The organism is Arthrobacter antioxidans (assembly GCF_023100725.1).
Taxonomy (GTDB): Bacteria; Actinomycetota; Actinomycetes; order Actinomycetales; family Micrococcaceae; genus Arthrobacter_D; species Arthrobacter_D antioxidans.
Window position 1 is genome coordinate 392,840 of record NZ_CP095501.1, and the last position, 229,092, is coordinate 621,931.

Below are 229,092 nucleotides of genomic sequence, written 5' to 3' on the forward strand. Positions count from 1 at the left end.
TCCTTGCGGACCGGCTCGAGGAACAGGGCGCCACCCACGTCTTCGCCGATGTCTTCGAGGAGAAGGTCGTCGTCGACGAGCGACTGGTGACCGGCCAGAACCCGGCGTCGGCCGCGGGCGTCGCCAAGGAGATGGAGAAGCTCTTCGCGGAGGTCATCCACCAGGAGAAGGCCGAGGAGCAGCACGAGACGGAGGCCCTGCGCGCCGAGAGGGACGCGCTCAAGGCCGCCGCAGCGGAGGACGAGAGCTGATCCCGCCACCCCGCCCGGAGTCGACCGGCTCCGGGCGGGGGCAGAACCCCTGCTTCGCCTACCCGGCGGCGTCCTCCCGTGACGTGATACCGAAGGCAGGGGGCCGAGGTTCGGTGACGTTCCCGACGCCGGCGTGTGGCGCGCTCGGACGTGGTCCGCAGGGCGATGATGGTGAGCCCCGAACTGTCGACGGCGGGCGCTCCGCCGCAGCGTCCGAGGTTGAATATCCGACTATGCACGCACCCATCGTCGAAAGCTTGAAGTCCGCCACGGGAGGACCTGCTCCTCGGGAAGGAAGCCTTCACGTTCATGAATGTCATCTGCGTCATCGCGATTCTGGCATGCATCGGTAACGCGATCTTCGTCTTCGCACATGTTCCGGGGAATACGCGGATGCCCTACGGCGGTATATAGGACCGGAGTGGGAACGGAATTCCGATCTCTATTTCGGGCGCCCTGGTGGCGAGCCGGACGTCATGGGACCGAGGAGTACCTCGACACCATCCGGGCCGTTCGGCGGTTCGCGAGGCACGGCGTGCCGCCGTGGTCGTACGTCATCTCCTGACCGGGCGCCCTGGCTGCGTGGACGGCGACGGGTCGCTGTTCGGTCCCGGGAACGAACCGACCCCCGCACGACTGCTCCGAGTGCACCGCGCTCAACGACGACGTGTCAGCATCCGGCGCCTGAAACACAAAACGCCCTCCCGGAGGAGAGCGCATTGTGGTCGATGCCTGACGACATCACGTGGCGGTGACGGTGGGATTTGAACCCACGTTGGCTTTTACACCAAACAACATTTCGAGTGTTGCACCTTCGGCCGCTCGGACACGTCACCAACGCCACTACGTTACCGGGTCCAGCGCCCCAGACCCAAAACGGCCCGGGCAGAACAGCTAGGGGAGCTCGACGACGTCGTTCTTGCCGACGTCGGGCTTGGTGCCCGTCACGAGGCCCTTGACCATCTTCACGGCCGAGACGACGCGCGGTGCGTCCATGGACCAGTACTCGGCGGTGTCGGCGTCGACGTGGATGAGCGCGACGGCGGGATCCTCACGGCCGTTCTCGAACCATGCGGACACAGAGGGCCCCCACAGCTCGTCGATCTTCGCCTGGTCCTTCGTCAGGGTTGCCGTGCCCGCGATCGAGACGTAGCCCTTGCCCGTGCTCGCGGAGACGTTGACCTGCGGGTTGGCGCGGATCTCGTCGGCCTTGGGGGAGGGGTCCTCCGTGAAGAACCAGAGGTCGCCGTCGAAGTCCTTCGCCTGGAGCGCGAGGGGCCTGCTCACGAGCCGGCCATCGAGGCTCACGGTGGTGAGGATCGCGATGTCGGTCTTGCCGAGGATGTCCTGTACTTCTTTCAAGCCGTCCTGCTGATCTGCCACGTCTACTCCTTCGAAGGGGATGCTGCGGATTTCATCAGCCTACGCACTATCGCCCCTGGTCGGAACCGGACCGCTGGGCCGCGAAGAACTCCGTGAGCAGCAGCGCGCACTCCTCCTCGCGGACCCCCGCGACGACCTCGGTCCAGTGGTTCAGCCGGCGCTCCCGCAGCACGTCGAACACCGAGCCCGACGCTCCTGCCTTCTCGTCCCAGGCCCCGAACACCACGCGGGGGATGCGCGCCAGGACCGAGGCGCCGGCGCACATGGCGCACGGTTCGAGCGTGACCACCAGGGTGCAGCCCTCGAGCCGCCACGCGCCGAGACGTGCGGCGGCGGCGCGGATGGCCTGCACCTCGGCGTGCGCCGTCGGGTCCCCGAGCTCCTCGCGCTGGTTCCAGCCCGTACCGAGTACCGCGCCGTCGGGTCCGACGACGACGGCGCCGATCGGCACGTCCGCGCTCGCGCGGGTCAGTGCGGCTGCCTCCAGGGCCAGCCCCATCCACGCCCGGTGCTCAGGGGGGACGGGGAGGAGGGAGGGGGCCATGGCTCCAATGGTACTTTTGAGGTATGCGTGTACTGGTAGTCGACCACCCCCTGGTAGCCCACAAACTCACGGTTCTCCGGGACAAGGACACGTCGTCGCCGGTGTTCCGGCTCCTCACCGAGGAACTCGTCACCCTGCTGGCCTACGAGGCCACGCGCGACGTCCGGGTCGAGACCGTGTCCATCGAGACGCCGGTCACGAAGACCGAGGGCGTCGGACTCGTGAAGCCCACCCCCCTCGTGGTCCCCATCCTCCGCGCCGGCCTCGGGATGCTCGAGGGCATGACGCGCCTCGTGCCGACGGCCGAGGTGGGCTTCCTCGGGATGGCCCGCAACGAGGAGACCCTCGAAGCCATCACGTACGCCGAGCGGCTGCCGGACGATCTCACCGGGCGCCAGGTCTTCGTGCTCGACCCGATGCTCGCCACGGGAGGCACCCTCCGCGAGGCCATCAAGTTCCTCTTCGCCCGGGGAGCCGCGGACATTACCTGCATCTGCCTGCTCGCCGCCCCGGAGGGCCTTGCCACGCTGCAGGAGGAGCTCGAGGGCCGCAACGTCACCATCGTCCTGGCCTCCATCGACGAGCGGCTCGATGAGAAGTCGTACATCGTCCCGGGCCTGGGCGATGCCGGCGACCGCCTCTACGGCGTCGTCGGTTAGGACCCACGCCCGGCCGCTTCGTCTCGTGACGGGGCGGAGTGCTCTGTCGTCGGCCCTCGTGAGGGCTTGCATTCGGACGAATCGTCCTTATGGGGCGTGGGGTGTGGACGACTTGTGTCCTGTCGACGGACCAGGTCGCTTCGACGCGCATTCCGTCTCCCGCGTGAGGCGTCCGCATGCTGGACTATCGACCTTTGTTACTTGCGCGTAGCAGATTGTTACGTGCAATAATTCGTCACGTGAACACCCTTTCACTCGCATATTCAGCCGCAGTCTCCTCCCCGGATACTTTGTCCGGAGCCGGCCGCTGCTGTCTTCGAATGCACGCGTAACGGTTACACCCCAACCCTTTTACGCATTCTCAGGCCCAACGGCGGGCGATCCTCTTCATCCCGACCGGGCACATCCCGCATTCGAGCCGCGATGACGGCACACTTCACGAGGTTGGTTCCATGTCAGTTAATCCGGGTTACGTCCACATCTCCCTCCGCTCGCCCCAGAGCCGCCAGGCACGCCCGTCCTTCGGACACGCCCTTCCCGGTCACGCGCAGCAGCCCCCGGCATCCCAGTCCCGCCTGCAGGCCGTCCCCGGCGGGGACACCGGGCCGGCCATGACGGCTCCCGTGCCCGTCGTGGCGCCCAACGGCGTCCCGGGCCCCCAGGCGGTCACCGGCGATACGACCGCGCGGGGCTTCGTGCTCTACGTCGCCCTCGACGAGGCCACCGCCGCAGCTGCGGGCACCACCTTCACCAAGCTGGCCCAGGACGTGCGGGCCTATGTGCGCTCCCTCGTGCCGACCGCCGAGAGCCACGCGGCCGTCGCCCTCGCCCCGGCGGATGCTCCCGGCTCGGACATCGACGTCGTCCGGACTGCGCTCGGCGACCCGACCGTCGCCCGCCGTGCCCGCACCGAGGCCGTACCCGCACCGTCCCGGGCACAGCAGTCCCGGCCCACGGGAGTGCTCATCGACCTGTCGCGGCGCGAGGTCCACCTCGACGGCGAGACCCTGAACCTCACGTTCAAGGAGTTCGAACTCCTGAACTACCTCGTGGAGAACGCGACCCGCACAGTGGGCCGCGAGGAACTGCTCAGCGGGCTGTGGCGGAACGCCGACGAGGTACCGAACGAGCGCACCATCGACGTGCACATCCGCCGCCTGCGCTCGAAGCTGGGCCGCCTGGCCAACACCGTGCGCACCGTCCGCGGCCAGGGCTACCGCTTCTACGACCACCCAGAGGTCGTGGTCTGGGCGGCCCCCGAGTACTCCATCTAGGCTGCCGGGCACACCGGAGAAGCCCTAGACTGCGAGAATGGCCTCCCACCTGAAACGACTCATGCTGCTGCGCCACGCGAAGGCCGAGTTCCAGGAGGGCATCCCCGACCACGAGCGGTCGCTCAGCTCCCGCGGCCACGCCGACGCTCCGCTCGTGGGGCGCTGGATGCTGGAGCACGGCGCCGTCCCCGACTTCATCCTCGTCTCCACGGCCCTGCGCACCCGCCAGACCTGCACCTGGGTCTGCAAGGAACTGGGGGACAAGGCGCCCACACCCAAGCTGGAGGACGAGCTCTACGCGGCCCGTCCCGCCGAGATGCTCGCCCTCATCAACCACGTGCCGCAGACCGTGACGAGCCTGCTCGTCATCGCGCACAACCCCGGCATCCAGGACCTGGCGATGCGCCTCGCCTCCGTCCACTCCAGCGAGCGCGCGGTCATGGACCTCGCGACGGACTACCCGACGTCGGGCCTCACCGTCATGACGTTCGACGGCCCCTGGGCGGAGCTCGACGGGCGCGACGCCGACGTCACGGACTTCGTGGTGCGCCGGGCGTCGACCCTCCGCTGACCCGACCCGGACCGCCCGGTCACAGGCCGTACTTCTCGAGCAGCCGCAGCCACACCTCGCTCACGGTGGGGTAGGCGGGCACAGCATGCCACAGACGGTCGAGGGGCACCTCCCCGACGATCGCGATCGTGGCGGCGTGCAGCATCTCGGACACCTCGGGCCCCGCGAAGGTGACACCCACGAGCACCTTCCGGTCCTCGTCGACGACCATCTGCGCCCAGCCCTTGTAACCGTCGGAGTGCAGGGCGGACCCGGCGACGGCGATCTCGAGGGACGTCTCGGAGGCGTTGACGCCGTCCTCCCGTGCCTGCTCGAGGGTGCGACCCACCATGGCGATCTCCGGATCGGTGAATACCACCTGGGGGACGGCGCTCCGGTCCGCCGTCGACGCGTAGGCGCTCCAGTCCGCGGCGGTATCACCGAGGGTGCCCCGGGCGCGGGCCGCGATGGCGTCACCGGTGGTGCGCGCCTCGTACTTGCCCTGGTGCGTCAACTGGACCACGCCGCCCGCGTCGCCGACGGCGTACAGCCAGCCGCCGGCGTCGGGCACGCGCCCGGTGGCGTCCCGGCTCAGCGTCGTCGGGTCCAGGCCGATGCCCTCGAGCCCCAGGCCGGCGGTATGCGGGTGCCGGCCGGTCGAGACCAGGAGCTTCTCCGCCGTGACGGTCCGGCCGTCGCCGACATCGAGCACGAAGCCGCCGTCCTCCTGGCGCACGGCGTTCGTCGCCGTGTCCGTGAGGACGGTGAGTCCTTCGCCGCGGAGGGCGTCGAGGACGAGGCCCGAGGCCTCCTTCGGGTAGTTGCCGAGGATCCCGCTGCGGGCGATGACGGTGACCTCCGCCCCGAGCCGCGCATAGGCCTGAGCGAGTTCGACGCCGGCCACGCCGCCGCCGAGGACGGCGAGGCTCGCTGGGATCTCCTTCGCGGAGGTCGCTTCGCGGGTGGTCCAGTAGTCGAGGCCGGCGAGCCCGTCGATGGGCGGGACGGTCGGTGTGGAGCCCGTGGCGAGCACGACGGCGTGGTTCGCGCGGTAGATGGTCTCGGATCCATCGTCGTGGCTGATCACGACCTCACGCTCACCGGTGAGTTTCGCCCAGCCGCGTTCCAGGGCGATGCCCGTCGAGGTCACCCATTCCTCCTGTGAGGAGTCGTCCCAGCCGGAGGTGAAGGACGTGCGGCGCTCGAGCACCTGCTGGGCGTCCAGGGGGCCCGTGACCGCTTCCCGTGCGCCCGCCACGCCGCGTGCGGCGTTGAGGACAGTGCCCGGGCGGAGGAGGGCCTTGGACGGCATGCAGGCCCAGTAGGAGCATTCGCCCCCGATGAGGTCGGATTCGACGAGCACGGCCGAGAGACCCCGCTCGACCACCCGCCCCGCCACGTTCTCGCCGACAGCGCCGGCGCCGATCACGATGACATCAATGCTCTGGGGTTCGCTCATGGGCTGAGCCTTCCACCCGTCCCACTGGGGGGCAACCCGCATGCAAAAGGCCCCGACCGGAGTCGGGGCCCTTCGTGGTCTGCATCGACCGTGGTGCGCGCGAAGGGATTCGAACCCCCAACCTTCTGATCCGTAGTCAGATGCTCTATCCGTTGAGCTACGCACGCATTCGTAGTCCGTCGATTCGCACTGCGAATGACTCCTACAAACCGGCCGTTTGGCCGTAAATAACTCTAGCGTGGATTGGCTGCGGCGCCTAATCGCCCGGTCGGTCACGGGCCAGTAGACCGGTCTAGGTGACCTTCGTCACACCAGTGCGTAACGTAAGCGCTGGACATCGGCTCTCTGGCGCGGAAAGCCGTCCGCCCGGGCCTGGCGTTCCGGCGGACGGACCCTTGCATGAAATATCCCGCCCCTAGCATCGGTAGACACCAGCCACCCAACGAAGGGAAGAGTAATGGGCGATCCCGTACGACAGCTCACGGTCGACACACCCCCCAATGCGCCGACCACCCACCGGGCCCTGCTCGCGTGGGTCGAGGAGGTACGGCAGCTGACGCAGCCCGCCGACGTCGTCTGGGTGGACGGGTCGGAGGCCGAGAACCGGCGTCTCTCGGACGGGCTGGTCGAGAGCGGGACATTCATCCGGCTCAACCCGGAGACGTTCCCCAACTCCTTCGCGGCGTTCTCGGACCCCCGGGACGTGGCGCGGGTGGAGGAGCAGACGTTCATCTGCTCCGCCGACGAGCGGGAAGCGGGCTTCACGAACAACTGGATGGATCCGGCGGAGATGAAGGTGAAGCTCACCGGCCTGTTCACCGGGGCCATGCGCGGCCGCACCATGTACGTCATCCCGTTCGTCATGGGCCACCTCGACGCCGAGGACCCCAAGTTCGGCGTCGAGATCACCGACAGCGCCTACGTCGTGACCTCCATGCGCATCATGGCGACCATCGGCACCCCCGTCCTGGACCGCATGACCGAACTCGATGCCGCGTTCGTGCCCGCGCTCCACTCGCTCGGCGCACCCCTTGCCGAGGGCGAGGCCGACGTCCCGTGGCCCTGCAACGAGGACAAGTGGATCGTCCACTTCCCCGAGGAGCGCTCCATCTGGTCCTACGGCTCCGGCTACGGCGGCAACGCCCTGCTCGGCAAGAAGTGCTACGCGCTGCGGATCGCGTCCGTCATGGCCCGCGACGAGGGGTGGCTGGCCGAGCACATGCTGATCCTCAAGCTCACCTCACCCCAGGACAGGACCTACTACCTCTCCGCGGCGTTCCCCTCGGCGTGCGGCAAGACGAACCTCGCACTGCTCGATCCCACGATCGACGGCTGGAAGGTCGAGACCCTGGGAGACGACATCACCTGGATGCGCTTCGGCAAGGAGGGTGAGCTGCGGGCCGTCAATCCCGAGGCGGGCCTCTTCGGCGTCGCCCCCGGCACCGGCTGGCACACCAACCCGAACGCGATGCGCGCCATCGCCAAGGGCAACTCGGTCTTCACGAACGTCGCCCTCACCGACGACGGCGGTGTCTGGTGGGAGGGCATGACCGAGGAGGTGCCGGCCCACCTCACGGACTGGCAGGGCCGTGACTGGACACCGGACATGGGCCACACCGCAGCGCACCCGAATGCCCGGTTCTGCACGCCGATCGACCAGATCGACATGCTCGCCGAGGAGTTCAACCGGCCGGACGGCGTCGAGCTCTCGGCCATCCTCTTCGGCGGACGCCGCAAGACGACGGTCCCCCTCGTCACGCAGTCCCGCAACTGGGCGAACGGCATCTTCATGGGGTCGACGCTGTCGTCGGAGACCACGGCCGCGGCCGCGGGCGAGGTGGGCCGCGTCCGCCGCGACCCCATGGCCATGCTGCCCTTCATCGGCTACGACGCCGGCGACTACCTCCGGCACTGGCTCACCCTCAGCGCCGGCGCGGACCAGGCGCGCCTGCCGAAGATCTTCCTCGTCAACTGGTTCCGCCGCACCGCGTCCGGCGGCTTCGCCTGGCCCGGCTTCGGCGACAACTCGCGGGTGCTCAAGTGGGTCATCGAACGGCTCGAGGGCACGGCGGACGCCGTCGAGACGCCCATCGGTTTCGTCCCCACGGGGGAGTCGCTGGACCTCACGGGCCTGGACATGACGCCGGCCGAGGTGGAGGCGGCCGTGCACGTCGACGCCACCGAATGGGCCGAGGAACTCCAGGGCATCGAGCAGTGGTACGACCGCTTCGGCGAGTCCCTGCCCGATGAGCTCCGTGGGCAGCTCGACGAGCTGAAGGAACGCTTCAGCGTTTCCTGACGGGCTTCGGCCGGGCTGACGGGGCCGGTCCGTCCGTGAGTGCGCAGCTGTGGCGGGTCCTGAACGATGGGACCCGCCACACGTGTACGTTCAGCGGTGAGGCGCGGGAGGGTCAGTCGCGGATGACCCCGAGGACGCGCTGCACGAGGTCCTGGAGCGTCCGGGGATCCACGGCCTCGGCATTGAGCCGGAGGTACGGCTCGGTGTTCGAGGGGCGCAGGTTGAACCACCAGTCGCCGTGGTCCGGAGTGAAGGTCAGTCCGTCGAGGTCGTCGACGACCACGCCCTCCTGCTCGAACTCGGCGCGCCCCCGGGCGATGGAGGCCGTGAGGTCCTCGACCTTCGAGTTGACCTCGCCCGAGGAGAAGTAGGGCTCGTACTCGCGGCCCAGCTCCGAGAGCGGCCCGTCCTGCTCGCCGAGGGCCGCGAGGACGTGCATCGCAGCGAGCATCCCCGTATCCGCGTTCCAGAAGTCCCGGAAGTAGTAGTGGGCGGAGTGCTCGCCGCCGAAGACGGCGCCCTCCTTCGCCATGACGGCCTTAATGAAGGAGTGGCCCACGCGCGTGCGGACCGGACGGCCGCCGTCGTGCCTGATCAGTTCCGGCACCGCGCGCGAGGTGATGAGGTTGTGGATGATCACGGGTTCGGCCTCGCCGGCGGCCTGCGCGCGGGCTATCTCGCGGCGGGCGACCATCGCGGTGATGGCGCTGGGTGAGACGGGCTGGCCGAGCTCGTCGATGATGAAGCAGCGGTCGGCGTCGCCGTCGAACGCGATCCCGATGTCCGCGCCGTGCTCGACGACGGCGGCCTGCAGGTCGCGGAGGTTCTCCGGCTCGAGCGGGTTGGCGGGGTGGTTGGGGAACGAGCCGTCCAGCTCGAAGTAGAGGGGCACGATCTCGAACGGCAGGGCCGGAAGGATCTTGTCGCCGAGGACGGCGGGGGTGGTCAGGCCCGCCATGCCGTTGCCGGCGTCCACCACGATCTTGAGCGGGCGCGACGACGAGAGGTCCACCTGGGCGCGCAGGAACCGCGAGTACTCCTCGAGGACATCGCGGACGCCGATGGTGCCCTGCACCGTGACGGCGGGGATCGAGCCCTCGGAGAGGTAGCGTTCGGCGCGTTCCTGCACGTCGTTGAGGCCCGTCTCGGAGGACACGGGGACGGCGCCGGGGCGCGTCATCTTCATCCCGTTGTACTGGGCCGGATTGTGGCTGGCGGTGAACGTCACGCCGGCCGCGTTCAGGGTGCCGCTGGCGTAGTAGAGCTCGTCGGTGGAGATGAGGTCGAGGTGGACCACGTCCGCCCCGCGGCGGGTGGCGCCCTCGGCGAACGCCTTCGAGAACTCGGGCGACGACGGCCGCATGTCCCCGCCGACGAGGATGGTCTCGCCGGCCAGCTCCAGCGAGTCGACGAAGGCTGCTCCGACCGCCCGGACGGAGTCGACGGTGATGGTCTCGCCGACGATGCCGCGGACGTCGTAGGCCTTGAAGGATGCAGAGAGATCGAAGGTTGTAGTCACGTCTGGAAGTGTATCGGGTGGTGCCGGAGCGACCGTTGTGCACATAGCGGTCGCACCACGGTGAGTGGGGGAGGCGGCTGGGATACTGGGGAGATGTCGCCGACCACCACGCTGAACGAACAAGCCACCGAAATCCTGACCACCCTCGTCGGGTCGCCGGACGCACGGTTCCACGAGGGACAGTTCGAGGCCATCGAGGCCCTCGTGGAGGGCGGTCGGCGCGCGCTGGTGGTCCAGCGCACCGGGTGGGGCAAATCGGCCGTGTACTTCGTCGCGAGCCTGCTCCTGCGTGCGCGCGGCGCGGGCCCCACCCTGATCGTCTCGCCGCTCCTCGCGCTGATGCGGGACCAGGTCGCGGCCGCGGCCAGGGCAGGTGTCCGGGCGGAAGCCATCAATTCGGCCAACCAGACCGAGTGGCAGGACATCACCGCGAAGCTGCAGGCCAACGAGGTGGATGTCCTCCTCGTCTCGCCCGAGCGCCTCAACAACCCGTCCTTCCGCGAGCAGCACCTGCCGGAACTCATGCGGCGGACGGGCCTGCTCGTGATCGACGAGGCCCACTGCATCTCCGACTGGGGGCACGACTTCCGGCCGGACTACCGGCGCCTGCGCGAGCTGATCATGGGCCTTCCCGCCGGGGTGCCCGTCCTGGCCACGACGGCGACCGCCAACTCCCGCGTGGTGAAGGACGTCGAGGAGCAGTTGGGCGCGGGCGGCACGGACGTCTTCACGCTGCGCGGGGAGCTGGCCAGGAAGTCCCTCCGGCTCGGGGTCCTGCGGCTGCCGAGCCCGCGGTCGCGTCTTGCCTGGCTCCTCACCCACCTCTCGGACCTGCCGGGGAGCGGCATCATCTACGCCCTCACGGTCTCCGCCGCGGAGGACACCGCCCGTCTCCTGCGGGAGAACGGCCACGCGGTCCGCGCCTACACCGGGCGCACCGATCCGGCCGACCGGGAGGCCGCCGAGGCAGCCCTCAAGAACAACGAGGTGAAGGCCCTGGTGGCCACGAGCGCCCTGGGCATGGGCTTCGACAAGCCCGACCTCGGCTTCGTGGTGCATCTCGGGGCGCCCTCGTCCCCGGTCGCCTACTACCAGCAGGTCGGCCGCGCCGGGCGCGGAACGCCCAACGCCGACGTCCTGCTGCTGCCCGGCGCGGAGGACCGCGACATCTGGGAGTACTTCGCCACCGCCTCGATGCCGTCCCAGGACGCCGCCCTCCGGGTGATCGAGGCCCTCCAGCCCGGTGTCGTCCTGTCCACCCCCGCGCTCGAGACCCGGGTGAACCTGAAGCGCTCGCCGCTGGAGTTGCTGCTCAAGGTGCTCGACGTCGACGGCGCGGTCCGCAAGGTCACCGGCGGGTGGGAGGGCACCGGGGCAACCTGGGAGTACGACGCCGAGCGGTACCGCCGCATCAGCGAGGCGCGCGTCGTGGAACAGAAGGCGATGCTCGACTACGAGACCACCACGGCATGCCGCATGGAGTTCCTCTCGCGCTCCCTCGACGACCCCGCCGCCACCCCCTGCGGCCGCTGCGACAACTGCGCCAGCCCCTGGTACTCGGACGAGGTGGCCCACGAGGCGTCCGACTCCGCGAACCAGGCCCTCAGCAGGGTCGGGGTGGAGCTCGAGCCCCGCGGCCAGTGGCCCTCCGGCATGGACAAGCTCGGTGTGCCGCTCAAGGGGAAGCTGAAGCCGGGCGAAGTCAGTCGGCCGGGCCGCGCCCTCGCCCGCCTCACCGACCTCGGCTGGGGCAACAGGCTCCGCGAACTCCTCGCGGACGCGACACCCGACGCCCCGCTCGATCCTGCGGTCGTCGAAGCGGTCGTCCGCGTGCTGGCCCAGTGGGGCTGGGAGGAGCGGCCCGTGGCCGTCGTCAGCGTGCCGTCCCGGCGGCGTCCCCAGCTCATCGGGTCCCTGGCGCAGGCGCTCGCGGGCGTGGGCCGCATCCCCTATCTCGGGCAGCTGACCACGCCGCACGGCTTCCCCCAGGGGCAGCCCGGCGGCAACAGCGCGTTCCGCCTCGCCTCGGTGTGGGACCACTTCGCCGTCCCGGACGAGGGCGCCGCGTGGTTCGCGGCGAACCCCGGACCGGTGCTGCTCGTCGACGACTTCGCGGACAGCCGGTGGACCATCACGGAGGCCGGGCGGGCGCTGCGCGCCGCCGGGGCGTCCGGGGTGCTGCCGTTCGCGCTGGCCCTCAAGGCATAGCGCGCAAGGCGTATCGCCCAGGCGGAGCGCCCGGGCGTCGGCGGTGGGTGTAGGGCGCCGAGACGTCGGTAGTGCTGAGTGTGGAGCGCCGAGGCGTCGGCGGTGCTGAGTGTGAGCGCCGAGGCGTCGGCGGTGCTGCCGTTCACGCTGGTGCCCGAGGCGTAGCGCTCAGGTCGTCGTCCTCGTCGTCCGCGGGGCTGTCTGCGGGTCGGGACGTTGGACCCTGCCCGGCGCAGTGGAGGCCGGTGATGCTGGTGTCTGCCCCGCCGGTTCCCCATCGCGGCCCGGTCGTCGTCGTGCCCTCACCTGCATCCGGAGCGTGATCCGTATGAGCTTCCCTCCCCTCGCCGAGGAATCCTTGCCCCGACGCCTGAGCGCCCTGTGTCGCACGGCGGCCGCCAGGGCAACGGCCTTCGTGCGGCGCGCTCGGTCGCGTCTCGGCAGCTCGGCACACGCACCCGACGACGCCGGCCGTGCCCGCCGCGGTGCCGATGGCCGAGCGCCCGCCCCGGCCGACCCGCCGGGCACTGTCCTGCCTGCTCAGCCCGGACGGGTCCCGCGGCTGCTGACCGCTGCCATCGTCGCCCTGATGGTGGCCTCCAGCCTGCTCGGTCTGACGGTGCGTGGCCTGTACCAGGAGCCGCCGTCGGTGGTGGCCATGGTCCGGGGCCTGGACGCGGTCAACCTCGCCGTGGCCGTGCCGGCGCTGGCGGGCTCGCTGTGGCTGGCCGGCAGGGGATCGCTGCGGGGTCGGGTGCTCTGGACCGGGACGTTGGCCTACACCCTGTACACCTACGCGCTGTTCGTGTTCGGGCTGGGGTTCACCGCTACCTTCCTGCTCCACGTGGCCGTCCTGGCCATGGCCATCTACGCCTTGGTCCTGGCCCTGGGCGGCGCGGACAGGGAGGGGTTCGCCCGGCGGTTCCGGCATCGCGTCCCCGTCCGAGCAGCAGCGGTCGTCCTGGGTCTGCTGGGCCTCGGGCTGGGCGGCATCTGGACGTACTACGCGTCCCGGTTCGCTTTGACCGGAGCAGTCCCGCCGGCAGGCCTGATCGTCCAGCCGGTCTCCGGCCTGCACCTGTCCTATGCCGCAGACCTCGTCCTGATGGTGCCGGCCTACCTCCTCGCAGCGGTGCAGCTGTGGCGGCAGCAACCCTGGGGTTACCTCCTGGGCGGAACCCTCCTGGTGTCCGGCACGCTGCAGCAGGTGGGCTACATGGCGCAGCTCGCCTTCCAGTCCCGGGCCGGCATCCAAGGTGCCACGGCCGCCGACCCCGGCGAGCCGCCCATCCTGGCTGCCTACGTCGTGGCCCTGGTGCTCCTGCTGGCAGGCTCCCGGGCCCCGGCTGCCATCGGGTCCGGGGACAGGACGGCGCCGAGCCGGCGTCGTCCCCGACCCGCGACATAGGGTCCCGGCGTCGCGGATCGTGCGGGAGACGAAAAAAGAGCCCCTATTTCTAGGGGCTCTTCCAGCGGAGACGGGGGGATTTGAACCCCCGGTAGGCTTTAGGCCCACACTTCATTAGCAGTGAAGCCCATTCGGCCGCTCTGGCACGTCTCCATCGGCTATCGCTAGCTTCCCAAGGTTACCCAGAAGGGGACGGCAAGAGCAAAACAGGCGCCCGGCCCCGGACGGGCCGGCGGCGGGGCGACCGGATGAGCTCCGACCACGTGCTGCCGCCGATCAGAGGGATCCCGTCAGGGCCCGCCACAGGAACTCGAAGCTCATCGCATGCATCCTCGCGGCCTGCCGGTTGTCCGCGGCACCCGCATGCCCGCCCTCGAGCGCCTCGTGGAACCAGACGTCCCGGGCGCCCAGGTCCTTCATCCGCGCGGCCATCTTGCGGGCCTGGACGGGTCCCACACGGTCGTCGCTCGTCGCCGTCCAGATCAGGGTCTTCGGGTAGGCCGTGTCCTCGCGCAGCAGGTGGTACGGCGAGAACGTCCGCACGTACTCCCACTCCTCGGGCTTGTCCGGGTCGCCGTACTCGGCGATCCACGAGTACCCCGCGGAGAGCTTCGTGTACCGGCGCATGTCCAGCAGCGGGACGCCGCAGGAGACGGCGCCGAACAGGTGCGGGTAGGTGGTGAGCATGTTGCCCACGAGCAGCCCGCCGTTGCTCCGCCCGGTGCAGCCCAGCAGTGACGGTGCCGTGACGCCCCGCCGCACCAGGTCCTCGGCGATCGCCGCGAAGTCCTCGTACGCGCGGTGCCGGTCGGCGTGCAGCGCTGCACGGTGCCACGCCGGACCGTACTCGCCGCCGCCGCGGATGTTCGCCAGCACGTACACACCGGCACGGCCGTCGTCGGTGACGCGTTCCAGCCAGCCGCGGCCGATCACGCCGCTGTAGGCGGGCGTCATGGAGTGCTCGAACCCGCCGTATCCGGAGAGCAGGGTGGGGTTGCCGCCGTCGAGCACCAGGTCCTTCGATGCGATCTGGAAGTACGGGACGCGCGTGCCGTCGCTGGAGACGGCGAAGTGCTGCTCGACCGCGAAGCGGTCCTCGTCGAAGTACGACGGCGACGACTTGACGGCGGTGTGGTTCCCGCCGATCGTCCCGCGGTACAGCGTCGAGGGGGTGAGGAAACCGGTGGCGATCAGCCAGTAGTCGTTACCGGCGTCCTCGTCCTCGTCCTCGTCGTCGACGGCGTAGGCGTCCACCGAGTGCAGCGGCGGGCAGGCGTCGAGGAGTTCCGCCGTCCAGCCCTGCGCGGGGTCGAGGATGCGGATCTCCGAGGAGACGTCGCGCAGCAGGTTCAGCAGCAGGTGGTCCCGGGTCCAGCTCCAGGACTGCAGGGACGTCGTGGCGTCCGGCGCGAACACTGTGGCGAAGGAGCGGCCACCGGCGAGGAACGCGTCGAAGCCGATGACGAGCAGCGATCCGGCGGTATGCGTGGTGCCGGCGACGGTCCAGTCGGTGCGGGGCCGCACGATCAGCCACTCGCGGTGCAGGGAGATGCTCGCGTCCTCCGGCACCTCGATCGGCAGCCACGAACCGTCGCGCCGGACGTAGGTGCGCCGCGTGTAGAAGTCGATCGTGTCGACGGCGACGTCGCGCACGAAGCCGGGCGTGGCGTCGTGCAGGACCATGGCCATCATGTGGTCCTCGTCCACGCCGAAGTACTCCTGGGCGTCGTCCAGGCCGGCGCCGCGCTGCAGGGTGCGGACGGTCCGCGGGTAGGAACTCGACGTCATCGAGCCCGGGCCGAAGTCGGTCCCGACATACAGGGTGTCCGGCCCCGCCCACGAGATGCGGCTCTTGGCCGCCGGGATGTCGAACCCACCGTCCACGAAGGCCAGGGTTCCGAGGTGGAACTCGCGGTACCGCGCGGCGTCGCCCCCGTCGGGGGAGAGCACCACGAGGACCCGCTCGTGGGGTTCGCCGCTGTCGGGGCGCAGGAAGAGCGCACCGCCCCAGACCCATTCCGTGCCCTCGGCGGCACTCAGGGCGTCGACGTCGAGCAGGAGCTCCCACTCCGGGGCGTCCGAGGGGTAGCTCTCCCAACTCGTGCGGCGCCAGATGCCCTGCCGATGCGCGGCGTCGCGCCAGAAGTTGTAGTAGAAATCGCCGTGCTTGCCCACCATGGGGATGCGGTCGGTGGAGTCGAGCACTTCGAGGATCCCGCGCTCGCGGACCCCGAAGTCAGGCGTCACGAGGGCGTCCTCCGTCAGGGCGTTCTCGCCGCGCACCCAGTCGAGCTGCCGCTCACCATAGATGTCCTCCAGCCAGAGGAAGGGGTCGTCCGTCATGGCCGGGTCATCCGTGTGCAGCGTCATGCGCCCATCCTATGCAGGGACGCGGAAGCCCCACCAAAGCCCGGGAGTCCGGCGGACCGGGACGGCGGCCGCGTTGGATACTCTTGACAGGTGGAGAACCAGGACGCACGGCAGGTGGCCGTCATCGGCGGCGGGCCCCGCGGCACCTCCGTGGTCGAGCGGCTGATCGCCCGGCATCGGGCGCTCGGAGGGTCGGCTCCCGCGCTCGTCATCCGCGTCGTCGAACCGCACGACCCCGGGCCGGGCCACGTCTGGCGGCCGGACCAGTCGCGGCTCTTCCTGATGAACACGCCCTGCCTGTACCCGACGGTGGTGCCGGTCGGCGCCCCGGCCGCGAGCATCGCCCCGGCACCCGTGGGGTTGTCCTTCGACGCCTGGCGCGAACGTGCGGTCGCGGGCCTCGTCCCCGGGCTCGACGACGACGACGCGGCGGAATGCGCGGGACTCGCCTCGCGGGACTTCCCGAGCAGGGCGCTCTACGGCCGGTACCTCGCCTGGGTGTTCACCGAGGTGGTGGAGGCGGCGCCGTCGAGCGTCACCGTGGTCCACCACCGCAACGAGGCGGTGAGCCTCGATTGCAACGGTTCCGCCCCGCAGGGAGACGGTCCAGCCCCACGCGGCGACGCTTCTGTCCGACGCGGCGACGGTTCCGTCCCGCACGGCGGCCGGGAGTGGCGGATCACGCTCGACGACGGCTCCCGGGTCGACGCCGACGACGTGGTCCTGGCCCTCGGCCATCTCGCGGCGACGCTCACCCCGGAGCAGGGCCGGCTCCAGGACGCCGCAGCCCGGCACGGCCTGCAGTACTGGCCGCCCGCCGTCCCGGCCGATGTCTCCTGGCACCGTCTTCCCGCAGGGAAGACCGTGCTGGTCCGGGGGCTCGGGCTCAACTTCTTCGACGCCATGATCCAGCTGACGGAGGGTCGCGGCGGTCGGTTCTCCAGCGGGGACGACGGGCGGCTCGCCTATACGCCGTCCGGGAAGGAGCCCCGCCTCGTGGCCGCCTCCCGGCGCGGCGTTCCCTACCGGGCCAAGGCGGACCTCGACTCCTACTTCCCGCGCAGCGTCGTCCTGCGCTACTGCACTCCCGAGCGAGCCCTCGCGTTCCGGGCGTCCGGCGTCCAGCCCGGCTTCGACCACGACCTCTGGCCCCTGCTGCACCGCGATGTGCTGTGGGCCTACTACTCGACCCTCGGCCGCACCGCCCCCGGGGGGCTCCTCACACCGCCCGCGGCGTTCCTCACCGCACTCGACGCCGCTCTCGCGACGGAGGGACCGGACTGGGAGGCCGCCGCCGGACGGGTCATCGCGCGGTCCGTGCCCGAGGACCTGCGGCTCGATGTCGAAGCCCTGGCCCACCCCTTCGCCGGGCGTCGCTTCGAGGACGGGGACGCCTTCACCGCGGCCGTGCTCGCCTATCTCGACGCGGACGCCGCGGGGTCGGCGAGGGGCGAGGACGACCCGCTCAAGATGGCGATCGGCGCCCTGAACGCCGGGCGGACGGTGATCAAGCAGGCCGTGGCGGACGGGGGGATCTCCGCCTCGTCGTGGAATGCCGAACTGCGCGGATGGTTCGAGCCACTGGTCGAGGGCCTGGCGAGCGGCCCGCCCCCGCTGCGCATCGCACAGCTCGCGGCGCTCGTCCGGGCCGGGATCGTCCGCTTCGTCGGGCCCAATCCCGGATTCGGCTTCGACCCCGAAGCCGGTCTGTTCCGCGCGGCCTCGCCGTGGGTCCCGGGGGACTCGTTCACCGCGCGCTATCTCGTCGAGGCGATGATGCCGGCGAACCGGGTGTCCACGAGCCTCTCCCCGCTGATGCGCCAGCTGCTGCAGCAGGGGACCGTCCGGCCGGCGACGTCCATGGGGGATGACGGTATCCCCGTCACCTCCGACGGGCTGGATGTCACTCCGCCCCCGTACCGGGCCGTCGACCGGTCCGGCCGGGAGCAGGGATCCCTCTTCGTCATCGGTCTCCAGCTCACGTCCGTGCAGTGGGGCACGGCCATCGCCGCGCAGGCCGGCGTGGCACTGGCGGCAGGCAGCAGGACCCTCCTCGACGCCGACACCATCGCGGGCGCCGTCCTGGAGCGGGCGTCGGACGCGGTGCCACCGTCGGGCGAGCGGCACGCGGAGGCCCAGATGACCGAGGCCTCGACCGCGGGCTGACGTGTCGACGGCGGGCTGACAGCCGGGCCTTCCGATAGGGGGCGGTCGGCCGGACGGACCGCCGGGCCCGCGACAGGCCCACTCAATGACAGAGGGACCCCCGCCTGCATCGTGCTGGCGGGAGTCCCTCTGTCATACCCGACCGGTCGGGGAGCGACCGGCGATCGACCTAGCCTTTGAGGCAGCGGTCGTAGTTCGCCAGGTGCGCGCGGTAGCTGACCCAGCTGCCGTTGTTCGCGCCCTCGGCCGGAGGGGTCGGCTTGGAGCAGGCCGGCTTACCGGGCTTGATCGGCTTGACCGGCTTCTCCGGCTTGACGGGCTTGACGGGCTTCTCAGGCGCCGGCGGTTCCGTCGGCGTGACGGCCTCGACCGTGACCGGCAGGGTCACCGTCGTCGCGCTCGGTGCGGCCGTCAGGACGATCCGCCCCTGGCCGTCGGCCGTCGCGGGAACCGTGAGGTTCACCGTGGCGCTGCCGCCCGTGACCGGGACACTGCCGAGGTCGGTGGCCGTGCCGTTCGCCGCTACGAAGCTGGCGGACAGCGTCGTGTTGGTCGGGCTGCCGAGGGAGGTGAGATCCAGCTTCGACACCGTGAAGGAGACGGCGGTGCCGGCCTTCACCGTGGTCGGGGCGCCCTGCACCTGCACGCTGCGGCGGTCGAACGACGGCGACAGCGGGCTGTTGGCGCGCACGTAGTCGATCCACGCGTCGCGGTCCACGAGTCCCGACTCGCGGGTGTCGGTGCCCTCACGGAAGACCGTGAAGTTGTCGCCGCCCTGCGCCAGGAAGCTGAAGGTGCCGATCCGGTAGTCCTTGGCGGGATCGAGCGGTGCTCCGTCGATCGTGACCGAGGTGATCCGCGAACCCCGCGCGAGGGCCGGGTCGTAGGTGACGCTCACGTTGTCCGACAGGCCGAGGGCCAGGAAGGACCGCGAGTTGCCGTCCGGCTGCCACTGCTGCTCGAGCATCGCCTTGAACTGCGCACCGGTCAGGGTGGTGGTCCAGAGGTCGTTGACGAACGGCAGCACCGCATTCGCCTCGGCGAACGTCACGACGCCGTCGGGTGCGTAGTAGAGCTCGTTGCGGAGCCCGCCCGGGTTGACGACGCCGATCTGCGCACCGCCGCGCTCGGCCGGTGCGAGGCTGGCCCGCAGCGAGTCGGCGACGAGGTTGCCCAGGGTGGACTCGCTGGCGCGGTCGTCACGGGTTGCACCCGTGAAGGCCGTGGTGATGTCCCCGGTGACCGCGCCGACCGGCTGGTCGCCGATGACCTTCGCCTGCGCGAGGGCCGCGTCGACGATGGTCTTCACGGCGGCGACGCGCGGGTAGGCGGCCACGAGGGCTGCGTCCGTCTCGGTGGAGCGGGCGACGTTGCGGGCCGTATAGGACTCGACGTCGTTCGTCGCGGTGTCGACGGTCAGCGTGATCTGGCCGACGAACTCGCCGTAGGACCCGGTCTGGAGGATGGGCCGGGTCTCGCCTGCGGCACCGGGGACGGGGGCGTCCCACGCGTACTGCTTGTGCGTGTGACCGGTGAAGATGGCGTCCACGAGGGGCGTCGTCTCCGTGACGATCTCGGCGAACACTCCGCCGGCCGCTACTTCCTGCTCCAGGGTGGCACCCTCGACGGCGCCGTCTCCGGCGCCCTCGTGGTACTCGGCGACGATGACGTCGGCGAGGTCCTGGTCCTCGATCTCCTGTGCCACGCGGTTGACGGCCTCGACGGGATCACCGAAGTCGACGGTGGCGATGCCGCCGGGGCTGACGAGTGACGCGGTCTCCTCGGTCACGACACCGATCACTGCGACGTCGACGCCGTCGACCGTGATGATCGAGTACTCGTCGAGGGCGGGCTCGGTGGTGCCCTTGGTGTAGACGTTCGCGCCCAAATACGGGAAGTCCGCGGCGTCGGAGACACGGCCTGTGAGGTCGTCGAAGCCCGTGTCGAACTCGTGGTTGCCCACGGCGGATGCGCGGAGCTCCAGGGTGTTCAGGACGTCGATGGTCGGCTGGTCGTCCTGCAGCGCCGAGGCGAACAGGGACGCGCCGATGTTGTCGCCGGCCGAGAGGAAGGCCGTCTTGTCCTCGCCGAACTCGGCGCGGAGCTTCTCGACGGTCCCGGCGAAGCGCACCGTGTTGGAGTCGATGCGGCCGTGGAAGTCGTTGATGTTCAGCAGGTTGAGTTCCGCGGTGGTATCGGCAGCCGGTGCGAGGTCCAGGCCCACGATCACGGGGTCGTGGTCGCTGGCGCGGTACGGATCCGCCCGGTAGTAGTCGGTGACGTTGTTGTTGTACCGGCTGTACTCGAGGGCCACCGACTCCACGGAGTTGATGTTCCAGGTGTCCACCCCGGACACCGTGGCGTCCGCCGTCGGCGACGCCAGGATGTGGTCGAGGGAACCGCTCAGGCCCGAGAAGACGTAGGAGAAGGTGTTGTCCTTCTCACCCTGGTTGACGTACCCGGCCTCGTAGAGGACCTGCATGGGGTCCTCCTGCGTGTAGGAGTTGAAGTCGCCGGTCAGGAAGACCTTGTCCGTCTTCGCCGCCGTCTTCATGGAATCGGCGAACGCGACGAGGGCGCGGGCCTGGTTCACGCGTGCGGCGTTCCAGGCACCCTGGCCGTCGCCGGTGTCGGCGTCGGGCCCGGAGCTCGGGCCGGATCCCTTGGACTTGAAGTGGTTGACGATGGCGAGGAAGGTCTCGTCCTCGGCCCCGCCGACGGGCTTGAAGGCCTGTGCCAGCGGCTTGCGCGCGTTGGTGAACACCACGTTGTCATCGAGGATGACGGACTCGCCCACGGGTTCGGCGGTGGCCTTCTTGTAGATCAGGGCCGTGCGGATGACGTCCTCGTTCTCCAGCGCCGGCAGGGCCGCGGGGGAGCGGACGTAGTCCCAGGTGCCGGGAGCCTTCTCGTTGAGCGCGTCCACGAGGGTCTTGAGGGCGAAGTCGCGATCCTTGCCGAACTTCGCCGAGTTCTCGATCTCCATGAGGGTGACGACATCGGCGTCGAGGGCGTTGATCGCCGAGACGATCTTCGCCTCCTGGCGCTCGAAGCTCTCCTGGTTCGCGGCGCCGCGCGCATCGCATCCGCCCCGCACCGTGGTGGGGTTCCCGGCGCGGTCCGTGTTGTAGGTGCAGCCCGTGAGCTGCTCGCCCGTGGTCGCGAAGTAGTTCAGCACGTTGAACGAGGCGATCTTGACGTTCCCGCCGACCTCCTCGGGGGCGGCGGGGCGCTCGCCCGTGAACTGCACGGGCTGGACGCCGTCCGGGCTGGCGCCGTCGAGCTGGGCCAGCGGCTGGAACTTCCACGCGCTGTTGCGGTAGTCGAGGACCACCGGCGAGGTGAACTGCGCGCTGTAGCCCACGCGGACGGGCTGCGACGGTGTGAGGTACGGCAGCACCGTGCCGCGGTTGACCTGGGTGAAGAAGTTCGTCGACGCGCCGTCGTCGAGCCTGATGCTCCGGGCGGCGTTGTCGGCGATGACGGCGGCGTTCTCGGGGGTGCCCGGGCGGGCGACGTCGGTGGGCTGGCGGAGGAGCTCTGCCCCGGCGGCCAGGGTAACCTCGCCGTACTGGTTCAGGGTGTAGTTGTCGGCGACGGTGAAGTCCCCGGCGGGCTGGAAGAGCATGCCCTCGACTGCTTCACGCGCGGCATCCGTGGCGGGCAGCGCGATGGCGGAGGCCTTAGGTTCCTCGGCGGCCTCGGTGACCTTGGTGGTCCCGCCGGCGGGAACGGTGAGCTGGGTCAGGTTGAAGAACTCACCGGCGGTACCGGTGACCTCCACGTAGTCGCCCACGGCGACGGAGGTGACGGTGTCGGGGGAGTAGACGAAGACGGCATCCGAGGCGGTCTGGTCGGCGGCTGCCGAGCTGCCGGCGGTCTGCAGGTAGAAGCCCGCGAAGCCGCCCGTCGGGTAGGCCGCGGTGACCTTGCCGCGCGTGGTGACGGTCTGTCCGGCCAGGGGCGTCGCGGAGCCCGTGCCCTGGATGTCGCGGATGGGGATGACGACGCCGGGCACCGGAGGATCGGTGGGCGTCGGCGTGGGAGTCGGCGTCGGCGTGGGCGTGCCGGTGGTGCCGGTCGCGTTCATCGGCGTGGTGTCCTGCAGCGTGAAGTCGGCGCCGTTGTCGTCCGTGTCCACGAACCCCGTGCGGTTGGCGGACTTCGTGCTGCCCGCGCCCGGTGTCGTGGCGGCGGTGCCCTCGAAGGCGTTCGCGGTCCCGTAGCCCAGGGCGTCGACGACTCCGGGCGTGCCCGTGATGCTGCCGAGCGGCAGGGCCCCGACACTGGTGGCCTGGTTCGCCAGGACGATCACGCCACCCGCAGCGCCGGGGTTGAATCCGCTGGTGAGGTCAGGGGTGGGCAGCACGGCACCGGCTGTGCCGTTGCTGCCGCCCTGCACCAGGAAGTAGCCCTTGGCGGGGATGGTGCCGCGGAGCGCGGTGGCACCCGGTGTAGCGGCGGAGCCCGGTGCGCGGTACTGCAGCGACCAGCCGTCGAGGCTCACCGGCGCATCGGTCGGGTTGTAGAGCTCCACGTACTTGTTGGTGAAGGGCGTTCCCGTGGAACCGCCCGTGAGGTATGCCTCGTTGATGACGACGCCGTCTCCTGTGACGGACGCCGTCCCCGGGGCGGTCTCGACCGCGTTGGCCGGCAGTGCGATCATCGGTGAGGCCATGAGCCCTACCGACAGCGCCGCACAGAGCGCTCCCTTCCATGACGAATTAGCCATTCGTTCTTTCTTCTCCTTGACGATGGCCGCGACTGCGGCCGCGAGTGAAGCCCGCCGACCCTGGTGAGTGGACGTGGTGGCATGTGCACCATATGTGACGCAGGTGACATTCCTATCCCCAGCAGTAGCCAACCAGAACATCGTTAACAGTGGGTTACTGGAAAACCAGTGGCCCCGGAAGATCCGGGGCGACTGGCAGTAATTCATGGACGAAAGCTGCTATCTGCCCGCGTCCCGGAGCGTTCCTGCCACCGGCGTCTCGTCCTGCTCGGCGACGAAGCACAGGATCTGCCGATCGCCCTCGGCGTCCCAGCTCTCCTCGACGGGATAGAAGTAGAGCAGTTCGAGGACGGAGGCGTCGTAGTCGACGCCGATGAAGCTCCTGAACTCCTCCGCGCAGAAGTCGGTGGCGGCGGCGTTCGCCTCACCCTGGCCGGGATACTCGCCGTCGGGCATCCGGGTGGCGGCGAAGGCCTCGAACACGTGCTGGTCGTCGCACGGAAGGACGGGGATGTCCGAGGGATCCTCCATGCCGGGGTCGTCGATGCAATCGCCCACAGTGATCGGGGAGGTCTCCGGCCCGGCGTCGGCCGTCCCGGTGCCGGCGCGCCGCTCCGGCTCGTCCGGTCCGACGATCCCGCATCCCGCGAGGACGGCGATCCCCGCGAGTGCCCCCGCGACCGGCGCCGCTGCAGTCCGGCGCCGCCGCGGCGACCGCCTGCCTTGCCCACTACGCATCGGCTCCCCGTCCCAGGCCACGCCGTCGTGGCACGGCTGCTGCTCCTCGGGACAGTACCGCACCACGGCGTGGGGCACCACGGCGGGAGCGGCGGACCGGGTCGGGACTCAGCCCAGGATGCTGCCCTCGCCGGTGCCGGCGGGCTTGGGGTCGGGGATCCTCATCATGCGGAAGGACGTGGCGAGCCCGGCGAGGCCCGCGAGGATCGGAACGAACAGTGCGATCTGGAGGGCGAGGGGCCGTGCCTCCGTGTTGATGCGGATGATCTCGTCCTGGATCTCCTCGGGCTGGCCCGTGAGGAGTTCCTCGAGCTGCGCGTTGCTCACCACCTGGGCGTCCTCCTCGAGCGCCGTCGCGACCTGCTGCTGCTCGGCGGGCGGCAGCACCGTGCTGGAGGTCGCCATGCCGGTGAAGATGGTCGAGAGCGATGCCAGCATGAGGCCGCCGGCAAAGGCGAGCCCGAAGGACAGGCCGAAGGATCCCGCGGCCGAGTTCACGCTGGCGGCCTCGCTCACGCGCTCGTCCGAGATGGGGGACAGGGTGTAGTTGTTGAGCTGGGACACGAGCAGTCCCAGCCCGGCGCCGGCGATGACCAGAGGGATCAGGAGCCACCAGCCGGAGTCCGCGCGTGGCACGACCGGGACCAGCAGCGCCAGACCCACGAGCAGCAGCAGGAAGCCCGACCGTATGAGGCTTGCCGGGCGCCACGCTCCGGGTTTCTTCCCGATCAGCAGGGCCACGGCGAACATGGTCAGGGAGAGCGGGGCGATCGAGAGCCCCGACTGCATCGCGTTGTAGCCGAGCACCATCTGCAGGTAGATGGGCAGCACGATCATCGTGCCGCCCAGCGCGATCTGCTGGAGCATCTGCCCGGTGGCGCCGAAGCGGAAGGTCCTCGCCTGGAACAGGTCCGGGTCCAGCAGTGTCGGCCTGCCGTGGTGCTTGCGCCGGACGAGCCAATACACCAGCCCGCCCAGTCCCACGGCGCCCACGGCCAGGAGCGCGCCCACCGCTTCGCCGCCTTCCTGCCACACCAGGATGCCGAGCACCACTCCGCCCATGCCCACGATGGACAGGAACGATCCGACGAGGTCCAGCTCCCGGGGCCCGGTGTACGGGACGTCGCGAACCAGTTTGATCCCCAGGAGGACGACCACGATGAGGAGGGCCTCGAGCAGGAAGGCGACGCGCCAGGACAGGAACGTGGTGATGAAGCCACCGAGCAGAGGCCCCACGGCGGCGGCGACCGCTGCCGAGGCACCGACCAGGGCGTAGACCCGCTTCTGGGCGTCCCCTTCGAAGTTGCCGTGGATGAGGGACTGCATGGCGGGAAGGAGGAGCGAGGCACCCAGGCCGCCGATCAGGGCCCAGAAGATGATGATCGGAAGGAGGCTCTGGGCCAGGGTCATCGCCACGGCGCCGATGGCGTAGCAGCAGAGCCCGATCACGTAGGCGCGCTTGCGCCCGATCAGGTCGCCGATCTTTCCGCCGATCAGGATGAAGGCCGCGGAAACCAGCGCCTCGAGGGCGATCGTCGACTGGAGTCCGCTGACGGTTGCGCCGATGTCGTCCACCACCGCGGAGATCGAGACGTTCATGATCGACGTGTCGACGACGAGGACGAACATCGCCGTCGCCAGCAGCATGGCGAGTCGTTGGTTGAACGGCGCCGTCTGGACGTCGCCCCTGTTCGGAAGGCTCATGAGTGACCTGCTCGGCTCGCGGGGTTCGGATTCGTCGATGCCGGACAAGTCCCCCCCGCCCGGCATAGACCCTGACAGGATCACCGGCCTGCGGTCCTGCACGGGCAAATACACCCACAGCCTCCCGCTCCCCGGGCGGTCCGACCAGAGGCCAAAGCCCCACCCGACGGCGATGCCGGAGCGCCGGGATGATCACCCCCTGAGGAGGAGGTGCGGGCGGATCGTGACCGCTACCGTGGCCGGCGGTGCACTCGTCTCCTCGACAGGTTCGCCGTCGGACACCACGACAGGGCGCGTTCACGCGCCGAGCACGGACGGACCCGGACGCCTGGTGCCGGGACCGGTTCCCTGACGCAGGAGGGAGGCCACCGACCATGGCCGAGACCAAGATCAAGCACCGGAGTGCCGAGGAACGTGCCGCGAAGGGCAAGGCGTGCCGGGAGAAGTCGCCGGTCTCCGGCCACAAGGGATGGGTCCCCGCGTCCGGCCGCCCGGATCCGGTTGCGCTGCTCGAGGAACAGAACCGCACCCGTGACCAGGACCTCGTCCCGGTGCGCCACGGGCGGATGATGGTTTCACCGTTCACGTTCTACCGGGGTGCGGCCAAAATCATGGCGGCCGACCTGAAGGACACGCCGCGGGCGGGCCTGGTCTCCCAGCTGTGCGGGGATGCCCACCTGTCCAACTTCGGCATCTTCGCCTCACCGGAGCGGAACCTGCTGTTCGACCTGAACGACTTCGACGAGACGCTTCCGGGACCGTTCGAGTACGACGTCAAGCGCATGGCCGCGAGCTTCACGATTGCTGCGCGGAACAACGCGTTCGCCGCCGACGAGGTGCGCGACGTGACGCTCACGGCGGTGCGGGCCTACCGCGAGGCGATGGCCGAGTTCGCGCAGATGCGCACGCTGGACATCTGGTATGCCCGCTTCTCCGAGGAGCAGCTGATGGAATCCCTGGACCTGGCCGTGGGAACCCAGAGCGGCAAGGCCCTGAAGAAGGCGCAGAGCGGGGCGAAGGCGGCGCGACGCAACGTCGAGAAGGCGCGCACCAGGGACAGCCTGCATGCACTCTCCAAGCTCGCCGAGCTCGTGGACGGGAAGTACCGCATCGTCAGTCAGCCACCGATCGTCATCCCGCTGCGTGAGCTGGGGGACGTGTACGACATGTCGCCCGACGAGGTGGGCCCCGCGGTCCGTGAGCAGCTGCGGTCCTACCGCGCCACCCTGCCCGCCGACCGGCGCCGGCTGCTGGAACGCTTCGAGGTGGTCGACCTCGCCCGCAAGGTCGTGGGGGTCGGCAGCGTCGGCACGCGGGCGTTCATCGTCCTGCTCCAGGGCCGCGACCAGCAGGATCCCCTGTTCCTGCAGGTCAAGGAGGCCAGGAGGTCGGTGCTCGAGGACCATCTGCCGAAGAGCCGGTTCAAGCAGCCGGGCGAGCGGGTGGTGCAGGGGCAGCGGATGATGCAGGCCGCGAGCGACATCTTCCTGGGCTGGACCAAGGGCGTGCAGGACAACCGGTACCTCTACTGGCGCCAGTTGCGCGACATGAAGGGCTCGGCCGTCGTCGAGGAGATGAAACCGCTGGCCATGACCTTCTACGCCACTGCCTGCGGCTGGACCCTGGCCCGGGCGCATGCCCGCTCCGGCGACCCGGTCGCGATCGCCGCCTACCTCGGGAAGAGCGACAAGTTCGACCGTTCCATCACCGACTTCTCGAAGCGGTACGCCGATCAGAACGAACGCGACTACGAGGCCTTCGAGGGGGCGGTCCGCTCAGGCCGCCTGGAGGCATCCGATGCCAGCTAGGGAGACGGTTCCTGGTTCTCGGTACAACGACGGAGGCCGGTCGGGTCGATCCTTCGATCGACCCGACCGGCCTCGTGTCAGCGCAGCTACGGCGCTCCCGCGGAAGGTAAGGGATTCGAACCCTTGAGACGGGGTAACCGCCCACTGGTTTTCAAGACCAGCTCCTTCGGCCGCTCGGACAACCTTCCCGCCGTTAGTGTTTCATGCGGGGCAGGTAGCGCCCAAATACCCAGCAGAGAGTGGAGGCCGGCGTGCGCGCAGTCGTGATCGAGGGAGCGGGTGGGCCGGAGGTCCTCTCGGTGCAGGAGGTCCCCGCACCGGTGCCGGCGGCCGGGGAGGTGCTCATCGACGTCGTCGCGGCGGGCCTCAACCGCGCCGACGTGCAGCAGCGGCGCGGCTTCTACCCGCCGCCCGCCGGGGCGTCCGCGGCCCCGGGGCTGGAGGTCTCCGGACACGTGGCCGATGCCGGCGATTCCGCCTTCGCCGTAGGGGACGCCGTCGTCGCGCTGCTGGCCGGCGGCGGGTACGCCGAGCAGGTCGCGGTACCGGCGGGGCAGGTAATCCTCGCACCGGCGGGGGTAGACCTCGTGGAGGCCGCCGCCCTCCCCGAGACGGCCGCGACCGTCTGGTCCAACCTCGTGCTGCAGGCCGGTCTCGGGGCCGGCGACCACGTCCTGATCCACGGGGCGTCCGGCGGGATCGGCCTGATGGCGATCCAGGTGGGCCTCGCGCTCGGTGCGGTCCCGCACGTGACGGCGGGCTCGGCCGCCAAGCTCGACGTCGCCCGGTCCCTGGGCGTCGGATCCCTGATCAACTATCGGGACCAGGATTTCGTCGCGGAGGTCCGGGCGGCAACGGACGGCCGGGGCGTGGACGTCATCCTCGACGTCGTCGGGGCGGGATACCTGGCGCGCAACATCGAGGCGCTCGCGACGGGCGGGCGGCTCGTGGTGATCGGACTGCAGGGCGGCGCGAGGGCGGAACTCGATCTCGCGGCCCTGATGGGCAAGCGGGCCAGCGTGGCCGGCACCACGCTGCGGTCCCGTCCCGTCGCGGAGAAGGCCGCGATCATGCGTGCCGTGCAGGAGAACGTCTGGCCCCTCGTGGCGTCCGGAGCGGTGCGGCCCTTCGTGGACCGGACCTTCCCGCTCGCGGAGGCCGCGGACGCGCACACCTACTTCGACTCCGGGGAGCACACCGGCAAGGTCCTGCTGACCATCGGCTAGGCGCGGCGGGGCCGGGCCCTCTGCCGGACGTGGAGGGCCAGCACCAGGGCGATGCCCACGCACGCCCCGATGGAGGTCTCGAGGGCCCGGTCGGCGAGGAGTCCCGCCGGGGCCGTGGGGTGGGCGAGTTGCGTCGAGACCAGCGCGAGCGGCGTGACGAACGCCTGGGCAAGGGCGTACTGGCGCAGGATGAACATCTCGGCCGCGAACTGCGCGACGGCGATCACGAGCACCAGCTGCCACGCGGCGAGTCCCGGCAGGAGGACCAGCGCCGTGAGGACCAGCCCCGCGAAGGTGCCGAGGATGCGCTGGAGGCCACGCGTCACGCGCGCTCGCGCCGACTGGCCCACGAGGGGCACCGTCGCGGCGACCATCGCCCAGTAGGTGTGGCCGATCCCGAGGGCCGTGGCCAGGCTGCCGGCGAGCACGGCCGCCGCCACGTACAGTCCGGCCTCCCGTCCGAGGGCCGCCAGGTGCTGCGCCGTCGGGCGGTACGTGGCCGCCCGCTCCCACGGCGTGCGGTGCCGGGGCCAGAGGTTCCCGGCCTGCCCGAGGAGCGTCGCGAAGCCCGCGGTCGCCGCCGCCGTGGACAGCCCTTCCCAGAGTGGTGGCTGGCCGGGAACGGAGGCGATCGTGGCGAACGCGAAGATGTGGAACAGCGAGCCGCCGGGCCTGAGGCGGAACAGCCCGGCCAGGAAGGTGCCGATCCCGGCCACCGCGCCGGTGAGGAGCACGAGGTCCCAGGGGCCGACGTCGGCCCCTCCGGTCAGGGCGGCCGCGAGGATCACGCCGAGCATGAGCCCGCCGCCGCGCAGCTGGGTGGCGAGGCGCTCGCGGTGCGGTTCGTTCCGCCCGTAGATGCCGGCGAAGGCGCCGAACGTGGCGAAGACCGCGAGGTCGAGCCGTCCGAGCAGCAGCACGACGGACAGCGGTACCGCAACGCCGATGGCGCAGCGGAGGGCGGGCTGGTGGTCGCGGGCGGAGGGGGCGACGTGCACGAGATCGCGCAGAAGGGACACGGCGGGCTTTCGGTCGGGACGATCGACGGCGCCGGTGGCATCGCGTGGCGAAATACCACTCGTCAACCCTACGCTCGCAGGGTCCGGCGCCGGGAACAGCGGGAAGTGCCGACCAGCACCTCCCACTCGCCGCAGGCGCGGGTCCGTTCGGCGCAACCCCCGGTCCGGGGGGCTTGCCCTGTGATGTACGCCTCACTAAGTTGCTACCTTCGTGTGCATCACACTCTCGCCTTCGAGGAGCACTATGAGTAAGAAGCAGAACGGGTCCCACCGGCACGCCGACGTGCTGGTGACGGACCCGAACCTGCCGCCGGTCGCCGTCGACCCGCAGCAGGCCGAAGCAGAAGACCGCCGGTGGACGCCGGCGAAGATCGCCCTGTGGGTGGGCATCGCCCTCCTCGGCGGTGTCTCCTGGACCATCCTCGCGATCGTCCGCGGGGAGACCGTCAACGCCATCTGGTTCGTCTTCGCGGCGGTCTGCACGTACCTGATCGCCTACCGGTTCTACTCGAAGTTCATCGAGCGGAATCTGCTGAAGCCCGACGACCGCCGTGCGACCCCCGCCGAGTACAAGGCCGACGGCAAGGACTACGCCGCCACCGACCGCCGCGTTCTCTACGGCCACCACTTCGCTGCCATCGCCGGAGCCGGCCCCCTCGTAGGCCCTGTGCTCGCCGCGCAGATGGGCTACCTCCCCGGGACCCTGTGGATCATCATCGGCGTGATCTTCGCGGGCGCAGTGCAGGACTACCTCGTGATGTTCTTCTCCATGCGCCGCGGCGGCCGCTCGCTCGGGCAGATGGCGCGCGAGGAACTCGGCATCATCGGCGGAACGGCGGCGCTCATCGCGACCCTCGCGATCATGATCATCATCGTCGCGATCCTCGCCCTCGTCGTCGTGAACGCTCTGGGCGAGAGCCCGTGGGGCGTCTTCTCCGTCTCGATGACCATCCCGATCGCCCTGTTCATGGGCGTCTACCTGCGCTACCTCCGGCCCGGCAAGGTCACCGAGGTGTCGGTGATCGGGTTCGTGCTGCTGCTGCTCGCCATCGTCGGCGGCGGCTGGATCTCCGAGACGGCCTGGGGCGTCGAGATCTTCACGCTCGACCGCATCACGATCGCCTGGGGCATCATCATCTACGGCTTCATCGCCGCCGTCCTGCCGGTCTGGCTCCTGCTCGCCCCGCGCGACTACCTCTCCACCTTCATGAAGATCGGCACGATCATCATGCTGGCGGTCGCGATCGTGATCACGCGTCCCGAGATCAGCGTCCCCGCGGTCACCGAGTACGCGAGCACGGGGCAGGGGCCGGTGGTCGCGGGCACGCTGTTCCCGTTCCTCTTCGTCACCATCGCCTGCGGCGCTCTCTCCGGGTTCCACGCCCTCATCGCCTCCGGCACCACGCCGAAAATGATCGAGAAGGAGCGCCAGACGCGCTTCATCGGCTACGGCGGCATGCTCATGGAGTCCTTCGTGGCGATCATGGCACTCGTCGCGGCGCTGTCGATCGACCGCGGCATCTACTTCGCCATGAACTCCTCGGCGGCGGCCACGGGCGGCACCATCGAGGGTGCGGTCGCGTTCGTCAACGGCCTCGGCCTGACCGGCGTCAGCCTGACCCCCGAGGCGCTCAGCACCATGGCCTCCAACGTGGGCGAGGAGTCGATCGTCTCCCGGACCGGTGGCGCCCCGACCCTGGCCGTGGGCATCGCCCAGATCATGCAGGGCGTCTTCGGTGGCGCGGGGATGATGGCCTTCTGGTACCACTTCGCGATCATGTTCGAGGCCCTGTTCATCCTCACGGCGGTCGACGCCGGTACCCGCGTGGCGCGGTTCATGCTGCAGGACAGCATCGGCAACTTCGTGCCCCGCTTCCGCGACACCTCGTGGCGCACCGGGGCCTGGATCTGCACGGCGGTCATGGTGGCCGGCTGGGGAGCGATCCTCATCATGGGTGTCACGGACCCGCTGGGCGGCATCAACACGCTGTTCCCGCTGTTCGGTATCGCGAACCAGCTGCTCGCGGCGATCGCGCTCGCGGTCTGCATGGCGATCTGCGCCAAGCGCGGGTACTTCAAGTTCCTGTGGATCCCCGCCCTGCCGCTGGCGTTCGCCGCCGTGGTGACCATCACGGCGTCGTTCCTGAAGATCTTCTCGCCCGTTCCGGCCATCGGCTACTGGGCGCAGCATACGGCGTTCCGCGATGCGCTCGCTGCAGGGGAGGAGAGCTTCGGCACGGCGACGAGCGTCGCCGCCATGGAGGCGGTGGTCCGCAACACCTTCATCCAGGGCACGCTGTCGATCGTCTTCGTGGTGCTGTCCATCATCGTCATCACCACGGCGATCCTCGCCACCATCAGGGCCTACCGGCACGGTGGTGGAGCGGACACCGAGGATGCTCCCGTGGCCTCGCGTGTCTTCTCCCCGGCCGGCCTGATCGCCACTCCCGCCGAGAAGGAGCTCGAGGCGCAGTGGGCAGCCCTCGAACCCGGCAAGCGCCCGGCGCGGACGGGCCACTGATGACCGTTCCGCAGGTCCTCACCCGGGCGCGCGACACCGCGCGGGAGCTGGCCTGGCTGTTCAAGGGCATCATGGGCGAGAACGCGTACCAGGCGTACCTCGACCACCACGAGCGCACGCACGCCGGTGGACGGCCCATGACCGAACGGGAGTTCTGGCGGGACAAGACGGACCGCCAGGACGCGAACCCCGAGGGCCGCTGCTGCTAGTCGGCACCTCACGCACGAAGCCCGACGCCGGAGGATCGGCGTCGGGCTTCGTCGTATCCGGGGTCAGCGCTTCTCCCAGCGGAAGCGCTTCGCGGCGGCAAGGTAGGGAAGGACGGTCCACGCCAGGAGGGCGACGGCGGCACCCGCCACCGTCAGGTCCAGTTCGGTGGCACCCCAGCCGGCCATCAGCAGGTTCTGCAGCGCGCCGCCCGGGGTCAGCCGGGAGAGGGCCTCGAAGCCGTCGTCGAAGGCGGTCCAGAAGAAGGTGCCGATGACGACGGCGAGGAAGGGGAGGGTGGTGATCTGGGCGGCCGCTGCGGAGGGCGTGTAGATGCTGGTGAGCATGCCGACGGTCGCGCAGAGAACGAGGAACCCGAGAACGGTGCCGAGCACCACGAGCGGCCGCGCCGGAGCGTCCATCCCCGCCATCCCGAACCCGACGGCGATGATCGCGAGCTGCCCGGCGACGAGGGCGACGATCGGTGCGAGCATGCCCAGCCAGATGACGGTGTCGGAGGACTCGCCGCTGCGCAGCCGTTTCAGGAAGAGCTCCTCGCGACGCGTGGCGATCGTCGTCGTCGCCGTCAGGTAGACACCGAGCAGGGCGACGATCATGAGGGTCAATCCCGCCATGACGGCGTTGGCCGAGGGCCCGACCATCTGCTCCGCACCGAAGTAGAAGATGTAGACGGCCATGGCGATCGGCATGAGGACGGCCCCTAGGAGCACCGTCTTGTTGCGGAAGATGATGCGCAGCTCCATGAGGGCGATGGACGTGATGCGGCCGGCGGTGGAGGGGCGGCGGGGTGTCGAGGGGGCCTCTGCGAGGGTGGTCATGATGTTCTCCTGTCGGGGGGTGATGGATCGGCGGGGCTAGGCGGCGTCGCCGAGGCTGACCCGGCGGAAGACCGCGGCGAGGGAGGCCTCCGACGCGGACAGGCGGTCCAGGCGGATCTTGTTTCCCTCCGCCCATGAGAGGACCCTCCAGAGGTCCTGCTGGAGGTCCAGGGACGGCACGGTCACCCGGGTCCTGGCAGGGGTCGGGGTGAAGTCGGGGGACAGCCCGAGGCCGCCGAGCTGCAGGACGTCGACGGAGGCATCCACCTCGAAGGAGATGACCGACGGCTCGCGCCCGAGCACCTCCGGCAGGGTGCCCTCCACCGCGATCCGGCCGTCGTGCATGATCGCGATCCGGTCCGCGTAGCTTTCGGCCTCCTCGAGGTAGTGGGTCGTGAGGACCACCGTGGTCCCGGCGTCGTTCAGGCCCCGGACGAGCTCCCACGTCCGTTCCCGTGATTCCGGGTCGAGGCCGGTCGTCGGTTCGTCGAGGAACAGGAGGTCGGGTTCGTTCGCCGTCGCGAGGAGGAGGTCGAGGCGGCGCCGCTGACCACCCGACAGCATCTTGACCCGGGTGGTCGCCTTCGCCGTGAGGTCGAGGACCTCGAGCCCGGTCGCGATGACCTCGGCCTGGCTCCTGGACCGCGGATGGGCCGCCGAAAGCCGGAGCCACAGGCGGCAGGTCTCCTCGACCGTGAGGTCGTCGGCGAACCCGGCCTCCTGCAGCATGATGCCGAGGCGGGGGCGGATCGAGGCCCTGTCGCGGTACGGGTCGCCGCCCAGGACGGAGACGGTGCCGGACGTCGCCCGGCGGTGCCCCTCGAGCGTCTCCATGGTGGTGGTCTTGCCTGCGCCGTTGGTGCCGAGAAGCGCGAAGAACTCTCCGTTCCTGATGGACAGGTCGATGCCGCGCACGGCCTCGTACGAGCCGTAGGAGCAGCGCAGCCCCTCGGCCGAGACCGCGATGGTGTCGGTGGGCGCATCGGACGCGGCCCGCCGGGCCTGCCTGGACGGGACTGCCTGGGTGCTGGGTGATGTGGTCATGATCCAATCCTCGCCAGCCGCGCCGGCACGTATCAGTGGCCGTCCGTCACGACCTCACCTGATGGTCTGCACGCCGGGACCGTGACAGATGTCATGGTCCTACCATGGTGACCATGGCGCTTTTCACTGCTCGACGCAGCACCCGGGACAGGGAGACCATGGAGCAGCCGGAGCCCGGGCGCGGTGTCAGGGCGACCTGGCGCTACACGGTCGGGACGATCGCGGCCTACGGACTCTTCGTGACTGCGGTCGCGACCCTGGTGATGCTCGGTGGCGGCGAGTTCGGCCTGCAGCTGCAAGACCTCGTGATCCTCGTGCTCGCCCTGGCCTCCACGGCATCGCTGGTCCGCTACTGCTGGTTCTTCAGGAGGGGCCTGGGCGGCGGATTGCCTGCGCGCCCCTACACCCTGTGGCTGCTGCTGCCGGGCGGTGCGCTCTGGTTCATCGGCCTCGGGCAGCCGCACACCCTGTGGATCGGGGCCGTCCCGCTCTGGCTGGCCTGCAACGCGTTGGCCGTCGTCGTCGGGCGGCGCCCCCGGTGGTGGATCCTGGGTGTGGGGCTGCTCGTGCTCCTCGTGCACGGTCCGCTGGGCCTCCTGCTCGGCCATACGGTCGGCGGGCCGTCCTGGGAGGGCGGTGCCGTGGCCTCCCTCGCTGTCTGGGCGCTGATGACTCCCGCGCTGTTCGTGGCGAGTATCTGGTGGTGGGACATCGTGCTGCGCCTCGACGACAGCCGTCGCACCTCCGGAGAGCTCGCGGTGGCCAAGGAGCGGCTGCGCTTCGCCGCGGACCTCCACGACATCCAGGGCCACCACCTCCAGGTGATCGCGCTCAAGGCGGAGCTCGCGGGCCGACTGCTCGACGTCGATCCCGAGGCGGCACGCGTCCAGATCGGGGAGGCGCAGCAGTTGGCCCGGACCGCGCTGGAGGACACCCGCGCCCTCGTGCACGGGTACCGGACGGTGTCCCTCGCGGCCGAGGCGGCCAATGCCGCCGAGGTGCTCCGCGCCGCGGGCATCGAGTGCTCGGTGGACGTCGACGCCGAGGCGCTGCCGGCGGAGGAGCGGACCCTGTTCGGCCTCGTGATCCGTGAGGCCACGACCAACATCCTCCGCCACAGCGAGGCGACCGCCGTCACGCTGCGCCTGGCCCGTGCCGGCGACGGGTCCGCCCTGACCGTGACGAACGACGGCGTGTGCGGCGGCGTCGAAGCCCGGCCGGGCGGTTCGGGCATCGACGGGCTCCGCCGGCGGTTCGAAGCCGTCGGGGGAGGGATCGAGGCCCGGCGGGACGACGGTCGCTTCCTGCTGACCGCCACCACCCCCGGTCTCCTGAGCACCGCGGTGGTCCCCACCGACGCGCCCACCCTCGCCGGCACAGCAGGTTCCCGTGGAGGCCTGCCATGATCCGGGTGGTCCTCGCCGATGACGAGCAGCTGATCCGGGGCGCGCTCGTAGCGCTCCTGGGGCTCGAGCCGGACCTCGAGGTGGTGGCGAGCACGGACAACGGGACGGACGCGGTGCGCCTCGCGAAGGAGCACGCCCCCGACGTGTGCGTCCTGGACCTCGAGATGCCGCCGACCGACGGCATCTACGCCGCGGAGGAGATCCTCCGGTCGGTGGCCACGCGCGTCGTGATCGTCACCCGGCACGCCAGGCCCGGCGTGCTGCGTCGCGCCCTGGCGAGCAGGGTGTCCGGGTTCGTCCCGAAATCCACCCCCGCCGACCAGCTGGCGAACGTCATCAGGGACGTCGCGGCGGGCCGCCGCTACGTGGATCCGGATATCGCAGCGAGCGCCCTCTCCGGTGAATCGTGCCCGCTCACCGGCCGCGAACTCGATGTCCTGCGGCACGGCCGGCAGGGAGCGAGCCTGCAGACGATCGCCCGCGAGCTGCATCTGGCGCCGGGCACGGTCCGGAACTACGTGTCCTCCGCCATGACCAAGCTGGATGCGACGTCGCGCCACGAGGCCGCCGCGTTGGCCTGGGAGCAGGGCTGGATCTGACGTGCCCGGCCTCCGGGGGTTGTGGGAGCATAGCGGAATGACTGAACAGCAGCCGAGCGGTCCGTCCGATCCGGTGCCCGCAGCCGCAGCCGGATCCCCGGATCGGCCGCAGGTCCCGGCCGGCACGCCGGCCGCGGCGGAGCCCGACGGGCACACGACGTCGCTCGCCGACCTCGTCGACGAACCGGCCAAGGTCATGCGGATCGGCACCATGCTCAAGCAGTTGCTGGAGGAGGTCCGCAGCGCACCGCTCGACGACGCCGGACGCACCCGGCTCGCCTCCATCCACGAGCGCTCGGTGCGGGAGCTGGAGGACGGCCTCGCCCCGGAACTGGTCGAGGAGCTGCACCGCATCAACCTGCCCTTCGACGAGGGCACGGTTCCCACCGATGCCGAGCTGCGCGTGGCCCAGGCGCAGCTCGTGGGCTGGCTCGAAGGTCTTTTCCACGGCATCCAGACGGCGCTCGCGGCGCAGCAGATGGCCAACCAGCAGCTGGCGGCCCGCCTCCAGCTCCGCCAGCTCCCTCCCGGCACCGTGATCGGTCCCGGCGTGGTCGTCGGCGAGGACGGCGAGCCGCAACGGACCCCGCCCGGCCGCCAGGCCGGCTCGTTCCAGACCGAGGGCCACGGCCCCGGCCAGTACCTGTAACGGCCTGGTGGCATTCTTCGCAGCGGCGCGACAGGGCCGCAGGGACGACGCCGAGCTCGGCACCGGGGTATGGCGCCGCGCGCACGACCGCTTCCGCCGGGGCCTCGACCGCTATCACCAGATCCTCGAGGGCATCGAGGACGACGAGGTCCACAACGAACTCGTGGCGGTCGCCGACGAGCTCGGCGCCATGCTGCCGCGCGTGCGGGCCATCTGCGTGAGCGCCCAGGCCTCGTCCCCGAGTACGGGCCTCGACATCCCCGGCGCCCTCCTGCAGGTGCACCGGGCGCTGTCCCGGGCCGGGAACACCCTGGCGACCACCGCGGAGGCCGCCGCGATGACGAGGCTCGACGGCGAACGGTGGGGCGTCGCGTCCTCGGGCCTCGAGAATGTGCGCCGCCGTGCCCAGCTGGTGGCGGAGGACGTCGAGGAGGCCGAGCGGGCGATGCCCGGCGGTCAATAGGACAGCAGCGTGGTCCCGGGTTCGACGGCGATGTCCCAGACCTCGAGCTCCTGCCCGCCGCACCCGCCCCGCCCGCCCGTCGGCGCTCCGCTGATGAACGGGGACTGCCGCTGATCGTCCACGTACGGGTAGCCGCGGTCGTTCAGGACCGTCAGTACCTGCCGGCCGCGTCGGGGGTCCCCGTTCGGATAGGACAGGACCTCGACGCGCTCGTAGGCGGAGAAGCCCTCGGGCCAGCGGAGGAGGACCGACCGCCCGCTGTACTCGAAGACCACGCACGCCCGGCCGGCCCCCGCGGGCAGGACACGGAACGTGCCGAGCGGAGCCCGTGACAGGTTCTGCGCGTCGCCGCCCTCGGGCGGACGGGTGCCCAGGACTGCCTCCGCGGGAAGCAACCCGGGGGCCGTCCCGTTCGTGTCGAGCGTGAGTTCCTCCGGCGGCAGGGCCCGGATCGCGTCGCGGAGTTCGTCCGGCAGCGGCGCCGGCTCCCCCGAGATCGTCGTCGTCTCCGGGGAGCGGCGGTCGATCAGCGTCAGGATGGACCCGTCCCCCTCGATCGGCGAGAGGATGCCGTCGCCGTCGCGCACCAGGAACATGAGCTGGTTCGGTACGAAGAGATTGCGGCTGAAGGGGCGCTCCAGGGTGCTCCGCCCCGTGACGTCGATGGTCAGGGTGGTCCGCTCGGCATCGCCCTTCACGATCTGCACCACGGAGGCCGCCTGCAGCATCCGCAGTTCGCCGTCCACCTGGGTGGGTACGAGATCCGCGATGGACACCACGGCGACGACGTCGGCGAGCGCGAACAACCGTTCGGCGTCACCCGCCGGGCCGGGGGTGGCGCGCGGGATGAGGGCCGTGGCGAGGCCCGCGACGACCGCGAGCAGGCACAGGGTCCCGAGAATCATCTGGACCTGGCGGCGGGGCGCACGGGCCGGGAACCGGGGGAGGCGGGCCGTCGCTGCCGGGGTGTTGTGCGCCGCGGTCGGGACGGCGGCCGGCACCGGGGAGGCAGGAGCGGCAGCTGAGACGACGGTGGCGGTTGCGGCAGAGGTACCGGATGCGGCAGCCGTGGCGCGCTCCTCGACGGTCGACGGCGCGGCCGCCGCGGTGACGGCCTGCAGCTCGCCGCTCGAGGGCGTGAGCCCGGCGCCGGGAAGGCCGCTGCGGCTGCGGGCGAGGTCCTCCCTGGTGATCGAGGCGGCGGGATCGGCGGCGGCCAGCGCGGCGAGGAAGCCAGCGCCGGGCAACGCCGAGGCCACGGCCGGCCCGGCCGTCGCACCCCCGGCCGTCGCACCCCCGGCCGTCGCACCCCCGGCCGGTGCGGCATCACGCCGGGCCGAGAGCGCGCACGCGGCCTCGACGGCGGGCAGGCGCCCCGGCTCGCTCCCGCTCAGCCGGGCGGCATCCCCGACCGGGAGGCCGTCCCAGTGGTGCAGGAGGAGGAGCTCGCGGTCGGCGGAGGAGAGGTCGGCGAGTGACGCCCGCAGGGAAGGGTCGCCGACGGCGCGCGGAGGCAGTGTCGTCGGGAGGTAACGCTCCAGGACGGTCCTGGTCGCACGGAGGACTGCGACGAGGTCGGGGGGCGGCAGGGCGTCCTCGCCCGGGTCGCGGGGCCCGACGACGGGGGCCCCGGTCAGCGACCCGACGGCCTCCCGTGCGGCGGAGGACGCGAGCCGCCCGGAGAGCGATCGGCGGAAGGCATACCGGTACGCGGCGTCGTGCAGTGCGGACTGGGCGCTGTCGTCGTCGAGCACGTCCCACCCCCATCCGGCGGGCCGATCGGTGCGGCCGCCAGGCCGGTCCGAAAGCACGCTGGCTGATAGTTGTCAGTGGGAACCGAAATAAACGGGCTGCATCCTTGGTTCCCGCCTGTATGACTACATCACCGAATCTTACGTTCAACGACGGCCACACGATCCCGCAGCTCGGCTACGGAGTGTGGCAGGTCGAGGACGACGTGGCCGAGGACGTCGTCGGCAAGGCCTTCAAGGCCGGCTACCGCCACATCGACACCGCCAAGATCTACGGCAACGAGGCCGGCGTGGGCCGGGCCATCGCGTCGTCGGGCCTGAGCCACGACGAAATGTTCATCACCACCAAGCTGTGGAACTCCGACCAGGGCTACGAGAGCACGCTCAAGGCGTTCGAGGAGTCCATGGAGCGCCTCGGCCTCGAGACCCTCGACCTCTACCTCATCCACTGGCTGCAGCCCAAGCAGGGCAAGTACCTGGACACCTGGAAGGCCCTCATCGAGCTGCAGAAGCAGGGACGCGTGAAGAGCATCGGCGTCTCCAACTTCACCATCGAGGCCCTCGACGAGATCATCGGCGCCACCGGCGTGGTCCCCGTCATCAATCAGGTGGAGACGCACCCCTTCCTGAACCAGTCGGAGCTCCGCGCGTACGAGGCCGAGAAGGGCATCCTCCACCAGTCGTGGTCGCCCCTCGGCTCCGGCAAGGGACTGCTCGACGACGCCGTGCTGCAGGACATCGCGCAGAAGCGCAACGCCACGCCCGCGCAGGTCGTGCTCGCCTGGCACCTCGCGCTCGGCAACGTGGTCATCCCGAAGTCCGTCACGGAGTCGCGCATCATCGAGAACTGGGAGTCCCTCGACGTGAAGCTCGAGGACGAGGACATCGAGGCCATCAACGGGCTCGACAAGGGTGCGGCCGGCCGCATCGGCGCCGACCCCGCGACGGCCGACTTCGCTTAACCTCCGAGCACGGTCCGCTCATCGAGCGCGTGTGGCGGGTGCGTGATGTCGTGACCCGCCACACCTGCGCAACGAGGTGACATGAGAAGAGCCGCCCGGCATCGCCGGGCGGCTCTTCCCGTCTCCGACCGGCGTCAGGCGGCCTGGGCCAGGGACGCCCGGAGCGGGTAGTCGGTGCCCTCGAGGATCAGTTGCGCACAGCGTCCCGTGGAAGGGTCCAGGACGATCGGCGCGGCCAGGTTGACGGTCGTGCCACCGGCACCGGGATTGGCGACGACGAACAGGTGCGCCTCCGGGACGTCCGGTCCGAGGACGTCGCGCTGCGCGTCCGAGAACCGGGGGCTGTACTGCGGCACGTAGGTGGCGGCATCGAGGAGGAACAGGCGCACGGTCGTGTCCTGCGCCGCGGTGAGGGTGAACAGCCCGTCCGCGCCCTGCACCTGCTCGAGGTGGAAGTCCGTGAGCGGCGCGAGCCCCGGGGGAGGGGTGACGAACGCGGCCCTCATCGCAGGAAGTCCATCAGGGAGGGCTGCAGCACGCGGGCCGAGACGGCGAGCGCGCTCTGGTAGGCGGTCTCCTGGAGCTTGAGGTCCAGGATGACCGATGCGAGGTCCACGTCTTCCACGGTGGCGCGTTCTCCTTCGAGGGCAAGCGAGGCGTCGGCGGTGGCGTCCTTGGCTTCGAGCAGGCGTGCGTGGCGGGTGCCGATCTCGCTGTGCTGATTGGTGAGGTCCTGGATGCGCTGCTGGAGCGGTGCGAGGTTCACGGAGACGTCCCGGCCGGCGCGCAGGTCCGCGGCGATGGTGTCCAGCAGAGCGAACGCCGAGGTCGGGCCGCTGCCGAACACTGCCGCGCCGTCCGCGTCGACTCGCACGCTCTGGCCCGGGCCGACCCTGCGCTCCACGGCCCCGCCGCCCGCGAAGGTGAGATCCTCACGCAGGGCAGCGGGCGCATCGGTGTTCCCGGCGAACAGGAACCGGCCCGCGTAGGTGGTGTTCGCCTGGGCGGCGAGCTCGCCGCGCAGGGATTCGACGTCGAGCGCGAGGGCCTCCCGGGCGGCCGGGGGCAGGGACGAGTTGGAGCCCTGCAGGGTGAGGTCGTTGACGCGGTCGAGCGCGCGCTTCGACGTCGTCATCGCGTTGTCGAGCTGCGACAGCCAGCCCTCGCCGTTGGAGATGTTCCGGCCGTACTGCTCGTTCGCGCGGATCTCGGCGCGGACGCGCAGCGCCTCGCCCGCGGCGGCGGGATCGTCCGACGGGCGGCTGATCGCCTTCTGGCTGGACGCCTTCTCCTGCAGTTCGGCGAGCCGCGCGAGGTTGTGCTGTAGCGAGCGCTGGGCTCCCTGCATCATGGTCTGGTTGGTGACGCGCGTGATCATGGTGGCCTTTCCCTAGCGTCCGACGATTCCCATGCGGTTGATGAGGACGTCGAGCATCTCGTCGACGGCCGTCATCACGCGCGCGGCGCCCTGGTAGGCGTGCTGGTACTGCAGCAGGTTGACCTGTTCCTCGTCCATGCTGACCGAGGTGGCGCCCAGCTGCTGCTGCAGGGCGCTGGTGGCGGAGACCTCCGCGAGGGCGTTGCCCTGCAGTTCGGTGCGCGCTGCTGCGCCGAGATCGACGACGAACGCCGACCATGCGGCGTCGGGCGATCCGGGGCGCGTGCCGAGTTCCGAGATCCTGTCGGCCACGGAGCCGTCGAAACCGCCCGCGCCCGGTTCGCCGGTGGCGAGGTCCCCGCGGCGGGTGGGCAGCACGTCGAGGGACGCCGCGGCGCGGTCCGCCTGGTAGGCGAAGAACGGACCCTTGCCCGCGCCGGTGTGGAGGGCGTTCACCTGGTCGGCGAGCGTCGTCGCGAACGCGTTGTACCCGGCAGCGGCCTCGGCGAAGGGACCGCCGTCGCCGGCGGGAGCGAGGAGGGAGAGCGTCGCGGCAAGTTCGCCGCTCTCGACGCCGGCCGGAGCGCCCGGCTGGTCCGTCCACTCGATCCGGACGGTCCCGGGTTCGCCGATCCCCGCGGGCCCGGTGACCTGCAGCGTGCGGGCCGTGGTGCCCGAGACGAGGGGGTTGCCGGCCACCAGGACGTCGGCCGTGCCGTCCGCGTTGTCGCGGACCGTGGCGCCGGTCAGCCCGGCGAGGGTCGCCGTCAGCTGGGTCCTGCGGTCCACGAGCTCGTTGGCGGGGGTCCCGGCGTTGACGGCGGAACGGATCTGCCGGTTCAGGCCGGCCACCTGCGCGGCGGCGTCGTTGACCTCCGTGGCGAGGGAGGTGGCCGAGGAGCGTGAGGTGGCCCACTGGGACTCGACCTCGCGGTAGCCGGCGGCGATGCGGGAGGTCAGCTGCCCTGCGGCGGCGAGCAGCGTCGAGGCCGGGGCGTCCTTCTCGGGTGCGTTGGAGACCTCCTGCCAGCCGGCCCAGAACTCCTGGAGGGACGCCGAGACGCCATGGGCGCCGGGCTCCCTCAGCCCGTCCTCGAGGCCGGCGAAGGCCTGCGCCCGGACGGCGGTGTAGCCTGCGGCGCCGGCCGTGATGCGGACGCGTGCGTCGAGATGCGCGTCTCCGAGCCGGGTGATCCCCGCGGCGAGGACCCCTTCGCCGGGACGGACGCCGGTGGTGAAGAGCGAGGGCCGGGGGGAGGCGGCGGCCGAGGTCTCGAGCCGCTGCCGCGTGTACCCCTGCGTGTTCACGTTGGCGATGTTCTGCCCGGTGACGTCGAGGCCTGCGCGCGCTGCGGCGAGTCCGGAGTACGCCCTGGTGAGTCCGCTGAATGTGCTCATCGTCGCGCTACATGTCCTTGTCGAGGAGGGTGGGGTGTGCGTGGCCCTGGCGGTGACCGCGGCTCGCGGCGCCGTCCGCGGCGTACGTGCCCGCGCCGGTGCCGATCCCCGCAAGGGTCTCCTGCGCCGACCGGCTGGCCGCCTTCAGGAAGTGCTGGTTGGTGTCGCGCAGCGCGCCGATCTGCGCCACGAGGACCGTCATCGCCTGGAGGTGGGCCGTCAGCAGTTCACCCCAGGGTTCGTCGGGGGCTGCCACGGCCAGCTCCCGGAGGGTGGCGGCGCCGTCGATCCCCCAGTCCTGCGCCACGGCGGAGGCATGGACGGCACGGGCGAGCCCCGTGTCGCGGAGCCGTTCGAGCACCTGTTCCACCTCACGGGTGGCGTGGTGGAGCCAGCGGGTCTTGCCGGACGTGAGGAGGAGTTGTTCCTCCTCGAGTTTGAAGACGAGGAGCTCGAGCAGTTCGCGCTCCTGCCAGAGCAGGGCGGACAGATTCTGGGCGCTCACGGTTCTACCTCCTCCCCGGTACCACGGACGGTGGAACCGGGGGAACTATCGGCGTTGCCTGCCGCGATGTAAGGGATCGTCGTCAGGCGCGTCGTCGACAACCTACCAGCAGGGCTCATCGGGGAACGGCGGTGACCTTCACGACCGGTGTGTTCCGGGTGATCCACGGGACCACCTTCGCGGCCGGCAGCGGCTTGGCGAAGTGGAAGCCCTGGGCGAGATCGCACCCCAGCGCGCGCAGTTCCACCAGCGTCTCCGCGTTGTCGACTCCCTCGGCGACCACCCGCAGGTCGAGGCTGTGGGCGAGGTCGATGATCGAGCCCACGAGCCCGCCGGCGCGTGGATCCGTGCGCATGGCGGTGATGAAGGACCGGTCCAGTTTGAGCTCGTCGGCGGGAAGGTCACGCAGGTAGGCCAGGGAGCTGTAGCCGGTCCCGAAGTCGTCGATCGAGATCTCGATGCCCGCGGTGCGAAGGCGCGCAAGGATCTTCGCGGAATGGGCCGGATCGGCCATCAGCATGTCCTCGGTGATCTCCAGCATGAGGCACTTCGCCGGCAGGTTGTGCTGCTCGAGCAGGGTGAGGATCTGCCGGGGCAGATACTGCTGGATACAGGACCCGGACAGGTTCACGGCGACGCTGATCGTCAGCCCGTCGTCATGCCAGCGCGAGGCCTGGTCCACCGCCGCTTCCAGCACGAGCGTGGAGAGCTGGGGCATCAGGCCGGCTTCCTCCGCCAGGGGGAGGAACGACGTCGGGGGCAGCTGCCCCAGAACAGGGTGGTTCCACCGGACCAGCGCCTCGACGCTCGTCACGGTGTCCTCGGACAGGCGCACCTTGGGCTGGTAGTGCAACTCGAACTGGTTCTCGAGCAGCGCGGTACGGAGCTCCTCGAGGGTCCTCAGCTTGCGTGCGCCGCCGTCGTCGTCCATCGAACTGTAGAGATGGTGCCCGCTCCGACTGGACTTGGCCCGGAACATGGCGATGTCCGCCTTCCGCATCAGGAGGCTGATGTCGGTGCCGTTCTCCGGTGTGAGGGCGATGCCGATGCTGACGCTGGTCTTCAGCGAGGCCGTCCCGATCCGGATCGGTTCCGCGAGTTCCGCTTCCAGCCGCCGCGCCACCCTCAGGGCTTCCTCCGTGGACAGGCCGTCGAGGAACACCGCGAACTCGTCGCCACCGAGGCGGGCGAGGATGTCCTCCTGCCTCAGCGCCCGGGCGAAGCGCTCGCTCACCTGGACGAGGAGGGCGTCACCGACGTTGTGCCCCAGGGCGTCATTGACGTCCTTGAAACGGTCGAGGTCCAGGAAGAGCAGGGCGCCCGGGTGACGTTTGTCCAGCCGTCCGCGAAGATCCCTGACGAGCCCCCGGCGGTTCGGGAGCTTCGTCAGCTCGTCCGTGGTCGCGAGGGTGACCAGCATCCGGTTCCGGAAGAGGAGGGGCAGTGCCGCCAGGAGGAGGGTGAGGGCGGCGAGTACCTGGGCGAGGGGCGCGATGGGTACCTGGCACCCGATGAGCAGGACGGCAACGGCCGAGGTCGTGGACCCCATGAGCATGGTGACGGCAGGCAGGCCACGATCCTGGTGGCGCAAAGCCGTCCCTCCCCGGGCGACGCCGTCGACCCAGAGGGCGATGGCGACGATTCCCAGGATCCAGCCGGTGTCGACGGCCGAGCCGACAACGTAGTCCTGCACGCCCAGCGCGAAGGCGATATCGGCGGCGGTGAAAAGGACCAGGCCGGCCACGAGCAGCAGCCAGCGCGGGCCGAGATCGAGCCCGCGTGAGGCCAGCAGGCCGCCGACGGCAGTGATCAGCAGGAGATCGAGGAGCGGGTAGATGACGACGACGATCATCCCGAACGTCGTGCCGCCGCCCGCTCCGGACCGCAGGATCGGCGCGAGGACCATGGCCATGACGGACGCGGCGGCCAGCGCTCCCACCAGGCTGTCCAGCAGCAGGGGCCAGGTCACGCCCTTCAGCTTCCGCACCGTCACCGCGAGGGCGCCGAGCATCAGAGGGTAGAAAACGATGTAGGCGACATCCGCAGCGGAGACGACGTCGTGGGCCTGCTGCCCGTCCAGCGTCGAGAGATAGTAGACGTCGCCTGCCGTGTAGGCGGTCACGGCGGCGGCTCCGAACACCACCTGCCACTGGGACAGTCGGGTCCTCAGGACGGCGCTGACGCAGACGGCCACGGCGGCGAGTTCGGCGATGATGCCGAGCCATACGCCGACGACGTCGAAGCGCACCAGATCGCCGAGCAGGAGACCGACGACATACAGCAGGGATACGGCGACCGTCGTGATCACCGGAATCCGTGAGATCTGCGTCCGCACAGCGCCACCCACGACAACTTCACGCTGCGCAACAGCACGCACCAGTATTTCCTTCCGTTCAGGTTCAGGTTCAGGATCAGGAGCCTGACCGAACAGCGAGCTTACGGCGGACCCAGGGGCCCGATCCTCGATCCGGCCCGTTCCGGCTCAACCCACGGCGAAAACTACGGTTACCTTGCGTCTGGCCGGGCTGTGCGACGCACGTCATGGCATTCCCCGAAAAAAAGTTCAGCGGATTCCTAACGTCCCCAGGGGTCGGTTCCGATAGCTACGGTTGCCGGCCCATGGATGGGCCGGCGATAGCAACCCTTTCACGGAGGAATACATCATGGGTTTCCAGATCAACACCAACACCGCGGCCAACACCGCATACCGCAACCTCTCCAGCACCCAGGGCGACATGTCCAAGTCGCTCGAGAAGCTGTCCAGCGGTCTCCGCATCAACCGCGCAGCCGACGACGCCGCCGGCCTGGCGATTTCCGAGGGCCTGCGCTCGCAGATCGGTGGCCTGGGAGTTGCAGCCCGCAACGCGCAGGACGGCATCAGCGTGGTCCAGACCGCTGAAGGTGCGCTGACCGAGGTCCACAGCATCCTGCAGCGTGTCCGCGACCTGGCAGTCCAGTCGGGTAACGACTCCAACAACGCCGAGGCCCGTACGGCCATCCAGACCGAAGTGACGGCACTGGGCGATGAGCTCTCGCGTATCGCCACGTCGACCAACTTCAACGGCACGGACCTGCTGAGCTCGGCAGCAACGAGCCTTACGTTCCAGGTCGGAGCGGGCTCGGACGCTGCGAACGACCAGATCAGCGTTGCGGCCACCGACATCGAGGCAGTAGCGACCGCAGTCAAGACTCTCACGTTCGTCGACTCGGCAGCAGCCCTGACGTCGATCGCCGAGCTCGACACGCAGATCACGGCCGTGTCCTCGGCGCGCTCCGAGCTCGGTGCCGTGCAGAACCGCTTCGAGTCCGCGATCAACAGCATCAACGTCACGCAGGAGAACCTCTCGGCGGCCAAGTCCCGCATCACGGACACCGACATGGCGAAGGAGATGGCCGACTTCACCCGTGCGAACATCCTCTCGCAGGCCGGTACCGCGATGCTGGCCCAGGCCAACCAGATGAACCAGGGTGTCCTTCAGCTCCTCCGCTAGACGGTGAGTTCGTAGGCAAGAGTGCACGGTGGCGGGACTGATCCTGGACCGAGAGGTCCCGCCACCGTGCATTCGCCGCGAAACATCCCTACTAGGTAAGCAACACCTTCCAGCCCCACCCGAGAGGTAGACCCATGGCGTTCTCCATCGACGGCATCGCGAGCGGGCTGGACACCACGAACATGATCAACCAGCTCATGCAGCTGGAAGCACGCCCGCAGACGCTCCTCAAGGCCAAGGCCACCTCGACGCAGGGCTTCGTCACCGCCCTGCAGCAGCTGAACAAGCAGCTCGGCTCCCTGACCGAGCTCGCCGCCAGGACCGCGAAGCCCGCGGCCCTCGACCTCTACACGGTCGCCAGCAGCTCCGACGCCGCCACCGCCACGGCCACCTCGTCCGCCGGCGCCGGCACCCTCGACTTCACCGTGAGGCAGCTCGCCTCCTCGCAGTCCTCCGTCTCGGGCTCCATGACGGCCTTCTCCCCGGCGGCCTCCACGCTCACCCTGCGGGCGAAGGACGGCACCACGACCGAACTCGCCACCACCGGAAGCCTCGACGACGTCGTCGCCCAGGTGAACAAGGCCGACGTCGGCATCACCGCCACGAAGGTCAGCGCCGGAAAGGACGCCGACGGCGTACAGCAGTACCGGCTCCAGTTCACCGCGCAGGAGCCAGGGGCCGAGCACAGCTTCGCGGTCTACCGTGGCACGGCAGCGGACGTGACGGCCGGCACCGCGACCGATCTCTTCACCGAGACCGGCGCGGCCACCGTGCGCGCCGCGCAGGACGCCGAGGTGGTCCTCTGGGGTGGAACCGCCGCCGAGCAGACCGTGGCGTCGTCGTCGAACACCTTCGCGGACATCCTCCCCGGCGTCTCCGTCACCGTCGCCAAGGCCACCACCGAGCCGGTGTCCGTGACCGTCTCCCGCGACACCGAAGCCACCTCCACGAAGGCGAAGGAGCTCGTGGACGCACTGCGGGGCGTCTTCTCCTTCGTGGACGCCAACACCAAGGTCACGCCGGGTGCGACGGCTGGTGCCGCGCCGACATCGGGCCGCTTCACGGGCGACAGCGCCGTCCGCGGGATCGCCCAGTCGATCCTCACGGCGGCGACGGCGCCCATCAACGGCAGATCGACGTCGGAGCTCGGCATCACGCTGACCCGCTCCGGGACCGTGGAGTTCGACGCCGAGAAGTTTGCCGCCGCGCTCGCGGAGGACCCGGCCGTAGTGAAGGACGCCCTCACCCAGCTCGCAGGGCGCGTCGCTGAAGCGGGCAAGGCCGCCTCGGACAAGTTCGACGGCGAACTCACGCGCCGGATCACGAGCCAGGAATCGACGGTCCGCAGCCTCAACGACCAGGTGTCCGGCTGGGACCAGCGGCTCGAGAAGCGCCGCGCCACCCTGGAGCGCACCTATTCCGCGCTCGAGGTCCAGCTCTCACAACTCCAATCGCAGGGGGACTGGCTGTCATCCCAGCTGGCCGGCCTCCCCACCGGAAGCGGGCTCTAGATGCTGCAGATGAACGGATACCAGGCCAAGCGCTCGCAGTACGTGCAGGATGCCGTCCTGTCGGCGACCCCCGCCGGACTGCTGACCATGCTCTACGACCGGCTGCTGCTCGACCTCGCGCGGGCCGGCGCCGCCCAGGAGGCGGGGGAGTGGTCGGTCGCCTCGGAGAACCTGCTGCACGCGCAGGACATCGTGGGCGAGCTGATGTCCTCCCTGCGCACGGACGTCTGGGACGGTGCGGCCGGCCTCATGTCCCTCTACACCTATGTGCGGCAGACCCTGGTCGAGGCCAATACCCGGCGGGACCGCGCCAAGACAACTGAGTGCGCCGAGATCCTCGAACCGTTACGCCAGGCCTGGCACGAGGCGGCCCGCACCGGGCACGCGCAGCCGGTGGACCAGACCCCCGCGTTCCAGCAGGACCAGGACGCGCCCCGCTCCCTCGGGGTCCTCGGTGTCGGCTGATCCCGACAGCCCGATGGCCACCGCAGCCTTCACGGCCTGGACCGCCGTCCTCGACGCGCTCGAAGCCGCGCTGGATGCCGCGCCCGATTCCGCGGTCGACGACGCGGGAGACTTCGCGGCCGGCGACCTCGTGCGTCAGACCGCCGTCCTCGCCGGCTGGATCCCGCCGCAGGTGGACGGACCCATCCCCGCCGAACTCCTCCCCCGTGCGCACAGCATCAGCGAACGACAGCAGGCCGTGCTCGGCCGCCTGACGGCCGACGCCGACACCCTGCGGCGCCACCGGAGCGCCCTCGGGTCGGTCCGTGCAGCGACCGCCCGGCAGGAGTCGGCCGTCTACCTCGACGTCACGGGCTGAAGTTCCCCCGGAGAGTACCTAACGGCAGGCCCGGGCACGTCCGATAGTTCCCGGTGAGCATGGATCGCTCACTCCCAGGCCATGGATCGGCCGCTCAGCCTTGTCTGCAGAAGGTCCTCCCGCCGTGCTCGATTCAGTGTCCTCGCTCGCCATGCGCAGTGCCCTCGACGGGCTCGCCCTGCGCCAGCGCGTCACAGCGAACAACATCGCCAACGTCAACACCCCCGGCTTCCACGCCCAGCGAGTCAGCTTCGAGGACGCCCTCGCGCGGTCGGTGTCCATGGGGAACGGCAGCGTCCAGGCCACCACCGACACCTCCCTCGAACCCACCCGGCTCAACGGCAGCAACGTCAACATGGACACGGAGACCCTCTCCAACATCGACACCGTGCTGCGCTTCCAGTTCGCGGCCCGCGCCGTCGAAGGGCCCTTCACCAGCATCCGCACCGCGCTGAGGAGCAACTGATGACCTTCGACGCCATCGGCATCTCCGGCACGGGGCTGACCCTGCACCGCAAGTGGCTCGACGCCGTCGCGGACAACATGGCCAACGCCAACACCGTCACCTCGACCGACGGCGCAGCCTTCCAGCAGCGCTACATCACGGCGCGCGCTGACGGGAACGGGCAGGGCGCCTACGTGGCGGGGGCCGAGTTCGGCAGTGCCGAGGGCCGCCTGGTCCACGAACCCACCCACCCCCTCGCGGACGCGGACGGCTACGTCCGCTACCCCGACATCGACATGAGCGCCCAGATGGGGCAGCTCATCATGGCGCAGCGCGGCTACCAGGCCAACGCCGCCGTCGTCGACCGCGCCAAAGCCACCTACGAAGCCGCCCTCCAGATAGGACGCTCCTGATGCCCGTCCCCGCCATCGGCGCCGTCCAGCCGGCCCCCACCTCCTACCTGCCGTCCGTCGGTGCCGTGTCCGACGCCGGCGGCGAGGGATTCGCTACCTCCCTCACCTCCGCCGTGGACAACCTCCAGGGCCTGCAATCGGCGTCGAACGCGCTTTCCGTGCAGGCCGTCACCGGAGACCTCACCGACATCCACAACGCCACCCTCGCCTCCACGCGCGCCCAGGTGACGCTGGAGCTCGTCGCGGCCGTCCGGAACAAGGGCGTTGACGCCTTCAACGAGATCATGAGGATGCAGGCCTGATGCCCACGCCCCTGTCCACCGCCGCCACCCGCCTGGGTGACGCCGTGAAGAGCTTCACCATCGCCCAGCGCACCATCGCCATCATCGGCGTCGCCATGCTCGTCCTCGGCGGGATCGCGCTTACGTCCTGGCTCTCCAAGCCCTCCTACACCCCGCTGTTCTCCGGGCTGAGCGGCGAGGACGCCAGCACCATCGTGGACCAGCTGCAGACCGACGGCGTGCCGTACGAGCTGACCCAGGGCGGCGGCACCATCCTCGTCCCCGAGACCGCGGTGTACGACCAGCGGATCAAGGCGGCCTCCGCCGGCCTGCCGTCGTCATCGACCGGCGGCTACTCGCTGCTCGACGACATGGGGGTCACGTCCTCCGAGTTCCAGCAGTCCACCACCTACAAGCGGGCACTCGAGGGGGAGCTCGCCGCGACGGTGTCCGCGATCGACGGCGTCAAGGCCGCGACCGTCCGCCTCGCCATCCCCGAGGACACCGTGTTCGTCGCCGAGCAGGGCAAGCCGACGGCCTCGGTCTTCGTGGAGACGAACCCGGGCGCCACCCTCTCCACCGATCAGGTGCAGGCGATCACGCATCTCACCTCCGCCTCGATCGACCGCATGGACTCCGCGGACGTCGCCGTGATCGACTCCGAGGGCCGGGTGCTGTCCGCGGTCGGCGTCGGCGCCACCGGTGGCAGCGACCAGCAGGCCTCGGACTACGAGCAGCGCATCCAGGCCTCCGTGCAGGCCATGCTCGACCGCGTGGTGGGGGTCGGCAACGCGACCGTCGCCGTGGCCGCGGACATGCAGCGCGAGAGCGCCGAGCGCGTCGAGGAGACCTTCACGACGCCCGAGAACGCCCCCGCACTCAACGAGTCCACCTCCACCGAGGAGTACGAGGGCGCAGGAGGCGCGCAGGCCGGCGTCCTCGGGCCGGACAACATCGCCGTGCCGGAGGACGGCGCCGACGGGGACGGCACCTTCGCCTCCGAGACGAGCACGCGCAACAACGCCGTGAACAAGACCACCGAGTCCACCACGCTGCCCGCCGGCGGCATCAACCGCCAGACCATCTCCGTCGCGGTGGACCGGGCTGCCATGGCCAACATCGACGTCGCCGCACTCACCGCCGTCGTCTCGAGCGCCGCCGGCGTGGACGCCGCACGCGGCGACGTGGTGACGGTCGAGGAACTGGCGTTCAGCGAGGCCGGCGCCAACGCCGCCGCGGATGCCCTCGCGGAGGCGGAGGCCGCCGCCGCGGCCCAGCAGCGGGCGGACCTCATCCGGACGCTGTCCATCGTGGCGACCATCCTGTTCGTCGCCATCGTGGCGCTCATCATCTACGCACGCCGGTCGCGCCGCCAGCGGCGCGAACCGCTGGACCTCGGGGAGCTGCAGGGCGTCTACCCGGCGATCCCCGCGCCCAGCACCCCTGCGATCGATCCCGCGATGGCCCTCCTCACCCCGCTGGAGCCGGCCCCGAACACCACCACGATCGACGTCGCCGCGGTGCAGGCCGCGCTGCAGGCCGGGGCGGCGGAATCCGACCTCGAGCGCATGCGCGCGGAGGTCGACGCCCTCGCCTCCCAGGACCCGGCGAAGACCGCCGAGTTCCTGCGCAGCATGATGGATGACAGGCAGAGCGTATGAGCACCCTCGCCCGCGCCGCCGTGACCGGGACCCAGAAGGTCGCCATGGTGCTCATGCAGTTGGACCAGCACCGGGCCGCGGAGGTCCTCAAGCAGATGTCCGAGGCCGAGGCCGAGGAGATCGTCGCGGAGATCGTGCGCCTGCGCCGGGTGGAACCCGCCGCTGCCGAGGAGGCACTCGCGGAGTTCCACGAACTCACTACGAGTGGCCGGCGCCGGACGCGCGGCGGCATGGACGTGGCCATCGGGCTCCTCGAGTCCTCGTTCGGTGCGGAGCGCGCTGCGGGCGTGGTGGGACGCCTGGCGTCCACCGCGGCCGGCAAGTCCTTCGAGTTCCTCGACAGCGTGGAAGCCGGCCAGATCCAGACCGTCCTCGAGGGCGAGCTGCCGCAGACCATCGCCCTGGTCCTCGCACACCTCAAGCCCGAACACGCGTCCACCGTCCTCGCCGGGCTGAACCAGGACACCGGCACCGATGTGGCCCAGTGCATCGCGACCATGGGGTCCGCGACGCCCGAGGCCGTCTCCATCGTGGCCGACACCATCAAGATCCGGGCGGGCGCCGTGGCGGCACCACGTCGGGGCACGACGGCGATCGGCGGCATCCAGCCCCTCGTGGACATCATCAACCGGGCCGACATCAGCACCGAACGCGCGCTGCTCGACGGCCTCGAACTCCGTGACCCGGTGCTGGCCGAGGAGGTCCGCGCCCGGATGCTGACCTTCGCGGACATCGTCCACCTCGAGCGCCGCGACGTGCAGCAGGTGCTGCGCGGGATCGATTCGGCCGTGCTCGCCCTGGCGATGAAGGGCGCCGCCGAGGCCGTGGTGACCGTGATCCGCTCCAACGTCTCCGAGCGCAACCGGGAGATCCTCGACGACGAGATCCGCGCCGTCGGGCCCGTCCGCATGTCGCAGGTCGAGGAGGCCCGCGCCGAGGTGGTGCGTGCCATCCGCGACCTCGAGGCACAGGGCACCATCACCATCCAGCGTGGGGACGAGGACGAGTATGTCGACTGACGCCTTCACCCCCGTCGCCTTCCCGCGCCTCGGCCCCGGCCAGGCCTCGCACCATGCCGCCGTCGCCCAGGGCCACGCCGCCGGCTACGCCGACGGGCTGGCCCTCGCCCGCGCCGAACTCGCGGAGCGTCGGGCGCAGCTCGACGCCGAGCACGCCGCAGCCCGTGCGCAGGCCGACGCCGTCCTCGCGCAACGCCTGCGGGTCCTCGATACGGCCGCGCGGGCCTTCGACGCGCGGACCGCCCCGGTCCTCGACGAGGCCCGCACCCGGATCCTCGACGCTGCCGTCCACATCACCGAAGCCCTGCTCGGCCGCGCCCTGGAGGACGGGCCGTCCTCGGCACGGGCCGCCGTCGCGCGTGCCCTCCGGGGAGCGGAGGGTGAGGAGGTGCGCGCCGTGCGCCTGCATCCCGCGGACCTGGCCGTGCTCGCCCCGGACGACACGCCGACCGCCGTGCACCTCGTGCCCGATGCCACCCTCCAGCGCGGCGACGCCGTCGCGGAGTGCCCGGACGGCCATGTGGACGCGCGCCTCGGCTCCGCGCTCGCCCGCGTGCGGTCCGCCCTGGCCGCCGGGGGTGCCGCATGAGCCTCACCCTCGAGGACGCCGTGGGGCACGCGCTCGCCGCCGCCGCGCCCCAGCGGTTCGGCAGGGTCGCCTCCGTGGTGGGGCTCGGTGTCGACGTCGTGGGTTTGGACTGCGCCATCGGGGACGTCGTCACGATCGGTGACCCCTCAGCCGGCTCCGGAACCGTCGACGCCGAGGTGGTCGCCGCGTCGCTCACCGGGCTGCGCTGCATGCCGTTCGCCCACCTCTCCGGGATCCAGGCGGGTGCGCCCGTCCGTGCCCAGGGGGGACCGCTGCTGGTGCCGGTGGGCCCGGGCCTGCTGGGCCGCGTGCTCGACGGCGTGGGCCGGCCCATCGACGGGCGCGGTCCGCTCACCGATGTCGCGTGGGTGTCGCTGGACAACACCCCTCCGCCCGCGCTGGACCGCACCCGCATCACCGAACCCCTCCAGCTCGGCGTCCGCGTGATGGACACGCTCACCACCGTGGGCCGCGGGCAGCGCATGGGCCTGTTCGCCGGGTCCGGGGTCGGCAAGTCCTCGCTGCTGTCGATGATCGCCCGCGGCACCGACGCCGCCGTCTCCGTGATCGCCCTCGTGGGTGAGCGCGGCCGCGAGGTCCGGGACTTCCTGGAGGACGATCTCGGCGCCGAGGGCCTCGCCCGGTCGATCGTGGTGGTCTCGACCTCGGACGAGCCCGCCCTCCTCCGCCTCCGCGCCGCGTTCGTGGCCACGCGGATCGCCGAGGCGTTCCGCGACGGCGGCGCCGACGTCATGCTCATGATGGACTCGCTCACGCGCGTGGCGATGGCGCAGCGCGAGATCGGCCTCAGCGTCGGCGAACCTCCCGCCACCCGCGGCTACCCGCCGTCCACCTTCTCCCTGCTCGCCCAGCTCCTGGAACGTGCGGGGACCGGCGCGTCCGGCTCCGTGACCGGCATGTACACCGTGCTCGTGGACGGCGACGACCACAACGAGCCCGTCGCCGACGCCGCGCGCTCCATCCTCGACGGGCACGTGGTGCTCGACCGCAAGCTCGCCGTCGCGGGACACTTCCCGTCGATCGACCCGCTGGCCTCGATCTCCCGGGTGGCGTCCCGTGTCACCACGCGCGAGCAGGCGGCGGTCGCCGCCGTGCTGCGCAGGACACTCGCCGCCCGGAAGGCCGCTCAGGACCTCATCGACGTCGGTGCGTATGCCCGCGGATCCAACCCGCTGGTGGACGCCGCCCTGCACCACGAGGCCGGGATCAACGCGTTCCTGCAGCAGCGGATGGACGAGCAGACCCCGTTCGACGACGCCTGGAACCGCCTGGCCCACCTCACCACCTCGATGGGAGTCTCCTGATGGCACGACAGTTCCCCCTCGCAGGCCTGCTCCGGCTGCGCCAGCTGCGCGAGGAGGAGGCCGCCGGATCCCTGGCGGCGGCGAACGAACGCCTCCGCGCATCGCGTACCCGCACCGACGTCCTCAGCGACGCCCTCGACGGCACGGACATCAGCCCCGCCGGATCGGCGTCGCTCTACGCGGTGGCCGCGGCCCGGGCGTCGGCGCGCAGCATGCTCGCCGACCTGCGCGCTCTCGAGGAGCAGCTGCAGAGTGAGCAGGGCCGCGCACAGGACCAGTACCGCGCCGCACGAGCGGCGACCATGGGCCTCGAGAAGCTCGAGGACCGCCACCGGGACACGGAGGCGACGGCGCTGATCGGCGCCGAGCAGCGTGTCCTCGACGAACTCGCCTCGGTCAGCAGTGCCCGACGCAGTGCAGAGGAGAGAGCATGACCATCACCGACGCGGTAGGCCGCATCCAGCAGATCCAGTCCACCCTCACCATGCTCTCCACACCGGCGGCGCGCGCGCAGGCCGCTCCGGCGACGACGGGCGCCTCCTCGGCGGGTTCCTCGAAGGCGGCGCCGGGTAGCTCCGCAGACCTGTTCGCCGATGCGCTCGCGGGTGTCTCCGGTGCTTCCGGTGGTGCAGCAGGCGCCGGGTCCGCCGACGCGGCTCCCGCCGTCGCGCCCGTTGCCGGGTCCTCGGCGCCGGCGCCCGTCGCCGGAGCCGGTACCGCCCCGGTCCCCGTTCCCGCCTCGGCGGACGCGGCCCGGCTCATCGAGGCCGCGCGGTCCTACGAGGGCGTCCCGTACGTGTGGGGCGGCACCGACCCGGCGTCCGGCCTCGACTGCTCGGGCTTCGTGCAGCGTGCGTACGCGGACATCGGCATCCAGATCCCCCGCGTCACCTGGGACCAGATGAACGCCGGCACCCAGGTCCCGTCCCTCGCGGAGGCCCAGCCCGGTGACCTGCTGTTCAGCCTCGAGGGCGGCCACGTGTCCATGTACCTCGGGGGCGGCAAGGCGATCGACGCCCCGCAACCCGGCAAGACCGTCGCGGTCCGGGACATGTGGGAGACCGACGCGAACATCACCACCATCCGCCGCATCCTGCCGGCCGATCCCGCCGGAACCGCGTCCGTGGCGGCCCCGGCGGTCGCCGCTGCCGCCGTTCCGGAATCCGCCGAGCCGGCGTACGCGGCCCAGGCGGCCTTCCTCGCGAGCATGGCGCGATGACCCCCGTGCAGGGGCTTCCCGCGGCAGCCGTGGCGCGCGCTGCACCGGATCCGTCACGTCCGACGTCGGGTCTCCGCGACAGGAACGCGGCGGCATCCTTCGGCGATCTGTACCGGACGCACGTGGGGGAGCGTCCGGGCGAGCGCGGTGTCGGCGGAGCTGTCGGTGGTGTCGCAGGCCGTGCGGCGGACCGCGGTGTCGCGGGAGCCGTGGCCGGTCGTACCCCGGGGGCGGATGCCGGTCGTGCCGCCGGTCCGGCGGCCGGACCAGGGGTCGACCCGGCCGTGAACCGCGCGCGCCCGGCCGCTCACGCTGAAGCAGATCGCTCGGACCGCTCGGACCGCTCGGACCGCTCGGACCGCGACGCCGTGCGTGGCGTCGCTCCCACGACCCGCCGCGACGGGTCGGACCCCGCTACCGTCCCGACAACCCACCCGGCGGCCGCGACACCGACGCAAGGCACGACATCGAGCATCGCCACCTCCTCGGCAGCGACTGAACAGGTTTCCCCGGGGTCCCTCGTCCTCTCCGCTGTCGACGCAGCCACCGGCGCCGTCGACCCTGGAGCCGCGTCATCCAGCGGTACCGTCGGCGCTCCCGGGAGCCCGGCATCCTCCGAGCAGGCAGTTCCCGGTGCGGCCACCGGGGCGGCCCTGGCCGAGGCGGACAGCCATGCAACGCCGGTGCAGGATGCGGGAACGGGTGCGCCCGCGGCAGCAACCGTTGCCGGCGCGGCACCGGGCACCGACGCAGCGACGACGTCGAGCACCGGCACGGCGACCCCGTCGGGCGCCGCTGCAGCGATGCCGTCGGATCCCCCGGCCGAGGCGGGCCTCACCGGCACGGGGGCTGCGCCTGCTCCGACCGGTCCCACTGCTCCGGCTGGTCCCACGGGCCCTTCCTCCACGGCGGACGGCGTGGTGCCTGCTGCGGCCACGACGCCCGGGTCCGCCCCCGCACCGGAGGCCGGAACGCCGGACGTCCTCGCAGCGGAGGCCGGAACGCCGGACGCCGCCGATCCCGGCGCGCCGACCCCGACCGACGACGGAACGACCGACGACGGAGCGACCGAGCAGGCCGGGGCCGCCCCGCAACCCGCCTCCGGGCGCGCCGATCTGCCGGCGCCCGTGCATCAGGCGCCCGGGGGCGCCGTCGTCGGCTCTGCCGATGCGGCAGCAGCGGCACCGGCCCGACCGGCGGCACCGCCCCTGCCGCAGCAACTCGGTGGCCACGCCTTCGCGCTCGCCCAGTCCGCGGCCGACGCCCCGGGCGGCACGAGCACCATCACCGTCACCGTCGCACCCGACGACCTCGGGCCCATCACCATCCGCGCCAGTTTCACCGCGGACGGTACCCGGCTCGAGTTCTTCTCCTCCACGGACGGCGGACGCGAGGCCCTGAAGCAGGCGATGCCGGACCTGCGGCGCGAGGCGTCGTCGTCGGGCCTGTCCGCGTCGCTCGATCTCGGGACCGGTACGCCGGAGGACCGCAGCGACGGACGGCGGGACGAGCCGTCCGGCCGTGCCGCCCCAGCGGTCCACCGCCCGGTGCAGGACACCCCCTGGACCCGGAGCCCCGCCGCGGGCTCCTCCACCCTCGACCTCTTCGCCTGACCCGGAAGGACACCATGCCCATCGACCCCGTCGCGTCCGCGACCTTCGCCCCCACCGAGACCCCGGCCGCCGGTACCCGGAAGCAGGCCATGGACTCGGACGTGTTCATGTCCCTGCTCGTCAGCCAGCTCCGCAACCAGGACCCCAGCGCGCCGATGGACACGAACGACATGATCGCGCAGACCACGCAGCTGGCCATGATGGAGAAGATCACACAGATGACCGGCGTCAGCGAGGAGAACTTCCACCTCCAGATGCGCTCCTCGGCGGCCGCCCTGATCGGCAACGAGGTCTCCTACACGGGGACGGACGGCGTCGAGGCCAGCGGCCTGGCGACTGCCGTCTCCTACAGCGGGCCGGTCCCCACGGTCACCATCGGCGGGAAGAGCATCGCCCTCGATCTCGTCTCCGGTGTGGGCACGCTCCCTGCGCCGTCGCCCGCACCCGCTTCCTGATCCCGCACCCCATTCCCTGATCCGCCCGCTCCGCTTTCGAAAGGCACCATCATGCTTCGCTCGCTCTACTCCGGCATCTCGGGTCTCCGCTCCCACCAGACCATGCTCGACGTCACCGGCAACAACATCGCCAACGTCAACACCACGGGCTTCAAGGGGTCCGCCACCCAGTTCCAGGACACGCTGTCCCAGCTGACGCAGGGCGCCGGCGCCCCCCAGGAAGCCCTCGGCGGCACCAACCCCGCCCAGGTGGGCCTCGGCGTGCAGGTGGCGGGCATCGTCACCAACTTCTCGCAGGGTTCCACGCAGGCAACGGGCCGTGCCACGGACATGATGATCAGCGGTGACGGCTTCTTCATCACCCGTACGGGCGGCGAGACCCTCTACACGCGGGCCGGAGCCTTCACGCCCGACGCCGACGGCCGGCTCGTCACGCCCGACGGCTCCATCGTCCAGGGCTGGCCCGCCGTCGGCGGCGTGGTCCAGGAGGGCGCGGTCGGCAACCTGCAGATGCCCAGGACCGGCGAGGTCACCGCGAACGGTACCCTCGAGTCCTTCACCCTCGGCCCCGACGGCACCCTGATGGGCGCCTTCAGTGACGGCACCCGCCAGCCGCTCGGCCGGATCGCGCTGGCGGGCTTCGTCAACCCCGCGGGGCTCGAGAAGGCCGGTGGCTCGTCCTACCGGGCGACGGCGAACTCGGGTGTCGCGGAGATCGGTGCGGCCGGAGCCAACGGCCTCGGGACGCTCGACGCCGGGGTCCTCGAGATGTCCAACGTGGACCTCTCGCAGGAGTTCACCAACCTGATCGTCGCGCAGCGCGGGTTCCAGGCGAACGCGCGCATCATCACGACGTCGGACGAAGTGCTCCAGGAACTCACGAACCTCAAGAGGTAAGCAGCATCGGGCCGGTGACGGCGCCGGTGGGCCGCAGGGTCGGCCGACCGGCGCCCGAACGGTCATGCGGTCCCGCCGGTGCATCCACGAGGTGCCGGGACCTTACGAAGCCGGGCCCCGTGCCGAGAGTGGGAGGAAGAGGCCCCGCCGGGGTGTCCCGAACGCAGGATGTCCGATGATCGTGGTGACCCGGCTCAACGAGAGCCAGTTCGCGGTGAACCCTGACCTCATCGAGCGCATCCATGAGAATCCGGACACCACCCTCGTGATGGTCGACGGCGCGAAATACATCGTCACGGAGTCCCTCGTCGAGGTGATCGAGCTCATCGCCGCCTACCGTGCGCGCATCATCTCGCTGGCACGGTTCATGCCCGGCGATCCGTCCGGTGACACCTTCGACGTCGGGGACCAGCCGACCCAGCGTCCCCTCGGCCTCGTCCGGGACACCCCCGCAGAGAAGGCCGACGCCACCGGGGCCAACCAGAACGGGCATGCCGGCACCGATGGCGCCGGCTCGCCCGTCCAGTTCAGACCAAGGACCACGTAATGGATCCCGCAACAATCATCGGTATTCTCGTCGCCTTCGGCGCGCTGTACGCGATGATCACTCTGGAGCATGCGAGCGTCGAGGCGCTCCTGCTGCCGGCGCCCATGATCCTCGTGTTCGGCGCGACGATCGCCATCGGGATCGCCGGCGGTACCTTCAAGGACTTCCTGGTCGCGGTGAAGGCCGTCCCGCCGGCCATGATGGGCAAGACGACCCCTCCGCAGGACACGATCGACAGCGTGGTGGTCCTCGCCGAGAAGGCCCGCAGTGAGGGGCTGCTCGCCCTCGAGGAGGAAGCCAACACCGTGGAGGACCCCTTCCTGCGCGGGGCCCTCCAGAACATCGCGGACGGGACGGATGGCGAGGAGCTGCGCGAGATCCTCGAGGACGAGATCGACTCCGCCTCCCAGACGCACCGTACGGCCTCGAAGTTCTTCGCGAGCCTCGGCGGGTACGCCCCGACCGTGGGCATCATCGGGACCGTCGTCTCGCTGACCCACGTGCTCGAGAACCTCTCCAGTCCCGACAAGCTGGGACCCATGATCGCCGCCGCCTTCGTCGCGACGCTGTGGGGGCTGCTGTCGGCGAACTTCCTGTGGCTGCCCATCGGCACCCGCATCAAGCGCCTGGGGGAGATGGAGACCGCACGCATGACCCTCCTGATGGAGGGGGTCCTCGCGGTGCAGGCCGGCAGCCAGCCCCGGCTGCTCGGTGAACGGCTGAAGGCGATGGTGCCGCAGCATGCGCAGGGCAAGGGCGGCAAGGATTCCGGCAAGGGCGCCAAGGGCGCCGAAGGGTCGGCCGCGCAGGGCAAGGCCGCAGCGTGAGCAGACGTCCGCACCGCCGGCGGCGCGGCGAGGAGCACGGCGAGGAGCACCCGGACGAGCGCTGGATGGCGTCCTACATGGACATGGTCACCGTGCTGATGTGCATGTTCATCGTCCTGTACGCGATGTCCAGCGTGGACCAGCAGAAGTTCGAACAGCTGCGTGCCTCACTTGCCACGGGCTTCGGCACGGTCGAGACCGCAACGGTGGACACGGCGGAGGGAACCGTGGTCGCCGCGGAGAACGTCAACGCCGAGGGCGAGTCCTTCACCGGGGGAGCCGCGCTCGCGGACGCCGCCCCGGAGACGCAGAAGGACCAACCCGGAGCCGCCGACGTCGCAGCGCCGACGCCGTCGCCCGCGCCGTCCGCAGGAGGAGCGTCCGAGACCACCGCGCCCACGCCGTCGCCCTCGCCGTCGGCCGGTGGGGACGCCGCGGAGCCGACGACGGACCGCGAGCGCGCGACGGCGGAGGTCGAGAACCTCCGGGCCCTGCAGGAGCGGATCGACGCCGGGCTGCGCGAGCGGGACCTCGAGACGGCTGTCCGGTACGTGATCGACGAGCGCGGCCTCACCATCCGGCTCGTCGGTTCCGAGACCTTCTTCCTCCCGGACAGCGCGCAGCTGACCGAGCAGACGCAGCGCGTGCTCGGGAGCGTGGGACCGATCCTGGCGACCATCCCCAACGAGGTGGGTGTCGAGGGGCACACCGCGCGCCTGCCCGATTCCGTGCCGCGGCCGCTCGACTGGGAACTGTCCACCGAGCGGGCCGTCAACGTGGTCCGGAACTTGATCGACACCGGCAAGGTGCCCGCGCCCCGGCTGGTGGCCATCGGCTACGGCGAGTCGCGGCCCCTGGCGCCCGGCACCACCGAGGCGGAGCTCGAACTGAACCGCCGCGTGGACATCGTGGTGCACTCCGACGAGCCCGAGAGCGTGCGCGCTCTCATCCCGGGAATCACCAGCGGCAACTGAACCGCTAACGACCGGCCGACGTCGTCCGATAGTCGTTGGCGTGACGGTCCAGGAACAACTCTCCTTTGGCGTGCCCTCGGCACCCGCAAGGGCGGTGGATGTCTATGACTTCCGCCGTCCCACCACGCTCGCCCGCGAGCACTCCCGCGTGCTCGAACTCGCGTTCGAGACCTTCGCGCGCCAGTGGGGTACGCAGCTCACCGCGAAGGTCCGCGTGATCTCGCAGGTGACCAGCGAGCAGGTCCTCATGCAGACCTACAACGAGTACGCGGCATCGCTGCCTGCCACCACGGCGATGGTCCTGTGCGCCATCCCGGACCACACGAGCAAGGCGGTGATCCAGTTCCCCGCCTCGGCGGGCCTGTTCTGGGTGGATTCCATGCTGGGCGGCCACGGTACGGTCCCTCCGGGCGAGCGGAAGTTCACGCAGATCGAGCAGGCCCTGATCCGGCGGCTCATGGACGACGCCCTCGAGGGGCTCCACTATTCGCTCGGGTCCGTGCTGACGCACCAGCTGGGGATCGACTCCCTCCAGTACAACTCGCAGTTCGCCCAGGCGGCCTCGACCACGGAGCTCATGATCGTGGGCACCTTCGAGATCCGCGTCGGGGAGCGGTCCTGCCCCGCGACGGTCGCCATCCCTGCGCAGCTCCTGCTGGCACAGCTCGGTGACACGAACCCGACCGCGACCGGCGAGGACGCCCGCGAACTGATCGAGCAGCAGGTGGCGCACGTGCCCGTCGACGTCGCGGTGCAGCTCGCCGCGCTGCCCGTGCTGCCCTCACGCATCCTCGACCTCGCCGTCGGGGACGTCCTGAAGCTGCCGCATCCGCAGCACCGGCCTTTCGAGCTCGCCATCAACGGGCAGCGGCTCGGCGAGGCCGCCCTGGGCCAGAACGGATCCCGCCTTGCCTGCGTAGTAGTGACCACCGAGGAGAACCCCGCACCATGAACACCATCACCGCCGAGTTCGACGCCGCCGCAGCACTCGCCGCGCGTCTGCCCCTTCCCGGGCCGCTCACGGCCCAGACCTGCAACGCCTCCGAGGTTCCGTCTGCCAGCGCGTCGACCGCCGTCGTCGCCTCCTTCGTGGGCGCGTCCTCCGCGGACCTCGCGGTCGTCCTGATCGACACCCAGCCCCTCGCCGCCGCCGCGGGCACGTCCTCACCCCTCGTCTCCCCGGCCGACGTGCTCGTGCCGGCGCTGGAGGCCGCCTCCTTGTCCCTCGGCGACGGCGTGCTCGGCGCCCCCGCCGTGCAGGACGCCCTGCCGCTGTTCCGTGACGCCGAGACCTCCGTGTTCCGCCTCGCCGGGCCCTCCGGCACCGTGGGATGGTTCGCCGTGCGCCTGCGCGGTTCCCGGCCCGGCGCCGCTCCCCGCCGCTCCTCCGCGCCCGCCGGTGCGGCCAACCTCGGCCGCATCAGCAACGTGGAGATGGCGATGACGGTGGAGATCGGCCGCACCCGGATGTCCGTCCGGGACGTCCTGGACCTCGAACCCGGTGCCGTCATCGAACTCGACCGCTCCGCCGGCGCTCCCGCCGACGTCCTGCTCAACGGCCGACTCGTCGCGCACGGCGAGGTGGTGGTCGTCGACCAGGACTACGCGGTCCGCATCACGCAGATCCTCGACGTCGCCGACGGCGCCGTCTGATGGACGTCGTGGTCCTCGCGCTGCGGGTGCTGCTGTCCCTGGGCGTGGTCCTCGCGCTGCTCTTCGTGCTGCACCGCAAGGTCTCGAAGCTCAACGGCAACCGGGCCGGCGCGGGGCTGGTGTCCGTCGTCGCCCGTCAGGGCCTCGGCGCGAAGGCCTCCCTCGTGGTGGTCGACGCCGAGGGCACCCGGTTCTACCTGGGCGTCACCGAGCAGGCGGTGTCGGTCCTGCATTCCGCTGTCGCCCCGCGTGCGCTGCAGGCCGTTCCGGCGGCCGACGACGCCGCCGCGCCGCCCCGCGCCGTCCAGTCCGCATCCTCCGGCCCGGCCACCCCCGTGCCGCCCCGCGCCGTCCAGTCCGGAGCCCCGAACCCGGGCATCTCCTCCGCCCCGGACCCCGATGCGGACTTCGCGGCATCGCTGCGCCTCGCCACGGCGGGGAACGCCCCGATGCCCGCCACACGCCGGTCGGCCCGGGCCGCCCAGGCGTCCGGGACCGTGCGTCCCACGGCACCGCTGCAGGGCTCGATCCTCGCGCCCGCCACATGGAAGCAGACCGCAGCCTTCCTGCGCCAGGGACGGGCCGGGTGACGACGGCGCTCCTGCCGTCGGCCCACCCGGCACGCTCCGCCCGCGCACCCCACCCCGCGGCAAACGCGACTGCGGCCGGTCGTTCCGTCCCCGGTCGTTCCGTCCCCGTCCCCGTCCGCTCCGTTCCCGTCCGTTCCGTCCCCGTCCGGCCCGTCCGTGCGGCGTTCCTGACGCTGCTCATGGTGCTCGCGGCGCTCGTGCTCGCCGTCGTCGTCGTCCTCCTCGGCGCCGCCGCCGGCCACGCGGGCGAACTGGACCCGGGCGTCCCCGAACCCGCGGCGCCATCCGCACCCGCCGATCCCACCGCGCCCGAGGCGCCGGGCAGCGACGACGGCCTCTCGGTCGAGATCAACGGCATCAACGGCGCACCGAGCTCCGCGGTCCTGACCCTGATCGGTATCACCCTGCTGTCCGTGGCACCGGCCCTGCTGCTGATGATGACGTCCTTCACGAAGATCTTCGTGGTGCTCGCGATGACCCGGAACGCGCTGTCCCTGCCGTCCATCCCGCCCAACCAGGTGCTCGCCGGGCTCGCCCTGTTCCTGTCGCTGTTCATCATGGCGCCGGTCCTCACCGAGATCAACAGCCTCGCCGTCCAGCCCTACCTCGACGGCACGACGACGTTCACGGAGGCGCTCACGGACGGCTCCGGACCGCTGCAGACCTTCATGCTGGCGCACACCCGCGAGGAGGACCTCGCGCTCATGACCCGCGCCGCCGGGCAGCCGAACCCCGAGGACGCCGCGAGCGTCCCGCTGACCACCCTGATCCCGGCGTTCATGATCTCCGAGCTGCGGGCAGCGTTCATCATCGGCTTCGTGATCTTCGTGCCGTTCCTCGTGATCGACCTCGTGGTGTCCGCGGCGCTGATGTCCATGGGCATGATGATGCTCCCGCCGGTCATGATCTCGCTGCCCTTCAAGATCCTGCTGTTCGTCCTCGTGGACGGGTGGGGCCTCATCATCACGGCCCTCATCAACAGCTACCAGGGCGGTTGACGTGGATACCAACGCCGTCCTCGACATCGGGCTCGCCGGCATCTGGGTCGCCGCGAAGCTGTCCGCGCCGGTCCTCCTGACGGCCCTCGTGGTCGGGTTCGCGATCTCGCTGCTGCAGTCCATCACCCAGATCCAGGAGGTCACGCTCTCCTTCGTGCCGAAGGCCGCCGCCGTGTGCATCGCCCTGCTCGTCTGCGGCCACTGGATGATCTCCGAGATGATCTCCTTCACGCACGAGATGTTCGAGCGCATCCCCGGGCTCCTCGGGGGCGGCTGACGTGGAGATCGTCCTGGACCAGTCCCGCATCGAGGCGATCATGCTCGCCGGTGTGCGGATCGTCGCGTTCCTCGTGATCGCGCCGCCCTTCTCCTACAGGGGCATCCCGGCGCGTGTGAAGGCGATGCTCGCCGTCGGGCTCGCCCTCGCGGTGTCCCCCACGGTCGAGGCCGGGTACGAGACCGGCGGGACGGGCCAGTACATCGGCGCGCTGGTCCTCGAACTCGTGGTCGGCGCCGCACTCGGGTTCCTCGTCCTGGTCGTGTTCTCCGCCATCCAGTCCGCCGGCAGCCTCATCGACCTCTTCGGCGGCTTCTCGCTGGCCCAGGGGTTCGACCCCCAGTCCATGGTCAGCGGCGCCCAGTTCACGCGCCTGTTCCAGCTGACCGCCCTGACGCTGCTCTTCACCTCGGACGGCTACCAGCTGATCATCGGCGGACTCGTGCGCACCTTCGACGCCCTCCCGCTCGGCGGTGGGCTGGACCTCGCGGAGCCCGCGGAAGCACTCACCGGCGCCGTCACCGGGCTGTTCCTCGCCGCGGTGCAGATCGCCGGACCGCTCATCGTCGTCCTCTTCCTGGCCGACGTCGGACTGGGGCTCCTCACGCGCGTGGCCCCCGCGCTGAACGCGTTCGCGCTCGGGTTCCCGCTCAAGATCTTCATCACGCTCAGCCTCGGCGGCGTGGTGTTCATCGCCCTCCCGCGCGTGGTCTCGACCCTCGCGGACAACGCCGCCGAACTCCTGATGGGGGTGGGCTGACCATGGCGGAGGATTCCGGGGAGAAGACCGAGCAGGCCACCGACAAGCGGATGAAGGACGTCCGCTCGAAGGGCCAGCTGTCCAAGTCCGAGGACTTCACGGCGTGGATCGGCGTCGGCGCCGCCGCGCTCATGCTGCCCTCCCTCATCTCCCGTTCGGCCGACGCCGCCACCGAGCAGCTCGTCCGCGTGACCGACACCATCGCGAGCCCCGACCCCGCGATCGCCCTGGACGCCCTGGCCGACGGCGGCGCCTCGCTCGCCGGGATCCTCGGCCCCTTCCTCGGCGTGCTGCTGGTCGCCGTCCTCGGGACCGCGGCCCTGCAGGGCGGGATCCACGTCAAGAAGTTCTCCGGCAAGTTCGAGCAGTTCAACGTGGTCACCGGCCTGAAGCGGATCCTCGGCGGGCAGGCCCTCTGGCAGGGCGCGAAGGCGCTCCTGAAGACCGGCGTCGTGGGCCTCGTGCTCGTCGTCGTCGTGCAGGGCCTGATGCCCGTGCTCATGGCGGCCGGAGGGCTGTCCGTGGCCGCACTCCTGAACACCGCGGGGGAGGGGACGGCGGCGCTCCTGCAGGCCGCCGTCGTCGCCGGTCTCGCCCTCGCGGCGATGGACGTCCTCGTGGTGCAGCGCCGCAACCGCAAGAAGACCCGCATGACCAAGAAGGAGGTCAAGGACGAGAACAAGAACTCCGACGGCGACCCCCTCATCAAGTCCCAGCGGCGCGCACGCCAGCTCGCCATGAGCAGGAACCGCATGATCGCCGCCGTGGGCGGGGCCGACGTCGTCCTCGTCAACCCGACGCACGTCGCCGTCGCCCTGAAGTACGAACCCGGTCGCTCCGCGCCGCGCGTCGTCGCGAAGGGTGCCGGGGTGATCGCCGCGAGGATCCGCGAGGAGGCGGAGAAGAAGAACGTCCCCATGGTCTCCGACATCCCGCTCGCCCGCGCGCTGCACGCCGCGTGCGAACTGGGGCAGGAGATCCCGTTCGAGAACTACGACCAGGTGGCCCGCATCCTCGCGTTCGTCATGTCCCTGAAGACCAGGGGGGCCGCACGCGGCGTCCACACCCTGCCCGTCCGACCCGCAACCGCCGGAGGCCTCTAGACCATGCGCTCATCCGCCCCCAAGTTCCTGGTGCCCGTCGGGGTCGTCGGCATCATCCTGCTCCTCGTGGTGCCGGTGCCCTCGGTACTGCTGGACCTCCTGATCATCGTGAACATCCTGCTCGCGCTGGTGATCCTCCTCAACACCATGTTCATCCGCAAGCCGCTGGACTTCTCGGTGTTCCCGTCCCTGCTGCTCGTGGCCACGCTCTTCCGCCTGGGCCTCAACGTCGCCTCCACCCGCCTCGTCCTCGGGGACGGCTACGCCGGCGAGGTGATCGCCGCGTTCGGGCACGTCGCGGTCGGCGGCTCGATCATCATCGGCGCGGTGGTCTTCCTCATCCTCGTGGTCATCCAGTTCGTGGTGGTCACCAAGGGTGCCGAGCGCGTGGCCGAGGTGGGGGCCCGCTTCACCCTGGATGCGATGCCGGGCAAGCAGATGGCCATCGACGCCGACCTCAACGCCGGGCTGATCACGGACACGCAGGCCCGCGAGCGGCGCGCCGAGGTCTCGGCGGAGGCCGACTTCTACGGGGCCATGGACGGTGCGTCCAAGTTCGTGAAGGGCGATGCGATCGCCGGCATCATCATCATCATCATCAACCTCGTGGGTGGCATCGCGATCGGGATGCTGCAGGACGGCCTGCCGGTCTCCGAGGCACTCACCACCTACGGCCTGCTCACCATCGGTGACGGCCTCGTCACCCAGATCCCGGCGCTGCTCATGGCCGTGTCCACCGGCATGATCGTCACGCGCTCCAACGCCGAGGCGGACATGGGCTCCACCGCGGCCCAGCAGCTCGGCCAGTCGCAGAACGCCCTGCGCATCGCGGGTGCCGCGGCGGTCGTCATGGCACTGATCCCGGGTATGCCGAAACTGCCGTTCATCGTGGTGGGCGCGGGCCTGATCGTCATCGCGCAGAGCATCAGGAAGTCCGAGGCCGATGCCCGCACGGCCGCCACGGCGCTGGAGGCCGAGGCCGCCCGGCCGTCGACCGACAGCACCGACGACCTCCTGGAGCAGATGCGCGTCCACTCCCTGGAGGTGCTGCTGGCGCCCGACCTGGTGGACGTCGTCACCGGGGCGCCGGACGATCTCCTCGGCCGGGTCCGCGCCCTGCGGCGCAAGATCGCCCTGGAGCTCGGCGTCGTGGTGCCTCCGGTGCGCACGCGGGACAGCGTGGAGCTGCCGCCCGCCACGTACGTCATCAAGATCGCCGGCGTCGAGGCGGGGCGGGGCGAGGCTCCGCGCGGCAAGGTCCTGGCCCTCGGCGACCATCTCGCACACCTGCCGGGCACCGCCGTCGTCGAGCCGGTCTTCGGACTCGCCGGGAAGTGGGTGCCCGCCGAGCTCCGGCACAACGCCGAACTGGCCGGGGCCACCGTGATCGACCGCGTGTCCGTCCTCGTGACCCACCTGTCCTCGGTCATCACGGCGAACGCCGCGCGCCTGCTGTCCCGGGAGGACGTCCGGGTGCTGACCGACGGCGTCCGCCAGGTGAACCCGTCGGCCGTCGAGGAGCTCGTCCCCGGGCTGCTGTCCCTCGCCGAGGTCCAGCGCGTCCTGCAGGGACTCCTGTCCGAGCAGGTGCCGATCAACGATCTCTCCCGCATCTACGAGGCGCTGACGCTCAGGGCCAAGGCGTCCTCCGAACCCGAGGGGCTCATCGAGGCGGCGCGGCTCGCGCTCGGGCCGGCGGTCACCCAGCAGTACCTCGACGGCACGCTGCTGCGGGTCATCATGATCGACCCGCTGCTCGAGCAGTCGATGCTCGAGGGGCTCCGGCCCTCCGACCAGGGCACGCAGATCATGCTCGATCCGGCGCGCACCGATGCCGTGCTCTCCTCGGTCCGCTCGACGGTCGCCGACATCGAGGCCGCCGGGAACTCGGCCGTGCTCGTGTGCGCGCCCGCGCTGCGGCCCGCACTTCGGCGTCTCGTGGGACCGCAGGCGGCGAACCTGCCCGTGCTGTCCTACCAGGAGGTCACGAGCGCCAACGTCGCGATCGAGACAGTAGGAGTGGTCCGTGGTACCGCAGTTATTTCATCTTGAAGGCCCCTCCCTCGAGGAGCTGAAGGCGAAGGCCGCGGCGCTGTACGGGCCGCGTGCCCTCATCGTGTCCGCGGAACTCGTGACGGTGGGCGGGATTCGCGGTGTCCTCGCCCGGAAGCACTACGAGATCGTGGTCGAGGTGCCGGAGCCCGACGGCGAGGGTGGCCTTCGTGCCGGCACCGCCGGCAGCGCGCGCTCGCGGGGCGGGTCCCCGGACGGGCCCCGTGGCGGTCCCGTCGGTGGTCCTCGGGCCGGTTCTCGTGGCGGGTCCCCTGACGGGGCCCTCGGTGGAGCGCCCGGCGGCGCTTTCGGAGCGCCCGGCGGCGGTCGGCCGCGCGGGCGCCGGAGTGCGGCCGCCGGGCCATCAGGTCTCGATGCGCTCCTCCAGCAGGCCGAACTCGATGAGGTCCGCATAGCGTCCGGGCCCGATGCCGACCGCGCCGGGGCCCCGGAACCGCGCAGCGCGCCCCCGGCTGCGGTGTCCACGGATTCCGGTCTCTTCGCGGCCCTCATGGACGAACTGACGTTCGCCACCGACCCTGCGGCAGCGCCGGTCCCCTCCTCGATGCCGGGCGCCTCGGGTGACGCCGGGGCCGGGGCCGCCAGGACCCGGCGGTCGATCGCGGTGGACCGGGATGCGGTGGCTTCGTCCGCGTCGGGCCTACCGGATGTCCCCGGGGCCGGGACCGCCGGGACCCGGCGGTCGATCGCGGTGGACCGGGATGCGTGGGCCGAGGACCCGGACCGAGGATCCTCCGATTCCACCCGGGCCGGTGCGGGGTTCGGACGTGAGTCCGGTGCCGCATCCGACGCCGAGTTCCTCCGCGAGCGTGCCGGCGACCCGACGGATCTGCCCGAGGTCCGGGGCCAGGTTCTCAGGGTGCCCGTCGCCGCGCCGGCCGCGCCCTCGGTGCTGCGGGCGCCGGGTGATCTCGTCATCGTCGTCGGAGCGCCCGCCGCGGGCTGGGCGGTCGCCTCCTCGATGGCCACCGTCCTGGGCCGGGGAGCACCAGCAGCCGTCGCGGTCTCGGGGCCACCGGACCGGGTGCACCCCGAGGGCCGCTCGGTCGACGACCGGCTGGAGGCGAACGCCGCCCGTGCCGCAGGAGTCGACGGCGGGCACGCCGTCTTCGTCGCGTTGTCCTCGGAGGACCCCCTGGTGGACGCCCGCGCCCTGCTCGCGCTGCGACCCGACCAGGTGTGGCTCGCCGTCGATGCCGGCCGCAAGGAGGCGGACACCGCGGCGTGGGTCGGGGCACTGCGCCGCAGCATGGAGCGCGCCGGGCTCGCTCCGGCGGGACTCGCCGTCGTCGGGTCGGCAACCACGGCGACGCCGGAGAGCGTGCAGGCGCTCGGCCTCCCCATCGGGTGGCTGGAGGGGCGTCCCGCAGGCGAGGTCGAGACTTCTCCTGCCGCTGCGTCGGCCGATGATCGCCTCTCTGCTCCTGCAGGGCCGCGCAGGCCGGGCAGCGGTCGACGCCGTGCCGAGCCGGCCGGGATAGAGTGACACGATGCTTGTACTCACGCGAAAGGTCGGCGAGCAGATCCTGATCGGCGACGACATCGTCATCACGGTGCTCGATTCCCGTGGCGATGGTGTGCGCATCGGTATCGACGCACCCCGGGGCGTCAAGATCCAGCGCGAGGAAGTCCTCCGCGCGGTCACCGAAGCGAACCTGGCGGCCGCGGCGGCTGGGGCCGACGGCGCCGACGCACTGAAGGCCCTGCTGCAGTCCGGTGCGACGGTCTCCGCCGACGACGCGGGCGCCGACCAGCCGGACGCCTGACAGGCTTCTCCACCGTGCCGGGGACCCGCGGCGGCCGGGTCGCCGGCGCCGGGAAGGTCCCCTCAGGTCCGGCGCGGCACGCCGGGCTCCGGCAGATCCCGGGACTCCGCGTCCCGGCGCTCGGCGCCCCGGGCAGGACGAGTCCCCGTACACATCGGCATCCGGACACGGAAAAGCCCCGGCGGCGAACCGACCGGGGCGACTATGGGGCCTCCTGCCAGAGTCGAACTGGCGACCTTCTCATTACGAGTGAGACGCTCTACCGACTGAGCTAAGGAGGCAATGCTTCCTGGTCCCGTACATCACCCGGGCCGATCCACAAGTCACAACTTTATAGGAGGGGTCGGCCCGCGGTCAAAACGGTGCCCGTGTCCGGGAGTTCGTCGACAGTTCACCCGCCGTCGGCCTTCTGGACGGCGGGGCGTCAGCGCCCTCCGAGAGCATGGTCGGCAGCGTGTCCCGCATCGGAGCGGGCCGGCCACCAGGGGGATGCCGCATGACACAGGATCGTTCGTTCACGCTCGCCGTCATCGACATGGCCGGAACAACTGTGGACGAGGGCCGCCTGCAGGAGGAAGCCCTGACACGCGCCCTCGCCTCGCACGGGGTCCAGGAGGGTACCGGCGCCTTCGACCTGATGACGGCGTACGCCCGCCAGCAGATGGGCACCTCGAAGGAACTCGTCTTCCGCGATCTGTTCCCCGACGTCACCGCTGCAGCGCAGGTCAACCGGACCTTCGAGACGGCCTATGACGACCTGCTGGCGCGGCACGGGGTGCAGCCGATCCCCGGCGCCGAGGAGGCGATCCTGGAGTTGCGTGAGGCCGGACTCAGGATCTGCCTCGCCACCGGGTTCGGCCGGCACACCCAGAACATGATCCTGGAATCGCTCGGCTGGATGGGGCTGGCCGACCTCAGCCTCTGCCCCTCCGACGCGGGGCGCGGCCGCCCCTACCCCGACATCATCCTCACCGCGGTCCTCGCGCTCGACATCGAGGACGTGCGCTCCGTGCTGGTCGCGGGGGACACGACATCGGACGTCACCGCTGGTCGGCGCGCGGGTGCGGGTGCCGTCGTCGGAGTGCTGACCGGCGCCCACCCCGAGGCCGCGCTGCGGCGTGCCGGGGCCGACGTCGTGCTGCCCTCCATGTGTCACCTGCCCCGATGGCTCGCGTCGGCGTCGACGGACACACCGCGCGTTGTTCCCGCGGCCGATGCCCTGCCGCGCCGCGTTCCCGTGGCGGATCCGCGGTCCGTCGGCGTGACGACGTCGGACGCGCTCGACGGCGTCGTCACGGAGCGGAACTGACCCCTCAGCAGCGGGTGCCGTCCTCCGGGACCGTCCCGTCGACGAAGAAGGCGTCGACCAGGTCCAGGATGCAGTCGTTGGAGCGGCCGTACGCGGTGTGGCCCTCGCCCTCCCACGTGACGTGGACGCCGGAGTCGAGCTGGTCGGCCAACGCCGTGGACCACGCGTACGGGGTCGCCGGGTCGCCGGTGGTGCCGATGACGACGATCGGGTCGGCGCCCGCAGCCTCCACGGGAGTGGGGCCGAGGACCGGCGGGTACTTCCACGCGGCACAGGTCACGCCGCCGAACGCGAGGAACCGGCCGAAGGTGGGTGACGCCGCGACGAGTTCCTTCTCGTCGGCGCGCATCTGGACGGGATCGCTCGTCATCGGATAGTCGAGGCAGTTGACGGAGAGGAACGCCGCCGTCGAGTTGCCCGCGTAGGTGCCGTTCTGTCCGCGTTCCGCGGAGAGGTCGGCGAGGTAGAGGATGCCGGACGCGTCGCCGTCGAGCGCGTCCGAGACGGCCTGCGTGAGCGTGGGCCAGTTGCCGTTGTCGTACAGCGGCAGGAGGAAGCCCTGGACGAACGTGGAGATCGGCACCCGCCGGCCGTCCTCCGCCGTCATCGGCTCACGCTCGACGGCGGCGAACAGGTCCTGGATCTGTCGGACGCCGTCGTCCACCGTCCCGGTGTACGGGCATTCCGTGCCCTGCTGGCAGTCGGCGACGTAGGCGCGCAGGGCCTTCTCGAAGCCGCCGGCCTGGCCGAGGGTGATGTTCTCGCCGCTCAACGACGGATCGATCGCGCCATCGAGGACGAGGCGCCCGACCCGCTCCGGGAACAGCTCCGCGTAGGTTGCGCCGAGTTGCGTTCCGTAGGAGAAGCCCAGGAAGTTCAGCTTCTCGTCGCTGACCAGGGCCCGCAGGATGTCCATGTCCCGTGCGGCGGACTCGGTGTCCACGAAGCCCAGCAATTCGCCCGTGCGCTCGGCACATAGGGCCGCGAACTCCTCCGCGTCCGCCGTCATGAGGTCGAGGCGCTCGTCGGGGGAGGCCTCGACGGGGTAGCTCTCCTGCCGCGCCTCATCCTGCTCGGCGTCGGTATAGCACTCCACGGCGCTGGACCTGTTGACGCCCCGGGGATCGAAACCGACGACGTCGTAGTCCTCACGCAGGCGCTCGGTCGTGACGTAGTCGAGGGAGTCCTTCACGATGTTGAAGCCCGAACCGCCGGGTCCGCCCGGGTTGACGAGGATCGTCCCCTGGGCCTCGCCCGAGGCATCGGCGCGGATCGCGGCGATCTCGATGCTGTCCCGGCCGGGATCGGTGTAGTCGAGCGGCACGTCGATCGTCGCGCAGGAGAACGATTCCTCACAGCTCTCCCACCGTACGTCCTGCGTGTAGAAGGTCCGGAGGTCCTCGCCCACCTCGCCGATCGTCGCCGGATCAGCGGTCTCCAGCTCACCCGAGGGCGGATCGGTCCGGTTGTCGGGCGCGAGCAGCATGCACCCGGACAGCCCCAGTACGACGGCGGTGGACGCCGCGAGGAGCGCGGTGGCACGACCGAGAGCGCCACGAGGACCACGGGGATCGCCGTCGTGGGGGTGGAGCGGTCTGCTGGTCATCGGTCGAGGTCCTTCCGGGACAGGAGGCTCACCGTCATTGCTTCGATCGCGAGCAGCGGGGACACGTTGGTGCTGACGAGCCGGGTGCGCACCTCGTTGATGGACTCGAGCCGGAGGAGGGTGTCTTCGGGGCTCTCCCGGCGGGCGAACTCCTCGAGTTCGGGTCGAAGAGGCTCGTTGACGAGCATCTGCCCGCTGGAGACCTGGAGCATCAGCACGTCCCGGTAGAAGGAGATGAGGTCCGTCAGCGCACGGTCGAAGTAGTCGTTCTTCGAACGCTTGGCCCGTCGCGTCTGGTCGTCCTCGAGCCTCTTGATCTGTGCGCGCATCGACGGCGGCAGGACGCCCGTCTCGGGAGCGCCCAGGGTGGCGAGCAGTGCGGTCCTCTCCTCGGCGTCGCGCTGCTCGAAGGAACTCTGCGCCTCCGCTTCGGCGAGCTTCACCAGATCAGCCGCGGCACGCATCGCGCCGGCCACCGAGCGCAGCGTGAGCGGGAGCCGGACGATCTGGTTGCGGCGCTCGCGGGCGCCGTCGTCCGTGGCGAGCCTCTTCGCGATGCCGATGTGGCTCTGGGCGGCGCGGGCGGCGGCCTCCGCCGTCGCGGGATCGATCCCGTCGCGGGCGACGAGCAGGTCGGCGACGTCCTGGACGGGAGGGAGCCGGAGGCCGACGGACCGGCACCGGGAGCGGATGGTGATCAGCACGTCACCGGGGCTCGGAGCGCACAGCAGCCAGATGGTCCGCGGCGGTGGTTCCTCGATGGCCTTGAGCAGCACGTTGGTGCTGCGCTCCTGCATGCGGTCGGCGTCCTCGACGATGATGATGCGCCAGCGCCCGGTGGACGGCTTGTCCTGCGCCTTGCGGACGAGTTCGCGTGCCTCGTCGATGCTGATGGTCACTTTCTCGGTGGTGACGTTGGTGAGATCGGCGTGCGCCCCGGAGAGGACGGTCCGGCAGGCCTTGCACGTGCCGCACCCCCGCTCACCGAGGTTCTCGCGCTCGCAGAGCAGGGCGGCGGCGAAGGCGCGGGCGGCGTTGGACCTGCCCGAACCGGGTGGACCGGTGAAGAGCCAGGCGTGTGTCGGTGTGCCGGACTGTGCGGCACGGCGCAGCTGTTCGACCACCTGTTCCTGCCCGCGGAGATCGGCCCATACCCCGGACGCGGGGAGGCTGTGCGTCATGGCGCTCACGCCGTCACCCCGGGGAGGGCGGCGAGGATGGAGCGGTGGAGCTCCTCAGGCGTGCCGGACGCAGCCAGGACTAGGTACCGTTCGGGTTCCGCGCCGGCGAGTTCGAGGAAGGCCGCGCGGATACTGGCGTGGAAATCGTCGGGCTCCGACTCGAGGCGGTCCTCGGCGGCCGTGCCGGTGGTGCGGCGGCTCCGGCCCTCGGCGGGTTCGACGTCGAGCAGGACGGTCAGGTCGGGGCGGAGCCCGTCGGTGGCCCAGAGGTTCACGTCGAGGACGGCCCGTGCACCCAGTCCGCGCCCCGCACCCTGGTAGGCCACCGAGGAGTCGATGAAGCGGTCGCACACGACGACGTCGCCGCGTTCCAGTGCGGGCACGATCACCTGATGGACGTGGGCCGCCCGGGAGGCCGCGAACATGAGGGCCTCGGTGCGCGCATCGATCTCGCCGTGGCCGTGCTCGAGGACGAGTGAGCGCAGCTTCTCGCCGATCGGCGTGCCGCCGGGCTCACGGGTGCGGATCACGGTGTGGCCGCCGGACTCGAGGGCCGTGCAGAGCAGTGCGGCCTGCGTGGACTTGCCTGCGCCGTCACCGCCTTCGAGCGCGATGAAGAGCCCGGGAAGCCCGTGCGGGAGGGGAAAGGTCACGCGCCCAGCCTACCGAGTACCCGTGACATCGAGGCCACGGGGTCGGCAGCGTGTGCTGTGCGTGCCTTCCCGCGAATGATGGGTGCGAGTTGTCCACATACGACGATTCTCCCGATTCTTCGAATCTCTGTACTAATACGCTTGTCCCATGACGACAGCAGTAGCGGAGGATCAATCGACGACGGCGCCGGCTCTGGACCGGTTGCGGTCCCACCTCGCGCACGTTGCCGAGCAGTTCGAGGTCGAAGCCGGTCTGGCCTCCACGGCCGATCTCGCCGCAACGCTGGGTGTTGTCGAGCACCTTGCCCGTGTGGTCGAGCACCTGCAGGTCGTGGGTGCGGCTGCGGCGGACCAGCAGGACATCGCCCGGGTCGGGGAGACCCGGCACGGCCTGGGCTGGAGTGGACCGCTGGCCGTTCCCGGCGACAGCCACGAGTTCAGGGACACCGCGGAGTATCTCCGAGCCCGTCTGGGCATCACGCGGCTGGAGGCCCAGAGGCGGATCCGTCTGGGGAAGTCGGTGCTTCCACGGCGCACGGCAACCGGTGAGCCATGTCCTCCCGTGCTCGAGGCCGTCGGGGACGCGTTCAGGGCCGCTGTGATCAGTTCGTACGCAGCGACCCGGATCAGCGACGCGATGGAACGTGTCCGGCCCTGTGCATCGACCGCGCAACTGCAGGCCATGGAGGAGGCCCTGACGGCCCAGGCCACGGAATCCGATGCCGATCTGTTGAACCTGGTCATCCGGCGCTGGGAAGCAGCTCTCGATCCCGACGGGGCCGAGCCCACGGAGGAACTGCTGAAGGCGCAGCAGGGCGTATTCCTGCGGGGTAGGCGACGAGGCCTGCACCGGCTCGAGATCGCGGCGGACGACGAACAGTTCGAATACCTCCTCACCGTCATGAACGCCGCCACCAACCCGCGGACTGCGCACGACCGCGGTGGTCGTGGAGGGGATGGTCCGGGACGGGCCGACCGCGGGGGTGAGGCCTCGAGCGTCGGCGCGACCGATTCGACCGGCGCCGGCTGTTCGACGGGCGCGACCTATTCGACCGGCGTCGGAACCGACTGCATCGGAGGCATCGGAGGCATCGGAGGCATCGGAGGCACCGGAGGCACCGGAAGCACCGGAAGCACCGGAAGCACCGGAAGCACCGGAAGCACCGTCGGATGTGTGCGGAGCGACCCGGCGCCGCGTGGCGCGATGCCGGGGGACTCGATGCCGCATGGCGCGATGCCGGGCGACGCGGTGTTCGATGACTCCGTGCCGAGCTGGGAGCGACGGACCCGACCCCAACGCCACCTCGACGGGTTGGTCGGCGCCTGCCAGGTCGCCCTCTCCACGGATACTCTGCCTGCCACCGGCGGGCATCGACCCCAGGTGATGGTCACCATCGACTACCGGGCTCTCGTCGAGGACCTGTGCGACGGCGGAGTGGTACGGAGAAGAGTCCGAGGGGCGTCTGGGCATGCTGCCGACTCGGGCGACCACCAGCAGGACGGGCGTTCTTGGCATGACGCGCACCCTGGGCAAAGCAGGCAGTCCCGGCAGTCCTCGCAGGATGAGCCTTCGGCGCAGGACGACCAGCCGAAGCGCGACCCGGGACCCGAGGGCTTCATCGACCCCTCAGGCACTTCACGACCGCATCCCGGCGGCGGTTACACCGTCTTCGGCGGTCCTGTCACCGCGCGGACCGTGCGCAAGATCGCGTGCGACGCAGACATCATCCCCGTCGTCCTGGGAGGGCGCGGGGAGGTCCTCGACGTCGGTCGTGCCCGAAGGCTCTTCGGTGTGGCGCAGCGGCGAGCGCTGGTAGCCCGGGACCGGGGGTGTGCCTTCCCCGGGTGCACTGTTCCCGCTGTCTGGTCGGAGGCGCATCACATCACACCATGGGTCATCGGCGGAAGAACGGACGTCTCCAACGGATGCCTCCTGTGTTCCTTCCACCACCGGCTCATCGAGCGGGGCAACTGGACCATCCAGATGAAGCACGGCATTCCCTGGTTCACGCCACCGCCCTACATCGACCCCGACCGCACTCCCCGGCGGAACAGACACCGCGAGCTCACTCCTGGCGGGACGCCATGACGACGGCCGTGGTGCCGGTGATGCAGGCGGGGGACGGCGGCACGATGCAGGCCATTGTGACCTCCCTCTTTTTCAGGCACGCGCTGTCCCGACTTACGCTGACCCCATGACGACATCTCGCGAGGACCTGCTCCACGCCGGGCTCGCCCCGGACACCCTCACCGTCGCGGTAGGCCGACCTCCGCGCGAGCACGATGCCCCGGTCAACGCGCCGCTCGTGCTCTCGACGACCTACCACGAGACGCGTGCCCCCGAACCGGGCGACCGCATCTATGCCCGAGGCTCCAACCCCACCTGGGATCCGTTCGAGGAAGCGCTCGGTGCACTCGAGGCAGCAAGCCTCCCTGCCCTTGTGTTCAGTTCCGGCCTCGGTGCGGCAGCAGCCGCGTTGTCCCTCGTCCCGACAGGGGGAGCGGTGGTGATGCCACGGCATGCCTATGCCGGGTCGATCAGTCTCGCCGCCGATCTCGCAGCACAGGGCCGGTTCGAACTGCGCACCGTCGACGTCGCGGACACTGTGGGCGTCCTCGCGGAGCTCGACGCGCTCGCCGCACGATTCGATGCCGGCCAGGTGATGCTGTGGCTCGAGAGTCCCACCAACCCGATGCTGGAGGTCGCCGAGCTGGCCGTTCTGACCGATGCGGCTCATGCGACCGGCGCGGTCGTCGTCGCCGACAACACCTTCAACACGCCCCTCGTGCACCGACCCCTCGAGTCCGGGGTGGACGTCGTGCTGCACTCGGTCACGAAGTGGCTGGCCGGCCACTCCGACGTCGTTCTCGGCGCGCTGGTCACCTCCGATCCGGTGCTTCGTGATCGACTGCTGGCGCACCGCACCCTGCACGGCGCCATCGCCGGACCGTTCGAGGTCTGGCTCGCGCTGCGCGGACTGCGCACCCTCGCCCTGCGCATGGAGCGGAGCCAGGCAACCGCGGCCCTGCTCGCGCACCGCCTCGTCGGCCATCCTGGCGTCAACCGCGTGCGGTACCCCGGGCTTCTCTCCGATCCGGGGCACGAGCGTGCGGCCCGTCAGTTCAACGGCTTCGGCGGGATCGTCAGCATCGAGCTCGACGACGTCGCGACGGCGGACGCCCTCGTCGCGGCCGTGCGCCTCTGGCTCCCGGCGACGTCGCTGGGCGGCGTCGAGTCGCTGATCGAACGCCGTCGACGCCAGCCCGCCGAGCCGAAGACCGTCCCGGTCGCACTCGTCCGTCTGTCCGTGGGTATCGAGAACCCCGAGGATCTGTGGACGGACCTCGACCAGGCCCTCCGGCAGGCGTCCGGCCGGGATCGTTCGGACGCGACGGTGGATCGGGCAACGGGCAGAACGACAGGCATGCCGATCACGGTGAGCACGTCAGGCACGGCCGTCATCGCGGGTGTGGCGACGGACTAGGCGACTGGTTGGACACTGACGCGACGGGCTAGGCGACGGGCACGGCAGCGGGCGCGCCGGCGGAGCCCGGCCGTCGGTCTCGGGGCCGGACGTCCCGACCGTGGCGTCATCCGCACCGTGTCCGAGGCAACCGAGCTAAGCTGATTCCGTGGCCCTCGTGATTGCAATCCAGACCTATCTGTACCTCGCCCTCGGCATCGTGGCCCTCGGTATCGAGGTGTGGGCCCTGTCGGACTGCGTACGGCGTCCAGGCACGGCCTTCGAGGCCGCCTTCAAGCGGACCAAGGGGTTCTGGCTGGCACTGACGGGCGGCGCCGTCGTCGTCGGCCTGTTGTCCGTGCTCGGCGGCGGGAGCGGCTTCAACCTCTTCCAACTGGTCGCCATCATCGCGGCCTGCGTCTACCTCGCCGACGTCAAACCGGCCGTCAGCCAGACCTCCGGTCGCGGTGGCAACCAGGGCCCGTACGGTCCCTGGTAGCAGCCACTAGCCCGGAGCGACCGCACCCCAGGCCACGGTGACCTCACCCAGACGCCAGCGCGAGGGTCCGTCCAGCAAGGGCCAGCCGGCAGCCTTCATCGCCGCACACGTCGCCATCCACCGCTGCTGGTTCCCGAAGGACGCGAGGGACGCGGCATCGAGCCAGGCCCGGTCCAGCGCCTGCAGGTACCCGTGCACCCGCTCGCCCTCCACGTTCCGGTGGATCAGCGCCTTCGGCAGCCGCTCCGCGACATCGGACGGGAGCATGAACGCGCCGAACCGCAGGGAGATGCTCAGCGACTCCGGTCCCGCCGGCCCGACAGCCGCCCAGGTCGAGCGGCGCCCGATCTCGTCGCACGTCCCATCGATGAGCAGGCCGTCAGGTGCCAGGCGCCCGCGCACCTCGTCCCAGTAGGCCTCGTATTCATCCTCACCGTATTGCCGCAGCACGTTGAACGCGCGGACGACGACGGGCCGCCGGCCGGCGAGCGGCAACTCGAACCCACCCTGCCGGAAGCTGAGTCCGGGACGCGCCAGGGGCTCGGCCCCCGCTACGCGTGCAGGATCGATCTCGATGCCGACCACCTCGACGTCGTCACGCACCGACTGCAGGCGGGTGAACAGTTCGACGGCGGTGACGGGAGCTGCCCCGTAACCGAGGTCGACCACGAGAGGATCGGCCGCCCGGCGCAGACGCGAACCGTGGGAGCCGACGAGCCAGCGATCGACGCGGCGGAGGCGGTTGGGGTTGGTGGTGCCACGGGTGATGGCCCCCAGGGGCCTGGGGGGACGAAGACGCGAAGGCACCCATCAACACTAGGGCACCGCGGGAGGACCGCCGTTCCGGGCGACAGGAGTCGAGCGGGGTTCCCCGGGTCTGCTCACAGGCCGCGGGCCCGCGCCGCCGTCCGTCACACGACACCCCGGCATGACCGCCGTAACACGATGCGGCAGACTAGGACGCATGACCTACACACTGATCCTGCTGCGCCATGGCCAGAGCGAATGGAACGAGAAGAACCTCTTCACCGGCTGGGTGGATGTCGCCCTCACCGAGAAGGGACGCGAGGAAGCAACCCGCGGCGGCCACCTCCTGACCGAAGCCGGCATCCTTCCCGACATCGTGTACACGTCCCGGCAGAAGCGCGCCATCATCACCGCCAACCTCGCCCTCGAGGCCGCTGACCGCAGCTGGATCGACGTCAAGAGGAACTGGCGGCTCAACGAGCGCCACTACGGAGCCCTGCAGGGCAAGGACAAGGCCCAGACCCTCGCGGAGTACGGCGAGCAGCAGTTCATGGAGTGGCGCCGGTCCTACGACACTCCGCCGCCGCCGCTCGACGACGCCAGCGAGTACTCGCAGGCCGCCGATCCCCGCTACGCCGATCTCGGCGACGCCGTCCCACGCACCGAATGCCTCAAGGACGTCCTCGAGCGCTTCCTGCCGTACTGGGAATCGGACATCACGGTGGACATCAGGGCCGGCAAGACGGTGCTCATCGCCGCCCACGGCAACTCGCTCCGGGCCCTCGTCAAGCACCTCGACGGCATCAGCGACAAGGACATCGCCTCGTTGAACATCCCCACGGGCATCCCCCTCGTGTACGAGCTGGACGAGGATCTCCAGCCCGTCAAGGCAGGTGGCACCTACCTCGACGCCGACGCCGCAGCCGCCGCGATCGAGGCCGTCGCGAACCAGGGCAAGCACTAGCAGCCCGGCCCCGGCGCCAGTAGAGCACCAGTACCGACACAACGACGGCGGTCCCTGCAGGGACCGCCGTCGTTGTGTTCGAGCCGGGAAGAGTCAGTTCAGGGGAGCGGCGGGGTGCCATTCCCCTGTGACGAGGTAGGTGACCTTCCGGGCCACCGAGACGCCGTGGTCCGCGAAGCGCTCGTAGTAGCGGCTGGCGAGGGTGACGTCCACCGTCGTGGGTGCGCTCTCGGTCCAGTCGTCGGCCGCGACCGCCTTGAAGACGCTGGCGTGCAGTTCGTTGACACGCGCGTTGGCGGCACCGATCTCATTGCTCAGATCGAGGTTGCGTGTCTCGAGGAGCTCCTTGACCTTCGTCGCGATCTGCACGTCGAGTTCGGCGAGTTCGTCGAAGGTCGCGCGGATGCTTTCCGGGATCACGTTCGCGGGGAAACGCAGCCGGGCGAGCTGGGCCACGTGGCGGGCGAGGTCACCCATGCGCTCGAGCGATGCGCTCATGCGCAGCGCGCCCACGATCATCCGGAGATCGGATGCCACAGGACCCTGGAGCGCGAGGATGTCGATGGCCCGCTCGTCGAGGGAGTTCTGGAGGAAGTCGATCCGCGCATCGGCAGCGATCACCTCCTGTGCGAGCTCGGTGTCGGCGCCCTGGAAAGCACTGTTGGCCTTCTGGATGGCCTCGGTCACCAGCTGGGAGATCTCGATGAGCTCCTCGCCGATCTGGTGGAGCTCGGCCTGAAAAACCTTACGCACGTGGGCGTCCTTCCCTGGAAGTTTCGTATCGAACCGTTCCCACAGTTCTGCCGACGACCCTTCCAGCCAGCGGTGAACTGTTTCTCCGCATTGTGTGAACGTTAGTTGAACCCCTTGCCTAATGCCACCGCATGGGCTGGACCTGAAATGCCAGCGCATAAGCTAGGTCCGTGGACCCCCTTCTCCTGACGCTCGTGGCCGGGCTGGTAGGCCTGGCCCTCGGCGTGACCGGCATGGCGGCGTTCCGCGCGAGCGAGGTACAGCGGCTCCGGCTCCTCTACGAGGACGAGCCCTCCCTGCCCGACGGCGCCGCGGAGGTCCTCTCCATCATCGGCAGGGCGTACGTGATCGTGGACGCGATCGACGGCGTCGTCCGGGCCAGTCCTGCGGCCTATGCCTTCGGCCTCGTCCGCGGCCATACCGTGGTCCACTCCGAGCTCCTCGAACTCACGGCCCGCGTCCGGCGCGACGGCGTGATCGAGCAGCAGCAACTCGAGCTCCCGCGCGGCCCCCTCGGCCAGGGGACGATCGTTGTGCAGGTCCGCGTCGCCGCCCTCGGCGCCGAGTACATCCTGATCCTGGCGGACGACCGCACCGAGCTCACCCGCACCGAGGAGATCCGCAACGACTTCGTCGCGAACGTCTCCCACGAGCTGAAGACGCCGGTGGGGGCGATCTCCCTCCTCGCCGAGGCGATCGACGACGCCGCCGAGGACGAGGTCGCCGTCCGTCGGTTCGCCCAGCGCATGCACAAGGAGTCCGGCCGGCTGTCCGCACTCGTGCAGGACATCATCGAACTCTCCCGTCTGCAAGGGACCGACGTGGTCCGCCGCGGCAAGCCTGTGGACATCAACTCCGTCGTCGCCGAAGCGGTGGACCGCAACAAGCTGCCCGCCGAGAGCAAGCAGATCGACATCGTGGTCGGCGGGTCGGTCTCCGCCCCCGTGCACGGCGACCGTGACCTGCTCATGACGGCCTTCCGCAACCTCATCGACAACGCCATCCGCTATTCGCCGGAGGGCACCCGGGTGGGCGTCGGTCTTCGGTCCCGCGACGGCCTCGTGCAGGTGTCGGTCACGGACCAGGGCGTGGGCATCACGCCCGAGGAACAGGAACGTGTCTTCGAGCGCTTCTACCGTATCGACGCCGCGCGGTCCCGCCAGACCGGCGGCACAGGCCTCGGCCTCAGCATCGTCAAGCACGTGGTGTCCAACCACGGCGGCGAGGTCACCGTGTGGTCCCAGCCCGGTCAGGGCAGTACGTTCACTGTCCGGTTGCCCGAGATGGAGGGGACAGCGGACGACGACGCCGCATCAAGCAGTTCCGTTCCGAGCGGCGGTGCCACTTCGCCGGCGGAGCGGAAGCCAGGAAAGAAGGGCAGCAGTGCTGCCCACGAGCAGGGAGTCAAGGCTTGAGCCGAATTCTGATCGTTGAGGACGAGGAGTCGTTCAGCGACCCGCTGTCCTATCTCCTCGGCAAGGAAGGCTACGAGGTGTCCGTCGTGGACAACGGCCTCGATGCCATTACCGAGTTCGACCGCTCGGGCGCCGATCTCGTGCTGCTCGACCTCCAGCTGCCGGGGCTGCCCGGTACCGAGGTCTGTCGGCAGCTCCGCCAGCGCTCCAGTGTCCCGGTCATCATGCTGACCGCGAAGGACGCCGAGATCGACAAGGTGGTGGGACTGGAACTCGGAGCCGACGACTACGTGACCAAGCCGTACTCGTCCCGCGAACTCGTGGCCCGCGTGCGTGCGGTGCTGCGCCGCCAGGGCGAACCCGAGGAACTCATCTCGAACACCATCCAGGCCGGTCCGGTCCGCATGGACATCGAACGGCACGTCGTGAGTGTCGACGGCGACCAGGTGGCACTCCCGCTGAAGGAGTTCGAGCTGCTCGAGATGCTGCTCCGGAATTCGGGGAGGGTCCTGACCCGCGGCCAACTGATCGATCGGGTCTGGGGTTCCGACTATGTGGGGGACACCAAGACCCTGGACGTCCACGTGAAGCGGCTGCGCGGCAAGGTGGAACCCGACCCCTCGAATCCCCGCTACCTCATCACGGTGCGGGGTCTCGGCTACAAGTTCGAGCCCTGAGCCAGGGTCCGGACGGAACCGTCGCTACGCCCCGGCGTAGCGACGGCCCGGAGACCTGCCGCACATGACACTGCCCGCACCCGATCGATCGGGTGCGGGCAGTCAGGACGCTGGAGGCTACTCGCCCTCGGCTGCTTCCTCGGTCGCTTCGGGCTCGCTCGGACGCGGCGTGAAACCACCGGGGACGAAGTCGCGGTATTCCTCGAGGGTCCCGTCCAGGACCGGCACCTCGAAGGTCGCCTGTTCGCCGTCGGTTTCGAAGTCGACCTCGACCAGCGAGCCCGGACGTCCGCTCAACCCCTCGAGGGTGGCGTCGTCCTCCATTTCGTCCTCGAACCTGAACTCGCCGTCGCCGTCGATGGTGATGCTGGTTTCAGCCCCGCCTGCCCGGATGGACAGGTCCGCGGGCTGGTCGGTCGTGTTGAACACGGTGCCCACAAGCCGGCCGGTGCGCCCATCCTCGGTGCCCACGATCAGGACGTTGCGCAGCAGGACCGGTCCGAGGTCCTTCACGATGCCGTCCGAGGCGGCGTACTGCGTCGTCGTGGACTGCTCCGTGGTGAAGGTGCAGCCGGACACGCCCAGCATCACCAGCACGGCGCCGGCAGCAACGGACTGCCGCACTCGGTTCTTCGGTGCAAAATTCACAGCACAAACTCCTGGGGTTGAACAGGTGGGACAGGGACGTAATCCGGAGCGGACCTACAGGACAGACTATCGGCAACACCGGGCGACCGTGGTGTCGGTTTCGGTCGCCCGGCCGGGCCTGATGCACCTAAAGCCCGGTCCGTCAAGAGGCGAATGATAGCCACTTTCGCTTGATTCGAGCCCCTGACCTGCGAAAACGCGCCTGTCGGCGTGTCGTTGCCGTGATAAACTGATTCCCGGGAAAGGGGAAAGTCCACATGGTTTTTGAGGTCGGCGAAACAGTTGTTTACCCGCACCACGGCGCAGCGAAGATCGAAGAGATCAAGATGCGTGTCGTCAAGGGCGAAGAGAAGATGTACCTCAAGCTCAAGGTAGCCCAGGGTGATCTGACGATCGAAGTACCAGCAGAGAACGTCGACCTCGTAGGGGTCCGCGACGTGGTGGGCAAGGAGGGCCTCGAGCATGTGTTCGACGTCCTTCGGGCCGAGTTCACCGAGGAGCCGACCAACTGGTCACGCCGCTACAAGGCGAACCTCGAGAAGCTCGCCTCCGGCGACGTCATCAAGGTTGCCGAGGTGGTCCGCGACCTCTGGCGCCGCGATCACGACCGCGGGCTGTCAGCCGGTGAGAAGAGGATGCTCGCCAAGGCGCGGCAGATCCTGATCTCCGAGCTCGCACTGGCGGAGAAGACCGACGAAGAGAAGGCTGCCAGCGTTCTCGACGAGGTCCTCGCCTCCTAGGAGATGGGCCGATCATGAAAGAGGGACCCCCGGGTCCCTCTTTTTTGTTGCGCTGTCATAGGGTGACGGAGTGTCCGAGATGAATCCCCAGTACCCCACCCCGGTCGAGGTCGGCATCGTCATCGTCGCCGCCGGTTCCGGGCAACGCCTCGGCCAGGGCATCCCCAAGGCCCGGGTCCTGTGCGGTGGGCGCACCCTTCTGGACCATGCCGTCGAGGCCGTGCTCCGGTCGGGTGTCGCGACCGCCGTCGTCGTGGTGCTTCCGGAGGACGACGACGTCCTGGTCGCCGTCGTCACGGAGGCCGCAGCCCGGAGCGCAGCCGGACGTGCAGCCGACGGCAGTGCCGGAGACGCGACGGACGGTCGGGGTGCCACCCCGAGCGTGGACGACACCGCCGGGACGCCCACCCCGGTCCGCATCTCGGCGGTGACGGGAGGCTCCACACGAACGGCGTCGGTGCGTGCCGGGCTCGACGCCCTGCCGACGACGGTCGGCGTCGTGCTGGTCCACGACGCCGCGCGGGCCCTCACGCCGCCTGCGGTCTTCCGGCGCGTCGCCGCTGCCGTCGCCGAGGGCTCGCCGGCGGTCATCCCGGTCCTGCCGGTGGTGGACACGGTCAAGGTCGTCGACGGCGACCTCGTCATGGCCACCCCCGATCGCGCCGCGCTGCGGGCCGTGCAGACACCCCAGGGCTTCGACGCAGGCACTCTTCGCGCGGCCCATGCCGGTGACGCCGCAGCGCACCCCGGCGTCACGGACGACGCCATGCTCATGGAAGCGCTGGGGCACACGGTACGCGTGGTGGACGGGGATCCCCTGGCGTTCAAGGTCACGACACCCCTCGATCTCGTCATCGCCGAAGCAGTCCTCGCACAGAGGGCTGCGGGCAGCGCCGGCCGGTCCCGTCCGGGTTCGGGCGACCAGGACCCCATCCCCCACCACCAGCAGGAGCAGTCGTGTACCTGAGTGAGCACCTCCACCTTCCCCGCACCGGGATCGGCGTCGACGTCCATGCCTTCGAGCCCGAGGCCGGACCGGAAAGCGCCCCGCTCTGGCTCGCCGGTCTGTTGTGGGAGGGGGAGCGCGGACTGTCGGGACACTCCGACGGCGATGTGGTGGCCCATGCGGCAGCCGACGCCCTGTTCTCGGCGGCCGGGGTGGGCGACCTCGGGACGCATTTCGGCACGGACCGCCCCGAATATGCCGGGGCCTCGGGCCATACCCTCCTCTCGGCCGCCGCTGGGATCGTGCGGGAGGCGGGGTTCGACATCGGCAACATCGCCGTCCAGCTCATCGGCAACCGACCGAAGTTCGGACCGCGCCGGGCCGAAGCGGAAGCGGTGCTGTCCGATGCCGCGCAGGCACCCGTCAGCATCTCGGCCACCACCACCGACGGCCTGGGCCTCACCGGCAGGGGCGAGGGCATCGCGGCCATCGCCACCGCCGTCGTCGTCCGGTCGGCTGCCCGGGCGACGCCTCCCGTGCAGGAAGGCTGACGCCCGCAGCCGGGTAATCTGGACCGGTGAGCCTGCGATTCTATGACACCGCCCGCGCCGAAGTGCGCCCCTTCGAACCCCTCGAACCGGGCAGGGCGAGTCTCTACTACTGCGGCGCCACCGTGCAGGGCATGCCCCACGTGGGCCACGTCCGGTCCGCCATCGCCTTCGACCAGCTCACGCGCTGGCTCGAAGCGCGCGGCCTGCGCGTCACCGTCGTCCGGAACGTCACCGACATCGACGACAAGATCCTCGCGCGGTCGCAGGACTCCTTCCGCCCGGGGGCCACGGACGAGGACCCGTCCCTGAGGCCGGAGGAACCGTGGTGGGCCCTGGCCTTCCGCTTCGAGCAGGAGTTCCACCGGGCCTACGCGGCGCTCGGTGTCCGGCCTCCCACCTACGAGCCGCGCGCCACGGGACACATCCCGGAGATGCACGCCCTCATCCAGCTCCTCATCGACCGCGGCCACGCCTACCCGGCGCCGGACGGCTCCGGCGACGTCTACTTCGACGTCCGGTCCTGGTCCGCCTACGGCAGCCTGACGCGGCAGGACATCGACGACATGCAGGCCGCGCCCGACGCCGACCCGCGCGGCAAGAAGGATCCGCGTGACTTCGCGCTGTGGAAGGGCACCAAGGAGTCCGATCCGCCCACGGCGTCGTGGGCGAGCCCGTGGGGTGCAGGCCGCCCCGGCTGGCACCTCGAATGCTCGAGCATGGTGACCAGGTACCTCGGCACGGAATTCGACATCCACGGCGGCGGACTGGACCTGCGCTTCCCCCACCACGAGAACGAGATGGCGCAGTCCCAGGCCGCGGGCCACGCGTTCGCCCGCTTCTGGATGCACAACGGGATGGTCACCTACGGCGGCGAGAAGATGTCGAAATCGATCGGCAACACCGTGAGCCCGCAGGAGATGATCGACGCCGCCGGTCCCCGCGTGGTGCGCTACTACCTCGGCCAGGCGCACTACCGCTCGGTGCTCGACTACCGCGAGACCTCGCTGCAGGAGGCGGCCGCCGCCGTGGCACGCATCGACGGCTTCATCGCGAAGGCAACCGCCCGCGTGGGCGCCCCGGACCGGGGGAGGCCCACGTCGGCCGATCTCCCCACGGCCTTCGTGGACGCGATGGACGACGATCTCAATGTGCCCCAGGCCCTCGCGGTGCTCCACACCGCGGTGCGCTCCGGGAACACGCGCCTCGCGGAGGGCGACGACGACGCCGTGCGCGCCGACCTCGCCGCCGTCGTGGCCATGACCGGTGTGCTCGGGCTCGACGACGCCGGAGCCCCCGTCACGGTCGGGGACACGGCGGCAGCCACGGCCCTCGACGTTCTCGTCGGTGACCGCATCGCCGAACGGAGCGCTGCCCGCAGTGCCCGGGACTGGGCGAGGGCGGACGGCATCCGGGACGCCCTGGCCGCCGCGGGGATCACGCTCGAGGACTCTGCCGACGGCGCCACCTGGTCGCTGTCGGGGGACTGAGCCGGGGCGTCCCGACGCCGTCGGCCCTCGCCCGGACGACGCCCGGACGACGCCCGGACGACGCCGGGACGGGGCGTGCTGAGGCAGTCGGTGCGCTCCGCGTAAACTGGAGTCGATTCTTCTTCTATATAAAGGTGTTCTTCCATGGCCAGTCACGGACGTCCAGGCGCGGTTCGCAAAACGAAAAAGGGCCCCACCATCGGCACCGGCGGACACGGCCGCAAGTCGCTCGAGGGCAAGGGCCCCACTCCCAAGGCGGAGGACCGCCCGTACCACAAGTCGTACAAGAACAAGGAGCTGGCCGAGCGTTCCGCGGCGAAGCGGGCCGGCGGCAAGAGCGCCGGCACCGGTCGCACGAAGGGCAAGGCGGCCGAGGAGGTCGTCACGGGCCGCAACTCGGTGGTCGAGGCGCTCCGCGCGGGCATCCCCGCGAAGGCGCTGCACGTCGCCATCCGCATCGAGATGGACGACCGCGTCCGCGAGTCCCTGAAGATGGCGGCCGAGCGCGGCATCCCCGTCATGGAGACCGGCAAGCCCGAGCTGGACCGCATGACCGACGGCGCCGTTCACCAGGGCCTCATGCTGCAGATCCCGCCCTACGAGTACGCCGACGCGCTCGACCTCGTCGACGAGACCATCGAGCGGTTCCGGCGCGGACACATCGGCAACGCGCCGCTCTTCGTCGCCCTGGACGGCATCACCGACCCCCGCAACCTCGGCGCCATCATCCGTTCGGCGTCGGCCTTCAGCAGCCACGGCGTGATCGTTCCCGAGCGGCGCGCCGTCGGCGTGACGGCGTCGGCCTGGAAGACCAGCGCCGGTGCAGCCGTCCGCGTGCCCGTCGCCCGCGTCGGCAACCTGAACTCCGCGCTGAAGTCCCTCAAGGCCAAGGGCATCTTCGTCCTCGGGCTCGACGGCGACGGCGACGTCTCCCTCCCGGAGCTCTCCCTCGGCCGCGACCCCATCTGCATCGTCGTCGGCTCGGAGGGCAAGGGCCTCTCGCGCCTGGTGCGCGAGAACTGCGACCAGATCGTCTCCATCCCGATCGAGTCCGCCATGGAATCGCTCAATGCGTCGATGGCGGTGGGGATCACGCTGTACGAGGTCTCCCGCCAGCGCTCTGCCTGACCGCCGATGGTGAATCCCGCCCCGCTTCCGCGCCCCTCGCGAGAGTTCCCGCTGGGGCTCCACGCCATCACCGGGGCGCGGGGGCGGGAGGCGCACGCCAACGCCGCGGTATGGGCCCCGGCCATCCCGTCCATCGACATGCATTGGCGCCGCGCCGACGGGTCCTGGACCTCGGAGACGCTGGTAGGGCTCGACGGCGGCGTCCACCACGGCGTCGTGGGCCCCGTGTCCCCAGGGTCCCTGTACGCCTTCTGGCCCACCGGCAAGGAGCTGCCGGGGAGGGTCGGCGAGGCGCAACTGCTGCTCGACCCGTACTCCCGTGCGATCGAGGTCGTCGACACACCGCCCGGTGCGGACGAGCCGACCTCGCGCTCCTACTACTCCGTGTTCCTGGAGCACGCCTTCGACTGGGGGGCGAGCGAGCGGCCCCACACCCCGTGGCGGGACACCGTCATCTACGAGGCCCACGTCAAGGGGCTCACGAAGCTCCACCCGGACATCCCCGAGGAGCTGCGGGGCACGTATGCGGGGCTGGGGCACCCGGCCATGGTCGACTACCTGCGCGACCTCGGGGTGACCGCCGTCGAGCTCCTGCCCATCCACTTCCACCTCGACGAGCCGCACCTCGAACCGCTGGGCCTCGCCAACTACTGGGGCTACAACACCCTCGGGTTCTTCTCGGCGCACACCGGCTACGCGACGGCCGCCGCACGGGCCGCGGGCCCCGCCGCGGTGCTCGACGAGTTCAAGGGCATGGTCCGCGCGCTCCACGAGGCCGGTCTCGAGGTGATCCTCGACGTCGTGTACAACCACACGGCGGAGGGTGAGCAGCACCGGCCGGCCCTCTGCTGGCGTGGGCTGGGCGATCTCGACTACTACCGGCACGACCACGCCGGGCACTATGTGGACACGACCGGCTGCGGCAACAGCCTGGACTTCTCCCAGCCCCGGGTCGTCGAGTTCGCGCTGGACTCGCTGCGCTACTGGGTGGAGGAGTGCCAGATCGACGGGTTCCGGTTCGACCTCGCCGTCACGCTGTCCCGCGACGAGCACAACGACTTCACCCCGAGGCATCCCTTCCTGGTCGCGGCCGGGGCCTCCAAGGCGCTCCGCGGCACGAAGCTCATCTCGGAGCCGTGGGACATCGGCCCGAACGGCTGGCAGACCGGACGGTTCCCCGTGGGCTGGGCCGACTGGAACGACGGCTTCCGCGACACGGTCCGCGACTTCTGGCTCCGCGATATCGCCTCCCTGACCAACGGCGGCACCGGGTCCTCGCCCGCCCGCCTGGCCGGCTGCCTCGCCGGCTCGGCGGACACCTTCGCACACTCCGGTCGCAGCGCCCTGGCCTCCGTCAACCTCGTGACCGCCCACGACGGGTTCACACTCGCGGACCTGACGGCGTACGAGCGCAAGCACAACGAGGCCAACGGCGAGGGCAACCGCGACGGCCACAACGACAACCGCAGTTACAACCACGGGGCGGAGGGCCGCACGGAGGACGAGGCGATCCTCGCGGCCCGCGAGCGCACGGCGCGCAACATCATGGCGTCGCTGCTCATCTCGCTGGGCGTCCCGATGCTCACGGCCGGCGACGAGTTCGGGCGCACCCAGGGCGGGAACAACAACGCCTACTGCCAGGACAACGAGCTCGCCTGGGTGCACTGGCCCGACGACGCCGCGTCCCGGCGCCTGCTCGGATCGACCCGCACCCTGCTGGCCATCCGCCGGGCGTTCCTGGCGCAGCAGCCGCCGTCCTTCCCGTCCCGCAGCGACCAGTCGACCCTGCTGTGGTTCAACGCCGCCGGGCTCCCGATGACCACGCACGAGTGGGAGGATCCGCGGACCAGGACCGTGCAGCTGATCCTCGGCTCGGCCGGCGGGACGGTCAACGGGCTCGTCGTGATCAACGGATCGCTCCAGGACACCCGTATCCACCTGCCCTCGGCGTGGATCCTGCAGGGGCAGGGCATCGAACAGGAGCAGCCCCGCTGGTTCAGCCCGGTCTTCGACTCCGCCTCCCGCGAGCCGGCCCCCGCCAGCATGCGGCTGTGGTCGGGCGACGCCGACACCGTCACCGCTGACTCGGTGCGCATCTACCACTGCTGACGCCGCGCGCGTCGTCGTTCCTCCTTCTCCCGATCGGTGTGGCCGACGGGAGGCGTGTCGAGGGGAGACACGCGCCCCCGGGAACAGGGAACGACGGCGGGTCCCGCCACGCGCGACGGGCCGGAGCAGGGAACGACGGAGCCCGGGACCATCCGGTCCCGGGCTCCGTCGTGCTCTGCCCCGCCCGGAGACGGTCGGCGGTCAGGCGTTGACGACGAGCCCTAGCTCCGCCTTGGTGGCGAGGGTCGTGTGCTTCGGCAGCACGCGCACCGTGTAGCCGAAGGAGCCGGAGTGGTCGATCCTGATGCCGCCCCTGAACAGGTAGCGGCCGCTGCCGAGGTTCTCGGCGACCTCCAGGTCCTGGACCGTGACATCGCTCAGCTCGTCGGTCTCGAGGGCGCGGCCGTAGGCCACCTCGACGGCGACGTCGTCCGGGTCGAGCCCTCCGAGGGACACATAGGCATCGACCGTCAGCGAGTCACCGATCTGCGGGTCCTCCGTGACGCCGCTGGAATCGACGTGTTCCACCTGGACGGCAGGCCAGCTGCCCTGCACGCGGGAACGCCACGCGGCGGTCCTCTTCGCGAGCGAGTAGCCGTCCACCGCTGCGGCGTGGCCGGCGCGCCAGGCCGGGCGGTACAGCTTCTCCACGTAGTCCTGCAGCATGCGCTCGGCCGACACGGCGGGGCCGAGGGTCGCCATGGTGTGCTTGATCATCGCGATCCACTGGTGCGGCACGCCGTCACGCGAGGGCTCCGACGGACCGGCGGCCCCGGCGCCCTCGGCGGGCACCTGCGAGTAGAAGCGCGGAGCGACCTGCGTCTCCAGGAGGTCGTACAGTGCGGACGCCTCGATGTCGTCCCGCTCGTCGGCGGAGGCCCCGTTGTTGGCCGTCGGGATCGCCCAGCCGTTGTCGCCGTCGTACATCTCGTCCCACCAGCCGTCCAGCACGGACAGGTTGAGGCCGCCGTTGATGGCGGCCTTCATGCCCGAGGTGCCGCAGGCCTCCAGCGGCCGCAGCGGGTTGTTCAACCAGACGTCGCAGCCGGGGAACAGGGTGCGGGCCATCGCGATGTCGTAGTTGGGCAGGAACACGATCCGGTGGCGGACCTCGGGGTCGTCGGTGAAACGGACCAGGTCCTGGATCATCCGCTTGCCCTGTTCGTCCGCCGGGTGCGACTTCCCGGCGATCACGAGCTGGATGGGATGCTCCGGGTGCAGGAGCAGGGCCTTCAGGCGGGCCGGGTCACGCAGCATGAGCGTGAGGCGCTTGTAGGTCGGCACGCGGCGCGCGAAGCCGATCGTGAGGACGTCCGGGTCGAGCACCGAATCGGTCCACTTCAGTGCGGCGTCGGCCGCGCCGCGCTTCTTCCACGAGGAGCGCAGGCGCTGGCGCACGTCGTCGACCAGGTTGGAGCGGAGGCTGCGGCGCAGCGCCCAGATGTCGGTATCCGGGACGTCGTATACCCTGTTCCACTGCGGGTCGAGGACGGACTCGGCGCCGAAGGTGGTGCGGGCGAAGTCCGCGATCTGCGGGTCGACCCAGCTCGGTACGTGCACGCCGTTGGTCACCGACGTGATGGGCACCTCCTGGGTGTCGAACCCCGGCCAGAGTCCCGAGAACATGCCACGCGACACCTCGCCGTGCAGCTTCGCCACACCATTGGCACGCTGGGCGAGGCGCAGGCCCATCACGGCCATGTTGAACTTCGAGCGGTCGCCGTCCTCGTAGTTCTCGGCGCCGAGGGCGAGGACGCGGTCCGTGGGCACGGCCGGCGCGAGGCCGGCGTGGAAGAAGTGCTCGATCTGCGCGCGGTCGAACCGGTCGATACCTGCCGGCACCGGGGTGTGGGTGGTGAAGACGGTGGAGGCCCGGCCGGCCGTGAGCGCCTCCTCCCAGCTCATGGGCGTCTCGTTGGACGGGTCCATGAGTTCGCGGATGCGCTCGATGCCGAGGAAGCCGGCGTGGCCCTCGTTGGTGTGGAACACCTCGGGGGCCGGCGTGCCGGTGAGCCGCTCGAAGATGCGCAGCGCCTTCACGCCACCCATACCGAGGAGCAGCTCCTGCTGCAGCCGCTGGTCGCCACCACCGCCGTACAGCCGGTCGGTCACGTTCCGCGCCGCCTCGTCGTTGCCCGGGACGTTGGAGTCGAGGAGCAGCAGGGGGACGCGGCCGACGTCGGCACGCCAGATGTGCGCGGAGAGCTGGCGGCCGTTGGGCAGCGGCAGCACCACCTTCGCGGCCGAGCCGTCCTGCTCGCGGAGCAGGGTCAGGGGCAGGCCGTCCGGGTCGAGGACGGGGTAGGTCTCCTGCTGCCAGGCGTCCTGCGAGAGGGACTGCTTGAAGTAGCCGGACTGGTAGAGCAGGCCGACGCCGATGAGGGGGATGCCGAGGTCGGACGCGGACTTCAGGTGGTCGCCCGCCAGGATGCCGAGGCCGCCGGAGTACTGGGGGAGGACCGCGGCGATGCCGTACTCGGGGGAGAAGTAGGCGATGCTGCGGGGAGCGTCCTCGCCGAGCCCCTGGTACCAGCGCGGTTGCGTCAGGTAGTCGTCGAGGTCGGCGCCCACCTCCTGGATGCGCTGCACCAGCGTCTCGTCATCGGCGAGCTGCTCGAGCTTCTCGCGGGTCACGGAGCCGAGGAAGGACACCGGATCATGGCCGCTCTCCTCCCAGGCCGCGCGGTCGATCTCCTCGAACAGGCGCGAGGTCGGCAGATGCCACGACCAGCGCAGATTGCCCGCGAGTTTGCCGAGCGGTGCGATCTTCTCGGGGAGGACGGTTCTGACGGTAAATCTGCGGATTGCCTTCACCCCGGTTACGCTAGCGCACTTGCCGAGCGGTATGGCGGAAGCGTCGCGTGGACACCTGCTCGATGTGTTATCGGCGCGGATGTTACGCGAAGGTCCCTTAGCAATTCAGGCCATTACTCGCTAACGTCGTACGGGTGACCACCACTACCGACCAGAACCGAAATGCCCCTTATCCCGAAGGACTGCGGTTCGGCCGCATTCCCATCACCGCGGTCAGTCCCGTCGTCGAGGACGGACGCTTCCCTGCCAAGGCGCTTCCCGGCTCGGGTATCGCCGTGGGCGCCACCGTCTTCAGGGAAGGACACGACCAGCTGGGTGTATCGGCGGTCCTGTACGACCCCCGGGGCAAGGAGGTGCAGCGCATCCGCATGACACCGGTCGGCTCGGGGCTGGACCGCTGGGCCGGCACCCTGACCCCGCGCACCAAGGGCCTGCACACCTTCACCATCGAAGGCTGGTCCGACCTCTTCGGCACGTGGGAGCACGACGCGACCATCAAGATCGCGGCCGGCGTCGACGTCGAGCTGATGCTGGCGGAAGGCGCCGCTCTCTTCACCCGCGCGGCAGCGGAGCGCAACGCACGCGACGCTTCTCTCTTCCGCCGCACCGCCGCCACCCTCGCCGATGCTTCCCTGACCGTCGACGAGCGTCTCGCCGCCGGCCTGACGCCACAGATCCACGAGGCGATCGCCCGCCAGCCCCTCCGCTCGCTGGTCACCGCGTCCCGGGCGTACCCCATCGACGTCGAGCGGGAACTCGCCGGGCGGGCTGCCTGGTACGAGTTCTTCCCCCGCTCGGAAGGCGCCACCTACGACCCCGAGACGGCGCAGTGGACCTCCGGCACGTTCCGGGAGGCCGCCAAGCGCCTCGACGCCGTGGCCGCCATGAACTTCGACGTCGTCTACCTCCCGCCGATCCACCCGATCGGACACACGCACCGCAAGGGCCCGAACAACACCCTCACCGCCGCCCCCGGCGACCCGGGCTCGCCGTGGGCGATCGGATCCGCGGACGGCGGCCACGACGCCATCCACCCCGACCTCGGCACCTTCGAGGACTTCGACGCGTTCGTCGCACGGGCCGGGGAACTCGGTCTCGAGGTGGCCCTGGACCTCGCGCTGCAGGCCGCACCCGACCACCCCTGGGTCCAGTCGCACCCCGAGTGGTTCACCACCCGCGTCGACGGCACCATCGCCTACGCGGAGAACCCGCCGAAGAAGTACCAGGACATCTACCCCATCAACTTCGACAACGACCCCCAGGGCCTGGCGAAGGAGATCCTGCGGATCGTCCTCATGTGGGTCCAGCACGGCGTGAAGATCTTCCGGGTGGACAACCCGCACACCAAGCCCGTGCAGTTCTGGGAGTGGCTCATCGCCAAGGTGAACAAGAAGCACCCCGACGTCATCTTCCTCGCCGAGGCCTTCACGCGCCCGCCCGTGATGCACGCCCTGGGCCGCGCCGGGTTCCAGCAGTCCTACTCCTACTTCACGTGGCGCAACACCAAGACGGAGCTCGAGGAGTACTTCACGGAGATCAGCCAGGTCTCCCCGGCGTACTTCCGGCCCAACTTCTTCGTCAACACCCCGGACATCCTGACCGAGTACCTCCAGTACGGCGGCCCGGCCGCCTTCAAGATCAGGGCCGTGCTCGCCTCCATGGCGAGCCCGCTGTGGGGCGTCTACTCCGGCTACGAGCTCTTCGAGCACGTGGCCCGGCCCGGGGCCGAGGAGTACATCGACAACGAGAAGTTCCAGTACCGCCCGCGGGACTACGCCGCCGCCGAGGCCGAGGGCCGCTCGCTGGCCCCGTTCATCACGAGGCTCAATGCCATCCGGCGTGCCCACCCGGCGCTCGGTGACCTCGAGAACCTCTCGATCCACAGCAGCACCGATCCGGCCACGCTGGTCTTCGTCAAGCACAAGCAGACGGCGGAGGGCAAGGACACGATCATCGTCGTCGTCAACGTCGATCCGCACAGCATCCGGGAGAGTACCGTGTCGCTCGACCTGGCGAAGCTGGGGCTCGATGCGGCAGATGTCGACGAGAGCGGTACGTTCCTCGTGGACGACCTCATCACGGGACAGACCTTCGCATGGGGCGAACACAACTACGTCCGGCTGGACGCCCACGTGGAACCGGCTCACATTCTCTCAATCAGGAGGCAGCACTAGTGCCCAACCCCTTCCAGCTCAACGCACCTGGACTGGCCCACGACCCCCTCTGGTACCGCAAGGCGGTCTTCTACGAGGCTCTGGTGCGCGGTTTCGCCGATGCGAACGGGGACGGCTCCGGTGACCTGTCCGGTCTGATCGAGAAACTGGACTACCTCCAGTGGCTCGGTGTCGACTGCCTCTGGCTGCCGCCCTTCTTCAAGTCCCCGCTGCGGGACGGCGGGTACGACATCTCGGACTACTACGACGTCCTCGACGAGTTCGGCTCCCTCAGCGACTTCAAGCGGCTCGTCGCCGAGGCGCACGCCCGCGGCGTCCGGGTCATCATCGACCTGCCCGTGAACCACACCTCGGACCAGCACCACTGGTTCCAGGAGTCGCGGCGCGACCCCGAGGGGCCGTACGGCGACTTCTACGTCTGGAGCGACACCGACGAGAAGTACGAGGACGCGCGCATCATCTTCGTCGACACCGAGGAGTCCAACTGGACGTTCGACCCGGTGCGTCGGCAGTTCTTCTGGCACCGCTTCTTCAGCCACCAGCCGGATCTCAACTTCGAGAACCCCAAGGTGCAGGAAGCCATCTTCGACGTCGTGAGGTTCTGGCTGGACCAGGGCATCGACGGATTCCGCGCGGACGCCATCCCCTACCTGTTCGAGGAGGAGGGCACCAACTGCGAGAACCTGCCGAAGACGCACGAGTTCCTCAAGCGTCTGCGCGCGATGGTCGACGAGACCTACCCGGGCCGCGTCATCATCGCCGAGGCGAACCAGATGCCCGACGAGGTCGTCGAGTACTTCGGCGACGCCGACGGACCGGAGTGCCACATGGCGTTCCACTTCCCGATCATGCCGCGGCTCTTCTACGCGCTGCGGGACCAGAAGGCGGCGCCGATCATCGAGACGATGAAGGAGACGCCCGACATCCCGGCCGGGGCGCAGTGGGGCACCTTCCTCCGCAACCATGACGAGCTGACGCTCGAGATGGTCACCAGCGAGGAGCGCGAGGCCATGCTCGGCTGGTACGCACCGGATCCGCGCATGCGCGCGAACGTCGGTATCCGCCGTCGCCTGTCCCCGCTCCTGGACAATTCACGCGCCGAGGTGGAGCTCATCCACGCCCTCCTGCTGTCCCTGCCGGGCAGCCCGTTCCTCTACTACGGGGACGAGATCGGCATGGGCGACAACATCTGGCTGGAGGACCGCGACGCGTCGCGCACGCCGATGCAGTGGAACCCGGACCGCAACGCGGGCTTCTCCCCGGTGGATCCCGGCAAGCTGTACCTGCCGGTCGTGCAGTCGCTCGTCTACCACTACAACCACGTGAACGTCGAAGCCCAGATGGCCAGCTCGAGCTCCCTGCTCCACTGGGTGCGCCAGATGCTCGCGGTGCGCAAGACGCACCCCGCGTTCGGGCTCGGCTCCTACCGCCATGTGGCCGTCGAGTCCGAGCACGTGCTCGCCTTCCTCCGGGAGATCGACGAGGGCAACGCCGAGGGCGAGCAGGCGGAGTCGGTCCTGTGCGTCTTCAACCTCTCGCAGCACCCCGTCGCGGCGAGGATGCGCCTCCCCGAGTTCGCGGGCCGCGGCCTGCGTGACCTCTTCGGCGGTTCGGTCTTCCCTGCGTTCGGCGAGGACGGCGAGGTCACCCTGACGCTCGGCAGCCACGACTTCTTCTGGCTCCGGGTCCGTTCCGCCAGCTCCAACACGTCCTCCCCGAACACCCAGGCCCTCCCGGTCATCCCCATCCCGGAAGGGATCCGATGATGGCGGGGCATACACCGTTCATCCCCGAGATCCTCACCGCCTGGCTCCCCACCCAGCGATGGTTCCCCGCACGGGGACAGTCGGTGGAGCTGACGGTCGTCGGCGGGACGGTCCTCGAGGACCCCACGGGGGCGGCGAACTTCGAGGTACAGTTCCTCGCGATCGCCTCGGGACGGCGCACCGACGTCGTCAGCGTGCCGATCAGCTACCGCAGCGAACCGCTCGACGACGCATCCGGCCTGATCGGCGAGGTGGAACACCCCGAACTGGGGCGGCGATGGGCCTACGACGCGACGCACGACGCCGCTTTCGTGCGCCTCTGGGTGGACTTCATGCTCAATGCGGGCAGCACGGCGGACGGGCGCCTGAACGGCGTCGCCATCAAGGCGCCGGCCCACCAGGAGCCCGGCACCGTCCAGCCCGTCAAGGTCCTGCAGGGCGAGCAGTCGAACACCTCGGTGATCTACGGTTCCGGGCCCGGCTCCATGATCGTGAAGTTCTTCCGGGTGCTCGCCGCGGGTGACAGCCCCGATGTGGAGCTCAGCGCCCAGCTCACCGCAGGCGGTTCCACCGACACACCGGACACCTTCAGCTGGGTGACCGGCACGTGGCAGCACGCCGACGCCGCACCGGGCCACCAGGTCACGGGGCACGTGAGCGTGCTGCGTGACTTCGTCGAGGGCAGTACCGACGCCTGGCGCACGGCGTCCCTCGCCGCGTCCACTGCCGCCGACTTCACCACGGAGGCCCGCGGACTCGGGCAGGCCGTCGCGAGGATCCACCGGCAGCTCGACGTCGCCCTCGGGCACCGCACGGCGACCGACGCCGAGAAGAAGGGCTTCAAGGAAGCCCTCGCCGCGCGCATCCGCTGGGCCTGGGAGGAAGCCGGCGACGCCGTCGGACCGCTCGGCGCGGAGGTGGAGCGCGTCATCCGCGCCGTGGAGACGCTCGCGGACATCCCGCCCCTGCAGCGGATCCACGCCGACCTGCACCTCGGTCAGGTCCTGCAGGCGCCGGACGGCACCTGGCTCGTCATCGACTTCGAGGGCGAGCCGCTTCGGCCCACCGCCGAGCGGAGCGTCCCTGACGTGCCGCTGCGCGACGTCGTCGGTATGGTCCGCTCGCTCGAATACGCGGCGGCGTCCCGTGGCGCCGCACCAGTGGGTTCGCCCGCGGCGGCCGAGACCGAGCGGTGGTCCGACGCCGCCCGCGAAGCATTCCTCGCCGGCTACGCGCAGGAAGCCGGTACGCCCGTCGACACCGACGGCCCGCTCTTCCGCGCACTCTGGCTCGACAAAGCCCTGTACGAAGTCGTCTACGAGATCCGCAACAGACCGGACTGGGTCGAGATGCCCGTCCGGGATGTCCGACGCGCGCTGGGTGCACAGCCCGGTGCGGACGCCACGAAAGCAGCTGACATGAATCCCCCCAAGAAGGCCGGTCCCGCCAAGGGCGCAGGCAAGGAAACCCTCGCGGGCAAGGCAGCGAAGGCCGTGACCGAGACCGCCAAGGCGGTAGCCGACAAGGCGAAGAGCGCGACGACGGAGATCGCCGACAAGGCGAAGGACGTGGCCACGGAGGCGAAGGGTTCATCTCCCGCCCCGGCTGCCGACCCCACGCCCGTGGCGGTCGAGCAGTCCGTCCTGCAGCAGGTCTCGGAGGGCTCCTACCACCAGCCCCACGCCGTCCTCGGCGCGCACCTGGACAGCGACGACATCGTCACCATCCGCACGCTGCGACGCCTCGCCCGGTCCGTCGCCGTCGTCACCGGAACCGGCCGCACGGAGCTGGCCCACGAGCACAACGGCATCTGGGTCGGCGCACTGCCGGCCGAGAACCCAGGCCACGTCCCCGACTACCGGCTCGAGGTGGTCTACGACGGCGACCCCGTCACGGTCGACGACCCGTACCGGTTCCTGCCGACCCTCGGCGAGATCGACATGCACCTCATCGGTGAAGGTCGGCACGAGACCCTGTGGACCGCGCTGGGCGCGCACGTCCGCCGGTACTCGTCCGTCCTCGGCGACATCCAGGGTGTGTCCTTCGCGGTCTGGGCCCCGAACGCCCGCGCGGTCCGCGTCATGGGCGAGTTCAACGGCTGGGACGGCAGCGTCAACGCGATGCGCGTGCTGGGCAGCACGGGCATCTGGGAGATCTTCATCCCCGGGGCCGGCGCCGGCACGTGCTACAAGTTCGAGATCCTCGGCAACGACGGACAGTGGCGCCAGAAGGCCGACCCGATGGCGCGGGGCACCGAGATCCCGCCGCTCACCGGTTCCAAGGTCGTCGAGTCGACCTACGTCTTCGGCGACGACGAGTGGATGCAGGCACGTGCGGCCACCGATCCGCACAACGGGCCCATGAGTGTGTACGAAGTGCACCTGGGCTCCTGGCGCCAGGGGCTCGGCTACCGGGAACTGGCGGAGCAGCTCGTGGAGTACGTCTCCTGGCAGGGCTTCACCCACGTGGAACTCATGCCCGTCGCCGAGCACCCGTTCGGCGGGTCGTGGGGCTACCAGGTCACCTCCTACTTCGCGCCGACGTCCCGTTTCGGCTCGCCGGACGACTTCAAGTACCTCGTCGACAAGCTCCACCAGGCCGGGATCGGCGTCATCATGGACTGGGTCCCCGCGCACTTCCCCAAGGACGAGTGGGCGCTGGCCAACTTCGACGGCGGAACCCTGTACGAGCACGGCGACCCGTTCCTCGGCGAACACCGGGACTGGGGCACGCTCATCTTCGACTTCGGTCGCCGTGAGGTGCGCAACTTCCTCGTCGCGAATGCCCTGTACTGGCTCGAGGAGTTCCACATCGACGGTCTCCGGGTCGATGCCGTCGCGTCGATGCTGTACCTGAACTACTCGAGGGAGGAAGGCGAGTGGCGTCCGAACAAGTTCGGCGGCCAGGAGAACCTCGAAGCCATCTCCTTCCTGCAGGAGGTCAACGCAACCGCCTACAAGAGGGCCCCGGGCATCGTCATGGTGGCCGAGGAATCGACGGCGTTCGACGGCGTCACCCGGGCGACCAGCGCCGGTGGCCTCGGGTTCGGCATCAAGTGGAACATGGGCTGGATGCACGACACCCTCGAGTACATCGCCGAGGAACCGATCAACCGGATGTACCACCACGGCAAGGCAACGTTCTCCATGGTGTACGCCTACACGGAGAACTTCATGCTGCCCATCAGCCACGACGAGGTCGTGCACGGCAAGGGTTCCCTGCTGCGCAAGATGCCGGGCGACCGCTGGCAGCAGCTCGCGAACGTCCGCGCATACCTCGCGTTCCAGTGGGCGCACCCGGGCAAGCAGCTGATCTTCATGGGGACCGAGTTCGCCCAGGAATCCGAGTGGGCGGAGCAGCACAGCCTCGACTGGTGGCTGACGGATACCCCGTCCCACAAGGGAGTCCAGCAGCTCGTCCGGTCCCTGAACGCCGTGTACCGGGAGACCCCGGCGCTGTATGCGCGTGACAACGAGCCGGCCGGCTTCCAGTGGATCGACGAGAACGACGGCGAGCACAACACGCTGTCCTTCATCCGCTGGGACCACCAGGGCAACCCGCTCGTCTGCATCGCGAACTTCGCCGGCGGCCCGCACGAGGGATTCCGGGTGGGACTCCCCTGGGCGGGGGAGTGGACCGAAGTGCTCAACACCGACTCGGAGGAGTTCGGTGGGTCTGGCGTCGGGAACTCCGGGGTCGTCACGGCCCGCGAGGGTGCGCACAACGGCCAGCCCGCCTACGGGGATGTCCGTGTCCCACCGCTCGGCGTGCTGTACCTGAAGCCCACCACCTCCTGACACCCGAGCAACACGGCAGCGGCGGACCCCTGGGGTCCGCCGCTGTTTTGCATCCGGTCCCCGCCGGTGCTATCGTTTATATCCGCGCCGACGAAGTAATCTGGTCGGCCGACAACCTCAGAACCGGGATTCGCCTCCTGTCCACGCGGACAGGAACGGGTAGCGGGAACGACGGGAATCGGCGGATTTGCGGTTACGGGGTGGGTGCGGGTAAGCTTTGAAAGTTGCTCCGGAGCGAGGACATGATGGTTTGGTCGTGTTTGGTGCCGGTTGTTCCTGTTGTTTGAGAACTCAATAGTGTGCCAAGTTTGTTGATACCGATTGTTTTTTGATTGGTTGAATTGGCTGGTTGTCGCGCATTTTTGTGTGTGGTGGCTGGTTTTTTTGGCTGGTTTCGAATTTTGTGCAGTGGTGTCGCCCGTTTTCCCGGGTGTCATTGTTGTGTCTGTAATGCATTTACGGAGAGTTTGATCCTGGCTCAGGATGAACGCTGGCGGCGTGCTTAACACATGCAAGTCGAACGATGAACCTCACTTGTGGGGGGATTAGTGGCGAACGGGTGAGTAACACGTGAGTAACCTGCCCTTGACTCTGGGATAAGCCTGGGAAACCGGGTCTAATACTGGATACGACCTTCTGGCGCATGCCATGTTGGTGGAAAGCTTTTGTGGTTTTGGATGGACTCGCGGCCTATCAGCTTGTTGGTGGGGTAATGGCCTACCAAGGCGACGACGGGTAGCCGGCCTGAGAGGGTGACCGGCCACACTGGGACTGAGACACGGCCCAGACTCCTACGGGAGGCAGCAGTGGGGAATATTGCACAATGGGCGCAAGCCTGATGCAGCGACGCCGCGTGAGGGATGAAGGCCTTCGGGTTGTAAACCTCTTTCAGTAGGGAAGAAGCCGGCCTTTTGGGTTGGTGACGGTACCTGCAGAAGAAGCGCCGGCTAACTACGTGCCAGCAGCCGCGGTAATACGTAGGGCGCAAGCGTTATCCGGAATTATTGGGCGTAAAGAGCTCGTAGGCGGTTTGTCGCGTCTGCCGTGAAAGTCCGGGGCTTAACTCCGGATCTGCGGTGGGTACGGGCAGACTAGAGTGCAGTAGGGGAGACTGGAATTCCTGGTGTAGCGGTGAAATGCGCAGATATCAGGAGGAACACCGATGGCGAAGGCAGGTCTCTGGGCTGTAACTGACGCTGAGGAGCGAAAGCATGGGGAGCGAACAGGATTAGATACCCTGGTAGTCCATGCCGTAAACGTTGGGCACTAGGTGTGGGGGACATTCCACGTTTTCCGCGCCGTAGCTAACGCATTAAGTGCCCCGCCTGGGGAGTACGGCCGCAAGGCTAAAACTCAAAGGAATTGACGGGGGCCCGCACAAGCGGCGGAGCATGCGGATTAATTCGATGCAACGCGAAGAACCTTACCAAGGCTTGACATGAACCGGAATGATGCAGAGATGTGTCAGCCACTTGTGGCCGGTTTACAGGTGGTGCATGGTTGTCGTCAGCTCGTGTCGTGAGATGTTGGGTTAAGTCCCGCAACGAGCGCAACCCTCGTTCCATGTTGCCAGCGGGTTATGCCGGGGACTCATGGGAGACTGCCGGGGTCAACTCGGAGGAAGGTGGGGACGACGTCAAATCATCATGCCCCTTATGTCTTGGGCTTCACGCATGCTACAATGGCCGGTACAAAGGGTTGCGATACTGTGAGGTGGAGCTAATCCCAAAAAGCCGGTCTCAGTTCGGATTGAGGTCTGCAACTCGACCTCATGAAGTTGGAGTCGCTAGTAATCGCAGATCAGCAACGCTGCGGTGAATACGTTCCCGGGCCTTGTACACACCGCCCGTCAAGTCACGAAAGTTGGTAACACCCGAAGCCGGTGGCCTAACCCCTTGTGGGAGGGAGCCGTCGAAGGTGGGACCGGCGATTGGGACTAAGTCGTAACAAGGTAGCCGTACCGGAAGGTGCGGCTGGATCACCTCCTTTCTAAGGAGCGCCTCGGATTCATGGGCCCATCCTGTGTGGTGGGTGTGTGGTTCGCAGGAGTTAGCCCATAGCGCGGGCGTTTGTTCCGCGGTGGGTGCTCATGGGTGGAATATCAATGGATAGGTGCCTGGTGGTGCCTGCTGGCTGGTGAGTACGTTCCCTTCGGGGTTCTGGAAAGCGTGGGTTGGTGGGGGTTACCGGGTTTTACTGTTTGGCACACTGTTGGGTCCTGAGATAACAGGGCCTCATGTTCTGTGTTGGTTGTGCTGTTGTCCTCGTGTCCGGGGGTGCCTGTTGTGGGTGCTGTTCGGGTGTGGGGGGGTGGTGTGGCCGGTGTGGGGGTGGGGTTCGTTGTTTCTGGTTTTCCTGCGCATGCTCTGCCTGGTCCCGGTTTCGGGGTGGGTGGGGGTGTGTTGGGGTTGTTGGTTGAGAACTGCATAGTGGACGCGAGCATCTTAAAAAGAAGCAATTTCTAAGAATAATCTGGTTCCGATCTTCGGGTCGGGCCTGGTTTTCTCGATATGTTTTTGATCTTAGTGGTCAAGTTTTTAAGGGCACACGGTGGATGCCTTGGCATCAGGAGCCGAAGAAGGACGTGGGAATCTGCGATAAGCCTGGGGGAGTTGATAACCGAACTTTGATCCCAGGATGTCCGAATGGGGAAACCCCGCCCGGCGCGCGAGTGACCGGGTGACCCGTATCTGAACACATAGGGTACGTGGAGGGAACGTGGGGAAGTGAAACATCTCAGTACCCACAGGAAGAGAAAACAATAGTGATTCCGTCAGTAGTGGCGAGCGAACGCGGATCAGGCTAAACCAGTGGTGTGTGATAGCCGGCGGGCGTTGCATCACTGGGGTTGTGGGACTTTCCGTTCCAGTTCTGCCGGACTGGTGAAATGAGTGCGTGCGTATAGGTGAACGGGTTTGAAAGCCCGGCCGGAGAGGGTGTAAGTCCCGTAACCGTAATGCGTGACGCCGTTTGGAGAGGATCCCAAGTAGCACGGGGCCCGAGAAATCCCGTGCGAATCTGCCAGGACCACCTGGTAAGCCTAAATACTCCCTGATGACCGATAGCGGACCAGTACCGTGAGGGAAAGGTGAAAAGTACCCCGGGAGGGGAGTGAAATAGTACCTGAAACCGTGTGCCTACAAACCGTCGGAGCAGACCTAGTTTCTGTGACGGCGTGCCTTTTGAAGAATGAGCCTGCGAGTTAGTGTTACGTCGCGAGGTTAACCCGTGTGGGGAAGCCGTAGCGAAAGCGAGTCTGAATAGGGCGTTGCAGTGGCGTGATCTAGACCCGAAGCGAAGTGATCTACCCATGGCCAGGTTGAAGCGACGGTAAGACGTCGTGGAGGACCGAACCCACTTCAGTTGAAAATGGAGGGGATGAGCTGTGGGTAGGGGTGAAAGGCCAATCAAACTTCGTGATAGCTGGTTCTCCCCGAAATGCATTTAGGTGCAGCGTTGCGTGTTTCTTACCGGAGGTAGAGCTACTGGATGGCTAATGGGCCCTACAAGGTTACTGACGTCAGCCAAACTCCGAATGCCGGTAAGTGAGAGCGCAGCAGTGAGACTGTGGGGGATAAGCTTCATAGTCGAGAGGGAAACAGCCCAGACCACCAACTAAGGCCCCTAAGCGTGTGCTAAGTGGGAAAGGATGTGGAGTTGCCCAGACAACCAGGAGGTTGGCTTAGAAGCAGCCACCCTTGAAAGAGTGCGTAATAGCTCACTGGTCAAGTGATTCCGCGCCGACAATGTAGCGGGGCTCAAGTACACCGCCGAAGTTGTGGCATTCACATAGATCCCAAGCCGGAGACTTGTTCTCCTGAGTTCAGGGGTGTGGATGGGTAGGGGAGCGTCGTGTGGGCAGTGAAGTCGCGGTGTAAACCAGCGGTGGAGCCCACACGAGTGAGAATGCAGGCATGAGTAGCGAAAGACGGGTGAGAAACCCGTCCGCCGAATGATCAAGGGTTCCAGGGTCAAGCTAATCTGCCCTGGGTAAGTCGGGACCTAAGGCGAGGCCGACAGGCGTAGTCGATGGACAACGGGTTGATATTCCCGTACCGGCGAAAAACCGCCAATACTGATCGAGGGATACTAACCGCCAGAAGCATGACCGCCCACCCTTGTGGTGACGTGGTTTTTTGTGGATCGCGGGACCTGATCTCGGGAGGTAAGCGTATTAACAGGTGTGACGCAGGAAGGTAGCCAAGCCGGGCGATGGTTGTCCCGGTCTAAGGATGTAGGGCAGGACGTAGGCAAATCCGCGTCCTTGTGTTCGATCACGAGTCTGAGATCTGATGGGACCCCCGTATGGGGGAATTTGGTGATCCTATGCTGCCGAGAAAAGCATCGGCGCGAGGTTTTAGCCGCCCGTACCCCAAACCGACACAGGTGATCAGGTAGAGAATACTAAGGCGATCGAGAGAATTATGGTTAAGGAACTCGGCAAAATGCCCCCGTAACTTCGGGAGAAGGGGGGCCCCAACCGTGATGGCGACTAGCTTGCCGGAGCGGATCAGGGCCGCAGAGACCAGGGGGAAGCGACTGTTTACTAAAAACACAGGTCCGTGCGAAGTCGCAAGACGATGTATACGGACTGACTCCTGCCCGGTGCTGGAAGGTTAAGAGGACCGGTTAGTTTCACGCTTGCGTGGGACGAAGCTGGGAATTTAAGCCCCAGTAAACGGCGGTGGTAACTATAACCATCCTAAGGTAGCGAAATTCCTTGTCGGGTAAGTTCCGACCTGCACGAATGGAGTAACGACTTCCCCGCTGTCTCAACCATAAACTCGGCGAAATTGCAGTACGAGTAAAGATGCTCGTTACGCGCAGCAGGACGGAAAGACCCCGAGACCTTCACTATAGTTTGGTATTGGTGTTCGGTGTGGCTTGTGTAGGATAGGTGGGAGACTGTGAAGCGTGGACGCCAGTTCACGTGGAGTCATCGTTGAAATACCACTCTGGTCACTCTGGATATCTAACTTCGGCCCGTAATCCGGGTCAGGGACAGTGCCTGATGGGTAGTTTAACTGGGGCGGTTGCCTCCTAAAAAGTAACGGAGGCGCCCAAAGGTTCCCTCAGCCTGGTTGGCAATCAGGTGGCGAGTGTAAGTGCACAAGGGAGCTTGACTGTGAGAGAGACATCTCAAGCAGGGACGAAAGTCGGGACTAGTGATCCGGCGGCACATTGTGGAATGGCCGTCGCTCAACGGATAAAAGGTACCTCGGGGATAACAGGCTGATCTTGCCCAAGAGTCCATATCGACGGCATGGTTTGGCACCTCGATGTCGGCTCGTCGCATCCTGGGGCTGGAGTAGGTCCCAAGGGTTGGGCTGTTCGCCCATTAAAGCGGTACGCGAGCTGGGTTTAGAACGTCGTGAGACAGTTCGGTCCCTATCCGCTGCGCGCGCAGGAAATTTGAGAAGGGCTGTCCTTAGTACGAGAGGACCGGGACGGACGAACCTCTGGTGTGTCAGTTGTACTGCCAAGTGCACCGCTGATTAGCTACGTTCGGATGGGATAACCGCTGAAAGCATCTAAGCGGGAAGCCTGCTTCAAGATGAGATTTCCATACACCTAGAGTGTGAGAGGCCCCCAGCCAGACCACTGGGTTGATAGGCCGGATGTGGAAGCAGGGACGAAAGACCTGCGAAGCTGACCGGTACTAATAAGCCGATAACTTACACCACACACCCACCCCCACCAGAAAACACGGGTGTTCCCGGGCAACCAGGAACCCCCCGACCCCGACGGTGACCCATGGGGAGGGTGAAGATCATATGCTACGCGTCCACTATGCGGTTCCCAACCAACAACAGGAACCACCCATAAACACCAGGAAACCCCCACCAGGGGTCTCTTTCCCGGTCACACCGTTACATCCAGCACGACACGATGTAACCCACAAATTTACCGGCACCCACCACCCCGCCCACCAAAAGGGCACACAGGGGGACACGGCACGGGTGCGCCAGGTAGCAAGGGTTACGGCGGTCATAGCGTGGGGGAAACGCCCGGTCCCATTCCGAACCCGGAAGCTAAGACCCACAGCGCCGATGGTACTGCACCCGAGAGAGTGTGGGAGAGTAGGACACCGCCGGACAACCATTACAGGAAGGCCCCACCACGGTGGGGCCTTCCCACGTTAACCACCCCCACCCACCCCCCGCAGACAGCACCCAACGGCCCCGAGCACCCAACGGGGTGGAGCGTCCACTCGTTACGACTGCATCCTCCACCCAACCGCCCCGACCCTCAGGCCCCCGCCGCCGGCACCCTCACCGACCGCGTCCCTGCCCCGCCCACCAGGCCTCCTGCGCAGCGGCAGCCGGCTTCGGCCAGTGCCTGCCGCGAGGCCCCGACATCTGCCCAGCGCTCGGGAAGTCGCATGCTCGCGAGGCGTCAGGTGGCCGAGCCGCGCGATAAGCATCGTCTTGTCCCGTTACCGCGCTGCCAAAGGCAGGTAGGTGCGCCCAGATCCTTCGATGCAGACAGTCCAGCAACCCCGGGCCCCGATGATCGGCGTCCGCCGGCGGTGCCGTGACGGCGATGCAGCAGGTGTCGCCGTGGATCACGCCCGCACCGGCCGGCCGACTGAGAAGGCAGGGTGGAGCAATCGAAGTGGGCGGGCAGACCCGAGAACAAGCTGGGACGTGGAGGTGCGGCGCCACGTCCTCCCCGGCGAGAAGCTCAGCGCCGCCGTCGTCGTGCTGGACCGGGCGGTCTCACCCGCGGACCTCGCCGCACCCATGCTCGTCCATGCCTTGCTGCGCGTCGGAGCACTCTAAGGGGGACCACGCACGAGGGTCGTCAGATTCTGCGGCCGCCTGCGCTGGGAACCGCGGAGGGTCGGCCACGGTGCAGGGCACGACAGACGCAGAGATGGTTGAAGTCGTTTGCGCTAGGCGTCGTCCTGCTGAAGTCACCTGCCCTGGCTGTCGCGGGTGCCCGTAGAAAATCCTCCCGCGGGCACGGTGGTGCTACTCGCTGAGCCAGGATCCGAGCAACCTGCCCTGGTCCTCGGTCAGCCAGAAGGTGACCTGCTGCTCACCTTCCGGTGTATCGATCACCAGGCTCACCGAGAAGCCGACCTCGCTGCCGATGGTCGGACTCAGACCGAGGTCCTTCACCCGTGGCTCCTGCGGGAGGTCCTGACCCATAAGAATCGTGACGTCCACGGAACCAGTCGTACCGCTCAGAGCTCCCGTGGCCGTGCCGGGGTTGGCCATCCAGGGGGCGCCGTCGTCCAGGCTCGTCTTATGAGCGGCGCAGACAGGCACCTCGCGGCCCGAGTAGGGCGCCAATGTCACCACAGCGGATGCTGACGTGAGACAACGCAATACTGAGCAAGCGGTCATAGCCGCGAGCGTACTGTCTGACTCGGACAAGGTCACCCCTCCCGTACTCGTATCGGGTGACGCAGCAGGGAACGGTCAGCGATCGGCTTACCGGCGTGCGCCCTGGCCGCGGTGCTCGTGTTCTCAGGCGCTGACAACCGGTATCAGGTTGTGGGGTCGTGCGTCCTGGCCCTGATGGCCGTCCTGTCTGTCGCCCGGGCGATCGTCGCGCTGCGCCAGGACGATCACGTCGTCGAGAGCCTCTGACCCGGCCGAAGTACGTACAGCTCCGTCTGCGAAGTGAGTCGCAGACGTGGATCCCTCGCCGGACGTTGTCGCTCGGACCGACCACGGGTGGTTCGATCGGTGTTGCTGCCTAGTTGCTTGACGTCGCCCGGCTGATGACCGCACGGACGGGGCCAGTATTCGGCTCTGTCAGAGAAGACCGCTCGTCGTGCGATCCGCCTGTTGTTGACTAAGGCCATCGGTGGCCACTCGGGGAGAACAGCACGGCTGAGCGTCCGACCAAGTACACGATGGAGCCTGCAGACTTCGGGCTGTCACGGAACCTCGCTTGCCCGCTTCGCACGTGGCCCGACACGCGGCATGCTGAGAATTCGTTCGGGAGTGATGGGAATTTGCCGGAAAGAGAGGTTGCTTGGAAGGAGGAGGGCGCCAATATCGCCGAGGAACGTTGTGCAGAAGTCAGGGCCTTCGCCGACGCGGAGTACGACGAGTAGAACCCACGTCGACCCACGACACCATTAGGGCCCGCAAGCCCATCCCTTCTGCATAACGGTGGCGTTGCGGTTCGGATCCCAGCTGCTGCGCGACGATCGATGGTTGATAGCGTCGGCAGTTGCAGCAACACTTTTCGTGCGGACCGAGGGGGCACGAAGATGCATGTCAAACAGGTGGCCGCGGTCGCGGTACTGGCGTTATCCGCTACCGTGATCAGTGCGTGCAGCGGCGCTGACGACGGCGTCGCCGCTCTGAATCGAGAAGCAACACCGGAGGACCAACTTCCTGACTTCGTTTCTGACTCGAGCCTGGACATCGACTCCGTCCGGAAAGTCGCAGAACAGAATCAGATCTCGTACTTCATCGGTGAAATGAAGGACGATAAGGGCTTCTGCGCCTATTCGACCACGAACGACGACTTCATTGGCGGCTGCGGGGAAGGCAATGGTCAGCTTGTCACCGTCTCGCCCGGTGCTGGTTCAGGCCTTCCCCAATTCACGCTGGTGACGGATTCCTACTCCAGCGAGGACCTCAGGGGAGATGGTTGGACCGAGGTTCACGACAACATCCTGATCCGTTGAACCCAAGTCGGTAAGCACACTCGGTTGGGCGACACTGTCCAGGGATTCCTCCAGCGCATGTGCGACCCGAGGCCAGGGACTCACAGGACTACCGACTCACAGGACTACCGACTCACAGGACTACCGACTCCCAGGATTACCGACTCCCAGGGACGGTCGAACAGGGGCCAACTCTTTTCAACTGGAGATGGATAGCCACGAGTGGTTCGGCGATCTGTGACAGGTCCGCAGCTGCAACTCGATGCGCTCATCACGGTCGGAGTGGAAGAACGCGGTGTCTTCGCCGACGTCACCTCGGGGAGCAGGACCGCGATGGGAACGGCCCGGGATGAGGAAGCTGCTCGTGCTCGCCGCCCTCGCGGAGTACGAACCCGAGCTCATCAGCGAACCAGTCAACGCCGGCGTCGCCGCTGCGAAGCAAAACGGGATTCGTTTTGGTCGCCCGCGCTCAGACCCAGCGGTGATCGCCGAGAAGCTTGGCATGGTGGGCGACGCCCGCGCCCGCAGCCGGACCCCCAGGACGCGGCACGCCTGGTCGGGTGGAACCGGGCGACGCTCTACCGACGCCAGCAGACCCTGGCGCTCAGCGAGAGCACGACGACGTATCGATGAGCTCTCCGTCCTGTGCTGATCGAACGCCCGGGCCAGTGCAGGCGACTTCGAACACCAGTGCAGTCGACTTCGGAATCCGACGAAGGTCGAACCCGACAGAGTCGTGGAGATCGTCGGCCTCGAGGGCGCCCGGTGCACAGATGCTCGACCTCACCGCCCGGTGGGGCCGGTCGTGATGCCCGAGCCTCGTCGTGTTTACCCACAAGTCGACTGCAGTGGTGCCGGCGATCAGGGTGTCTCCTGCGGCATGGATGCGCCGGGTTCGCGCTGCGTCCCGGCCTCCCGTGCCTTCGACAGCGTGAGGATCCCATAGCGCATCGCACCGGTGCGGTAGGCGAGGATCAGGCGAGGGATGCTCAGAACGAAGATGCGATTGCGTGCGCCGAGGGCGAGGCGACGGGTCTCGCGATCGACGAGCAAGGTCCTCACAAGTCGGCGGGCGCAGATGGTCCATGTGCGTGCGACGCGGGCACTGACATCCTCGTAACCGATGATCTGGAAGCCTGCGGCCGTCGCCATCGCCTCGTATTCTTCGCGTGTGCCCATCGAGGGCAGGCGCCCCTCGCGGCAGATCGGCTCGAGCAGATGGCGAACCTTCCAACCGCCGGCGTCAGTCTCGGCAAGCCACGCGCAGACGACCAATCGGCCGCCGGGGGACAGCACACGATGCGCCTCGGCGAAGAACCTGGGTTTGTCGACCATGTGCTCGCTCGACTCGATCGCCCATGCGGCATTGGCCGAGCCATCGGCCAGCCCGTTGGCGAGCCAGTCACGGAGATGGATGTCCACGCCGGGTACGGGATGGGCGGAGGCGTAGTGGGCCTGCTCGGCGGAGAGCGTGAAGCCGGTAACGCTGACCCCGTGTGTCGCCGCGAGTTGCCTTGCAGTAGAGCCATAGCCGCAGCCGATGTCGACGCACGCTTCGCCGGACATGAGGCGCAGCCGATCGCCGACCGTGTCGATCAGCGCCTCGACGGCCTCGGCGGGCGTCTCACGACCCGTCGCCCATAGCCCGTGATGGACGTGATCGCCCCACACTCGCCGATAGATCGGATCGAGCTCGTCGTAGTGATCTGCGACAGCCACGGCGTCCTGGGTAGCATCGGGGACGATCATGCCATCACGCTACAACGCTGATCCGTGCTGTCGGAAGGCCTCGGTTCACGGCTCCCTGACCGTCCAGGGCCCGAGCTGTCTACGCGAATCGGTGTGAGCAGCGAGAGCAGGTGAACGCCCTTCTCCCCACGATCGGGCTCATGATCTCGACGCGAACCCGGACCGTAACTCTGCGATTACCCACACCTGCGCGGCCGCGGGCTGGACACACACCGTGAACAGATCGAAGGCGCCGCACGCGGCTACCGCACCCCAGGCAACTGCCGATCCTGTACCCAGCCGGCCAGTGCCAGCCGGACCGCGGCATGACACTTACCTGAGCAGCGCCATTCCCCCTGCATCGGGAAGAGCCGCTCGTCCCTTTGTCGGGTTGTCGATGCAGGGCGCTCACATGGACCGGACGCAGCATGGAGCCGCACGGTCTCCAGGAGCTGCTGTCCTGGAGGAACGATGTACGCAGCACGGTGAGCCTGCCGGGGGCGGTCCGGTTTGCCCGACCGCCGTGCGACGTGTAGTGTTTCATGAGTTGCCCCGGTGTGGGTGATCATCCCCTACAAATTCCTGTGGTTGGTTCGTGCGCTGTGAGGCGTGGTCGAATTCGACTTCTATTTGTGGTGGGTTTGTTCTTTGTCGTATTTCTTTTGCTGGTGGTTCAGGTCACGGTGAATGGATTTGACAGGGGAAAAGAAAGTGAAATAAGCTGTGAACATAACGGCGAGGGAAAGCGGGGCCGAGCGGCGTGTGAGCGTCGGGTTTCCGTGAGTAATCGGTTGTTCCTGTTGTTTGAGAACTCAATAGTGTGCCAAGTTTGTTGATACCGATTGTTTTTTGATTGGTTGAATTGGCTGGTTGTCGCGCATTTTTGTGTGTGGTGGCTGGTTTTTTTGGCTGGTTTCGAATTTTGTGCAGTGGTGTCGCCCGTTTTCCCGGGTGTCATTGTTGTGTCTGTAATGCATTTACGGAGAGTTTGATCCTGGCTCAGGATGAACGCTGGCGGCGTGCTTAACACATGCAAGTCGAACGATGAACCTCACTTGTGGGGGGATTAGTGGCGAACGGGTGAGTAACACGTGAGTAACCTGCCCTTGACTCTGGGATAAGCCTGGGAAACCGGGTCTAATACTGGATACGACCTTCTGGCGCATGCCATGTTGGTGGAAAGCTTTTGTGGTTTTGGATGGACTCGCGGCCTATCAGCTTGTTGGTGGGGTAATGGCCTACCAAGGCGACGACGGGTAGCCGGCCTGAGAGGGTGACCGGCCACACTGGGACTGAGACACGGCCCAGACTCCTACGGGAGGCAGCAGTGGGGAATATTGCACAATGGGCGCAAGCCTGATGCAGCGACGCCGCGTGAGGGATGAAGGCCTTCGGGTTGTAAACCTCTTTCAGTAGGGAAGAAGCCGGCCTTTTGGGTTGGTGACGGTACCTGCAGAAGAAGCGCCGGCTAACTACGTGCCAGCAGCCGCGGTAATACGTAGGGCGCAAGCGTTATCCGGAATTATTGGGCGTAAAGAGCTCGTAGGCGGTTTGTCGCGTCTGCCGTGAAAGTCCGGGGCTTAACTCCGGATCTGCGGTGGGTACGGGCAGACTAGAGTGCAGTAGGGGAGACTGGAATTCCTGGTGTAGCGGTGAAATGCGCAGATATCAGGAGGAACACCGATGGCGAAGGCAGGTCTCTGGGCTGTAACTGACGCTGAGGAGCGAAAGCATGGGGAGCGAACAGGATTAGATACCCTGGTAGTCCATGCCGTAAACGTTGGGCACTAGGTGTGGGGGACATTCCACGTTTTCCGCGCCGTAGCTAACGCATTAAGTGCCCCGCCTGGGGAGTACGGCCGCAAGGCTAAAACTCAAAGGAATTGACGGGGGCCCGCACAAGCGGCGGAGCATGCGGATTAATTCGATGCAACGCGAAGAACCTTACCAAGGCTTGACATGAACCGGAATGATGCAGAGATGTGTCAGCCACTTGTGGCCGGTTTACAGGTGGTGCATGGTTGTCGTCAGCTCGTGTCGTGAGATGTTGGGTTAAGTCCCGCAACGAGCGCAACCCTCGTTCCATGTTGCCAGCGGGTTATGCCGGGGACTCATGGGAGACTGCCGGGGTCAACTCGGAGGAAGGTGGGGACGACGTCAAATCATCATGCCCCTTATGTCTTGGGCTTCACGCATGCTACAATGGCCGGTACAAAGGGTTGCGATACTGTGAGGTGGAGCTAATCCCAAAAAGCCGGTCTCAGTTCGGATTGAGGTCTGCAACTCGACCTCATGAAGTTGGAGTCGCTAGTAATCGCAGATCAGCAACGCTGCGGTGAATACGTTCCCGGGCCTTGTACACACCGCCCGTCAAGTCACGAAAGTTGGTAACACCCGAAGCCGGTGGCCTAACCCCTTGTGGGAGGGAGCCGTCGAAGGTGGGACCGGCGATTGGGACTAAGTCGTAACAAGGTAGCCGTACCGGAAGGTGCGGCTGGATCACCTCCTTTCTAAGGAGCGCCTCGGATTCATGGGCCCATCCTGTGTGGTGGGTGTGTGGTTCGCAGGAGTTAGCCCATAGCGCGGGCGTTTGTTCCGCGGTGGGTGCTCATGGGTGGAATATCAATGGATAGGTGCCTGGTGGTGCCTGCTGGCTGGTGAGTACGTTCCCTTCGGGGTTCTGGAAAGCGTGGGTTGGTGGGGGTTACCGGGTTTTACTGTTTGGCACACTGTTGGGTCCTGAGATAACAGGGCCTCATGTTCTGTGTTGGTTGTGCTGTTGTCCTCGTGTCCGGGGGTGCCTGTTGTGGGTGCTGTTCGGGTGTGGGGGGGTGGTGTGGCCGGTGTGGGGGTGGGGTTCGTTGTTTCTGGTTTTCCTGCGCATGCTCTGCCTGGTCCCGGTTTCGGGGTGGGTGGGGGTGTGTTGGGGTTGTTGGTTGAGAACTGCATAGTGGACGCGAGCATCTTAAAAAGAAGCAATTTCTAAGAATAATCTGGTTCCGATCTTCGGGTCGGGCCTGGTTTTCTCGATATGTTTTTGATCTTAGTGGTCAAGTTTTTAAGGGCACACGGTGGATGCCTTGGCATCAGGAGCCGAAGAAGGACGTGGGAATCTGCGATAAGCCTGGGGGAGTTGATAACCGAACTTTGATCCCAGGATGTCCGAATGGGGAAACCCCGCCCGGCGCGCGAGTGACCGGGTGACCCGTATCTGAACACATAGGGTACGTGGAGGGAACGTGGGGAAGTGAAACATCTCAGTACCCACAGGAAGAGAAAACAATAGTGATTCCGTCAGTAGTGGCGAGCGAACGCGGATCAGGCTAAACCAGTGGTGTGTGATAGCCGGCGGGCGTTGCATCACTGGGGTTGTGGGACTTTCCGTTCCAGTTCTGCCGGACTGGTGAAATGAGTGCGTGCGTATAGGTGAACGGGTTTGAAAGCCCGGCCGGAGAGGGTGTAAGTCCCGTAACCGTAATGCGTGACGCCGTTTGGAGAGGATCCCAAGTAGCACGGGGCCCGAGAAATCCCGTGCGAATCTGCCAGGACCACCTGGTAAGCCTAAATACTCCCTGATGACCGATAGCGGACCAGTACCGTGAGGGAAAGGTGAAAAGTACCCCGGGAGGGGAGTGAAATAGTACCTGAAACCGTGTGCCTACAAACCGTCGGAGCAGACCTAGTTTCTGTGACGGCGTGCCTTTTGAAGAATGAGCCTGCGAGTTAGTGTTACGTCGCGAGGTTAACCCGTGTGGGGAAGCCGTAGCGAAAGCGAGTCTGAATAGGGCGTTGCAGTGGCGTGATCTAGACCCGAAGCGAAGTGATCTACCCATGGCCAGGTTGAAGCGACGGTAAGACGTCGTGGAGGACCGAACCCACTTCAGTTGAAAATGGAGGGGATGAGCTGTGGGTAGGGGTGAAAGGCCAATCAAACTTCGTGATAGCTGGTTCTCCCCGAAATGCATTTAGGTGCAGCGTTGCGTGTTTCTTACCGGAGGTAGAGCTACTGGATGGCTAATGGGCCCTACAAGGTTACTGACGTCAGCCAAACTCCGAATGCCGGTAAGTGAGAGCGCAGCAGTGAGACTGTGGGGGATAAGCTTCATAGTCGAGAGGGAAACAGCCCAGACCACCAACTAAGGCCCCTAAGCGTGTGCTAAGTGGGAAAGGATGTGGAGTTGCCCAGACAACCAGGAGGTTGGCTTAGAAGCAGCCACCCTTGAAAGAGTGCGTAATAGCTCACTGGTCAAGTGATTCCGCGCCGACAATGTAGCGGGGCTCAAGTACACCGCCGAAGTTGTGGCATTCACATAGATCCCAAGCCGGAGACTTGTTCTCCTGAGTTCAGGGGTGTGGATGGGTAGGGGAGCGTCGTGTGGGCAGTGAAGTCGCGGTGTAAACCAGCGGTGGAGCCCACACGAGTGAGAATGCAGGCATGAGTAGCGAAAGACGGGTGAGAAACCCGTCCGCCGAATGATCAAGGGTTCCAGGGTCAAGCTAATCTGCCCTGGGTAAGTCGGGACCTAAGGCGAGGCCGACAGGCGTAGTCGATGGACAACGGGTTGATATTCCCGTACCGGCGAAAAACCGCCAATACTGATCGAGGGATACTAACCGCCAGAAGCATGACCGCCCACCCTTGTGGTGACGTGGTTTTTTGTGGATCGCGGGACCTGATCTCGGGAGGTAAGCGTATTAACAGGTGTGACGCAGGAAGGTAGCCAAGCCGGGCGATGGTTGTCCCGGTCTAAGGATGTAGGGCAGGACGTAGGCAAATCCGCGTCCTTGTGTTCGATCACGAGTCTGAGATCTGATGGGACCCCCGTATGGGGGAATTTGGTGATCCTATGCTGCCGAGAAAAGCATCGGCGCGAGGTTTTAGCCGCCCGTACCCCAAACCGACACAGGTGATCAGGTAGAGAATACTAAGGCGATCGAGAGAATTATGGTTAAGGAACTCGGCAAAATGCCCCCGTAACTTCGGGAGAAGGGGGGCCCCAACCGTGATGGCGACTAGCTTGCCGGAGCGGATCAGGGCCGCAGAGACCAGGGGGAAGCGACTGTTTACTAAAAACACAGGTCCGTGCGAAGTCGCAAGACGATGTATACGGACTGACTCCTGCCCGGTGCTGGAAGGTTAAGAGGACCGGTTAGTTTCACGCTTGCGTGGGACGAAGCTGGGAATTTAAGCCCCAGTAAACGGCGGTGGTAACTATAACCATCCTAAGGTAGCGAAATTCCTTGTCGGGTAAGTTCCGACCTGCACGAATGGAGTAACGACTTCCCCGCTGTCTCAACCATAAACTCGGCGAAATTGCAGTACGAGTAAAGATGCTCGTTACGCGCAGCAGGACGGAAAGACCCCGAGACCTTCACTATAGTTTGGTATTGGTGTTCGGTGTGGCTTGTGTAGGATAGGTGGGAGACTGTGAAGCGTGGACGCCAGTTCACGTGGAGTCATCGTTGAAATACCACTCTGGTCACTCTGGATATCTAACTTCGGCCCGTAATCCGGGTCAGGGACAGTGCCTGATGGGTAGTTTAACTGGGGCGGTTGCCTCCTAAAAAGTAACGGAGGCGCCCAAAGGTTCCCTCAGCCTGGTTGGCAATCAGGTGGCGAGTGTAAGTGCACAAGGGAGCTTGACTGTGAGAGAGACATCTCAAGCAGGGACGAAAGTCGGGACTAGTGATCCGGCGGCACATTGTGGAATGGCCGTCGCTCAACGGATAAAAGGTACCTCGGGGATAACAGGCTGATCTTGCCCAAGAGTCCATATCGACGGCATGGTTTGGCACCTCGATGTCGGCTCGTCGCATCCTGGGGCTGGAGTAGGTCCCAAGGGTTGGGCTGTTCGCCCATTAAAGCGGTACGCGAGCTGGGTTTAGAACGTCGTGAGACAGTTCGGTCCCTATCCGCTGCGCGCGCAGGAAATTTGAGAAGGGCTGTCCTTAGTACGAGAGGACCGGGACGGACGAACCTCTGGTGTGTCAGTTGTACTGCCAAGTGCACCGCTGATTAGCTACGTTCGGATGGGATAACCGCTGAAAGCATCTAAGCGGGAAGCCTGCTTCAAGATGAGATTTCCATACACCTAGAGTGTGAGAGGCCCCCAGCCAGACCACTGGGTTGATAGGCCGGATGTGGAAGCAGGGACGAAAGACCTGCGAAGCTGACCGGTACTAATAAGCCGATAACTTACACCACACACCCACCCCCACCAGAAAACACGGGTGTTCCCGGGCAACCAGGAACCCCCCGACCCCCACGGTGACCCATGGGGAGGGTGAAGATCATATGCTACGCGTCCACTATGCGGTTCCCAACCAACAACAGGAACCACCCATAAACACCAGGAAACCCCCACCACGGGTCTCTTTCCCGGTCACACCGTTACATCCAGCACGACACGATGTAACCCACAAATTTACCGGCACCCACCACCCCCGCCCACAAGGCACCAGGGGAACACGGCACGGGTGCGCCAGGTAGCAAGGGTTACGGCGGTCATAGCGTGGGGGAAACGCCCGGTCCCATTCCGAACCCGGAAGCTAAGACCCACAGCGCCGATGGTACTGCACCCGAGAGAGTGTGGGAGAGTAGGACACCGCCGGACAACCATTACAGGAAGGCCCCACCACGGTGGGGCCTTCCCACGTTAACCACCCCACCCACCACCAGCGCCACCACCAAGTAGCCCCGAAGAACGCGGTCGAAGAATCAGGGTTGAACGCCGCCTGCACCTTCGACTGCACAGGGTCCCTTTCGGCACCCCCGGCACCCCCGGCACCCCCGGCACCCCCGGCACCCCCGGCACCCCGGGCGGCGCCGAGCCACGGCCCGCCCCGCAGAACGGTAGGGTCGAGACATGAGTGGTATGTTCTCGCACCCGTCCGCCGCGGCCGACTTCCCGGAGGCGCGGCCGGAGCTTCGTGCGTCGGTGACCGTCCCGGCATCCGTGGACCACGCCTGGGCAGGGCTGACGCAGCACCTCCACCTGTGGTGGCCGGCCGATGAGCTGAGCCGATGGGGTGAGGACAGCTTCTTCGACCTCGAGGACAACGCCCTCGTCGAGACGTCTGCTCGCGATGACGAGAACGTCTGGGGCGAGGTGACCGACAGCAGCCCTGGGGAGTGGCTCCAGCTGTCGTGGCGGCATGTCGGTTCCGCGTCGACGACGGTGGTGCGTATCGAGATGGCTGCAGGTGAAGGAGCAGAAGGAGCCGCTGAGTCCCGAGTCACGCTCACTCTCACCCACAGCGGGTGGACGGCGGGGGATCCGAAGGACGTCTACGATTTCTACCGCGCGTTCTGGCCCGATGCGCTGTCGCGTTACCGACGCTTCATGGGTGGGAACCGATGATCCACCCAGCGCTCGATGAGCTCCGGAACGCCCTCCCGGGTCGTGTGTCGACCGCTCCCGAGGACCTGGACGAGTACTCCCGGGATCTCGGTCCCGTTCTCGAACCGGCGCTCCCCGGCGCGGTGATCCGTGCCCGCACCGTGGAGGACGTGCAGGTGGCGCTCCAGTGGGCAACCCGCCATCGTGTGCCGGTGGTGAGCCGCGGCGCAGGGTCAGGGGTGTCCGGTGGCGCCCATGCGACGCAGGGCTGTGTGATCCTGTCGCTCGAGCTCATGGACAGGATCCTTGCGATCAACCCGGACGACGAAACCGCCGTCGTCGAACCCGGAGTAATCAACGCCGATCTTGACACGGCTGCTGCGGAGCACGGCCTGATGTACGCGCCGGACCCCGCCAGCTACCGGTGGTCCACTATCGGGGGGAATGTCGCCACCAATGCGGGAGGTCTCCGCTGCGCGAAGTACGGGGTGACGCGCGACTCCGTTCTCGCGCTGAAGGTGGTCCTGGCGGACGGCACCCTCATCTCGACGGGGCACAGCACGTTCAAGGGAGTTGCCGGGTACGATCTGACGGCGCTGATGACCGGTTCGGAGGGCACCCTGGGCGTGGTGGTGCAGGTGACCGTCCGTCTCCGCTACCTGCCGCAGGAGGTCCACACCCTGGCCGCCTTCTTCGACGACTTCCCCCGGGCAGCAGCCGGCGTCCTCGCCATCGGCCGCGCCCGGGTGCAACCCTCGATCCTGGAACTCCTCGACGGGAGGACCCTCGATGCACTGGACGGTGTGCACGGTTCCGAACTCCGCCGGCGAGGCGGTTCGCTCCTGCTGGTCAGGACGGACGGTTACGGTGCGGCGGCCGAGGCCAAAGCCATCCGGAGGGTCCTGATCGCGCTGGGTGCCGACGTCAGCCAGGAGGGATCGGAGGAGGCCGAGCGGCTCGTCGACCTGAGGCGCCACAGCCGGGGAGATGACGTGGATGACCTGTTCCGCGTGGGCGAAGACGTCGCCGTACCGAAATCCCGGCTCGTCGACTACGTTCAGGCACTCGAAGTGATGGCGGACCGGCACGCCGTCCATCTGAAGGTCGTGGCCCACGCCGGTGACGGCAATCTCCATCCCACGTTCTGGGTGGCGCGCAGCGAGGGTCCTCGATCCCAGGCGCGGCTGAATGAGGCGCTCGACGAGTCGGTGCGCCTCGCGCTGGAGTTCGGCGGCACGATCACGGGTGAGCACGGCGTGGGACAGTACAAACGGAGATGGCTTGCCTGGGAGCAACAGGCGGCGGTCCTCGACCTGCAGGCCCGCATCAAGGAGGTCTTCGACCCCCTGGGCATCCTGAATCCCGGCAAGGCCATCGTCGCCTGATCGTTGCTGTCCTTGCCGGATGGGCAACGGTGCCCGGTGATAGTGTTCAGGAAACTGTCGGAAATCTCCGTCAATTCCACTACTTCTTTTCGGGGGCACCATGTCTGACAACAATCCGGGATCGCAGGGCGGACCGCCCTACGGTGAGCGGGACAAGCCGCAGTACGGGGAGAACGAGCCGAAGTACGGCGAGAATCAGCCGCAGTACGGGCAGCAGGATCAGCCGAAGTACGGCGAGAGCCAGCCGCAGTACGGGCAGGCTCCGTCTCCCTACGGGCAGCAGAGCTCGGCTCCCTACGGGCAGCAGAGTCCCTACGGACAGGGTGCCGGCAACTACCCCGGACAGCAGGGCTACCAGGTCCAGACGGCAGAGAACCCCGGCAAGACGCTCGGCATCGTCGGCTTCATCCTTGCCATCCTGATCGCTCCGGTCGGCCTCGTCATCAGCATCATCGCCTTCGTGAAATCCCGGAAGGCGAAGATGGGCAACGGGTTCGCCCTTGCAGGCATCATCATCGGCGCGTTGTTCACCATCATCGGAGTGATCATCACGATCGCGGTGATCGCGTTCTTCGGCGACCTCACGCAGCAGATCATCGAACAGTGCGAGGGACTGCCCACGGGAACACCGATCACGATCTCGGGCCAGCCTGCGGAATGCCCCTAGCAGGACCCACGGACTGAACGAGGGACCGGCAGCCACGGAGATGGCTGCCGGTCCCTTGTCATCGGCCCCTGAATCGTCGACCTACTCGGAGTCCTCGTCGATGCCGATGGTCTTCGCATCCGCCGTCAGCATGATTTCCGCCTCGTCACGGCGGTGACGGAGTTCGTCGTCGAGGTAGGACTGCACGGCTTCGGCCATCGGCACGTTCCTGTCCTCCCGCTCCGACATGTACCACCGGTGTTCGAGCACCTCGTGGACCACTTCGGCGGGCTCGAGCTTCCCACCCAGTTCGCGGGGGACGGCGCGGACGATGGGCTCGAAGACCTCGTTCACCCAGAGGTGCGCCGTGAACTCCTCGTCCAGCGTGGGGTTGTTGTCCGCCCGGTAGGCGTCCATGTCGTTGAGCAGGCGCCGGGCCTGGTTCTCCTGCGCGTCAAGGCCGGTCAGGCGGAGGAGTCTCCGGCTGTGGTGCCCTGCATCGACGACCTTGGGCTGGAGCTGGATCTGCGTCCCGTTGGCGGCCGTCTTGATCGCGTACTCCTCGACGTCGAAGCCGAGCTCGTTGAGCCGGCGGATGCGGGCTCCCACACGCCACCGGTCCCCGAGTTCGAACGACTCCTGCTCCGTCAGCTCGCTCCAGAGGCGGCGGTAGCTGTCCATGATCAGCTCGCTCGTGGCGAGCGGATCCACCTTCTCCTCGATGAGGCCACCCTCCGCGAGGTCCATCAGCTCGCCGGCGATGTTGACGCGGGCGATCTCGAGGTCGTACTCGCGCTGGCCGGTGGACAGCTCAGGGTAGAGCTCGCCCGTCTCGGCGTCCACGAGATACGCGGCGAAGGACCCGGCATCGCGCCGGAACAGGGTATTGGAGAGGGAGACGTCGCCCCAGTAGAAGCCCACGAGGTGCAGGCGCACGAGGAGCAGCGCCTGCGCATCGATGAGGCGGGTCAGCGTGTCACGGCGGAGGGTCTGGGAGAACAGCGCCCGATAGGGCAGGGAGAACTTGAGGTGGCGGGTGACGAGGACCGGGTCGAGCTCCTCGCCGTCGGGCGTGGCCCGGCCGGAGATGACGGCGACGGGTTCCACGCAGGGCACGTCGAGGCGCTGGAGCTTCCGGAGCATGTGGTACTCGTGGCGCGCGATGTGCTCGCCGGTCTCCTTGACCGCGATCACGGATCCGCCGAGGTGCGCGAAACGCACGATGTGCCGGGAGATGCCGCGGGGGAGGGCGGCGAGGGCACTGGCCGGCCATTCCTCGAGAGCGATATGCCAGGGCAGGTCGAGGAGTTCCGGGTCGGTCGCTGCCGCCGTGATGTTGAGGGATCCCAGGTTGGCGACCTCGGAGGATGCGGGACGTACCCGCGGCAGCTTGCCGGTCTGGCCGTAATCCGTCGGCTCGTCATGCCACTGCGCGTTCGAGGTCTCTGTCATGGGTGCTGCCTTCGTGTCCGGGCGGGTATTGAGCCTGCATCAAGCGTAGTGGCCGTTAAACGACAGCGGTGGTCTCCCCAGGGCACCCAAGGGATGCCCGGCGAAACCACCGCCGTCGTCGTGCGTGATCCGCGAGGAACCTAGACCGCCTCGGCCAGGCGGAGTCCGTTCGTGGTGTCGAACAGGTGCACGTGGCCCTGCTCGGGGCGCACGTAGACGCTGTCGCCCTTCATCGGTGGGCGACGGCCGTCGACGCGGACCACCATGTCGTGGTCCTTGCCGTCCAGTGTGGTGTGGCCGTAGATGTAGGCGTCGGCGCCGAGCTCCTCGACGACGTCGACCTCGACCTGCAGTCCCTCACCCGCGGCCGCGAGGACGAGGTGCTCGGGCCGGACACCGAGCGTGACGGTGTTGCCGGCCGCGCCGGAGAGGACGTTGCCGGCGACCGGGTAGACGATGCCGCCGAAGAGGACTCCACCGTCGGCGACGGGCAGTTCCAGGAGGTTCATCGCGGGCGAGCCGATGAAGCCGGCGACGAAGACGTTCTTGGGGTGCTCGTACAGGTTGCGCGGGGTGTCCACCTGCTGGAGGATGCCGTCCTTGAGCACCGCGACGCGGTCACCCATGGTCATGGCCTCGACCTGGTCGTGCGTGACGTAGACCGTCGTGACGCCGAGGCGGCGGGTCAGCGAGGCGATCTGCGTACGCGTCTGCACACGGAGCTTCGCGTCCAGGTTGGACAGGGGCTCGTCCATGAGGAAGACCTGAGGGTTACGCACGATCGCGCGACCCATGGCGACACGCTGGCGCTGGCCACCGGAGAGGGCCTTCGGCTTGCGGTCGAGGTAGTCCTCGAGGTCGAGGAGCTTCGCCGCTTCACGGACGCGCTCGGCGCGCTCCTCCTTCGAGACGCCGGCGATCTTGAGCGCGAAGCCCATGTTGTCAGCCACCGACATGTGCGGGTAGAGCGCGTAGTTCTGGAAGACCATCGCGATGTCGCGATCCTTCGGGGGGACGTCGGTGACGTCGCGGTCGCCGATGAGGATGCGTCCGGAGTTGACGTCCTCCAACCCCGCGAGCATGCGCAGGGAGGTGGACTTTCCGCAACCGGAGGGTCCCACGAGGACGAGGAATTCGCCGTCGGCGATGTCGATGTTGAGCTTGTCGACGGCGGGCTTCTCGGTGCCCGGGTACAGGCGCGTGGCCTGGTCAAACGTTACCGTTGCCATGGAATTGGTTCCTTTTCACGGGCAGGTACGTGCCCGACGATCCGTAGTGAATGGAATGTATTCAGTTGTTGCGCGTGGTCCGCCAGCAGTACCGGTGACGTTGGTCACGCCTCCTGAGTATGACACGTTCCCTATCCGGGTGCACCTGCCGCGCGCAGCGTCGCGAGTTCCTCGAGCACCTCCGTGAAGGCCTCGGGGGTGGCGACGGAGAAGGATGCCGCAGTATCGCCGGGGCCGATCCTGATGCCGACGTCCTCCGCGCCGAGGGTCTTCTGGGCATGCTCGTCCGTGACGTCGTCGCCTGCGAAGAAGACCGCCGTCGCTGCTGCGGCCTGCCGCAACAGCGTCAGTCCCTGGCCCTTGTCGGCCTCGACCACCGAGATCTCGAGCACGCGCTTGCCGTCCGCGATGCCCACGCCGTCCAGGCGGGCGAGCTCCGTCCGGGCCGCGGCTACGGCGGCGTCGGCGACGGCGTCCGCGGCTGTCCTCGTGTGGAGCACGACGCCGGCGGGCTTGAACTCGATCCGCGTCCCGGCGTGCGCGGCGACGACCCGTTCGACGACGGCGACGGCGCGCGCCAGGAGGTCGGCTTGGTCCGGTGTCAGCGCCAGCGGGGCGCGGTCCGGCCCGGTCCAGGTCTCGGCGCCGTGGCTGCCGATCAGCATCGTGTCCGCCGGCGGGTCCGCGACGGCGCGCAGGCTGTCGAGGGCCCGTCCGGAGATGAGCGCCGTCGTCGTGTGGGGCAGTCCGGCCAGCACCCGGACTGCTGCGGCCGACGCCGGGAGCGCGCGGGCATCCTCCGCCCGCTCGACGAGCGGGGCGAGCGTGCCGTCGAAGTCGAGGGCCACGAGCAGGCGCGGCGTGGTGGCGAGGGCCTGCAGCGCAGCGCGCAGGGCCAGCTCAATCGCCACTGCCGGGGCCTTCCGTCTGGAGAGCGGCGAGGAAGGCCTGCGACCAGCGCTCGACGTCGTTGTGGACCACCTGGCGGCGCATGAGTCGCATGCGCCGCATGGCTTCGGGCTTCGGCATGGTGACCGCGGTGAGGATGGCGCTCTTCAGCCCGTCGATATCGTGCGGGTTGACGAGGATCGCCTGGCGCAGGGTGTCCGCTGCGCCCGCGAACTCGCTGAGGACGAGCATGCCCGTGTTCCCGGTCCGCGCGGCGACGTACTCCTTGGCCACGAGGTTCATGCCGTCCCGCAGGGCCGTGACGAGCATGACGTCCGCAGCCAGATACAGCGCCACCATCTCCTCGACCGGGTAACTGTGGTGCAGGTAGCGGATCGCCGTGTTCTTCATGGTGTCGTGCGTCCCGTTGATGCGGCCCACCGCCCCCTCGATGTCCTCGCGCAGGAGGCGGTACTGCTCCACACGCTCGCGGCTGGGACTGGCGACCTGGATGAGGGCGGCACCCTCCACCGTGATGGCACCGTCCTCGAGCAGCTCCCCGTAGGCCTTGAGGCGGTGGCCGATGCCCTTGGTGTAGTCGAGCCGGTCGACGCCGAGCAGGACGTGCTCGGGGTCGCCGAGCTCGCGCCGGATCTCCTTCGAGCGTTCGATGACGTCCGGCCGCTGCGCGAGTTCCGTGATCGACGCGGTGTCGATGGAGATGGGGAACGCCTCGGCCCGCGACACGTAGCCCGGTGTGCCATCGGCGCCGGCCGGGACCTGCACCTGCTGGGCCTTGATGGTGTAGCCCTTGAAGCGGCGCACGCACCGCAGGAAGTTGCTCGCGTCGCTCGGGCGCTGGAAGCCGATGAGGTCCGCGCCGAGGAGTCCTTCGATGACCTGCCGGCGCCACGGCAGCTGTGCGTAGATCTCCAGCGGGGGGAACGGGATGTGGTTGAAGAAGCCGATCTTCAGGTCCGGGCGGGCCTCGCGCAGCATCTTGGGGACGAGCTGCAGCTGGTAGTCCTGGACCCACACCGTGGCCCCCTCCGCCGCGACGGACGCCGTCGCCCGCGCGAAGCGCTCGTTGACCCGCCGGTAGGAGTCCCACCAGGTGCGGTGGAACTCGGGGGAGGCGATGACGTCGTGGTAGAGCGGCCAGAGGGTGGCGTTCGAGAACCCCTCGTAGTACAGCTCCACCTCCTCGGCGCTGAGCGGCACGGGCACGAGGCGCATGTTCGCCTCGTCGAAGGGCTCGAGCGTCTCGTCGGGGGCGCCGTGCCAGCCGACCCAGGCGCCGTCGGCCTTGGCCATCACGGGCGCCAGCGCGGTCACGAGGCCGCCCGGCGAACGCCGCCACGAACTCTCGCCGTTCTCATCGACGATGCGGTCCACCGCCAGCCGGTTGGAGACGACGATGAAGTCGAACTCACCGTACTGGCCGTCCGCCGAGAACGACGCCTTGACGCCTGGTGTGGTCGAGGGTTGTGCAGCACTCACAGCGGGCTCCATAAAAGTAGTTGGTCTCGGAAATGACTCTATCCGGTCGGGCGCTGCCGGACGCGTGGCTGATTTCACGCGGTGCCGGCGCTGGGCTACCCTTATTGAGCGCTCGGCGTCATGCCGCCCCCGGCAGTCTCCACCCCAGGACCATGACGACGGCGCCGCGCTGGCTCGGTCAGCACGCCTCCTTAGCTCAGTTGGCCAGAGCACCGCTCTTGTAAAGCGGGGGTCGTCGGTTCGAATCCGACAGGAGGCTCCACCCCTTCCGTGACGCCCGCCCGTCACCCCTCCCGGAAACGGTTCCGATAGTCCTTCGCCAGGACTGCGTCCCGGACGGTCCGACGGAATGCCTTCCCCTGACGCCGCTGCTCCGCGACGTTCTGCCGGCGGTGGAGGCTCGCGAGTTCGCGGTCCATCTTCCGGTAGCTCAGCCAGCGTCGTTCCTCCAGATCCCCGGAGGCGATGGCGGACTGCACCGCGCACCCGGGTTCGGTCTCGTGCGCGCAGTCGTGGAACCGGCACGAGGCGAAGAGCTCCTCGATGTCGCCGAACACCTGGGACAGCCCCTCCTCCGCGTCCCAGAGGGCGAAGCCGCGCAGCCCCGGCGTGTCCATCAGGACGGCGCCGTCCCCGAGCGGCACGAGTTCCCGCGCCGTGGTCGTGTGCCGCCCGCGTCCGTCGCTCGCGCGGACCTCGCCGGTGTCCTGCCGGACGCCGCCGGTGAGGGCGTTGATCAGGCTCGACTTGCCGGCACCCGAGGGGCCCAGCATCGCCAGGGTCTGCCCGGTGCCGATCCGCCCGCGCAGCTGCTCGAGGCCGTCACCGGCCTCTGCCGACGTCGTCAGCACCTCCACCCCACGGGCACGTTCGACCGTCTCGGCGACCACGCCGTCGAAGCGCGAGCTGAGATCGGCCTTGGTCAGGATGACGACGGGCACGGCGCCGGAATCCCAGGCCGCGACGAGGGTGCGCTCGAGCCTGTTGGTCGAGAGCGGCCGGTCCAGGGGTACCACGACGCCGAGGAGGTCGATGTTCGCGGCGAGGACCTGGGGCTCGGACAGCGGATCGTGGGCCCGTTTGCGCTGGAGCAGGGACCAGCGCGGAAGGTGCCCGGTGATGACGGGGGCGTCGCCCTCCAGCCCCACCCAGTCCCCGGTGACGAACGAGTCCGGGCTGTCGAGGTGCAGGATGCCGTGCCGTGTAGCAACCATCACCCGCCCGCGGTCCGTGCGGACGACCCTGGCCGGATGCACGCCGGACGGATAGTGGAAGGAGAAGAGGGCACCGATGCGGTCGGTGAAGCCGTACTGCAGGAGAGTGTTCAACGCGGTTCCTCCGGAGGAGGCCTCCCGCGGGGCGCGGCTAGGGCGCCGATGTCGGGGAGGCGGGGTTCATGGGGTTGTTGTCGGCGCACAGCGCAACGGCAAGGACCTTCTTCATGACTCCACCTCCTCGTGCTCTCCGGTGGCTCCTCGAGCCTCTGGGCCTACAGCCTAGCGGGGCCGGCGGGGGAAGGGAACAGGCACCCCGGGCCTAGTGCGACCGCCGTGGGACGAGCGGCCCCAGGACCTTCACGAGCCCTACGAGGCACCCCATGATGATGACCGAGAGTACCGCGAGGAAGGGCATGTTCGGCTGCCTCCGTGCTTCCGTCCGGTCGATCGCCACGGCCTCGTCGGCGCTCGCGGACGCGGAGGCCGTGGGCGTGGAGGGTGTCGTGGACGGGGACGGGGAGGGTGTGGAACTCCGGGTGGGTCTGGCTGACGGCGTCTCCTCCGCCGGCACCTCCTCGACGATCGGAGGCGGCGGCAGCACCTCGGGCGCCGGAGGCAGGGGGGCCACGGGAACCAGCGGCTGCGCCGGTAGCGGGGCGGGGACCGGCGCGGGCGCGATCGGTTCCGGCGTCGGGTCCGGGGTCGTCGGTGGTGGCGTCGTCGGCTCGGCGGGCTCGACCGGGGGATCGGTGACCACCGGTGGGGCTGTCGGTAGGGGGTCCTGCGGCGTCGTCGGCTCGGGCTCGGGCGACGGCGACGTGGTCGCTGGGGCAGGGGAGGTCGTCGCCGGTGTCGTGGGGGTGACCCTGCTCGGGCTCCCGGGTGCCTGGGTCCCGGGGGCCTCGCATCCCGCGGCGCCGACGCCGGGGCATACCTCCGCGGCCGCAGCGGGCAGCGCCCCGAAGGTGAGGCCGCACAGCATGACCGCGGTGGCGGGCACGAGCGGGTACAGGCGCTTGCTCACGGGGCTCCCAGGATCTCGACAGGCTACTGACTTGTGGTGGTCACACTACCAATCGGACGGGATGCCGGAGCGCCCCGGATCAGCGCTGCGGCAGGCGGCGCAGGGCGACGTCCAGGTGCCCCGCGTCGATGGTCGCGGTCATGAAGGTGCAGTGCGGCTGGCGGCGGCGGTCCGTGGGGGAGCCCGGGTTGAGCAGACGGAGCCCAGTCGCGGCCCGCGTGTCCCAGGGGATATGGCTGTGCCCGAACACCAGGACGTCGACGTCGGGGTAGAGCGCTGCCATGCGGGCCTCCCGCCCCTGCTTCTGGCCCGTCTCATGGACGACGGCGAGGCGGACGCCGTCGAGCTCGGCACGGGCGACCAGGGGCAGGCGTGCCCTGAGGTCCCCGCCGTCGTTGTTCCCGTAGCAGGCGATGAGGCGGCGGGCCCGGGACTCGAGCTCGTCCAGGAGCGGCGTCTCGGTCCAGTCGCCGGCGTGGACGACGACGTCGGACGCCTCGATCGCGTCCCACACCTCATCGGGCAGCTGTCGCGCCCGCTTGGGCAGGTGGGTGTCGGCGAGGACCGTCAGGAGGAGGGGCATCCAGCCATTCTCCGGTGTGTTCCGGGACCCGTGACAACGGGGAGGCGTTGTGCCATGATCCCCTAAGTACGCTTACTAATCGGCGTCCGACCCATCAGGAGGCAGCCGTGAAGATCGACAAGGCGCAGATCATCGATCTGCTGAAGAGTCAGGGCAAGAACGACGATGCCGAGCAGGCGCAGTCCCAACTCCCCGACCAGGTGGATCCGGAGCAGCATTCCGACCTCCTCGCCAGGTTCGGCATCAATCCGAGGGACCTGCTGGGCAAGATCCCCGGACTGGGCGGCTTCGGGGGCTAGGAACGTCCGCGGGCCGTCGTCGCCAACGATCGAAGGAGTCAGCAGTGGATACGAGTCAAGTGGTGTGGATCGTCGTCGGGATCATCGTCGTCCTCGCCGTCCTCGCCGTCGTGGCGATCCTCGTCCGCAAGCGCGGAGCGGCCCAGCGCCGGCACCGGGAGGACCAGGATCGGCACCGCGCGGCCGAGATGCGCGAGACGGCGAAAGCCACCGAACTCGAAGCCCGCGAGCGCGAGGCCAGGGCATCGATGGCGGAAGCGGAAGCCCAGCAGGCCGAGGTGGAGGCCGAGAGGCTCCGCCAGCAGGCCCAGGAGCGGCAGACCGACGCGCAGGGGCTGCGTGAGGAAGTGACGCATCATCATCAGGAGGCCGACACGATCGACCCGGACGTCACGCGGGACGACGATCCGCGCGGGGGGCGCTGACCGGTCCTGCCCGACGGCCGGAAGGGAGTCTGCCACCCGGGGCGGGTCTTCTTCCTGCGTCTGCTGCTCCTCAGTAGCGGATGGCGTCGATCACCTTGACGCGGACGGCGACGAGAGCCGGGATGAGTCCAGCGAGCGCACCGACGGCCGTTGCCGCCGCGATGCCGACGAGCGCCGCTCCCACGGGGAAGGGCGGCAGGTCCGTCACCCCCTGGGCGATGAGCGCTTGCACGCGGGGGTGCTTGATGACCGCGACCGACAGCATGACCCCGGCCACACCCGCCACGAACGTGGCGACGACCGATTCCATCATGACGCCGAAGAAGATCCGGCCCGACGTCGCCCCGAAGCTGCGCCGGATGCCGATCTCCCGTACGCGGTGCTTCACGGTCACCATCGAGATGTTGAGCAGCCCCACCGCGCCCAGTAGGAGGACGAGCCCCGCGATCCCGCCGATGCCGAGGGTCACGACGGCGTACGGATCACCCTGGGCCGCATAGTCCTGGCGGTACACCTGTGCCTCCGCGCCGATCTGCGAGGCGAGATCGCCCTGCACCCGGGCCGTCAGCGCGTCCGCGGCCTCCTCCGGCACCCACAGTTCGAGGGTGGGCGGAACGCCCTGCTCCTGGCCCAGGTCCCAGCGCTCGGCCTGGCCGCGCAGGAGGAACGCCTGCGGCTGCGCCTCGGCGTAGTCGTCCGCCAGGACGCCCACGATGGCGGCGCGGACGGGCGTCCCGGCCTCGATCGTGACTCCGGGCGCGGACCTCAGGTCGGGGGAGCCGACGAGGCGGTGGAACGCCTCGTTGACGACGACGGCGGGGGCGAGGCGCTGCTCGTCCACCTCCGTGAACCAGGTGCCCTGGACGATGTCCAGGCGCCGCATCACACCGTAGTCCCGCTCCACGATGGTGGTGGGCGCAGCGATGACGCCCGCCGGTCCCCGGATCGAGAGGCTGGTGTCGAGGCGGGTGGAGCTGTATTCGACGCGGTACCGCTCCACGACGTCGTCGTATGCGGCGAGCGCGCCGTCGGTGTCGACAGGGCCGGTCGCGGCGTACACGTTCGCGCTGAGGGTCGCCGCGCGCCCGCTCGTGCGTTCCGAGGACTGGACGAGGCCGGCCTGCGCCATGGTGCCGAGGGCGACGACGGAGGTCAGCGCGGCGACGGACAGCATGACGCCCAGCAGGGCGAGCAGGACGCGCGTCTTGTGGATCCGCAGTTCGGAGAACGCCTCGACGACCGAGGCGACGAAGGCGGTCATACCGGGACCGCCTGGTGGCGGAGCACACCGGCGTCGAGCCGGTAGTGGTCCTGCGCCCGCGCCGCGACGCTCGCGTCGTGCGTGATCGTGACGAGCGCCGCCCCGGTCTCCTGCGCGACGTCGTCGAGCAGGTCCATGACCGCCGCCCCGGTGTCGATGTCGAGGGCGCCGGTGGGTTCGTCCGCGAGGATGAGCCGGGGTCCGCGCACCAGGGCGCGGGCGATGGCGACGCGCTGCTGCTCGCCGCCGGAGAGCTTGTGCGGCAGTTCGCGGAGCCGGGACCCCAGGCCCACGCGCTCGAGCATCGCGGTGGCGAGCCTCTCCCGGCGCCAGAACTGCCGGCCGCCGGCGTACAGCAGGGGCGTCATGACGTTGTCCAGGGCGGTCCGGCCGGGCAGCAGGTTGAACTGCTGGAAGATGAAGCCCACGGCGGACCCGCGCAGGCGGGCCCGCTGGTCGGATCCGAGGCGGCGGGCGTCGAGCCCTTCGAAGAAGAGCCCGCCCTCGGTGGGTACGTCGAGCAGCCCGAGGAGATTGAGCAGCGTCGACTTCCCCGAGCCGGACCGCCCCACGACCGAGACGCGGTCGCCGCGGTGGATGTCGAGGTCGATGCCCCGCAGGACGTGCAGGTCCTCGGCGTCGAGGATCCTGACCGTCCGCGTGACGTCGCGCAGCGACACCAGCGGTGCGCCGTCGTTCGAACCGGCCGGGCCGGTGCGGTGCCGCACGCCCTAGCCGCCCATCATCGGGTAGGCGCCCTGGTTCAGGGGGACGTCGCTGCCGGGCACGAATTCGAGGATCATGTCGCCCTCCGCCAGCCCTTCGGTGATCTCCACGGAGGAGCCGTCGTTGAGCCCGAGCTTGACCTCCCGCTCGGTGGTCTCGCCGGCCGGGTCCTGCACCCACACGATGCCCGTGGCGATGGAGCCCTTCACCGCCGTCGTGGGCACGGTGACGACGTCCTCTGCGACGCCCGCGCTCAGCACGATGTCCGCGGAGAGGCCGACGAAGACCGGCACGTCGGCCGGGATGGGACAGGTCAGTTCGCCTGCGGGCGTGGATCCGCCGTCGGACCCGGGACCCTGGGCCGGGGCGATGGGGCCGGCCATCGCGGTCCGTTCCGACCCGGCGTCGGGGCCGCCGCCGGCCGCTGCCTGCGGCTCGGTGATGCGGGGATCGGTGCATGTGAACGGTGCCGCGCCCCCCGTGATCGCGATGACCGCCGAGGACGGCCGGTCCAGCAGGCGGAACTGCTGGGCAGCGGTCAGCGTCCCGCTGACGTGATAGGTGCCGGGGCTCACCGTCCCGGTGGTCTGCCCGATCGAGACGGACTCACCGGGAAGAGGCGTGAACGCCGCCAGCGTCCCGTCGGCCGGGGCGAGGATGTCGTAGTACTCGTAGACCGTCGCGACGGGCTCGGGTACCCCGGGCGCGGGGGCGTCGTCGCCCTCCTCCGCCTCCCCGACCTGCACGGGCGTCGGCTGGATCTCCGCCGGCCGCCGCACCTGGAACAGTGCGGCGCCCTCCTCCACGGCGTCGCCCTGCTCGGCGAAGACGGCGACGACCTCGCCCTGCGCCGTCGAGCGCACCGGCACGCCGTCGTCCGCGGCGACCGTCCCCGTGAGCTCGACGGTGTTGGCGACCGTCCCGAGACCCACCGCCACGGCCGGTGTCATGACCTCGGCGGTCGGGAATTCGGCGTCGGCGGCGAGCTCGACCCCGTCGAAGAAGGCGATCTTGACCAGTGCGACGGCGATGACGGCGAACACCACCAGCCACGCGATCGGCAAGAGGACGCGGCGCAGTACTGACATTTCTTTCCCCCATATGTCGTGGGTCCGTGGGACCCGGCCCGGTGGGAATGACACCCGGCAGTCGCCAGCATAGGGGGACCGGCCCGCGCCACTCGCGCAGGACGCGCGAGTGGGCGAGGAAGTGCGTGACAAGACCGGTGCCGCCCCGAAGACTCGGAAGGGAACCACGCCGGCGTGCGGGGTGGACGAGCGGGAGGCAGGCAGATGAGGGCAACGGTGACCGTGGTGATCACGGGGGCTTCGAGCGGGATCGGCCGGGCGACGGCACGCCTCTTCGCCGAGGACGGCGCCCAGCTGGTCCTCGCCGGACGGGACGGCGGCACCCTGGAGGTTGTGGCCGGGGAATGCCGGGACAGGGGAGCAATCGCCCTCGTCGTACCGACCGATGTCTCCTCGGAGGCCGAGGTCCAGCGGCTCGCCGCCGCTGCCGTCGAACGCTTCGGGAGCATCGACGTATGGGTGGGCAACGCCTCGCTGTACAGCTTCGGGACCTTCGAGCAGACGCCGTCCGAGGTGTTCGACAGGATCATCGACGTCAACCTGCGGGGGCAGGTGTACGGGGCGCGGGCGGCCCTCGGCGTGTTCCGCCGCCAGGGCCGGGGCGTCCTCGTGTCCGTCGCGTCGGTCTACTCCCGCATCACCTCGCCGCTCGTCGGCCCCTACACCACCAGCAAGTTCGGGCTTCTCGGCTTCCTCGAGGTGCTCCGGATGGAGCTGCGCGGAGAGCCCGGCATCCATGTCTGTGCTGTCCTGCCGGCGACCATCGACACCCCGATCCACCAGCATGCGGCGAACTACACCGGACGGCCCGTCCGTCCGGTGCCGCCGGTCACGGACCCCGTGCGCGTCGCGCGGGCGATCGTCCGGGTGTCGAGGAAGCCCCGTCGGCTGACGCAGGTGGGACGCGTGCAGTCGACGGCGGTCCTGGCGCGGGCCCTCGTTCCCGCCGCCTACGAAGCATTGATGGCGGTCGTGTACCCGGCGGTGGCACTCAAGAAAGGGTCGGCGCCTTCGTCGCCGGGCAATCTGTTCCAGGCGGACCGGGCGGCGACGGGAGTCACCGGCGGCTGGCGGATCATGCCCTGGCTCCGCCGCACGCCCGGGCGCTGAACCTGCGCCCCGGTGCAGCCCGTGGACCACGGGCCCGCCGGTGTGAGGGACACGATAGCGACGGCTGGCCGTGATTTCCGGCCGCCACCCCATAGTTGAGCTATGAAGCAATGGCAGGGCCTCCTCATGCAATGCGCCCGGAGTATGGGTCTCGATCGTGGGCACAGGCGTGCGGCCTATGCGCTCGCAGGGGTGGGCGTCTTCTGGGCCGTCGGACTGTTCGGCGGTCTGCGGATCCTGCACAGCGCCTCGTCGCCGATGACCACCCTCGTGGTGCTGTACGTGATGCTGGCCGCCGTTGCACTCTCAGTCGTCGTCGCCGCAGCCGCGATCGCCGAGCTGGGTCGGCACGCAGCGGCGAGGCGCCGGCGCTGATCATCGACGCGGGAGGCTCAGCCCTCCCCGATCGACCGACGCGATGGTCGATCGCGCGGGGATGGGAAAACGCTCGGCAGGCGCAGGTGGCGGCAGGTAGCGTGAGGTCATGCTCACCGTTCCAGAGAACTTCCCGCCCGCCTACATCACCTTCCTCGAAGCCCAGGATGAGGGTTTCGCCGAGACCGTGCTGATGGTGATGAAGCAGTCCGTCGCCGAAGGCAAGTACGGCATCCTCGTCAGCGATCAGGCCGTGGACCGGCAGGCCGAACTGTCGCAGGAGGTCCCCTTCGGCGAGGTCGTCGAGGGCGTCCGCTGACATCGGTCCGCTGATACCGGTCCGCTGACATCAGCGAAACCGGACAGAGCCGCAACCGTAGGACTGCACGTCCACGGAGCGCGCCCTCGCGCATATGCGGTACGCGCGTGGAAGCAGTCAGTGGCCGCTCACCGTCCGGATGCGGATCGGATCACGTGCCGTCGCTGCCCTGGTCCTCGGAGTCCGCGCCTTCGGCGGGTTCTTCGGCGTGCACCCGGATATCCGCGGGGTCGGCGGCGGTGTCGCCCTCGGCCGGGGCCTCGCTGTGAATACGGTCGTCGTCGCCTGAGGTCTCTGACATGCGCTCATCCTCTCGATTCGAGGGAACAGAAGCTCCCATGGCGCCAGTCTACGGATCCGGGGCCCAGGGGTCCCGGTGAGGTTCCGCGTGACGCACGGTCATCAGCATGCTTACGATCAGGGCATGAAAGTCCTGGACGCCGCCCCGCCGTCCGTCGACCGCCCCCGGGTGTGCGCGCTCTCCGCCACCGTGGGCCTGCTGGCGGTCGGGCTCGGGGCGGTGGTCCACACCCTGTCCGGCGGCTCGCTCCCGGCCCTGCCGATCCTGGGTGCTCTCGCGATCTTCGCCGTCCTGGCGGCCACCCTCGCCGGACGCGCACGGGTGCCCGGATGGTGTGTGCTGCTGCTGCTCGGCGCCGGGCAGCAGGTGCTCCACTGGCTCCTCGGCGGGCTGGCGGACGGGGCCGTGACACCCGCCCCCGACCAGGCGGTCCACCACGACGGCACCGTACCCGTCGGGTCGGCCGCCGCACCGGGGCACTCCCCGGAGGTCATGCTGATGCTCCACACGCACCTGGCGGTGGCCCTCCTCCTCGGGTGGGCCGCCCTCCGCTGGTCGGGTCTCCGCGCGCGGCTGGAACGCAGCCCGCGGCTTGAGCGCCGCCCGGAAAGGGCGAAGGGCGCCCCCGTCGAGTGACGGGGGCGCCCTTCGGGGGGCGCCGTGCGGAGCCGGTCGGTGCCGGCCCGTGTTCTAGTTGGCGTTCACCGAACCGTCGTAGAACGGGTAGTCCGTGTACCCCTCGGCGCCCGTCGAGTAGAACGTGGCCGGATCCGGCTCGTTCTCCGGCAGGTTCTCCTGCCAGCGGCGGGCGAGGTCGGGGTTCGCGATGGCGGGACGGCCGACGACGACGGCGTCCCCCACTCCGTCCTCGAGGATGGCGATGGCTTCGTCGCGATTGGTGATCACACCGAACCCGCTGTTGATCAGGACGGGTCCGCCGAAGCGCGTGCGCAGATCCTGGACCAGTCCTCCCGTGGGGTCGGCGTGCAGGACGCTGAGGTAGGCGAGCTTCAGCGGGGCGAGGGCGTCGACCAGCGTGCCGTAGGTCGCGTGGACGTCGGCAGCCTCCGTCTCGAGTGCGTCCTGGATGTTGTGCGCGGGGGAGATGCGCAGGCCGACATTCTCCGCGCCGACCTCGGCCACGACGGCCGTGACGAGTTCGATCAGGAACTGTGCACGCTTCTCCGGCGATCCGCCGTAGGCGTCCTCGCGCTGGTTCGACTCGGGGGAGAGGAACTCGTGCAGCAGGTAGCCGTTGGCGCCGTGCAGCTCGACGCCGTCGAATCCTGCGACGTCGATGGCCTTCCGTGACGCGGTGACGAACTCCTCGATGATGCCCGGGAGCTCCTCGGTGCCGAGGGCGTGCGGCACCGGGTAGGGCTGCTTGCCGGTGCTGGTGCGCGTGACGCCGTCGATCGCGATGGCGCTGGGGGCCACGACCTCGTAGCCGCCGTTCGTATCGGGGTGGGTCACCCGGCCGGCGTGCATGACCTGGGCGACGATCCGCCCGCCGTCCGCGTGGACGGCGTCGGTGACGCGCTTCCAGCCCGCGAGCTGCTCGTCCTCGACCAGCCCGGGCTGGCCCGGGAAGCCCTGGCCGGCGTGGCTGGGGTAGGTGCCTTCGCTGACGATCAGGCCGAGGGAGGCGCGCTGCCGGTAGTGCTCGACGACGATGTCGCCCGGGATGCCGGCGTCACCGGAGCGGACCCGGGTGAGCGGCGCCATGACCACGCGGTTGGGGAGTTCGAGCGTGCCGAGCGTGAGGGGGGAGAACAGTTTCACGAGGTCCTACTTTCCGGTCGATGTCTACTGGCGGCAACCGGGGCGCGACAGGGCATATTCCGGATGTGTGCTGCATCACGGGTACGACGAGGCCCCGGGGGCATGCCCCGGGGCCTCGTACTGCATCACGCGGTGGGCGCTACTCGATGTCCTGCTCGTCGATCGCGCTCAGCGGCGACCCGCCGCGGTTGGCGGGATCGTCGCTCGCGTCGACCTCGTCGTCCTCCATCATGCCGAAGTCGACGTCGGCCGCGGCCTCGCCGAGCATCGGCTCCTCCGGCGGGTACTGCTCGTCGCCGTGCTCGTACCGGGCCTCGGCCGTCTCCGTGCGCAGGGTCTGGTCGCTGAGGACGCCTTCCTCGCCGACCACGGCGACACCGTTCTCATCGGCGACGGCCCCGGTCGCCCCGGGCTCGTCCTGCAGCAGCGGATCCTCCTGCCAGCGGTCCGGATTGTCCTCCGCTGCGCCCTCGTAGCTGTCCGGTCGGCCCTCGAGGACCGGGTCGAAGGCCTCCGGGGCCAGCGCGTCGTTCGGCACCTCGGGCTCCTCGCCAACGATGGTCAGTTCCTCATCGGGAAGGTTCTCGGTCATCTTCTCTGCCTTTCGTCGGTGCTGCGCGTCTTCAATCATCAGCCTACTGATGAACTGGTCCGGACGACAGTCCGCACCGCTGCCCGGACCGGCGGACCTGCCCGGGTGTCGCCCTAGACGTGGTCGCGCCAGCTGTGCCGGGGCTCGTACCCCAGTACCCGGCGGGCCCTGTCGATCGACAGCAGCGTCTCGTGTTCGCCCACCTCGCGCGTCAGCTCCACCCCGGGGAACACCTCGGCCGCCAGGTCCGCGCTGGCGCGGCTCATCACGGTGTCGGCGGCCGCGATGATGAAGCGGTCGAAGCCCGGCACCGCGTGCTCGAGGGCCTTCGCCACGGCCTGGGCGCCGTCCCTCCCGTCGATGTACCCCCAGAGGTTCCACTTCCGGGCGGTCGCGTCCGCGTCGAAGGACGGGAACCCGGCGTAGTCCTCCGGGTCCATGACGTTCGAGAAGCGCAGCGCCGTGATGCTCAGCCGGGGATCCCAGCGCGTCAGCTCGATCGCCAGCTGCTCCTCGAGGTGCTTGACGAGCGAGTAGGTGCTCTCGGGCCGGGCCGGGTACTCCTCGTCCACCGGGATGTACGGGGGCGGGGTGTCGAACGGGAGCCCGAGGACGGTCTCGCTGGACGCGTACACGACCCGCTTGATGCCCGCCCGCCGGCAGGCCTGGAAGACGTTGTAGGTGGCGGCCATGTTGTTGTGGAACGTCGCCACATCCGCCTGCAGGCCCGGAGCCGGGATGGCCCCGAGGTGCACGACGGCGTCGACGCCGGAGTGCCGGTCGTCCACGCCGAGGAGGGCGTCGACCACCTGGCCGTAGTCCCGCAGGTCGATGCGCAGGAACGTCGGGGTGCGCTCGCCGTGCTGGTCGAGCTCGAGGACGGTGTGCCCTGCCTCGCGCAGGCCGCGGACCACACTCCGCCCCAGCTTCCCGTTGGACCCCGTGACCGCGACGGTCAGGGGGCTGGTCGCAGCCACCATCAGACGGGCCGCGTCTCGGGTGAGACGGTCTTCGCGACGTCCGTCTCGGCGAGGTCGCCGATGGCGTCGTCGATCGCCTTCAGGACGTCGTCCTCGAGCTTCACGCCGGCGGCGGCGGCGTTCGACTCCACCTGCTCGGGCCGGGAGGCGCCGATGATCGCCGAGGCCACGTTCCTGTTCTGCAGCACCCACGCGATGGCCAGCTGCGCCATCGTGAGGCCCACGCCGTCGGCGATGGGTGCGAGCTTCTGCACGCCGGTGAGCACCTCGTCGCTCATCCAGCGCTTGATCATGTCGGCGCCGCCCTTGTCGTCCGAGGCGCGGGTGCCCTGCCCTGGCTGGGCGCCCGGCGTGTACTTGCCGGTCAGCACGCCCTGCGCGACGGGTGACCAGACGATCTGCGACAGCCCGAGTTCCTCGGACGCGGGGACGACGTCGCCCTCGATGACACGCCACAGCATCGAGTACTGGGGCTGGTTGGAGATGAGCTGGAAGCCGAGGTTCTTCGCGAGGGCGTGGCCGTCGCGGATCTGCTGGGCCGTCCACTCGCTGACCCCGATGTACAGGGCCTTGCCCTGGCGCACGATGTCGGCGAACGCCTGCATCGTCTCCTCGAGGGGCGTCTCGTAGTCGTACCGATGCGCCTGGTAGAGGTCGACGTAGTCGGTCTGCAGGCGCTGCAGCGACCCGTCGATCGACTCCATGATGTGCTTGCGGGACAGCCCGACGTCGTTGTGTCCCTTGGGCCCGGTGGGGCCCCAGACCTTCGTGAAGATCTCGAGCGACTGGCGCCGCTCGCCCTTGAGCGCTTCGCCGAGGACCGTCTCCGCCGCGGTGTTCGCGTAGACGTCCGCAGTGTCGAAGGTGGTGATGCCGACGTCGAGCGCCGCACGCACGCACTGGGTGGCGACGTCGTTCTCCACCTGCGATCCGTGGGTGAGCCAGTTGCCGTAGGTGATTTCCGAGATCTTGAAGCCGCTGTTGCCGAGGTATCTGAAGTCCATATCGCCGATGCTAGCCACCCGGATGGGACGAGTACAGGAAACCCGGTTCCCAAGGCAACAAGTACGGCGCTGCGACGCGGAGGCGTAGTGTGCAGCCGCTAGACTTGTGGGCGTCCTTCTGTTGCCACCACCAGTGAATGAGGAATCTTGGTCGATTTCAGCGCTCGTTTCGCCACCGGGACGGAGCAGCGGGACTGGGATTCCCTCGTGATGGCGAACCCGGGCGGGGGCAACATGCTCTCCTCCGCCGCGTTCGCGGAGGTGAAGTCGCACCACGGGTGGCGGCCGCGCTTCGTGGTCCTCGAAGGCCCCGGGTACACGACCCACACCCTCCTCCTCGAGAAGAAGGTCCCCGTCATCGGGGCCCTGTGGTACCTGATCAAGGGCCCCACGGTCACCGACGCCGCCCACGTCCCCGCCGCGGCGCGTGCCGTCGCCGACCTCGCCCGCAGGGAGGGGCACAAGGTCTTCGCGATCAAGGTGGAACCGGACCTCGTGGACGGTCCGGAGGTCCGCGAGGCGCTGCAGTCGGCGGGGCTCGTCAAGACCTTCAACCTGCAGCCCAACGACAGCACGGCCATCCTGGACACCACGCCGGACGCGAACCAGCTGCTGCGGAACCTGCACTCGCGCGGCCGCAACGCGGTCCGCAGGGCCATCCGCGAGGGCGTGGAGGTCCGGCGCATGGAGCCGACGCAGGAGACCTTCAGGGCCATGTACTCGCTCATGACGCATATCGAGGACCGCTCGGCGGCACGCATGCGCTCGTTCGAGTACTACAGCCGCTTCTGGCAGAACTTCGTGGACGCCGGGCAGGGCCGTTTCTACTTCGTGTACGAGGACGGACAGCCCTCGGTCGGAGCCTTCGTGGTCAACTACGGCACCAAGGGCACCTACAAGGACGGCGGTTCACGCCCTGGGAGGAGCCAGTACGGGGACTCCCACCTGGTGCAGTGGCGGGCCATCACCGACCTCAAGGACGAGTTCGGGATCGTCGAATACGACTTCTGCGGCACCCCGCCCGGCGACCGGCTGAAGGACACGGACCACCCGTTCCACGGCCTGGGACTGTTCAAGACGAGTTTCACCAAGACGGTGACGGATTTCGCCGGCTGCTACGACCTCGTGGTCAGCGGCTGGAAGTATCGTGTCTGGAACACGATCGCGGAGCGTGTGGCGCGCCAGATCTACTGGCGGCGCACGCATCAGCCGTTCTACTGAGGAAGAGCCCGCACAGGGCACGGTGATCGATGCATGAAAGGCCGCTGTGACAGACGGTTCGACCCCGGCCGATGGGCTCCTGCCCCCTGACCCATCACCCATGGCGGAAGCGCTCCCGGTCATCCGGCGGCCCTTCGACCCGTCCGACGACGAGAAGCGTCAGCTGGCGGCGGGCAAGGGGGGTGCCGGCCGGAAGGGTGGCAGGGCAGGGGCTCCGCCCAAGCGCCCGGCGTCGGAACCGAAGATCCCCCGGCCGTCCCGCCAGCGGCAGCCTGTCACGCGGCCCACCGACGCGCTGCCCACCACACCACGGAGCGTGCCGTCGTCGAGCCGGTCCAACGCCGCAGCCCGGAACGTGCTCCGCCGCCTCGTGCAGGGCGAAGCGCCGCCCACCCAGGCCATGAGCATCGTGGAGCGACTGGCCGGCAGCCCCTACGCGAACCCGATGATCCAGGTCGGCGGTCCCGACGCCGGAGCGCGCAAGGCCCTGGACTTCGCCCTCAACCTCGCCGAGACCATGTTCCGGTACGGCGCGGGAGCCCTCGAGGTGGAGACGAGCATCATCGCGGTCACGGCCGCCTTCGGCCTCGACCACATCGAGGTGGACATCACCAACCAGTCCGTGATCATCAACTACTCCGCGAAGGACCAGACGCCGACGACGGTGCTGCGGGTGGTCCGCTCCTGGACGAACAACTACGCGGGCCTCACGGCCATCCACCGGCTCGTCTCCGACATCGCCGACGGCGGGGTCTCGCGGACCGAGGCCGCCCAGCGGCTCGACGAGATCACCCACCGGCCGAAGCCTTTCCCGCGCTGGATGGTGACCGCCGCGTTCGGCATCTTCTCGGCCGCCATCGTGGCCTTCGTCGGCGGGACCCTGCTCGGCTCGCTGGTGGGGTTCATCAGTTGCATCCTCGTGGACCTGGTCAGCCGCAAGCTGGGGGAGTGGCGCGTCCCGGAGTTCTTCTCCGTCGCCACCTCGTCCGCGCTCGTCACCCTGATCGCGATGCTGTTCTGGTGGCTCGAGGTGCCCATCACCCCGGCACTGGTGGTGGTGGGCGGCATCCTGCTGCTCCTGCCGACCGGCCGACTCGTCTCGGCCACGCAGGATGCCATCAACGGGTTCCCGGTCACGGCCGCAGGCCGGTACCTCTCCGCCATCCTCGTCTTCGCGGCGCTCGTGGCGGGTATCGCCGTCGCCCTCGTAGCCGGGTCGGCCATCGGGATCCCTGAACTCGACGTCTTCGAATCCGCCGGCAGCCAGTACCCGTGGCCCCTGGTCGCGGTGCTCGTCTTCATCGCCGTGGCCATGATCTGCATCGCCGAGCAGACCGATGTGAAGCTCGTGATCCCCACCTCGCTCGTCGCCGTCGCCGGGTATCTGCTCATGATCAGCGCCGTCGCAGCGGGCGTCGGGTACCGGCTGGCGCCGGCCCTCGCGGCCATCCTGATCGGCGGACTCTCGCGCGTCGTGTCCCTCCGGCTCGGCGCCCCCCAGCTCGTCGTCGCGGTTCCCGCCGTACTGTTCCTCTACCCCGGGCTGTCCATCTTCCGCTCGATGTACATGCTCACGATCGAGTCGGAGATCGTGTCCGACGGCGCGCTCGGCCTGTTCAACGCCCTGACGGTCGTGCTGGCGATCGCGGCGGGCGTGGTCCTCGGCGACAACCTGGCGCGACCCTTCACGCGGAAGCTCAGCTCCGACGAGCGGCAGCGGAACCGACGGCGGTAGTCGGAGGCGTCGACCCGCCGGCACGGCGCCGCCCTCCCGCAGGACAGGCGGTGGACGTCCTGTAGAGATGGGGTGCGGGCCCGGGGATCGGGCGTCAGTCGGTCCGGCCCGCCGTGCGCGTCCAGTCGACGGGGTCGGCGCCCTGCGCGGCCAGGAGGTCGTTGGCGCGGGAGAAGGGCCGGGAACCGAAGAACCCGCGGGAGGCGGAGAGCGGGCTGGGGTGCACCGACTCGACCGTCGGCGTCGGTCCGAGCAGCGGCTTGAGGCGGAGCGCGTCCTTGCCCCACAGGATGGCCACGAGCGGCCCGCCCCGCGCCACGAGCGCACGGATGGCGGCATCGGTCACGTCTTCCCACCCCCATCCCCGGTGCGATGCCGCCTCGCCTGCACGGACCGTCAGCACGCGGTTCAGCAGGAGGACACCCTGCTCGGCCCAGCCGGACAGGTCGCCCGATGCGGGCGGCTCCGCACCCGTGTCGGACGCCAGCTCGCGGTAGATGTTCGCGAGGCTTCGCGGGATCGGCCGGGTCCGCGGATCGACGGCGAAGCTGAGCCCGACGGCGTGCCCGACCGTCGGGTAGGGGTCCTGCCCCACGATGACCACGCGCACGCGGTCCATCGGCGTGCTGAAGGCCCGGAGGATCCGGGACGGATCGGGCAGGACCCGGCGTCCGCCGTCGAGCTCCTCCGCCAGGGACACGGCGAGCCGGTGAAGGACCGGCTCCACCGGTTCGAGCGCGGCCGCCCAGTCGGCGGGAACCAGGTCCTCGATGCGGGCCGGGGCGGCGAAGGGGAAGGCCGAGGTGTCGGGGGTCGGCTGTCCGGCCGCCCGAGGTCCCGCGGCGCCGGTCGCGCCGCCCCTGGGCGCATCCGGCAGGTCGAACAGTGTGGGGTCGGCGGAAGTCATGACCCCATTCTCGCCCGGTCGGCCAAGCGGTGCCGTCCGAATGACAGTGCTGTCATTCCCCACTATCATGGGATGACAGTTATGCCCGCTGACGGAAGGCGACAGGGGAGATGGCCGAGCCACAGCGGCATTCGGATGACGCGACGTCCGGGACGGACGATCGGCTGGCCCTGGGCGACCGCGAGCAGCGGATGCTTGCCCTCGAACGCGAGTGGTGGAAGTACTCCGGTGCCAAGGAGCAGGCCATCCGTGACCTGTTCAGCATGTCCGCCACCCACTACTACCAGGCGCTCAACGCCCTCATCGACACCGAAGCGGCCCTCGCCCACGACCCGATGCTCGTCAAGAGGCTGAGGCGCCTCAGGTCCACCCGTCAGAAGGCACGCTCGGCCCGCCGGCTCGGCGCGGACATCTAGCACGTCCCGCCAGTCTCGACGAGCGAAGGACCACGCACACCCATGACCGATCACCCGCGGGACGAATTCGACCGCGTCCCGGCAGCGTCAGCGCGCCAGGGCGTCCACCGCGAGCGGCTCATCCCGGCACGGTCGAACGGCCTCGCACCCAAGCTCGCGGTGGGCGTCCTGGCGCTCCTGATCGGTCTGGGCTCGTTCTTCCTTCTTCCCCGCCTCGGCTTCCCGGGCGGGAACGACGGCGGCACGTCGTCGTCGTCGAGCCCCGAGGCCTCCGCGACGGGAGGCGGAGCGGCGACGGCGGAGCCTTCGGGTACCGCGTCCCCCGGCGCGACGAGTGAGCCGGACGGCACGGCGACCGGCGGCGCGTCGGCCTCCGCCTCCGACGAGGCCGACCCCGCGGACCGGGCCCAGACCGTCAACGTGCTCAACGGCACGGGTGCGCCGGGGCTGGCGTCGGTGGCGGCCGGCCGCCTGGCGGGAGCCGGATGGACCTCGGCCCTTCCCGGGAACTGGGCAGGCGTTCCCGTGGACGCGTCCGTCGTCTTCTACAACGGCGAGGATCAGCGGGCCGACGCTGAAGCCGTGGCCGAGGACCTCGGCATCACGGACCTCGTCGAGAGTGCTGACGTCTCGCCGGCCATCTCCGTGGTCCTCGGGCCGGAGTTCCAGTAAGCGGCGGAGCCTGCAGGGCCTCCCCTCCGCGGGGGACGCCGCGGCTGATCCGCGTCCGCCGAAGCGGACCATGGGTGACGCCGCATCCGCCGAAGGCCGGATCATGTCCACCGCCGCGCAGGCGGAAGGCCGGATCATGTCCACCGCCGGGATGCGGCGCGGCGGGAGGGACCGTCGGGAGCCCCACCCGCCGGCGCGTCAATCCTTGAGCGGGATGCCGCGGGCGTCCCGGCGGAACTGCTCCGACCCGACGAGGATCATGATGCCCTCGATGAGCCCCCAGATGCCCGCAGCGATGGCGCTCAGTCCGAACGTGAGCGCGGCGCCCACCGTCGACATGAGGAGCTGGATGATGCCGATCGTGGTGAAGCCGAGGTAGAACCGGTGGATGCCCAGGGAGCCGAGGAGGATGCCCAGGACGCCGGCGATGACCCTGGACTTCTGCGGAGCGTACGGCTGGCCGTACGGGCCCGGGTTGTAAGCGCCCGGGTTGTACGGGCCCGGGTTGTAAGCGCCCTGGTTGTATCCGCTCTGGCCGTACGGAGTCTGTGCATAGGGGGCCTGGCCCCCGGCCTGCGGGTGCGGGGGCTGCTGCTGGTAGGGCGACGGTTGCTGGTAAGGGCCCTGCTGGCGGGGGTACTGCTGGTACGGCGGCTGCTGGTAAGGGCCCTGCTGGTACGGCGGTTGCTGGTAAGGGCCCTGCTGGTATGGGGGCCGCTGGTGGGGCTGGTCCCCGTAGGGGTCTCCGGCGGTGTCGCCGGGGGCGCCATCCCGTGGTGCGTACGGCTCCGGGGACGGGCGGTTCCCGCCGCTCGGTCGCCCGGGGCGGGCTGCGTCGGCAGCTCCGCCCGCCGTACCGTGCTCCCCGGACTCTTCGTGGTCCGGACCGCTTGCTGACATCGACACAGTGCCTCCTTGACTGATGGTCCGCCCAACCTATGCCCTCGCGAGTCTCCGCGCCATGGCACCGGGACGAGGTCGGCGGGAGGGTGTGGCGACCCGCACCGAGGGGCCCGGGCGGGTTGCACTCATAGGGTGGGAGTGCTAATTATTGAGTTAGCACTCGCGCGCGCAGACTGCTAAGACTGTGCGTGGCGCGTGAAGCAGGCAAACCTCTGTGGTGGGGGTGGTGCAGGAGCGTGAAAGAGATCGTTCCGGCACCGCCCGGCCGTCGCGGGCACCACACGCAGGCAAGCATTCACATGCTGAAATGCAACCGTCCCGAAAGGACCTAAGCCGTATGGCCAAGATCATTTCTTTTGATGAAGAGGCCCGCCGCGGCCTCGAGCGGGGCCTCAACATCCTCGCTGACGCCGTCAAGGTGACCCTCGGCCCCCGTGGCCGCAACGTCGTGCTCGAGAAGAAGTGGGGAGCCCCCACCATCACGAACGACGGCGTGTCCATCGCCAAGGAGATCGAGCTCGACGACCCGTTCGAGAAGATCGGTGCCGAGCTCGTCAAGGAGGTCGCCAAGAAGACCGACGACGTCGCAGGCGACGGCACCACCACCGCCACCGTGCTCGCCCAGGCCCTGGTCAAGGAAGGCCTGCGCAACGTCGCGGCCGGCGCCGACCCCCTGAGCCTCAAGCGCGGCATCGAGAAGGCCGTGCAGGCCGTCACCGAGGAACTGCTCGCCTCCGCCAAGGAGATCGAGACCAAGGAGCAGATCGCTGCTACCGCGTCCATCTCCGCCGGTGACAACGAGATCGGCGCCCTGATCGCCGAAGCACTCGACAAGGTGGGCAAGGAAGGCGTCATCACCGTCGAGGAGTCCAACACCTTCGGGCTGGAGCTCGAGCTCACCGAGGGAATGCGCTTCGACAAGGGCTACATCTCGGGCTACTTCGTCACCGACGCAGAGCGCCAGGAGACGGTCCTCGAGGATCCCTACATCCTGATCGTGAACTCGAAGATCAGCAACGTGAAGGATCTCGTCGCCGTCCTCGAGAAGGTCATGCAGTCGGGCAAGCCGCTGCTCATCATCGCCGAGGACATCGAGGGTGAAGCCCTGGCGACCCTCGTGGTCAACAAGATCCGCGGCACCTTCAAGTCCGTCGCCGTCAAGGCCCCGGGCTTCGGAGACCGTCGCAAGGCGCAGCTCGCCGACATCGCCATCCTCACCGGTGGCCAGGTCATCGCCGAGGAAGTCGGCCTCAAGCTCGAGACCGCCACCCTCGACCTGCTCGGCACTGCCCGCAAGGTCGTCGTGACCAAGGACGAGACCACCATCGTCGAAGGTGCCGGCGACGCCGACGCCATCGCCGGACGCGTGGCCCAGATCCGCGCCGAGATCGACAACTCCGACTCCGACTACGACCGCGAGAAGCTGCAGGAGCGCCTGGCCAAGCTGGCCGGCGGCGTTGCAGTCATCAAGGCCGGCGCCGCAACGGAGGTCGAGCTCAAGGAGCGCAAGCACCGCATCGAGGACGCCGTCCGCAACGCGAAGGCCGCCGTCGAGGAAGGCATCGTCGCCGGTGGTGGCGTGGCCCTCATCCAGGCCGGCGCCAAGGCGTTCGCCAACCTCAAGCTCACGGGCGACGAGGCGACGGGCGCGAACATCGTCCGCGTCGCCATCGACGCACCGCTGAAGCAGATCGCCTTCAACGCCGGCCTCGAGCCCGGCGTCGTCGTCGACAAGGTCCGCGGCCTGCCTGCCGGCCACGGCCTGAACGCGGCCACCGGCGTGTACGAGGACCTCCTCGCCGCCGGGGTCAACGACCCCGTGAAGGTCACCCGCTCGGCCCTGCAGAACGCAGCGTCGATCGCAGGCCTGTTCCTCACCACCGAGGCCGTCGTGGCCGACAAGCCGGAGAAGGCAGCTCCTGCCGGCGGCGGCGACGACATGGGCGGCATGGGCGGCATGGGCGGCTTCTAGTCCCCACCGCCCGCGCGGCACCCGCGAGCAGCACGACCAGAGGGCGGCACTCCCGGACAGGGGGTGCCGCCCTTTCGTGTGCGGGGCCCGGACGGGGACACCGGCCGCTGCCGGGCTCAGGCGTCGCCCGCCCGGCCTGTCCCGGTCAGCTCATGAACATCCGCGCGTTGCTCTGCTCGGCATCGGCGTACTGCTGCGTGGCGACGTTCAGGGCCGTGTTGATGCCCGTCAGCGACTCCTCGACCTGCTGCTGCGTGGCCCGCCACTGCAGGATGAGCTGCTGGAAATTGGTGGCTGCCTGCCCCGTCCAGAGGCCCTCCAGTTCACGCAGCCCGGCCTGCATGGAGTTCACCTCCGCCTGCAGCCTCCCGATGGTGCCCTGGACCTGACCGCTCTTGGCCGCCAGGCTGTCGGTGTCGACGTTGAAGAATGCCATGCTGTGCTCCCGTGCTCGCGCTTCCTTGACGTCGTCGACGCTAGGGCACGGGCGGGGACGATCAGCGGGCGTCGCGGCGTTTGTGGACAACAGGCTTCGTCGGCGGGGGCTGTGGAGGAGTGATGCCGTTCGAGAAGGCCGGGTGATGATCGGAGTCCGGCTCGCCGGGCACGTCCGTCACCGCCCTCTCGGACACGCCGTCCTGCTCCGGGGCTCCCTCCTCGGTGGTCTCCCCGTCCAGCGGGACGTGCGGAAGCCGGATCGACAGGGTCGCGCCGCCGCCCGGCGTCTCCTCGAGCCTGACCGAGCCGTCGTGCTGGGCCACCAGTGCGGCGACGATCGCGAGGCCGAGTCCCGTGCCCCCGGTCTCGCGATGACGCGAGGTGTCCGCCCGGTAGAAACGCTCGAAGACCTTCGCGGCGTCCTCCTCGGAGATCCCGGGGCCGTGGTCGCGCACCTCCAGGACGGAATCGCTGTGGCCGTGCAGCACGGGGGCCACACCGACCGCGATCTCGATGGGCGAACCGGCGGGCGTGTACCGCAGCGCGTTGGTCATCAGGTTCGCGACCACCTGGCGGAGCCGCGCCTCGTCCCCCCGGGTGGGTGCGGAGCGGGGGCTGCCGCCGTCGAGCCCGACGACGGAGATGGTGCGGTCCGGGGCGGTGGCCCGCGCGTCGAAGGCGGCGTCATGGCCGAGCACCGTGAGGTCCACGGGCTTCACGTCGGGGCGGCGCTGCTCGTCGATCCGCGCGAGCGTCAGCAGGTCCTCGACCAGCTGGCCCATGCGGATCGCCTCGCTCTCGATGCGGCCCATCGCGGCGGCGACGTCCTCGTCCTTCTGCAGGGCCCCGTGCCGGTACAGCTCCGAGTAGCCGCGGATGGTGACGAGCGGGGTCCTCAACTCGTGGGACGCGTCGGCGACGAACCGCCGCATCTTGGTCTCCGACGCGGTGCGGGCGGCGAACGCCCGCTCGATGTGCGCGAGCATCGCGTTGAGGGACCGGGAGAGCCGCCCGATCTCGGAGGCGGGGCGTTCGACGGCGACGCGACGGGAGAGGTCGCCGGTCGCGATCGCTGCCGCCGTCCGCTCCACGCGGGCGAGCGGCGCGAACTGCCGCGTCACCGTCACGAAGGCGATGAGGGAGGCCAGGGCCGTGGTGACGAGGCCCGAGGTGAAGATGATCTCCTTCGCCTCCTGCACCGATTCGTTCACCGTGTTCAGGCGGGAGGCGATGGCGAGGTAGCCGTCGGTGTTCGCGAAGCGGAAGATCCGCACGCGCCACCCCTGGCTGTCGGCGTCGGTGCTGGGCACATCGAAACCCGAGCCGTCGAGATCGATGATGCGTTCCTGCGTGATGTCCCCGAGATCGGGCACGTCGGCGGCGTCGTCGGACTGGTTGGCCACCACCACACCGCCCTCGCTGTCCAGTAGGGCCGCGTAGTACCTCAGCACGGCGCCGTCCGCCTGCGGCTCGGTGGAGTAGATGTCGTTCGCGACGGTCCTGGCGTTGTTCCACAGGTCCTGGTCCACGCGGTCCACCAGTCCGTCACGCAGCAGCGAGACGGTGGCGAGGCCGGTGATGCCCACGGTGACGATCATCAGGAGCATGATGATCGCCACGAGCTGCGAGCGGAGCGACGCCGCGTTCCAACGCTTGACCAAGTCGCCGGTGCTACCGCTTGTCAGCGGTGCGCAGGAGATATCCCACGCCCCGCTTGGTCTGGATCAGGGCGACGGCGTCGGGGTTCCTGTCGATCTTCCGCCGCAGGTAGGAGATGTAGGACTCCACGATCGACGCGTCGCCGTTGAAGTCGTACTCCCAGACGTGGTCCAGGATCTGCGCCTTGGACAGCACGCGGTTCGGGTTCATCATGAGGTAGCGCAGGAGCTTGAACTCGGTGGGGGAGAGGTCGATGGTCTCGCCGTTGCGCCGGACCTCGTGCGCGTCGTCGTCCAGTTCCAGGTCGGCGACGCGGATCACGGCGTCGTCGTCCTCGAGCGGGTGCGTGCGGCGCAGGACGGCGCGGATGCGCGCGACGACCTCGTCGAGGCTGAACGGCTTCGTCACGTAGTCGTCGCCGCCGACCGTGAGGCCCGTGACCTTGTCGTCCGTGTCGTCCCGGGCCGTCAGGAAGACGACGGGGAAGTGCCGGCCTGCGGCACGGAGGCGCCGAGTAACGGTGAAGCCGTCCATGTCGGGGAGCATGACGTCGAGGACGGCGAGATCGGGATTGTGCGTCTCGGCGGCGGCGAGGGCGTCCCGGCCGTTGGCGGCGGCGACGACGTCGAAACCGGCGAAGCGCAGCGACGTCGACAGGAGTTCGCGGATGTTCGGTTCGTCGTCGACGACCAGGAGTTTCGCTTCAGGGCCTGTTTTTTTCACCCTCCCAGTATCCTCGCGATGCCTGTGAATTGGCTGGACCATTCCTGTAAGGGGGCTCCTCAGTCCCTGGGCCCGTTGTCCGCGATGGCGGTGGCGTCGAGGATGCGGTACGCGTAGCCCTGCTCCGCGAGGAAGCGCTGGCGCTTCGCCGCGAAGTCCTGGTCGAGCGTGTCCCGCGCTACGACGGTGTAGAACCGGGCCGCACGGCCGTCCGTCTTGGGCCGCAGCAACCGGCCGAGGCGCTGGGCCTCCTCCTGGCGTGACCCGAACGAGCCGGAGACCTGGATCGCGACGGACGCCTCCGGGAGATCGATCGAGAAGTTGGCGACCTTCGACACCACGAGCACGGTGATCTCCCCGGCCCGGAAGGCGTCGAAGAGCCGCTGCCGCTCCTTCACGGGGGTCTCGCCCTTGATGACGGGGGCGTCGAGGCGCGCCGCGAGGTCGTCGAGCTGGTCGATGTACTGGCCGATGACGAGCAGCTGCTCACCCCGGTGCGCCGCCACGAGCTTCTCCACCACGTCGGACTTGGTGTCCGACGTCGCGCACAGGCGGTACTTGTCGCCGTCGTCGGCCATCGCGTAGGCGACCCGCTCGTCCCGCGGCAGGTCGACGCGCACCTCCACGCAGTCCGCGGGGGCGATGTACCCCTGCGCCTCGATGTCCTTCCAGGGGGCGTCGTAGCGCTTCGGTCCGATGAGCGAGAAGACCTCGCCCTCGCGGCCGTCCTCGCGGACGAGCGTCGCGGTGAGGCCGAGCCGGCGGCGGGCCTGGAGGTCCGCCGTCATCTTGAAGATGGGCGCCGGGAGGAGGTGCACCTCGTCGTACACGATCAGGCCCCAGTCGTTGGCGTCGAGCAGCTCGAGGTGCGGGTACAGGCCGCCGCGCTTCATCGTGAGGACCTGGTACGTCGCGATGGTCACGGGACGGACCTGCTTCACCGCGCCGGAGTACTCCCCGATCTCGTCCTCAGTCAGGGACGTCCGCTTGAGCAGCTCGTCCTTCCACTGCCGCGCGGACACCGTGTTGGTGACGAGGATCAGCGTGGTGGTCTGGCTCGTGGCCATGGCGGCGGCACCCACGAGGGTCTTCCCCGCGCCGCACGGCAGGACGACGACGCCCGAGCCGCCCGACCAGAAGTTCTCGACCGCGAGCTTCTGGTACGGGCGCAGCGTCCAGCCGTCCTCGTCGAGCACGATCGGGTGCGGCGTCCCGTCCACGTAGCCGGCGAAGTCCTCCGCCGGCCACCCGAGCTTGAGCAGCAGCTGCTTGAGCTGGCCGCGCTGGGAGGAGTGCACCACGACGGTCTCGCCGTCGATCCTGGGCCCGAGGAGGGGCTGGATCTTCTTCGCGTGCAGGACCTCCTCGAGGACGGGGTAGTCCGTGGTGCGCAGCACCAAGCCGTGCTGCGGGTCCTTCTCGAGCCGGAGGCGCCCGTACCGGGACATGGTGTCCTCGATGTCGATCAGGAGGGCGTGCGGCACCGGGAAGCGGGAGTATTTCAGGAGGGTGTCGAGGACACGCTCGGCATCGAGGCCGGCGGCGCGCGCGTTCCAGAGCCCGAGGGGCGTGAGCCGGTAGCTGTGCACGTGCTCGGGGGCGCGCTCGAGTTCGGCGAACGCGGCGATCGCGTGGCGCGCCTCGGTGGCCTGCTCGTGGTCCACCTCGAGCAGGATGGTCTTGTCACTCTGGACGATCAGCGGTCCGTCAACCATCGGCGGCGCTCCCTTCGAGGATCTCCACGTCCATGACGCGGTGTACGGACACGACTTTCTCCACCTGGTTCTCGGGATCGAACACCCGCAGGCGGCCTCCCGACACCGAGAGTGGAACAAGGACCTGGCGCACGTGATTCCCCTCGCTGTCCGCGGTGCCGAGGCGGATCCTGCTGCGCGACCGGATGGCCGCGCGCAGCGTCTCCAGCCCCAGGAGCGTCTCGCTGTCGGCGGCCCCCGCCGGATCGGCGGGGCCCGGGCGGGGAGCGCGGAGGGCGGCCAGCTGCGCCGTGATCTCCTCCTCGACGACCGACCACGGGTTGAGCCGCGACCTGAGCTTGTCCGGCGCCACACCGCCGGGTGCGGCCGGATCGGCCGTCCCGGCGGGCGCGGGCGCGACGGCGGTCACGGCGTCCGACGCGGGGGCGAAACCGAGGTCGCGGAGCAGGCCCGCCAGCTCCTGGGCGGAGGCGGGGGACACCAGGACGGTCGGTGCGATCTGCACGATGCCGAGCACCGCGGCGCGGGGGTCCGCCAGAACCGTGGCGGCGACGGCGTCGTCGTCCGTGCGCAGGTAGCTGCCGGCCCGGCCGACACGGAGGCCGCCGTAGCGGGACGCGGTGTCCTCGACGAGATACGTCAGGGCCTGCGGGATCTCCGTGGCCGAGTGCGTGCGGAGGAAGGCGAGGATGGAGGGCGCGTCCTCCCCGGCGTCGAGGGCCGTCCGGATGGAGTCGGCGGAGAAGCGGTAGGTCGTGGCAGGCCCCTGGCCCTCGGGCGTGGACATGCGCAGGAGGCCGCGTGCGACCTCGGGCTGCAGGTACCCGGGCGCGACGGCGGTGAGATCGGCCTGCAGCACCACGTGGGAGACAGGGGCAGGCAGGGCGTCCCGTACACCAAGGGTGGCCTCCTCGAAGCGTCCCTGCGCGACGAGCCGACCGGACTCGGCCAGTGCTCCGCCGCCGGTCAGCCCGAGCGCGGCGGCCTCGGCCATCATGCCGGGGATCAGTCGGGAGAAGCGCCGGTAAAGGCGCGGCTGGTGCCAGGTGGCGAGGCCGACGACGGCCTGGTCGGTCAGGACGGGGACGTTCCCGCGTGCTCCGACGCCGTCCGCTCCGTCCGCGTCCGTGGGGGCATCCGACAGGTCGAGGGCGACGGAGAGGAGCCGCTGGCGCACCATCGGTGCGTCGGGCCGGGACGCCTCCGCGGCGAGGGCGTTGACGGATGTGCCGTCCGGCAGCTTCGATCCGACGAGCGCCGGGGCCCGGTCGACGGCGAGCCACCCCTCGACGAGCAGCTGCCACTGGGCGTCCCGGTCCAGCGACTCCCAGGCGTCCGGCCGGGGGGCCTTCCAGCGGGAGTCGTCCGGATCGAGCACGAGGAGCCCGACGGCGGCCGCGAGCTCGAGCAGCCATGCGGCGTCGCCGTCGCTGCACTGCACCGCTTCGCGGACGCGCCGCAGCTCGCGCACACCCACCCCGCCGGAGCGGAGGGTGGAGACGGGGGAACCGGCGACGACGGCGAGCAGGGACCCCACCTGCCGCAGGGTCTCCGCGATCGCGCCGAACGCCGCGTTGTCGCGCAGCGTGGCGCGCGTGGTCCGCGCAGCGGCGACCGGGGGCTCCAGATCGAGGGAGGCGAACACGGCGTGGCCACGGACCGCCCGTCCGACGCCGCGGGGGAGCTCGACGTGCAGGGCGTCCAGCGGTGCCAGCAGGCAGCGGTCCAGAAGCCACTGCACGGCGGGCGAGGCGCCGCCGTCGCCTCCGGTCGCCGTCGAACCGACCGGGGTGTCGCGGAGGCGTGCGAGCAGGGTCGGCGCGCCCTCGGGGGCGTCGGCCATGAGCCGGTCCCAGGCGTCCGGATCCGCAGTCACCCGGTCCAGCACCCGTGCCGCGGCGGCCGACGTCAGCGCTTCGTTCCCGGGGTCCGGGGCGAGGACCGCGGCGGCGCGGACGAGCGCCGGACCGAAACGCGGGATGGAGCGGGCGAGGGTCTTGAAGGAACGGCCGAGGCCCGCCGGGTAGGGTGCCACGGCGTCGGCCATCGCTCCGACGGGCAGGAAGCCCTCCGCCGCGGACCCGACGACGAGGGCACGCCGGGCGAGGTCGGCGAGGATCTCCTCGACCGCGTCGGTGTTCCCCTGCGACAGGGCGGCGGCGAGGGGGGCGGGCGGTACCGCGGCGCCGTCGTCCTCGGTGAGGACCACGAGGGCCTCGAGGACCTGGAGCTGGGGGCGCGTGACATTGTCCAGGGCCCGCTGCAGGCTCGTGCGCGAGGACGCGCGGGCCGCGAGCGCGGCGAAGTCCGGCACCGGCGGAAGGATGAGGTCGGGCCGGACGGTGAGGAGGCGGCGTACGTCGTCATCGCTCCGGAGGGCCAGCTGATCGGCCAGTGCTCGGATTGCGGACATCACCTCAAGATTACCCGGCGCCGCCGACACGGGTCCGTGGGCCGCTGTGCGTGCGCGGCGGCACCCGCCGTGCGGCGTGCGGTGCCCGCCGGGGTGGGCTCAGGAGTTCCGGCGGGAGAGGACGGACCCGATGAGCAGCGAGACCATCAGGAGGAAGGCGATCGGCAGGCAGAAGTAGCTGGCCAGGACGAAGCCGGGCCATACGATCCCCTGCAGGAAGGCCGTTGCGAGGATGGCCGCCAGGGATACGAGCCCGACACCGGCGAAGGCGACCGCGAGGACCATGACCAGGAAGCGGCCGCGTGACGGGCCCCCGGGTGCGCCGTCCGGCACCGCTGTATCGCCGGCGTTGCGGGAGGTGGGGTTCGTGGCCGATTCGTCAGGGATCATAGCCGTCCCAGACTACAAGAACCGCGCGAGGAGCCGCTCGCGACGCTATACCCTAGGAGGCACAGACTTCCCCGGCGGCAGCAGCGCGCCTGGGTGCCAGGCGGCCTGCGTGGACCGGGCCAGGGCCGCCGGTGACACCGCCCGGTACAGCCAAGAAGAGGTAGACGACGTGCCCATCGGCAAAGTGAAGTGGTTCGACGCGGACAAGGGATTCGGTTTCCTGGCCACGGACGACGGCAAGGAAGTGTTCCTGCACGCCTCGGCCCTGCCAGCGGGCGTGACCGAGGTCACGGTGGGCGCGAAGCTGGAGTTCGGGGTCGCCGACGGGCGTCGCGGCCCCCAGGCGCTCTCCGCGCGCATCCTCGAGCAGCCTCCCTCCGTGGCCAAGGCCAGCCGGAAGAGCGCCGATGACATGGCCGTCATCACGGAGGATCTCATCAAGCTCCTCGACGGCGTCTCCAACAACCTCCGCAAGGGGCGCTACCCGGAGAAGGCGCACGCGGCGAAGGTCGCAGCGGTGCTGCGGGCGGTCGCCGACGACCTCGACGCGTAAACTTCCATCATGATCCCGAGCAACCTGGACGCCGTCGACGGTGCTTCCTCGACCTACATCGACGCGACGCCCGTGGTCGCCGAGCCCGGCGCGCCCGCCGTCGTCGAGGCCACGCGCAAGCCCCGGGTGGCCCGCCGCATCCCGAAGACCGACTCCGTGCTCGAAGCCGCCGTGGAGCGTGCACGACAGGGCGTACTGGAGATCGCCCCCGAGTCCCAGGTGGGCCGGCACGTGTCGGCCACGATCGACGGAGAGCGCCTGGTCACCCACCGGTTCGAGGCCTTCGTGCCCGGCTACGGCGGATGGCAGTGGTACGCGAGCGTGGCCCGCGTGGCGCGGAGCAAGGACGTGACGGTCTGCGAAGTGGGGCTGCTGCCCTCCTCGGCCTCCCTGCTGGCGCCCGAGTGGCTGCCGTGGTCGGAGCGCGTGCGTCCCGAGGACTCGCCGCAGGACGAGGCGTCGCCGTCGGATGCCGCCGGAGACGCCGGGGCGACCGAGGCGGCTGATGCCGCCGATGCACCCGTCACCGCCGACGCGGCTGGTACCGCCGACGCACCCGTCACCGCCGACGCGGCTGATACCGCCGACGCACCCGTCACCGCCGACGCGGCTGGTACCGCCGACGCACCCGTGACCCCGGTGGCCGGCGAGGACGATCCGGAGACCTCCGCCGCGGAACAGCCCGACGCCGAGTGATCCACGCGGGGTGCCGGAGCGGACGGGGAGGGGCATGAGCACCTTCCGGTCCCTCGGCATCCACAACTACAGGCTCTGGTTCATCGGGGCGCTGATCTCCAACATCGGCACGTGGATGCAGCGGACCGCGCAGGACTGGCTGGTCTACGACATCCTGACCGAGCAGAACGCGTCGGCGCTGGGGATCGTCATGGCCCTGCAACTGGGGCCCCAACTCGTGATCGCGCCGTGGGCGGGCCTCATCGCGGACACCGTCGACCGGCGGAAGCTCCTCGTGACCACGCAGGTGGCGATGGCGCTGCTGGGCGTCGGCCTCGGACTGATGGTCCTCCTGGACGTCGCCGCCCTCTGGCATGTCTACGCCTTCGCCCTGGCGCTCGGCGTCGTCTCGGCCTTCGACGCCCCGGCCCGGCAGGCGTTCGTCTCGGACCTCGTACGCGACGAGTACCTCCCCAACGCCGTGGCGCTCAACAGCGCCTCCTTCAACGGGGCCCGCCTCGTGGGCCCCGCCATCGCCGGGCTGCTGACCGCGGGCGTGGGGCCGGGATGGGTGTTCATGATCAACGCCCTGACGTTCGGTGCGATGGTCTACGTGATGCTCGCAATGCGCAGTTCCGAACTGAACGCGCAACCGCGTCCGGCGCCGGGCAAGGGGCGCATCAGGGCGGGCTTCCGCTACGTGCGGGGCCGGCCGGACCTCATGATGGTGATGCTCGCGATCTTCATCGTCGGAACCTTCGGACTGAATTTCGCCGTGTTCATCGCCGCGATGGCGCGCACCGAGTTCGGCCAGGGCGCCGGGGTCTTCGGGGTGCTGTCCTCGGTGATGGCCGTGGGCTCCGTCGCGGGCGCACTGCTCTCCGCCCGGCGCGACAGGCCGCGCCTGCGGTTCATCTTCGGCGCCTCGGCGGCCTTCGGGATCGCGTGCGCGCTGGCCGCCCTGGCACCCACCCTGTGGCTCTTCGGGCTGGCGCTCGTGCCCGTGGGCCTGTTCGCGCTCACGCTGATGACCAGCGCCAACGCCTACGTGCAGACCACCACGGAACCGGCCATGCGCGGACGCGTCATGGCCCTGTACTTCGCCATCTTCCTCGGGGGGACGCCCCTCGGAGCGCCGGTGGTGGGGTGGGTCTCGGACATGTTCGGCCCGCGGTGGAGCCTCGGGGTCGCGGCGGCGTCGGGACTGGTCGCCGCCGGTGCGGGGATCTTCTGGGCATGGCGCTACCACGCCGTGCGGCTGCGCTACGACCGTTCGGCGCCCCGACGCCTGCGCATCGACCACGAGGCCGGCGCGTCCGATCCCACACCGTAGGCCGGTCCGCGGACAGGGCCTTCTGGGGCGGTCCGCGCGGACGGGGACCCGCCGCGGAGGTCGGAGCGGGCCGGGTCCCCGGACGAACCGACCTACAGGAGGTTCTCGACCACGTGGTCGATGCAGCCGATGAGGGCCGAGACGTCGTCGGGCTCGATCGCCACGAAGGTGGCGACGCGGAGCTGGTTGCGCCCCAGCTTCCGGTACGGCTCGACGTCGACGACGCCGTTGGCGCGCAGGATCGCGGCGATGCGGGCGGCGTCCACGGCGTCGTCGAAGTCCACCGTCACGATCACGTTCGAGCGGTCCTCGGGGCGTGCCACGTAGGGGCTCGCCACGGGGGAGGCCTCCGCCCAGCGGTACAGCCGTCCCGCCGAGTCCGCCGTCCGGGCCGCCGCGAAGGGCAGGCCGCCCTGCGCGTTGAGCCACCGCACCTGCGCCTCCAGCGTGACGAGGGTCGCCAATGACGGCGTGTTGTAGGTCTGGTCGAGGCGCGAGTTGTCGATGGCGGTCTGCAGGTTGAGGAAGTCCGGGACCCACCGGTCACCGGCGGCGATGCGCGCAGCGCGCTCCAGTGCGGCGGGGGAGAAGAGGCCGAGCCACAGGCCGCCGTCGGAGGCGAAGTTCTTCTGCGGCGCGAAGTAGTAGACGTCCGCCTGGGCGACGTCGACGTCGAGCCCGCCTGCTGCCGAGGTGGCATCGACGACGACGAGCGCGCCGTCGTCGGCGCCCTCGACGCGCCGGACGGGTGCCGCCACCCCGGTGGAGGTCTCGTTCTGCGGCCAGGCGTAGACGTCGACGCCCTCCTCCGCCGTCGCGTCCGGGCGGGTGCCCGGCTCGCTCGTGAGGATGCTGGAGGCGTCGAGGAACGGCGCCTTGTCGGTGGCGGACGCGAACTTGGAACCGAACTCGCCGAAGGAGAGGTGCTGGGCCTTCCGGTCGACGAGGCCGAAGGTGGCGACGTCCCAGAAGGCCGTCGAACCGCCGACGCCGAGGACCACCTCGTACCCGTCGGGGGCGGCGAAGAAGGTGCCGAGCCCATCGCGGATGCGCCCCACGAGGTCGCGGACCGGGGCCTGGCGGTGGGAGGTCCCGAGGAGGGACGTGCCGGCCGCGACGAGGGCGTCGATCTGGCCGCTCCTGACCTTCGACGGGCCCGCACCGAAGCGGCCGTCCGAGGGGAGGAGGTGTGCGGGAATGCGGGGCGACTCGCTCATGGGGGCTCCAGCTCTGGGACGGCAGGGGTTCAGACTTCATTCTGCCCCAGCGGTCGGTGGCCCTCCATTTGTTAACAACCCCCGGGGAAGTCGCCCCGGCCGCCCGGGGGTGGGATTGCCGGGCGCTTGATGCCATGCGTTAACCTTGGGAGGCGTGGGGCGGAGCCGGGCCGATGGCCGCACCCCTCACCGGCGTGAGGCAGTCCAGCCGCGCACCCGCACCGCACCAAGGAGCTGAACCGCATGACGGACCTCATCGACACCACCGAGATGTACCTGCGGACCATCCTTGAGCTCGAGGAAGAGAACATCGTCGCGCTCCGTGCGCGCATCGCCGAGCGGCTGCGCCATTCCGGCCCCACCGTGTCCCAGACCATCGGACGGATGGAACGCGACGGCCTCGTGGTCGTCTCGGGAGACAGGCACCTGGAGCTCACCGAGACCGGCCGCCGCCGCGCCACCGGCGTGATGAGGAAGCACCGTCTCGCGGAGCGCCTGCTGAGCGACGTGATCGGACTCGACTGGGCGTACGTGCACGACGAGGCGTGCCGCTGGGAGCACGTCATGAGCGAGCGCGTGGAGCGCCGGCTGTACGAGCTCCTCGGCAAGCCCTCGGACTCCCCCTACGGCAACCCGATCCCCGGGCTGGCGGCGATCGGCGGCGTGGAATCGGCGCTGTTCACCGACGGCGTGGTCACGCTGCTGTCCGCGATGGCCACCTACACCCCCGGCAGCAAGGTCACGCTCGCGCGCCTCGCCGAGCCCATCCAGGTGGACCCCGAGCTCCTCACGCAGCTCGACGAAGGCGGGCTACGCCCCGGCGCACGGCTCACCCTCGAATCGGTCGGGGGTTACGTCTCGGTGCGCGTCCCCGGCGTCGAGGGGGCCCTCGAACTGCCGCCCGAGGTCGCCTCGCATGTCTTCGTCTCCCTCGAGGACTGACCGCCTCCCAGGCTTTCGTCACCAGAAACACACCGTTCCGTGATCAGAATGTGACATATCTCGCGTTGTGTTGTAGCGTTCGATTTGTGCCGGACTCGCTCTAGATCCAGCACCCTCCTGCAAATCGCCTAGCTCTGCCATTGCCGGAGGTCCGTCCGCACCATCGCATGGCAGAGGCGGGGGAACCAATTCTGGGTTTCTGAGAAGAAATCCTTGGGGTTAAGTCGCTGTTCACGCAGCGGCCGGGTGACTCCCATCCGAATCCGACAGCTCACCTCGCAGGCGTTGGGAGAGGCAATCCAACGTGTCCACCAGCTCTTCGCCGGGCCGCCACCGCGCGCCCGGAAACATCAGTCCGCTGACCGCCCTGTCCGCCGCCGTCGCATCCAATGCCGGATCCGTCGGCCGCCAGGCCGCCGTCATCGTCGCAGCGTCAGGCCTGGTCCTCACCGCCGGCCTGCCGGCCCAGGGGTCCGTCGGCGCAGAGCGCGAGGTGCAGTCCTCCGCAGCCCTGGCCATCGAGCGGGTCGTGACGGCCGAGGTCACCGTGCCGTCCACCGCGACGGTGTCCTTCGACCGCGTCGCCGTCGAGGTGAAGACCGCCCCGAAGGCCGTCGAAGCATCCCCCGTGGTGGAGGCGCCGGTCGTCGAGGAAGCTCCCGCGGAGATCCCACCGGCAGCAGCCCCGGCCCCGGTCGCCGCGGTCGAGGCCGCTCCGGTCGTGGCAGCACCGGCCACCGCGCCCGTGGACGCAGCCCCCGCCGCCACAGCCCCCGCTCCGGTCATGGCAGCACCAGCCACCGCGCCCGCGGTCGTCGCCGCTGCCGCGGCTCCCGCGGCCCCGGCGCCCGCTCCCGCCCCGGCTCCCGCTCCCGCCCCGTCCTCCGGCGTCGCCGCCGGCCTGGTCGGGTCGGCGTACTCACAGATCGGCGTCGCCCAGGACTGCACCGCCATGGTCGAGAAGGCCCTGCGCTCGGTCGGTAAGTCCGTGGGCGACCTCGCTCCCGGTCAGTTCTTCCAGTTCGGCGCCGTCGTCGGATCACCCGCCCCCGGTGACCTCGTCATCACCGGCGGCCATGTCGCGATCTACGTCGGCAACGGCCAGGTCGTCAGCGGTGGCCTCAACGGCATGAACACCGGCCTGCACAACCTCTCAGACCTCCCCGGCGCCGGCTTCGTCCGCGTCCGCTAGAACCCCACACCTGGAGAACACCCTCATGTCATCACTCATGTCCTCACGCCCTGCCGCCCGCCACCGCGACGACGCCCGCAACGCCGCCGCCTTCTCCGTCCTCGCACGGACCGTGTCCACCAACGCCGGCGGCATGGGCCGCCAGGCCGCCGTCTTCGCCGCCGCATCCGGGCTCGTCCTGACCGGCGGGGTCGCTGCCAACGCCGCCGACCTCCAGCCCCAGCGCGACGTCGCAGCGTCGAAGCTCACCCTGCCCTCCGCCCGCGCGGCCGTCGTCGCCTCGGACAAGACCGTGGTGGCCTTCAACATGACCCCGGTCAAGGTGAAGGCCAAGCCGGTCGTCGTCGAGAAGGCTCCCGTCGTGGAAGCCCCCGTCGTCGAGGCTCCTGTCGTGGAAGCGCCCGTCGTCGAGGCTCCTGTCGTCGAGGCTCCCGTCGTGGAGGCCCCCGTGGTCGAGGCGCCCGTCGCGGAAGCACCTGCCACTGCCGCCGTCGCCGCTCCCGCGGTGGCGGCCCCGGTCGAGGCACCGGCCGCCCCGGCCGCCCCGGCGCCCGTCGCGGAGACACGCGCGGCAACGATCGTCCCGGCCTCGAGGCGCATACCAGCACCAGCACCCTCCTCGGGTAAGGCGGCGACGATCGCCGCCGCCGCGAAGGGCCAGCTCGGCGTCACGCAGGACTGCACGCGCCTGGCGAGCAACTCCCTCGCCGCCGCCGGGATCAACTTCCACGGCTGGCCGGCCGGCTACCTGTCCCTCGGCCGCACGGTGAGTGCCGGCGAGGCCATCCCCGGCGACCTGGTCTACTACGCCGACGGGGGCATGGGCATGGCCCACATCGCGGTGTACATCGGCGGCGGCCAGGCCATCCACGGCGGATTCAACGGCAACAGCACTGTCGTGGCCCCGGCCGAACTCGGCTCCGGCGGCGTGTACATCCGCGTGGGCGGCTGACCCGCACGGATGCGCGGACAGGAGGACCGGCATACGTGCCGGTCCTCCTGTCGTTGGTCCCGCGGTAGGAGCCGGCAGGAGCAGCAGCCCGCACGTCGTCGGTCCGGCGTTCCGCGGACGGGCGGGTGCGGCTTACCCTTGCAGTGTCCATCCGAAGCACTTCTCCCGATCCCGGGATGGCACCCGGTCGCGGGGGACAGGTCAGCAATGGGGCACGTCGAATGCGCACTCTCGTTCTGAATGCAGGATATGAACCGCTGGCGGTCGTCACCTTCCGCCGGGCGCTGGTCCTTGTGCTCACGGGGAAGGCGAGCGTCGTGGCGGAGGACGACGACCCCGTGGTCGGTCCTGCAGAAGTCTTCGGAAGGCCCTCGGTGATCCTGCTCAACAGATACGTGAAAGTGCCCTACCGCCAGGACTTCACGGCGACGAGGCGAGGGGTGCTGCGCCGGGACAACCACCAGTGCGCCTACTGCGGGAAGGCGGCGTCCACCATCGACCACGTGATGCCCAGGTCGCGGGGCGGCGGCGACACGTGGGAGAACCTCGTGGCCTGCTGCCTGCGATGCAACAACGCCAAGGGGAACAAGACGCTCGCCAGCCTCGGCTGGTCCCTGCGGGTGGTACCCCGCCCGCCCCGCGGCCCCCAGTGGCAGATCCGCGAACTGGAGAGGCCCGCGCCGCAGTGGAGCGAGTTCCTCGCGGAGACCGCCGCGTGAGGACAGGAGAGGCCCCCCGCCCGCCGTTCGACGCCGTGATCCTCGCCGGCGGGCGGTCCTCCCGGCTCGGCGGCGTCCCGAAGGCCGGGCTGGTCGTGGAGGGCGTGACCCTGCTCGAGCGGACGTGCGCCGCGCTCGCCGAGGCCCGGCAGATGGTGGTCGTGGGGCCCGAGGCCGACGGGTGGCGCGGGCTGCCGGGCGCGCCGTCCTTCGTACGGGAGGAGCCGGCCTTCGCCGGACCGGCGGCGGCGCTCGTGGCCGGACTACGGGCCGGGACGGGTGTCCGTGCGCCCTGGTGCGCCGTCGTCGCCTGCGACATGCCGCGCGTCGCCGAGCTCGTCGACGTGCTGCTCGCCGAGGCGGCCGGCGACGACGGCGCATCGCTCGTGGCCGTGGACGGGGGCCGCTCCCAGCCGCTCGCGGCGCTCTACCGGAGCGATGATCTGGCGGCCGCCGTGGACGCTGTCCTCGCCGCCGGGACCGCCGACAACCTGTCGATGCGCAGCCTCCTTGCTAGTGTGAGGACCAGACCTGTCCCGGTTGCGCCGGGCACAACGCACGACGTCGACACCTGGGCTGATGCGAGGGTCCTGGGAGTCGACGTCCCCTAGCACCTCCCGGAGGGCTCATGGACGATCGCCAGAAGCTGCTGCACGAATGGACCGGACGGCTGCTCGCCGCCTTCGAGATCGACGGGACGGACGTGGACATCGACGCCGTCCTCGACCTGGCCGGCAAGGCGGCCCACGGCGTGGTGCGCCCCGCCGCGCCCCTGACGACGTTCGTGGCGGGCTACGCCGCCGGTCTCGCCGTCGGCAGCGGGCAGGCCGACGAGGACGTGGCCATGCGCTCGGCACTGGGCGTCGCCGATGCCCTGTGCGCGGAGGCCGCGACGGAAGGCGGTACCGCATGATCGAGGCCGGCGCAGCGACCAATGCCGACTGGGCGACGGCCCGTGCCCTGGCCTACGGCGCCGGGCGACCCCTGCCGTTCCAGACCGTCCCCCTTGCCGACGCCCTCGGGCAGACCCTTGCGGAGCCGGTGCACGCGCTGCAGGCCATCCCCCACTACGCGTCGTCCGCGATGGACGGCTGGGCGGTCAACGGCGCGCCGCTTTGGACGCTCGTGAGCCGCCCCGAGCCGGAGCACCCGCGCGGCAGGGCGACCCCGCACAGCGATTCCGGGGAGGTCTCGCTCGCACCCGGAGAGGCGACCTTCATCCTGACGGGCGGTGTGGTGCCGCAGAACACCGTCGGCATCCTCCGCACCGAGCGCGGCGCGGTCCGCGGAGGCATGCTGGATCGCAACGATTCCGCGCGCCCCGACGAGCCGTCGCCCGACGAGCACGTCAGGCCCGCCGGTGAGGAGGCGGAGGAGGGTTCCCTGGCGATCCCCGCCGGCGTGGTCCTCAACCCGGCCCAGATAGCCCTCGCGGCGGTCTGCGGCCACGACACCCTCGCCGTCCTGCGGGCGCCACGCGTGTCGCTGCTCATGACCGGCGACGAGGTGATCGAGCACGGGCTGCCGCACGCGGGCCAGGTGCGTGACACCTTCGGTCCCCAACTGCCCGGCTTCGTCGCGATGCTGGGCGGCCATGTGGACGTGGCCGGCCGCGCGAAGGACGACCTCGACGACGTCGTGGCGGCCATCAGCGCCGAGCCCACCGACGAGTTCTCCCTCGCCCGGGCGTCCGGCGACGTGCTCATCACCACGGGCGGGACCGGCAGTTCCATGGCCGACCACATCCGCCGGGCACTCATGGAGGTCGGCGCCGAGATGATCATCGACGGCATCGCCATGCGGCCCGGGCATCCCACGCTGCTCGCACGGCTCCCCGACGGGCGCTTCCTCGTGGGGCTCCCCGGCAATCCGCTGGCCGCGATGATGGCCATGATCACGGTTGCCGGGCCCCTCCTCGCGGGCCTGCGCGGGTCCTCCCTGGAGGAGCCTTCACCGGTGGTGACGGCAGACGCCTTCGACCCGCTGCCGGGGAGGAGCCGCCTGGTGCCCTACAGGCTGGAGTCGGGCCGTGCCGTGCCGAGCACACACCAGCGCTCCGGGATGCTCCGCGGGCTCGCCGCGGCCGACGGCGTGATGGTGGTCCCCGCGGAGGGCTGCCGGGCCGGCGATCCGGTGCAGGCCCTGTCACTGCCGTGGGCGCCGCCCGGAGGCCCACGGGCGTAGCGGAACGGTGTCCGCGCTTTCTGTGGCGAAACCGACGTGCCGGGTAGTGCCCGGGGTCAACTAACCTCGAGAGAGGACCGAGGTAAGGAGTACCGAATGAACCGGGTCACGCAGCGCCGCCGCATCACCAAGTTCCGGGTAGGAGCGCAGACGGGTCGTCGCGAGGACGTGCTCGCGGGGGAGGAGCCCCTGGAGATCCGCCTCGACGGGAGGGCCTTCACCGTGACCATGCGTACTCCGGGCGACGACTTCGACCTCGTGGCGGGCTTCCTCGTCTCGGAGGGCGTGGTCTGGGAGCCCGGCCAACTGCCCAGCCTGCGGTACTGCGCGGGCGTGGACGACAACGGGCAGCAGACCTTCAACGTCGTCGAGGCGCAGCTCCGGCCCGGCGTCGAACTGCCGGACACCGCCATGGAGCGCCACGTCTACACCTCGAGCTCGTGCGGCATCTGCGGGACCGCGTCGATCGACGCGGTCCGGAAGTCGTCGCGGTTCGACCTGCACACCGACGAGTCACCCGTGGACCTCGGGATCCTGGCCTCCCTGCCGGACCGACTGCGCGAGAGCCAGAAGCTGTTCGACCGCACCGGTGGCGTGCACGCCGCCGGTCTCTTCTCCGCGGAGGGGGAGCTCCTGTGCCTCCGGGAGGACGTGGGGCGCCACAACGCCGTCGACAAGGTGGTGGGGTGGGCGCTGCGCGAGGGCATGCTGCCGTTGCGCGGGATGATCCTGCAGGTCTCCGGACGGGCGTCCTTCGAACTCGTGCAGAAGGCGCAGCTCGCGGGCATCCCGGTGCTCGCGGCCGTGAGTGCGCCGTCGTCGCTGGCGGCGGACCTCGCGGACGACGCCGGGCTGACGCTCGTGGGCTTCAGCCGCGGCACCACGCTGAACTGCTACTCGCACCCGGACCGCATCGCGGCCTGACCGGCCTGGCTGATTGGCCTGACCGGGCTGCCTGCCTGAGCGGCCGGGCTGCCTGAGCGGCCTGCCGGGCAGCAGTCTGCCCGGCTCCCTCCTAGAAGGGGTTGAGCAGCCGCTGCACGAAGCGGCGCGTGCGTTCCTCGCGGGGATGGCGCAGCACCTGGTCGGGGTGGCCGTGCTCCACGACGACCCCGCCGTCCATGAAGACGACCTCGTCCGCGACCTCGCGCGCGAACGCCAGTTCATGGGTCACGATCACCATGGTCCACTTCTCCTCCGCGAGCTCCTTGATGACGGTGAGTACCTCGCCGACCAGTTCCGGGTCCAGGGCCGACGTCGGCTCGTCGAACAGGAGCAGGTCCGGCTGCAGTGCCAGGGCCCGGACGATCCCGACGCGCTGCTGCTGCCCACCGGACAGGTTGAACGGGTGGTCGTCCCGTTTCTCCGCGAGCCCCACGCGCGCGAGCAGCCGCTCCGCGTCCGCGACCGCCTCCTTCCGCGGCCGCTTCTGCACCTGCACGGGGCCCTCGATGATGTTCTCCAGCACCGTCATGTGCGGGAACAGGTTGTAGTTCTGGAAGACCATGGCGCTGCGGTCGCGCAGCGACAGGGCCTCCTTCTTCGGGACCTTCGTGCCGAAGTCCACCGACGGACCGCCGCGGAAGGCGACCGTCCCGGCGTCGGGCGTCTCCAGCCCGTTGAGGCAGCGCAGCACGGTGGTCTTGCCGGACCCGGAGGGACCCACGAGGGCCACGACCTGCCCGCTGGAGATCTGCAGGTCGATCGAGGAGAGCACCCGGTTGGTCCCGAAGGACTTCTGCAGGTCCGTGACCTGCAGCAGGGGGCCCTTCAGGCCGGGCGGACGCAGGGGATCAGCGGGCGACATAACGATCCAATCGTTTCTCGAGGACGGTCTGGCCACTGGACAGGACGAGGCAGAACACCCAGTAGATCGCGGCGGCCTCGAGGTAGACCAGCATGAACTGCTGGGAGAACGCGGCGATCTGCTCCGCCTCGCGGAACAGTTCCGTCACGAGGATCAGCGACGCCAGCGAGGTGTCCTTGACGAGGCTGATGAACGTGTTGGACAGCGGCGGCACGGAGACGCGTGCAGCCTGCGGCAGGATGACCCGGCGCAGGGTCAGCGTGCGGGACATCCCGATGGTGTGGCCCGCCTCCCACTGGCCCTTGGGCACGGAGAGGATCGCGGCGCGCAGGATCTCCGCGGCGTAGCCCGCGACGTTGAGGGAGAACGCGATGATCGCGCTCGGCCACGGGTCGAGGGTCAGGCCGATCGAGGGCATCCCGTAGAAGATCACGAACAGCTGCACCAGCAGGGGGGTGCCCCGGATGACCGACACATAGAAGCGGGCGATCCCGGACAGGACGGGCTGGCCGCTGATACGCATGAGCGCGATGACCAGGGCGAGGGCGAGCCCTATCGCGAAGGACGCGAGCGAGAGCGGGATGGTCCCCGTCAGGCCGCCGGAGAGCATGGGCCAGAAGGAGGTGCGCAGCAGCTCCCAGTCCATCGGTCAGCGCTCCGGGCGGGTGCGGCCCGCCGCCGGAGACCGTGGTGCCGGCGTCACTGGCTGACGTCGGAGCCGAAGTACTTCCCGGAGATCTCCGCGAGCGTCCCGTCCGCCCGCAGCTCGTCGAGCGCCGTGTCGATGGCCTCCACCAGGTCGGTGCTGCCCTTGCGGACGGCGACGGCGCTCTGGGAGGACTCCTCGGTGGTGGCCGCGATCTTGATGCCGTCGTTCCCGGTGGTGTTCTGGTAGTCGAGGTAGGTCAGTTCGTCGTTGATCGTCGCATCGACGCGGCCCTGCTCGAGGAGGGTCACGGACTGCGCCCAGCCCTCGACGGGCTCCACGTTCGCGCCGCTCTCGGTGGCGAGTTCGTTCCAGTTGCTCGTCAGCGACTGTGCCGTCGTCTTGCCCTCAAGGTCCTCGAAGGAGGAGATCTCGTTGTTGTCGGCGCTCGTGACGATCACCCCGGAGCTGACCGTGTACGGCGCGGAGAAGTCGTAGGTCTCCTTGCGCTCGTCCGTGATGGAGACCTGGTTCGCGATGACGTCGAACCGGCCCGCCTCGAGGCCCGCGAAGATCGCGTCCCACTGCGTCTCCTCGAATTCGGCCTCGACGCCCATCTTCTCGGCGACGGCGGTGATGACCTCGACGTCGTAGCCGGTGAGCTCCCCGCTGCCGTCCTCGTGGTAGCTGAAGGGCCTGTAGGTGCCCTCGGTGCCCACGGTCAGCACGCCGGACTCCTGGATCTCCTGGAGGGAGGTGGCCTGGCCCGATCCGGAGGAACCGCCGTCACCGGCCGGGCCCGACGACGAGCAGCCGGCGAGGGCCAGCGTGAGGGCTGCAGCGGTACCGAGGATGGACAGGCGGTGATTCATGGGATGCTTCCTTGGGGTGTGGGGGACAGGCACGGCGGGCGCCGGAAATAGAAGGGCTCCTGAACCGCTTGAACCCTAGGTGCATCCGCTTCGCCCGCTCGCGGCCGGAGTCGGAACACTACTGGGGTGAACACCGGGACGACCACTTATTGTTCCGGAGCATGACGGCGGGGTCCGGAACACCTGCGAACTCGAGCCGGAACCGGCATCCACGGAAGGAACAGCCATGAGCATGGAAGGCGCGGCGTGGAGCTCGCTGTACAAGATCTCGACGGCGAAGGACAACAAGCACGGCTTTTCCCGGGAGTCGGTGCGCCGGATCCTGACCTTCGCCGTGCCCTATCGCCGGAAGCTGGTGCTCTTCATCCTGCTGTCCGTGGCCGGGGCGTTCCTGGCCGTCGCGACCCCGGTCCTGGCCGGGCAGGTGGTCGACGTCATCGTCGCCGGCGGTGAGGTGCGGACGATCGTATGGCTCGCGTCCATCATCGCGCTGGTCGCCGTCGTGGACGCCGGGGTGTCCCTGCTCACCCGCTGGTACTCGTCGCGCATCGGCGAGGGGGTCATCCTGGACCTCCGCACCGCCGTGTTCAACCACGTGCAGAAGATGCCCATCGCCTTCTTCACCAGGACGCGGACCGGTGCCCTGGTCAGCCGCCTCAACAACGACGTCATCGGCGCGCAGCAGGCGTTCAGCGGCACGCTCTCCGGTGTGGTCACGAACCTCGTGGCGCTGGTCCTCACCCTCGCCGTCATGCTGAGCACCTCCTGGCTCGTGACCGTGCTCGCCGTCCTCATGCTGCCCATCTTCCTGGTCCCCGCCCGCCGCATGGGCAGCCGCCTCGCCGCGCTCCGCCGCGAAGCAGCGGACCACAACTCGGCCATGAGCACCCAGATGACGGAGCGCTTCTCGGCGCCCGGCGCCACGCTGGTCAAGCTCTTCGGCCGGCCGGACGAGGAGGCCGAGGAGTTCCGTGTCCGCGCCGCACGCGTGCGGGACATCGGGGTGCGCACCGCGATGCTGCAGTTCGTGTTCTTCACCGCCCTTATGCTCGTCTCCGCGCTGGCGCTCGCCCTGGTGTACGGACTCGGCGGGACCCTCGCGCTCGCGGGCCAGCTCGACACCGGGGAGGTCGTCACGCTGGCCCTCCTCCTCACGCGCCTGTACGCACCGCTGACCAGCCTCGCCAACGCGCGCGTCGAGATCATGAGCGCGATCGTCAGCTTCGAGCGCGTCTTCGAGGTGCTGGACCTCGAACCGCTGATCAAGGAGAAGCCCGACGCCGCCGCCGTCCCCGCCGGCCCCGTGTCCGTCGAGTTCGACGACGTCCGCTTCGCCTACCCGTCGGCCGACAAGGTCTCCCTCGCCTCCCTCGAGGAGGTCTCGACGCTGGACACCCGGGGCGGCGAGGAGGTCCTGCACGGGGTGTCCTTCCGCATCGAACCCGGCCAGACCGTGGCGCTCGTCGGCACCTCGGGTGCAGGCAAGTCGACGATCGCGCAGCTCCTGTCGCGGCTGTACGACGTCGACAGCGGTGCGGTGCGCCTCGCGGGCACCGACGTCCGCGACGTCACGTTCGCCTCGATGCGCCACACGCTCGGCATGGTGACCCAGGACGGCCACCTGTTCCACGAGACCATCCTCTCCAACCTCCGCCTCGCGCGCCCGGAGGCCACGGAGGACGAGGTGTGGGACGCCGTGCGCAGGGCCCGCCTGGAGCCGCTGATCCGGTCCCTGCCCGACCGGCTCGACACCATGGTGGGCGAGCGCGGGTACCGGCTGTCCGGCGGCGAGCGCCAGCGCATGACCATCGCGCGCCTCCTGCTCGCGCAGCCGCGCGTCGTGATCCTCGACGAGGCGACGGCCGCACTGGATTCGACGTCGGAGGCCGCCGTGCAGGCAGCCCTGAGCGAGGCACTCGAGGGACGGACCGCCATGGTCATCGCGCACCGGCTCTCGACGATTCGCAGCGCCGATCTGATCCTCGTGGTCGAGGACGGCTCGATCGTGGAGCGCGGGACGCACGACGAGCTGCTGGCGGTCGGCGGACGGTACGAGGAGCTGCACCGGACGCAGTTCGCGGTGCAGAAGAACGTGGCCGTGGATGAGGAGCCCGAAGCCCTGAGTGGCGTCTGAGGGGCCCGCGCGACCGCGACGGACGGACCTCAGCCATTCGGGGTGATCGCCCCGGCGCCGGCGGAGCCCCCCCGCCCGGGGGGCGCCTAGACTGACCCATGATCATCGTTCTCGCCGGGATCGACGGGGCGGGCAAGAGCACCGCGGGCCTGCTGCTCGCGGAGCGGCTGCGGGCAGCCGCCCGGCCTGCGATCTTCACCATGAACAGGTCGGGCCGCCGCAGCATCACCGGCTGGTGCGACCGCCGGGGTGTCCATCCGCCGGTGGCCCTGCTGGATGCCGTGGAGACATCGATCCGCTGCGTCAATGTCCTGGTCTCCCACGCCCGGGCCGGCCCCCGCGCGGGCGTCGTGGTCATGGACCGCTACCTCTACTGCCAGCTCGCGCTCCGGCACCTCCGCGGACTGCCGGTGGGCAGGCTGCTGCCCTTCCTCCTGGCGGTCCTGCCCACCCCGGGCCTGGTGGTCTACTTCGACGTCCCCGCGGATCTCGCGCACGCCCGGATCACCCGCCGGGCCGTGGACATCGAGACCCTCGAGCATCTGGCCGGTCTCGACGCGGCCTACCGGCAGCTGAGCGTCTTCCCGACCTTCCTCGTCCTCGACGCGAGCCGCACTCCCGAGCAGCTCGTCGGGGACATCCTGCAGGAGCTCGGGGTGTCCGGGGTGGCGCTCCGGTGACGCTCCTCTCGCAGGGGCTGCAGGTGCGGGCAGGGCGTCCGGTCAGGACACGCGCCGGCCCGTCAGCGGCCCACGATCCCCGAGCAGCCGGGGGACGACGTAGTCGGTCAGCAGGGGAGCCAGGTCCGGGCGTCCTGCCGCGTCCCCGAGGTCGAGCCAGGCGAGCTCCTCGATCTCCGCCGCCGGGAGCGGCTCGGCAGTGAGGGGGCAGAGGAAGACGGTGGCCACCAGCAGGGCCGCCTCGTTCGCGGCCGGCCCTTCCCAGGTCCCGAGCAGGCGGAGGTCGCCGGGCAGGACACTCAGGCCCAGTTCCTCGGACAGCTCGCGTGCGCCGGTCTCCGACGGCGTCTCGCCCGGTTCCGGCTTGCCGCCGGGCTGCATGAACACGGTGGTCCCGCGCTTCCGGACGAGCAGGAGGCGGCCGTCGTCGTCGAGCAGGCACAGGGCCGTCACGGTGATCGTCGGGGCCTCAGCCACGCCATGACCTCCTTCTTCCCCGCTCGGAGCGGCGCGGTGGACGGGCACGGCGTCCCGTCCACCGCGCCCGTGCCCCGCTGTGGTGCCCCTGGCCGGAATCGAACCGACGACCTTCCCTTTAGGAGAGGGACGCTCTATCCTACTGAGCTACAGAGGCGCGGATCGGCTGGTACGCCCGATCCGGCGGTCCCAGCTTACCTGCTCTTCGGCCCGGGTCCTGCGCCCCTGCCGCCCGCCGCGCGGAGTGTCCGCGGCAGGAACACGGAGGCGGCACCGGCCGCGAGGCTCAGCGCGAGCAGCACCCAGCGCAGCACCGTCAGCGTCGAGGCCAGCACCACGGCCCCGGCACCGGGCGCCGCGTCGGCGAGCACCGCGTCGATCGCGATGTTCTCCCAGAGGTCGACGACGACGAACAGGATCACGGGGGACCACAGCAGCCAGCGCAGCCAGCGGCGTCCGGCGTTGAGCTGGACCAGCAGGAGCCAGGTGAACGCGAAGATCAGCGGGAACAGGGTGCCGGCCGTCCGATGGAGGTAGCTCAGCTGGCCGCGGGCGTCGTCGTCCATCGCGTCGCGAAGCCGATCCACATAGCCCGCGTCGTAGCCGCCGATCATCATGTCGGGCATCGCGAGACCCCCCGAGAGCTGCGTCATCTGCCCGAGCGTGAGCAGGTGGAAGTACCAGAAGAGGAAGAGGGACGCGACGGCGGCCGCGATGAGGACCAGGCTGCCGTTGGAGCGTTGCCGGTCCACCGGGGGCGCCTCCGGCGCGGCAGAGGCGCCGGTGGAATGCTTGCGTGCGATCTGAGCCCTGGTTCGTGCCATGACAGAAGTATGGGCGACGATCCGCGTCCGCAGATCATCCCCGGAACACCACGTGCAGCGCGTTGCCAACCCGTGACTTTTTCCCGCCGGACCGAGCCTGTGATTGCGCTCACGCGCGAAGAACGCTTTCCTATAAGGATGTCCTTCACAACAGCGCTACCCATGACCACTGTGACCGAGGAGGTGGGCTGGCTCGCGAGCATCGACGCCGCCATCAACGCGGTGTTCGAACCCGTCACCGAGGTTTTCTCGACGATCGTGTTCTTCCCCATCACCATCGGTGATGTGAGCTTCCCGTTCGTCGTGCTGTGGCTCATCGCGGCGGGCGTGATCTTCACGGTGTACTTCGGCTTCATCCAGTTCCGCGGGCTGAAGATCGGGTACGAAGTGGTCCGCGGCCGATACTCGTCGAAGGACGACCCCGGGGAGGTGCCGCACTTCCAGGCGCTGACGTCGGCGTTGTCGGGGACGGTCGGACTGGGAAACATTGCCGGTGTCGGCGCGGCCATGGCACTCGGTGGCCCCGGTGCGACCTTCTGGATGGTTCTTGCCGGACTCCTGGGCATGGCGACGAAATTCGCCGAGTGCACGCTCGGCGTCAAGTACCGCGAGGTGCATGAGGACGGGTCGATCAGCGGTGGTCCGTTCAAGTACCTGCCCATCGCGTTCAAGAGGTTCGGAAGTATCCCGGCGAAGATCCTGACCGGCATCTTCGCGGTGGCCATCCTGATCTTCGGCGTGGCCGGCGGCAACATGTTCCAGGCGAACCAGACCTTCGCCCAGGTCCAGAACGTCACGGGCGGCGCCGACGGACTCCTCGGCAGCCCCGGAGCCGCGCTCATCTTCGGCCTCGTGCTCGCAGGCCTCGTCGCCGTGGTGATCCTCGGCGGCATCAAGTCCATCGGAGCCACCACCAGCCGGCTCGTGCCGGCTATGGGGATCGTCTACGTGGTGTCCTGCCTCCTCGTCATCCTGGTGAACTTCACTCAGATCCCGGCCGCAATCGCGTCGATCTTCGCAGGCGCGTTCAATCCCCAGGGAATCGCCGGCGGTATCCTCGGCGTCATGATCGTCGGGTTCACCCGTGCAGCGTTCTCCAACGAGGCAGGGCTCGGCTCCGCCGCGATCGCGCACTCGGCAGTGAAGACCCGCCGCCCGGTCAGCGAGGGCTTCGTCGCACTCTTCGAACCGCTCGTCGACACGGTGCTCATCTGCACGATGACGGCGCTGGCGATCATCATCGCGGGCGCACCGAGCCTCCAGGCCGGAATCGATCAGGTGCAGGCTGGCGAAGGAACGCCGGACGGCGTCATCCTCACGTCGGACGCCTTCGCCACCGTGTTCCCCTGGTTCCCCGTGGTCCTCGCCATCGCGGTGTCGCTCTTCGCCTACTCCACGCTCATCACGTGGTCCTACTACGGGCTCAAGTCATGGCAGTACCTGTTCGGGCGTGGCAAGACCACGGAGATCATCTACAAGGTCATCTTCCTGTTCTTCACCGTCGCCGGGACCGTGCTGACCTTCAGCCAGGTCATCGGCTTCGCCGACGCGGCGCTGTTCGTCTGCGGTTTCGTCAACCTCCTCGGCGTGTACTTCCTGCTCCCCGTCATCAAGCGGGAGATGCGTGCGTACCTCGCGGATCGCAAGAGCGGCAAGCTGGCGATCCTCGGGATCGAGACGGACGAACTGCAGGCCGAGAAGTAATACCTCACCCCTGCGACCCTGCCCCCGCCGGTCCTCCGGCGGGGGCAGTCCCGTGCCCGGGACGGTACCCCATGGGTGTCGGGGGCACGGCCTAGACTTGAGGCACCATGGACATGCTCTTCGATCCCTACGTCTCCCCGCCCACACCCGCCGAGAAGAAGCGTGCCCGGGAGGCGGCGATGGCGGCGGCGCCCGAAGCGGCCGACCCGGCTACGGAGCACGTCCCCTCCCGCGCCGGCGTGGACGAGGAGCGTGCCCGGGAACTCCTGCTGGGACTGAACCCCCAGCAGGAGGAGGCCGTGAAGCACGGGGGATCACCGCTGCTGATCGTCGCCGGCGCCGGTTCGGGCAAGACCCGCGTGCTCAGCCACCGGATCGCCTACCTGCTGGCCACCGGCCGCTCGCACCCGGGGCAGGTCCTCGCCATCACCTTCACCAACAAGGCCGCCGCCGAGATGCGGGAACGCATCGAGGGCCTGATCGGCGACGTCGCGAAGCGGATGTGGATCTCCACGTTCCACTCCTCCTGCGTGCGCATCCTCCGCCGCGAGGCCGCCTCCGTGGGCCTCAACTCGAACTTCTCCATCTACGACTCCGCCGACACGCTGCGGCTCATCACGCTCGTGGCCAAGGGGCTGGACCTCGACCCCAAGAAGTTCGCACCCAAGGCCATCCAGCACAAGATCAGCGCCCTCAAGAACGAGCTCATCGACGAGGAGACGTTCGCCTCGACCGCCGGCCTGTCCGATCCCTTCGAGCAGGCCGTCGCCGAGGTCTACTCGGGCTACGCCCAGCGCATGCGCCAGGCCAACGCCATGGACTTCGACGACCTGATCGCCCAGACCGTCTACATGTTCCGGGCCTTCCCCGGCGTGGCCGACTACTACCGGCGGCGCTTCCGCCACGTCCTCGTCGACGAGTACCAGGACACCAACCACGCGCAGTACGCCCTGGTCCGGGAGATCGTCGGTGTGCCGGGCGAATCCACCGACGACCCGGCGGAGCTGACCGTCGTCGGCGATTCCGACCAGTCCATCTACGCGTTCCGCGGCGCCGACGTGCGGAACATCGTCGAGTTCGAGAACGACTACCCGAGCGCCCGCACCATCCTGCTCGAGCAGAACTACCGCTCCACCCAGAACATCCTCACCGCCGCGAACGCCGTCATCTCCCGGAACCCCGACCGCCCGGAGAAGCGGCTGTGGACGGCCGAGGGCAGCGGCGAGAAGATCGTCGGCTACGTGGGCGAGAACGAGCACGAGGAGGCCCGCTTCATCGCCGAGGAGATCGACCGCCTCCAGGACGAGGACGGCATCCGGCCCGGCGACGTCGCGATCTTCTACCGCACCAACGCCCAGTCACGCTCCGTCGAGGAGATCCTGCTGCGCGTCGGCCTGCCCTACAAGGTGGTGGGCGGGACCCGCTTCTACGAGCGCAAGGAGATCAAGGACGCCCTGGCGTACCTGCGCGTGCTCGTGAACCAGGACGACGTCGTCAACCTGCGCCGCATCCTCAACGAACCCAAGCGGGGCATCGGCGACCGCGCCGAGTACGCCGTCGCGTCCCTGGGCGAACGCGAGCGCATCAGCTTCATGGAGGCCCTGCGGCGGGCCGACCACGCGCCGGGCATGGCGACGCGCTCCGTCAACGCCGTGACCGGATTCGTGAAGCTCATCGACGACCTCGCGGAGGTCGCGAGCGGCTCGGGCGCCTCTGCCGCCCTGGAGGCCGTCCTGGAACAGACCGGCTACCTGGAACAGCTGCGCACCAGCAACGACCCTCAGGACGAGTCCCGCGTGGAGAACCTGGCCGAGCTCGTCGCCGTCGTCCGCGAGTTCGAGAGGGACAACCCCGAGGGCACGCTGGGCGATTTCCTCGAGCAGGTGGCCCTCGTGGCCGACGCCGACCAGATCCCCGACGCCCCCGAGGGCTCGGCCGCCGATGTGCAGCGCGCCGTCGAGGAGGCCCGGCGCCAGGGCGTCGTCACCCTCATGACGCTGCACACCGCCAAGGGCCTCGAATTCCCCGTGGTGTTCCTCACCGGCATGGAACAGGGCATCTTCCCGCACCAGCGCTCCGCCACCGATCCGAAGGAACTGGCCGAGGAGCGGCGCCTCGCCTACGTGGGCCTGACCCGTGCCCGGCAGCGCCTCTACATCACGCGCTCCGAGGTGCGCAGCATGTGGGGGCAGAGCCAGTACAACCCGGCGAGCCAGTTCGTCAGCGAGATCCCGGAGGAGCTCATCCACTGGAAGCGCGAGGGCGCGGCGAAGCCGGCCTGGACCTCCGGCGGCGGCAGTGCCGGCGGTCCGCGGTTCAGCGGGTCCTACTGGGGTGCGAGCGGCGGCGGGTTCTCCGGCGGAGCCCCCGCGCCGTCCAAGAGCGTGGGGCGCGTGCAGCCCCAGAAGGAAGTCGTGTCCGTCACGGTCGGCGACCACGTCAACCACACGAGTTTCGGCAACGGCACGGTGCTGTCCGTCGAGGGTGCGGGCGACAAGACCGTGGCCAAGGTCCGGTTCGACGTCGGCGAGAAGCGGCTGCTGCTGCGCTACGCACCGCTCACCAAGGTGGCCTGACCACCTCGATCGTCGTCGGGACCCGGATAGCAGTTCCCGACCCCCGGGCGCAAATTTCTACAGGAGATAGAAGTGTGGCCTTCCTCACGAAACCGATAGTCTGGGGAAGGCCTCGGGCCCGAGGGGCTAAAGTTCCCTCTTGTAAACCTACTTCGACGTAGAAGGACACTAGCTAAGTGGACCTGTTTGAATATCAGGCGCGCGATCTTTTCGAGGCACACGGGGTTCCCGTGCTGGCCGGCATCGTGGCGCAGACCCCAGAAGAAGCCAGAGCAGCAGCCGAGAAGATCGGCGGTGTCGTGGTCGTCAAGGCCCAGGTCAAGGTGGGCGGTCGCGGCAAAGCCGGCGGCGTCAAGGTCGCCAAGACCCCCGATGAGGCCTTCGCCTACGCGTCGGACATCCTCGGGATGGACATCAAGGGGCACACGGTCCACAAGGTGATGATCGCCCAGGGCGCCGACATCGCCGAGGAGTACTACTTCTCCGTGCTGCTCGACCGCTCCAACCGCAACTACCTGGCCATGTGCTCGGTGGAGGGCGGCATGGAGATCGAGCAGCTCGCCGTCGAACGCCCCGATGCGCTCGCACGCATCGCCGTCGACGCCGGCACGGGCATCGACCAGGCCAAGGCCGAGGAGATCGTCGACGCCGCAGGCTTCGCCCCCGAACTCCGCGAGGGCGTCGTCCACGCCATCCTCAAGCTGTGGGACGTCTTCGTGAAGGAGGACGCCACGCTGGTGGAGGTCAACCCGCTGGTGAAGACCGGGAACGGCGACATCCTCGCGCTCGACGGCAAGGTCACGATCGACGAGAACGCCGGGTTCCGCCACGCGGACCATGCCGCGCTCGAGGACACGGACTCCACCGATCCGCTCGAGGCCAAGGCCAAGGAGCACGACCTCAACTACGTCAAGCTCGACGGCGAAGTCGGCATCATCGGTAACGGCGCCGGGCTCGTCATGTCCACCCTCGACGTCGTCGCCTACGCCGGCGAGGCCCACGGCGGCGTGCTGCCCGCCAACTTCCTCGACATCGGCGGCGGAGCCTCGGCCGAGGTCATGGCCGCCGGCCTCGACGTCATCCTCAACGATGCGCAGGTCAAGAGCGTCTTCGTGAACGTCTTCGGCGGCATCACCGCGTGCGACGCCGTCGCCAACGGCATCGTCAAGGCCCTCGAGATGCTCGGCGACGAGGCCAACAAGCCCCTCGTGGTGCGCCTCGACGGCAACAACGTCGAGGAGGGCCGCCGCATCCTCGCCGACGCCAACCACCCGCTGGTCACGCTCGCCGACACCATGGACGAAGGCGCCGACAAGGCCGCCGCGCTGGCCAACGGAAAGTAAAGGGTTCCCCACATGTCTATCTACCTCAACAAGGACTCCAGGGTCATCGTCCAGGGCATCACCGGCGGCGAGGGCACCAAGCACACCGCCCTCATGCTGAAGGCCGGGACCCAGGTGGTCGGCGGCGTCAACGCCCGCAAGGCAGGCACCACCGTGACCCACGGCGACGTCACCCTCCCCGTGTACGGCACGGTCGAGGAGGCGAAGAAGGAGACCGGCGCCGACGTGTCGATCGTCTTCGTCCCGCCGGCCTTCACGAAGGACGCCGTCGTCGAGGCCATCGAGGCCGGCATCGGGCTTGTCGTGGTCATCACCGAGGGTGTCCCCGTGCAGGACTCGGCCGAGTTCTGGGCCCTCGCCCAGTCGAAGGTCGACGCCGACGGTCGGCAGATCACCCGCATCATCGGCCCCAACTGCCCGGGCATCATCACGCCCGGCGAGTCCCTCGTGGGCATCACCCCGGCGAACATCACGGGCAAGGGCGGCGTGGGCCTCGTCTCGAAGTCCGGCACGCTGACCTACCAGATGATGTTCGAGCTCCGTGACCTCGGCTTCTCGACGGCCATCGGCATCGGCGGCGACCCCGTCATCGGGACCACGCACATCGACGCCCTCGCGGCGTTCGAAGCGGACCCCGAGACCAAGGCCATCGTCATGATCGGCGAGATCGGCGGGGACGCCGAAGAGCGCGCCGCCGAGTTCATCAAGGCGAACGTCACCAAGCCCGTGGTCGGCTACGTCGCGGGCTTCACGGCTCCCGAGGGCAAGACCATGGGCCATGCCGGCGCGATCGTCTCCGGTTCGGCCGGGACCGCGCAGGCCAAGAAGGAAGCCCTGGAGGCTGCCGGCGTCAAGGTCGGCAAGACGCCGTCCGAGACCGCCAAGCTCCTCCGCGAGGTCTACGCGACACTCTGATCCCCGTGATCCGACAAGCCTCCTCCGCATGCATGCGGGGGAGGCTTTCGCGTGGGAGGGACCGGTGGCCCCATCACCGGAACCAGGGGACGATCACCAGCAGGAGTTGAGGGCATGAGCAGCCTGACCAGGAACGGCACCGCCGTCACGGCGGTCGACGACGGGCACCGGCAGCGCCGACACCTCCGACGCGCCACCTGGGTGGCGACCCTCGGCGGCCTGCTGTTCGGGTTCGACACCGGCGTCATCAACGGCGCGCTGCCGTTCATGGTGGACGATCTCCGCCTCACGGCCTTCACCGAAGGCCTCGTTGCGAGCTCGCTCGTCTTCGGCGCCGCGTTCGGTGCCCTCGCCGGGGGCCGGCTCGCCGACGCCTACGGACGGCGCCGGATGCTCATGGTGCTCGCGGCCGTCTTCCTCGGGGGAACGCTCGGCTCCGCCCTCGCCCCCGATGTCACGGTCATGGTCGCCTCGCGGCTCGTCCTCGGGCTGGCGGTCGGCGGGGCCTCGGTGCTCGTCCCGATCTTCCTCGCCGAACTCTCCCCGGCCGCCCGCCGCGGGCAGGTGGTGACCCGCAACGAGCTCATGATCGTGACGGGCCAGCTCCTGGCGTTCAGCAGCAGCGCCTTCCTCGGCAGCTTCTTCGGTGACAGCCACGGCATCTGGCGGTGGATGCTCGTCCTGGCCACGCTGCCGGCCATCGGCCTCTGGATCGGTATGTACTTCGTGCCGGAGAGCCCCCGCTGGCTCGCGGCGCGGGGCGCGTTCGGGTCCGCCCTGCGGGTCCTGGAGACCCTCCGCCCGCCGGCCGCCGCGCAGGGCGAGTTCGCCGCACTCAAGGCGCTGGCCGTCGAGGACCGCGGGCAGGACCGCGCGAGCATCCGCGACCTGCGCCAGCCCTGGCTCCGCCGCATCGTCGTCGTCGGCCTCGGTCTCGCCGTCATCCAGCAGATCACCGGCGTGAACTCGATCATGTACTACGGGACGCGGATCCTCGAGGTCGCAGGGTTCGGGACGCAGGCCGCGCTCACCGCGAACATCGCCAACGGGATCATCTCCGTCGCGGCGACCTTCGTCGGCATCTGGCTGCTCGGCCGGGTGGGGCGCCGCCCCATGATCCTCGTCGGGCAGATCGGGACGACGTCGGCCCTGCTCGCCATCGGCCTCGTCTCCCTCCTGGTGCCCGAGGGCACGACCCGGGGCTTCCTGGTCCTGGCCCTCACCGTCACCTTCCTGGCCTTCCAGCAGGGCGCGATCTCCCCGGTGACCTGGCTCATGCTGTCCGAGATCTTCCCCATGCGGCTGCGGGGCCTCGGCATGGGCGCGGCGGTCTTCGTCCTGTGGATGGTCAATTTCGCTGTCAGCCTCAGCTTCCCGATCCTCATGGACGCCATCGGCATCTCGTACACCTTCTTCGTGTTCGTGGTCCTCGGTGTCGCCGCGATCGTCTTCGCCCGCCGCCACATCCCCGAGACCCGCGGGAAGAGCCTGGAGGAACTGGAGCACCAGTTCAAGGAGGCGGTGGACGGGCGGCGGCGGTAGAGCCCGCCCGTGCGCGGCTTGTAAGGTGACCGAAGGGGACAATCGATTGCGTCAAGCAAGCTTCTAGGAGATCACCATGCGCGCCACCATCATCCACGGGCCCGGCGACATCCGGGTCGAGGACCGGGACTACCCGAGCATCATCCGTCCCACGGACGCCGTCGTGAAGGTCACGGCATCCTGCGTCTGCGGCTCCGACCTCTGGCCGTACCGCGGGGTCCGGCCCACGAAGGAACCCAAGGCCATCGGCCACGAGTTCGTCGGCGTCGTGGAGTCGGTGGGCGACGACGTCCGCGACGTCGCAGTAGGCGACTTCGTGATCGCGCCGTTCGTGGACAGCTGCGGCACGTGCCCGCAGTGCCTCAACGGCGTGACCGTGGCATGCGACCACCTGGTGGGCTGGGGCAGCACCGACGAGCACGGCGACTTCGTGCAGGGCGCCCAGGGCGAAGCCGTGCGTGTCCCGCAGGCCGACGGCACCCTGCGGAAGGTGGACGGCGTGACCGAGCCCGACGCCGCCCTGACGGCGAGCCTGCTGACCCTCTCCGACGTGATGTCCACCGGCCACCACGCCGCGGTGTCCGCGAACGTGGGCCCGGACAGCACCGTCGTCGTCGTGGGCGACGGCGCCGTGGGCCTGTGCGGGGTCCTCGCCGCGAAGCGCCTGGGGGCCGGGCGCATCATCGCCATGTCACGCCACGCCGACCGGCAGGAGCTCGCCCGCGAGTTCGGCGCCACGGACATCGTCGCCGAGCGCGGCGACGAGGGCGTGGAGAAGGTGCGCGAGCTGCTCGGGGGAGTCCTCGCCGACTCCGTCCTCGAATGCGTGGGCACGAAGGAGTCGATGGACCAGGCGCTGCGCAGCACGCGCCCCGGTGGACACCTGGGCTTCGTCGGCGTCCCCGCCGGCGGACCGGAACTGCCCATCGGCGTGCTCTTCGCGAAGAACATCACCGTGGGCGGCGGGATGGCGCCGGCCCACACCTACATCCCGGAACTGCTGAAGGACGTCCTCGACGGGACGATCAACCCGGGCCGCGTCTTCGACGTCGAGATGCCCCTCGAGGACGCCGCGGAGGCCTACAAGGCCATGGACGAGCGCCGCGCCATCAAGGTGCTCCTGAAGCCCTGACCGCAGCACGCTCCGACGCCGAAGGGTCCTCCTCGCGGGGGCCCTTCGGCGTCGGACCCCGGGAGCGGGCAGAATGAGGGTATGACGACGACGCCCGGCACGGATTCCGCCTACCTCATCTCCAGGGAACGCCTCATCGCGGCGCCCGCCGACCGCATCTTCGAGGTCCTCGCGACACCGGCGCTGCACAGTGTCATCGACGGGTCCGGGACGGTCCGCGGCGAGCAGCCCAACGGGCCGGCCCGCCTGTCGCTGGGCGCGAAGTTCGGGATGGACATGACGATGGGCGCCTCCTACAAGATCCTGAACCGTGTGGTCGAGTTCGAGGAGGGTCGCCGGATCGCCTGGCGGCACTTCTCCGCCCACGTCTGGCGGTACACGCTCGAACCCCGGGACGGCGGGACGCTCGTGCGCGAGGAGTGGGACGGACGCGCCGTGCGGTGGCGGTTCGTGTTCAGGCTCACGGGCTTCACGCGCCGGCACCCCGCGAGCATCGAGGCGACCCTCGGGAAACTCGAGGACTACGTCCTGCAGCAGCACGACCCCGCGTAGGCGCGTCCCGGGCGGACGCCCCGTTCCTCACGGGGTGCGCAGTTCCTCCGGGTGCACGACGATGTCCACCAGGGCGCCGTTGCGCCACACCGTCATCTCCATGCGGCGGCCGATCGCCGTCTCCACCATCAGCCGCTGGATGCCCGTCGCGCTGCGGACCGCGGCGTGGTCGAGTGACACGACCACGTCACCGGCCCGTGCCCCGGCGCCCGCGGCAGGACTGCCCGCGACGACGGAGGCCACCTGCATCCCGGTGCGCGATCCGACCCGGGCCGCGAGCTCGGGGGAGAGGGTGATCTGGGCTCCGACCACCCCCAGCCATGCACGCCGCACCCGGCCCCGGGTGATGAGCGCGTCGATGATCTCACGGGTGGTCGGGTTGATCGGCACGGCCAGGCCGAGCCCTATGCCGGCGACGGCGGTGTTGACGCCGACCATGCGGCCGGCGCTGTCGGCGAGCACGCCTCCGCTGTTGCCCGGATTCAGGATCGCGTCGGTCTGGATGACCTCGTCCACGACGCGCCCCGACAGCGTGGGCAGCGATCTGCCGAGCGCGGACACGATCCCCGCGGTCACGCTGCCTGCCAGCCCGAGCGGGTTGCCGAGAGCGACCACGAGCTGCCCCACGCGGAGCCTGGTCGCATCCCCCCACGGCACCGGCGGGGGAGTGCTGCCCTCCGCTGCGAGGACGGCGAGGTCCGACAACGGATCCCTGCCGACGACGCGTGCGGGGAGGACGGATCCGTCGCCGAACGCGACCTCGGTCCGCTGCGCGCCGGCGACCACATGCGCGCTCGTCAGCAGGTGGCCTTCCGTGGAGATGACGGACGCGCTGCCTGCCCCCGCGCCGCGGGCGGTACGCACCGAGACCGCCGCCACCGATGGCAGTGTCGACTCGGCGATCCGCACGACCGCCGCCGAGTACGCGTCGAGAGCGTCCTGCTCGTCCATACGGACCATTGCAGCACCGCCGCGATCGCCGGGGAACGGCGTTCGCGCAGGGCGCACGCGGTTCCCCGGCTCCTTCCGATCCGGCCGGTGCGCGGGGTCATGCCACAGAGGTGCCGAACAGCAGGCCGAGTCCGTAGGTCACCGCGGCGGCGCCGAGCCCGATGCCCAGCTGCCGCAGCGCCAGCCGCAGCGGCGAGGCGCCGGACAGGAGGGCGACGACGGCGCCGGTCGCCATCAGCGCCAGTCCCACGAGCATGCAGGCGACGACGACGGCGAGCATGCCGCTCAGGCCCAGCAGGTACGGCAGGACCGGGATGATCGCCCCGGAGGCGAAGAAGCAGAAGCTCGAGGCGGCGGCCCCGAGGCCGGTGCCGACCGTCTCGTGCTCGTCGACGGCGTCGTCCTCCTCGGGCTGGAGCGAGAAGCTCGGGTCGCAGTCGCAGCCGAGCAGGCCCAGGCGTTCCGACGCGCGGTGCTCCGCGGCGGCGGGCGTCATCCCCCTCGCCCGGTACACCAGCACGAGCTCGTTCGCGGCGATGTCGAGTTCCTTGGCCGCCGTCAGTGTGATCTGCGTGGGGCGCGTGGCGGACAGGAGCTCGCGCTGGGACCGGACGGACACGTACTCGCCGGCACCCATCGAGAGCGCGCCCGCGAGCAGGCCGGCCAGCCCGCTGAACAGGATGAACGACGTCGAGACGCCGGTCGCGCCGATGCCCATGACCAGTGCGAGGTTGCTGACGAGGCCGTCGTTCGCGCCGAACACCGCGGCACGGAAGTTGCCCGAGAGCCGGTTGCGGCCGCGGGTCGCGAGGCCGCGCACCACCTCCTCGTGGATCTGTTCGTCGGCGACCATCGCGCTCGTGGCCGAAGGCTCGGACGCGTAGGGGGAGCGGCCCTCGGCCCGCTGGGCGAGGGCGAGGACGAAGACGGAGCCGAAGCGCCGTGCGAGCACGCCCAGGAGCCTGTTGCGGACGGAGGGCCGCAGGGGCCGTCCGGCGTCGTCGCCGAGGAGTTCGAGCCAGTGCGCCTCGTGGCGGCCCTCGGCCTCCGCGAGGCCGAGCAGGATCTCGCGCTCCTCGCCGGTCCTGCGCCGGGCGAGATCGCGGTAGGTGGCGGCCTCGGCGCGCTCGTCCGCGAGGTACTGGCGCCAGCGCTTCACGTCGTCGCGGGACGGGGGGCGTGCGGGCGTGTTCTCGGGGTCGTTCCGGGGGGTGTTCAAGGGGATGCTCCGGTTGCTCGGGCATGTGCGCACCCCGGTCCGAAGCGGAAGACTTCGGCCGGGACCACAGATGCGTCATATCGGCCGAAGGTCTCGCTCGCCGGTTCCACCGGTGGACTGCCGGGCGCCGATGGCGCCAGTATGTCGACAGGCCGCGCACCCATGGGTGCGGAGCTACTCCCCTTCGACCGACAATGCTACCGGATGGGGCGGTGTCCGTCGTCGCCGGCTCCCGGGGCGCCGGCGGTATGTTCGAGTACAGGAACGCACCGACCGCGCGATACAGTCGGACGGATAACAGAAAGCAGGCTTATGGATCTGGCAGCCCGCCCCTGGGTCGAAAGCTATGCGCCGGGTGTGCCCCGGTCCTTCAGCGTGCCCGAGGGCACGCTGTCCGACCTCCTCGACGCGTCGGTGGCGGCCCACGGCCCCCGCGCGGCCCTCGAGTTCTTCGGCGCCACGACGACCTACGAGGAGCTGGGCGCCGCGGTGGCCCGCGCGGCGGCGGGCCTGCGGTCCCTCGGCGTCTCGGCGGGGGATCGCGTGGCCCTCGTGCTGCCGAACTGCCCCCAGCACATCGTCGCCTTCTACGCGGTGCTCCGCCTCGGCGCGATCGTCGTCGAGCACAATCCGCTCTACACGGACCGCGAGCTGCGGCACCAGTTCGAGGACCACGGCGCCACGGTGGCGGTCGTGTGGGACAGGGTGGTGCCGCGCGTGCAGCGGCTGCCGGCCGACATCCCCGTGACCTCCGTGGTGTCGGTGGACCTCATCGGGGCCATGCCCGTCTCGCGCCGGCTCGCGCTGAAGCTGCCCCTACGCCGCGCGCGGGAGGCGAAGGCCGCGCTCACCACCGAGGAGAAGCTGACCGGCCCCCGGAAGGTCATCGCCTGGCGGGAGCTGCTCCATCACCGGCCGCTGCCGGACCGGCACCCCCGGCCCTCGGCGGAGGACACGGCGGTCCTGCAGTACACGAGCGGCACCACGGGCGTGCCCAAGGGTGCCATCCTCACGCACCGGAACCTGCTGGCGAACGCGGCCCAGGGGCGGGCCTGGGTGCCGGGCCTCGACGAGGGCCGCGAGACCGTCTACGCCGTCCTGCCCATGTTCCACGCCTACGGGCTGACGCTGTGCGTGACCTTCGCCGTGAGCATCGGCGCGAAGCTCGTCCTGTTCCCGCGCTTCGACGTGCCGCTGGTGCTCGACGCCGTCCGGAGGAGCCCGCCCACGTTCCTGCCGGCCGTGCCCCCCATCTACGACCGGCTCGCGGCCGGCGCGGCCGAGCGCGGGGTGGATCTCAGCAGTATCCGGTTCGCGATCTCCGGGGCCATGAACCTCCCGCAGGCCACGGTGGAGACCTGGGAGGCGGCCACGGGCGGCTACCTCATCGAGGGGTACGGGCTCACGGAGACGTCCCCCATCTCGGCCGGCAATCCGATCGGCCCCACCCGGAGGCCCGGCACGATCGGGGTGCCGTTCCCCGGGACCGACGTCCGCATCGTCGATCCGGAGGACCCTCGCACGGACCGCGCCCCGGGCGAGGCGGGGGAGCTGCTCCTGAAGGGCCCCCAGGTGTTCCAGGGCTACTGGCGGCGACCGGACGAGACCGAGGACACCCTGCTCGACGGCGGCTGGTTCCGGACGGGGGACATCGTCCGGATGGACGACGACGGCTTCCTGACGATCGTGGACCGCATCAAGGAACTCATCATCACGGGCGGTTTCAACGTCTCGCCGAGCGAGGTGGAGGGCATCCTGCGGACGCACCCCAGCGTCGCCGACACCGCCGTGGTGGGACTCCCGCGAGCCGGCGGAGGCGAGGACGTGGCCGCCGCCGTCGTCCTCGCGCCGGGCGCCGCCCTCGACGTCGAGGCCCTCCGGGCTTCATGTCGCGGCGCGCTCGCCGCCTACAAGGTCCCCCGCATCATCGTGCAGATGGAGGACCTGCCCCGATCGCTGATCGGCAAGGTCCTCCGCCGCGAGGTGCGCTCCCAACTGATCAACGATGGCCATCGGGCCGAAGGAAAAGGTGACGGTCGATGACCGAGTCAACCGACGTGCGGGCGGCAACGCCCCCCGCGAAGGGCCCCTGGCGTGACAGCCTCGGGAACGCCAGCATCCGGGCGGCGCAGGTGCTCCTGCTGCTGATCCTGGGCGTGGTGGCCGTGTACGCACTGATCCAGGTGCAGCTCGTGGTGATCCCGATGCTGCTCGCGATCATCCTCGCGGCCGCGATCGGGCCCTTCGTGAACTGGCTCCGACGGAAGGGCTGGGGCCCGTCCACCGCCACCACCGCGGCCTTCCTGCTGCTCCTGCTCGTCTTCGGCGGGCTCATCACCGGCATCGTGTTCGCCGTCGTCGGGCAGGCCGGTGAGCTCGTGTCCTCCGCGACGGAGGGCTTCGACGAGCTCTACGCGTTCGCGCAGAACGGCCCCATCCCGATCGACGACGCGCAGATCCAGCAGGCGCGGGACGCGGCGGTCGACTTCGCCACGAGCAGTACCGTGGGTGCAGGTGCCATCTCGGGCCTCAGTGCGGCAGGGAACTTCTTCGCGGGCGGCCTGCTCATGGTGGTCATCCTGTTCTTCTTCCTCAAGGACGGCGAGAAGATCTGGGCGTTCATGTTGCGCGCCTTCAAGGGCAAGCGCCTCGTCAAGGCCCGTCGGGTCGGTTACAGCAGCATGGCCGTCCTGGGCGGCTACGTGCGCGGTACGGCGATCGTGGCTCTCGTCGACTCCGTGTTCATCGGCGGTGCGCTGCTGGTCCTCGGGGTCCCGCTCGCCCTCCCGCTGGCCGCGATCGTCTTCGTCGGCGCCTTCATCCCCCTCGTCGGGGCGACGCTCGCCGGTGTCCTCGCGGCCCTGATCGCGCTCGTGGCCAACGGACCATTCGTCGCGCTCATCGTCATCATCGTGGTCATCGTGGTCAACCAGCTCGAGGGCAACTTCCTGCAGCCCGTGGTCATGGGCCGCACGCTGCAGGTGCACGCCCTCGTCATCCTGTTCGCCCTGACCGCCGGCACCATCCTGGCGGGCATCATCGGTGCCATCCTCTCCGTCCCGGTCGCCGCGGTCATCTGGGCGGCCATCAAGGCCTGGAACGGGGAGAAGGACGAGGAGATCACCCGGGAGGAGGTCGAGGACGCCGAGGTGCAGACGGCCCTCGACGAGACGGGCCACGGCCTGAGTTCGACCCCCAAGGAGGAGCAGGAGGCCAAGAAGGCGGCCGCCCTGGCGGCCATCGACGACGCCGACGAGCGCCCCACCGCGCAGGGGCGCAGGACCGAAGGGCTCGACGACGATGACGACGGCCTGCCCACCGGCCCGGCCGGCAGCGCCGATGACGCCGGTCCCGCCGGCCGTCACCGGGGATCGTCCTCCGTGGGACACTGAGGCCTCAGGCTCCCCCGTCGACGAAGGAAGGGCTCCCGGCCGCGGCCGGGAGCCCTTCTCGCGTCCGACCGTCAGCGTGCCGCGGTCACCGGCACATCCTCCGGCACGTCGCCGGCGACCCGGCGGTCCCACGCCTCCATGACGACCGGATCCGTGGCCCGGGTGCCCAGCGAGACCGCGACGTAGACGATCGCGGACACCCCGAGACCCCAGTAGATCGGCTCGTTCGCATAGACGCCGTCGTACTGGTTCTCCGCGGTGAGCTCGAGGTAGGCCATGACGCCGAGGGTGACGAGCGTGCCCGCCGCCATGGACACGCCGGCGCCGATCCCGTTGCCGCGGCGCCACAGCAGGCCGCCGAGGATCGCGACGAGGAGCCCTCCCACGAGGATGTCGTACGCGATGGTCAGGGCGGCCACGACGTCCTGGACGACCACCGCGAGCATGATCGCCACGACACCGAGACCGAGGACCCACCAGCGGCTCGATGCGACGTCGTGCTCGGACGTCGGGCGCTCGCCGCCGCCCTTCCCGAACCAGCCGGCCACGAACGGCACCACGTCGGTCCGTGCCACGGTGGCGGCGGCGATCAGCGCGCCGGACGCCGTCGACATCATCGCGGCGACGGCGGCCGCGAGGACCAGCCCGCCGATGCCGATCGGCAGGACGTTCAGGGCGATGTCCGCGTAGACGTCGTCCTTCGACTCGATCGCGGGTAGGACGACGCTGGCGCTCATGCCGATCACGGCGCCGGCGACGCCGTAGAGGATGCAGTAGACGCCGGCGGCGGAACCGCCCCAGCGGGCGATCTCCGGCGTCCGGGAGGTGAAGACGCGCTGCCAGATGTCCTGCCCGATCAGCAGGCCCAGCGTGTAGACCACGAAGTAGGTGACGATGCTCTGTGCGCCGATGCCGGTGATGCTGAAGAACTCGTCGCCGGCGCGGTCGGCGATGCCGTCGAAGCCGCCGGCGGCAGCGAGGGAGAAGGGCAGCATGAGGGCGAAGACGCCGATGGTCTTGATCACGAACTGGGCCATGTCGGCGAGGGTGATGGACCACATGCCGCCGATCGTGGAGTAGATGAGGACGATCGTTCCGCCGACGGCGATGGACAGCGCGCGGTCCCAGCCGAAGAGCACCACGAAGATCGTGGCGTAGGCGCCCGTCGACGTGGCGCAGAGCATGAGGGTGTAGGCGAGCATGACGATCCCGGACACCCGCGTGGCGCGGTGGCCGTACCGCAGGGTGAGCATCTGCGAGACGGTGTAGATCTTCAGCTTCTGGATGGTGGGCGCGAAGAGGAGGCTGAGCAGCAGGACGCCGGTGCCGATGGCCACGACGAGCCACATGCCGGAGATGCCGTACTGGTAGCCGAGCCCCACCCCGCCCACGGTGGAGGCGCCGCCCAGGACGACGGCGGCCATGGTGCCGGTGTAGAGGAACGGTCCGAGGCGCCGTCCGGCCACGAGGTAGTCGCTGGCGTTGCGGGTGCGGGACTTGCCCCACCACCCGAAGCCGAGCATGGCAACGAGATAGGCCACTACGATGGCGATGTTGAGTGCTTGCATGAGTGAGTCCTTTGGTGGGCTGGACCGATCGGGTGCCCTAGGGGCAACTATTGTTGCCCTGTAAGCTACTCGTGACGCGGCTCACGCGCCAATCGTGGCACGCGCGCAGGCCGTCCGCCCCCGCGGCGTGAGGGCTGCCGCCGTAGGAGAGGACACGCATGAAGGCCCTGCCCGTCGAACCCACCAACGCTCCGGTGGCCATCGGATCCCGGATCCGTGCCGCACGGCAGTCCCAGCGCATGACCATCGAGCAGGTCGCCGACTCCACGGGCCTGACGAAGGGGTTCCTGAGCAGGGTGGAGCGGGACCTGACGTCGCCGTCCGTCGCCTCGCTCGTGACGCTGTGCCAGGTGCTGTCGATCTCCGTGGGGGACCTGTTCCTGGTGCCCGAGACCCACCTGACGCGGCTCGCGGACGCCCCCCGGATCAGCCTGGGCGGGCAGGGCATCAACGAACGGCTCCTGACGGCGCGCTCGGAGCGCCGGCTCCAGGTGATCCGCGCCGTCGTCGAACCCCATGGTCGGGGCGAGGACGAGCTCTACGCGGTGGACTGCGAGGTGGAGACCCTGCACGTGGTCGAGGGGCGCTTCGTGCTGATCTTCCCGAACGACCGCTACGACCTCGGCGCCGGCGACACCCTCACCTTCCCGGGCAGGGAGCCCCACACGTGGCTCAACCCGGACGGCCGGGAGGCCGTGGTGCTGTGGACGCTCGTCCCGGCGGCCTCCGGGAAGTAACGCCTCCGGGAAACAGCGCCTCCGGGCAGGACTGACTCCCGGCGCGCCTCAGCCCACGTGGACCCAGGGGCGCTTCGTCACGTCCGGCTCCGCGGCGCGCAGCACCTCACGCGTGACCGGGGCGATCTCGCCCTCACCGGTGAACAGGAACTTGAAGAGGTTGGCCACGGGGTCCCCCTCCGTCCACCGGAAGTAGACGTGCGGCATGAGCCCGGTGACGTCCCGGATGTGCAGCATCACGGCCGCGATGGTGTTCGGGACGTTGGAGCTGTGGACCTCGAGGACGCGGTACCCGTGCCGCACCACGCCGCGCACGCGCAGCTCCGTCTCGAAGTCGGACGAATCGTCCACGGTCACCTCGATGAACAGGGGTCGTGCGGTGGTGGGGACGTGCGAGACCCTGCACGCGTGCTGGAGCTTGTGGCGGTAGGCGGCGCTGCTGAGCCGCTTCGGCTCGTGGGCGATCAGCAGGATGTCGCCGTCGTCCTGCCCGCTGACGAAGGAGAGCGCGGCCTCGTCCATCCGGATGCTCGTGGCCCGCAGCTCGAACGCCCGCCGTGAGCGGGAGACGAAGGAGATCACGATGATGCCGAGGATGAAGCAGGCGGCGATCTTCAGCCCCTCGGGGCGCTCGACGATGTTGACCGCCGTCGTCAGCACGAAGACCACGGCGGCGATGCCGAACCCGATGGTCCTGCCGCGCTGCTGCTTCCGGCGCGCCGACAGCATCACGGCCACGGACGCGGACGTGATGAGGGCGAGGACCCCGGTGGCGTAGGCGCCGCCCTGTGCCTCGACGTCGGCCTTGAAGAAGAAGGTGACCAGGATGGCGATGACGGTGATGACCAGGACGAGCGGACGCACGGCCTTCGCCCACTCCGGGGCCATCCCGTACCGCGGCAGGTAGCGGGGCACGAGGTTGAGCAGGCCGGTCATGGCGGACGCCCCGGCGAACCAGAGGATGCCGATGGTCGAGATGTCGTACGCCGTGCCGAAGCCGTCGCCGAGGTACTCGTGGGCGAGGTAGGCGAGCGCGCGTCCGTTGGCCGGGCCGCCCTCCTCGAAGGCTGCGGGCGGGATGAGCAGGGTGGTCACGAAGCTCGAGGTGATCAGGAAGACGCTCATGATGAGCGCCGCCGAGGTGAGGAGCCTGTGCGCACCGGCGATCCGGCCCGCCGGATTCTGCTCGGTGTCATGGGGCCCGCCCTGGATCTGCGGCATCACGACGACGCCGGTCTCGAAGCCCGACAGCCCCAGCGCCAGGCGGGGGAAGATCAGCACGGCCAGCCCGAGCATCATGAGGGGGTTGCCGTGCTGGGTGGTCAGCGCCGACCACCAGGAGTCCACGAGCCCGCCCTGCGCCACGATCTGGACCATGGCGACGACGATCACGCACAGGTTGAGCAGGAGGAAGACGGCCACGAGGCCGACGGCGATGCCGATGGCCTCGGTGAATCCGCGCAGGAAGACGCCGGACAGCGCGCCCAGGAACATCACCGTGATGAGGATCTGCTGGCCCTGCAGCCATGCGGGCGCGAACGGGTTCTCGATGAGGTGCGCACTCGCGTCGGCGGCCGAGAGGGTCATGGTGATGAGGAAGCTCGTCGCGGCGAAACCGAGCAGGACCAGCACGAAGACCTTGCCCCGCCACTTCGGCAGCAGCTTCTCGAGCATGGCGATGGATCCCTCGCCACGCGGGCTCTCCGACGCCACCCGCTTGTACACCGGCAGCGCGGCGAAGAGGGTCACGGCCACCAGGACGAGGGTGGCCAGGGGGGACAGGACGCCGGCTGCGGCCGCGGCGATCGCGGGCTGGTAGCCGAGGGTGGAGAAGTAGTCGACGCCGGTCAGGCACATCACCTTCCACCACGACTGGGCGCGCTCCTGCTCGGGCAGGTGGGAGGCGGGCTGGCTGGACCCGCTGAGCAGCCAGCGCTCGAGGCGCTGCCTGGCCGGGTCCTGGGCCCGGGGCTGCGGAGGGGTGCGTACGGAAGAGCTCACCTCATCACCGTAGGACCGTGCTACCGGCCGGTAGCCGGTCTTTATGCATCCTTAACGGGTCCGACGGCGGAGCGCCCCTTCCGGGCTACTCGTGCGATCCTTGACCGCGGTGCACCACCCCAATAGCCTGATACAAAACCTTTGATGCATATTGGGCAACTTGTCGGGGAGCCCGGATCGGATGGAAGCTGTGGAAGAACTGCGTGTCACGGGAGGCGGCCACCTCGGCCCCATCGACTCCTCCCGCATCCCCCGCTACGCAGGAGCAGCCACCTTCGCGCGCCTGCCGCGCCTGGACCAGGTGGACCGCGCGGACATCGCCGTCGTCGGCGTCCCCTTCGACTCCGGCGTGTCCTACCGCCCGGGCGCCCGGTTCGGCGGCAACCACATCCGCGAGGCCTCGCGCCTGCTGCGGCCCTACAACCCCGCGCTCGACGTCTCGCCGTTCGAGCGCGTGCAGGTGGCCGACGCCGGGGACATGGCCGTCAACCCGTTCAACATCAACGAGGCCATCGAGACGGTGCAGCAGAACGCGCTGGACCTGACCCGTGACGGCGCGCGCCTCGTGACGCTCGGCGGCGACCACACGATCGCGCTGCCCCTCCTGCGGGCAGCGGCCGAGCGCGCGGGATCGCCCGTGGCGATGCTGCACTTCGACGCCCACCTCGACACGTGGGACACCTACTTCGGCGCCGAGTACACGCACGGCACCCCGTTCCGGCGCGCCGTCGAGGAGGGCATCCTCGACACCGAGGCCATCTCCCACGTCGGGACGCGCGGGCCCCTCTACGGTGTCCGGGACCTGGAGGACGACCGCCGCTTCGGCTTCGGCATCGTGACCTCCTCCGACGTCTACCGGCAGGGCGTGGACGAGGTGGTGGACAAGCTGCGGCAGCGCATCGGCAACCGCCCGCTCTACGTCTCGGTGGACATCGACGTCCTCGACCCGGCCCACGCCCCCGGCACAGGGACCCCCGAGGCCGGCGGTATCACGAGCCGCGAACTCCTCGAGATCCTCCGCGGCCTGCGCGGGCTGAACCTGGTCGGCGCCGACGTGGTCGAGGTGGCGCCCGCCTACGACCACGCCGAGCTCACGGGGGTCGCGGCGTCCCACGTCGCCTACGACCTCGTGACCCTCATGGCCGACACCCTCACCCCCGCCACAGCTCCGATGACCGAGGACCAGTAGATGGACATCACCGCCGGCGCAGCGTCCGCGCCCCCCGCACCCGTCACCGGCCAGCGCAACGGCGGCGACCTCGTGATCGAGACGCTCTCCGCCCTGGGCGCGACGACGGTGTTCGGCATCCCCGGCCAGCACGCGCTCGGCCTGTTCGACGCGCTCTCCCGCTCCGACCTCCGCTTCGTCTCCTCCCGCGTGGAGAACAACTCGGCCTTCGCGGCCGACGGCTTCTCGCGGGCGACCGGCGACGTCGGCGTGCTGTTCCTGTCCACCGGCCCCGGGGCGTTGACGTCCCTCGCCGGGCTGCAGGAGGCATACGCCACCGGCGTGCCCATGGTGGTCGTCGCGAGCCAGATCCCGCTCGAGGGCCTGGGCGCGCGGCGCAAGGGCATGCTGCACCAGCTGGACGACCAGAAGGCCTCGGCGGCGAACGTCACGAAGAGCCAGCGGCTCATCCAGCACGCCTCCGGCATCCCCTCCGCCATCCAGGACGCCTGGACCGAGGCCGTGTCCTCGCCGCAGGGACCCGTGTGGGTCGAGGTGCCGCAGAACGTGCTCCTGGACCCCGTGATGGTCCCGCAGGTGGAGGACGCGCTCGCGGAGCCCTTCGACAACCCGCCGCGGATCGAACTGGTGCGCGAGGCCGTCGCCTGGCTGAAGGACTCGAAGCGGCCCGCGATCGTCGCCGGCGGCGGTGCGCGGCGTGGCAGGGCGGAGAAGTGGCTGCTCTCGATCGCCGAGAAGCTCGGTGCGCCGGTGGTCTGCTCGCCGGGCGGCAACGGCGCCTTCCCCTGGGACCACGAGCTCTCCCTCCAGGCCTGGGTGGAGGACCGCTACGTGACGGAGGTCCTGGAGGACGCCGACGTGCTCCTGGTGATCGGCTCGTCCCTCGGCGAGGTGACGTCCAACTACTTCACCATGGAGCCGCGGGGGCGCATCATCCAGATCGACGCAGAACCCCGCGTCCTCGAGTCCAACCGGCCGGCGCTCGGCATCCGCGCCGACGCCGGACAGGCGCTCGCCGCGCTCGACGAGGCGCTCGAGCCGCTGGACCGCCACCGCCTGCCCGGATACGACGCCGCGGCGCTCGTCGCCGGGACCCTCGGGCGGGTCCGCGCGCGGCTGGACGCTCAGGACCTCGGCAAGGAACGCGCGTTCATGCAGGACATCCGCGACGCCGTCCCGGCCGGCATGCAGACCTTCTGGGACATGACCATCTCGGCGTACTGGGCCTGGAGCTGCTGGGACGCCCGCGAGGGACAGTTCCATTCGGCCCAGGGGGCCGGCGGCCTCGGCTTCGGCTTCCCCGGCGCGATCGGCGGATCCGTCGGACTGGAATCCCACGGCCTGCCCGCGCGGGTCCTCGCCGTCTCCGGCGACGGCTCCGCGATGTACTCCATCGCCGAGCTCGCCACCGCGCGGCAGCACGACACCCCCGTCACCTGGCTGATCGTGGACGACGGCGGCTACGGGATCCTCCGCGAGTACATGGAGGGCGCCTTCGGTCAGGCCACGGCGACCGAGCTCGCCCGGCCGGACTTCGTGGCGCTCGCGGAATCGTTCGGCGTGCCGGCACGCAGGGTCGCGCCGGAGGACATCGGCGAGGCGCTCCGGGAGAGCCTCGCAGGGGACGGCCCCAACGTCGTCGTCGTCGAGACCCTCATGCGGCTGTTCGCCCCCACCCATCTTGATCAGTAGGCTTCCTTTTTCCTTCACGGGGTGAGAGTGTCGGAGGAACCGCTCGACCATGTACACCGAGGAAGGAACGCCATGGCATTCAGCAAGGGCGACAAGGTCACCTGGAACACACCGCAGGGCACGACCGAGGGGAAGGTCGTCCAGAAGCACGAGAAGGAATTCAGCTTCGACGACCAGACGTTCAACGCCTCCAAGGACGAGCCCTACTACACCGTGGAGAGCGCGAAGTCGGGCAAGCAGGCCGCGCACAAGGAAAGCGCGCTGTCGAAGAAGTAGCGTCGAAGAAGTAGCCGTAGGCATGACGAGGGGCGCCCGGCACCGGGCGCCCCTCGTCATGTCCCGCTACGTCAGCGGATCGTGGCCCCAGTTCATCAGGGAGTACCGCCACTTCGAGGTCTCGATGTCCTCCTTCGAGGGTTTCTGCGCGAGATGGCGGTGGACGTAGCCCACGACCTTGCGCATGTGCTCCACGTCCTCGCCCGTGAGATCGTCCTTCCGCGTGCGCAGGATGCCGATGATGTGCCTGCCGGACCGGTGTCCCACGGATTCGCCGCCGTCCGGCTCCTTCTGGCCCACCGACCGCGACTCCTCGGTGTCGAGCCAGGTCTCCAATTGGGACGGGCTCATGTTCACCGCGTCCTTCCACTGCGTCCATACCTCGTCGAGATCGTGCTGGTTCTCCGTCATGGGTCGCCCTTCGTAGCAGTTCCGGGGGGAAATGCACACACCGGTCAGATTCTTCGGTGTGCTATGGCTTAATCCTAAGCAGGCTGATAGTTATTGGGGGTAGGTCGAACCAACCTCGAAGGAGCTTTACATCATGGCAGGAAATCTTTTGGCACGATCCGCCCACGATCTCGGCGCGGCAGCCTGGTTCGGTGGAACCCTGATGGGCGCCGTCGGCCTCAATGGAGCTACCGGCAAGGCGAAGGACCCCAAGGAGCGCACGCGCCTCTCCTCGCTCGGCTGGGCGAAGTGGGCTCCGGTCCAGACCGCGGCCTTCGCCGCGCACGCCATCGGCGGCATCGGCCTGATCCTCGGCAACAAGGGCCGCGTCGCCGCCCAGGACTCCGTCGGGTCCAACACCGTCGTGAAGTCCGTGGTCACCGTGATCGGCATGGCCCTCTCGCTGTACTCGGGCATCCTCGGCAAGAAGGTCGGCGAGCTCGCCGAGCAGGGCAGCGCGGGCGCCACCGAGCCCCGCCCCGGAGCGAGCGACGAACTGGCCAAGGCACAGTCCCAGCTCAAGATCACGCAGTGGCTCCTGCCCGTCGTCAGCGGCATCGTCGTGGTGCTGGGTGCGAAGCAGGGTGAGATGCAGCGCCCCGAGAACGTCAAGAAGGGCCTGCTCCGCAAGTAGTCCCGCAGCGCACGACAGAACCCCGCAGCAACCCCGCCCCACGCCACCCGGCGCACGGCGGCGGTTCCTGCGGGGTTCTGTCGTCCGGGCCCGGGGTGGGCTACTGCATGGTGAACGCGCGGGCCACGCCGGCGTGGACGGTGCCGTTCCTGATCAGTGCCCCGAGGAGCGCGTTGCGCGGGCGCAGGATCGGGCCCGGCAGGGGGCGCCCGAGCGCCATGTTGATGGCGGCCTTGCGGCGGGCCAGGGCCGCCTGCGTCCGGCGGTCCCTCTCGTAGCGCGCGAGCCGCACGGCGACATCCTGCCCGTCCCGCAGCGACGCGGCGATGATCGGCACCAGGTCGACGGCGTCGAGCCAGCCCAGGTTCATGCCCTGCCCGCCGATGGGGGACACCTCGTGGGCGGCGTCCCCCACGAGCACGGTGCGCCCGGCGACCAGACGGTCGGCGAGCCGCGACCGCACCTCGAACGCGCTCAGCATCGAGTTGGTCGCGGGGTCGACGCCGACCCCCGTCCGCTCGCGGATGAGCTGGGTGAGGCCCGCGGCCGTCGGGCGGTCCACGGGGCAGCCGACCCGCACTACCCAGCGTCGGATGCCCCCGGGCAGGGGGAAGGACTCGACGATCCCGCCGCTCTCCAGGTACAGGACGGCGTCGTCGCCGTCGCCCGTGGCGTCGCGGAAATCGCCCATGACGTAGCAGTCCGGGTAGCGACGCGAGGGCGCGCGGATCCCGGCGTCGTCGCGGATGGAACTCCGGGCGCCGTCCGCCGCGACGACCAGCCTCGCCTCGAGGATGGCGTCCTCGCCCTGCTCCCGGGTGACGGCCAGGACGTGGTCCCCGGCGTCGTGCGTGGTGACGACGGCGACGCCGCGGCGCAGCGTGCCCGGGAACCCGTCCTCGAGGTGGCGTTCCAGGATCTCTTCGGTGACGGCCTGCGGCACGGCGAGGACGTACGTCTCCTCGCCCGGGAGCGCCGCGAAGGAGATGGTGCCCACGTCCCGGCCCGCACTCCTGGCGATCCCGTCCCGGATCCGCACCCCGCGTGCGCGCAGGTCGTCGGCGATGCCGCCGGCGTCGAGGGCACGCAGTGCCGGCGGGTGGATGCCGATGGCCCGCGAATGGCCGCTGCGCTCGGAGCGGCGTTCGAGGACGACGGCGTCGAGCCCTGCCTGGCGCAGCAGCAGGGCGGTGTAGAGGCCGACGGGCCCGCCGCCGACCACGATCACGTCATGCATCGTCGTCTCCCGCCGGGGCGCCGCGCTCGAGGACGAGGAGGTTGATGAACGGCACGGCCGTGCGGACCGTCCACTGCCCGCGTCCGCCGGTCGCCGCGCGCAGCTCACCCGGTGTGTAGCTGCGGCGGATGGAGGTCAGTCCGTCCTGCCGGATGAAGGAGCCGGGCAGCGGGAGGGTGCCCGCCGAGAACAGTGCGTAGCCGAGCGGGTGCCGCGCGATGTCGCTGTGCACCGCGACCGTGCGCGTCAGGCGTTCGGTGTCGTCGAGCAGTCCGTCGAACGCGGGGCGGTCGAGGTGGTGGAGCACGTGGTTGGAGACCACGGCGTCGAACATCGCCCCCTCGGCCACGAGCTCGGAGCTCAGCGCCCGCCGGAAGGACAGGCCGGCCAGGGGCGGCCGCGAGGTGGCGAAGGCGTGCGCCCGCTCGTCGGGGTCGATCGCCGTCACCTCGAGCGGGAAGCCGTCGAGCCGGGCCCAGCGGGCGAGGGCGCGCGGGACGTCCCCGCCGCCGGCGCCGATGTCCAGCAGCGTATTGGTGCGGTCCCGGGAGAACACCGGGCGGAGCAGTGAGGTGTACGTCCGGCGCCATCCGGAGACGACGGCGTTGACCAGTCCGAACTGGGCGTACGTGCGGTCGAGCCGGCCGGGGTCGCAGTCGGGCCGGTCCATCTCCTCGACTGCGTCCGGATCGCGTTCGGCGAGGAACCCTCGAGGCCTCATGCGCCCGCGTCGGTGAGGATGGGCGCCAGATCGGCGGGCACGACGTCGTCCCGGCCACCCGCGGGCGCGGCGTCCGCCGTGGTCGCCGGCGCGGCCCCGGCAGCCGGTCCGGCACCGATCCTCGTGAGCAGGGCCGTCTCCACCGTGAGCCCCGGACCGAAGGCCATGGAGCAGATCCGGTTGTTCCCGTCGGAGCCCGGCTGGTCGAGGATGTTCTTCAGGACGAACATCACCGTCGCGCTGCTCATGTTGCCGTAGTCGCGCAGCGTCTCGCGGGCGGGGACGAGCTGGTCCTGGGTCAGGCCGAGCTTGGCCTCGACCTTGTCCAGGATGCTGCGTCCCCCCGGGTGGATGGCCCAGTGCTCGATCTCCGAGTAGTCCAGGCCCTGCAGCGACGCGTCACGGGCGAGCAGGGGTTCGAGGGCCCCGATGATGTGCTCGTCGATGATGTGGGGGACGTACGTGCCGAGGACCATCTCGAACCCCTCGTCGCCGATGTTCCAGGCCATGGACTCCTCGCCGACCGGGGTCAGGACGGTCTCGAAGTGGTCGAGCGTCAGTGCCGGCCCGGTGAGGGGGAGGTCCCGGGCGGAGACGATCGCCGCCGCGGCACCGTCCGCGAACAGCGACGAGCCGACGATGGTGTCCGGGTTGTTGGAGGACCGGACGTGGAGGGAGCACAGCTCGGCGGCGATCACGAGGACGACGGCGTCGGGGTCGGCGTCGCAGAAGGCCTTGGCGGCGCGCAGCGCCGGGAAGGCCGCGTAGCAGCCCATGAAGCCGAGGTGGTAGCGCTGCACGGAGGGCCTGAGGTCCAGCGCGCGTACCACCTTGTAGTCGGGGCCCGGGGCGAAGAAGCCGGTGCAGGACACCGTGACGACGTGCGTGACGTCCGCCGCCCCGATGCCCTGCGCGGCGTCCAGCGCCTTGCGGGCCGCCTCGACGAAGAGTTTCGTCCCCTCCTCGGCGTAGACCTCGTTGCGGGTCTTGGTGCTCGGCGTCAGGATCCGCAGCTCCTTCTGGTCGAAGAACACGGGATCCTCGGCGGCGGCGTCGAGGGTGAGCTCCTTGACGGCGGTGTAGCGCGTGTCGATGCCCGAGGAATCGAAGGCCGCCCCGACCAGGCGCCGACCGAGCCGTGTGAGGCCCGGCTGTGCGGCAAAGACATCGCGGACCTGGGGTTGCACCATGATCGTGTCGGGTACGGCGGTTTCGAGGGACCTCAGGATCGCAGTCATATGTCCATTACTAGAGGACTGACGCCGCAAACACAATGACAGTAGGCTTAGTATCCACCCTCCCACCGTCACCAGGAGCATCATGTCCAACGAACCGTCAGGCACCCTCGACCAGGACGACCCCCGCGGCCCCGCCGTCGATCCCTCGACCGAACTGCAGCAGTACCCCGGCTTCACCGAGCGCATGGACCCCCGCCCCGACCACGGTGAGGACAGCTACACCGGGCACGGGCGCCTCAGCGGCCGGCGCGCCTTCATCACCGGCGGCGACTCCGGCATCGGCCGGGCCGTGGCGCTGGCCTTCGCGCGGGAGGGTGCCGACGTCGCCATCGGGTACCTCCCCGAGGAGGAGGAGGACGGCGCCAGCTGCCTCGAACTCATCCGCGCCGAGGGCCGGACGGCCCTGGCCGTGCCGGGCGACCTCCGCGACCAGGCCTATGCCGCGTCGGCCGTGTCCCGGGTGATGGACGGCCTCGGCGGCCTGGACATCCTCGTGAACAATGCGGGCTACCACATCGCGCAGCCGAACGGCCTGCCCGACGTCGACGCCGACCAGCTCCGGCGCACCTTCGAGACCAACGTGTACGGGACGATCTGGCTCACGCAGGCGGCCCTGCCCCACCTGACGGCCGGAGCCTCGATCATCAACACCACGTCCGTGCAGGGGTACCACCCGTCCCGGAACCTCATGGACTACGCTGCGACCAAGGCCGCGCTCAACAACCTGACGTTCAGCCTGGCCGAGCTGCTGGGGGAGCGCGGGATCCGCGTCAACGCCGTGGCGCCCGGGCCTGTCTGGACGCCCCTGCAGCCCGCGACGACCACCAGCGAGAAGCTTGAATCCTTCGGCGAGGGTACACCGCTGGGCAGGATGGGACAGCCGGCGGAACTGGCCGGCGCGTACGTCTTCCTCGCCTCGAACGATGCACGCTACGTCTCCGGGGAGATCCTCGGCGTCACCGGAGGCACGCCTCTCGCCTGAGGGCCTGCCGGGCGGCGGGGTGATCGCCCCGCCGCCCGGACCAAGCCGTGGCGGGGTGCTGAACGAATAGCAGGCACCAGCGCCGGATGTTCGTGATCCGGTGGACGGCCGACATGAATGGGCTCACCGTGAAATTCCTGACCGTACTGCCGCACCGTCGTGGCGCCGCACTCGGCGCCGTCGCGCTCGCCTCGTCCCTGGCGCTCGCCGGATGCGGGACCGCCGAGGAGAACCCGCTCGGGGTGAACACCGCGGACGGCAGCCGGGGGTCGGCGCCCGCCGCGGTCTCCGATCCGGACGGGATCAAGGCGGAGTCCGTGGGCAGCGACCTGGGCGAGGATCCCCTGAACGTGGGTGTCGACGGCGCGGAACTGTGCGGCGTCCAGCCCCGGGACAGCCGTCTGCGCTACACCGTCATGCTGCACAATCCCACCCTCGAGACCTTCACGTTCGGCGAGATGGCCCTGGGCGACCCCGAGGGCCTGGACATCGTCTCGGCGAAGGTGCAGACCGCGAACCGCGAGGGACACCACCACACGGCGCCGGAGGCGGGTGCGCATGAGGAGCACACGGCCGCACCCACCCCGACGAAGCCGGCCGAGCCCATCGGCCCACCCGTACCCGCGGAGGGTTATCAGTTCCTGCCCGACGCCCACATCAACATCATCGTCACGGTGGAACTCGCCGACGGCGTCACCCACGGCAGCGCCGAGAACATTCTCGTGGCGTTCTCCTCCCCGGAACGCGACTACTCGGTGCCCCACAACCTGAAGATCGACGTCGACGCCACGTCCTGCAGCTGATCCCCTGGGATCACCTGGGCCGCAACGCACCGGAGCCCCCGTCGTGATGACGGGGGCTCCGGTGTTTCGTGCTGTGCGGGCGGCGGGCGCTCTATGCGCTACCGGACCCGGGGGCTCCTGGACTAGGCCGGGAGCTGCAGGGTCTGACCGGTGAAGATCAGGTCCGCGTGGATGACGGTGTCGGTGTTCGCAGCGAACAGTGCCTGCCAGCCGCCGACGACGCCGAGCTTGTCGGCGATCGAGCTGAGGGTGTCACCGGACTGGATGGTGTAGGTCTGGCCGCTCAGCGCCACGGGGGCGACGGCGGGAGCCTGGACCGCGACGGGTGCCTGGACGGCGGGTGCCTGGACGACGGGCGCCTGGGCGACGGGCGCAGCGGGGGCCTGGACCTGGACCGGGGCCTGGACGACGGGCGCCGCAGGGGCGACGGCGGGTGCCTGGACCGGAGCCGCGGCGACGGGTGCCGGTGCCTGCTGGGTGGATACAAAGCCGGTGGACGAACCACCGTTGAGGCCGAGCTTCGCCGAGCAGGCGGGCCATGCGCCCCAGCCCTGCATCTGCTGGAGGTTCGTCGCAACGCGCTTCTGCTCGGCAACGCTGGCCTGGGCGGGTGATCCCGACCCTCCGGCGGCGTTCCAGCTCTGCTGGGTGAACTGCAGTCCACCCTGGTAGCCGTTGCCCGTGTTGATGCTCCAGTTGCCGCCGCTCTCGCACTGCGCGAGCTGGTCCCAGGTGTCGGCGCTGGCCGCACCGGCCGCTGCGCCGAGGCCGAGGCCGGTGAGTGCTACTGCTGCGAGTCCGCGACGGGCGCTGGTGCTGAATTTGGTAGTGTTCATGGCGTTACGATGCTCCGAAAGGCCACCTGCACTAGGTCCGTCCCCGGACTTCTTCGCGCCGCTGCTCACCTCGACAGTATTAGAGGTCATGGTTCGGCAGCCGCCTGTTGAGCAACGAGCGGTGGAGAGCGGTGCCGGGCATTCATCGCTGCTCGCCGAGCGGCAGCGTTTTCGCTTTCCCCTGACGGGGAACTACCCCTACCGTAGAGTATTTTCGTTTTGTTGCCAAATCGGTACTGAACCGTGATTGACTTCCTGTGAAATTGGGAATTTATGCTGGACCTATCGGGCTTCGTCTGGGACACTCACCCACGCTGGGTGATCCGGAGCGCAGAAAAGGCGTGCGGAGGGCCCGAAAAAAGGGGCCCGGACCGTGACGGTCCGAGCCCCTTCCGGTCCCGCTCACGCGGGCCGCAGCCTGATCAGGCGGCGACCATCCCGTGCGGATCGATGACGTACTTGGTCGCAGCTCCGGCGTCGAACTCCTCGTAGCCGCGGGGCGCGTCGTCCAGGCCGATCGCCTTCGCGTTCACGGCCTTGGCGATCTGCACACGATCGTGCAGGATCGCCATCATCAGGCCGCGGTGGTACTTCATCACCGGACACTGCCCGGTGGTGAAGGACAGCGACTTCGCCCATCCGGTACCGAGACTGATCGACAGCGACCCGACCTTCGCGGCCTCGTCGATGCCTCCCGGGTCTCCGGTGACGTACAGGCCCGGGATGCCGAGTGCACCGCCGGCGGCCGTCACCTGCATCAGCGAGTTGAGCACCGTGGCCGGTGCCTCGGTCGCCGCGCCGCTTCCGTGGCCACGAGCCTCGAAGCCGACGGCGTCGACGCCGCAGTCGACCTCGGGTACGCCCAGCAGCTGCTCGATCTGATCCCGCGGATCACCCTTGGACACGTCGACGGTCTCGCAGCCGAAGCTCCGTGCCTGGGCCAGCCGGTCCTCGTTGAGGTCGCCCACGATCACGACGGCGGCACCCAGGAGCTGCGCCGACGCCGCGGCGGCGAGGCCCACGGGGCCGGCGCCGGCGATGTAGACCGTCGATCCCACGCCGACGCCCGCCGTGACGGCACCGTGATAGCCGGTGGGGAAGATGTCCGACAGCATCGTCAGATCGAGGATCTTCGCCATGGCCTGGTCCCGGTCCGGGAACTTCAGCAGGTTCCAGTCCGCGTAGGGCACCAGGACGTACTCGGCCTGCCCGCCCACCCAGCCACCCATGTCCACGTAGCCGTAGGCGGCGCCGGGGCGGGCCGGATTGACGTTCAGGCAGATGCCGGTCTTGCGTTCCTTGCAGTTCCTGCACCGCCCGCAGGCGATGTTGAAGGGGACGGAGCAGATGTCCCCCTTCTTGATGAACTCGACGTCGCGCCCCACTTCGACGACCTCGCCGGTGATCTCGTGTCCCAGCACGAGGTCCGCCGGCGCCGTCGTGCGCCCGCGGACCATGTGCTGGTCCGATCCGCAGATGTTGGTCGTGACGGTCTTGAGGATCACGCCGTGGTGGAGGGCCCGGCCCACGTTGGCCGGATTCACCCCCGGCCCGTCCTTCAGCTCGAATGTGGGGTACTCGGTGTCGATGACCTCCACTTTCCCTGGTCCCTTGTACGCAACAGCTCTGTTACCGCTCATGGAACTTCCTCTCGTGACACATCGGTCGCGCCGGTTGTGCCGGCGCTGGACTCGACGGACGGAACGCGCAGGTGCGCGTCGTCTGCCCGCCGGTAGCGCGAACGTACACCGCCGGGGGTCGCATCGACGTTGCATGGCCGGACGGCGGATCCGCGGGCCGTACCTTGTGCCGCCGACCCGGGTGGGGGAGGGTGGGGAAATGACCGAGACCGTCCTCATCACCGGAGCCACGTCGGGGATCGGCGCCGAATTCGCGCGCCAGTTCGCCGCCCGAGGATGCGATCTGGTGCTGGTCGCCAGATCACCGGGTCCGCTCGGGGATGCAGCGTCGACGTATCGGGCGCAGGGCGTCGGGGTCGAGACCATCGCCGCGGACCTGCTCGACGACGACGGCCTCGCGCGCGTGCTGGACCGGTTGCGGACCGCGGAGAGCACTCTGGCGCCCGTCACGGTGCTCGTCAACAATGCGGGATACGGCCTGGTCGGGCCGTTCGCGGACAATGCGCTCGAGGACGAGATCCGCCACCTGAGGATCCACGTCGAGGTGCCCCTCGCCCTGGCGCATGCGGCCCTGCAGTCGATGCGGCCCCGGCGTGCCGGCACGATCATCACCGTGGCGAGTGTCGCCGGGTTCACGCCGCGGGGCACCTACGGCGCCGTGAAGGCGGCCATGATCAGCTTCAGCCGCTGGGCGAATGTGGTGTACGGGCGGGAGGGGATCCGGGTGACGGCGGTCTGCCCCGGCTTCGTCCGCACGGAGTTCCACCAGCGCATGGGGATGGAGGCCTCGTCCATCCCTGCCGCCATGTGGCTCGATGTCGGTCTCGTGGTGCGGGACGCACTGCGCGACACCGCGGCCGGCAAGGCCGTCTCCGTTCCCAGCGTCCGCTACAAGGCCCTCGTGGCGCTCACGCGGGTGACGCCGTCGTCCCTCGTGGCCCGGCTCGCGGGGCTGGGCCGCTGAGCAGCGTCAGCGATCCGCTTCGCCGTCCCACGTGTCGTGCTCGAGGGCGGCGTCCTCGGGATGGCGCGGGCGGGCGGCGCCCGCAGGCCTGCCCGTTGGGTCGTCCCCGTCGTACGCGGCAGGCACGGCGCCGGCCTCGTGATTTCCCTGTTCGTCCCGGATGCTCGCGGCATGGTGGCCCGCGGCCCCGGGGGACGGTTCCAGGATCTCCTCGCGCCGATCCGGGGCGGGGCGGCCATCGGAGTGTCCGTCGCCGGGATGCCCGGGCGCCCGGGTTACGCCGTCGGGATGTCCTGCGCTGCTCGGCTCGGTCATGGTGCTCCTTCTGTGCCCTGCGCGGGCGTCGGCCGGTGGATCGGGCGGGTGGTCGATTCCATCCGACGACCCCGTGTCAGAGGCGGTAAGTATGCTTATGCTAGAGGATCAGAGGTTGCAGAAGTTGTCCCTTACAAGGAGGTAAGACGATGGCTGGGTACTTCAAGCTGGTAGACGCTCACGACGACGGGTTCCGGGTGAAACTGACCGCTCCGGATGGAACGCTCGTGGCAGTGTCCGCCTATTACACATCGAAAGAGGAAGCGATCGCGGGGATCGAACTCATCCGCGAGATCGCCGGGACCGGCCCGGTCGTGGACCACAGCCGGGTGGAGTCCCAGGAACACGCGGCGCTCATGGTCGGGCTGCAGTCCGGTGCGGAGCCCGAGGGCGCGGTCCGCCACAAGGCCTGAGCCGGGTCGCCCGGATCGTCCCGAGAGGTCGGGGACACGGTGTACCACTGTATACAGTGTCCCTGGTCGTGGAATAGGATGGTGCTATTCCACAACCTCTCTGAAGGGAGCCAACGTCATGTCGACCGCGGACTCATTCGGCGCAAAGGGCGTTCTCGACGTCGCAGGCGCCAGCTACGAAATTTTCCGGCTCAGCGCGGTCGAAGGCGCCGAGAACCTTCCGTTCAGCCTCAAGGTCCTGCTGGAGAACCTGCTTCGCACCGAAGACGGCGCGAACATCACGGCAGACCACGTCCGCGCCCTCGCGCAGTGGGACGCCGCAGCGGAGCCCAGCACGGAGATCCAGTTCACCCCGGCGCGCGTGATCATGCAGGACTTCACGGGCGTCCCCTGCGTCGTCGACCTCGCAACGATGCGTGAGGCCGTCGCGGACCTGGGTGGAGACCCCAAGCGCGTCAACCCGCTCGCGCCCGCCGAGATGGTCATCGACCACTCCGTCCAGATCGACGTGTTCGGCAACGCCGGCGCCCTCGAGCGCAACATGGAGATCGAGTACCAGCGCAACGGGGAGCGCTACCAGTTCCTCCGCTGGGGCCAGACCGCGTTCGACGACTTCAAGGTCGTCCCGCCGGGCATGGGCATCGTGCACCAGGTGAACCTCGAGTACCTGGCCCGCACCGTCATGACCCGCGAGGTGGACGGCGTCCTCCGCGCCTACCCCGACACGTGCGTCGGTACCGACTCGCACACCACGATGGTCAACGGCCTCGGTGTGCTCGGCTGGGGCGTCGGCGGCATCGAGGCGGAGGCTGCCATGCTCGGCCAGCCCGTCTCCATGCTCATCCCGCGCGTGGTCGGCTTCAAGCTCACCGGTGAGATCCCCGCCGGCGCCACCGCCACCGACGTCGTCCTCACCATCACGCAGATCCTGCGCAAGCACGGCGTGGTCGGCAAGTTCGTCGAGTTCTACGGGGAGGGTGTCGCGTCCGTGCCCCTCGCCAACCGCGCGACCATCGGCAACATGAGCCCCGAGTTCGGCTCCACCGCCGCCATGTTCCCGATCGACGACGTCACGCTCGACTACCTGCGCCTCACGGGCCGCCCGGCCGAGAACGTGGCGCTGGTCGAGGCCTACGCCAAGGAGCAGGGACTCTGGCACGATCCGTCCCACGAGATCCGCTTCTCCGAGTACCTGGAGCTGGACCTGTCCACGGTGGTCCCCTCCATCGCCGGTCCCAAGCGCCCCCAGGACCGCGTGGAGCTCAGCAGGTCCAAGGCCCAGTTCCGCGAGGACCTGCGCAACTACTCCAACGACCCCGAGCTGACGTTCGCGCCCGGTGGCACGGTGGACGAGTCCTCCCAGGAGAGCTTCCCCGCGTCCGACGCACCGAGCTTCACGCCCGGTACGACGTCGACGGTCACGGACGAGAACGCGGAGCCCCGCGAGACCGTCGCCGCCGGATCGAACGGCTCCACGCGTCCGTCGAAGAAGGTCGGCGTGACCATGAAGGACGGCCGCGCGTTCGAGCTCGACCACGGTGCCGTCAGCATCGCGTCGATCACGTCCTGCACCAACACGTCCAACCCGTCGGTCATGCTCGCCGCCGCGGTCCTGGCGCGCAACGCCGTCGAGAAGGGCCTCGTGTCCAAGCCGTGGGTCAAGACCTCCGTGGCCCCGGGCTCGAAGGTCGTCACCGACTACTACGAGAAGTCGGGCCTGATCCCGTACCTGGAGAAGCTCGGGTTCTTCACGGTCGGCTACGGCTGCGCCACCTGCATCGGCAACTCCGGCCCGCTGGAGGACGAGATCTCGCAGGCCATCCAGGACAACGATCTCGCCGTCACCGCCGTCCTGTCCGGCAACCGCAACTTCGAAGGCCGCATCAACCCGGACGTGAAGATGAACTACCTGGCCTCCCCGCCGCTGGTGGTCGCCTACGCACTCGCCGGCACCATGGACTTCGACTTCGACATCGAGCCCCTCGGCCAGGACGAGGCCGGCAACGACGTCTTCCTGAAGGACATCTGGCCCAACCCGGTCGAGGTCCAGCAGGTCATCGATTCCTCGATCGACGAGGAGATGTTCACCTCGAGCTACAGCACGATCTTCGAGGGCGACGAGCGCTGGAAGTCCCTGCCCACGCCCGACGGCGACACCTTCGCCTGGGATCCCGAGTCCACCTACGTGCGGAAGCCTCCATACTTCGACGGCATGCAGCGCGAGACGAGCCCGGTCGAGGACATCGACGGCGCCCGGGTGCTGCTGAAGCTCGGCGACTCGGTCACCACCGACCACATCTCGCCCGCTGGGTCCTTCAAGTCGGACACCCCGGCCGGCCGGTACCTCACCGAGAAGGGCGTCCAGCGCAAGGACTTCAACTCCTACGGCTCGCGTCGTGGCAACCACGAGGTCATGATCCGCGGCACGTTCGCGAACATCCGCATCAAGAACCAGCTGCTCGACGGCGTCGAGGGCGGGTTCACGCGGGACTTCTCGCAGCCGGACGCGCCGCAGGCCGCCGTGTACGACGCCGCCGAGAACTACCGCGCGGCAGGTACGCCGCTCGTGGTCCTCGCCGGCAAGGAGTACGGCTCCGGGTCCTCGCGTGACTGGGCTGCCAAGGGCACCGCGCTGCTCGGCGTCAAGGCCGTCGTCGCCGAGAGCTACGAGCGCATCCACCGCTCGAACCTCATCGGGATGGGCGTCCTGCCCCTGCAGTACCCCGAGGGCCAGAACGCGGAGAGCCTCGGCCTCACCGGGACGGAGACCTTCGCGGTCAGCGGTGTCACCGAGCTCAACGAGGGTCGCACCCCCCGGACGGTGAAGGTCAGCGCCACCCCGGCCGACGGCGGATCGCCGATCGAGTTCGACGCCGTCCTGCGTATCGACACGCCGGGTGAGGCGGACTACTACCGCAACGGCGGCATCCTGCAGTACGTGCTGCGCCAGCTCGCGAGCTAGCGTCCACCCACGGCCCGGGCCGGGAGGCCTGCCTCCCGGCCCGGGCCGTCCGCAGGGCATGTGGCCCTGACCATCCGCACCACGAGACCTCCGAGGAGGGCGCCATGGCCGAGTCCGCGGAACTGTCGGCGCGCGTGGACGGCGACGCGATCTTCCGCGTCCTCCGCAGCGAGATCCTCGCCGGGGTGCACCCGCCCGGGACAGCGCTGCGGGAGGTGGTCATCTCGGAGCGGTTCGGCGTGTCACGGACCCCGGTGCGCGAGGCACTCAGCCGGCTGCAGCACGAGCGGCTGCTCGAACGTGCCGCCCGCGGACTCCAGGTCCCGCAGATCGACCCGCAGGAAGTCATCCAGATCTACGACCTCCGGGTGATGCTCGAGGAGGAGGCCGCCGGGCAGGCCGCGCTCAATCGCGGAGCCGCGGACATCATGCGCCTCGAGGCGCTGCTGGAACGCGACCGCGCCGTCGTCGATCCCGATGACACCACCAAGGTCACCAACAACCTCGAGTTCCACACCTCACTGTGGGCGGCCGCGCGCAACCCCATCCTCATGGACCTCCTGCAGCGGCTCTCGACCCACCTCATCCACACGCCGCGCTCCACGCTGTCGGTGGGGAACCGCTGGCAGGAGGTGCTCCTCGAGCACGAGGCGCTGATCAGCGCCATCACCGAGCGGCGCAGCGACGACGCCCGGGGTATCGCCCGCCGGCACATGGAGACGGCCCGCACCATCCGCCTGCAGCTGCTGCGCACCACGGCGGCGGACTGACGGTGGCCCCCGAGAGCGGCCGGCACCGCATCCTGCTCGACGCCGACACAGGCATCGACGACGCCGTCGCCCTCCTGTACCTCCTCGGGTCGCCGGACGTGACGCTGGAGGCGGTCACCTGCACCGCGGGCAACGTCGGCGCCCGCCAGGTCGCCGTCAACAACCTCGCCCTGCTCGAGCTGTGCGGCCGCACCGGCGTCGAGGTCGCCATCGGCAGCGAGGTACCGCTGGAGATCCCGCTCGTCACCACGGAGGAGACGCACGGCGACCAGGGCATCGGCTACGCCGTGCTGCCCCCACCGCACGGCGGCGTCTCGGAGCGCCACGCCGTGGACGTCTGGCTCGAGGCCGTCCGCAACCACCCAGGGCAGGTCACCGGGGTCGTCACGGGCCCCCTCACCAACCTCGCGCTCGCGCTCCGCGCCGAGCCGCAGCTCCCGATGCTCCTGAAGGGCCTCGTCATCATGGGCGGGGCGTTCAACTATCCGGGGAACACGACGCCGGTCGCCGAGTGGAACACGCACGTGGACCCGCACGCGGCGAAGGAGGTCTATGCCGCCTACGAGGGCCTGCCGGTCGAGAAGCTGCCCATCGTGTGCGCGCTCGAGACCACGGAGCGGATCGAATGCACCCCCGCGCACGTCGATGCTCTCTCCCGTGCCGCCGGGGCCGGGCCGGAGGTCCTCGACCCGGACGAGCCCGAGGGCACGCGCAGCAGGAGCGGCAACGCCGTCGTCGCCTGCGTGTCCGATGCCCTCCGGTTCTACATGGAATTCCACCGCCTGTACGGCCAGGGGTACGTCGCGCACCTCCACGACCTGTTCGCCGCGACGGTCGCGACGGGGGACGCCGGTTTCGGGGAACGCCTGGCGACCGTGGACGTCGAGACCGGATCGCCGCTCACCTTCGGACAGACGGTCGCCGACGTCGCGGGGATGTGGAAGCGGGCGCCCAACGCCCGGATCGTCACGGGCAACGATCCCGCGGCGGTGTTCGAGCTGATGGTGCGCAGGCTGTCCGGCGTCGCACGCCTGCACGGCTGAGGACGGTTCCTCTCCGACCCCGTTCCGGTCGCCGGGCACCCCGCGCGGCGGTGCAGCCCCCGGTACACTGGTAGCTGCCACGCACTGCTGCGCGGCCGGCGCCGAGGTGACATGAGGTGCGTCCTCATCCCTCCACCGTGCCCAAGGAATACTGTGAGCTCATCCCTGACCCTGGCCTCCGAGCCCGCCGTTGAACGGCCACGGCGCCTCCTGATCGTCCTCGGGGCTGCGCTCATCGCGGCCACGTACGCGTTCCTCGTCGTCGTCCAGCCGGCGGAGATCGCCGGCGGCATGGGCAGCACGGCGTCGCTCGTCTCGCTCTTCGGCTTCCTCGGAGGCGGGGCGCTCCTGGTGGGCGGGATCCTGCCCATGCTCAGCACGAGTTCCCTGGTGATCATGCCGCTCGGCATCGCCCTGAACATCGCGATCGGGCAGATCGCCGGATCCCTGGGCATGCAGATCTACCTTGACGCCATCGGCACCGTCCTCGTCGCGGTCCTGGCCGGCCCCGCGGCGGGTGCCGCGACGGGCGCGATCAGCAACGCCATCTGGGGTCTCTTCAATCCGTTCGCGCTGCCCTTCGCGGCGGGCGCCGCCCTGATCGGGCTGCTCGCGGGCCTGGCCGCACGCTATGGCGCGTTCCGCCGCGTGTACCTCGTCCCGGTGGCGGGGCTCGTCGTCGGAGCGGTCGGCGGACTCGTCGCGGCGCCGGTGGCCGTCTTCATGTTCGGCGCCGCCGGGACGTTCGGGACCAACGCGATCATCGCCGTGTTCCGCTCGATGGGGGACAAGCTGCTGGTCGCGGCGACGAAGCAGGGCCTCCTCTCCGACTCGCTGGACAAGATCGTGGTGTTCGTCATCGTCGCCGTGATCGTGTACGCGCTGCCGCAGCGTGCCATCCGCCAGTTCCCCTTCGCCCGCACGTACCGGGTGTTGGGCAACCGGACCGGTACCACCGCCGGCGCCACGTCCGGCACCTCCACCGCCGGCACCGGCGATGGTGGTGCCGGAAGCACCACCACCCCCGCCCGCGGGAACGACTCCAGCGTCGGCTGAACCATGCCCCGCCGCAGGATCTACAACCCCCTGACCGAGCTGCTCGCCGCGGTCCTGCTGGTGGTGCTCGTCCTCGTGGTGAACCGCTGGGAGTTCTCCCTCGCGGTGCTGGTCCTCGGGGTGCTCCCTGCCGTACTCATGTCCGGTCGGCCCCGGCAGATCGGCCTCGCGATCACCCTGATCGCGGGGCCCCTGCTCCTCTCCTCCCTGCTGCTCCACGGGCTCTTCTTCCCCGAGGGCACCACCGTCCTGCTCGATCTCGGCGTCGCCCGCGTGACCGCCGAGGGCCTGGCCTTCGCCGCCCTCATGGGCCTGCGCATGACCGTGTTCACGGCGGTGCTGCTGACGGCCGCGATGACGCTGGACATCCCCGACCTCTTGGCCACCATGACGCACCGCGGCTGGAACCGGAAGCTCGTCTTCGTCGTCGGATCCGCCGTCGGGCTCATCCCGCACGTCGCGCAGCGCGCACGCCGCATCTCGCGGGCCCAGCAGGCCCGTGGCCTCGTCGTGGGGCGCGGACCGTTCTCCCGTGTCCGGGCCCTGCTGACCGTGCTCACGCCGCTCGTGATCGGGTTGCTCGTGGACGCCTCCGAGCGCACCCGCATGCTCGAGGCCCGCGGCTTCTCCTCCCCGGGCGCGCGCACGAGCTACCTGCCGGACTCGGACACGGCCCGCCAGCGGACGGCACGCCGAGCGATGCTCGCCGTCGTCGGTGTGTTCTCCGCAGCCTGGCTCCTGACGGCGGCGGCATGATCGCCCTCGACAGCACGGGCTTCGCCTACGACGACGGCGCGCGGGCGCTCGCCGGTGTCGCCCTCACGGTGGAGGCGGGGGACCACGTGGTGATCGCGGGGGCCTCCGGCTCCGGCAAGACGACCCTCGCCCGGCTGCTCGCGGGCATGACGGGGGCCGACGCGGGCTCCACGTTCACCGGGACGATCACGCTCGACGGCGAGACCGTGCTTTTCCGCGGGCTGCCGGGCGACCCGCGGATCGATCCCGCCCGGTGGAGCGCCCGGGTGGCGTACGTCGCCCAGGGCGCCTGGGGGCAGCTGTCCATGATGTCCTCCACCGTGGCGGAGGAGATCGCCTTCGGCCCCGCCAACCGCGGCATGCCCGCGCAGGAGCTGCGGCAGGCCGTCGACGACGTCGCGGACGCACTCAAGCTCACGTCCCTCCTGGGTCGTGATCCCCGCAGACTCTCCGGCGGGCAGCTGCAGCGCACCATCATCGCCGCCGCCGTGATCCAGCGGCCCGAGGTCCTCGTCCTCGACGAGCCGTTCCAGGGGCTCGACGACGACGCGGCGCGGGACGTCGCCGGGGCCCTGGAGGCGCTCCGCCGGAACGGCACCGGGGTGGTGGTCTGCGCACCCATGCTGCCGCGGCACGCCCCGCAGGGTGCGCGCGTCCTGGCGCTCGCCGACGGCCACTCCGTGTTCGAGGGTCCGCTGGCGGAGGCACGCCTGGCCGGGCTGCAGCGCTTCGGCATCGGCACGGAGGGGGAGCCCCTCCGGCTGGACGGCGACGCCGCCCCGCGTCCCGTCGGTCCCGTCGGTCCCGTCGGTCCCGTCGGTCCCGTCGGTCCCGTCGGTCCCGTCGGTCCCATGGTCCCCGAGCTCGTCGCGGTGCGTGGCCTGGGCTTCCGCTACACCCCGGAACCCGGCTCGGCGGCTCCGCCGGCGGGGCTGGCCGGCGTCGACCTGTCCGTCCGGGCGGGGGAGGTGGTCGCCGTCCGCGGCCCCAACGGGTCCGGCAAGTCGACCCTGCTGCAGCACCTGAACGGGCTGTCCCGGGCGGACAGCGGCTCGGTCACCGCGGGCGGGGTGCGGATCGGCCGGCAGCCGACGGGCACCCTCGCGGCCACCGTCGGATACCTGTTCCAGGACACCGACCAGCAGCTCTTCGAGCGCACGGTGCTGCGCGAGGTCTCCTACGGTCCGCGCGCCGTGGGGCTCCGGAAGGACGACGCCACTCGGCGGGCCGCGCTCGCCCTCGACGCGCTGGGACTGGGAGCGCTGGCGGACGCGCACCCGTACGAACTGTGCTTCGTGCAGCGGCGCATGGTGGCGCTGGCCTCCCTCATCGCCACGGGCCCGGCCGTCTGGGCGCTCGACGAGCCCACCGCAGGCCTCGACGAACCGGCGCGCACCCTGTTCGCCGCCGTCCTCTCCCGTCACGCCCGGGGCGGCGGCTGTGTGCTCATGGCCACGCATGACGCCGCCTTCGCCGACGCCGTCGCGCACCGGAGCGTCTGGCTCGACGGCGGCAGGATCCGCCCGGACGGTCGGACGCCGCAAGGAGATGCCTCCGCCGCGCCGACGCAGCCCCTAGGGTGAACCCATGGACCTCTTGCGCGAGCGACACCGGCGGATCGAGTCAAAGGGCGCCGATCTCGCCGTGTTCGAGTACGGCCTCGATCCGGACCCGTCCAGGCCGACCCTCGTCTTCCTGCACGGCTACCCCGACGATCACCGTGTCTTCCACCCGGTGCTCCGGGAGCTCGCCGCGACGCACCATCTGGTCGCGTTCGACACCCGGAACGCCGGCCGGTCCCGCGCCCATGAGGGTGCCGGGTTCACGCTGACGGAGCTCGTGGAGGACATCTTCGCCGTCCTCGACGCCGTGGACACGCCGGGCGGTGTGCGGCTGGTGGGCCACGACTGGGGATCGATCCAGGGCTGGGCCGCACTGCAGGACGAGCGCGCACAGGGGCTGATCCTCGACTACACCAGCATCTCCGGACCCGACCTGCGGCATTTCTCCCGGTGGCTGCGCGGGCGTTTCAGGAACCCCCGGCTGGTGCCGCAGGGCATGGGGCAGGTGCTGCGCAGCTGGTACGTCGGATTCTTCCAGCTGCCCGTCCTGCCGGAGGCGCTCTGGAGACACGCGCTGACGCGGCGCTACGAGCTCACGGCGCGTCGCAATGTAGGGCAGGACCCGGTGCGGGGACTCGCCCTCTACCGGACCAACATGTCCACCGCGGTGCGGCAGCCCCGGCGGCGGCCGATCACCGTTCCCGTGCACGTGATCGTCCCGCTGAAGGATCCCTTCGTGTCGCCGCACCTCGTGGACGGGCTCGAGGACTGGGTGTCGGACCTGACCGTCACGAGCGTCCCCGGCGGGCACTGGTGGATCACGGCGCAGCCCCGCGCCTTCGTCGGGATGCTCGACCCCGCGCTGCGGACCCGGGACGATTCCGACTGACCCCGGCATCCGGGGTTCGTTGCCCACCTGGGGGTGGGTGTCGTCGTCGTGCACCCGTCACCGGTGCGCACCGAGGCGCGTGGGGGACTGTCCGGGTGACGCCTGGACGACCTCCGGGTCCCACGAGGCCCTACGCGTCCAGGAGGCCCCGGATGTCGTCGGCGGTCAGCGCCGAGGAGAAGATGGCGTCGTCGTCCATGACGGACGTGAACAGCTTCGCCTTCTTCTCCTTGAGCTTCATGACTTTCTCCTCGATGGTCCCCTTCGACACCATGCGGTAGACCATCACGTTCTTGGTCTGCCCGATGCGGTGGGTGCGGTCCACGGCCTGGGCCTCGGAGGCCGGGTTCCACCACGGGTCCAGCAGGAAGCAGTAGTCCGCCTCCGTCAGGTTCAGGCCGAACCCGCCGGCCTTGAGGCTGATGAGGAACACGGGCGCCGTGCCGTCCTTGAAGGAGTCGATGACCTCGCCGCGGCTGCGGGTGGATCCGTCCAGGTAGGCGTACTCGATGCCGCGGGCATCCAGCTGCTCGGCGGCCTTCTTGAGGTAGGAGGTGAACTGGCTGAAGACGAGGGCCCGGTGCCCCTCCGCGAGGACGTCCTCGAGGTTCTCGAACAGGACCTCGAGCTTCGCCGACGGGACGCCCGCGTGCGCAGGGTCCACGAGCGAGGCGTCGAGGCTCAGCATGCGCAGCAGGGTCAGGGACCGGAACACGATCATGCGGTTGCGGTTCATGTCCTCGATCAGCCCGAGGAGCTTCTGCCGTTCGCGCTGCAGGTACGTCTCGTAGATGTGCCGGTGCTCGGGGTGGAGCTCCACCTCCAGGACCTGCTCCTGCTTCGGCGGGAGGTCGGAGGCGACGGCCTCCTTGGTGCGGCGCATCATCAGCGGCCGGATGCGCTTGCGGAGCCGCACGAGCGGACGGTTGTCGCCGATCTTCTCGATCGGCGTGCGGTAGTCCTCGGTGAACTTGCGTGCCGAGGGGAAGAGCCCGGGTGCCACGATGTTGAACAGGGACCACAGCTCCATGAGGTTGTTCTCCATGGGCGTGCCGGTGATCGCGAGCTTGAACGGCGCATCGAAGTCCTTCGCCGCCTGATGCACCTTCGACGCGCGGTTCTTCACGAACTGCGCCTCGTCCAGGACGAGACCGGACCAGGCGAGGTCCTGGTAGACCGGGAAATCGAGCCGGAAGAGCGTGTAGGAGGTGATGACGACGTCGGCGTCGCCCACCTGCTCGTCGATCGGGATGCCTGAGGCGCCCTGCGTGTCGGTGACGGCGACGACCTTCAGCCCCGGCGCGAAACGGCGGGCCTCGTTGGACCAGTTGGGGACCACGGAGGTGGGCGCGACGACGATGAACGGTGCGTCGAGCCCCGACGTCTCCTTCGCGTGGATCATCAGGGCCAGGGCCTGCAGGGTCTTGCCGAGCCCCATGTCGTCGGCGAGCACGCCGCCGAGGCGGTGCCGCCACAGGAACGCGAGCCAGCTGAAACCCTCCGCCTGGTAGGGGCGCATGTCGGCGACCAGGCCGGCCGGGGCCGGGGTGGCCGCGACGTCCTCTAGTTCGAGCAGTCCACTCACGGCGTCGCGCCAGGACTGCGCCTGCTCGGTCTCCTCGGCGAGCTCCTCGAGGTCCGCCCACAGTCCCGCCTGGTAGCGGCTGATCTGCAGCCCGGACTCCGGGTCCCATTCGCTCAGCGCCCGGGCTTCCTCGATGAGCTCGCGGAGCTGGTCGAAGACGGGCTGATCGAGCGAGAGATAGCTGTTGTCGACGAGCTTCAGCTTCTTCCGGCCCTGGGCGAGAGCACGGAAGATGGAGTCGAAGGGGATGGTGCGGCCGCTGACGGTCACCATCACGCCGAGGTCGAACCAGTCGCGGTCCTCCGTCTCCACGGTGCTGATCCGCAGCGTGGGCGTCTCGGTCAGTTCCTGGTAATCGGGCTTCTCGCCGACCATCTCGACGCTCACGCCGTCGAGCTCCGCGAGCCGGGGCAGGACCTCCTCCACGAACTCGACGGCCTGCATGTCCTCGAGCCTGAGCGATTTGATCGGGAGCGGGCCGAGGGCCTGACGCGCGGAGGCCGCGAGGGCGTCCTCGACGTCGGGTTCGCGGTAGCCGTCGTCGCTGCCGGGGCCTCCGCGACGGAAGGGCCGTCGCTGCACGGCGTCGCCGAGGGTGTAGTCGAAATGCCAGTCCAGGGCCACCGAGCCGTCCGCACCGTAGGCGGTGGTGAGGACGAGCGCCGGGGGCTGGATCTCGGGCAGCTCCACGCTGCCGTCACTGCTGTCCACGTGGATGGACTGCCGCAGCTTCGGGTAGTAGTCCTGCAGGAAGAGGGACTTCTCCTCCTCGGGGACGACGACGGCGTGTCCGCGCTGGAGGAGTTCGATGTCCTTCGACGTCAGCCTGCGCGAGGTCGGGGCGAGCGTGATCGTGTCATCGGGGGCGACCGTGTAGATGCCGTGCGTGCTGATGACGTGGGCCGTCTCGGACGGGTGGGGCCGGCCGTCGACGTCGAGGGCCGGACTCAGCCGCAGCGAGCCGTCCTCGGTCTCGGTCGCGTCGAGCTTCAGGGTGGCGCGGGCCGCGAGTTCGATCGTCATGGACTTCTTCGAGCCCACGAAGGCGATGCCCAGGCGCTGCGCCTCGTCCAGCAGCTGCCAGAGCAGCGGGTTGCTGAAGTCGTCGAGGTACAGCCAGGAGTCGTTGTTGCCGAAGTAGTTGACGCCGGTGCCGCGGTGCAGGGCCGGGAACTGGGAGAACCACCGGTGCTGGTCCGGGTCCAGCGTCAGCCCGTACGTCTGGTAGCTGATGCTGCCCCAGGACAGGTTGTTCTTGATCCACTTGCCCTTGCCGTTCTGGCTGACCGGCCGCACCCCGAGGCGGGTGTTGAGGGTGCGCTGGCCCTGGCGTTCGGCGGCGGAGCCCCACCGCTGCACGGCGACCTCGGGGGTGCGCAGCTCGAACTGCAGACCGAGGGGCGTGCGCGGGGCGGGCGCGGGGTCGACGGCGGTGTCGGCCGTCAGGAGATCCGTGAGGGACGCCTGCCAGCCCTCCGGGACCGACGGGCGCGGCGCGGATCGGGCGCCGAGGTCGCGTTCGTGCTGTGCCAGCAGGTTCTCGGTGTTGCTCTGCAGTGCCGTGGCCGCCACGTGCTTGCAGTCCGCGCCGATGGGGCAGCTGCAGAAGTTCTCGAGGGGGCGGAACCGGCCGTCGCCCTTGAGTCCGAGGCGCAGCTTGGTCCTGTAGTCGTTCGGCGCGGTGCCGCGGACCTTCCCGGTCAGCAGCTTGGACTCGGCGTCCCACGTGAGGGAGCTGACGGCGCCGTCCTTGGCGTAGGTCTGCCCACGCTGGAACGCAGCGCCGCCCACGATCCGGATGATGTCCGTGACATCGACCATGGGGTGGGTGGAAATGGGCATAATTCCATGCTCTCACGTGACGGTGACGCTCTTCTCGCCCGGCGCCCCGTTTCGCGGAACAGCCCCGGTTGCTGGCGGTCGTCCAGCCGGAAACGGCCCCACAGTCTACCCGCTGCCGACCGGGTCCTGTGACCGGGCATGCGGGCTCCGGTGGCACCCCGGCCTGCCCTACCCTTGGCTGGGGGCCTGAGCATCAGGTCGCAGCGAAACGGAAGAGGTTGCACGTGTTCGAGGCTCCAAGCATCATGTTCGCGGCTGCGGGACTGGCCGTGTTCGCGGCTGCCCTCCTGCCGCGCCTGCTCAGGCGCGCCCCGGTGTCCATGCCCATGGTCTTCCTCGCCGCCGGCATCCTCATCTTCACGTTCGCCAAGGACCTTCCGGACCCCGACCCCATGAAGTACAGCGACGTGACCATCCACCTCAGCGAGGTCTGCGTCATCATCTCGCTCATGGGCGCCGGACTGGCCCTGGACCGCAAGGTCGGCTGGCGCCGGTGGTCCACCACCTGGCGGCTCCTCGGCATCGCCATGCCACTGTGCATCCTCGGACTGACCCTCATGGGGATGTGGGTCCTCGGCCTCGGCCTCGCGTCGGCCCTCCTGGTCGCCGCCGCCCTGGCGCCGACCGATCCCGTCCTCGCCTCCGAGGTCCAGGTGGGTGAGCCGTCGGAGTCGGAGGAGGACCTGGATGCCGAGGACGAGGTGCGGTTCGGGCTGACCTCGGAAGCAGGACTGAACGACGGGCTCGCGTTCCCCTTCGTCTACCTCGCCGTCCTGCTCAGCACCGTGGGACTCGCTCCGTCGGCCTGGTTCCCGGAGTGGATCCTCCTCGACGTGCTGTGGCGCATCATCATCGGCTGCGCGTTCGGCGTCGGGATCGGCATGCTGCTCGGTCGCATCTTCTTCCGGTCACCCATCAAGAGCGTCCGCCTGGCCAACCACTCCGAGGGCTTCGTCGCACTGGCCGCCACCTTCCTGACCTACGGGCTGACCGAGGCGGTCGAGGGGTACGGCTTCATCGCCGTGTTCGTGTGTGCCGTCACCATCCGCGCGGGGGAGCAGACCCACGGCTACCACGGGGTCCTGCACAGCTACATCGAGCAGCTCGAGCGCCTGCTGACGGTCGTCGTGCTCGTCCTGCTCGGCGGCGCCGTGGCACGTGGACTCTTCGAGGGCCTCCGCCCGCTCGAAGTGGTGGTCGCCGCCGTGTTCATCCTCCTGATCCGGCCGATCACCGGGTGGATCAGCCTGGCCCGCGGGAAGACCGGCCCGCGCGAGCGCCGCACCCTGGCCTTCTTCGGCGTGCGCGGCATCGGGTCCATCTACTACCTCAGCTACGCGCTGTCGAAGGGCGAGTTCTCGGCCGACGAGTCCACCCTGTGGCGGATCGGCGCGCTCGTGATCGTGATGTCCATCGTGGTGCACGGCATCACCGCGGCGCCGGTCATCAACTCGCTGGACCGTGCCCGGCAGCGCAAGGCCCGCGCCGAGGGCAACGAGGCTCAGGCGCCGAACACGCCCGTCTAGCCGTTCCCGGTCAGGCCGGCCGTCCCCGCTCGATGGCGGCCAGCACCGCGAGCCCGCCGAGGAGCGCCCAGAAGGCCCCGCCGATCCCGAGGACCGACAGGCCGGACGCCGCGAGGAGGAACGTCACGGCGCCGCTCATGCGACCCGTCGCATCGCGGAAGGACGCCGTCACCGCCGTCGCCATGGTGCCGATCAGGGCGAGCCCGGCCACCGCCTCCACGAGCCCGGCGGGTGCGGCGCCCACGACGACGACGAGCGCGCCCGAGCAGCCGGCGAGCACCAGGTAGGACAGCCCCGCCGTGAGGGCCGCGATCCACCGGCGGTCGCGGTCCTCACCCGCCCCCTCGCCGGCGGACAGTGCGGCCGACAGGGCTGCGAGGTTGACCGCGTGTCCGCCGAAGGGCGCGACGACCGCGGTCCCCGCTCCCGTGACGGCCAGGGCGGACCGCCAGGGGGCCTCGTAGCCGAAGGACGAGAGCACGGCCACGCCCGGGAGGTTCTGCGACGCCATGGTGACCACATAGAGGGGCAGGGCGATGCCGATGACGGCGGCCGGCTCGATGTCCGGGACGGTGAACGCCACGGACGGCACCAGGGACGAGGACTCGATCGCTGTGCCCGCGAGGCCGAGCTGGACGCCGATCACGGCGAGGGCCGCGACGAGCGCGAGGGGGACCGACCACTTCGGGGCGAGGGCCGATGCTGCGAGCCAGACGAGGATCACGGGGAGCACCAGGTGCGGGATGGTGCCGATCGACTGGAACGGCGCCAGGCACAGGGGGAGCAGCACGCCCGCGAGCATCGCCTGCGCGAGGTGCTGCGGGATGCGGGCCACCAGCCGGCCCAGCCACGGCACCGCCGCGGTCAGCGCGATGAGGACGCCGGTGACCAGGAAGGCGCCGACCGCCGCGGGCCAGCCGCCGGACGGGATGCTGGCACCGGCGAGCAGCGCGGCCCCCGGCGTGGACCACGAGAGCGTGACGGGGATGCGGTAGCGCAGCGACAGCAGGACGATCCCGAGGCCCACGACGACGGTCAGCGCCAGCAGGCCCGAGGCGGCCTGGTCCTCGGACGCCCCCGTGGCCCGCAGGCCGGCGAGCACGACGGCGAACGACGACGTGAAGCCCACCAGGGCCGTGACGATACCGGCGAGGACGGGTTCGTGCAGGCCGGGCCGGACGGAGGATCTGGTGTGCACCGGGGGACTCCTGTCGGATGGGCCGTCGCGCCGCCCACACTCGTTCTGTATACGGAACGGCCAGCGTAGGATGCAGGGATGCCCGAGGACAAACCGGACCGCAATGCGTCGCTCCGCTCCGCCGTCGCCCGCAGGATCACACGGCTGCGCCAGGACCGAGGGCTCTCCCTCAGTGCCCTTGCCCTGCAGGCCGGCATCGGGAAGGGCACGCTGTCCGAGCTGGAGGCGGGAACCCGGAATCCGACCCTCGAGACGCTCTACGCGCTCGCAGGCCCCCTGGGGGTGCCGCTTACCGGACTCGTGGGGGACGGGACGGGGCGCGGTATCACCGACGGCGTCGTGGAGGCCCGGCTGCTCACGGTCCGCACGCACGACGACGGCGGTACTACCGAGGTCTTCTGGCTCACCATCGCCTCGACGGGGACGCGCGTGTCACCGGCCCACGGACCGGGAACCGTGGAGCACTTCCGGGTGGTGCGCGGCAGCGCACGCGTGGGTGTGCTCGGCGACGAGCAGGACGCGGGAGCCGGCGGCGCGCTGTCCTGGCGCGGGGATGCAGCGCACTCCTACGCGTCGACGGACGGGATCACGGAAGGGGTCCTGACCATCGAGACCCCGGCGCCCCGAGGCTGACCAGGCGCAGGTCATGCGGTGATCAGGCGCCGGTCAGACGTTGCGCGGCTGCTCGAGCCGGCGCTGGATGCCCTCGAGCTCGTCGCTGAGGACCTGCAGGCGGGCGGAGTTCTGCTCCACCGCGAGCTCGCGGACGAGGAGGTCCTGGCGCTCGCGGAGCGCGGCTTCGGAGGTCGGGAGGTCGCTGGGCATGTGCCCAGTCAAGCAGATCCGGCGCGGGCGTGGGGCCGAACTGCGTCACAGGGGCGTGACGTAGGCGCCGGCGATGCCGCCGTCGACCATGAACTGACTCGCCGTGATGAAGGACGAGTCGTCCGAGGCCAGGAAGGCGACGGCGGCAGCCAGTTCGTCGGGTTCGGCGAAGCGCCCCAGCGGGACATGGACGAGCCGGCGCCGGGCCTGTTCCGCGTCGCTCGCGAACAGCTCCTGCAGCAGGGGCGTGTTCACGGGTCCCGGGCAGAGCGCGTTCACCCGGATCCCCTGTCGGGCGAACTGCACCCCCAGCTCACGGCTCATGGACAGCACGCCGCCCTTGGACGCGGAGTAGGAGATCTGGGACGTGGCGGCGCCGAGGACCGCCACGAACGAGGCCGTGTTGATGATGGACCCGCGTCCCTGCGCCTGCATGTAGGGCAGGACGTGCTTGCAGCAGTAGTACACGCTCGTCAGGTTCACCTCCTGGACACGGCGCCAGGCATCGATCCCCGTGTCGAGGATGGAGGAGTCGTCGTCGGGCGAGATCCCTGCGTTGTTGAAGGCGATGTCGATGGAGCCGTAGGTCGCGACGGCGAACGCGTACATGCCCCGGACGTCGTCCTCGCTGGTGACGTCGGCGCGGATGAAGCTGCCGCCGAACTGCTCCGCCAGCCCCTCCCCGACGGCGTCCGGACAGATGTCACCGATCACCACGTGCGCTCCCTCGTGGGCGAGGCGCCGGGCCGTGGCCAGGCCGATCCCCGAGGCGCCCCCCGTGATGACCGCCGTCCGCCCCTGGAGGCGGTTGGTCACGAGTCCGTTGTAGGGCAGGGCTGTCATGGCACTCCTCATGGTCGATGGACGCCTGTCAGGCGTCGGTGGAAAGGAAGACGTTCTTGGTCTCGCTGAACGCGTCGAGGGCCTGTGGGCCCAGTTCGCGGCCGAGGCCGGACTGCTTGAAACCGCCGAAGGGGGTGGAATACCGGACGGAGGAGTGCGAGTTCACGGAGAGATTCCCGGCGTCGATGGCCCGTGAGACGCGGAGCGCACGGCCGACGTCGCGGGTCCAGATGGACCCGGACAGTCCGTAGGCCGAGTCGTTGGCGATCCGCACGGCATCCGCTTCGTCCTCGAACGGCACCACGCAGACCACCGGGCCGAAGATCTCGTCGGTGAAGGCAGCGGACCGCGGATCCGACGGCGTGATGACGGTGGGCGGGAACCAGAAGCCGGGTCCGGCGGGGGCGGAGCCCTGGAAGGCGACGTCGGCCACGGCCTTCCCGTCCGCGGCGTAGACGAATCGCGCCACGGAGTCGCGCTGGGCGGCCGAGATCAGCGGCCCCATGTGCGTGTCCTCCCGGCTCGGATCACCCACCCGGACGGACTCCACCGCGGCTCCGAGCATGCCCAGGACGTCGTCGTAGACGGACCTCTGGACGAGCACCCGGGACCGGGCACAGCAGTCCTGCCCGGCATTGTCGAAAGCGCCGTCGGGCACGGCTGCGGCGGCTTTCTCCAGGTCCGCATCGGCGAAGATGACGTTGGCGCTCTTCCCCCCGAGCTCGAGGGTCACGCGCTTGACCTGGTCCGCGCAGCCCGCCATGATCTGCTTGCCCACGCCGGTGGAACCCGTGAAGACGACCTTGCGCACCATGGGGTGGGTGACGAAGCGGGCTCCGACGACGGAACCCTTGCCCGGCAGGACGGTGAAGACGCCCTCCGGGATCCCGGCCTGCAGGGCGAGCTCACCGAGCCGTATCGCCGTCAGGGGGGTGAGCTCGGCCGGTTTCAGGACCACCGTGTTGCCGGCGGCAAGCGCCGGCGCGAACCCCCACGCGGCGATGGGCATGGGGAAGTTCCACGGCACGATGATGCCGACGACGCCGAGCGGTTCGTGGAACGTGACATTCACTCCACCCGCGACGGGGATCTGCTGCCCGCTATGGCGTTCGGGGGCTGCGGAGTAGTACATCAGGACGTCACGCACGTTGCCGGCCTCCCAGCGTGCGTTCCCGATCGTGTGGCCGGCGTTGGACACCTCGAGCGCGGCGAGCGCCTCGATCTCCGCGTCGACGGCCGCCGCGAACCGCCGCAGCAGCAGTGCGCGGTCCGCCGGGGACACCCGCCGCCAGGCGGGGAAGGCGTCGGCCGCCCGCAGGATCGCGGCATCGGCATCCTCGAGTCCTGCCATGGCGACCGTGCCGATGGCTTCCTCCGTCGCAGGGTCGAGGATCTGGTGGGTGGAGCTCATGACGCGGTCCTTTCCGGGGCGCTGCGGTGGAGTGCATAGGTGCGGGCAGCGTCGACGAAGCCGCCGAACAGGCGCCTGTCCTGCCCGTTCTCCTCGGGATGGAACTGGACGCCGAGGGTCCAGCCGGCAGGGCCTCCGGCCGCCGCTTCGACGACCTCCACCGTCCCGTCGGCGGCCAGGGCCGTCACGCACAGCCCCTCGGCGATCCTGTCCAGGCCCTGGTGGTGGTAGCACGGGCTCGACGCCCGCTTGCCCAGCAGCTGCCGGGCGATGGAGCCGGGTTCGGTGGTGAAGTCGACGCTGCCGAAGACACCCGGCGCGGGCTGGTACAGCGCCGCATCCTTCCGCACCTCGGGCAGGTGCTGGTGCAGCGTGCCGCCGAGGGCGACGTTGAGGATCTGCGCCCCCCGGCAGATCGCGAAGAGGGGCATGCCCGCGGCCAGCGCCGCCCGCGTCAGGGCGAGATCGTGGTCGTCGCGCTCCGGCTGGGCCACCGTGGTCGGATGCGGGGCGGCGCCGTAGTGCACAGGGTCCACGTCCACCCCGCCGATGACGATCAGACCGTCGAGGACGCCGACGACGCCCGGGTCGGTGCCCACGGGTGGCAGCAGGAGGGGGGTTCCGCCGGCCTCCACGACGGCGCGCACGTAGGCGCCCGGGACGATGGCCGCGGTGCCGTCCCAGACGCCCCAGGCGGCGGACTGCCAGTAGGTGGTGAGGCCGACCCTGGGCCGGTAGGTACCCTGCGCGGGCTCGGTCGTCACCATGACGCCCTAGTGTCGTTCAAACCCGCGCCGCACTTCCCAGTCCGTCACGGCCGCGTTGAACTGCGCCAGCTCGACGTCGGCGTAGTGGGTGTAGTGCTCCACCACCTCGTCGCCGAAGACCTCCCGCGCGATCGCGGAGCCGGCGAAGAGATCGCGCGCCTCCTTCATCGTGGCGGGCACGTGTTCGGCGTCGGACAGGTAGGCGTTGCCGTCCATCCGTGGTGGCAGCTCCAGCTCGTTCTCGACGCCGTACAGGCCGCCGGCGAGCATCGCGGCCAGCGCGAGGTAGGGGTTCGCATCCGCGCCCGGGAGCCGGTTCTCCAGGCGGGCGGAGGAGCCGTGGCCCACGAGGCGGACGGAACAGGTCCGGTTGTCCAGCCCCCAGGCCACCGCGGTCGGTGCGAAGGAGCCTTCGGAGAAGCGCTTGTAGGAATTGATGTTGGGTGCGTAGAAGAGCGTGAACTCGCGCATGGTGGCGAGGACCCCCGCGATGAAGTGGTCGTAGAGCGGGGTGCGCTGGTTCCCGGCCTCGTCCCAGAACACGAGTCCGCCGTCGTCGCTCCGGAGGGACATGTGGATGTGGCAGGAGGAGCCCTCCCGCTGGTTCGGCTTGGCCATGAAGGTCACCGACTGCCCGCGCTGCGACGCCATCTCCTTCGCCGACAGCTTGTAGACACTGTGGTTGTCGGCCGTCACGACGACGTCGTCGTACTTGAACGCGATTTCGTGCTGGCCGAAGTTGCACTCGCCCTTGGCCGATTCGACGATCATGCCCGCCTGGTACATCGCGTTGCGGATGTCGCGCAGCAGCGGTTCGACGCGCAGGGAGCCCAGGATGGAGTAGTCGACGTTGTACTGGTTGGCCGGGACGAGATCGCGGTAGTGCTTGAGGCCGGCGTCCTCGAACGAGTCGTTGTAGATGATGAACTCGAGCTCCGTCCCCGAGAATGCCCGCATGCCCCGGGCCGCGGCCCGCGCAGCCTGGGCCTTGAGGATGCTGCGCGGTGCCACCTGGACCGGCCCGCCGCTGGTGAAGGACAGGTCCGACTGGATCATGACCGTGCCCTCCCGATAGGGCAGGCGTCGGATGGTGTCGAGGTCCAGGTCGAACACCATGTCCCCGTACCCGGTCTCCCAACTCGACATCGCATAGCCGTCCACGGTGTTCATGTCGGTATCCACGGCCAGCAGATAGTTGCACCCCTCGGTGCCGTGACCGAGGACGGTGTCGAGGAAGAACCGGCCGTGGATCACCTTGCCCTGCAGCCTGCCCTGCATGTCGGTGAACGCCAGGACCACCGAGTCGATCTCACCCGCCTGGATGGCCGAGGTGAGCTGGTCGACGGTGAGCATGCGTTCGCTGCGGGGATGCGGGTCCATGAGCTTCCTTCTGTCGTTTCGGGGTGTCGTCGTCGCGGGTCGGACGGGATCGGGTCAGGCCAGGTCCTGCTCCTCCTTCTCCAGCAGGGCGAATTCCTCCTCCGGGGCGCTCGCTACCAGGTGGTGGCGGCTGTAGAACCAGAAGTAGGCGAGCGCGCCGAGGAAGATGGCGGCGGTGATGGAGGCCGCGAGGATGTCGACGAAGAAGGTGGCCACCAGGGCGACGACGGCGAGGACGAGGGCGATGCCCGTGGTGACCACACCGCCCGGCGTGCGGTAGCCCCGCTCGAGTCCGGGTTCCCGCACCCTCAGGAGGATGTGCGACAGGTTCAGCAGGACGTAGGACACGGTGGCACCGAAGACGGCGATGTTGATGAGCAGCCCGCCGTTGCCCGTCAGTGCGGCGAGCAGGAAACCGATGGTCCCCGGGACGAGGAGCGCCACCCAGGGCGTGTGGCGCTTCGAGGTGAGGGAGAGGACGCGGGGGAGGTAGCCGGCCCTCGAGAGGGCGAAGAGTTGCCGCGAGTAGGCGTAGACGATCGAGAAGAAGCTGGCGACGAGGCCGGCGAGCCCTGCGTAGTTGACGAAGTCGGCGAGGAAGGAGTCCCCGCCCGCCGCCGCACGCAACGCTTCCGGCAGTGGGGAGTCCGACTGGCCCATCGCTTCGGCGCCTGCCGCCCCCGGCACCAGGAAGAGCATGAGCGCGCCGAAGACCAGGAGCAGCAGCATGGCGACGATGATGCCCCGGGGCATGTCCCGTTTCGGGTCGTTGGATTCCTCGGCGGCGAGGGGGACGCCCTCGATGGCCAGGAAGAACCAGATCCCGAACACCAGCGCGGCGAGGACGCCGGAGAACCCGTAGGGCAGGAAGGCGGACGCCCCGGCCGACCCGTCGGGGACGATGTCGAAGAGGTTGGCGGTCTCGAAGTGCGGCAGGAGTCCGATGACGGTCACCACCAGGGCGATGACGGCGACCACGGTGATGCCGAAGATCAGCTTGAGCGCCTCGCCGACGCCCCAGAGGTGGATCCCGATGAACACCACGTAGGTGACCAGGTAGACCGGCCACGAGTTGGTGATGCCGAAGAGTCCGAGCGCCTCGATGTAGCCACCGATGAACGTGGCGATCGCGGCCGGTGCGACCGCATATTCGATCAGTACCGCCATGCCCGTGGCGAAGCCTCCGAGCGGGCCGAGGGCGCGGCGGGCGAACCCGTAGCCGGCGCCGGCCGTCGGGAGCGTCGATGACATCTCGGCGAGACCGAAGACCATGCAGGTGTACATGATGCCCATCAGGATGAAGGCGATGAGCAGGCCGCCCCAGCCGCCTTCGGCGAGTCCGAGGTTCCAGCCGGAGAAGTCCCCCGAGATGACGTAGGCGACGCCGAGCCCTGCCAGCAGGACCCAGCCGGCGGCCCCGCTCTTGAGCTTCCGGTGCTTGTGGTACTGGTCGTCGACGGCGGTGTAATCGATGTTCCTGTGTGCCACGTGTACCCCTTGGTTGGACGGCCGGATGGAGGACGGGTAGGGCGGGCCTTTCTCGGCGGAGCGGATTCCCGCCGACGACATTGGACTGAAATCAGTCCAATGAGTGCCATAATGGTCGTCCCACCGCTCGAAATCGTCAAGAGGTGGCAGGCAGGAGCGGCACCGGCCGATGCGTGAGGTGTGGGCATGAACGACCCGGCGGATCCCGCGTTCCGCCTCATCCAGCCGGCACGCAGGGGGAACGCGTTCGAGGAGACGGTCGAACGGCTCCTGCATGCCATCAAGCTGGGGGTCTTCCCCGCCGGGTCACGGCTTCCGCCCGAGCGGTACCTCGCCGAGCACCTGGGCGTCTCGCGTTCCACCCTGCGCGACGGGCTTGCCGACCTCCAGACCGCCGGCTACCTCACCGTCCAGCGCGGCCGCTACGGGGGCGCCACCGTGAGTGCGTCGTTGCCGACCCGGGGCGCCGATCCTGCCGTCCTGCGCCGTGCCGAGGTGGAGGACGTCCTCGCCTTCCGCGCCGTCGTCGAGCCCGGCGCTGCCCGCCTCGCCGCTGAGCTGGTGTGCACGGAGGAGTCGCGCCGTAGCCTCCTCGGAGCACTGCAGGCGGTGGCCGAAGCGGACGCGACCCGGTACCGCCCCCTCGATGCCCGGCTGCATCTTGCCATCGCCGAGGCGGCGGGGTCCCCGTCGCTGGCGCTCGCCGTGGCTCAGGCGCGGTCCCGCACCAACGACATGCTCGACCGCATCCCCTTCCTGGCCGCGAACATCAACCATTCGAACCGGCAGCACGCTGCCATCGTGAAGGCGGTGCTGGGTGGCAATCCGGAGCGCGCGCAGGCCGAGATGACCGCCCACCTCGAGGGCACAGCTGCCCTCCTGCGGGGGTTCCTCCTCGACGAGGCGCAGGACGAGGCGCAGGACGAGGCGCAGGACGAGGCGCAGGACGAGGCCGCGGGGGCGTAGCGCCATCGGCGCAGGCCCGGCAGGCCCGGCAGGCCGGGCAGGCTCGGCAGGCCCGGCAGGCGCCGTGGGTTCCGCCGTGGCGCCGCTCGCCGCAGCGTGAGGAGAACCACGTCCACCGGTGCACGGCACCGGGACGATCGGGAAATAGATGTGTGCAGGCAACCGTTCCTTCAAGAGGTCCGCGACACACCCCGCCGTGGTTCCCGAATCGGAAGGTGCATCCATGACTGTCCCCCTGTCCATCCTGGATCTCGCGCAGGTCGCCGAAGGCTCCACGCCGGCGGAGACCTTCGCCTCGAGCGTCTCGCTCGCCCAGCATGCCGAGCGGTGGGGATACCGCCGGATCTGGTACGCGGAGCACCACAACATGGGCAGCATCGCGTCCTCGGCCACGAGCGTGCTCATCGCCCACGTCGCCGCGCACACCTCCACCATCCGTCTCGGCTCCGGCGGTGTTATGCTGCCCAACCACTCGCCGCTCACCATCGCCGAGCAGTTCGGCACCCTCGAGAGCCTGCACCCCGGCCGGATCGACCTCGGCCTCGGTCGTGCCCCCGGCAGCGACCAGGTGACGGCCCGCGCCCTGCGCCGCGATCCCATGGCCGCGGACAGCTTCCCCCAGGACGTCCAGGAACTGCAGGGCTACCTGAGCGGGGAGAGCCGTGTGCCTGGTGTGCAGGCGACCCCGGGCAAGGGCACCAATGTGCCGCTGTACATCCTCGGGTCCTCGCTGTTCGGTGCGCGGCTCGCTGCAGCCCTCGGCCTGCCCTTCGCCTTCGCGTCGCACTTCGCCCCCCAGGCGCTGCAGGACGCCGCCGCCATCTACCGCCGGGAGTTCACGCCGTCCGCGCAGTCCTCGGAGCCGCACTTCATCGCCGGCGTGAACGTCATCGCCGCGGACAGCGCGAACGACGCCCACCACGAGTTCCATGAGGGCATGCTGCGCCGTGTGAGCCTGCTCCTGGGGCGCGGGCAGACGTTCACGCGGGAGGAGTCCGAGGCCATCCTCGCGTCGCCGAGCGGTCAGCAGATGGCCGGGATGGCGAGGTACAGCGCGGTCGGCACGCCCGATGTCGTCCGTGACTACCTGGAGCAGTTCGCCGAGCGGTTCGGGGCCGACGAGCTCATCGTCGCGACCCAGGCGGAGAGCACCGAGGCGTGGCTCCG

Annotated in this window: 194 protein-coding genes, 7 tRNA genes, 6 rRNA genes, 1 pseudogene and 1 riboswitch (2 of these 209 only partly in view); of the genes and pseudogenes, 128 read left to right on the plus strand and 80 right to left on the minus strand. The window is 69.5% G+C overall.

Annotated elements, in window-relative coordinates:
* On the plus strand, positions 1-251 hold the 3' end of the coding sequence (locus tag MWM45_RS01940) for a type 1 glutamine amidotransferase domain-containing protein (protein WP_247827901.1). It extends 517 nt beyond the left edge of the window; 251 of the gene's 768 nt are visible here — the last part of the coding sequence; the start codon falls outside the window, past its left edge; it ends in the stop codon at positions 249-251.
* A gap of 746 nt (positions 252-997) precedes the next feature.
* Here MWM45_RS01940 and MWM45_RS01945 read toward each other — a convergent pair.
* The 3 genes from MWM45_RS01945 to tadA form a co-directional block, all read right to left on the minus strand.
* Positions 998-1,087: transfer RNA gene (locus MWM45_RS01945), tRNA-Ser, on the minus strand.
* Positions 1,088-1,145: 58 nt separating this feature from the next.
* Positions 1,146-1,634 (minus strand): pyridoxamine 5'-phosphate oxidase family protein, encoded by a 489-nt coding sequence (locus tag MWM45_RS01950; protein WP_052274074.1) that lies wholly within the window; start codon positions 1,632-1,634, stop codon positions 1,146-1,148.
* A gap of 46 nt (positions 1,635-1,680) precedes the next feature.
* Positions 1,681-2,178 carry a tRNA adenosine(34) deaminase TadA gene (gene tadA, locus MWM45_RS01955; RefSeq protein ID WP_247827902.1) on the minus strand — a complete coding sequence of 166 codons (498 nt, stop codon included), beginning with the start codon at positions 2,176-2,178 and terminating at the stop codon, positions 1,681-1,683.
* A 23-nt stretch (positions 2,179-2,201) separates the two neighbouring features.
* On the opposite strand from tadA, the gene upp reads away from it, so the two are divergent.
* The 3 genes from upp to MWM45_RS01970 all read left to right on the plus strand — a co-directional run bounded on the left by upp (position 2,202) and on the right by MWM45_RS01970 (position 4,682).
* Positions 2,202-2,837 carry a uracil phosphoribosyltransferase gene (gene upp, locus MWM45_RS01960; protein WP_043443215.1) on the plus strand — a complete coding sequence of 212 codons (636 nt, stop codon included), beginning with the start codon at positions 2,202-2,204 and terminating at the stop codon, positions 2,835-2,837.
* A 452-nt stretch (positions 2,838-3,289) separates the two neighbouring features.
* Positions 3,290-4,111 carry a winged helix-turn-helix domain-containing protein gene (locus MWM45_RS01965; protein WP_247827903.1) on the plus strand — a complete coding sequence of 274 codons (822 nt, stop codon included), beginning with the start codon at positions 3,290-3,292 and terminating at the stop codon, positions 4,109-4,111.
* A 37-nt stretch (positions 4,112-4,148) separates the two neighbouring features.
* On the plus strand, positions 4,149-4,682 hold the full coding sequence (locus tag MWM45_RS01970) for a SixA phosphatase family protein (protein WP_247827904.1): 534 nt from the start codon (positions 4,149-4,151) through the stop codon (positions 4,680-4,682).
* Between the two features lie 19 nt (positions 4,683-4,701).
* On the opposite strand, the gene MWM45_RS01975 is transcribed toward MWM45_RS01970, so the two are convergent.
* Both MWM45_RS01975 and MWM45_RS01980 read right to left on the minus strand, forming a co-directional pair.
* A complete protein-coding gene (locus MWM45_RS01975; RefSeq protein ID WP_247827905.1) occupies positions 4,702-6,120 on the minus strand; it encodes a dihydrolipoyl dehydrogenase family protein in 1,419 nt (472 codons plus the stop codon).
* A 91-nt stretch (positions 6,121-6,211) separates the two neighbouring features.
* Positions 6,212-6,287: transfer RNA gene (locus MWM45_RS01980), tRNA-Arg, on the minus strand.
* A gap of 290 nt (positions 6,288-6,577) precedes the next feature.
* Between MWM45_RS01980 and MWM45_RS01985 the strand changes: the two genes are divergently transcribed.
* Entirely contained in the window at positions 6,578-8,419 is a 1,842-nt protein-coding gene (locus MWM45_RS01985; protein ID WP_247827906.1) for a phosphoenolpyruvate carboxykinase (GTP), read from the plus strand.
* 112 nt (positions 8,420-8,531) lie between these two features.
* On the opposite strand, the gene MWM45_RS01990 is transcribed toward MWM45_RS01985, so the two are convergent.
* Positions 8,532-9,983 (minus strand): phosphomannomutase/phosphoglucomutase, encoded by a 1,452-nt coding sequence (locus MWM45_RS01990; protein WP_247827907.1) that lies wholly within the window; start codon positions 9,981-9,983, stop codon positions 8,532-8,534.
* Positions 9,984-10,031: 48 nt separating this feature from the next.
* Between MWM45_RS01990 and MWM45_RS01995 the strand changes: the two genes are divergently transcribed.
* The gene (locus tag MWM45_RS01995) at positions 10,032-12,146 is read left to right on the plus strand and encodes a RecQ family ATP-dependent DNA helicase (RefSeq protein WP_247827908.1); all 2,115 of its coding nucleotides are present in this window, start codon (positions 10,032-10,034) and stop codon (positions 12,144-12,146) included.
* Between the two features lie 328 nt (positions 12,147-12,474).
* On the plus strand, positions 12,475-13,554 hold the full coding sequence (locus MWM45_RS02000) for a hypothetical protein (RefSeq protein WP_247827909.1): 1,080 nt from the start codon (positions 12,475-12,477) through the stop codon (positions 13,552-13,554).
* A gap of 65 nt (positions 13,555-13,619) precedes the next feature.
* Here the strand turns inward: MWM45_RS02000 and MWM45_RS02005 are convergent.
* Positions 13,620-13,707 (minus strand) — tRNA-Ser (locus MWM45_RS02005).
* Between the two features lie 123 nt (positions 13,708-13,830).
* Positions 13,831-15,924, minus strand: coding sequence for a prolyl oligopeptidase family serine peptidase (locus tag MWM45_RS02010; protein WP_247827910.1), 2,094 nt, complete (start codon positions 15,922-15,924; stop codon positions 13,831-13,833).
* 90 nt (positions 15,925-16,014) lie between these two features.
* Here MWM45_RS02010 and MWM45_RS02015 point away from each other — a divergent pair, with 90 nt between their 5' ends.
* Complete coding sequence (locus MWM45_RS02015; protein ID WP_247827911.1) at positions 16,015-18,090, plus strand: FAD/NAD(P)-binding protein; 2,076 nt, start codon at positions 16,015-16,017, stop codon at positions 18,088-18,090.
* A 169-nt stretch (positions 18,091-18,259) separates the two neighbouring features.
* Here MWM45_RS02015 and MWM45_RS02020 read toward each other — a convergent pair whose 3' ends face one another.
* From MWM45_RS02020 to MWM45_RS02030, 3 genes are all read right to left on the minus strand, one after another.
* Positions 18,260-22,822, minus strand: coding sequence for an ExeM/NucH family extracellular endonuclease (locus MWM45_RS02020; RefSeq protein ID WP_247827912.1), 4,563 nt, complete (start codon positions 22,820-22,822; stop codon positions 18,260-18,262).
* Between the two features lie 219 nt (positions 22,823-23,041).
* A complete protein-coding gene (locus MWM45_RS02025; protein ID WP_247827913.1) occupies positions 23,042-23,641 on the minus strand; it encodes a septum formation family protein in 600 nt (199 codons plus the stop codon).
* Between the two features lie 27 nt (positions 23,642-23,668).
* The gene (locus MWM45_RS02030) at positions 23,669-25,264 is read right to left on the minus strand and encodes an MFS transporter (RefSeq protein ID WP_247827914.1); all 1,596 of its coding nucleotides are present in this window, start codon (positions 25,262-25,264) and stop codon (positions 23,669-23,671) included.
* Positions 25,265-25,638: 374 nt separating this feature from the next.
* Here MWM45_RS02030 and MWM45_RS02035 point away from each other — a divergent pair, with 374 nt between their 5' ends.
* A complete protein-coding gene (locus tag MWM45_RS02035) occupies positions 25,639-27,072 on the plus strand; it encodes a DUF2252 domain-containing protein (RefSeq protein WP_247827915.1) in 1,434 nt (477 codons plus the stop codon).
* A 100-nt stretch (positions 27,073-27,172) separates the two neighbouring features.
* Here the strand turns inward: MWM45_RS02035 and MWM45_RS02040 are convergent.
* Positions 27,173-27,260, minus strand: a tRNA-Ser gene (locus MWM45_RS02040).
* A gap of 63 nt (positions 27,261-27,323) precedes the next feature.
* Between MWM45_RS02040 and MWM45_RS02045 the strand changes: the two genes are divergently transcribed.
* Positions 27,324-28,298 carry an NAD(P)H-quinone oxidoreductase gene (locus tag MWM45_RS02045; protein ID WP_247827916.1) on the plus strand — a complete coding sequence of 325 codons (975 nt, stop codon included), beginning with the start codon at positions 27,324-27,326 and terminating at the stop codon, positions 28,296-28,298.
* Here the strand turns inward: MWM45_RS02045 and MWM45_RS02050 are convergent.
* A complete protein-coding gene (locus tag MWM45_RS02050) occupies positions 28,295-29,317 on the minus strand; it encodes an FUSC family protein (RefSeq protein WP_247827917.1) in 1,023 nt (340 codons plus the stop codon). The two genes, MWM45_RS02045 and MWM45_RS02050, sit on opposite strands and share 4 nt — an antisense overlap.
* Positions 29,318-29,561: 244 nt before the next feature.
* Here MWM45_RS02050 and MWM45_RS02055 point away from each other — a divergent pair, with 244 nt between their 5' ends.
* Positions 29,562-31,838: a carbon starvation CstA family protein gene (locus MWM45_RS02055; RefSeq protein WP_247827918.1), complete on the plus strand. Its 2,277-nt coding sequence runs from the start codon at positions 29,562-29,564 to the stop codon at positions 31,836-31,838.
* On the plus strand, positions 31,838-32,047 hold the full coding sequence (locus MWM45_RS02060) for a YbdD/YjiX family protein (protein WP_247827919.1): 210 nt from the start codon (positions 31,838-31,840) through the stop codon (positions 32,045-32,047). The genes MWM45_RS02055 and MWM45_RS02060 overlap by 1 nt, the downstream gene beginning before the upstream one ends.
* Before the next feature lie 63 nt (positions 32,048-32,110).
* On the opposite strand, the gene MWM45_RS02065 is transcribed toward MWM45_RS02060, so the two are convergent.
* Entirely contained in the window at positions 32,111-32,884 is a 774-nt protein-coding gene (locus MWM45_RS02065; protein WP_247827920.1) for a hypothetical protein, read from the minus strand.
* Positions 32,885-32,920: 36 nt separating this feature from the next.
* Positions 32,921-33,928, minus strand: a complete 1,008-nt coding sequence (locus MWM45_RS02070) for an ABC transporter ATP-binding protein (protein ID WP_247827921.1) — start codon at positions 33,926-33,928, stop codon at positions 32,921-32,923.
* A 113-nt stretch (positions 33,929-34,041) separates the two neighbouring features.
* On the opposite strand from MWM45_RS02070, the gene MWM45_RS02075 reads away from it, so the two are divergent.
* From MWM45_RS02075 to MWM45_RS02090, 4 genes are read left to right on the plus strand one after another with little or no spacing between them, the layout of a single operon-like run.
* Positions 34,042-35,334, plus strand: a complete 1,293-nt coding sequence (locus MWM45_RS02075) for a sensor histidine kinase (RefSeq protein ID WP_247827922.1) — start codon at positions 34,042-34,044, stop codon at positions 35,332-35,334.
* The gene (locus tag MWM45_RS02080; protein ID WP_247827923.1) at positions 35,331-35,933 is read left to right on the plus strand and encodes a response regulator transcription factor; all 603 of its coding nucleotides are present in this window, start codon (positions 35,331-35,333) and stop codon (positions 35,931-35,933) included. Before MWM45_RS02075 ends, MWM45_RS02080 begins: the two co-directional genes overlap by 4 nt.
* Positions 35,934-35,970: 37 nt before the next feature.
* Positions 35,971-36,582, plus strand: a complete 612-nt coding sequence (locus tag MWM45_RS02085; protein ID WP_272496057.1) for a bacterial proteasome activator family protein — start codon at positions 35,971-35,973, stop codon at positions 36,580-36,582.
* A gap of 7 nt (positions 36,583-36,589) precedes the next feature.
* Positions 36,590-37,045: a hypothetical protein gene (locus MWM45_RS02090; protein ID WP_247827924.1), complete on the plus strand. Its 456-nt coding sequence runs from the start codon at positions 36,590-36,592 to the stop codon at positions 37,043-37,045.
* On the opposite strand, the gene MWM45_RS02095 is transcribed toward MWM45_RS02090, so the two are convergent.
* Entirely contained in the window at positions 37,039-38,799 is a 1,761-nt protein-coding gene (locus MWM45_RS02095; RefSeq protein WP_247827925.1) for a hypothetical protein, read from the minus strand. The genes MWM45_RS02090 and MWM45_RS02095 overlap by 7 nt on opposite strands.
* A 119-nt stretch (positions 38,800-38,918) precedes the next feature.
* Between MWM45_RS02095 and MWM45_RS02100 the strand changes: the two genes are divergently transcribed.
* Positions 38,919-39,758 (plus strand): aldo/keto reductase, encoded by an 840-nt coding sequence (locus MWM45_RS02100; RefSeq protein WP_247827926.1) that lies wholly within the window; start codon positions 38,919-38,921, stop codon positions 39,756-39,758.
* Between the two features lie 134 nt (positions 39,759-39,892).
* Here the strand turns inward: MWM45_RS02100 and MWM45_RS02105 are convergent, their stop codons facing one another.
* The 5 genes from MWM45_RS02105 to MWM45_RS02125 form a co-directional block, all read right to left on the minus strand.
* Positions 39,893-40,264: a flagellar assembly protein FliW gene (locus MWM45_RS02105; protein WP_247827927.1), complete on the minus strand. Its 372-nt coding sequence runs from the start codon at positions 40,262-40,264 to the stop codon at positions 39,893-39,895.
* Positions 40,261-41,136: a flagellar hook-associated protein FlgL gene (gene flgL / locus MWM45_RS02110; protein ID WP_247827928.1), complete on the minus strand. Its 876-nt coding sequence runs from the start codon at positions 41,134-41,136 to the stop codon at positions 40,261-40,263. The genes MWM45_RS02105 and flgL overlap by 4 nt, the downstream gene beginning before the upstream one ends.
* 12 nt (positions 41,137-41,148) lie before the next feature.
* Positions 41,149-42,534, minus strand: coding sequence for a flagellar hook-associated protein FlgK (flgK, locus tag MWM45_RS02115; RefSeq protein ID WP_247827929.1), 1,386 nt, complete (start codon positions 42,532-42,534; stop codon positions 41,149-41,151).
* A 7-nt stretch (positions 42,535-42,541) separates the two neighbouring features.
* The gene (locus MWM45_RS02120) at positions 42,542-43,039 is read right to left on the minus strand and encodes a flagellar protein FlgN (protein WP_247827930.1); all 498 of its coding nucleotides are present in this window, start codon (positions 43,037-43,039) and stop codon (positions 42,542-42,544) included.
* A 115-nt stretch (positions 43,040-43,154) separates the two neighbouring features.
* Complete coding sequence (locus MWM45_RS02125) at positions 43,155-45,416, minus strand: putative bifunctional diguanylate cyclase/phosphodiesterase (RefSeq protein ID WP_247827931.1); 2,262 nt, start codon at positions 45,414-45,416, stop codon at positions 43,155-43,157.
* A 286-nt stretch (positions 45,417-45,702) separates the two neighbouring features.
* Between MWM45_RS02125 and MWM45_RS02130 the strand changes: the two genes are divergently transcribed.
* The 29 genes from MWM45_RS02130 (at position 45,703) to csrA (ending at position 70,349) form a co-directional block, all read left to right on the plus strand.
* On the plus strand, positions 45,703-46,530 hold the full coding sequence (locus MWM45_RS02130; protein ID WP_247827932.1) for a flagellin N-terminal helical domain-containing protein: 828 nt from the start codon (positions 45,703-45,705) through the stop codon (positions 46,528-46,530).
* Positions 46,531-46,664: 134 nt separating this feature from the next.
* Complete coding sequence (gene fliD, locus MWM45_RS02135; protein WP_247827933.1) at positions 46,665-48,041, plus strand: flagellar filament capping protein FliD; 1,377 nt, start codon at positions 46,665-46,667, stop codon at positions 48,039-48,041.
* Between the two features lie 9 nt (positions 48,042-48,050).
* Complete coding sequence (gene fliS, locus MWM45_RS02140; RefSeq protein WP_247827934.1) at positions 48,051-48,506, plus strand: flagellar export chaperone FliS; 456 nt, start codon at positions 48,051-48,053, stop codon at positions 48,504-48,506.
* Positions 48,507-48,519: 13 nt separating this feature from the next.
* Positions 48,520-48,864 (plus strand): hypothetical protein, encoded by a 345-nt coding sequence (locus tag MWM45_RS02145; protein WP_247827935.1) that lies wholly within the window; start codon positions 48,520-48,522, stop codon positions 48,862-48,864.
* Positions 48,865-48,988: 124 nt separating this feature from the next.
* The gene (flgB, locus tag MWM45_RS02150) at positions 48,989-49,330 is read left to right on the plus strand and encodes a flagellar basal body rod protein FlgB (protein ID WP_043443275.1); all 342 of its coding nucleotides are present in this window, start codon (positions 48,989-48,991) and stop codon (positions 49,328-49,330) included.
* On the plus strand, positions 49,330-49,722 hold the full coding sequence (locus tag MWM45_RS02155) for a flagellar basal body rod protein FlgC (RefSeq protein ID WP_043443277.1): 393 nt from the start codon (positions 49,330-49,332) through the stop codon (positions 49,720-49,722). The genes flgB and MWM45_RS02155 overlap by 1 nt, the downstream gene beginning before the upstream one ends.
* A complete protein-coding gene (gene fliE, locus MWM45_RS02160; protein WP_247827936.1) occupies positions 49,722-50,024 on the plus strand; it encodes a flagellar hook-basal body complex protein FliE in 303 nt (100 codons plus the stop codon). Before MWM45_RS02155 ends, fliE begins: the two co-directional genes overlap by 1 nt.
* Positions 50,024-51,664, plus strand: coding sequence for a flagellar basal-body MS-ring/collar protein FliF (gene fliF / locus MWM45_RS02165; protein ID WP_247827937.1), 1,641 nt, complete (start codon positions 50,024-50,026; stop codon positions 51,662-51,664). The genes fliE and fliF overlap by 1 nt, the downstream gene beginning before the upstream one ends.
* Positions 51,661-52,683 carry a flagellar motor switch protein FliG gene (fliG, locus tag MWM45_RS02170; RefSeq protein ID WP_247827938.1) on the plus strand — a complete coding sequence of 341 codons (1,023 nt, stop codon included), beginning with the start codon at positions 51,661-51,663 and terminating at the stop codon, positions 52,681-52,683. The genes fliF and fliG overlap by 4 nt, the downstream gene beginning before the upstream one ends.
* Entirely contained in the window at positions 52,673-53,272 is a 600-nt protein-coding gene (locus MWM45_RS02175) for a FliH/SctL family protein (protein ID WP_247827939.1), read from the plus strand. Before fliG ends, MWM45_RS02175 begins: the two co-directional genes overlap by 11 nt.
* On the plus strand, positions 53,269-54,597 hold the full coding sequence (locus MWM45_RS02180) for a FliI/YscN family ATPase (RefSeq protein ID WP_247827940.1): 1,329 nt from the start codon (positions 53,269-53,271) through the stop codon (positions 54,595-54,597). The genes MWM45_RS02175 and MWM45_RS02180 overlap by 4 nt, the downstream gene beginning before the upstream one ends.
* Positions 54,597-55,031 (plus strand): flagellar FliJ family protein, encoded by a 435-nt coding sequence (locus MWM45_RS02185; RefSeq protein ID WP_247827941.1) that lies wholly within the window; start codon positions 54,597-54,599, stop codon positions 55,029-55,031. The genes MWM45_RS02180 and MWM45_RS02185 overlap by 1 nt, the downstream gene beginning before the upstream one ends.
* Positions 55,028-55,816, plus strand: coding sequence for a C40 family peptidase (locus MWM45_RS02190; RefSeq protein ID WP_247827942.1), 789 nt, complete (start codon positions 55,028-55,030; stop codon positions 55,814-55,816). Before MWM45_RS02185 ends, MWM45_RS02190 begins: the two co-directional genes overlap by 4 nt.
* Positions 55,813-57,429: a flagellar hook-length control protein FliK gene (locus MWM45_RS02195; RefSeq protein ID WP_247827943.1), complete on the plus strand. Its 1,617-nt coding sequence runs from the start codon at positions 55,813-55,815 to the stop codon at positions 57,427-57,429. The genes MWM45_RS02190 and MWM45_RS02195 overlap by 4 nt, the downstream gene beginning before the upstream one ends.
* 14 nt (positions 57,430-57,443) lie before the next feature.
* Positions 57,444-57,884 carry a flagellar hook assembly protein FlgD gene (locus MWM45_RS02200; protein WP_247827944.1) on the plus strand — a complete coding sequence of 147 codons (441 nt, stop codon included), beginning with the start codon at positions 57,444-57,446 and terminating at the stop codon, positions 57,882-57,884.
* Positions 57,885-57,935: 51 nt separating this feature from the next.
* A complete protein-coding gene (locus MWM45_RS02205) occupies positions 57,936-58,781 on the plus strand; it encodes a flagellar hook-basal body complex protein (RefSeq protein ID WP_247827945.1) in 846 nt (281 codons plus the stop codon).
* Between the two features lie 175 nt (positions 58,782-58,956).
* Complete coding sequence (locus MWM45_RS02210; protein ID WP_247827946.1) at positions 58,957-59,328, plus strand: flagellar FlbD family protein; 372 nt, start codon at positions 58,957-58,959, stop codon at positions 59,326-59,328.
* Complete coding sequence (locus MWM45_RS02215) at positions 59,328-60,155, plus strand: motility protein A (RefSeq protein ID WP_247827947.1); 828 nt, start codon at positions 59,328-59,330, stop codon at positions 60,153-60,155. The genes MWM45_RS02210 and MWM45_RS02215 overlap by 1 nt, the downstream gene beginning before the upstream one ends.
* Complete coding sequence (locus tag MWM45_RS02220) at positions 60,152-61,129, plus strand: flagellar motor protein MotB (protein ID WP_247827948.1); 978 nt, start codon at positions 60,152-60,154, stop codon at positions 61,127-61,129. The genes MWM45_RS02215 and MWM45_RS02220 overlap by 4 nt, the downstream gene beginning before the upstream one ends.
* A gap of 94 nt (positions 61,130-61,223) precedes the next feature.
* Entirely contained in the window at positions 61,224-62,081 is an 858-nt protein-coding gene (locus MWM45_RS02225) for a flagellar motor switch protein FliM (RefSeq protein WP_231554445.1), read from the plus strand.
* Positions 62,078-62,782, plus strand: coding sequence for a flagellar motor switch protein FliN (fliN, locus tag MWM45_RS02230; RefSeq protein ID WP_247827949.1), 705 nt, complete (start codon positions 62,078-62,080; stop codon positions 62,780-62,782). Before MWM45_RS02225 ends, fliN begins: the two co-directional genes overlap by 4 nt.
* Positions 62,782-63,372: a FliO/MopB family protein gene (locus MWM45_RS02235; RefSeq protein WP_247827950.1), complete on the plus strand. Its 591-nt coding sequence runs from the start codon at positions 62,782-62,784 to the stop codon at positions 63,370-63,372. Before fliN ends, MWM45_RS02235 begins: the two co-directional genes overlap by 1 nt.
* A gap of 179 nt (positions 63,373-63,551) precedes the next feature.
* Positions 63,552-64,370 carry a flagellar type III secretion system pore protein FliP gene (fliP, locus tag MWM45_RS02240; protein ID WP_247829105.1) on the plus strand — a complete coding sequence of 273 codons (819 nt, stop codon included), beginning with the start codon at positions 63,552-63,554 and terminating at the stop codon, positions 64,368-64,370.
* A 1-nt stretch (position 64,371) separates the two neighbouring features.
* The gene (fliQ, locus tag MWM45_RS02245; RefSeq protein WP_043443307.1) at positions 64,372-64,647 is read left to right on the plus strand and encodes a flagellar biosynthesis protein FliQ; all 276 of its coding nucleotides are present in this window, start codon (positions 64,372-64,374) and stop codon (positions 64,645-64,647) included.
* 1 nt (position 64,648) lies between these two features.
* A complete protein-coding gene (locus MWM45_RS02250) occupies positions 64,649-65,407 on the plus strand; it encodes a flagellar biosynthetic protein FliR (protein ID WP_247827951.1) in 759 nt (252 codons plus the stop codon).
* Between the two features lie 2 nt (positions 65,408-65,409).
* Entirely contained in the window at positions 65,410-66,510 is a 1,101-nt protein-coding gene (locus MWM45_RS02255) for an EscU/YscU/HrcU family type III secretion system export apparatus switch protein (protein WP_247827952.1), read from the plus strand.
* Between the two features lie 3 nt (positions 66,511-66,513).
* Positions 66,514-68,562 (plus strand): flagellar biosynthesis protein FlhA, encoded by a 2,049-nt coding sequence (locus tag MWM45_RS02260; RefSeq protein ID WP_247827953.1) that lies wholly within the window; start codon positions 66,514-66,516, stop codon positions 68,560-68,562.
* Positions 68,537-70,069 carry a hypothetical protein gene (locus tag MWM45_RS02265; RefSeq protein WP_247827954.1) on the plus strand — a complete coding sequence of 511 codons (1,533 nt, stop codon included), beginning with the start codon at positions 68,537-68,539 and terminating at the stop codon, positions 70,067-70,069. Before MWM45_RS02260 ends, MWM45_RS02265 begins: the two co-directional genes overlap by 26 nt.
* A gap of 4 nt (positions 70,070-70,073) precedes the next feature.
* Positions 70,074-70,349 carry a carbon storage regulator CsrA gene (gene csrA / locus MWM45_RS02270; RefSeq protein WP_247827955.1) on the plus strand — a complete coding sequence of 92 codons (276 nt, stop codon included), beginning with the start codon at positions 70,074-70,076 and terminating at the stop codon, positions 70,347-70,349.
* Positions 70,350-70,554: 205 nt separating this feature from the next.
* Here csrA and MWM45_RS02275 read toward each other — a convergent pair.
* A tRNA-Thr gene (locus MWM45_RS02275) sits at positions 70,555-70,630 on the minus strand.
* Positions 70,631-70,845: 215 nt separating this feature from the next.
* Here MWM45_RS02275 and MWM45_RS02280 point away from each other — a divergent pair.
* Positions 70,846-71,658 (plus strand): HAD-IA family hydrolase, encoded by an 813-nt coding sequence (locus MWM45_RS02280; RefSeq protein WP_247827956.1) that lies wholly within the window; start codon positions 70,846-70,848, stop codon positions 71,656-71,658.
* A gap of 4 nt (positions 71,659-71,662) precedes the next feature.
* On the opposite strand, the gene MWM45_RS02285 is transcribed toward MWM45_RS02280, so the two are convergent.
* Genes MWM45_RS02285 through tmk form a run of 3 tightly spaced genes read right to left on the minus strand, consistent with a single transcriptional unit; the run spans position 71,663 to position 75,098 of the window.
* Positions 71,663-73,264, minus strand: coding sequence for an alpha/beta hydrolase (locus tag MWM45_RS02285; RefSeq protein WP_247827957.1), 1,602 nt, complete (start codon positions 73,262-73,264; stop codon positions 71,663-71,665).
* Entirely contained in the window at positions 73,261-74,445 is a 1,185-nt protein-coding gene (locus MWM45_RS02290) for a DNA polymerase III subunit delta' (protein WP_247829106.1), read from the minus strand. The genes MWM45_RS02285 and MWM45_RS02290 overlap by 4 nt, the downstream gene beginning before the upstream one ends.
* 5 nt (positions 74,446-74,450) lie before the next feature.
* The gene (gene tmk / locus MWM45_RS02295) at positions 74,451-75,098 is read right to left on the minus strand and encodes a dTMP kinase (protein WP_247827958.1); all 648 of its coding nucleotides are present in this window, start codon (positions 75,096-75,098) and stop codon (positions 74,451-74,453) included.
* A gap of 148 nt (positions 75,099-75,246) precedes the next feature.
* On the opposite strand from tmk, the gene MWM45_RS02300 reads away from it, so the two are divergent.
* The 3 genes from MWM45_RS02300 to MWM45_RS02310 all read left to right on the plus strand — a co-directional run bounded on the left by MWM45_RS02300 (position 75,247) and on the right by MWM45_RS02310 (position 79,061).
* Positions 75,247-77,187, plus strand: a complete 1,941-nt coding sequence (locus MWM45_RS02300; protein ID WP_247827959.1) for an HNH endonuclease signature motif containing protein — start codon at positions 75,247-75,249, stop codon at positions 77,185-77,187.
* Positions 77,188-77,293: 106 nt separating this feature from the next.
* Entirely contained in the window at positions 77,294-78,583 is a 1,290-nt protein-coding gene (locus MWM45_RS02305; protein ID WP_247827960.1) for a trans-sulfuration enzyme family protein, read from the plus strand.
* A 148-nt stretch (positions 78,584-78,731) separates the two neighbouring features.
* Complete coding sequence (locus tag MWM45_RS02310; RefSeq protein WP_247827961.1) at positions 78,732-79,061, plus strand: DUF2516 family protein; 330 nt, start codon at positions 78,732-78,734, stop codon at positions 79,059-79,061.
* A 6-nt stretch (positions 79,062-79,067) separates the two neighbouring features.
* Here the strand turns inward: MWM45_RS02310 and MWM45_RS02315 are convergent, their stop codons facing one another.
* Positions 79,068-79,868 (minus strand): class I SAM-dependent methyltransferase, encoded by an 801-nt coding sequence (locus tag MWM45_RS02315; RefSeq protein WP_247827962.1) that lies wholly within the window; start codon positions 79,866-79,868, stop codon positions 79,068-79,070.
* A gap of 157 nt (positions 79,869-80,025) precedes the next feature.
* Between MWM45_RS02315 and MWM45_RS02320 the strand changes: the two genes are divergently transcribed.
* Positions 80,026-80,772, plus strand: a complete 747-nt coding sequence (locus MWM45_RS02320; RefSeq protein WP_247827963.1) for a phosphoglyceromutase — start codon at positions 80,026-80,028, stop codon at positions 80,770-80,772.
* A 93-nt stretch (positions 80,773-80,865) separates the two neighbouring features.
* Here the strand turns inward: MWM45_RS02320 and phoU are convergent, their stop codons facing one another.
* Entirely contained in the window at positions 80,866-81,525 is a 660-nt protein-coding gene (gene phoU, locus MWM45_RS02325; protein ID WP_247827964.1) for a phosphate signaling complex protein PhoU, read from the minus strand.
* A 170-nt stretch (positions 81,526-81,695) separates the two neighbouring features.
* Between phoU and MWM45_RS02330 the strand changes: the two genes are divergently transcribed.
* Positions 81,696-82,940: a sensor histidine kinase gene (locus MWM45_RS02330; RefSeq protein ID WP_247827965.1), complete on the plus strand. Its 1,245-nt coding sequence runs from the start codon at positions 81,696-81,698 to the stop codon at positions 82,938-82,940.
* Positions 82,937-83,617 carry a response regulator transcription factor gene (locus tag MWM45_RS02335; protein ID WP_043443334.1) on the plus strand — a complete coding sequence of 227 codons (681 nt, stop codon included), beginning with the start codon at positions 82,937-82,939 and terminating at the stop codon, positions 83,615-83,617. The genes MWM45_RS02330 and MWM45_RS02335 overlap by 4 nt, the downstream gene beginning before the upstream one ends.
* A 117-nt stretch (positions 83,618-83,734) precedes the next feature.
* On the opposite strand, the gene MWM45_RS02340 is transcribed toward MWM45_RS02335, so the two are convergent.
* Positions 83,735-84,265: a hypothetical protein gene (locus MWM45_RS02340; RefSeq protein WP_247827966.1), complete on the minus strand. Its 531-nt coding sequence runs from the start codon at positions 84,263-84,265 to the stop codon at positions 83,735-83,737.
* 257 nt (positions 84,266-84,522) lie between these two features.
* Between MWM45_RS02340 and MWM45_RS02345 the strand changes: the two genes are divergently transcribed.
* The 6 genes from MWM45_RS02345 to glgX all read left to right on the plus strand — a co-directional run bounded on the left by MWM45_RS02345 (position 84,523) and on the right by glgX (position 91,226).
* Positions 84,523-85,005 carry a CarD family transcriptional regulator gene (locus tag MWM45_RS02345; RefSeq protein WP_043443336.1) on the plus strand — a complete coding sequence of 161 codons (483 nt, stop codon included), beginning with the start codon at positions 84,523-84,525 and terminating at the stop codon, positions 85,003-85,005.
* A 79-nt stretch (positions 85,006-85,084) separates the two neighbouring features.
* Complete coding sequence (locus MWM45_RS02350) at positions 85,085-85,972, plus strand: IspD/TarI family cytidylyltransferase (protein ID WP_247829107.1); 888 nt, start codon at positions 85,085-85,087, stop codon at positions 85,970-85,972.
* Entirely contained in the window at positions 85,963-86,502 is a 540-nt protein-coding gene (gene ispF, locus MWM45_RS02355; RefSeq protein WP_247827967.1) for a 2-C-methyl-D-erythritol 2,4-cyclodiphosphate synthase, read from the plus strand. The genes MWM45_RS02350 and ispF overlap by 10 nt, the downstream gene beginning before the upstream one ends.
* Before the next feature lie 26 nt (positions 86,503-86,528).
* A complete protein-coding gene (gene cysS, locus MWM45_RS02360; RefSeq protein ID WP_247827968.1) occupies positions 86,529-87,989 on the plus strand; it encodes a cysteine--tRNA ligase in 1,461 nt (486 codons plus the stop codon).
* 144 nt (positions 87,990-88,133) lie between these two features.
* A complete protein-coding gene (rlmB, locus tag MWM45_RS02365; RefSeq protein WP_043443340.1) occupies positions 88,134-89,117 on the plus strand; it encodes a 23S rRNA (guanosine(2251)-2'-O)-methyltransferase RlmB in 984 nt (327 codons plus the stop codon).
* A 6-nt stretch (positions 89,118-89,123) separates the two neighbouring features.
* The gene (gene glgX / locus MWM45_RS02370) at positions 89,124-91,226 is read left to right on the plus strand and encodes a glycogen debranching protein GlgX (protein ID WP_247827969.1); all 2,103 of its coding nucleotides are present in this window, start codon (positions 89,124-89,126) and stop codon (positions 91,224-91,226) included.
* 201 nt (positions 91,227-91,427) lie between these two features.
* Here the strand turns inward: glgX and glgP are convergent, their stop codons facing one another.
* On the minus strand, positions 91,428-94,040 hold the full coding sequence (gene glgP / locus MWM45_RS02375) for an alpha-glucan family phosphorylase (RefSeq protein ID WP_247827970.1): 2,613 nt from the start codon (positions 94,038-94,040) through the stop codon (positions 91,428-91,430).
* A gap of 134 nt (positions 94,041-94,174) precedes the next feature.
* Between glgP and MWM45_RS02380 the strand changes: the two genes are divergently transcribed.
* From MWM45_RS02380 to MWM45_RS17635, 7 genes are all read left to right on the plus strand, one after another.
* A complete protein-coding gene (locus tag MWM45_RS02380; protein WP_247827971.1) occupies positions 94,175-96,214 on the plus strand; it encodes an alpha-1,4-glucan--maltose-1-phosphate maltosyltransferase in 2,040 nt (679 codons plus the stop codon).
* Positions 96,214-97,980, plus strand: a complete 1,767-nt coding sequence (gene treS / locus MWM45_RS02385; protein WP_247827972.1) for a maltose alpha-D-glucosyltransferase — start codon at positions 96,214-96,216, stop codon at positions 97,978-97,980. The genes MWM45_RS02380 and treS overlap by 1 nt, the downstream gene beginning before the upstream one ends.
* Positions 97,977-101,777 carry a 1,4-alpha-glucan branching protein GlgB gene (glgB, locus tag MWM45_RS02390; protein ID WP_418909717.1) on the plus strand — a complete coding sequence of 1,267 codons (3,801 nt, stop codon included), beginning with the start codon at positions 97,977-97,979 and terminating at the stop codon, positions 101,775-101,777. The genes treS and glgB overlap by 4 nt, the downstream gene beginning before the upstream one ends.
* A 455-nt stretch (positions 101,778-102,232) precedes the next feature.
* Positions 102,233-103,766: ribosomal RNA gene (locus tag MWM45_RS02395) — 16S ribosomal RNA — on the plus strand.
* 538 nt (positions 103,767-104,304) lie between these two features.
* A 23S ribosomal RNA gene (locus MWM45_RS02400) occupies positions 104,305-107,461 on the plus strand.
* 296 nt (positions 107,462-107,757) lie between these two features.
* Positions 107,758-107,874, plus strand: a 5S ribosomal RNA gene (gene rrf / locus MWM45_RS02405).
* Together the 16S, 23S and 5S rRNA genes form the textbook arrangement of a ribosomal RNA operon.
* A gap of 556 nt (positions 107,875-108,430) precedes the next feature.
* Positions 108,431-108,559, plus strand: coding sequence for a hypothetical protein (locus MWM45_RS17635; protein WP_269076570.1), 129 nt, complete (start codon positions 108,431-108,433; stop codon positions 108,557-108,559).
* Positions 108,560-108,751: 192 nt separating this feature from the next.
* Here MWM45_RS17635 and MWM45_RS02410 read toward each other — a convergent pair whose 3' ends face one another.
* Entirely contained in the window at positions 108,752-109,081 is a 330-nt protein-coding gene (locus MWM45_RS02410; RefSeq protein WP_247827973.1) for a hypothetical protein, read from the minus strand.
* Between the two features lie 926 nt (positions 109,082-110,007).
* Between MWM45_RS02410 and MWM45_RS02415 the strand changes: the two genes are divergently transcribed.
* Together MWM45_RS02415 and MWM45_RS02420 are read left to right on the plus strand one after the other, a co-directional pair.
* Positions 110,008-110,430, plus strand: a complete 423-nt coding sequence (locus MWM45_RS02415; RefSeq protein WP_247827974.1) for a hypothetical protein — start codon at positions 110,008-110,010, stop codon at positions 110,428-110,430.
* Between the two features lie 201 nt (positions 110,431-110,631).
* A pseudogene (locus MWM45_RS02420) lies at positions 110,632-111,042 on the plus strand (recombinase family protein).
* 228 nt (positions 111,043-111,270) lie between these two features.
* Here MWM45_RS02420 and MWM45_RS02425 read toward each other — a convergent pair.
* Positions 111,271-112,158, minus strand: coding sequence for a class I SAM-dependent methyltransferase (locus MWM45_RS02425; RefSeq protein WP_247827975.1), 888 nt, complete (start codon positions 112,156-112,158; stop codon positions 111,271-111,273).
* Positions 112,159-113,113: 955 nt separating this feature from the next.
* On the opposite strand from MWM45_RS02425, the gene MWM45_RS02430 reads away from it, so the two are divergent.
* From MWM45_RS02430 to MWM45_RS02455, 6 genes are all read left to right on the plus strand, one after another.
* Positions 113,114-114,647, plus strand: a 16S ribosomal RNA gene (locus MWM45_RS02430).
* Between the two features lie 538 nt (positions 114,648-115,185).
* Positions 115,186-118,342: ribosomal RNA gene (locus tag MWM45_RS02435) — 23S ribosomal RNA — on the plus strand.
* 292 nt (positions 118,343-118,634) lie between these two features.
* Positions 118,635-118,751 (plus strand): 5S ribosomal RNA (gene rrf, locus MWM45_RS02440).
* A 252-nt stretch (positions 118,752-119,003) separates the two neighbouring features.
* Complete coding sequence (locus MWM45_RS02445; RefSeq protein WP_247827976.1) at positions 119,004-119,498, plus strand: SRPBCC family protein; 495 nt, start codon at positions 119,004-119,006, stop codon at positions 119,496-119,498.
* The gene (locus MWM45_RS02450; protein ID WP_247827977.1) at positions 119,495-120,862 is read left to right on the plus strand and encodes an FAD-binding oxidoreductase; all 1,368 of its coding nucleotides are present in this window, start codon (positions 119,495-119,497) and stop codon (positions 120,860-120,862) included. The genes MWM45_RS02445 and MWM45_RS02450 overlap by 4 nt, the downstream gene beginning before the upstream one ends.
* A gap of 100 nt (positions 120,863-120,962) precedes the next feature.
* Positions 120,963-121,529 (plus strand): DUF4190 domain-containing protein, encoded by a 567-nt coding sequence (locus tag MWM45_RS02455; RefSeq protein WP_247827978.1) that lies wholly within the window; start codon positions 120,963-120,965, stop codon positions 121,527-121,529.
* A gap of 81 nt (positions 121,530-121,610) precedes the next feature.
* On the opposite strand, the gene MWM45_RS02460 is transcribed toward MWM45_RS02455, so the two are convergent.
* The 4 genes from MWM45_RS02460 to MWM45_RS02475 all read right to left on the minus strand — a co-directional run bounded on the left by MWM45_RS02460 (position 121,611) and on the right by MWM45_RS02475 (position 126,577).
* On the minus strand, positions 121,611-122,960 hold the full coding sequence (locus tag MWM45_RS02460) for a DUF4032 domain-containing protein (RefSeq protein ID WP_247827979.1): 1,350 nt from the start codon (positions 122,958-122,960) through the stop codon (positions 121,611-121,613).
* A 140-nt stretch (positions 122,961-123,100) separates the two neighbouring features.
* Complete coding sequence (locus MWM45_RS02465) at positions 123,101-124,189, minus strand: ABC transporter ATP-binding protein (protein ID WP_247827980.1); 1,089 nt, start codon at positions 124,187-124,189, stop codon at positions 123,101-123,103.
* A 131-nt stretch (positions 124,190-124,320) separates the two neighbouring features.
* Complete coding sequence (gene otsB, locus MWM45_RS02470) at positions 124,321-125,100, minus strand: trehalose-phosphatase (RefSeq protein WP_247827981.1); 780 nt, start codon at positions 125,098-125,100, stop codon at positions 124,321-124,323.
* Positions 125,090-126,577, minus strand: coding sequence for an alpha,alpha-trehalose-phosphate synthase (UDP-forming) (locus tag MWM45_RS02475; protein ID WP_247827982.1), 1,488 nt, complete (start codon positions 126,575-126,577; stop codon positions 125,090-125,092). Before MWM45_RS02475 ends, otsB begins: the two co-directional genes overlap by 11 nt.
* A 185-nt stretch (positions 126,578-126,762) precedes the next feature.
* Here MWM45_RS02475 and MWM45_RS02480 point away from each other — a divergent pair.
* Positions 126,763-126,839: transfer RNA gene (locus MWM45_RS02480), tRNA-Thr, on the plus strand.
* Positions 126,840-126,861: 22 nt separating this feature from the next.
* On the opposite strand, the gene rsgA is transcribed toward MWM45_RS02480, so the two are convergent.
* From rsgA to MWM45_RS02495, 3 genes are all read right to left on the minus strand, one after another.
* Complete coding sequence (gene rsgA, locus MWM45_RS02485) at positions 126,862-127,905, minus strand: ribosome small subunit-dependent GTPase A (RefSeq protein ID WP_247827983.1); 1,044 nt, start codon at positions 127,903-127,905, stop codon at positions 126,862-126,864.
* Positions 127,906-128,113: 208 nt separating this feature from the next.
* Complete coding sequence (locus MWM45_RS02490) at positions 128,114-128,818, minus strand: hypothetical protein (protein WP_247827984.1); 705 nt, start codon at positions 128,816-128,818, stop codon at positions 128,114-128,116.
* 79 nt (positions 128,819-128,897) lie between these two features.
* Complete coding sequence (locus tag MWM45_RS02495; protein WP_247827985.1) at positions 128,898-129,401, minus strand: metallophosphoesterase family protein; 504 nt, start codon at positions 129,399-129,401, stop codon at positions 128,898-128,900.
* Between the two features lie 107 nt (positions 129,402-129,508).
* Between MWM45_RS02495 and MWM45_RS02500 the strand changes: the two genes are divergently transcribed.
* Positions 129,509-129,700: a hypothetical protein gene (locus MWM45_RS02500; protein ID WP_247827986.1), complete on the plus strand. Its 192-nt coding sequence runs from the start codon at positions 129,509-129,511 to the stop codon at positions 129,698-129,700.
* A gap of 44 nt (positions 129,701-129,744) precedes the next feature.
* On the plus strand, positions 129,745-130,125 hold the full coding sequence (locus MWM45_RS02505) for an SPFH domain-containing protein (RefSeq protein ID WP_247827987.1): 381 nt from the start codon (positions 129,745-129,747) through the stop codon (positions 130,123-130,125).
* 70 nt (positions 130,126-130,195) lie between these two features.
* Here the strand turns inward: MWM45_RS02505 and MWM45_RS02510 are convergent, their stop codons facing one another.
* The 3 genes from MWM45_RS02510 to MWM45_RS02520 are packed head-to-tail and all read right to left on the minus strand — an operon-like array spanning position 130,196 to position 133,200.
* Positions 130,196-131,386: an ABC transporter permease gene (locus MWM45_RS02510; RefSeq protein WP_247827988.1), complete on the minus strand. Its 1,191-nt coding sequence runs from the start codon at positions 131,384-131,386 to the stop codon at positions 130,196-130,198.
* Positions 131,383-132,114: an ABC transporter ATP-binding protein gene (locus MWM45_RS02515; RefSeq protein ID WP_336296687.1), complete on the minus strand. Its 732-nt coding sequence runs from the start codon at positions 132,112-132,114 to the stop codon at positions 131,383-131,385. The genes MWM45_RS02510 and MWM45_RS02515 overlap by 4 nt, the downstream gene beginning before the upstream one ends.
* A 3-nt stretch (positions 132,115-132,117) precedes the next feature.
* The gene (locus MWM45_RS02520) at positions 132,118-133,200 is read right to left on the minus strand and encodes a permuted SH3 domain-containing protein (protein ID WP_247827989.1); all 1,083 of its coding nucleotides are present in this window, start codon (positions 133,198-133,200) and stop codon (positions 132,118-132,120) included.
* Between the two features lie 204 nt (positions 133,201-133,404).
* On the opposite strand from MWM45_RS02520, the gene MWM45_RS02525 reads away from it, so the two are divergent.
* The 3 genes from MWM45_RS02525 (at position 133,405) to MWM45_RS02535 (ending at position 135,004) form a co-directional block, all read left to right on the plus strand.
* Positions 133,405-134,310: an SDR family NAD(P)-dependent oxidoreductase gene (locus MWM45_RS02525; RefSeq protein WP_247827990.1), complete on the plus strand. Its 906-nt coding sequence runs from the start codon at positions 133,405-133,407 to the stop codon at positions 134,308-134,310.
* Between the two features lie 102 nt (positions 134,311-134,412).
* On the plus strand, positions 134,413-134,685 hold the full coding sequence (locus MWM45_RS02530; RefSeq protein WP_247827991.1) for a hypothetical protein: 273 nt from the start codon (positions 134,413-134,415) through the stop codon (positions 134,683-134,685).
* A 109-nt stretch (positions 134,686-134,794) separates the two neighbouring features.
* Positions 134,795-135,004 (plus strand): hypothetical protein, encoded by a 210-nt coding sequence (locus MWM45_RS02535; RefSeq protein WP_043444548.1) that lies wholly within the window; start codon positions 134,795-134,797, stop codon positions 135,002-135,004.
* Between the two features lie 151 nt (positions 135,005-135,155).
* Here the strand turns inward: MWM45_RS02535 and MWM45_RS02540 are convergent, their stop codons facing one another.
* Positions 135,156-135,305, minus strand: a complete 150-nt coding sequence (locus MWM45_RS02540) for a hypothetical protein (RefSeq protein WP_247827992.1) — start codon at positions 135,303-135,305, stop codon at positions 135,156-135,158.
* Positions 135,306-135,428: 123 nt separating this feature from the next.
* Between MWM45_RS02540 and MWM45_RS02545 the strand changes: the two genes are divergently transcribed.
* The gene (locus MWM45_RS02545; RefSeq protein WP_247827993.1) at positions 135,429-135,941 is read left to right on the plus strand and encodes a hypothetical protein; all 513 of its coding nucleotides are present in this window, start codon (positions 135,429-135,431) and stop codon (positions 135,939-135,941) included.
* A 54-nt stretch (positions 135,942-135,995) separates the two neighbouring features.
* Here MWM45_RS02545 and MWM45_RS02550 read toward each other — a convergent pair whose 3' ends face one another.
* From MWM45_RS02550 to MWM45_RS02565, 4 genes are all read right to left on the minus strand, one after another.
* Positions 135,996-137,087: an alkene reductase gene (locus MWM45_RS02550; protein WP_269076571.1), complete on the minus strand. Its 1,092-nt coding sequence runs from the start codon at positions 137,085-137,087 to the stop codon at positions 135,996-135,998.
* A gap of 139 nt (positions 137,088-137,226) precedes the next feature.
* The gene (locus MWM45_RS02555) at positions 137,227-137,679 is read right to left on the minus strand and encodes a hypothetical protein (protein ID WP_247827994.1); all 453 of its coding nucleotides are present in this window, start codon (positions 137,677-137,679) and stop codon (positions 137,227-137,229) included.
* Between the two features lie 113 nt (positions 137,680-137,792).
* Positions 137,793-138,638 (minus strand): NAD-dependent epimerase/dehydratase family protein, encoded by an 846-nt coding sequence (locus tag MWM45_RS02560; RefSeq protein ID WP_247829111.1) that lies wholly within the window; start codon positions 138,636-138,638, stop codon positions 137,793-137,795.
* Positions 138,639-138,658: 20 nt separating this feature from the next.
* Positions 138,659-139,663 (minus strand): aldo/keto reductase family protein, encoded by a 1,005-nt coding sequence (locus tag MWM45_RS02565; RefSeq protein WP_247827995.1) that lies wholly within the window; start codon positions 139,661-139,663, stop codon positions 138,659-138,661.
* Positions 139,664-139,810: 147 nt separating this feature from the next.
* Here MWM45_RS02565 and MWM45_RS02570 point away from each other — a divergent pair, with 147 nt between their 5' ends.
* Both MWM45_RS02570 and MWM45_RS02575 read left to right on the plus strand, forming a co-directional pair.
* On the plus strand, positions 139,811-140,884 hold the full coding sequence (locus tag MWM45_RS02570) for a lipid II:glycine glycyltransferase FemX (RefSeq protein ID WP_247827996.1): 1,074 nt from the start codon (positions 139,811-139,813) through the stop codon (positions 140,882-140,884).
* Positions 140,885-140,984: 100 nt separating this feature from the next.
* A complete protein-coding gene (locus MWM45_RS02575) occupies positions 140,985-142,619 on the plus strand; it encodes a threonine/serine exporter family protein (RefSeq protein ID WP_247827997.1) in 1,635 nt (544 codons plus the stop codon).
* 94 nt (positions 142,620-142,713) lie between these two features.
* On the opposite strand, the gene MWM45_RS02580 is transcribed toward MWM45_RS02575, so the two are convergent.
* Positions 142,714-143,526, minus strand: coding sequence for a uracil-DNA glycosylase (locus MWM45_RS02580; protein ID WP_247827998.1), 813 nt, complete (start codon positions 143,524-143,526; stop codon positions 142,714-142,716).
* Between the two features lie 110 nt (positions 143,527-143,636).
* On the opposite strand from MWM45_RS02580, the gene MWM45_RS02585 reads away from it, so the two are divergent.
* The gene (locus tag MWM45_RS02585) at positions 143,637-143,942 is read left to right on the plus strand and encodes a DUF3263 domain-containing protein (RefSeq protein WP_199278340.1); all 306 of its coding nucleotides are present in this window, start codon (positions 143,637-143,639) and stop codon (positions 143,940-143,942) included.
* 42 nt (positions 143,943-143,984) lie between these two features.
* The gene (locus tag MWM45_RS02590; protein WP_247827999.1) at positions 143,985-144,614 is read left to right on the plus strand and encodes a LytR C-terminal domain-containing protein; all 630 of its coding nucleotides are present in this window, start codon (positions 143,985-143,987) and stop codon (positions 144,612-144,614) included.
* Positions 144,615-144,812: 198 nt separating this feature from the next.
* Here the strand turns inward: MWM45_RS02590 and MWM45_RS02595 are convergent, their stop codons facing one another.
* The gene (locus MWM45_RS02595; protein ID WP_247829112.1) at positions 144,813-145,514 is read right to left on the minus strand and encodes a TM2 domain-containing protein; all 702 of its coding nucleotides are present in this window, start codon (positions 145,512-145,514) and stop codon (positions 144,813-144,815) included.
* Positions 145,515-145,854: 340 nt separating this feature from the next.
* Between MWM45_RS02595 and groL the strand changes: the two genes are divergently transcribed.
* Positions 145,855-147,489 carry a chaperonin GroEL gene (gene groL / locus MWM45_RS02600; RefSeq protein WP_043444535.1) on the plus strand — a complete coding sequence of 545 codons (1,635 nt, stop codon included), beginning with the start codon at positions 145,855-145,857 and terminating at the stop codon, positions 147,487-147,489.
* Between the two features lie 145 nt (positions 147,490-147,634).
* On the opposite strand, the gene MWM45_RS02605 is transcribed toward groL, so the two are convergent.
* The 6 genes from MWM45_RS02605 to MWM45_RS02630 form a co-directional block, all read right to left on the minus strand.
* Positions 147,635-147,925: a WXG100 family type VII secretion target gene (locus MWM45_RS02605; protein WP_247828000.1), complete on the minus strand. Its 291-nt coding sequence runs from the start codon at positions 147,923-147,925 to the stop codon at positions 147,635-147,637.
* 61 nt (positions 147,926-147,986) lie between these two features.
* Positions 147,987-149,588, minus strand: a complete 1,602-nt coding sequence (locus MWM45_RS02610; RefSeq protein WP_336296688.1) for a sensor histidine kinase — start codon at positions 149,586-149,588, stop codon at positions 147,987-147,989.
* A 10-nt stretch (positions 149,589-149,598) separates the two neighbouring features.
* Positions 149,599-150,309 (minus strand): response regulator transcription factor, encoded by a 711-nt coding sequence (locus MWM45_RS02615; protein ID WP_043444530.1) that lies wholly within the window; start codon positions 150,307-150,309, stop codon positions 149,599-149,601.
* A 59-nt stretch (positions 150,310-150,368) separates the two neighbouring features.
* Positions 150,369-152,024 (minus strand): DNA repair helicase XPB, encoded by a 1,656-nt coding sequence (locus tag MWM45_RS02620; RefSeq protein ID WP_247828001.1) that lies wholly within the window; start codon positions 152,022-152,024, stop codon positions 150,369-150,371.
* Complete coding sequence (locus MWM45_RS02625) at positions 152,017-154,437, minus strand: helicase-associated domain-containing protein (RefSeq protein WP_247828002.1); 2,421 nt, start codon at positions 154,435-154,437, stop codon at positions 152,017-152,019. The genes MWM45_RS02620 and MWM45_RS02625 overlap by 8 nt, the downstream gene beginning before the upstream one ends.
* Positions 154,438-154,536: 99 nt before the next feature.
* The gene (locus tag MWM45_RS02630; protein WP_247828003.1) at positions 154,537-154,827 is read right to left on the minus strand and encodes a hypothetical protein; all 291 of its coding nucleotides are present in this window, start codon (positions 154,825-154,827) and stop codon (positions 154,537-154,539) included.
* A 169-nt stretch (positions 154,828-154,996) separates the two neighbouring features.
* On the opposite strand from MWM45_RS02630, the gene MWM45_RS02635 reads away from it, so the two are divergent.
* Genes MWM45_RS02635 through MWM45_RS02645 form a run of 3 tightly spaced genes read left to right on the plus strand, consistent with a single transcriptional unit; the run spans position 154,997 to position 157,388 of the window.
* A complete protein-coding gene (locus MWM45_RS02635) occupies positions 154,997-155,380 on the plus strand; it encodes a cold-shock protein (RefSeq protein ID WP_247828004.1) in 384 nt (127 codons plus the stop codon).
* Positions 155,381-155,389: 9 nt separating this feature from the next.
* Positions 155,390-156,076, plus strand: coding sequence for a DUF3027 domain-containing protein (locus MWM45_RS02640; RefSeq protein WP_247828005.1), 687 nt, complete (start codon positions 155,390-155,392; stop codon positions 156,074-156,076).
* A 34-nt stretch (positions 156,077-156,110) separates the two neighbouring features.
* Complete coding sequence (locus MWM45_RS02645; RefSeq protein WP_247828006.1) at positions 156,111-157,388, plus strand: MFS transporter; 1,278 nt, start codon at positions 156,111-156,113, stop codon at positions 157,386-157,388.
* A gap of 92 nt (positions 157,389-157,480) precedes the next feature.
* Here MWM45_RS02645 and serC read toward each other — a convergent pair whose 3' ends face one another.
* Positions 157,481-158,605, minus strand: coding sequence for a phosphoserine transaminase (gene serC / locus MWM45_RS02650; RefSeq protein ID WP_247828007.1), 1,125 nt, complete (start codon positions 158,603-158,605; stop codon positions 157,481-157,483).
* 243 nt (positions 158,606-158,848) lie between these two features.
* On the opposite strand from serC, the gene MWM45_RS02655 reads away from it, so the two are divergent.
* The 8 genes from MWM45_RS02655 (at position 158,849) to fdhD (ending at position 165,518) form a co-directional block, all read left to right on the plus strand.
* Positions 158,849-159,547 (plus strand): iron-dependent transcriptional repressor DtxR, encoded by a 699-nt coding sequence (locus MWM45_RS02655; protein WP_247828008.1) that lies wholly within the window; start codon positions 158,849-158,851, stop codon positions 159,545-159,547.
* A 131-nt stretch (positions 159,548-159,678) separates the two neighbouring features.
* Positions 159,679-159,846: riboswitch (cyclic di-AMP (ydaO/yuaA leader) on the plus strand.
* A 5-nt stretch (positions 159,847-159,851) separates the two neighbouring features.
* Positions 159,852-160,739, plus strand: coding sequence for an NlpC/P60 family protein (locus MWM45_RS02660; RefSeq protein WP_247828009.1), 888 nt, complete (start codon positions 159,852-159,854; stop codon positions 160,737-160,739).
* A 25-nt stretch (positions 160,740-160,764) separates the two neighbouring features.
* Positions 160,765-161,691, plus strand: coding sequence for an NlpC/P60 family protein (locus tag MWM45_RS02665; RefSeq protein WP_418909718.1), 927 nt, complete (start codon positions 160,765-160,767; stop codon positions 161,689-161,691).
* A gap of 221 nt (positions 161,692-161,912) precedes the next feature.
* Positions 161,913-162,410 carry an HNH endonuclease gene (locus tag MWM45_RS02670; RefSeq protein WP_247828010.1) on the plus strand — a complete coding sequence of 166 codons (498 nt, stop codon included), beginning with the start codon at positions 161,913-161,915 and terminating at the stop codon, positions 162,408-162,410.
* Positions 162,407-163,021: a molybdenum cofactor guanylyltransferase gene (gene mobA / locus MWM45_RS02675; protein WP_247828011.1), complete on the plus strand. Its 615-nt coding sequence runs from the start codon at positions 162,407-162,409 to the stop codon at positions 163,019-163,021. The genes MWM45_RS02670 and mobA overlap by 4 nt, the downstream gene beginning before the upstream one ends.
* Before the next feature lie 17 nt (positions 163,022-163,038).
* The gene (locus MWM45_RS02680; RefSeq protein WP_247828012.1) at positions 163,039-163,323 is read left to right on the plus strand and encodes a DUF6457 domain-containing protein; all 285 of its coding nucleotides are present in this window, start codon (positions 163,039-163,041) and stop codon (positions 163,321-163,323) included.
* On the plus strand, positions 163,320-164,594 hold the full coding sequence (locus MWM45_RS02685; protein ID WP_247828013.1) for a molybdopterin molybdotransferase MoeA: 1,275 nt from the start codon (positions 163,320-163,322) through the stop codon (positions 164,592-164,594). Before MWM45_RS02680 ends, MWM45_RS02685 begins: the two co-directional genes overlap by 4 nt.
* A 96-nt stretch (positions 164,595-164,690) precedes the next feature.
* Positions 164,691-165,518 carry a formate dehydrogenase accessory sulfurtransferase FdhD gene (fdhD, locus tag MWM45_RS02690; RefSeq protein WP_043444511.1) on the plus strand — a complete coding sequence of 276 codons (828 nt, stop codon included), beginning with the start codon at positions 164,691-164,693 and terminating at the stop codon, positions 165,516-165,518.
* 91 nt (positions 165,519-165,609) lie between these two features.
* On the opposite strand, the gene MWM45_RS02695 is transcribed toward fdhD, so the two are convergent.
* The 3 genes from MWM45_RS02695 to MWM45_RS02705 are packed head-to-tail and all read right to left on the minus strand — an operon-like array spanning position 165,610 to position 167,919.
* Positions 165,610-166,401: an amino acid ABC transporter ATP-binding protein gene (locus tag MWM45_RS02695; protein ID WP_272496058.1), complete on the minus strand. Its 792-nt coding sequence runs from the start codon at positions 166,399-166,401 to the stop codon at positions 165,610-165,612.
* Complete coding sequence (locus MWM45_RS02700; protein ID WP_247828014.1) at positions 166,388-167,047, minus strand: amino acid ABC transporter permease; 660 nt, start codon at positions 167,045-167,047, stop codon at positions 166,388-166,390. The genes MWM45_RS02695 and MWM45_RS02700 overlap by 14 nt, the downstream gene beginning before the upstream one ends.
* Before the next feature lie 53 nt (positions 167,048-167,100).
* Entirely contained in the window at positions 167,101-167,919 is an 819-nt protein-coding gene (locus MWM45_RS02705; RefSeq protein WP_247828015.1) for an amino acid ABC transporter substrate-binding protein, read from the minus strand.
* Between the two features lie 226 nt (positions 167,920-168,145).
* Here MWM45_RS02705 and MWM45_RS02710 point away from each other — a divergent pair, with 226 nt between their 5' ends.
* A complete protein-coding gene (locus tag MWM45_RS02710; RefSeq protein ID WP_247828016.1) occupies positions 168,146-170,053 on the plus strand; it encodes an ABC transporter ATP-binding protein in 1,908 nt (635 codons plus the stop codon).
* Between the two features lie 98 nt (positions 170,054-170,151).
* Positions 170,152-170,733, plus strand: coding sequence for a nucleoside/nucleotide kinase family protein (locus MWM45_RS02715; RefSeq protein WP_247828017.1), 582 nt, complete (start codon positions 170,152-170,154; stop codon positions 170,731-170,733).
* A gap of 42 nt (positions 170,734-170,775) precedes the next feature.
* Here MWM45_RS02715 and MWM45_RS02720 read toward each other — a convergent pair whose 3' ends face one another.
* The 3 genes from MWM45_RS02720 to MWM45_RS02730 all read right to left on the minus strand — a co-directional run bounded on the left by MWM45_RS02720 (position 170,776) and on the right by MWM45_RS02730 (position 172,034).
* Positions 170,776-171,210, minus strand: coding sequence for an NUDIX hydrolase (locus tag MWM45_RS02720; RefSeq protein ID WP_247828018.1), 435 nt, complete (start codon positions 171,208-171,210; stop codon positions 170,776-170,778).
* Between the two features lie 80 nt (positions 171,211-171,290).
* Positions 171,291-171,367 (minus strand) — tRNA-Arg (locus tag MWM45_RS02725).
* 37 nt (positions 171,368-171,404) lie between these two features.
* On the minus strand, positions 171,405-172,034 hold the full coding sequence (locus tag MWM45_RS02730) for a hypothetical protein (RefSeq protein WP_247828019.1): 630 nt from the start codon (positions 172,032-172,034) through the stop codon (positions 171,405-171,407).
* Between the two features lie 162 nt (positions 172,035-172,196).
* Here MWM45_RS02730 and MWM45_RS02735 point away from each other — a divergent pair, with 162 nt between their 5' ends.
* From MWM45_RS02735 to MWM45_RS02765, 7 genes are all read left to right on the plus strand, one after another.
* The gene (locus tag MWM45_RS02735; RefSeq protein ID WP_247828020.1) at positions 172,197-173,738 is read left to right on the plus strand and encodes an alanine/glycine:cation symporter family protein; all 1,542 of its coding nucleotides are present in this window, start codon (positions 172,197-172,199) and stop codon (positions 173,736-173,738) included.
* A 107-nt stretch (positions 173,739-173,845) separates the two neighbouring features.
* Positions 173,846-176,314, plus strand: coding sequence for a DNA helicase PcrA (gene pcrA / locus MWM45_RS02740; protein ID WP_247828021.1), 2,469 nt, complete (start codon positions 173,846-173,848; stop codon positions 176,312-176,314).
* 176 nt (positions 176,315-176,490) lie between these two features.
* Positions 176,491-177,657: an ADP-forming succinate--CoA ligase subunit beta gene (gene sucC / locus MWM45_RS02745; protein WP_247828022.1), complete on the plus strand. Its 1,167-nt coding sequence runs from the start codon at positions 176,491-176,493 to the stop codon at positions 177,655-177,657.
* A gap of 12 nt (positions 177,658-177,669) precedes the next feature.
* Complete coding sequence (sucD, locus tag MWM45_RS02750) at positions 177,670-178,572, plus strand: succinate--CoA ligase subunit alpha (protein WP_043444492.1); 903 nt, start codon at positions 177,670-177,672, stop codon at positions 178,570-178,572.
* Positions 178,573-178,686: 114 nt separating this feature from the next.
* Complete coding sequence (locus MWM45_RS02755; protein WP_247828023.1) at positions 178,687-180,114, plus strand: sugar porter family MFS transporter; 1,428 nt, start codon at positions 178,687-178,689, stop codon at positions 180,112-180,114.
* A 76-nt stretch (positions 180,115-180,190) separates the two neighbouring features.
* Complete coding sequence (locus tag MWM45_RS02760; RefSeq protein ID WP_247828024.1) at positions 180,191-181,246, plus strand: zinc-dependent alcohol dehydrogenase family protein; 1,056 nt, start codon at positions 180,191-180,193, stop codon at positions 181,244-181,246.
* Between the two features lie 81 nt (positions 181,247-181,327).
* The gene (locus MWM45_RS02765) at positions 181,328-181,798 is read left to right on the plus strand and encodes an SRPBCC family protein (protein WP_052274214.1); all 471 of its coding nucleotides are present in this window, start codon (positions 181,328-181,330) and stop codon (positions 181,796-181,798) included.
* Between the two features lie 27 nt (positions 181,799-181,825).
* Here the strand turns inward: MWM45_RS02765 and MWM45_RS02770 are convergent, their stop codons facing one another.
* Together MWM45_RS02770 and MWM45_RS02775 are read right to left on the minus strand one after the other, a co-directional pair.
* The gene (locus tag MWM45_RS02770; RefSeq protein ID WP_418909719.1) at positions 181,826-182,749 is read right to left on the minus strand and encodes a S1C family serine protease; all 924 of its coding nucleotides are present in this window, start codon (positions 182,747-182,749) and stop codon (positions 181,826-181,828) included.
* A gap of 97 nt (positions 182,750-182,846) precedes the next feature.
* Complete coding sequence (locus MWM45_RS02775; RefSeq protein WP_247828026.1) at positions 182,847-183,968, minus strand: VIT1/CCC1 transporter family protein; 1,122 nt, start codon at positions 183,966-183,968, stop codon at positions 182,847-182,849.
* Positions 183,969-184,280: 312 nt separating this feature from the next.
* Between MWM45_RS02775 and MWM45_RS02780 the strand changes: the two genes are divergently transcribed.
* Positions 184,281-186,011 carry a long-chain-fatty-acid--CoA ligase gene (locus MWM45_RS02780; protein ID WP_247828027.1) on the plus strand — a complete coding sequence of 577 codons (1,731 nt, stop codon included), beginning with the start codon at positions 184,281-184,283 and terminating at the stop codon, positions 186,009-186,011.
* A complete protein-coding gene (locus tag MWM45_RS02785) occupies positions 186,008-187,360 on the plus strand; it encodes an AI-2E family transporter (protein WP_336296689.1) in 1,353 nt (450 codons plus the stop codon). The genes MWM45_RS02780 and MWM45_RS02785 overlap by 4 nt, the downstream gene beginning before the upstream one ends.
* 71 nt (positions 187,361-187,431) lie before the next feature.
* Here the strand turns inward: MWM45_RS02785 and MWM45_RS02790 are convergent, their stop codons facing one another.
* Entirely contained in the window at positions 187,432-188,928 is a 1,497-nt protein-coding gene (locus MWM45_RS02790; protein ID WP_247828028.1) for a sodium:solute symporter family protein, read from the minus strand.
* Between the two features lie 158 nt (positions 188,929-189,086).
* Here MWM45_RS02790 and MWM45_RS02795 point away from each other — a divergent pair, with 158 nt between their 5' ends.
* Positions 189,087-189,665, plus strand: coding sequence for a helix-turn-helix domain-containing protein (locus MWM45_RS02795; protein ID WP_043444482.1), 579 nt, complete (start codon positions 189,087-189,089; stop codon positions 189,663-189,665).
* 48 nt (positions 189,666-189,713) lie between these two features.
* Here the strand turns inward: MWM45_RS02795 and MWM45_RS02800 are convergent, their stop codons facing one another.
* The gene (locus MWM45_RS02800) at positions 189,714-191,666 is read right to left on the minus strand and encodes an amino acid permease (RefSeq protein WP_418909720.1); all 1,953 of its coding nucleotides are present in this window, start codon (positions 191,664-191,666) and stop codon (positions 189,714-189,716) included.
* A 190-nt stretch (positions 191,667-191,856) separates the two neighbouring features.
* Here MWM45_RS02800 and speB point away from each other — a divergent pair, with 190 nt between their 5' ends.
* The 3 genes from speB (at position 191,857) to MWM45_RS02815 (ending at position 194,823) form a co-directional block, all read left to right on the plus strand.
* Positions 191,857-192,855 (plus strand): agmatinase, encoded by a 999-nt coding sequence (gene speB / locus MWM45_RS02805; protein ID WP_247829117.1) that lies wholly within the window; start codon positions 191,857-191,859, stop codon positions 192,853-192,855.
* A complete protein-coding gene (locus MWM45_RS02810; RefSeq protein ID WP_247828029.1) occupies positions 192,856-194,547 on the plus strand; it encodes a thiamine pyrophosphate-binding protein in 1,692 nt (563 codons plus the stop codon).
* A 72-nt stretch (positions 194,548-194,619) separates the two neighbouring features.
* A complete protein-coding gene (locus tag MWM45_RS02815) occupies positions 194,620-194,823 on the plus strand; it encodes a hypervirulence associated TUDOR domain-containing protein (protein WP_247828030.1) in 204 nt (67 codons plus the stop codon).
* 66 nt (positions 194,824-194,889) lie between these two features.
* On the opposite strand, the gene MWM45_RS02820 is transcribed toward MWM45_RS02815, so the two are convergent.
* Positions 194,890-195,234: a DUF3140 domain-containing protein gene (locus MWM45_RS02820; RefSeq protein WP_247828031.1), complete on the minus strand. Its 345-nt coding sequence runs from the start codon at positions 195,232-195,234 to the stop codon at positions 194,890-194,892.
* Positions 195,235-195,367: 133 nt separating this feature from the next.
* Here MWM45_RS02820 and MWM45_RS02825 point away from each other — a divergent pair, with 133 nt between their 5' ends.
* The gene (locus MWM45_RS02825) at positions 195,368-195,907 is read left to right on the plus strand and encodes a hypothetical protein (RefSeq protein WP_247828032.1); all 540 of its coding nucleotides are present in this window, start codon (positions 195,368-195,370) and stop codon (positions 195,905-195,907) included.
* 100 nt (positions 195,908-196,007) lie between these two features.
* Here the strand turns inward: MWM45_RS02825 and MWM45_RS02830 are convergent, their stop codons facing one another.
* Genes MWM45_RS02830 through MWM45_RS02840 form a run of 3 tightly spaced genes read right to left on the minus strand, consistent with a single transcriptional unit; the run spans position 196,008 to position 199,289 of the window.
* Positions 196,008-197,144 carry an FAD-dependent oxidoreductase gene (locus MWM45_RS02830; RefSeq protein WP_247828033.1) on the minus strand — a complete coding sequence of 379 codons (1,137 nt, stop codon included), beginning with the start codon at positions 197,142-197,144 and terminating at the stop codon, positions 196,008-196,010.
* Positions 197,137-197,865 carry a class I SAM-dependent methyltransferase gene (locus MWM45_RS02835; RefSeq protein ID WP_247828034.1) on the minus strand — a complete coding sequence of 243 codons (729 nt, stop codon included), beginning with the start codon at positions 197,863-197,865 and terminating at the stop codon, positions 197,137-197,139. The genes MWM45_RS02830 and MWM45_RS02835 overlap by 8 nt, the downstream gene beginning before the upstream one ends.
* Positions 197,862-199,289 (minus strand): type III polyketide synthase, encoded by a 1,428-nt coding sequence (locus MWM45_RS02840; protein ID WP_336296690.1) that lies wholly within the window; start codon positions 199,287-199,289, stop codon positions 197,862-197,864. The genes MWM45_RS02835 and MWM45_RS02840 overlap by 4 nt, the downstream gene beginning before the upstream one ends.
* On the opposite strand from MWM45_RS02840, the gene MWM45_RS02845 reads away from it, so the two are divergent.
* Complete coding sequence (locus MWM45_RS02845; protein WP_247828036.1) at positions 199,186-200,085, plus strand: SDR family oxidoreductase; 900 nt, start codon at positions 199,186-199,188, stop codon at positions 200,083-200,085. The genes MWM45_RS02840 and MWM45_RS02845 overlap by 104 nt on opposite strands.
* 128 nt (positions 200,086-200,213) lie before the next feature.
* A complete protein-coding gene (locus MWM45_RS02850; protein ID WP_247828037.1) occupies positions 200,214-200,888 on the plus strand; it encodes a hypothetical protein in 675 nt (224 codons plus the stop codon).
* 122 nt (positions 200,889-201,010) lie between these two features.
* Here MWM45_RS02850 and MWM45_RS02855 read toward each other — a convergent pair whose 3' ends face one another.
* Both MWM45_RS02855 and fdhA read right to left on the minus strand, forming a co-directional pair.
* Positions 201,011-201,724 carry a LysM peptidoglycan-binding domain-containing protein gene (locus MWM45_RS02855; RefSeq protein WP_247828038.1) on the minus strand — a complete coding sequence of 238 codons (714 nt, stop codon included), beginning with the start codon at positions 201,722-201,724 and terminating at the stop codon, positions 201,011-201,013.
* 422 nt (positions 201,725-202,146) lie between these two features.
* Positions 202,147-203,364: a formaldehyde dehydrogenase, glutathione-independent gene (fdhA, locus tag MWM45_RS02860; protein WP_247828039.1), complete on the minus strand. Its 1,218-nt coding sequence runs from the start codon at positions 203,362-203,364 to the stop codon at positions 202,147-202,149.
* Positions 203,365-203,563: 199 nt separating this feature from the next.
* On the opposite strand from fdhA, the gene MWM45_RS02865 reads away from it, so the two are divergent.
* Positions 203,564-204,328 (plus strand): SDR family NAD(P)-dependent oxidoreductase, encoded by a 765-nt coding sequence (locus tag MWM45_RS02865; RefSeq protein ID WP_247828040.1) that lies wholly within the window; start codon positions 203,564-203,566, stop codon positions 204,326-204,328.
* Positions 204,329-204,334: 6 nt separating this feature from the next.
* Here the strand turns inward: MWM45_RS02865 and MWM45_RS02870 are convergent, their stop codons facing one another.
* The gene (locus MWM45_RS02870; RefSeq protein ID WP_247828041.1) at positions 204,335-204,643 is read right to left on the minus strand and encodes a hypothetical protein; all 309 of its coding nucleotides are present in this window, start codon (positions 204,641-204,643) and stop codon (positions 204,335-204,337) included.
* Between the two features lie 149 nt (positions 204,644-204,792).
* Between MWM45_RS02870 and MWM45_RS02875 the strand changes: the two genes are divergently transcribed.
* From MWM45_RS02875 to MWM45_RS02910, 8 genes are all read left to right on the plus strand, one after another.
* Positions 204,793-205,056 carry a YegP family protein gene (locus MWM45_RS02875; RefSeq protein WP_247828042.1) on the plus strand — a complete coding sequence of 88 codons (264 nt, stop codon included), beginning with the start codon at positions 204,793-204,795 and terminating at the stop codon, positions 205,054-205,056.
* A 118-nt stretch (positions 205,057-205,174) separates the two neighbouring features.
* The gene (gene acnA / locus MWM45_RS02880) at positions 205,175-208,018 is read left to right on the plus strand and encodes an aconitate hydratase (RefSeq protein WP_247828043.1); all 2,844 of its coding nucleotides are present in this window, start codon (positions 205,175-205,177) and stop codon (positions 208,016-208,018) included.
* 104 nt (positions 208,019-208,122) lie between these two features.
* Positions 208,123-208,788, plus strand: a complete 666-nt coding sequence (locus MWM45_RS02885) for a GntR family transcriptional regulator (protein WP_247828044.1) — start codon at positions 208,123-208,125, stop codon at positions 208,786-208,788.
* 2 nt (positions 208,789-208,790) lie between these two features.
* On the plus strand, positions 208,791-209,831 hold the full coding sequence (locus MWM45_RS02890; RefSeq protein ID WP_247828045.1) for a nucleoside hydrolase: 1,041 nt from the start codon (positions 208,791-208,793) through the stop codon (positions 209,829-209,831).
* A 153-nt stretch (positions 209,832-209,984) separates the two neighbouring features.
* On the plus strand, positions 209,985-210,887 hold the full coding sequence (locus MWM45_RS02895) for an ECF transporter S component (protein WP_247828046.1): 903 nt from the start codon (positions 209,985-209,987) through the stop codon (positions 210,885-210,887).
* A 3-nt stretch (positions 210,888-210,890) separates the two neighbouring features.
* Positions 210,891-211,643: an energy-coupling factor transporter transmembrane component T gene (locus MWM45_RS02900; RefSeq protein WP_247828047.1), complete on the plus strand. Its 753-nt coding sequence runs from the start codon at positions 210,891-210,893 to the stop codon at positions 211,641-211,643.
* Positions 211,640-213,226 carry an ABC transporter ATP-binding protein gene (locus MWM45_RS02905; protein ID WP_247828048.1) on the plus strand — a complete coding sequence of 529 codons (1,587 nt, stop codon included), beginning with the start codon at positions 211,640-211,642 and terminating at the stop codon, positions 213,224-213,226. Before MWM45_RS02900 ends, MWM45_RS02905 begins: the two co-directional genes overlap by 4 nt.
* Positions 213,227-213,230: 4 nt before the next feature.
* A complete protein-coding gene (locus tag MWM45_RS02910) occupies positions 213,231-214,094 on the plus strand; it encodes an alpha/beta fold hydrolase (protein ID WP_247828049.1) in 864 nt (287 codons plus the stop codon).
* 130 nt (positions 214,095-214,224) lie between these two features.
* Here the strand turns inward: MWM45_RS02910 and MWM45_RS02915 are convergent, their stop codons facing one another.
* Complete coding sequence (locus tag MWM45_RS02915; RefSeq protein WP_247828050.1) at positions 214,225-217,521, minus strand: DEAD/DEAH box helicase; 3,297 nt, start codon at positions 217,519-217,521, stop codon at positions 214,225-214,227.
* Positions 217,522-217,745: 224 nt separating this feature from the next.
* Here MWM45_RS02915 and MWM45_RS02920 point away from each other — a divergent pair, with 224 nt between their 5' ends.
* Positions 217,746-219,047 carry a cation:proton antiporter gene (locus tag MWM45_RS02920; RefSeq protein WP_247828051.1) on the plus strand — a complete coding sequence of 434 codons (1,302 nt, stop codon included), beginning with the start codon at positions 217,746-217,748 and terminating at the stop codon, positions 219,045-219,047.
* A gap of 10 nt (positions 219,048-219,057) precedes the next feature.
* Here the strand turns inward: MWM45_RS02920 and MWM45_RS02925 are convergent, their stop codons facing one another.
* Positions 219,058-220,245, minus strand: a complete 1,188-nt coding sequence (locus MWM45_RS02925) for a benzoate/H(+) symporter BenE family transporter (RefSeq protein ID WP_247828052.1) — start codon at positions 220,243-220,245, stop codon at positions 219,058-219,060.
* 78 nt (positions 220,246-220,323) lie between these two features.
* Between MWM45_RS02925 and MWM45_RS02930 the strand changes: the two genes are divergently transcribed.
* The gene (locus MWM45_RS02930; RefSeq protein WP_247828053.1) at positions 220,324-220,878 is read left to right on the plus strand and encodes a helix-turn-helix domain-containing protein; all 555 of its coding nucleotides are present in this window, start codon (positions 220,324-220,326) and stop codon (positions 220,876-220,878) included.
* A gap of 33 nt (positions 220,879-220,911) precedes the next feature.
* Here the strand turns inward: MWM45_RS02930 and MWM45_RS02935 are convergent, their stop codons facing one another.
* From MWM45_RS02935 to eat, 6 genes are read right to left on the minus strand one after another with little or no spacing between them, the layout of a single operon-like run.
* Complete coding sequence (locus MWM45_RS02935) at positions 220,912-221,070, minus strand: hypothetical protein (RefSeq protein ID WP_247828054.1); 159 nt, start codon at positions 221,068-221,070, stop codon at positions 220,912-220,914.
* Between the two features lie 45 nt (positions 221,071-221,115).
* Positions 221,116-221,913: a 3-oxoacyl-ACP reductase gene (locus tag MWM45_RS02940; RefSeq protein ID WP_247828055.1), complete on the minus strand. Its 798-nt coding sequence runs from the start codon at positions 221,911-221,913 to the stop codon at positions 221,116-221,118.
* A 28-nt stretch (positions 221,914-221,941) separates the two neighbouring features.
* The gene (locus MWM45_RS02945; RefSeq protein WP_247828056.1) at positions 221,942-223,324 is read right to left on the minus strand and encodes an aldehyde dehydrogenase family protein; all 1,383 of its coding nucleotides are present in this window, start codon (positions 223,322-223,324) and stop codon (positions 221,942-221,944) included.
* Positions 223,321-224,091: a gamma-glutamyl-gamma-aminobutyrate hydrolase family protein gene (locus tag MWM45_RS02950; protein ID WP_247828057.1), complete on the minus strand. Its 771-nt coding sequence runs from the start codon at positions 224,089-224,091 to the stop codon at positions 223,321-223,323. The genes MWM45_RS02945 and MWM45_RS02950 overlap by 4 nt, the downstream gene beginning before the upstream one ends.
* Positions 224,092-224,097: 6 nt before the next feature.
* Positions 224,098-225,471 (minus strand): glutamine synthetase family protein, encoded by a 1,374-nt coding sequence (locus MWM45_RS02955; protein ID WP_247828058.1) that lies wholly within the window; start codon positions 225,469-225,471, stop codon positions 224,098-224,100.
* 54 nt (positions 225,472-225,525) lie between these two features.
* Positions 225,526-226,959 (minus strand): ethanolamine permease, encoded by a 1,434-nt coding sequence (gene eat / locus MWM45_RS02960; protein ID WP_247828059.1) that lies wholly within the window; start codon positions 226,957-226,959, stop codon positions 225,526-225,528.
* Positions 226,960-227,145: 186 nt separating this feature from the next.
* Between eat and MWM45_RS02965 the strand changes: the two genes are divergently transcribed.
* Complete coding sequence (locus tag MWM45_RS02965) at positions 227,146-227,925, plus strand: FadR/GntR family transcriptional regulator (protein WP_247828060.1); 780 nt, start codon at positions 227,146-227,148, stop codon at positions 227,923-227,925.
* A 223-nt stretch (positions 227,926-228,148) separates the two neighbouring features.
* Positions 228,149-229,092, plus strand: the 5' portion of a protein-coding gene (locus MWM45_RS02970; RefSeq protein ID WP_247828061.1) for an LLM class flavin-dependent oxidoreductase. It continues 46 nt past the right edge of the window; 944 of the gene's 990 nt are visible here — the first part of the coding sequence; the start codon lies at positions 228,149-228,151; the stop codon falls past the right edge of the window.

Excerpts from the sequence above, each read along its gene's own strand:
- tadA (WP_247827902.1), bottom strand. The coding sequence starts at position 2,178 with ATGGCCCCCTCCCTCCTCCCCGTCCCCCCTGAGCACCGGGCGTGGATG.
- upp (WP_043443215.1), top strand. The coding sequence starts at position 2,202 with ATGCGTGTACTGGTAGTCGACCACCCCCTGGTAGCCCACAAACTCACG.
- MWM45_RS01965 (WP_247827903.1), top strand. The coding sequence starts at position 3,290 with ATGTCAGTTAATCCGGGTTACGTCCACATCTCCCTCCGCTCGCCCCAG.
- MWM45_RS01970 (WP_247827904.1), top strand. The coding sequence starts at position 4,149 with ATGGCCTCCCACCTGAAACGACTCATGCTGCTGCGCCACGCGAAGGCC.
- MWM45_RS01975 (WP_247827905.1), bottom strand. The coding sequence starts at position 6,120 with ATGAGCGAACCCCAGAGCATTGATGTCATCGTGATCGGCGCCGGCGCT.
- MWM45_RS01985 (WP_247827906.1), top strand. The coding sequence starts at position 6,578 with ATGGGCGATCCCGTACGACAGCTCACGGTCGACACACCCCCCAATGCG.
- MWM45_RS01990 (WP_247827907.1), bottom strand. The coding sequence starts at position 9,983 with ATGTGCACAACGGTCGCTCCGGCACCACCCGATACACTTCCAGACGTG.
- MWM45_RS01995 (WP_247827908.1), top strand. The coding sequence starts at position 10,032 with ATGTCGCCGACCACCACGCTGAACGAACAAGCCACCGAAATCCTGACC.
- MWM45_RS02000 (WP_247827909.1), top strand. The coding sequence starts at position 12,475 with ATGAGCTTCCCTCCCCTCGCCGAGGAATCCTTGCCCCGACGCCTGAGC.
- MWM45_RS02010 (WP_247827910.1), bottom strand. The coding sequence starts at position 15,924 with ATGACGCTGCACACGGATGACCCGGCCATGACGGACGACCCCTTCCTC.
- MWM45_RS02020 (WP_247827912.1), bottom strand. The coding sequence starts at position 22,822 with ATGGCTAATTCGTCATGGAAGGGAGCGCTCTGTGCGGCGCTGTCGGTA.
- MWM45_RS02030 (WP_247827914.1), bottom strand. The coding sequence starts at position 25,264 with ATGAGCCTTCCGAACAGGGGCGACGTCCAGACGGCGCCGTTCAACCAA.
- MWM45_RS02035 (WP_247827915.1), top strand. The coding sequence starts at position 25,639 with ATGGCCGAGACCAAGATCAAGCACCGGAGTGCCGAGGAACGTGCCGCG.
- MWM45_RS02055 (WP_247827918.1), top strand. The coding sequence starts at position 29,562 with ATGAGTAAGAAGCAGAACGGGTCCCACCGGCACGCCGACGTGCTGGTG.
- MWM45_RS02060 (WP_247827919.1), top strand. The coding sequence starts at position 31,838 with ATGACCGTTCCGCAGGTCCTCACCCGGGCGCGCGACACCGCGCGGGAG.
- MWM45_RS02065 (WP_247827920.1), bottom strand. The coding sequence starts at position 32,884 with ATGACCACCCTCGCAGAGGCCCCCTCGACACCCCGCCGCCCCTCCACC.
- MWM45_RS02070 (WP_247827921.1), bottom strand. The coding sequence starts at position 33,928 with ATGACCACATCACCCAGCACCCAGGCAGTCCCGTCCAGGCAGGCCCGG.
- MWM45_RS02075 (WP_247827922.1), top strand. The coding sequence starts at position 34,042 with ATGGCGCTTTTCACTGCTCGACGCAGCACCCGGGACAGGGAGACCATG.
- MWM45_RS02080 (WP_247827923.1), top strand. The coding sequence starts at position 35,331 with ATGATCCGGGTGGTCCTCGCCGATGACGAGCAGCTGATCCGGGGCGCG.
- MWM45_RS02085 (WP_272496057.1), top strand. The coding sequence starts at position 35,971 with ATGACTGAACAGCAGCCGAGCGGTCCGTCCGATCCGGTGCCCGCAGCC.
- MWM45_RS02100 (WP_247827926.1), top strand. The coding sequence starts at position 38,919 with ATGACTACATCACCGAATCTTACGTTCAACGACGGCCACACGATCCCG.
- MWM45_RS02105 (WP_247827927.1), bottom strand. The coding sequence starts at position 40,264 with ATGAGGGCCGCGTTCGTCACCCCTCCCCCGGGGCTCGCGCCGCTCACG.
- flgL (WP_247827928.1), bottom strand. The coding sequence starts at position 41,136 with ATGATCACGCGCGTCACCAACCAGACCATGATGCAGGGAGCCCAGCGC.
- flgK (WP_247827929.1), bottom strand. The coding sequence starts at position 42,534 with ATGAGCACATTCAGCGGACTCACCAGGGCGTACTCCGGACTCGCCGCA.
- MWM45_RS02130 (WP_247827932.1), top strand. The coding sequence starts at position 45,703 with ATGGGTTTCCAGATCAACACCAACACCGCGGCCAACACCGCATACCGC.
- fliD (WP_247827933.1), top strand. The coding sequence starts at position 46,665 with ATGGCGTTCTCCATCGACGGCATCGCGAGCGGGCTGGACACCACGAAC.
- fliS (WP_247827934.1), top strand. The coding sequence starts at position 48,051 with ATGAACGGATACCAGGCCAAGCGCTCGCAGTACGTGCAGGATGCCGTC.
- MWM45_RS02145 (WP_247827935.1), top strand. The coding sequence starts at position 48,520 with ATGGCCACCGCAGCCTTCACGGCCTGGACCGCCGTCCTCGACGCGCTC.
- MWM45_RS02155 (WP_043443277.1), top strand. The coding sequence starts at position 49,330 with ATGACCTTCGACGCCATCGGCATCTCCGGCACGGGGCTGACCCTGCAC.
- fliE (WP_247827936.1), top strand. The coding sequence starts at position 49,722 with ATGCCCGTCCCCGCCATCGGCGCCGTCCAGCCGGCCCCCACCTCCTAC.
- fliF (WP_247827937.1), top strand. The coding sequence starts at position 50,024 with ATGCCCACGCCCCTGTCCACCGCCGCCACCCGCCTGGGTGACGCCGTG.
- fliG (WP_247827938.1), top strand. The coding sequence starts at position 51,661 with ATGAGCACCCTCGCCCGCGCCGCCGTGACCGGGACCCAGAAGGTCGCC.
- MWM45_RS02175 (WP_247827939.1), top strand. The coding sequence starts at position 52,673 with ATGTCGACTGACGCCTTCACCCCCGTCGCCTTCCCGCGCCTCGGCCCC.
- MWM45_RS02180 (WP_247827940.1), top strand. The coding sequence starts at position 53,269 with ATGAGCCTCACCCTCGAGGACGCCGTGGGGCACGCGCTCGCCGCCGCC.
- MWM45_RS02185 (WP_247827941.1), top strand. The coding sequence starts at position 54,597 with ATGGCACGACAGTTCCCCCTCGCAGGCCTGCTCCGGCTGCGCCAGCTG.
- MWM45_RS02190 (WP_247827942.1), top strand. The coding sequence starts at position 55,028 with ATGACCATCACCGACGCGGTAGGCCGCATCCAGCAGATCCAGTCCACC.
- MWM45_RS02195 (WP_247827943.1), top strand. The coding sequence starts at position 55,813 with ATGACCCCCGTGCAGGGGCTTCCCGCGGCAGCCGTGGCGCGCGCTGCA.
- MWM45_RS02200 (WP_247827944.1), top strand. The coding sequence starts at position 57,444 with ATGCCCATCGACCCCGTCGCGTCCGCGACCTTCGCCCCCACCGAGACC.
- MWM45_RS02205 (WP_247827945.1), top strand. The coding sequence starts at position 57,936 with ATGCTTCGCTCGCTCTACTCCGGCATCTCGGGTCTCCGCTCCCACCAG.
- MWM45_RS02210 (WP_247827946.1), top strand. The coding sequence starts at position 58,957 with ATGATCGTGGTGACCCGGCTCAACGAGAGCCAGTTCGCGGTGAACCCT.
- MWM45_RS02215 (WP_247827947.1), top strand. The coding sequence starts at position 59,328 with ATGGATCCCGCAACAATCATCGGTATTCTCGTCGCCTTCGGCGCGCTG.
- fliN (WP_247827949.1), top strand. The coding sequence starts at position 62,078 with ATGAACACCATCACCGCCGAGTTCGACGCCGCCGCAGCACTCGCCGCG.
- MWM45_RS02235 (WP_247827950.1), top strand. The coding sequence starts at position 62,782 with ATGGACGTCGTGGTCCTCGCGCTGCGGGTGCTGCTGTCCCTGGGCGTG.
- fliP (WP_247829105.1), top strand. The coding sequence starts at position 63,552 with ATGGTGCTCGCGGCGCTCGTGCTCGCCGTCGTCGTCGTCCTCCTCGGC.
- MWM45_RS02255 (WP_247827952.1), top strand. The coding sequence starts at position 65,410 with ATGGCGGAGGATTCCGGGGAGAAGACCGAGCAGGCCACCGACAAGCGG.
- MWM45_RS02260 (WP_247827953.1), top strand. The coding sequence starts at position 66,514 with ATGCGCTCATCCGCCCCCAAGTTCCTGGTGCCCGTCGGGGTCGTCGGC.
- csrA (WP_247827955.1), top strand. The coding sequence starts at position 70,074 with ATGCTTGTACTCACGCGAAAGGTCGGCGAGCAGATCCTGATCGGCGAC.
- MWM45_RS02280 (WP_247827956.1), top strand. The coding sequence starts at position 70,846 with ATGACACAGGATCGTTCGTTCACGCTCGCCGTCATCGACATGGCCGGA.
- MWM45_RS02285 (WP_247827957.1), bottom strand. The coding sequence starts at position 73,264 with ATGACCAGCAGACCGCTCCACCCCCACGACGGCGATCCCCGTGGTCCT.
- MWM45_RS02290 (WP_247829106.1), bottom strand. The coding sequence starts at position 74,445 with ATGACGCACAGCCTCCCCGCGTCCGGGGTATGGGCCGATCTCCGCGGG.
- MWM45_RS02300 (WP_247827959.1), top strand. The coding sequence starts at position 75,247 with ATGACGACAGCAGTAGCGGAGGATCAATCGACGACGGCGCCGGCTCTG.
- MWM45_RS02305 (WP_247827960.1), top strand. The coding sequence starts at position 77,294 with ATGACGACATCTCGCGAGGACCTGCTCCACGCCGGGCTCGCCCCGGAC.
- MWM45_RS02320 (WP_247827963.1), top strand. The coding sequence starts at position 80,026 with ATGACCTACACACTGATCCTGCTGCGCCATGGCCAGAGCGAATGGAAC.
- MWM45_RS02345 (WP_043443336.1), top strand. The coding sequence starts at position 84,523 with ATGGTTTTTGAGGTCGGCGAAACAGTTGTTTACCCGCACCACGGCGCA.
- MWM45_RS02350 (WP_247829107.1), top strand. The coding sequence starts at position 85,085 with ATGAATCCCCAGTACCCCACCCCGGTCGAGGTCGGCATCGTCATCGTC.
- rlmB (WP_043443340.1), top strand. The coding sequence starts at position 88,134 with ATGGCCAGTCACGGACGTCCAGGCGCGGTTCGCAAAACGAAAAAGGGC.
- glgX (WP_247827969.1), top strand. The coding sequence starts at position 89,124 with ATGGTGAATCCCGCCCCGCTTCCGCGCCCCTCGCGAGAGTTCCCGCTG.
- glgB (WP_418909717.1), top strand. The coding sequence starts at position 97,977 with ATGATGGCGGGGCATACACCGTTCATCCCCGAGATCCTCACCGCCTGG.
- MWM45_RS02415 (WP_247827974.1), top strand. The coding sequence starts at position 110,008 with ATGCATGTCAAACAGGTGGCCGCGGTCGCGGTACTGGCGTTATCCGCT.
- MWM45_RS02425 (WP_247827975.1), bottom strand. The coding sequence starts at position 112,158 with ATGATCGTCCCCGATGCTACCCAGGACGCCGTGGCTGTCGCAGATCAC.
- MWM45_RS02445 (WP_247827976.1), top strand. The coding sequence starts at position 119,004 with ATGAGTGGTATGTTCTCGCACCCGTCCGCCGCGGCCGACTTCCCGGAG.
- MWM45_RS02450 (WP_247827977.1), top strand. The coding sequence starts at position 119,495 with ATGATCCACCCAGCGCTCGATGAGCTCCGGAACGCCCTCCCGGGTCGT.
- MWM45_RS02455 (WP_247827978.1), top strand. The coding sequence starts at position 120,963 with ATGTCTGACAACAATCCGGGATCGCAGGGCGGACCGCCCTACGGTGAG.
- MWM45_RS02460 (WP_247827979.1), bottom strand. The coding sequence starts at position 122,960 with ATGACAGAGACCTCGAACGCGCAGTGGCATGACGAGCCGACGGATTAC.
- MWM45_RS02465 (WP_247827980.1), bottom strand. The coding sequence starts at position 124,189 with ATGGCAACGGTAACGTTTGACCAGGCCACGCGCCTGTACCCGGGCACC.
- MWM45_RS02495 (WP_247827985.1), bottom strand. The coding sequence starts at position 129,401 with ATGCCCCTCCTCCTGACGGTCCTCGCCGACACCCACCTGCCCAAGCGG.
- MWM45_RS02510 (WP_247827988.1), bottom strand. The coding sequence starts at position 131,386 with ATGACCGCCTTCGTCGCCTCGGTCGTCGAGGCGTTCTCCGAACTGCGG.
- MWM45_RS02520 (WP_247827989.1), bottom strand. The coding sequence starts at position 133,200 with ATGTCAGTACTGCGCCGCGTCCTCTTGCCGATCGCGTGGCTGGTGGTG.
- MWM45_RS02525 (WP_247827990.1), top strand. The coding sequence starts at position 133,405 with ATGAGGGCAACGGTGACCGTGGTGATCACGGGGGCTTCGAGCGGGATC.
- MWM45_RS02530 (WP_247827991.1), top strand. The coding sequence starts at position 134,413 with ATGAAGCAATGGCAGGGCCTCCTCATGCAATGCGCCCGGAGTATGGGT.
- MWM45_RS02535 (WP_043444548.1), top strand. The coding sequence starts at position 134,795 with ATGCTCACCGTTCCAGAGAACTTCCCGCCCGCCTACATCACCTTCCTC.
- MWM45_RS02540 (WP_247827992.1), bottom strand. The coding sequence starts at position 135,305 with ATGTCAGAGACCTCAGGCGACGACGACCGTATTCACAGCGAGGCCCCG.
- MWM45_RS02545 (WP_247827993.1), top strand. The coding sequence starts at position 135,429 with ATGAAAGTCCTGGACGCCGCCCCGCCGTCCGTCGACCGCCCCCGGGTG.
- MWM45_RS02555 (WP_247827994.1), bottom strand. The coding sequence starts at position 137,679 with ATGACCGAGAACCTTCCCGATGAGGAACTGACCATCGTTGGCGAGGAG.
- MWM45_RS02565 (WP_247827995.1), bottom strand. The coding sequence starts at position 139,663 with ATGGACTTCAGATACCTCGGCAACAGCGGCTTCAAGATCTCGGAAATC.
- MWM45_RS02575 (WP_247827997.1), top strand. The coding sequence starts at position 140,985 with ATGGCGGAAGCGCTCCCGGTCATCCGGCGGCCCTTCGACCCGTCCGAC.
- MWM45_RS02580 (WP_247827998.1), bottom strand. The coding sequence starts at position 143,526 with ATGACTTCCGCCGACCCCACACTGTTCGACCTGCCGGATGCGCCCAGG.
- MWM45_RS02585 (WP_199278340.1), top strand. The coding sequence starts at position 143,637 with ATGGCCGAGCCACAGCGGCATTCGGATGACGCGACGTCCGGGACGGAC.
- MWM45_RS02590 (WP_247827999.1), top strand. The coding sequence starts at position 143,985 with ATGACCGATCACCCGCGGGACGAATTCGACCGCGTCCCGGCAGCGTCA.
- MWM45_RS02595 (WP_247829112.1), bottom strand. The coding sequence starts at position 145,514 with ATGTCAGCAAGCGGTCCGGACCACGAAGAGTCCGGGGAGCACGGTACG.
- groL (WP_043444535.1), top strand. The coding sequence starts at position 145,855 with ATGGCCAAGATCATTTCTTTTGATGAAGAGGCCCGCCGCGGCCTCGAG.
- MWM45_RS02605 (WP_247828000.1), bottom strand. The coding sequence starts at position 147,925 with ATGGCATTCTTCAACGTCGACACCGACAGCCTGGCGGCCAAGAGCGGT.
- MWM45_RS02620 (WP_247828001.1), bottom strand. The coding sequence starts at position 152,024 with ATGGTTGACGGACCGCTGATCGTCCAGAGTGACAAGACCATCCTGCTC.
- MWM45_RS02625 (WP_247828002.1), bottom strand. The coding sequence starts at position 154,437 with ATGTCCGCAATCCGAGCACTGGCCGATCAGCTGGCCCTCCGGAGCGAT.
- MWM45_RS02630 (WP_247828003.1), bottom strand. The coding sequence starts at position 154,827 with ATGATCCCTGACGAATCGGCCACGAACCCCACCTCCCGCAACGCCGGC.
- MWM45_RS02640 (WP_247828005.1), top strand. The coding sequence starts at position 155,390 with ATGATCCCGAGCAACCTGGACGCCGTCGACGGTGCTTCCTCGACCTAC.
- MWM45_RS02645 (WP_247828006.1), top strand. The coding sequence starts at position 156,111 with ATGAGCACCTTCCGGTCCCTCGGCATCCACAACTACAGGCTCTGGTTC.
- serC (WP_247828007.1), bottom strand. The coding sequence starts at position 158,605 with ATGAGCGAGTCGCCCCGCATTCCCGCACACCTCCTCCCCTCGGACGGC.
- MWM45_RS02655 (WP_247828008.1), top strand. The coding sequence starts at position 158,849 with ATGACGGACCTCATCGACACCACCGAGATGTACCTGCGGACCATCCTT.
- MWM45_RS02665 (WP_418909718.1), top strand. The coding sequence starts at position 160,765 with ATGTCATCACTCATGTCCTCACGCCCTGCCGCCCGCCACCGCGACGAC.
- MWM45_RS02670 (WP_247828010.1), top strand. The coding sequence starts at position 161,913 with ATGCGCACTCTCGTTCTGAATGCAGGATATGAACCGCTGGCGGTCGTC.
- MWM45_RS02680 (WP_247828012.1), top strand. The coding sequence starts at position 163,039 with ATGGACGATCGCCAGAAGCTGCTGCACGAATGGACCGGACGGCTGCTC.
- MWM45_RS02685 (WP_247828013.1), top strand. The coding sequence starts at position 163,320 with ATGATCGAGGCCGGCGCAGCGACCAATGCCGACTGGGCGACGGCCCGT.
- fdhD (WP_043444511.1), top strand. The coding sequence starts at position 164,691 with ATGAACCGGGTCACGCAGCGCCGCCGCATCACCAAGTTCCGGGTAGGA.
- MWM45_RS02695 (WP_272496058.1), bottom strand. The coding sequence starts at position 166,401 with ATGTCGCCCGCTGATCCCCTGCGTCCGCCCGGCCTGAAGGGCCCCCTG.
- MWM45_RS02700 (WP_247828014.1), bottom strand. The coding sequence starts at position 167,047 with ATGGACTGGGAGCTGCTGCGCACCTCCTTCTGGCCCATGCTCTCCGGC.
- MWM45_RS02705 (WP_247828015.1), bottom strand. The coding sequence starts at position 167,919 with ATGAATCACCGCCTGTCCATCCTCGGTACCGCTGCAGCCCTCACGCTG.
- MWM45_RS02710 (WP_247828016.1), top strand. The coding sequence starts at position 168,146 with ATGAGCATGGAAGGCGCGGCGTGGAGCTCGCTGTACAAGATCTCGACG.
- MWM45_RS02715 (WP_247828017.1), top strand. The coding sequence starts at position 170,152 with ATGATCATCGTTCTCGCCGGGATCGACGGGGCGGGCAAGAGCACCGCG.
- MWM45_RS02730 (WP_247828019.1), bottom strand. The coding sequence starts at position 172,034 with ATGGCACGAACCAGGGCTCAGATCGCACGCAAGCATTCCACCGGCGCC.
- MWM45_RS02735 (WP_247828020.1), top strand. The coding sequence starts at position 172,197 with ATGACCACTGTGACCGAGGAGGTGGGCTGGCTCGCGAGCATCGACGCC.
- pcrA (WP_247828021.1), top strand. The coding sequence starts at position 173,846 with ATGGACATGCTCTTCGATCCCTACGTCTCCCCGCCCACACCCGCCGAG.
- sucD (WP_043444492.1), top strand. The coding sequence starts at position 177,670 with ATGTCTATCTACCTCAACAAGGACTCCAGGGTCATCGTCCAGGGCATC.
- MWM45_RS02755 (WP_247828023.1), top strand. The coding sequence starts at position 178,687 with ATGAGCAGCCTGACCAGGAACGGCACCGCCGTCACGGCGGTCGACGAC.
- MWM45_RS02760 (WP_247828024.1), top strand. The coding sequence starts at position 180,191 with ATGCGCGCCACCATCATCCACGGGCCCGGCGACATCCGGGTCGAGGAC.
- MWM45_RS02765 (WP_052274214.1), top strand. The coding sequence starts at position 181,328 with ATGACGACGACGCCCGGCACGGATTCCGCCTACCTCATCTCCAGGGAA.
- MWM45_RS02770 (WP_418909719.1), bottom strand. The coding sequence starts at position 182,749 with ATGGACGAGCAGGACGCTCTCGACGCGTACTCGGCGGCGGTCGTGCGG.
- MWM45_RS02780 (WP_247828027.1), top strand. The coding sequence starts at position 184,281 with ATGGATCTGGCAGCCCGCCCCTGGGTCGAAAGCTATGCGCCGGGTGTG.
- MWM45_RS02785 (WP_336296689.1), top strand. The coding sequence starts at position 186,008 with ATGACCGAGTCAACCGACGTGCGGGCGGCAACGCCCCCCGCGAAGGGC.
- MWM45_RS02790 (WP_247828028.1), bottom strand. The coding sequence starts at position 188,928 with ATGCAAGCACTCAACATCGCCATCGTAGTGGCCTATCTCGTTGCCATG.
- MWM45_RS02795 (WP_043444482.1), top strand. The coding sequence starts at position 189,087 with ATGAAGGCCCTGCCCGTCGAACCCACCAACGCTCCGGTGGCCATCGGA.
- MWM45_RS02810 (WP_247828029.1), top strand. The coding sequence starts at position 192,856 with ATGGACATCACCGCCGGCGCAGCGTCCGCGCCCCCCGCACCCGTCACC.
- MWM45_RS02815 (WP_247828030.1), top strand. The coding sequence starts at position 194,620 with ATGGCATTCAGCAAGGGCGACAAGGTCACCTGGAACACACCGCAGGGC.
- MWM45_RS02820 (WP_247828031.1), bottom strand. The coding sequence starts at position 195,234 with ATGACGGAGAACCAGCACGATCTCGACGAGGTATGGACGCAGTGGAAG.
- MWM45_RS02825 (WP_247828032.1), top strand. The coding sequence starts at position 195,368 with ATGGCAGGAAATCTTTTGGCACGATCCGCCCACGATCTCGGCGCGGCA.
- MWM45_RS02830 (WP_247828033.1), bottom strand. The coding sequence starts at position 197,144 with ATGCATGACGTGATCGTGGTCGGCGGCGGGCCCGTCGGCCTCTACACC.
- MWM45_RS02835 (WP_247828034.1), bottom strand. The coding sequence starts at position 197,865 with ATGAGGCCTCGAGGGTTCCTCGCCGAACGCGATCCGGACGCAGTCGAG.
- MWM45_RS02845 (WP_247828036.1), top strand. The coding sequence starts at position 199,186 with ATGTCCAACGAACCGTCAGGCACCCTCGACCAGGACGACCCCCGCGGC.
- MWM45_RS02840 (WP_336296690.1), bottom strand. The coding sequence starts at position 199,289 with ATGCGCTCGGTGAAGCCGGGGTACTGCTGCAGTTCGGTCGAGGGATCG.
- MWM45_RS02855 (WP_247828038.1), bottom strand. The coding sequence starts at position 201,724 with ATGAACACTACCAAATTCAGCACCAGCGCCCGTCGCGGACTCGCAGCA.
- fdhA (WP_247828039.1), bottom strand. The coding sequence starts at position 203,364 with ATGAGCGGTAACAGAGCTGTTGCGTACAAGGGACCAGGGAAAGTGGAG.
- MWM45_RS02865 (WP_247828040.1), top strand. The coding sequence starts at position 203,564 with ATGACCGAGACCGTCCTCATCACCGGAGCCACGTCGGGGATCGGCGCC.
- MWM45_RS02870 (WP_247828041.1), bottom strand. The coding sequence starts at position 204,643 with ATGACCGAGCCGAGCAGCGCAGGACATCCCGACGGCGTAACCCGGGCG.
- MWM45_RS02875 (WP_247828042.1), top strand. The coding sequence starts at position 204,793 with ATGGCTGGGTACTTCAAGCTGGTAGACGCTCACGACGACGGGTTCCGG.
- acnA (WP_247828043.1), top strand. The coding sequence starts at position 205,175 with ATGTCGACCGCGGACTCATTCGGCGCAAAGGGCGTTCTCGACGTCGCA.
- MWM45_RS02885 (WP_247828044.1), top strand. The coding sequence starts at position 208,123 with ATGGCCGAGTCCGCGGAACTGTCGGCGCGCGTGGACGGCGACGCGATC.
- MWM45_RS02900 (WP_247828047.1), top strand. The coding sequence starts at position 210,891 with ATGCCCCGCCGCAGGATCTACAACCCCCTGACCGAGCTGCTCGCCGCG.
- MWM45_RS02905 (WP_247828048.1), top strand. The coding sequence starts at position 211,640 with ATGATCGCCCTCGACAGCACGGGCTTCGCCTACGACGACGGCGCGCGG.
- MWM45_RS02910 (WP_247828049.1), top strand. The coding sequence starts at position 213,231 with ATGGACCTCTTGCGCGAGCGACACCGGCGGATCGAGTCAAAGGGCGCC.
- MWM45_RS02915 (WP_247828050.1), bottom strand. The coding sequence starts at position 217,521 with ATGCCCATTTCCACCCACCCCATGGTCGATGTCACGGACATCATCCGG.
- MWM45_RS02930 (WP_247828053.1), top strand. The coding sequence starts at position 220,324 with ATGCCCGAGGACAAACCGGACCGCAATGCGTCGCTCCGCTCCGCCGTC.
- MWM45_RS02935 (WP_247828054.1), bottom strand. The coding sequence starts at position 221,070 with ATGCCCAGCGACCTCCCGACCTCCGAAGCCGCGCTCCGCGAGCGCCAG.
- MWM45_RS02940 (WP_247828055.1), bottom strand. The coding sequence starts at position 221,913 with ATGACAGCCCTGCCCTACAACGGACTCGTGACCAACCGCCTCCAGGGG.
- MWM45_RS02945 (WP_247828056.1), bottom strand. The coding sequence starts at position 223,324 with ATGAGCTCCACCCACCAGATCCTCGACCCTGCGACGGAGGAAGCCATC.
- MWM45_RS02950 (WP_247828057.1), bottom strand. The coding sequence starts at position 224,091 with ATGGTGACGACCGAGCCCGCGCAGGGTACCTACCGGCCCAGGGTCGGC.
- MWM45_RS02955 (WP_247828058.1), bottom strand. The coding sequence starts at position 225,471 with ATGGACCCGCATCCCCGCAGCGAACGCATGCTCACCGTCGACCAGCTC.
- MWM45_RS02965 (WP_247828060.1), top strand. The coding sequence starts at position 227,146 with ATGAACGACCCGGCGGATCCCGCGTTCCGCCTCATCCAGCCGGCACGC.